Source organism: Sphingomonas panaciterrae (genome assembly GCF_036890205.1).
Lineage (GTDB): Bacteria > Pseudomonadota > Alphaproteobacteria > Sphingomonadales > Sphingomonadaceae > Sphingomonas > Sphingomonas panaciterrae.
This window is the reverse complement of record NZ_JAKNQR010000001.1, coordinates 280,957-504,906: the sequence shown is the minus strand read 5'-3', so window position 1 is coordinate 504,906 and position 223,950 is coordinate 280,957. Positions and strand designations below refer to the sequence as shown.

The 223,950-nt window shown below is 66.8% G+C and carries 203 protein-coding genes, 9 tRNA genes, 1 other RNA gene and 1 pseudogene (2 of these 214 cut by a window edge); 132 read left to right on the top strand and 82 right to left on the bottom strand.

Annotated features, from left to right (window positions below):
• From pspF to L8F96_RS02425, 4 genes are all read left to right on the top strand, one after another.
• On the top strand, positions 1–100 hold the 3' end of the coding sequence (gene pspF, locus L8F96_RS02440; protein ID WP_231621903.1) for a phage shock protein operon transcriptional activator. Its footprint begins 1,022 nt before the window's first position; only the last 100 of its 1,122 coding nucleotides appear in the window; the start codon falls outside the window, past its left edge; the stop codon is at positions 98–100.
• 117 nt (positions 101–217) lie between these two features.
• Positions 218–826 (top strand): superoxide dismutase, encoded by a 609-nt coding sequence (locus L8F96_RS02435; protein ID WP_046408833.1) that lies wholly within the window; start codon positions 218–220, stop codon positions 824–826.
• Positions 827–1,097: 271 nt separating this feature from the next.
• Positions 1,098–2,666 (top strand): alginate export family protein, encoded by a 1,569-nt coding sequence (locus L8F96_RS02430; protein WP_334654902.1) that lies wholly within the window; start codon positions 1,098–1,100, stop codon positions 2,664–2,666.
• Complete coding sequence (locus L8F96_RS02425; protein ID WP_136451807.1) at positions 2,647–4,026, top strand: serine hydrolase domain-containing protein; 1,380 nt, start codon at positions 2,647–2,649, stop codon at positions 4,024–4,026. Before L8F96_RS02430 ends, L8F96_RS02425 begins: the two co-directional genes overlap by 20 nt.
• Positions 4,027–4,202: 176 nt before the next feature.
• On the opposite strand, the gene L8F96_RS02420 is transcribed toward L8F96_RS02425, so the two are convergent.
• From L8F96_RS02420 to moaA, 3 genes are all read right to left on the bottom strand, one after another.
• A tRNA-Asn gene (locus L8F96_RS02420) sits at positions 4,203–4,277 on the bottom strand.
• Between the two features lie 67 nt (positions 4,278–4,344).
• Positions 4,345–5,124: an NAD kinase gene (locus tag L8F96_RS02415; RefSeq protein ID WP_046408834.1), complete on the bottom strand. Its 780-nt coding sequence runs from the start codon at positions 5,122–5,124 to the stop codon at positions 4,345–4,347.
• A complete protein-coding gene (moaA, locus tag L8F96_RS02410) occupies positions 5,121–6,119 on the bottom strand; it encodes a GTP 3',8-cyclase MoaA (protein WP_417158925.1) in 999 nt (332 codons plus the stop codon). The genes L8F96_RS02415 and moaA overlap by 4 nt, the downstream gene beginning before the upstream one ends.
• A gap of 116 nt (positions 6,120–6,235) precedes the next feature.
• Between moaA and L8F96_RS02405 the strand changes: the two genes are divergently transcribed.
• The 3 genes from L8F96_RS02405 to L8F96_RS02395 are packed head-to-tail and all read left to right on the top strand — an operon-like array spanning position 6,236 to position 8,689.
• The gene (locus tag L8F96_RS02405) at positions 6,236–7,810 is read left to right on the top strand and encodes an EAL domain-containing protein (RefSeq protein WP_145118546.1); all 1,575 of its coding nucleotides are present in this window, start codon (positions 6,236–6,238) and stop codon (positions 7,808–7,810) included.
• Complete coding sequence (locus L8F96_RS02400) at positions 7,807–8,226, top strand: YybH family protein (RefSeq protein WP_136451810.1); 420 nt, start codon at positions 7,807–7,809, stop codon at positions 8,224–8,226. The genes L8F96_RS02405 and L8F96_RS02400 overlap by 4 nt, the downstream gene beginning before the upstream one ends.
• Positions 8,227–8,257: 31 nt before the next feature.
• Positions 8,258–8,689 carry a DUF488 domain-containing protein gene (locus L8F96_RS02395; RefSeq protein ID WP_125946437.1) on the top strand — a complete coding sequence of 144 codons (432 nt, stop codon included), beginning with the start codon at positions 8,258–8,260 and terminating at the stop codon, positions 8,687–8,689.
• Between the two features lie 33 nt (positions 8,690–8,722).
• Here L8F96_RS02395 and L8F96_RS02390 read toward each other — a convergent pair whose 3' ends face one another.
• The 3 genes from L8F96_RS02390 to L8F96_RS02380 all read right to left on the bottom strand — a co-directional run bounded on the left by L8F96_RS02390 (position 8,723) and on the right by L8F96_RS02380 (position 12,642).
• Entirely contained in the window at positions 8,723–9,088 is a 366-nt protein-coding gene (locus tag L8F96_RS02390; RefSeq protein ID WP_331386564.1) for a DUF952 domain-containing protein, read from the bottom strand.
• A complete protein-coding gene (gene gyrA, locus L8F96_RS02385) occupies positions 9,085–11,871 on the bottom strand; it encodes a DNA gyrase subunit A (protein ID WP_334654894.1) in 2,787 nt (928 codons plus the stop codon). The genes L8F96_RS02390 and gyrA overlap by 4 nt, the downstream gene beginning before the upstream one ends.
• A gap of 114 nt (positions 11,872–11,985) precedes the next feature.
• Positions 11,986–12,642: an SDR family NAD(P)-dependent oxidoreductase gene (locus L8F96_RS02380; RefSeq protein WP_296219651.1), complete on the bottom strand. Its 657-nt coding sequence runs from the start codon at positions 12,640–12,642 to the stop codon at positions 11,986–11,988.
• Positions 12,643–12,766: 124 nt separating this feature from the next.
• Here L8F96_RS02380 and L8F96_RS02375 point away from each other — a divergent pair, with 124 nt between their 5' ends.
• Complete coding sequence (locus tag L8F96_RS02375; protein ID WP_046408843.1) at positions 12,767–14,062, top strand: tetratricopeptide repeat protein; 1,296 nt, start codon at positions 12,767–12,769, stop codon at positions 14,060–14,062.
• A gap of 98 nt (positions 14,063–14,160) precedes the next feature.
• Here L8F96_RS02375 and L8F96_RS02370 read toward each other — a convergent pair whose 3' ends face one another.
• Positions 14,161–14,640: an Lrp/AsnC family transcriptional regulator gene (locus L8F96_RS02370; protein ID WP_136451866.1), complete on the bottom strand. Its 480-nt coding sequence runs from the start codon at positions 14,638–14,640 to the stop codon at positions 14,161–14,163.
• A 211-nt stretch (positions 14,641–14,851) separates the two neighbouring features.
• On the opposite strand from L8F96_RS02370, the gene L8F96_RS02365 reads away from it, so the two are divergent.
• The 7 genes from L8F96_RS02365 to L8F96_RS02335 all read left to right on the top strand — a co-directional run bounded on the left by L8F96_RS02365 (position 14,852) and on the right by L8F96_RS02335 (position 20,162).
• Positions 14,852–16,489 (top strand): sensor histidine kinase, encoded by a 1,638-nt coding sequence (locus L8F96_RS02365; protein ID WP_417158924.1) that lies wholly within the window; start codon positions 14,852–14,854, stop codon positions 16,487–16,489.
• A complete protein-coding gene (locus tag L8F96_RS02360) occupies positions 16,486–17,565 on the top strand; it encodes a polysaccharide deacetylase family protein (RefSeq protein ID WP_334654891.1) in 1,080 nt (359 codons plus the stop codon). Before L8F96_RS02365 ends, L8F96_RS02360 begins: the two co-directional genes overlap by 4 nt.
• A gap of 92 nt (positions 17,566–17,657) precedes the next feature.
• Positions 17,658–18,143: a copper chaperone PCu(A)C gene (locus tag L8F96_RS02355; RefSeq protein ID WP_046408847.1), complete on the top strand. Its 486-nt coding sequence runs from the start codon at positions 17,658–17,660 to the stop codon at positions 18,141–18,143.
• The gene (locus L8F96_RS02350) at positions 18,140–18,742 is read left to right on the top strand and encodes an SCO family protein (RefSeq protein WP_334654890.1); all 603 of its coding nucleotides are present in this window, start codon (positions 18,140–18,142) and stop codon (positions 18,740–18,742) included. Before L8F96_RS02355 ends, L8F96_RS02350 begins: the two co-directional genes overlap by 4 nt.
• Complete coding sequence (locus L8F96_RS02345) at positions 18,735–19,235, top strand: copper uptake system-associated protein (protein ID WP_156167205.1); 501 nt, start codon at positions 18,735–18,737, stop codon at positions 19,233–19,235. The genes L8F96_RS02350 and L8F96_RS02345 overlap by 8 nt, the downstream gene beginning before the upstream one ends.
• A gap of 205 nt (positions 19,236–19,440) precedes the next feature.
• Positions 19,441–19,614: a DUF465 domain-containing protein gene (locus tag L8F96_RS02340; protein WP_334654889.1), complete on the top strand. Its 174-nt coding sequence runs from the start codon at positions 19,441–19,443 to the stop codon at positions 19,612–19,614.
• 104 nt (positions 19,615–19,718) lie between these two features.
• Positions 19,719–20,162, top strand: coding sequence for a hypothetical protein (locus tag L8F96_RS02335; RefSeq protein ID WP_046408849.1), 444 nt, complete (start codon positions 19,719–19,721; stop codon positions 20,160–20,162).
• Positions 20,163–20,336: 174 nt separating this feature from the next.
• On the opposite strand, the gene L8F96_RS02330 is transcribed toward L8F96_RS02335, so the two are convergent.
• The 3 genes from L8F96_RS02330 to L8F96_RS02320 are packed head-to-tail and all read right to left on the bottom strand — an operon-like array spanning position 20,337 to position 24,551.
• Complete coding sequence (locus tag L8F96_RS02330) at positions 20,337–21,713, bottom strand: efflux transporter outer membrane subunit (RefSeq protein ID WP_334654887.1); 1,377 nt, start codon at positions 21,711–21,713, stop codon at positions 20,337–20,339.
• 10 nt (positions 21,714–21,723) lie between these two features.
• Positions 21,724–22,884 carry an HlyD family secretion protein gene (locus L8F96_RS02325; protein WP_334654885.1) on the bottom strand — a complete coding sequence of 387 codons (1,161 nt, stop codon included), beginning with the start codon at positions 22,882–22,884 and terminating at the stop codon, positions 21,724–21,726.
• Positions 22,881–24,551 carry an MFS transporter gene (locus L8F96_RS02320; RefSeq protein WP_334654884.1) on the bottom strand — a complete coding sequence of 557 codons (1,671 nt, stop codon included), beginning with the start codon at positions 24,549–24,551 and terminating at the stop codon, positions 22,881–22,883. Before L8F96_RS02320 ends, L8F96_RS02325 begins: the two co-directional genes overlap by 4 nt.
• Before the next feature lie 286 nt (positions 24,552–24,837).
• Between L8F96_RS02320 and L8F96_RS02315 the strand changes: the two genes are divergently transcribed.
• Genes L8F96_RS02315 through L8F96_RS02305 form a run of 3 tightly spaced genes read left to right on the top strand, consistent with a single transcriptional unit; the run spans position 24,838 to position 26,829 of the window.
• Entirely contained in the window at positions 24,838–25,638 is an 801-nt protein-coding gene (locus tag L8F96_RS02315) for a TlpA family protein disulfide reductase (protein ID WP_334654882.1), read from the top strand.
• The gene (locus tag L8F96_RS02310) at positions 25,638–26,276 is read left to right on the top strand and encodes a DsbA family protein (RefSeq protein ID WP_334654881.1); all 639 of its coding nucleotides are present in this window, start codon (positions 25,638–25,640) and stop codon (positions 26,274–26,276) included. Before L8F96_RS02315 ends, L8F96_RS02310 begins: the two co-directional genes overlap by 1 nt.
• Positions 26,277–26,334: 58 nt before the next feature.
• Positions 26,335–26,829, top strand: a complete 495-nt coding sequence (locus tag L8F96_RS02305; RefSeq protein WP_334654880.1) for a nucleoside deaminase — start codon at positions 26,335–26,337, stop codon at positions 26,827–26,829.
• A gap of 6 nt (positions 26,830–26,835) precedes the next feature.
• Here the strand turns inward: L8F96_RS02305 and L8F96_RS02300 are convergent, their stop codons facing one another.
• Positions 26,836–28,632, bottom strand: coding sequence for an SLC13 family permease (locus tag L8F96_RS02300; protein WP_334654879.1), 1,797 nt, complete (start codon positions 28,630–28,632; stop codon positions 26,836–26,838).
• 131 nt (positions 28,633–28,763) lie between these two features.
• Between L8F96_RS02300 and L8F96_RS02295 the strand changes: the two genes are divergently transcribed.
• Positions 28,764–29,378: a glutathione S-transferase family protein gene (locus L8F96_RS02295; protein ID WP_334654878.1), complete on the top strand. Its 615-nt coding sequence runs from the start codon at positions 28,764–28,766 to the stop codon at positions 29,376–29,378.
• A 162-nt stretch (positions 29,379–29,540) separates the two neighbouring features.
• Positions 29,541–30,590: a DUF2776 family protein gene (locus tag L8F96_RS02290; RefSeq protein ID WP_046408856.1), complete on the top strand. Its 1,050-nt coding sequence runs from the start codon at positions 29,541–29,543 to the stop codon at positions 30,588–30,590.
• 71 nt (positions 30,591–30,661) lie between these two features.
• Here L8F96_RS02290 and L8F96_RS02285 read toward each other — a convergent pair.
• The 4 genes from L8F96_RS02285 to L8F96_RS02270 all read right to left on the bottom strand — a co-directional run bounded on the left by L8F96_RS02285 (position 30,662) and on the right by L8F96_RS02270 (position 32,833).
• Positions 30,662–30,738 (bottom strand) — tRNA-Pro (locus L8F96_RS02285).
• 52 nt (positions 30,739–30,790) lie between these two features.
• Positions 30,791–30,863, bottom strand: a tRNA-Ile gene (locus L8F96_RS02280).
• A 163-nt stretch (positions 30,864–31,026) separates the two neighbouring features.
• Positions 31,027–31,293 carry a hypothetical protein gene (locus L8F96_RS02275; protein WP_046408874.1) on the bottom strand — a complete coding sequence of 89 codons (267 nt, stop codon included), beginning with the start codon at positions 31,291–31,293 and terminating at the stop codon, positions 31,027–31,029.
• Between the two features lie 130 nt (positions 31,294–31,423).
• Complete coding sequence (locus tag L8F96_RS02270; protein ID WP_334654877.1) at positions 31,424–32,833, bottom strand: M20/M25/M40 family metallo-hydrolase; 1,410 nt, start codon at positions 32,831–32,833, stop codon at positions 31,424–31,426.
• A gap of 106 nt (positions 32,834–32,939) precedes the next feature.
• Between L8F96_RS02270 and ettA the strand changes: the two genes are divergently transcribed.
• A complete protein-coding gene (gene ettA, locus L8F96_RS02265; RefSeq protein WP_125946420.1) occupies positions 32,940–34,619 on the top strand; it encodes an energy-dependent translational throttle protein EttA in 1,680 nt (559 codons plus the stop codon).
• A 90-nt stretch (positions 34,620–34,709) separates the two neighbouring features.
• Here ettA and L8F96_RS02260 read toward each other — a convergent pair whose 3' ends face one another.
• The 5 genes from L8F96_RS02260 to L8F96_RS02240 all read right to left on the bottom strand — a co-directional run bounded on the left by L8F96_RS02260 (position 34,710) and on the right by L8F96_RS02240 (position 40,118).
• The gene (locus L8F96_RS02260) at positions 34,710–36,338 is read right to left on the bottom strand and encodes a M28 family metallopeptidase (RefSeq protein WP_334654876.1); all 1,629 of its coding nucleotides are present in this window, start codon (positions 36,336–36,338) and stop codon (positions 34,710–34,712) included.
• On the bottom strand, positions 36,338–37,186 hold the full coding sequence (locus tag L8F96_RS02255; protein ID WP_334654873.1) for an NYN domain-containing protein: 849 nt from the start codon (positions 37,184–37,186) through the stop codon (positions 36,338–36,340). Before L8F96_RS02255 ends, L8F96_RS02260 begins: the two co-directional genes overlap by 1 nt.
• Before the next feature lie 66 nt (positions 37,187–37,252).
• Positions 37,253–37,492 carry a hypothetical protein gene (locus tag L8F96_RS02250; RefSeq protein ID WP_145118574.1) on the bottom strand — a complete coding sequence of 80 codons (240 nt, stop codon included), beginning with the start codon at positions 37,490–37,492 and terminating at the stop codon, positions 37,253–37,255.
• 53 nt (positions 37,493–37,545) lie between these two features.
• Complete coding sequence (gene greB, locus L8F96_RS02245; RefSeq protein WP_046408880.1) at positions 37,546–38,028, bottom strand: transcription elongation factor GreB; 483 nt, start codon at positions 38,026–38,028, stop codon at positions 37,546–37,548.
• 71 nt (positions 38,029–38,099) lie between these two features.
• A complete protein-coding gene (locus L8F96_RS02240; RefSeq protein WP_334654871.1) occupies positions 38,100–40,118 on the bottom strand; it encodes a lytic transglycosylase domain-containing protein in 2,019 nt (672 codons plus the stop codon).
• Positions 40,119–40,194: 76 nt separating this feature from the next.
• Between L8F96_RS02240 and dapA the strand changes: the two genes are divergently transcribed.
• The 11 genes from dapA (at position 40,195) to L8F96_RS02185 (ending at position 52,381) form a co-directional block, all read left to right on the top strand.
• Positions 40,195–41,070: a 4-hydroxy-tetrahydrodipicolinate synthase gene (gene dapA / locus L8F96_RS02235; RefSeq protein WP_145118578.1), complete on the top strand. Its 876-nt coding sequence runs from the start codon at positions 40,195–40,197 to the stop codon at positions 41,068–41,070.
• An 86-nt stretch (positions 41,071–41,156) separates the two neighbouring features.
• Complete coding sequence (locus L8F96_RS02230; RefSeq protein WP_052742507.1) at positions 41,157–41,477, top strand: hypothetical protein; 321 nt, start codon at positions 41,157–41,159, stop codon at positions 41,475–41,477.
• Between the two features lie 48 nt (positions 41,478–41,525).
• Positions 41,526–42,008, top strand: coding sequence for an SsrA-binding protein SmpB (smpB, locus tag L8F96_RS02225; RefSeq protein WP_046408884.1), 483 nt, complete (start codon positions 41,526–41,528; stop codon positions 42,006–42,008).
• Complete coding sequence (locus tag L8F96_RS02220) at positions 42,008–42,592, top strand: DUF2062 domain-containing protein (protein WP_417158923.1); 585 nt, start codon at positions 42,008–42,010, stop codon at positions 42,590–42,592. The genes smpB and L8F96_RS02220 overlap by 1 nt, the downstream gene beginning before the upstream one ends.
• A 42-nt stretch (positions 42,593–42,634) precedes the next feature.
• Positions 42,635–44,746 (top strand): M13 family metallopeptidase, encoded by a 2,112-nt coding sequence (locus L8F96_RS02215; RefSeq protein ID WP_334654867.1) that lies wholly within the window; start codon positions 42,635–42,637, stop codon positions 44,744–44,746.
• Positions 44,747–44,805: 59 nt separating this feature from the next.
• Positions 44,806–47,199, top strand: a complete 2,394-nt coding sequence (locus tag L8F96_RS02210; RefSeq protein ID WP_046408886.1) for a response regulator — start codon at positions 44,806–44,808, stop codon at positions 47,197–47,199.
• 68 nt (positions 47,200–47,267) lie between these two features.
• On the top strand, positions 47,268–47,612 hold the full coding sequence (locus L8F96_RS02205) for a response regulator (RefSeq protein ID WP_046408965.1): 345 nt from the start codon (positions 47,268–47,270) through the stop codon (positions 47,610–47,612).
• 87 nt (positions 47,613–47,699) lie between these two features.
• On the top strand, positions 47,700–49,421 hold the full coding sequence (gene ilvD / locus L8F96_RS02200) for a dihydroxy-acid dehydratase (RefSeq protein ID WP_334654865.1): 1,722 nt from the start codon (positions 47,700–47,702) through the stop codon (positions 49,419–49,421).
• Complete coding sequence (locus L8F96_RS02195) at positions 49,402–49,806, top strand: hypothetical protein (RefSeq protein WP_082102891.1); 405 nt, start codon at positions 49,402–49,404, stop codon at positions 49,804–49,806. The genes ilvD and L8F96_RS02195 overlap by 20 nt, the downstream gene beginning before the upstream one ends.
• Positions 49,803–51,164 carry a bifunctional ADP-dependent NAD(P)H-hydrate dehydratase/NAD(P)H-hydrate epimerase gene (locus L8F96_RS02190; RefSeq protein WP_046408887.1) on the top strand — a complete coding sequence of 454 codons (1,362 nt, stop codon included), beginning with the start codon at positions 49,803–49,805 and terminating at the stop codon, positions 51,162–51,164. Before L8F96_RS02195 ends, L8F96_RS02190 begins: the two co-directional genes overlap by 4 nt.
• A 35-nt stretch (positions 51,165–51,199) precedes the next feature.
• Entirely contained in the window at positions 51,200–52,381 is a 1,182-nt protein-coding gene (locus L8F96_RS02185) for a class I SAM-dependent RNA methyltransferase (protein ID WP_334654860.1), read from the top strand.
• A 10-nt stretch (positions 52,382–52,391) separates the two neighbouring features.
• Here L8F96_RS02185 and aguB read toward each other — a convergent pair whose 3' ends face one another.
• Both aguB and L8F96_RS02175 read right to left on the bottom strand, forming a co-directional pair.
• A complete protein-coding gene (gene aguB / locus L8F96_RS02180) occupies positions 52,392–53,252 on the bottom strand; it encodes an N-carbamoylputrescine amidase (RefSeq protein WP_046408890.1) in 861 nt (286 codons plus the stop codon).
• Positions 53,253–53,431: 179 nt separating this feature from the next.
• On the bottom strand, positions 53,432–54,214 hold the full coding sequence (locus L8F96_RS02175; protein WP_334654859.1) for an SDR family NAD(P)-dependent oxidoreductase: 783 nt from the start codon (positions 54,212–54,214) through the stop codon (positions 53,432–53,434).
• Between the two features lie 214 nt (positions 54,215–54,428).
• On the opposite strand from L8F96_RS02175, the gene L8F96_RS02170 reads away from it, so the two are divergent.
• Positions 54,429–55,577: a DmpA family aminopeptidase gene (locus L8F96_RS02170; protein WP_334654858.1), complete on the top strand. Its 1,149-nt coding sequence runs from the start codon at positions 54,429–54,431 to the stop codon at positions 55,575–55,577.
• Positions 55,578–55,811: 234 nt separating this feature from the next.
• On the opposite strand, the gene L8F96_RS02165 is transcribed toward L8F96_RS02170, so the two are convergent.
• The 4 genes from L8F96_RS02165 to L8F96_RS02150 all read right to left on the bottom strand — a co-directional run bounded on the left by L8F96_RS02165 (position 55,812) and on the right by L8F96_RS02150 (position 60,132).
• A complete protein-coding gene (locus tag L8F96_RS02165; RefSeq protein WP_334654857.1) occupies positions 55,812–56,798 on the bottom strand; it encodes a hypothetical protein in 987 nt (328 codons plus the stop codon).
• Between the two features lie 418 nt (positions 56,799–57,216).
• Positions 57,217–57,591 (bottom strand): hypothetical protein, encoded by a 375-nt coding sequence (locus tag L8F96_RS02160; RefSeq protein WP_145118599.1) that lies wholly within the window; start codon positions 57,589–57,591, stop codon positions 57,217–57,219.
• A 361-nt stretch (positions 57,592–57,952) separates the two neighbouring features.
• Positions 57,953–59,143, bottom strand: coding sequence for a serine hydrolase domain-containing protein (locus L8F96_RS02155; protein WP_334654855.1), 1,191 nt, complete (start codon positions 59,141–59,143; stop codon positions 57,953–57,955).
• Positions 59,144–59,541: 398 nt separating this feature from the next.
• Positions 59,542–60,132 (bottom strand): helix-turn-helix transcriptional regulator, encoded by a 591-nt coding sequence (locus L8F96_RS02150; RefSeq protein ID WP_334654853.1) that lies wholly within the window; start codon positions 60,130–60,132, stop codon positions 59,542–59,544.
• 376 nt (positions 60,133–60,508) lie between these two features.
• Between L8F96_RS02150 and L8F96_RS02145 the strand changes: the two genes are divergently transcribed.
• From L8F96_RS02145 to L8F96_RS02125, 5 genes are all read left to right on the top strand, one after another.
• Positions 60,509–61,042 (top strand): hypothetical protein, encoded by a 534-nt coding sequence (locus tag L8F96_RS02145; protein WP_334654851.1) that lies wholly within the window; start codon positions 60,509–60,511, stop codon positions 61,040–61,042.
• A 72-nt stretch (positions 61,043–61,114) separates the two neighbouring features.
• Positions 61,115–61,684 (top strand): hypothetical protein, encoded by a 570-nt coding sequence (locus L8F96_RS02140; protein ID WP_334654849.1) that lies wholly within the window; start codon positions 61,115–61,117, stop codon positions 61,682–61,684.
• A 48-nt stretch (positions 61,685–61,732) separates the two neighbouring features.
• Positions 61,733–62,446 carry a fimbrial biogenesis chaperone gene (locus tag L8F96_RS02135; RefSeq protein WP_334654847.1) on the top strand — a complete coding sequence of 238 codons (714 nt, stop codon included), beginning with the start codon at positions 61,733–61,735 and terminating at the stop codon, positions 62,444–62,446.
• Between the two features lie 46 nt (positions 62,447–62,492).
• The gene (locus L8F96_RS02130; RefSeq protein ID WP_334654846.1) at positions 62,493–65,003 is read left to right on the top strand and encodes a fimbria/pilus outer membrane usher protein; all 2,511 of its coding nucleotides are present in this window, start codon (positions 62,493–62,495) and stop codon (positions 65,001–65,003) included.
• Positions 65,000–65,902 (top strand): hypothetical protein, encoded by a 903-nt coding sequence (locus L8F96_RS02125; RefSeq protein ID WP_334654845.1) that lies wholly within the window; start codon positions 65,000–65,002, stop codon positions 65,900–65,902. Before L8F96_RS02130 ends, L8F96_RS02125 begins: the two co-directional genes overlap by 4 nt.
• Before the next feature lie 451 nt (positions 65,903–66,353).
• Here L8F96_RS02125 and L8F96_RS02120 read toward each other — a convergent pair whose 3' ends face one another.
• Positions 66,354–67,730, bottom strand: a complete 1,377-nt coding sequence (locus tag L8F96_RS02120; RefSeq protein ID WP_334654843.1) for an ABC1 kinase family protein — start codon at positions 67,728–67,730, stop codon at positions 66,354–66,356.
• Positions 67,731–67,842: 112 nt separating this feature from the next.
• Here L8F96_RS02120 and L8F96_RS02115 point away from each other — a divergent pair, with 112 nt between their 5' ends.
• On the top strand, positions 67,843–68,391 hold the full coding sequence (locus tag L8F96_RS02115; protein ID WP_334654841.1) for an NADPH-dependent FMN reductase: 549 nt from the start codon (positions 67,843–67,845) through the stop codon (positions 68,389–68,391).
• A 66-nt stretch (positions 68,392–68,457) separates the two neighbouring features.
• On the opposite strand, the gene gyrB is transcribed toward L8F96_RS02115, so the two are convergent.
• The 4 genes from gyrB to L8F96_RS02095 all read right to left on the bottom strand — a co-directional run bounded on the left by gyrB (position 68,458) and on the right by L8F96_RS02095 (position 73,694).
• On the bottom strand, positions 68,458–70,965 hold the full coding sequence (gene gyrB, locus L8F96_RS02110) for a DNA topoisomerase (ATP-hydrolyzing) subunit B (protein WP_334654839.1): 2,508 nt from the start codon (positions 70,963–70,965) through the stop codon (positions 68,458–68,460).
• 51 nt (positions 70,966–71,016) lie between these two features.
• A complete protein-coding gene (locus L8F96_RS02105; protein WP_334654838.1) occupies positions 71,017–72,279 on the bottom strand; it encodes an MFS transporter in 1,263 nt (420 codons plus the stop codon).
• 70 nt (positions 72,280–72,349) lie between these two features.
• Positions 72,350–73,393 carry a DNA replication/repair protein RecF gene (recF, locus tag L8F96_RS02100; RefSeq protein ID WP_334654835.1) on the bottom strand — a complete coding sequence of 348 codons (1,044 nt, stop codon included), beginning with the start codon at positions 73,391–73,393 and terminating at the stop codon, positions 72,350–72,352.
• Between the two features lie 64 nt (positions 73,394–73,457).
• Positions 73,458–73,694: a hypothetical protein gene (locus L8F96_RS02095; protein WP_156167211.1), complete on the bottom strand. Its 237-nt coding sequence runs from the start codon at positions 73,692–73,694 to the stop codon at positions 73,458–73,460.
• 274 nt (positions 73,695–73,968) lie between these two features.
• Here L8F96_RS02095 and L8F96_RS02090 point away from each other — a divergent pair, with 274 nt between their 5' ends.
• Both L8F96_RS02090 and L8F96_RS02085 read left to right on the top strand, forming a co-directional pair.
• Entirely contained in the window at positions 73,969–74,181 is a 213-nt protein-coding gene (locus L8F96_RS02090; RefSeq protein ID WP_046408900.1) for a cold-shock protein, read from the top strand.
• A gap of 50 nt (positions 74,182–74,231) precedes the next feature.
• Positions 74,232–74,435: a hypothetical protein gene (locus tag L8F96_RS02085; protein ID WP_046408901.1), complete on the top strand. Its 204-nt coding sequence runs from the start codon at positions 74,232–74,234 to the stop codon at positions 74,433–74,435.
• A 157-nt stretch (positions 74,436–74,592) separates the two neighbouring features.
• Here L8F96_RS02085 and L8F96_RS02080 read toward each other — a convergent pair whose 3' ends face one another.
• The gene (locus L8F96_RS02080; RefSeq protein ID WP_334654830.1) at positions 74,593–75,390 is read right to left on the bottom strand and encodes a Coq4 family protein; all 798 of its coding nucleotides are present in this window, start codon (positions 75,388–75,390) and stop codon (positions 74,593–74,595) included.
• Between the two features lie 152 nt (positions 75,391–75,542).
• Here L8F96_RS02080 and L8F96_RS02075 point away from each other — a divergent pair, with 152 nt between their 5' ends.
• A complete protein-coding gene (locus L8F96_RS02075) occupies positions 75,543–76,235 on the top strand; it encodes an HAD family hydrolase (RefSeq protein ID WP_334654828.1) in 693 nt (230 codons plus the stop codon).
• A gap of 233 nt (positions 76,236–76,468) precedes the next feature.
• Positions 76,469–77,383 (top strand): subclass B3 metallo-beta-lactamase, encoded by a 915-nt coding sequence (gene bla / locus L8F96_RS02070; RefSeq protein ID WP_334654827.1) that lies wholly within the window; start codon positions 76,469–76,471, stop codon positions 77,381–77,383.
• 16 nt (positions 77,384–77,399) lie between these two features.
• Here the strand turns inward: bla and L8F96_RS02065 are convergent, their stop codons facing one another.
• On the bottom strand, positions 77,400–78,821 hold the full coding sequence (locus L8F96_RS02065) for a sigma-54-dependent transcriptional regulator (protein ID WP_046408904.1): 1,422 nt from the start codon (positions 78,819–78,821) through the stop codon (positions 77,400–77,402).
• A 125-nt stretch (positions 78,822–78,946) separates the two neighbouring features.
• Here L8F96_RS02065 and L8F96_RS02060 point away from each other — a divergent pair, with 125 nt between their 5' ends.
• The 7 genes from L8F96_RS02060 (at position 78,947) to L8F96_RS02030 (ending at position 85,822) form a co-directional block, all read left to right on the top strand.
• On the top strand, positions 78,947–79,084 hold the full coding sequence (locus L8F96_RS02060; RefSeq protein ID WP_082102894.1) for an aa3-type cytochrome c oxidase subunit IV: 138 nt from the start codon (positions 78,947–78,949) through the stop codon (positions 79,082–79,084).
• 3 nt (positions 79,085–79,087) lie between these two features.
• Positions 79,088–80,224 (top strand): NAD(P) transhydrogenase subunit alpha, encoded by a 1,137-nt coding sequence (locus tag L8F96_RS02055; protein ID WP_046408905.1) that lies wholly within the window; start codon positions 79,088–79,090, stop codon positions 80,222–80,224.
• Positions 80,225–80,372: 148 nt separating this feature from the next.
• Positions 80,373–80,672, top strand: coding sequence for an NAD(P) transhydrogenase subunit alpha part 2 (locus L8F96_RS02050; protein ID WP_046408906.1), 300 nt, complete (start codon positions 80,373–80,375; stop codon positions 80,670–80,672).
• Positions 80,673–80,862: 190 nt separating this feature from the next.
• The gene (locus L8F96_RS02045) at positions 80,863–82,305 is read left to right on the top strand and encodes an NAD(P)(+) transhydrogenase (Re/Si-specific) subunit beta (protein ID WP_417158940.1); all 1,443 of its coding nucleotides are present in this window, start codon (positions 80,863–80,865) and stop codon (positions 82,303–82,305) included.
• A 121-nt stretch (positions 82,306–82,426) separates the two neighbouring features.
• Positions 82,427–83,398, top strand: a complete 972-nt coding sequence (locus L8F96_RS02040) for a winged helix DNA-binding protein (protein ID WP_334654822.1) — start codon at positions 82,427–82,429, stop codon at positions 83,396–83,398.
• Between the two features lie 94 nt (positions 83,399–83,492).
• A tRNA-Val gene (locus L8F96_RS02035) sits at positions 83,493–83,568 on the top strand.
• Between the two features lie 1,285 nt (positions 83,569–84,853).
• Entirely contained in the window at positions 84,854–85,822 is a 969-nt protein-coding gene (locus tag L8F96_RS02030; RefSeq protein WP_206430491.1) for a radical SAM protein, read from the top strand.
• Positions 85,823–85,828: 6 nt separating this feature from the next.
• Here the strand turns inward: L8F96_RS02030 and L8F96_RS02025 are convergent, their stop codons facing one another.
• Entirely contained in the window at positions 85,829–86,938 is a 1,110-nt protein-coding gene (locus L8F96_RS02025; RefSeq protein ID WP_334654819.1) for a phospholipase D-like domain-containing protein, read from the bottom strand.
• A gap of 106 nt (positions 86,939–87,044) precedes the next feature.
• Between L8F96_RS02025 and L8F96_RS02020 the strand changes: the two genes are divergently transcribed.
• The 3 genes from L8F96_RS02020 to L8F96_RS02010 are packed head-to-tail and all read left to right on the top strand — an operon-like array spanning position 87,045 to position 90,310.
• Positions 87,045–88,283, top strand: coding sequence for a glycosyltransferase (locus L8F96_RS02020; protein WP_334654816.1), 1,239 nt, complete (start codon positions 87,045–87,047; stop codon positions 88,281–88,283).
• A gap of 34 nt (positions 88,284–88,317) precedes the next feature.
• On the top strand, positions 88,318–89,748 hold the full coding sequence (locus tag L8F96_RS02015; protein ID WP_334654814.1) for a lipopolysaccharide biosynthesis protein: 1,431 nt from the start codon (positions 88,318–88,320) through the stop codon (positions 89,746–89,748).
• Positions 89,749–89,779: 31 nt separating this feature from the next.
• Positions 89,780–90,310 carry a DUF2141 domain-containing protein gene (locus L8F96_RS02010; protein WP_125944373.1) on the top strand — a complete coding sequence of 177 codons (531 nt, stop codon included), beginning with the start codon at positions 89,780–89,782 and terminating at the stop codon, positions 90,308–90,310.
• Between the two features lie 31 nt (positions 90,311–90,341).
• On the opposite strand, the gene L8F96_RS02005 is transcribed toward L8F96_RS02010, so the two are convergent.
• Positions 90,342–90,845 carry a hypothetical protein gene (locus L8F96_RS02005; RefSeq protein WP_334654812.1) on the bottom strand — a complete coding sequence of 168 codons (504 nt, stop codon included), beginning with the start codon at positions 90,843–90,845 and terminating at the stop codon, positions 90,342–90,344.
• A gap of 81 nt (positions 90,846–90,926) precedes the next feature.
• On the opposite strand from L8F96_RS02005, the gene L8F96_RS02000 reads away from it, so the two are divergent.
• The 5 genes from L8F96_RS02000 (at position 90,927) to L8F96_RS01980 (ending at position 91,926) form a co-directional block, all read left to right on the top strand.
• Positions 90,927–91,003, top strand: a tRNA-Arg gene (locus L8F96_RS02000).
• Positions 91,004–91,025: 22 nt separating this feature from the next.
• Positions 91,026–91,102, top strand: a tRNA-Arg gene (locus L8F96_RS01995).
• Positions 91,103–91,124: 22 nt separating this feature from the next.
• Positions 91,125–91,201, top strand: a tRNA-Arg gene (locus L8F96_RS01990).
• 22 nt (positions 91,202–91,223) lie between these two features.
• A tRNA-Arg gene (locus L8F96_RS01985) sits at positions 91,224–91,300 on the top strand.
• 170 nt (positions 91,301–91,470) lie between these two features.
• Positions 91,471–91,926, top strand: a complete 456-nt coding sequence (locus L8F96_RS01980) for a PaaI family thioesterase (RefSeq protein WP_334654811.1) — start codon at positions 91,471–91,473, stop codon at positions 91,924–91,926.
• Between the two features lie 63 nt (positions 91,927–91,989).
• On the opposite strand, the gene L8F96_RS01975 is transcribed toward L8F96_RS01980, so the two are convergent.
• Positions 91,990–92,685: an OmpW/AlkL family protein gene (locus L8F96_RS01975; protein WP_125944375.1), complete on the bottom strand. Its 696-nt coding sequence runs from the start codon at positions 92,683–92,685 to the stop codon at positions 91,990–91,992.
• Between the two features lie 129 nt (positions 92,686–92,814).
• Between L8F96_RS01975 and hemN the strand changes: the two genes are divergently transcribed.
• On the top strand, positions 92,815–94,140 hold the full coding sequence (hemN, locus tag L8F96_RS01970; RefSeq protein WP_334655623.1) for an oxygen-independent coproporphyrinogen III oxidase: 1,326 nt from the start codon (positions 92,815–92,817) through the stop codon (positions 94,138–94,140).
• A 5-nt stretch (positions 94,141–94,145) separates the two neighbouring features.
• The gene (locus L8F96_RS01965; RefSeq protein WP_136452078.1) at positions 94,146–94,847 is read left to right on the top strand and encodes a Crp/Fnr family transcriptional regulator; all 702 of its coding nucleotides are present in this window, start codon (positions 94,146–94,148) and stop codon (positions 94,845–94,847) included.
• Positions 94,848–94,852: 5 nt separating this feature from the next.
• Here L8F96_RS01965 and L8F96_RS01960 read toward each other — a convergent pair whose 3' ends face one another.
• Both L8F96_RS01960 and cydD read right to left on the bottom strand, forming a co-directional pair.
• A complete protein-coding gene (locus L8F96_RS01960) occupies positions 94,853–96,490 on the bottom strand; it encodes an ATP-binding cassette domain-containing protein (RefSeq protein ID WP_046408918.1) in 1,638 nt (545 codons plus the stop codon).
• The gene (cydD, locus tag L8F96_RS01955; RefSeq protein WP_334654806.1) at positions 96,487–98,115 is read right to left on the bottom strand and encodes a thiol reductant ABC exporter subunit CydD; all 1,629 of its coding nucleotides are present in this window, start codon (positions 98,113–98,115) and stop codon (positions 96,487–96,489) included. Before cydD ends, L8F96_RS01960 begins: the two co-directional genes overlap by 4 nt.
• A 151-nt stretch (positions 98,116–98,266) precedes the next feature.
• On the opposite strand from cydD, the gene L8F96_RS01950 reads away from it, so the two are divergent.
• From L8F96_RS01950 to L8F96_RS01935, 4 genes are all read left to right on the top strand, one after another.
• Positions 98,267–99,835: a cytochrome ubiquinol oxidase subunit I gene (locus L8F96_RS01950; protein WP_334654804.1), complete on the top strand. Its 1,569-nt coding sequence runs from the start codon at positions 98,267–98,269 to the stop codon at positions 99,833–99,835.
• Between the two features lie 16 nt (positions 99,836–99,851).
• Positions 99,852–100,991 (top strand): cytochrome d ubiquinol oxidase subunit II, encoded by a 1,140-nt coding sequence (gene cydB / locus L8F96_RS01945; protein ID WP_046408921.1) that lies wholly within the window; start codon positions 99,852–99,854, stop codon positions 100,989–100,991.
• Between the two features lie 15 nt (positions 100,992–101,006).
• On the top strand, positions 101,007–101,129 hold the full coding sequence (gene cydX, locus L8F96_RS01940) for a cytochrome bd-I oxidase subunit CydX (RefSeq protein WP_082102901.1): 123 nt from the start codon (positions 101,007–101,009) through the stop codon (positions 101,127–101,129).
• 92 nt (positions 101,130–101,221) lie between these two features.
• Positions 101,222–101,932, top strand: a complete 711-nt coding sequence (locus L8F96_RS01935) for a Crp/Fnr family transcriptional regulator (RefSeq protein WP_046408922.1) — start codon at positions 101,222–101,224, stop codon at positions 101,930–101,932.
• Between the two features lie 16 nt (positions 101,933–101,948).
• Here the strand turns inward: L8F96_RS01935 and L8F96_RS01930 are convergent, their stop codons facing one another.
• Positions 101,949–102,494, bottom strand: coding sequence for a hypothetical protein (locus L8F96_RS01930; RefSeq protein ID WP_125944381.1), 546 nt, complete (start codon positions 102,492–102,494; stop codon positions 101,949–101,951).
• A gap of 128 nt (positions 102,495–102,622) precedes the next feature.
• Here L8F96_RS01930 and ubiM point away from each other — a divergent pair, with 128 nt between their 5' ends.
• Positions 102,623–103,804 (top strand): 5-demethoxyubiquinol-8 5-hydroxylase UbiM, encoded by a 1,182-nt coding sequence (gene ubiM, locus L8F96_RS01925; protein WP_164518831.1) that lies wholly within the window; start codon positions 102,623–102,625, stop codon positions 103,802–103,804.
• A gap of 117 nt (positions 103,805–103,921) precedes the next feature.
• The gene (locus tag L8F96_RS01920) at positions 103,922–104,635 is read left to right on the top strand and encodes a sterol desaturase family protein (RefSeq protein WP_334655622.1); all 714 of its coding nucleotides are present in this window, start codon (positions 103,922–103,924) and stop codon (positions 104,633–104,635) included.
• A gap of 8 nt (positions 104,636–104,643) precedes the next feature.
• On the opposite strand, the gene L8F96_RS01915 is transcribed toward L8F96_RS01920, so the two are convergent.
• The 4 genes from L8F96_RS01915 to L8F96_RS01900 form a co-directional block, all read right to left on the bottom strand.
• Positions 104,644–105,318 carry a trimeric intracellular cation channel family protein gene (locus L8F96_RS01915; RefSeq protein WP_334654799.1) on the bottom strand — a complete coding sequence of 225 codons (675 nt, stop codon included), beginning with the start codon at positions 105,316–105,318 and terminating at the stop codon, positions 104,644–104,646.
• A gap of 26 nt (positions 105,319–105,344) precedes the next feature.
• Positions 105,345–106,316: a choloylglycine hydrolase gene (bsh, locus tag L8F96_RS01910; protein ID WP_334654797.1), complete on the bottom strand. Its 972-nt coding sequence runs from the start codon at positions 106,314–106,316 to the stop codon at positions 105,345–105,347.
• 211 nt (positions 106,317–106,527) lie between these two features.
• Entirely contained in the window at positions 106,528–108,399 is a 1,872-nt protein-coding gene (locus L8F96_RS01905) for a ribonucleoside-diphosphate reductase subunit alpha (protein ID WP_417158922.1), read from the bottom strand.
• 456 nt (positions 108,400–108,855) lie between these two features.
• The gene (locus L8F96_RS01900) at positions 108,856–111,495 is read right to left on the bottom strand and encodes an EAL domain-containing protein (protein ID WP_334654795.1); all 2,640 of its coding nucleotides are present in this window, start codon (positions 111,493–111,495) and stop codon (positions 108,856–108,858) included.
• Between the two features lie 101 nt (positions 111,496–111,596).
• Here L8F96_RS01900 and L8F96_RS01895 point away from each other — a divergent pair, with 101 nt between their 5' ends.
• Together L8F96_RS01895 and L8F96_RS01890 are read left to right on the top strand one after the other, a co-directional pair.
• On the top strand, positions 111,597–113,120 hold the full coding sequence (locus L8F96_RS01895) for a fumarate hydratase (RefSeq protein ID WP_334654794.1): 1,524 nt from the start codon (positions 111,597–111,599) through the stop codon (positions 113,118–113,120).
• A gap of 28 nt (positions 113,121–113,148) precedes the next feature.
• Positions 113,149–114,087, top strand: a complete 939-nt coding sequence (locus L8F96_RS01890) for an alpha/beta hydrolase (protein ID WP_334654793.1) — start codon at positions 113,149–113,151, stop codon at positions 114,085–114,087.
• 587 nt (positions 114,088–114,674) lie between these two features.
• Here L8F96_RS01890 and L8F96_RS01885 read toward each other — a convergent pair.
• A pseudogene (locus tag L8F96_RS01885) lies at positions 114,675–115,051 on the bottom strand (DMT family transporter).
• Between the two features lie 224 nt (positions 115,052–115,275).
• Between L8F96_RS01885 and L8F96_RS01880 the strand changes: the two are divergent.
• From L8F96_RS01880 to L8F96_RS01855, 6 genes are all read left to right on the top strand, one after another.
• The gene (locus L8F96_RS01880) at positions 115,276–115,917 is read left to right on the top strand and encodes a DUF969 domain-containing protein (protein WP_334654791.1); all 642 of its coding nucleotides are present in this window, start codon (positions 115,276–115,278) and stop codon (positions 115,915–115,917) included.
• On the top strand, positions 115,914–116,816 hold the full coding sequence (locus tag L8F96_RS01875; RefSeq protein ID WP_334654788.1) for a DUF979 domain-containing protein: 903 nt from the start codon (positions 115,914–115,916) through the stop codon (positions 116,814–116,816). The genes L8F96_RS01880 and L8F96_RS01875 overlap by 4 nt, the downstream gene beginning before the upstream one ends.
• Complete coding sequence (locus L8F96_RS01870) at positions 116,813–117,796, top strand: DUF2891 domain-containing protein (RefSeq protein ID WP_334654786.1); 984 nt, start codon at positions 116,813–116,815, stop codon at positions 117,794–117,796. Before L8F96_RS01875 ends, L8F96_RS01870 begins: the two co-directional genes overlap by 4 nt.
• A gap of 68 nt (positions 117,797–117,864) precedes the next feature.
• A complete protein-coding gene (locus L8F96_RS01865; RefSeq protein ID WP_046407536.1) occupies positions 117,865–118,800 on the top strand; it encodes an NAD(P)H-dependent flavin oxidoreductase in 936 nt (311 codons plus the stop codon).
• A gap of 13 nt (positions 118,801–118,813) precedes the next feature.
• Positions 118,814–119,605, top strand: a complete 792-nt coding sequence (locus tag L8F96_RS01860) for an enoyl-CoA hydratase/isomerase family protein (protein ID WP_145118656.1) — start codon at positions 118,814–118,816, stop codon at positions 119,603–119,605.
• A 103-nt stretch (positions 119,606–119,708) separates the two neighbouring features.
• Entirely contained in the window at positions 119,709–120,248 is a 540-nt protein-coding gene (locus L8F96_RS01855; RefSeq protein WP_334654783.1) for a thermonuclease family protein, read from the top strand.
• 18 nt (positions 120,249–120,266) lie between these two features.
• Here L8F96_RS01855 and L8F96_RS01850 read toward each other — a convergent pair whose 3' ends face one another.
• Positions 120,267–120,545 carry a chorismate mutase gene (locus L8F96_RS01850; protein ID WP_046407539.1) on the bottom strand — a complete coding sequence of 93 codons (279 nt, stop codon included), beginning with the start codon at positions 120,543–120,545 and terminating at the stop codon, positions 120,267–120,269.
• Positions 120,546–120,611: 66 nt separating this feature from the next.
• Between L8F96_RS01850 and L8F96_RS01845 the strand changes: the two genes are divergently transcribed.
• Positions 120,612–121,622, top strand: a complete 1,011-nt coding sequence (locus L8F96_RS01845) for a polyprenyl synthetase family protein (RefSeq protein WP_334654779.1) — start codon at positions 120,612–120,614, stop codon at positions 121,620–121,622.
• A 36-nt stretch (positions 121,623–121,658) separates the two neighbouring features.
• Here L8F96_RS01845 and L8F96_RS01840 read toward each other — a convergent pair whose 3' ends face one another.
• Entirely contained in the window at positions 121,659–122,504 is an 846-nt protein-coding gene (locus tag L8F96_RS01840; RefSeq protein WP_417158939.1) for a cation diffusion facilitator family transporter, read from the bottom strand.
• 282 nt (positions 122,505–122,786) lie between these two features.
• Here L8F96_RS01840 and L8F96_RS01835 point away from each other — a divergent pair, with 282 nt between their 5' ends.
• Positions 122,787–123,971 carry a glycosyltransferase gene (locus L8F96_RS01835; protein ID WP_334654776.1) on the top strand — a complete coding sequence of 395 codons (1,185 nt, stop codon included), beginning with the start codon at positions 122,787–122,789 and terminating at the stop codon, positions 123,969–123,971.
• 69 nt (positions 123,972–124,040) lie between these two features.
• Here L8F96_RS01835 and ctrA read toward each other — a convergent pair whose 3' ends face one another.
• The 3 genes from ctrA to L8F96_RS01820 form a co-directional block, all read right to left on the bottom strand.
• The gene (gene ctrA / locus L8F96_RS01830; RefSeq protein ID WP_046407544.1) at positions 124,041–124,739 is read right to left on the bottom strand and encodes a response regulator transcription factor CtrA; all 699 of its coding nucleotides are present in this window, start codon (positions 124,737–124,739) and stop codon (positions 124,041–124,043) included.
• Positions 124,740–124,834: 95 nt separating this feature from the next.
• Positions 124,835–125,929 (bottom strand): AI-2E family transporter, encoded by a 1,095-nt coding sequence (locus L8F96_RS01825; RefSeq protein WP_046407546.1) that lies wholly within the window; start codon positions 125,927–125,929, stop codon positions 124,835–124,837.
• Positions 125,930–125,981: 52 nt separating this feature from the next.
• Positions 125,982–126,569, bottom strand: coding sequence for a cysteine hydrolase family protein (locus L8F96_RS01820; RefSeq protein ID WP_046407611.1), 588 nt, complete (start codon positions 126,567–126,569; stop codon positions 125,982–125,984).
• Positions 126,570–126,935: 366 nt separating this feature from the next.
• On the opposite strand from L8F96_RS01820, the gene L8F96_RS01815 reads away from it, so the two are divergent.
• From L8F96_RS01815 to L8F96_RS01805, 3 genes are read left to right on the top strand one after another with little or no spacing between them, the layout of a single operon-like run.
• Positions 126,936–128,186 (top strand): lipoprotein-releasing ABC transporter permease subunit, encoded by a 1,251-nt coding sequence (locus tag L8F96_RS01815; protein ID WP_334654772.1) that lies wholly within the window; start codon positions 126,936–126,938, stop codon positions 128,184–128,186.
• Between the two features lie 7 nt (positions 128,187–128,193).
• A complete protein-coding gene (locus L8F96_RS01810) occupies positions 128,194–128,871 on the top strand; it encodes an ABC transporter ATP-binding protein (RefSeq protein WP_046407547.1) in 678 nt (225 codons plus the stop codon).
• Positions 128,872–128,931: 60 nt separating this feature from the next.
• Positions 128,932–129,411, top strand: coding sequence for a glutathione peroxidase (locus L8F96_RS01805; protein ID WP_046407549.1), 480 nt, complete (start codon positions 128,932–128,934; stop codon positions 129,409–129,411).
• 21 nt (positions 129,412–129,432) lie between these two features.
• Here the strand turns inward: L8F96_RS01805 and L8F96_RS01800 are convergent, their stop codons facing one another.
• Positions 129,433–130,014: an HdeD family acid-resistance protein gene (locus tag L8F96_RS01800; protein WP_046407614.1), complete on the bottom strand. Its 582-nt coding sequence runs from the start codon at positions 130,012–130,014 to the stop codon at positions 129,433–129,435.
• 95 nt (positions 130,015–130,109) lie between these two features.
• On the opposite strand from L8F96_RS01800, the gene dnaE reads away from it, so the two are divergent.
• A complete protein-coding gene (dnaE, locus tag L8F96_RS01795; protein WP_334654768.1) occupies positions 130,110–133,616 on the top strand; it encodes a DNA polymerase III subunit alpha in 3,507 nt (1,168 codons plus the stop codon).
• Positions 133,617–133,800: 184 nt separating this feature from the next.
• Here dnaE and L8F96_RS01790 read toward each other — a convergent pair whose 3' ends face one another.
• The 5 genes from L8F96_RS01790 to L8F96_RS01770 form a co-directional block, all read right to left on the bottom strand.
• Positions 133,801–134,880: a PA0069 family radical SAM protein gene (locus L8F96_RS01790; RefSeq protein WP_334654767.1), complete on the bottom strand. Its 1,080-nt coding sequence runs from the start codon at positions 134,878–134,880 to the stop codon at positions 133,801–133,803.
• A 145-nt stretch (positions 134,881–135,025) separates the two neighbouring features.
• On the bottom strand, positions 135,026–135,232 hold the full coding sequence (locus L8F96_RS01785; RefSeq protein WP_334654766.1) for a DUF2842 domain-containing protein: 207 nt from the start codon (positions 135,230–135,232) through the stop codon (positions 135,026–135,028).
• The gene (locus L8F96_RS01780) at positions 135,229–135,780 is read right to left on the bottom strand and encodes a 5-formyltetrahydrofolate cyclo-ligase (protein ID WP_136452055.1); all 552 of its coding nucleotides are present in this window, start codon (positions 135,778–135,780) and stop codon (positions 135,229–135,231) included. The genes L8F96_RS01785 and L8F96_RS01780 overlap by 4 nt, the downstream gene beginning before the upstream one ends.
• 183 nt (positions 135,781–135,963) lie before the next feature.
• Entirely contained in the window at positions 135,964–136,446 is a 483-nt protein-coding gene (gene zapA / locus L8F96_RS01775; protein WP_334654764.1) for a cell division protein ZapA, read from the bottom strand.
• Positions 136,446–136,649, bottom strand: coding sequence for a hypothetical protein (locus L8F96_RS01770; protein WP_136452053.1), 204 nt, complete (start codon positions 136,647–136,649; stop codon positions 136,446–136,448). The genes zapA and L8F96_RS01770 overlap by 1 nt, the downstream gene beginning before the upstream one ends.
• Before the next feature lie 159 nt (positions 136,650–136,808).
• Here L8F96_RS01770 and gap point away from each other — a divergent pair, with 159 nt between their 5' ends.
• The 3 genes from gap to L8F96_RS01755 all read left to right on the top strand — a co-directional run bounded on the left by gap (position 136,809) and on the right by L8F96_RS01755 (position 139,511).
• Positions 136,809–137,813, top strand: coding sequence for a type I glyceraldehyde-3-phosphate dehydrogenase (gene gap / locus L8F96_RS01765; RefSeq protein WP_046407557.1), 1,005 nt, complete (start codon positions 136,809–136,811; stop codon positions 137,811–137,813).
• Positions 137,814–137,916: 103 nt separating this feature from the next.
• Positions 137,917–138,396: an MOSC domain-containing protein gene (locus L8F96_RS01760; RefSeq protein ID WP_222119823.1), complete on the top strand. Its 480-nt coding sequence runs from the start codon at positions 137,917–137,919 to the stop codon at positions 138,394–138,396.
• Entirely contained in the window at positions 138,321–139,511 is a 1,191-nt protein-coding gene (locus L8F96_RS01755; RefSeq protein WP_046407562.1) for a phosphoglycerate kinase, read from the top strand. The genes L8F96_RS01760 and L8F96_RS01755 overlap by 76 nt, the downstream gene beginning before the upstream one ends.
• 80 nt (positions 139,512–139,591) lie before the next feature.
• Here the strand turns inward: L8F96_RS01755 and L8F96_RS01750 are convergent, their stop codons facing one another.
• From L8F96_RS01750 to L8F96_RS01740, 3 genes are all read right to left on the bottom strand, one after another.
• On the bottom strand, positions 139,592–141,208 hold the full coding sequence (locus tag L8F96_RS01750) for a choline dehydrogenase (protein WP_334654760.1): 1,617 nt from the start codon (positions 141,206–141,208) through the stop codon (positions 139,592–139,594).
• A gap of 108 nt (positions 141,209–141,316) precedes the next feature.
• Entirely contained in the window at positions 141,317–142,276 is a 960-nt protein-coding gene (locus tag L8F96_RS01745; protein ID WP_334654759.1) for an NADPH:quinone oxidoreductase family protein, read from the bottom strand.
• Positions 142,273–142,854, bottom strand: a complete 582-nt coding sequence (locus L8F96_RS01740) for a TetR/AcrR family transcriptional regulator (RefSeq protein ID WP_046407568.1) — start codon at positions 142,852–142,854, stop codon at positions 142,273–142,275. The genes L8F96_RS01745 and L8F96_RS01740 overlap by 4 nt, the downstream gene beginning before the upstream one ends.
• A gap of 86 nt (positions 142,855–142,940) precedes the next feature.
• On the opposite strand from L8F96_RS01740, the gene L8F96_RS01735 reads away from it, so the two are divergent.
• From L8F96_RS01735 to L8F96_RS01720, 4 genes are all read left to right on the top strand, one after another.
• Positions 142,941–144,200 (top strand): acetyl-CoA C-acetyltransferase, encoded by a 1,260-nt coding sequence (locus L8F96_RS01735; RefSeq protein WP_301090434.1) that lies wholly within the window; start codon positions 142,941–142,943, stop codon positions 144,198–144,200.
• A gap of 58 nt (positions 144,201–144,258) precedes the next feature.
• A complete protein-coding gene (locus tag L8F96_RS01730) occupies positions 144,259–145,857 on the top strand; it encodes an acyl-CoA synthetase (protein ID WP_046407570.1) in 1,599 nt (532 codons plus the stop codon).
• Complete coding sequence (locus L8F96_RS01725) at positions 145,854–147,446, top strand: AMP-binding protein (protein WP_334654758.1); 1,593 nt, start codon at positions 145,854–145,856, stop codon at positions 147,444–147,446. The genes L8F96_RS01730 and L8F96_RS01725 overlap by 4 nt, the downstream gene beginning before the upstream one ends.
• Before the next feature lie 187 nt (positions 147,447–147,633).
• Positions 147,634–148,614, top strand: a complete 981-nt coding sequence (locus tag L8F96_RS01720) for an RcnB family protein (RefSeq protein ID WP_334654757.1) — start codon at positions 147,634–147,636, stop codon at positions 148,612–148,614.
• A 57-nt stretch (positions 148,615–148,671) separates the two neighbouring features.
• Here the strand turns inward: L8F96_RS01720 and L8F96_RS01715 are convergent, their stop codons facing one another.
• Positions 148,672–149,460, bottom strand: coding sequence for an SDR family oxidoreductase (locus L8F96_RS01715; RefSeq protein WP_301090430.1), 789 nt, complete (start codon positions 149,458–149,460; stop codon positions 148,672–148,674).
• 140 nt (positions 149,461–149,600) lie between these two features.
• Here L8F96_RS01715 and L8F96_RS01710 point away from each other — a divergent pair, with 140 nt between their 5' ends.
• From L8F96_RS01710 to L8F96_RS01700, 3 genes are all read left to right on the top strand, one after another.
• Complete coding sequence (locus L8F96_RS01710) at positions 149,601–150,419, top strand: SDR family NAD(P)-dependent oxidoreductase (protein WP_334654755.1); 819 nt, start codon at positions 149,601–149,603, stop codon at positions 150,417–150,419.
• Positions 150,416–151,930, top strand: coding sequence for an MFS transporter (locus tag L8F96_RS01705; protein ID WP_231621847.1), 1,515 nt, complete (start codon positions 150,416–150,418; stop codon positions 151,928–151,930). Before L8F96_RS01710 ends, L8F96_RS01705 begins: the two co-directional genes overlap by 4 nt.
• A 342-nt stretch (positions 151,931–152,272) precedes the next feature.
• The gene (locus L8F96_RS01700; protein ID WP_211095248.1) at positions 152,273–152,797 is read left to right on the top strand and encodes a CHAP domain-containing protein; all 525 of its coding nucleotides are present in this window, start codon (positions 152,273–152,275) and stop codon (positions 152,795–152,797) included.
• Between the two features lie 48 nt (positions 152,798–152,845).
• Here the strand turns inward: L8F96_RS01700 and msrB are convergent, their stop codons facing one another.
• On the bottom strand, positions 152,846–153,337 hold the full coding sequence (gene msrB, locus L8F96_RS01695; protein ID WP_334654754.1) for a peptide-methionine (R)-S-oxide reductase MsrB: 492 nt from the start codon (positions 153,335–153,337) through the stop codon (positions 152,846–152,848).
• Between the two features lie 215 nt (positions 153,338–153,552).
• Between msrB and L8F96_RS01690 the strand changes: the two genes are divergently transcribed.
• On the top strand, positions 153,553–154,812 hold the full coding sequence (locus L8F96_RS01690; RefSeq protein ID WP_136452044.1) for a glutamate-5-semialdehyde dehydrogenase: 1,260 nt from the start codon (positions 153,553–153,555) through the stop codon (positions 154,810–154,812).
• Between the two features lie 3 nt (positions 154,813–154,815).
• Here L8F96_RS01690 and L8F96_RS01685 read toward each other — a convergent pair whose 3' ends face one another.
• Positions 154,816–156,093, bottom strand: a complete 1,278-nt coding sequence (locus L8F96_RS01685) for a methyltransferase family protein (protein ID WP_334654751.1) — start codon at positions 156,091–156,093, stop codon at positions 154,816–154,818.
• 84 nt (positions 156,094–156,177) lie between these two features.
• On the opposite strand from L8F96_RS01685, the gene L8F96_RS01680 reads away from it, so the two are divergent.
• A complete protein-coding gene (locus L8F96_RS01680) occupies positions 156,178–156,660 on the top strand; it encodes a GAF domain-containing protein (RefSeq protein ID WP_136452042.1) in 483 nt (160 codons plus the stop codon).
• 152 nt (positions 156,661–156,812) lie between these two features.
• On the top strand, positions 156,813–157,850 hold the full coding sequence (locus L8F96_RS01675) for an RcnB family protein (protein ID WP_334654750.1): 1,038 nt from the start codon (positions 156,813–156,815) through the stop codon (positions 157,848–157,850).
• A 46-nt stretch (positions 157,851–157,896) separates the two neighbouring features.
• On the opposite strand, the gene L8F96_RS01670 is transcribed toward L8F96_RS01675, so the two are convergent.
• A complete protein-coding gene (locus tag L8F96_RS01670; RefSeq protein WP_046407584.1) occupies positions 157,897–158,349 on the bottom strand; it encodes a universal stress protein in 453 nt (150 codons plus the stop codon).
• Positions 158,350–158,457: 108 nt separating this feature from the next.
• Between L8F96_RS01670 and L8F96_RS01665 the strand changes: the two genes are divergently transcribed.
• Genes L8F96_RS01665 through lpdA form a run of 3 tightly spaced genes read left to right on the top strand, consistent with a single transcriptional unit; the run spans position 158,458 to position 161,413 of the window.
• Positions 158,458–159,810 carry a pyruvate dehydrogenase complex dihydrolipoamide acetyltransferase gene (locus L8F96_RS01665; RefSeq protein WP_145118687.1) on the top strand — a complete coding sequence of 451 codons (1,353 nt, stop codon included), beginning with the start codon at positions 158,458–158,460 and terminating at the stop codon, positions 159,808–159,810.
• Between the two features lies 1 nt (position 159,811).
• The gene (locus L8F96_RS01660) at positions 159,812–160,009 is read left to right on the top strand and encodes a hypothetical protein (RefSeq protein WP_136452039.1); all 198 of its coding nucleotides are present in this window, start codon (positions 159,812–159,814) and stop codon (positions 160,007–160,009) included.
• Between the two features lie 3 nt (positions 160,010–160,012).
• On the top strand, positions 160,013–161,413 hold the full coding sequence (gene lpdA / locus L8F96_RS01655; protein WP_334654748.1) for a dihydrolipoyl dehydrogenase: 1,401 nt from the start codon (positions 160,013–160,015) through the stop codon (positions 161,411–161,413).
• A gap of 72 nt (positions 161,414–161,485) precedes the next feature.
• Here lpdA and L8F96_RS01650 read toward each other — a convergent pair whose 3' ends face one another.
• Both L8F96_RS01650 and L8F96_RS01645 read right to left on the bottom strand, forming a co-directional pair.
• Positions 161,486–162,310 (bottom strand): alpha/beta fold hydrolase, encoded by an 825-nt coding sequence (locus tag L8F96_RS01650; protein WP_145118690.1) that lies wholly within the window; start codon positions 162,308–162,310, stop codon positions 161,486–161,488.
• Positions 162,311–162,365: 55 nt separating this feature from the next.
• Positions 162,366–163,760 carry an MFS transporter gene (locus tag L8F96_RS01645; protein ID WP_046407625.1) on the bottom strand — a complete coding sequence of 465 codons (1,395 nt, stop codon included), beginning with the start codon at positions 163,758–163,760 and terminating at the stop codon, positions 162,366–162,368.
• Between the two features lie 220 nt (positions 163,761–163,980).
• Here L8F96_RS01645 and L8F96_RS01640 point away from each other — a divergent pair, with 220 nt between their 5' ends.
• Both L8F96_RS01640 and L8F96_RS01635 read left to right on the top strand, forming a co-directional pair.
• Entirely contained in the window at positions 163,981–166,008 is a 2,028-nt protein-coding gene (locus L8F96_RS01640) for a prolyl oligopeptidase family serine peptidase (protein ID WP_334654745.1), read from the top strand.
• Positions 166,009–166,098: 90 nt separating this feature from the next.
• Positions 166,099–166,446, top strand: coding sequence for a hypothetical protein (locus L8F96_RS01635; RefSeq protein WP_241212508.1), 348 nt, complete (start codon positions 166,099–166,101; stop codon positions 166,444–166,446).
• Between the two features lie 26 nt (positions 166,447–166,472).
• On the opposite strand, the gene L8F96_RS01630 is transcribed toward L8F96_RS01635, so the two are convergent.
• Complete coding sequence (locus L8F96_RS01630) at positions 166,473–166,991, bottom strand: glycine zipper 2TM domain-containing protein (protein ID WP_136452035.1); 519 nt, start codon at positions 166,989–166,991, stop codon at positions 166,473–166,475.
• A 111-nt stretch (positions 166,992–167,102) separates the two neighbouring features.
• Here L8F96_RS01630 and L8F96_RS01625 point away from each other — a divergent pair, with 111 nt between their 5' ends.
• On the top strand, positions 167,103–167,504 hold the full coding sequence (locus L8F96_RS01625) for a DoxX family protein (RefSeq protein WP_334654744.1): 402 nt from the start codon (positions 167,103–167,105) through the stop codon (positions 167,502–167,504).
• Here the strand turns inward: L8F96_RS01625 and L8F96_RS01620 are convergent.
• Positions 167,495–168,646 carry an aspartyl/asparaginyl beta-hydroxylase domain-containing protein gene (locus L8F96_RS01620; RefSeq protein WP_334654743.1) on the bottom strand — a complete coding sequence of 384 codons (1,152 nt, stop codon included), beginning with the start codon at positions 168,644–168,646 and terminating at the stop codon, positions 167,495–167,497. The two genes, L8F96_RS01625 and L8F96_RS01620, sit on opposite strands and share 10 nt — an antisense overlap.
• A gap of 47 nt (positions 168,647–168,693) precedes the next feature.
• The gene (locus L8F96_RS01615; protein ID WP_334655621.1) at positions 168,694–171,000 is read right to left on the bottom strand and encodes an ATP-dependent helicase; all 2,307 of its coding nucleotides are present in this window, start codon (positions 170,998–171,000) and stop codon (positions 168,694–168,696) included.
• A gap of 82 nt (positions 171,001–171,082) precedes the next feature.
• On the opposite strand from L8F96_RS01615, the gene L8F96_RS01610 reads away from it, so the two are divergent.
• Positions 171,083–171,484 carry a GFA family protein gene (locus tag L8F96_RS01610; RefSeq protein WP_145118700.1) on the top strand — a complete coding sequence of 134 codons (402 nt, stop codon included), beginning with the start codon at positions 171,083–171,085 and terminating at the stop codon, positions 171,482–171,484.
• 72 nt (positions 171,485–171,556) lie between these two features.
• Positions 171,557–172,075 (top strand): GNAT family N-acetyltransferase, encoded by a 519-nt coding sequence (locus tag L8F96_RS01605; protein WP_241212490.1) that lies wholly within the window; start codon positions 171,557–171,559, stop codon positions 172,073–172,075.
• Between the two features lie 22 nt (positions 172,076–172,097).
• Here the strand turns inward: L8F96_RS01605 and L8F96_RS01600 are convergent, their stop codons facing one another.
• Positions 172,098–173,648, bottom strand: coding sequence for a porin (locus L8F96_RS01600; protein WP_334654742.1), 1,551 nt, complete (start codon positions 173,646–173,648; stop codon positions 172,098–172,100).
• A gap of 147 nt (positions 173,649–173,795) precedes the next feature.
• Here L8F96_RS01600 and L8F96_RS01595 point away from each other — a divergent pair, with 147 nt between their 5' ends.
• Together L8F96_RS01595 and L8F96_RS01590 are read left to right on the top strand one after the other, a co-directional pair.
• The gene (locus L8F96_RS01595) at positions 173,796–175,703 is read left to right on the top strand and encodes a BCCT family transporter (RefSeq protein ID WP_334654740.1); all 1,908 of its coding nucleotides are present in this window, start codon (positions 173,796–173,798) and stop codon (positions 175,701–175,703) included.
• A 216-nt stretch (positions 175,704–175,919) separates the two neighbouring features.
• The gene (locus L8F96_RS01590; RefSeq protein WP_125944428.1) at positions 175,920–177,218 is read left to right on the top strand and encodes an MFS transporter; all 1,299 of its coding nucleotides are present in this window, start codon (positions 175,920–175,922) and stop codon (positions 177,216–177,218) included.
• Between the two features lie 10 nt (positions 177,219–177,228).
• Here L8F96_RS01590 and rsmD read toward each other — a convergent pair whose 3' ends face one another.
• Both rsmD and L8F96_RS18585 read right to left on the bottom strand, forming a co-directional pair.
• Positions 177,229–177,768: a 16S rRNA (guanine(966)-N(2))-methyltransferase RsmD gene (gene rsmD, locus L8F96_RS01585; RefSeq protein ID WP_334654737.1), complete on the bottom strand. Its 540-nt coding sequence runs from the start codon at positions 177,766–177,768 to the stop codon at positions 177,229–177,231.
• Complete coding sequence (locus L8F96_RS18585) at positions 177,768–178,901, bottom strand: pseudouridine synthase (RefSeq protein ID WP_417158938.1); 1,134 nt, start codon at positions 178,899–178,901, stop codon at positions 177,768–177,770. Before L8F96_RS18585 ends, rsmD begins: the two co-directional genes overlap by 1 nt.
• A 100-nt stretch (positions 178,902–179,001) precedes the next feature.
• On the opposite strand from L8F96_RS18585, the gene L8F96_RS01575 reads away from it, so the two are divergent.
• Entirely contained in the window at positions 179,002–179,658 is a 657-nt protein-coding gene (locus L8F96_RS01575) for a response regulator (protein WP_334654735.1), read from the top strand.
• A 108-nt stretch (positions 179,659–179,766) separates the two neighbouring features.
• The gene (locus tag L8F96_RS01570; RefSeq protein WP_046411633.1) at positions 179,767–180,219 is read left to right on the top strand and encodes a DUF983 domain-containing protein; all 453 of its coding nucleotides are present in this window, start codon (positions 179,767–179,769) and stop codon (positions 180,217–180,219) included.
• Between the two features lie 45 nt (positions 180,220–180,264).
• Here the strand turns inward: L8F96_RS01570 and L8F96_RS01565 are convergent, their stop codons facing one another.
• A complete protein-coding gene (locus L8F96_RS01565; RefSeq protein ID WP_334654734.1) occupies positions 180,265–180,507 on the bottom strand; it encodes a hypothetical protein in 243 nt (80 codons plus the stop codon).
• Between the two features lie 271 nt (positions 180,508–180,778).
• On the opposite strand from L8F96_RS01565, the gene L8F96_RS01560 reads away from it, so the two are divergent.
• The 7 genes from L8F96_RS01560 (at position 180,779) to L8F96_RS01530 (ending at position 187,294) form a co-directional block, all read left to right on the top strand.
• Positions 180,779–180,863 (top strand) — tRNA-Leu (locus tag L8F96_RS01560).
• 62 nt (positions 180,864–180,925) lie between these two features.
• Positions 180,926–182,578 carry a trigger factor gene (gene tig, locus L8F96_RS01555; protein WP_046410068.1) on the top strand — a complete coding sequence of 551 codons (1,653 nt, stop codon included), beginning with the start codon at positions 180,926–180,928 and terminating at the stop codon, positions 182,576–182,578.
• 108 nt (positions 182,579–182,686) lie between these two features.
• Positions 182,687–183,646, top strand: a complete 960-nt coding sequence (locus tag L8F96_RS01550) for a glycosyltransferase family 2 protein (protein ID WP_334655620.1) — start codon at positions 182,687–182,689, stop codon at positions 183,644–183,646.
• 9 nt (positions 183,647–183,655) lie between these two features.
• Positions 183,656–184,444, top strand: a complete 789-nt coding sequence (locus tag L8F96_RS01545; RefSeq protein WP_046410071.1) for a MipA/OmpV family protein — start codon at positions 183,656–183,658, stop codon at positions 184,442–184,444.
• Positions 184,445–184,515: 71 nt separating this feature from the next.
• Entirely contained in the window at positions 184,516–185,205 is a 690-nt protein-coding gene (gene clpP / locus L8F96_RS01540) for an ATP-dependent Clp endopeptidase proteolytic subunit ClpP (protein WP_046410072.1), read from the top strand.
• A gap of 80 nt (positions 185,206–185,285) precedes the next feature.
• Positions 185,286–186,554, top strand: coding sequence for an ATP-dependent Clp protease ATP-binding subunit ClpX (gene clpX, locus L8F96_RS01535; RefSeq protein WP_046410073.1), 1,269 nt, complete (start codon positions 185,286–185,288; stop codon positions 186,552–186,554).
• A 164-nt stretch (positions 186,555–186,718) separates the two neighbouring features.
• Positions 186,719–187,294, top strand: a complete 576-nt coding sequence (locus L8F96_RS01530) for a GNAT family N-acetyltransferase (protein WP_334655619.1) — start codon at positions 186,719–186,721, stop codon at positions 187,292–187,294.
• A 175-nt stretch (positions 187,295–187,469) separates the two neighbouring features.
• Here the strand turns inward: L8F96_RS01530 and L8F96_RS01525 are convergent, their stop codons facing one another.
• Positions 187,470–188,549: a 1,9-bis(guanidino)-5-aza-nonane synthase gene (locus L8F96_RS01525; RefSeq protein ID WP_046410075.1), complete on the bottom strand. Its 1,080-nt coding sequence runs from the start codon at positions 188,547–188,549 to the stop codon at positions 187,470–187,472.
• A gap of 108 nt (positions 188,550–188,657) precedes the next feature.
• Complete coding sequence (locus tag L8F96_RS01520) at positions 188,658–189,890, bottom strand: type III PLP-dependent enzyme (protein ID WP_334654733.1); 1,233 nt, start codon at positions 189,888–189,890, stop codon at positions 188,658–188,660.
• A 166-nt stretch (positions 189,891–190,056) separates the two neighbouring features.
• Between L8F96_RS01520 and L8F96_RS01515 the strand changes: the two genes are divergently transcribed.
• Entirely contained in the window at positions 190,057–191,022 is a 966-nt protein-coding gene (locus tag L8F96_RS01515) for a threonine ammonia-lyase (protein WP_241212492.1), read from the top strand.
• An 89-nt stretch (positions 191,023–191,111) separates the two neighbouring features.
• Positions 191,112–191,279: a hypothetical protein gene (locus tag L8F96_RS01510; protein WP_046410078.1), complete on the top strand. Its 168-nt coding sequence runs from the start codon at positions 191,112–191,114 to the stop codon at positions 191,277–191,279.
• A 57-nt stretch (positions 191,280–191,336) separates the two neighbouring features.
• Here the strand turns inward: L8F96_RS01510 and L8F96_RS01505 are convergent, their stop codons facing one another.
• A complete protein-coding gene (locus L8F96_RS01505) occupies positions 191,337–191,993 on the bottom strand; it encodes an alpha/beta hydrolase (RefSeq protein WP_046410080.1) in 657 nt (218 codons plus the stop codon).
• Positions 191,994–192,066: 73 nt separating this feature from the next.
• Between L8F96_RS01505 and L8F96_RS01500 the strand changes: the two genes are divergently transcribed.
• The 7 genes from L8F96_RS01500 to L8F96_RS01470 all read left to right on the top strand — a co-directional run bounded on the left by L8F96_RS01500 (position 192,067) and on the right by L8F96_RS01470 (position 197,095).
• On the top strand, positions 192,067–193,161 hold the full coding sequence (locus tag L8F96_RS01500; RefSeq protein WP_314472403.1) for a cysteine desulfurase family protein: 1,095 nt from the start codon (positions 192,067–192,069) through the stop codon (positions 193,159–193,161).
• Positions 193,158–194,243 (top strand): cysteine desulfurase family protein, encoded by a 1,086-nt coding sequence (locus tag L8F96_RS01495; protein WP_145118722.1) that lies wholly within the window; start codon positions 193,158–193,160, stop codon positions 194,241–194,243. Before L8F96_RS01500 ends, L8F96_RS01495 begins: the two co-directional genes overlap by 4 nt.
• Positions 194,240–194,548, top strand: a complete 309-nt coding sequence (locus tag L8F96_RS01490; RefSeq protein ID WP_334654726.1) for a 2Fe-2S iron-sulfur cluster-binding protein — start codon at positions 194,240–194,242, stop codon at positions 194,546–194,548. Before L8F96_RS01495 ends, L8F96_RS01490 begins: the two co-directional genes overlap by 4 nt.
• 29 nt (positions 194,549–194,577) lie before the next feature.
• Positions 194,578–194,675, top strand: an RNA gene (ffs, locus tag L8F96_RS01485) — signal recognition particle sRNA small type.
• 86 nt (positions 194,676–194,761) lie between these two features.
• Complete coding sequence (locus L8F96_RS01480; protein ID WP_334654725.1) at positions 194,762–196,432, top strand: DNA polymerase III subunit gamma/tau; 1,671 nt, start codon at positions 194,762–194,764, stop codon at positions 196,430–196,432.
• Positions 196,429–196,764 (top strand): YbaB/EbfC family nucleoid-associated protein, encoded by a 336-nt coding sequence (locus L8F96_RS01475; protein ID WP_046410087.1) that lies wholly within the window; start codon positions 196,429–196,431, stop codon positions 196,762–196,764. Before L8F96_RS01480 ends, L8F96_RS01475 begins: the two co-directional genes overlap by 4 nt.
• Before the next feature lie 88 nt (positions 196,765–196,852).
• Positions 196,853–197,095 carry a hypothetical protein gene (locus L8F96_RS01470; protein ID WP_046411634.1) on the top strand — a complete coding sequence of 81 codons (243 nt, stop codon included), beginning with the start codon at positions 196,853–196,855 and terminating at the stop codon, positions 197,093–197,095.
• Between the two features lie 9 nt (positions 197,096–197,104).
• Here L8F96_RS01470 and mtgA read toward each other — a convergent pair whose 3' ends face one another.
• The gene (mtgA, locus tag L8F96_RS01465; RefSeq protein ID WP_334654722.1) at positions 197,105–197,794 is read right to left on the bottom strand and encodes a monofunctional biosynthetic peptidoglycan transglycosylase; all 690 of its coding nucleotides are present in this window, start codon (positions 197,792–197,794) and stop codon (positions 197,105–197,107) included.
• 268 nt (positions 197,795–198,062) lie between these two features.
• On the opposite strand from mtgA, the gene L8F96_RS01460 reads away from it, so the two are divergent.
• From L8F96_RS01460 to L8F96_RS01440, 5 genes are all read left to right on the top strand, one after another.
• Positions 198,063–198,998 carry a LysR family transcriptional regulator gene (locus tag L8F96_RS01460; RefSeq protein WP_046410090.1) on the top strand — a complete coding sequence of 312 codons (936 nt, stop codon included), beginning with the start codon at positions 198,063–198,065 and terminating at the stop codon, positions 198,996–198,998.
• Positions 198,999–199,151: 153 nt separating this feature from the next.
• Positions 199,152–200,162, top strand: a complete 1,011-nt coding sequence (gene cuyA, locus L8F96_RS01455) for a D-cysteate sulfo-lyase (protein ID WP_046410092.1) — start codon at positions 199,152–199,154, stop codon at positions 200,160–200,162.
• Entirely contained in the window at positions 200,162–200,884 is a 723-nt protein-coding gene (gene cuyB / locus L8F96_RS01450; protein ID WP_046410093.1) for a cysteate racemase, read from the top strand. The genes cuyA and cuyB overlap by 1 nt, the downstream gene beginning before the upstream one ends.
• 201 nt (positions 200,885–201,085) lie before the next feature.
• Positions 201,086–202,360, top strand: coding sequence for a M20/M25/M40 family metallo-hydrolase (locus L8F96_RS01445; RefSeq protein ID WP_334654717.1), 1,275 nt, complete (start codon positions 201,086–201,088; stop codon positions 202,358–202,360).
• 31 nt (positions 202,361–202,391) lie between these two features.
• The gene (locus tag L8F96_RS01440) at positions 202,392–205,175 is read left to right on the top strand and encodes a M14 family metallopeptidase (RefSeq protein ID WP_334654715.1); all 2,784 of its coding nucleotides are present in this window, start codon (positions 202,392–202,394) and stop codon (positions 205,173–205,175) included.
• 69 nt (positions 205,176–205,244) lie between these two features.
• Here the strand turns inward: L8F96_RS01440 and L8F96_RS01435 are convergent, their stop codons facing one another.
• The 4 genes from L8F96_RS01435 to L8F96_RS01420 form a co-directional block, all read right to left on the bottom strand.
• Complete coding sequence (locus L8F96_RS01435; RefSeq protein ID WP_136452016.1) at positions 205,245–206,039, bottom strand: esterase/lipase family protein; 795 nt, start codon at positions 206,037–206,039, stop codon at positions 205,245–205,247.
• Positions 206,040–206,140: 101 nt separating this feature from the next.
• Positions 206,141–207,604, bottom strand: a complete 1,464-nt coding sequence (locus L8F96_RS01430; protein WP_334654712.1) for an efflux transporter outer membrane subunit — start codon at positions 207,602–207,604, stop codon at positions 206,141–206,143.
• Positions 207,604–210,843, bottom strand: coding sequence for a multidrug efflux RND transporter permease subunit (locus L8F96_RS01425; RefSeq protein WP_301090392.1), 3,240 nt, complete (start codon positions 210,841–210,843; stop codon positions 207,604–207,606). Before L8F96_RS01425 ends, L8F96_RS01430 begins: the two co-directional genes overlap by 1 nt.
• 1 nt (position 210,844) lies before the next feature.
• A complete protein-coding gene (locus L8F96_RS01420) occupies positions 210,845–212,071 on the bottom strand; it encodes an efflux RND transporter periplasmic adaptor subunit (RefSeq protein WP_334654709.1) in 1,227 nt (408 codons plus the stop codon).
• 364 nt (positions 212,072–212,435) lie between these two features.
• Between L8F96_RS01420 and L8F96_RS01415 the strand changes: the two genes are divergently transcribed.
• The 4 genes from L8F96_RS01415 to L8F96_RS01400 all read left to right on the top strand — a co-directional run bounded on the left by L8F96_RS01415 (position 212,436) and on the right by L8F96_RS01400 (position 220,942).
• On the top strand, positions 212,436–214,550 hold the full coding sequence (locus tag L8F96_RS01415) for an autotransporter assembly complex protein TamA (protein WP_334654707.1): 2,115 nt from the start codon (positions 212,436–212,438) through the stop codon (positions 214,548–214,550).
• Positions 214,550–218,773 (top strand): translocation/assembly module TamB domain-containing protein, encoded by a 4,224-nt coding sequence (locus L8F96_RS01410; RefSeq protein WP_334654705.1) that lies wholly within the window; start codon positions 214,550–214,552, stop codon positions 218,771–218,773. The genes L8F96_RS01415 and L8F96_RS01410 overlap by 1 nt, the downstream gene beginning before the upstream one ends.
• Before the next feature lie 124 nt (positions 218,774–218,897).
• Entirely contained in the window at positions 218,898–220,370 is a 1,473-nt protein-coding gene (locus L8F96_RS01405) for a flavin-containing monooxygenase (protein ID WP_334654703.1), read from the top strand.
• Positions 220,371–220,450: 80 nt separating this feature from the next.
• Positions 220,451–220,942, top strand: a complete 492-nt coding sequence (locus tag L8F96_RS01400) for an asparaginase domain-containing protein (protein ID WP_046410105.1) — start codon at positions 220,451–220,453, stop codon at positions 220,940–220,942.
• A 76-nt stretch (positions 220,943–221,018) separates the two neighbouring features.
• Here the strand turns inward: L8F96_RS01400 and L8F96_RS01395 are convergent, their stop codons facing one another.
• The 3 genes from L8F96_RS01395 to lipB form a co-directional block, all read right to left on the bottom strand.
• Positions 221,019–221,717 carry a hypothetical protein gene (locus tag L8F96_RS01395; RefSeq protein ID WP_125944449.1) on the bottom strand — a complete coding sequence of 233 codons (699 nt, stop codon included), beginning with the start codon at positions 221,715–221,717 and terminating at the stop codon, positions 221,019–221,021.
• Between the two features lie 161 nt (positions 221,718–221,878).
• The gene (locus tag L8F96_RS01390) at positions 221,879–222,130 is read right to left on the bottom strand and encodes a hypothetical protein (RefSeq protein WP_046410108.1); all 252 of its coding nucleotides are present in this window, start codon (positions 222,128–222,130) and stop codon (positions 221,879–221,881) included.
• 88 nt (positions 222,131–222,218) lie between these two features.
• On the bottom strand, positions 222,219–222,881 hold the full coding sequence (lipB, locus tag L8F96_RS01385) for a lipoyl(octanoyl) transferase LipB (protein WP_334655618.1): 663 nt from the start codon (positions 222,879–222,881) through the stop codon (positions 222,219–222,221).
• A gap of 93 nt (positions 222,882–222,974) precedes the next feature.
• Between lipB and L8F96_RS01380 the strand changes: the two genes are divergently transcribed.
• Positions 222,975–223,787, top strand: coding sequence for a glycerophosphoryl diester phosphodiesterase membrane domain-containing protein (locus tag L8F96_RS01380; RefSeq protein WP_296219521.1), 813 nt, complete (start codon positions 222,975–222,977; stop codon positions 223,785–223,787).
• Positions 223,784–223,950, top strand: partial view of a hypothetical protein gene (locus tag L8F96_RS01375; RefSeq protein WP_125944450.1) — the beginning only. Its footprint extends 580 nt past the window's final position; the window shows 167 of its 747 coding nt (coding positions 1–167); it begins with the start codon at positions 223,784–223,786; its stop codon lies off the right edge, out of view. The genes L8F96_RS01380 and L8F96_RS01375 overlap by 4 nt, the downstream gene beginning before the upstream one ends.

Genomic DNA, 223,950 nt, shown 5'->3' with positions numbered 1-223,950 from the left:
CCGGTTCAACCAGCGCGCGACGGCTGATTCGCTGGGGCTGACCTATGACCAGCTGCGCCATGCGTTGCGCCGCCACGACCTGATCGGGGCGGGCGGCTGAGGCCCACTGCAAGCGGCGATGCGCGATCGTTTAATCGGAGCGGTTGCGTAACGAGCATGCGGGAGCCATTTGGGTGGCGTCGCGTTCGATAGCGCGAACCCCAGAAGGAGGAATTTCATGGCATTCGAACTGCCGCCGCTGCCGTACGACTATGACGCGCTGGAGCCGGTCATCTCCAAGGAGACGATGACCTACCACCACGACAAGCATCACGCAGCCTATACCGCCAAGCTGAACGAGGGCGTCGCCGCCGATCCGAAGCTGGAAGGCAAGTCGATCGAGGAAATCCTCGGCATGATCTCGTCGTTGCCGCCGCTCGTGCGCAACAATGGCGGTGGCTATTGGAACCACGACTTCTTCTGGAAGATCATGACCAGCCCGTCCAAGAGCGGCCAGCCGACCGGCGCGCTGAAGGATGCGATCGATGCCTATGGCGGCCTCGACAAGCTGAAGGAAGACTTCAACGGCAAGGGCGCGGCGCAGTTCGGCTCGGGCTGGGCGTGGGTCATCAAGGATTCGTCCGGCGCGCTGAAGGTCGTGTCGACGCCGAACCAGGACAATCCGCTGATGGACGATGCCAAGGACAAGGGCACGCCGATCCTGGGCAATGACGTGTGGGAACACGCTTATTACCTCACCTACAAGAACGATCGCCCCGGCTATCTGAAGGCGTGGTGGGACGTGGTGAACTGGGAAGAAGTCGGCCGTCGTTTCGACGCCGCCTGACCAGCAGCTATCCGGTCATTGATCGGGCAGGGAAGCGGGTGGACCTGACCGGGTCCGCCCGCTTTTCTTGTTTGTGGGCACGGCGGCGAGCACGCCGATTTACGTAGAACATCCAATGTCCGGCATCGGGCATAGGCATATCCTTTTCCGTCATGTGGGCCGGGTATTCACCGTATCGGATCAGTTCATCGCTTCCGGCGCCGGCTGCTCTCGATCATATTTCCGCTTCGCTGCCGACGGACCGCCCGCGGGCGGAGGGGACGGGCGCGCGATGATCGCCGACGTGGGCGCGCCGCAGATCGTCATCGTCGAGCTGGTGGAAGATTGCCGCGGCCGTCCCGATTGCGCTGTCCGCGCCGAGCGCCCCGCCGACGCGCAGGCCGAAGATGAAATCCGGCGCGCGGGGCAGTCGAGCCTTCCGGAAGGCGGCCCCTCGGCGCTGCAATCCGACCAGCTGCCCAGCAGGGACGCGCCCGCGCATGATGTCACGTCGCTCTACGACAAGGACGGGTGGAAGCTGCGCTGGTATTTCCAGGGCGGGCTGAACCTGGTCAGCGAGACGAACCTGTTCTGGGACTTCGCGTCGGTCTACGCGCCGGACGCGAAGTTCAATTCCGACCAGACGTGGCTGGAGGGGTACGTCAAACCGGGCATCGGGTTCGACAAGACCTTCGCCGACGGCAACGTCTTTTACGGCAAGCTGTCCGGCGTCGCGTCGCGCACCTGGGGCACGGACGCGTTCGATGCGCGCAACAAAGGCGCCGTGACGCTGGAAGAGGCATATCTCGGCTTTCGCACGACGAACCAGCCGACCACCTTTGACGTGTCGCTGGGGCCGCGGGAATTGCAGCTGGGCAGCGGCATGCTGATCGCCAATGGCGGCACCAGTGGGTTCGATCGCGGCGCGCTGAAATTCGGGCCGCGCAAGGCGTGGAAGCAGGCGGCGATCGCGCGGGTCAAGAACGGCCGGCAGACGATCACCGGCTATTTCATCGAACCCAATGAGCTGCCCTCCAACGATGGCAACAACCAGCTGGCGGGCAGTGACGTGCGCTATGATACGCCCGAGGGCGACTTCGTCGGCTTCACCTACGTCAACGTCCTGCGATCCAGCTCCCCCTACATCCGCGCTGCTGCGGGCGGGCTCGGGGAGCCGACGATCATCCCCGACGGGCGCGACCAGCTGAATGCGAGCAACCTGTATTTCAACGCCACCGGGCACAGCGGGGCGGTGCGCAACTGGTTCGTCACTGGCGACCTGGCCTATGAATGGAACAACCGGATCAACATGTCCGCCTGGGCCGCGCGGGCGCAGATCGGCCATAATTTCGCCGACCTGCCGTGGACGCCGACGCTCAGCTATACGTTCAAGATATTCTCCGGCGACGATCCCACCACGCCCAAGCTGGAGCGGTTCGACCCGCTCTATTACGAGGGATCGCCGGGTGCCTGGGCCACTGGCTCCAAATCGTCGATGGTGTTCATCAATTCCAACCTGAGGGCGCTGGAACTGGCGCTGGCGGTGCAGCCGTCCAAGAAGGACGCGCTGACGCTGCGCTATGCCTATATCAACGTGGACAAGCTCGCGAGCCCGATCCAGTTTGGCCAGGCAACCCGGCTGGTGTCGACGCCCAGCGGGTTCAACCTGATCGCCGGGGTGACCAAGCCGCACCTCTCGGACGATATCTTCCTCGAGTACAACCACGTCTTTTCACAGAACGTGTTCCTCACCGCGGGTGTGAGCGCGTCCTTCCCCGGCGCCGGGATCAAGGCGGCCTTTCCCGACAAAAGCCCCCCCATCTGGTCAGGAGCGTTCGTCAATGTCGTGGTCAATTACTAAGGCCGCCGCGCTTGCGGCGGTATGCTCGGCATCGCTCGCCGCGGTGGCGATCTCCAGCGCGGGCGCGCAGGAGGGAACCAAGGCCAGCAGCAGCAGCACGCAGCCGCCGCCCCTGTCGGCGCAGGCGTCCGACCCGCGAGTGATGGGATGGATGCAGGGGTTCCCGCCGCCGCCGGACAAGATCATCCGGCAGCCGCAGTCCGACTATTTCAGCTTCCCGAAGCTGCGCTGGTCAGTGTGCCACCTGCGCCAGTTCCTGCCGACGGTGCGCATCAGTCGCGGGATCGGCGACCCGGTGCCGCTGGCCTATGCCGAAGCGCCGATGGTGCGGCGGCGCACCAGCGAGATCAACGCGCTGACCTTCACCCCGCTCAACTCGAACACGCCGATGACATGGGAGCAATCGCTGGGGGCCAATTACACCGATGGCATGCTGATCATGCACCGGGGGCAGGTGATCTACGAGCAATATAACGGGTGCCTGACCGCCGATGGCGTCCATGCGGCGATGTCGATGACGAAGTCGCTGACCGGGCTGCTCGCCGAAATCCTGGTCGCGGAAGGGAAGATCGATCCGAATGCACCGGTGACCAAATATGTGCCGGAAGTGAAGAACAGCGCGTTCGGTACCGCCACGGTCCGCGACGTCATGAACATGACCACGGGCCTCGATTATTCGGAGGATTACACCGATCCGAACGCGGGCGTGTGGAAATATGCCGAGGCTGCCAGCCCGCTGCCCAAGCCGGCGGATTACAAGGGCCCCAACGGCTATTGGGAATATCTGGCGCAGATCAAGCCGGAGGGGCGCAACGGCGAGGCGTTCCACTACAAGACGCCCAATGCAGACATGGTGGGGTGGATCGTCACGCGGGCGAGCAACCGCTCGGTCGCGGACCTGGCATCCGAGCGGCTGTGGCGGCCCATGGGGGCAGAGCAGAGCGCCTATATGACGGTGGACGGCAATGGCGTGCCCTTTGCCGGCGGCGGCCTCAGCGCAGGGCTGCGCGATATCGCGCGGCTGGGGCTGCTGGTCATGAACGAGGGGGTGATCAACGGCAATCGCCTGTTCCCGGCCGCTGCGGTGCAGGCGCTGCGCCGGGGCGGAGACCCGAGGAAGTTCGGCGATGCCTATCCGGCGCTGAAAGGCGGCAGCTACACCGGATTGTGGTGGATCTATCCCTGGGACGGCAAGGTCGTAGCCGCGCGCGGCGTGCATGGGCAGGCGATCTACGTCGACTTCGAAGCGCAAATGGTGATCGCGCGCTTCGCCTCGATGCCGTGGGCAAGCAACGCCTATAATGATCCGGTGTCGATGCCGGCGTTCCGGGCGGTGGCCAATTATCTGAAGACCAAGTGAGCGCAGCTTCACGGCAGGGTGAGCAAGGCTGGCGGCGGGTGCCGGGTGCATGATCGAACGTGCGACGCTCGCGGCCCGCCAATCGCGACGTTCGTGCCCGGACAAGGCGGCGACCGTTGCAGCAACATGATGGTGGGAAGGATCGCTGGCGCATGATGCGGGGCGATCGGCCCCGCTGGCTCCCTGAGTAGGATTCGAACCTACGGCCGCTCGATTAACAGTCGAGAGCTCTACCGCTGAGCTATCAGGGAACGCTGCGGGAGGCGCGTCTTTAGCCGGATTCTGGCGGCTTGCAACCCCCCGATTGCCGGATTTTTCTCAGACGATGAACTGTTCCATCGTAATCCGGTCATCCAGCGCGTGGCCGGGGTCGAACAACAGCGTCAATTCGCGTGCGCGATCGATCGCAATGTCGACCTCGCTAACCTCGCGGATCTCGCGCTGGTCGGCCACGGCGGAGACGGGGCGCTTGTTCTGGTCGAGCACGCGCAACTTGATTCGGGTCTTGTCAGGCAGGATCGCGCCGCGCCAGCGCCGCGGGCGAAAGGCGCTGATCGGGGTGAGCGCGATCAGCGCGGAGCCGAGCGGCAGGATCGGACCGTGCGCGGAGAGGTTGTAGGCGGTCGAGCCGGCCGGCGTCGCGACGAGGATGCCGTCACAGGCCAGTTCCTCCAGCACGACGCGGTCGTTGACGGACACCTCAAGCTTCGCCGTCTGGCGGGTTTCGCGCAGCAGCGACACTTCGTTGATCGCGGGAACGGTGTGGATGCGGCCGTCCGCCCCGGTCGCGGTCATCAAGAGCGGCGTCACCTTCACCGCGCGGGCGCTTGCGAGGCGTTCCTCCAGATCGTGCTGGCGCCATTCGTTCATCAGGAAGCCGACGGTGCCGAGGTTCATCCCGAACACCGGCACGCTGGAGCGGCGCGCGTCGAGCAGCGAGTGGAGTACCTGCAGCATGAAGCCGTCGCCGCCGAGCGCGATCACCAGATCGGCTTCGTCGATGTGGCACCAGTCCCACGCGTCGGCGAGCGCGGCCCGCGCCGCCTGGGCTGACGCGGTCGGCGAGGCGAGCAAAGCCCGCCGGGGGTAAAGCGTCATCCGCCGGTCACGCTCATATGCCGCGCCACGGCGGGCGCTGCCCCGCGTTCGATACGGAAATCGTGCCGCGCGGGCTTGCCTGCGATTCCGAGCCGGATGGCATCGTCGAGCGCGGCGACGCCCCCGGTGCGCAAGGCATGTTTGAGATCCACCTGATCCTCATGCCCCAGGCATGAATAGAGTCGGCCCTCCGTCGTCAACCGCACGCGGTTGCACCCGTCGCAGAAATTGGCGGTTAGCGGGGAGATCAGCCCCAGCCGGGTCGCCGTGCCGTCGACACGCCAGTAGCGGGCGGGCCCGCCGGTGCCATTGGTGTCGCGGGTCAGCGCGAAGCGGCTAGACAGGCGATCGAACACGGCCGTCAGCGGCAGGAACCGGTCGGTGCGGTCCTCATCAATCGCGCCGAGCGGCATGGTTTCGATGAGCGTCAGATCATGGCCCTGCGCCATGCACCATTCGAGCATAGGGGCGATCTCATCCTCGTTCAGCCCCTTCAGCGCGACCATGTTGATCTTGATCGCGAGCCCGGCGCGGTGACCGGCAGCAATCCCGTCGAGCACCTGCGCGACGTCTCCGTGGCGCGTGATATGCCGGAACAGCGCCGGATCGCGGCTGTCGAGGCTGACATTCACGCGGCGCATGCCGGCGGCGACCAGCGCCTCGGCATGTTCGGCCAGCCGCGTCGCGTTGGTCGTCATGGTGAGTTCGTCGAGGCCGCGGCCGACATGGCCGCCGAGCCGATGCGCCAGTTCCACCACGTCGCGGCGCACCAGCGGCTCCCCGCCGGAGAGGCGGATCTTGCGCACGCCAAAGGCGATGAAGCGTTCGGCGATGACGGCGATTTCCTCGAGCGCCAGCAGCCGATTGCGCGGCAGGAAGGTCATCTTCTCCGCCATGCAATAGCGGCAGCGGAGATCGCAGCGATCCGTCACCGAAATGCGCAGGTAGCGGATCGATCGGCCAAAGCCGTCGATCAACGCGGTGGCGGCCGGCATTTCTCCCATATCGGAACAGCTAAGGACTGTTGGGCGGGGGAACAAGGGCTGGTGCATGGTTGCTGCAACGCGCGGCGCCCCATACGGCCGCAATGGTGAGCACAAAAGCGAGCGATATGACCGAAGTGGCGCTGGGTAGCGGTTGCGCGCCGTTGGCGCCGATCATCCGGTCGCTGGGGTGGCGGGCCGGCGGCGACACCGCCGACGTCCGGATGATCGATGCGGCGGCTGGCGCAGAGGCGGTGGCGACCGAGGGGCTGGTGGCGGCGCGCGCGCGGGCCGCGCTGGTCGTGCTGCTGGCGCGTGAGGAAGAGGCCGCCGCCGCTTATGATGCCGGCGCGACGCACGTCTGCCTTTCGGGTGCGGATGACGCCGCACTGACGGTGACATTGCGGTTTGCGGCGCGTCACGCCCGTCGCTTGCGGGGCGCGGGGCAATTTCGCCGCGCCGGGGAGCCGAGCGACGGCGGGGTCGAGCGGTTCCTGGAGGCGCTGCGGCCCGATACGCCGGCGGCGGTGGCGGTAATTTCGATCTCCCGCTTCGACGCGGTGAACGTCGCTTATGGCCGTGCGGCGGGGGACAGCCTGCTGCATCAGGCCGGCGCCCGGCTGGCGCTGACGCTGCCCAAGACAGCGGTGATGGAGCGCGACAATGGTGCCGGGTTCATCGTTGCGCTGCGCGAGGAGGATGACGCCGCGTCGGCACGGATCGCAGCGATGGAGATTGCGCTGGGGCAGCGTTTCTCGCTGGGCGAGGAGGAAGCGAGCGTCGGTGCGCGGATTGGGCTGGCGCATCGGATCCCGGGCGAAAGCGCCGAATCGCTGGTGCGGCGCGCGCGCGACGCGCTCGCGCTGGCGTCGATCGGGGAGGGGGCGGCGGTGCGCATCGCCGCCGCGCCGCTCGCGGGGAACGGGATCGACCTGGCGGCGGACCTACACCGCGCGATGGATCGCGGCGAGATCGACATCCTGTTCCAGCCGCAGGTGCATATGACCGGCGACCAGGCGAGCGACCGGATCGTCGGGGTCGAGGCGCTCGCCCGGTGGGAGCACCCGCGCCACGGCGTGCTGGGGGCGAGCACCTTGTTTGCCGCGGCGGCGCGGGCGGGGCTTGGTCTGCCCCTGTCCGAACATATCCAGTCGCTGGCGCTTCGCCGCGCCGGGGCATGGGGCGGGGCATTGGCCGGGCTGCGGGTGGCGGTGAACGTCACCGCAACCGATCTCGCCCGCACCGATTTCACCGAGCATTTCCTGGCGATGATCGCGCGGGCGGGGATCGCGCCCGATCGCGTAACGGCGGAAGTGACCGAAAGCGGGCTGGTGACCGACCTTCCGCTGGCCGCGCGGCGCTTGCAGCAACTGCGCGACGCAGGGTTGCGCGTGGCGATCGATGATTTTGGCACCGGCTATTCCAGCCTTGCCTATCTGAAGGCGCTACCGCTGGATTATCTGAAGATCGACCGCAGCATCACGCAGGACATCATGGGCGGGCCGCGCGCGCGGGTGGTGGTGAGCGGGGTGATCGCCATAGCAGCCGGGCTTGGCCTGTGCACCATTGCCGAAGGCGTCGAGAGCGTGGCCGAACGCGATCTGCTCGCCGCGGAGGGATGTGACCTCTATCAGGGGTTCCTGCGTGCCGGGCCGGTGGACGAACCCACCCTCGCGCTGCTGGTCGAAGGGGAGAGTGCATGACCATCGTTGCCATCGCCGTGACACAGGCGGTCGTCGCCGCAGCTGCCGCCGCCGCGCCTCAAGCTGCGGTCGAGGCGGAACTGGCAGCGAGCGCGGCCGGGTGGAACAGCGGCTCGCTCGATCGGTTCATGTCGGTCTATGCCGATGATGCCGTCTATTCCTCCGGCAAGGACATGGTGCGGGGCAAGGCCGCAATCGCCAAACGCTATGCGGGCAGTTTTGCCGATGGCAGCAATGCGCGCGGGCGGCTGTCGTTTCAGCCCGCCGCGTGGCGGACGATCAGCAACGTCCACATGCTGCTGGTGGCGCGATGGACGCTGACCCCGGCGAGCGGCACGGCGCAGACCGGCCTCACCACCTTGTTGTTCGAGCGGCGCAAGGATGGGTGGCGGATCATCGCCGACCACAGTTCCTGAGCGGCGCCGCGAGCTCACCAGAGGAGCGCGCATGACCATCTTCACCATTGGTTATGAAGGGGTGACGATGGATGAGTTCATCGCCGCCCTGCAAAAGGCGGGGGTGGAGCGGGTGATCGACGTGCGTGCCCTGCCGCTGTCGCGCAGGCCCGGTTTTTCCAAGTCGACGCTGGCGGCGTCGTTGCGTGCGGCCGGGATCGACTATGTCCATCTGAAAGCGCTGGGGACGCCAAAGCGCGGGCGCGACGCGGCCAAGAAGGGCGACGTCGCGACGCTGCGCGAGGTCTATGACGATCAGCTGGCGCTGCCCGAGGCGCAGGCCGCGGCAGCGCAGATGCGGGCGCTGGCGGCGGAAAAGCCGAGCGCGCTGCTGTGTTACGAGCGTGATCCCTGCCACTGCCACCGCACCCTCCTGTTGCAGGAAGAGGGTGGGGGCGAGAAGGTGGTCGACTTGTACGCCTGAACCGGCGCGAGAGCAGGGTGATCGGTGCGGCGCTCAGCCCGTGACGGGCAGGCGCACCGCGCCGTCGTGATCGCGCTCCATCGGGCTGTAGGCGACGACCGTGTCGAGCGTCATCGGGGCGTAGAGGTGGGGGAAGAGCTGCCCGCCGCGGCTCTCCTCCCAGCGGATCTTGTCGCCAAGCGCCTCGAGATCGACGGCGGCGATGTGCAGATCGTGCTGACCGGCGAAATGCTTGTCCACCGTCTCGGTCAGCTGCGCGGCGGTGGAGAGGTGGATGTAGCCATCCGCCAGGTCCACCGGCGCGCCGGCGAAGGAGCCCTCATGCTCCAGCGCCGCCATCTGGTCGGCAGTCAGCACCTTGTACGCGGTCGTGATCTGAGCTGCCGTCGGGTCTGTCACTGGCCATCCTCCGGGCCGGCGGCGGCATCATCGCCGACCGTCGCGCCGGTATCGGGAGCGATTTCAGGCGGCGAGAGTTCCGCCGCGACCGCTTCCTCGGCGGCATTTTCGGGCTCCGGCTCCTCATCGATCCGCGCGCAGCCGACGACATGTTCGTTGTCGCTGACGTTGAACAGGCGCACGCCGGCCGAGTTGCGGCCGATCACGCGCAGGCTGGCGAGCGGCATGCGGATCAGCTTGGCCTGATCGGTGACGAGCATCAGCTGGTCGTTCTTGCTCGCTGGGAAGCTGGCGACGACCGGGCCGTTGCGACCGATATTGTCGATGTTGGTGATGCCCTGACCACCGCGACCGGTGCGGCGATATTCGAACGCCGAGGACAGCTTGCCATAGCCATTCGCGCAGACGGTGAGGATGAACTGTTCGTGCGCGCGCAGGAATTCGAACCGGTCCATCGGGATCTGCGGCTCGCCCTCACGCTCCGTCGCCTTCCAGGGGGCGAAGCGCAGATATTCCTCCCGCTCCTCCTGCGTGGCGCCGGTGCGGTGCAGGATCGAGAGCGAGATCACCTCGTCGCCGGGCGCGAGGCGCATGCCGCGCACGCCGGTGGAGTTGCGGCTCTGGAATTCGCGCACGTCGCTGCCGGGGAAGCGGATCGCCTTGCCCTGACGGGTGGCGAGGAGGACGTCGTCATTCTCCTCCAGCAGCGCGACGCCGATCAGACGATCGTCGATGTCGTCGCCTTCGAACTTCATCGCGATCTTGCCGTTCGAGGGCACGTTGGTGAAGGCGTCCATCGCGTTGCGGCGCACGCTGCCCCGCGCCGTCGCGAACATGACGTGGAGCTTGCCCCATTCCGCCTCGTCCTCCGGCAGCGGCAGGACGGTGGAGATCGTCTCGCCTGGCTGGAGCGGCAGGAGGTTGATCATCGGGCGGCCGCGGGTGTTGGCGCTGCCCTCGGGCAGGCGCCACACCTTCATGCGATAGACGCGGCCGAGCGTGGAGAAGAACAATACCGGCGTGTGCGTCGAGGTGACGAAGAGGCTGGTGACGGCATCCTCATCCTTGGTCGCCATGCCGCTGCGGCCCTTGCCGCCGCGCGCCTGGGCGCGGAACGCCTCAAGCGGGGTACGCTTGATATAGCCCTGCATGGTCACGGTGACGACCATGTCCTCGCGCTCGATCAGATCCTCGTCGTCGATGCCATCGGCGGCAGCGGCGATTTCGGTGCGGCGCGGGGTCGCGAAGAGCGCGCGAACCTCGGTCAGTTCCTCGCGCATCACCGCATAGAGCTTCACGCGGTCGGCGAGGATCGCGAGCAGCTCGGCGATCGATTCGGCCAGCGTCTTGAGCTCGTCGCCGATCTCGTCACGGCCAAGCGCGGTGAGACGGTGGAGGCGCAGGTCGAGAATCGCGCGGACCTGGATTTCCGACAGGCGATAGGTGTCGCAGGTGATCTCGGTCTCGACCGCCTCGACCAGCTTGATGTAGCCGGCGATCTCCGCAATCGGCCAGTCGCGCGCCATCAGGGCAGCGCGCGCCTCTGCCGGCGAAGAAGAGCCGCGGATCATCCGGACGACCTCGTCGAGGTTCGTCACGGCAATGACGAGGCCGAGCAAGATGTGCGCCCGATCGCGCGCCTTCGCCAGTTCGAACTTCGAGCGGCGGGTAATGACCTGCTCGCGGAACTGGATGAAGGCGGCGATAATCTCGCGCAGCGGCAGCATCTCCGGCCGGCCGCCGCGGATCGCAAGCATGTTGGCGGGGAAGCTGCCCTGTGCCGGCGTGTGACGCCACAGCTGGTTCAGCACCACCTCGGGCGTGGCATCGCGCTTCAGTTCGATGACGACGCGAACACCGTCGCGGTTCGATTCGTCGCGGACGTCGCCAATCCCCTCGATCCGCTTGTCCTTCGCGGCCTCGGCGATCTTTTCGACCAGCGCGTTCTTGCCCTGCTGGTAGGGAATCTCGGTGAGGACGATCGAGCGGCGCTCGCCGCGCCCTTCCTCGATGACATAGCGCGAGCGGACGATGATCGAGCCGCGGCCCGTCTCATAGGCGCTGCGCGCGCCGGCGCGGCCGAGGATGACGGCGCCGGTCGGGAAGTCCGGCCCGGGCACGATCTCCATCAGTTCCTCGGTCGTGAGCGGCTCTCCGCCGCTGATCGCGCGATCGAGATAGGCGAGGCAGGCGTCGACGACTTCGCCCAGATTGTGCGGCGGGATGTTGGTCGCCATGCCGACCGCGATGCCGCCAGCGCCGTTGACGAGCAGGTTGGGGAACCGCGCCGGGAGAACCGAGGGTTCGCTTTCCGAGCCGTCATAGTTCGGCTGGAAATCGACCGTGTCCTTGTCGAGATCGTCGAGCAGGTAATCCGCGACACGCGACAGGCGCGCCTCGGTGTAACGCATTGCGGCGGGCGGATCGGGATCCATCGAGCCGAAGTTGCCCTGGCCGTCGATCAGCGGCGCGCGCATCGACCAGTCCTGCGTCATGCGCGCCAAGGCGTCATAGATCGCGGTATCGCCGTGCGGGTGGTATTTACCGATCACGTCACCGACGATGCGGGCCGATTTGCGGTACGGCCGGTTGTAGGTGAAGCCGCTTTCGTTCGCCGAATAGAGGATGCGCCGATGCACCGGCTTCAACCCGTCGCGAACGTCGGGGAGCGCGCGTGCCACGATCACGCTCATCGCGTAATCGAGGTAGCTGGTCTTCATTTCCTCGACGATAGAGATCGGCGCGATATCCGAAGGGTCGGCGAGGACGGTCTCGTCGGTCAAAACGCTACTTTCGGGTTAGGAATTCTGGTGCCCCCGCTCTAGGCCGGCGCAACAGAAATGTCACGCGCGCGTACGGGCGCGCAGGGGTGGTGCAAAGGCCGCGTCGGAATGCGGTCAGGGCGCGATCTCCGCGCCGTCCCAGGCGAACAGCCGGCCGCTGTCCTGCGGCTTCAGCCCGTCGATCACGTCGAGCAACTGCACCGCCGCGCGATCCGGCTTGAACAGGTCGCGTCCGGCCTGCTGGAACGGTTTGGACAGCCGGGTGTCGACGGTACCGGGGTGGAGGCCAACGACGATGCCGCGCTCGTTGCGGCGCTTGTCCTCGATCCCAAGCGTGCGGATGAGCTGGTTCAGCGCGGCCTTGCTGGCGCGATAGCCGTACCAGCCGCCCAGCCGATTGTCCGAGATGCTGCCGACCCGCGCCGAGAGGAAGGCGAGCACCGAACGCCCCTGTTTTGGCATGACCGGCAGGAAGTGCTTGGCGACCAGCGCGGGGCCAATGGTGTTGATCGCATATTGGCGCGCAAGCCACGCGGGATCGAGCGCGGCGATCGACTTTTCCGGGCCGTCATCGCCATCGTGCAGGATGCCGGTGGCGACGATCACCAGTTCTGGGGCGCCGGCTGCGGCGGCGGCAGCGGCAACCGTCGCCTCGTCGAGCAGGTCCAGCTCGGGCCGGGCAAAGCGGCGGACGACCGCGCCTTCTTCTTCCAGCGCGTCTGCGAGCGCCCGTCCGATGCCGCCGCTTGCGCCAATGATTGCCGTTTTCATGAAGAAACGGCTAGGCGTGCAAATCATTACGTTCAATGTCCGTTCAGCGCGCTTTCTTGATGGAGCGACGAGAGGGCACTAAGCGTCTATTCAAGTGTTCACGCCTCAAAGGAGAGCAGTTTTCATGAAGAGCATTTCCCGCGTCGCCTTTGCGGCGGCGCTTATGGCCGGTGTAGCGGGCGTTGCCGTGTCGACCCCGGCCGTCGCTCAGAAGAAGAATGAGCAGAAGGGGGGCGGCCCGTCGCTGAAGCTCAGCAAGGACGTGCAGAACGCCGCCGCCGCCGCGCAGACCGCGATCGGCGCGAAGGACTTTGCCGCCGCCGCGACCGCGCTGAGCACTGCGCAGGCCGCCGCGAAGAGCGATGACGATCGCTATATCGTCGCCGCGCTGCAGCTGCAGAGCGAGGCCGTGAAGATCCAGGACGCGCGTGCCGCCAACCAGCAGGTCAACGAAGCCGGTCTGAAGGCGCCGCTCGAAGCGCTGATCGCCAACCCGAAGACCCCAGCGGTCGACGTGGCGAAGTACAATTACCAGCTCGGCATCATGGCGGCCAACGCCAAGGACAATGCCGGCGCGATCAACTATTTCCAGCGCGCGCAGCAGCTTGGCTACAATGATCCCAACCTGCCGCTGCAGATGGTCAAGCTGAAGATGGATTCGGGCGACGTGGCCGGCGGCGCCGCGGAGCTGGAGAAGGCAATCGACGCGCAGGTCGCGGCCGGCCAGAAGCCGAGCGAGGACCTGTACAAATATGCCATCGCGCAGACCAACAAGAAGCGCATGGGCCCGCAGACGGCAAACTGGATCAAGAAGTGGGTCGTCGCTTACCCGAGCGCCAAGAACTGGCGTGACGGCATCGTCACCTATGGCATGACGCAGCAGAGCGCGGTCACGCTGGACAAGGGGCAGAAGGTCGACCTGTATCGCCTGATGCGTTCGGCCAAGGCGCTGGCCGACCAGTATGACTATGAGACCTATGCGCAGTGGACCTATGACCTGGGCCTGCCGCACGAGACCAAGGCAGTGCTCGACGAAGGCAAGGCATCGGGCAAGATCCCGGCGAACAGCCAGTCGGCCAACGACCTGATGCGAGTCGCCAACCAGGCGATCGCCAGCGAAGGGTCGCTCGCGCCGGTCGAAGCAAAGGCCAAGGCGGGCGCCAACGGCCGCATCGCGCTGAACACGGGTGACGCGTACCTGGGCATGGGCAACTATGCCAAGGCGATCGAACTGTATCGCGTCGCGCTGCAGAAGGGTGGCGTCGACGCGGACGTGGTGAACACCCACATCGGCATCGCGCTCGCCAACTCGGGCGACAAGGCTGGCGCCAAGGCCGCCTTCGCCGAGGTGAAGACCGCGCCGCGCACCGACATTGCGTCGCTGTGGTCGGTCTACCTGGACAACCCGCCGACGGCCTGATCCGCGCGGATTGACCATATGGAAAGGGGCGGCCGAGGCCGCCCCTTTTTTGTTGCGTGTGTGGTCCGGTGAAAGCGTGGGTTCGCTGGCGTCGGGCGCTACTCCACCTCATCCTCGATCACGATCGGTACGCCCGGCTGCGCCTTTGCCGTGCGGATCGTGAGCGAGGATTTCACGCTGGCGACGTTGGGGGCCGCGGTGAGATGCGTCGTCAGGATGCGTTGGAAGGATTCCAGGTCCGAGGCGACGATCTTCAGGATGAAGTCGATCTCCCCGTTCAGCATGTGGCATTCGCGCACCTCGGGAATGCCCGCCACGTGCCGTTCGAAGGCTGCCAGGTCGTGTTCGGCCTGGCTGCGCAAACTGACCATCGCGAAGACGGTGATCGGGAAGCCGAGCATCGCGGGTTCGCAATTGGCGTGATAGCCGCGGATCACCCCCGCCTGTTCCAGCGATCGCACCCGGCGCAGACAGGGCGGGGCGGTCAGCCCGACCTTCTCCGCCAGGTCAACGTTGGTCATCCGGCCATCTTCCTGGAGCAGTGCGAGGATCCGCCGATCGATCCGGTCAAGCACCATGCGCGCTTTCCGCACGCAGCTTTTCTATCAAGAACATGCCCGGTCCTATAGTTTAGTTGCGTGAGAACGCAATTGTCTCACCGTATGACAAGTGTGTGATTCTGTTGCTTGCGATCATCACCGTGTAGGGTAGGAGGCAAGTGACGCGGCGGTTGGTCGCTGCGACGAGACGGGGAAGTGTGTGCGGTTCGACGATAGTCTCAAGACTGTGTTGGCTGCGGATTCCTCCACCGCGTTCGGCGCGCAGGCGACGTTCCGCCAGCTTGCCGACCTGATCGCCCGGGGCAGGGTGCAGCCGGAAGCGGAGACGATCGGCCGCTTGCGGGCATTGCGCGGCCTGGTTCCGGCCGCCGTGCGCGCGGCCGCGGCCCGCAGCCTTGCGCTGGGCCAGCCACCGGCCGAACTGGTCGCCTTCTTTGCCGACGACGCGCCCGAGATTGCATCGGCGGCGCTGCGCGCGGCGCAGTTGCCGGCCGAGGGATGGCTGGCGATGATCCCGCAGCTGGGGCCGGTGGGTCGGGCGGCGCTGCGCCGGCGCGACGATCTGCCGGCGAGCGTGGTCCGCGCGCTGGAGGCATTCGGATCGACCGATTTCTCGCTTGGATATGATGGCGCGGCGATCCCGGCGGACGAGACGGTTGCGGCCTTGCCGGCCGGGGCCGCTGAGGTGGCCGAGCTGAACGAGGTCGTGCTGGATCTGCCCCCGCCGCCCGAGCCGCGCGACACCGGCGGTTTCGAGATTTCCGAGCTGGTTGACCGGATCGCCAGTTTCCAGCGCGCGCGCGGGCCGGTGAAGCCGGCGCCGCGGCTGCGCGTGGTGGACACGTTCCGCTTCGAAACCGGGCCCGATGGGGTCATCAGCTGGACCGACGCGATGCCGCGCGGCGCGCTGGTCGGCCTGTCGTTGATGCTGCCGGGCAGCGGCACGGCGCAGGTCGATGGCGTGGTGAGCAGCGCGATCCGGGCGCGCACCAGTTTCACCGATGCGCGGTTGTCGCTGGAGGGCGGGGCGGCGCTGGCGGGTGAGTGGCGATTGTCGGCGACGCCGCTATTCGACCACGGCACGGGTCGCTTTGCCGGCTATCGCGGCAGCGCGCGTCGCCCGCGGCTGGACGAGCGCGCGCCGCCATCCAAGGGTGAAGGCAATGTCGAGGGGCTGCGCCGGCTGGTGCACGAACTGCGCACCCCGACCAATGCCATTGCCGGTTTCTCCGAGCTGATCGAGTCGCAACTGCTGGGGCCGGTCGCGCCGGTCTATCGTGAGCGGGCGGCGGCGATCCGCAGCCTGGCGGCCGACCTGATCGCGGCGATCGAGGACCTGGATCTCGCCGCGCGCATCGAGGGCGATGCGTTGCAGCTGCGCCCGGCGGCGGTGGTGCTTGCCCCGGTGCTGAAACGGATTGCGGCAGACCTGCAATCGCTGGCGACGATGCGCGGCTGCACGCTGACGATCGCGCCGATGGACGGCGCGATCGCCGTGGCATGCGACGATCGCGCCACGGAGCGGCTGCTGGGCCGTTTGATCGGGACCATCGTCTCAGCGGCGCAGCCGGACGAGGCGATCACCGTGACAGCAGGCGCATCGGGGCTTCATACCTCCCTGGTGTCGGTGACGCTGCCCCGCGCGTTGGCCGACCTGTCCGAGGACGAACTGCTGACGCTGGATGCGGAGCGTGAGGCGGAACTGCCCGGCGCGCCGCTGCTGGGCACTGGTTTCGCGCTGCGGCTGGTGCGCAATCTGGCGGCGAGCCTGGGCGGGCAGATGATGATCACGCCCGACCGGATGGTGGTGTCGCTGCCCGCGGCGGTGGCCGGCACGCTGGGGCAGGCGGCGACCCACAAGGGGTGAGCAGCGGCGGCGCGAAGGGCTGGCGCGTGCCGCCGCCGCCGCCATCCGATTACATTGCATGGCCAGCGTCATTCGGCCGCCGGTTCATGGTGTTCGTCGATACCGAGGAGGAATTCGACTGGTCGGCGCCGTTCAGGCGCGACGCCATTGCGGTCGAGGCGATCGCGGCGCTGCCGGACATGCACCGCCGCCTTGCCGACCACGGGGTCGCGCCCTGCTATCTGTGCGATTATCCGGTGGCGACCAGCGCGGCGGCGATCGATACGCTGCGCGGCCTGATCGCCGATGGGCGCAGCACGATCGGCGCGCAGCTGCATCCCTGGGTCAATCCGCCGCATGACGAGGCGCCGAGCGGCTGGGCGTCCTTTGCGGGCAACCTCGATCCCGCGCTGGTCGCGGCGAAGGTCGACCAACTGACCGCCGCGATAACGGCCGCGTTCGGGGCGCAGCCGCTGGCGTTTCGCACCGGGCGCTACGGCCTGGGGCCCGGCATGCCCGCGCTGCTGGCGGCGCGCGGCTATCGCGTCGAGACATCGATGCGCGCGCTGCATGACTATAGCGCCGCCGGCGGGCCGGATTTCAGCGCCATCGGCAGCGCTGCCTTTCGCCTGGCGCCCGAGGGGTTGATCGAGGTGCCGCTGACGACGCGCTATATCGGCGCGCTGCGCCGGGGCGGGGGAGCATTGCACCGGTTGGCAGGCAGAATACCGCGTGGCCGCGGCGTGATGGCGCGAACGGGGCTGTTGTCGCGCGTGCCGCTGTCGCCCGAGGGCGTGTCGTTCGGCGAGGCAGCGGCCGCGGTGCGCGAGGCGGTGGCGGCCGGCGAAAGACTGCTCACCTTTTCCTTCCATTCGCCAAGCCTGGTGCCGGGGAACACGCCCTATGTGCGCGACGCGGCAGGGCTGGCGCGTTTCCACGGCTGGTGGGACGACATGCTCGCGTTGCTGGAGCAGATGGAGGTGCGGCCGGTCAGCCTGACCGAGCTGATCGCGGCGGCGGACGATGCGGCACCACGCGGGCAGCATCGCCGGTCTGAGACAGAATGTCCAAGTGACCGGGGCGGGCAGGGTCGCTAGCAGCCGGGTGACAAGGATCGGCGACGCGATGCCCGCGGACGGCAGGACCCCTGCCACCGGCACTCTCGGCCGCGCCGACGCGAGGAGTTGCGATGACCCATCGATTTGCGCTGCCCCTGATCATGGCCTTCGCCAGCCTGTCGCTGCCGGCGGCGGCGCAGGATGTGCGCAAGGGTGACATCACCATTTCCCAGCCATGGTCGCGCGCCACGGCGCCGCGCGCCACCGTCGGCGCAGGCTATGCCCAGATCCGCAATGGCGGAAAGACGGCCGACCGGCTGATCAGCGTGTCAACGCCGCGGGCCGCGCGCGTCGAACTGCACAGCATGACGACCGAGAATGGCATCATGCGGATGCGACCGCTGAGCGGCGGCATTGCGCTGGCGCCCGGCGCGACGATCGCGCTGGCGCCCGGCGGCAACCACATCATGTTCATGGGCCTGACCGCGCCGCTGAAGCAGGGTGAGCGCGTGCCCGCGACGCTGCGCTTTGCCAAGGCGGGCGAGGTGAAGGTGGTCTTCACCGTCCGCGCCGCTGGTGCCGCCGCGCCGGCGCATCCGCATGGAGGCCATCAATGACCCGCCCTCGCATCCGCACCACGCATGTCACGGCGTTGCTGGCCGCGGCGCTCGCGCTGGGGACGGCGGCCTGTTCGTCGCCGGCGCCCGTCAAGGCTGACGAGGCGGCAGCGCAGAACGCGCCGGGCGGCGCCTTTCGCCTGGTGGATACCAGCGGCAAGACCGTCACCGAGCAGACGTTGAAGGGGAAGCCCTATGCGATCTTCTTCGGCTTCACGCGCTGCCCCGACATTTGCCCCACGTCGATGAACCGCATGGCGTTGCTTCACCAGAAACTGGGCGCGGACGGGGACAAGATGAACATCGTCTTCGTCTCGGTCGATCCCGAGCATGACAAGAGCGAGGATATCGCGAGCTTCCTGTCGATGTTCGACGCGCCGGTCATCGGCCTGACCGGGGAGCCGGCCGAGCTGAAGCGGATGGAGGAAGCGTACAAGATCTATGTCGAGCGCGTGCCGCTGCCCAATGGCGATTACACGATCGATCATACTGCGCGCATCCTGCTGTTCGATCGCAACGGCGAGTTTGCCACGACGATGGATGCCGCCGAGCCTGAGGACCGGGCGCTCGATCGGCTGCGAAAGCTGATCCGTGCTTAGGTGGGTGTTTCCGGCGCTGGCGCTGCTGCTCGCCGGTTGCGGGATCACCAACCCCGTGGTCGAGGAGCGCCGGGTGCGTGAGGCGACAGAGGCGCATTTCGGCAGCCCGCTGGCACCGATCGACGTCGGGCCGATTGTGGTGAGCGGCAACCATGCGCTGGCCGATTGGACACAGGGTGACTTTGGCGGCCGGGCGCTGTTCGAAATGGGCGACTATGGCTGGCAGCTGCTGCTGTGCAGCGGTGATTCGATGCGCAATGCCAGCAACCTGAAGCGCGCCGGCGTACCCGATTTCAACGCGACCTATATCGCCGATGAGCTGGCCAAGGCGGAATTGTCCGTCCCGGCCGAGCGGCTGGCGCGGATGAAGCGCTTCGTCGGGACGGCGGCCGATCATGAGGAATATCTGCGCTCGCTGGGCGAGGGGCAGGGCGCCGCCGGGACGGCGCCGTCGGATGGGCCCGAAGTGCGCGCAAATGCACCAAAGTCCTGAGGTTTGTGCAACAAAATGTAATGTTACCGGCGCTTGATATTTTGGCCCCGGGAATTAATTTCAACCGTGCGGACCGGGCCCCTCTGGCGCTCGTCTCAGGACGAACGTGATGTCGGACCGCATCGGGTTAGCTCGATGTAGGCCTGAGTCTGCCTCTTAACATCATCGCTGACCCGATCGTTCAATCTTTGATTGGAGAGAGGCGTTGAGTTTCCTTCGTTATAAATTGACCCAGTTGCATGCGCGGCTGGATGAGCAGATCCGCAGCGAATTGACGCGACGCGCACCGGACACGTTCCGCCTGCTGCGTCTGAAGTGGCTGCGGCTGCAGGTGAAGGACCGACTTCACGCCATGGCCTGGCAACCACAGGCGGCCTGATCCGCCAATTTTTCCACTGACGAGCGGCGGCGACGACGCCGCGCGATGCGGTTCGCGCGCCGACCCGGTCGGCGGCCGCTCGCCTTTACCTTTCAGGAACGATCATGACCTTTCTTGCCATTTTTGCAGCTGCCGCCGCCGCGGCGACCGGTGCCCCTGCGGCGACCCACAGCCTGTCGGTCGAACATGCGTCCGGCGCCGTGCAGGCCGATTATCGCGGTGACATCAAGATCCAGCAGAAGCAGGTGGGGGCAGTCGCCCCGCCGGGCCGCCCGTCCTCGCTGCGCTGCGTATGGACCGCCAATATGGAAGTGAACCGCACCGCGACCGGCGCTGGCGGCATGATGGCCTCGCGCAGCTTCGTCGAGAACAATGTCGCGAACGGCAGCCGTCCGGGCTGGTGCAACGCCAGCCGCAGCGCGATCCAGCAGGACGTGGCAAAGAAGGTCGGCGACACGCGCGCTTACCTCGCCAAGGCGGCCGATGCGGATCGCGCCGCGTTGATCGCCGATCTCGACAAGCTGGCGGCCACCCAGTCCGCCAGCTGAGACCAGTTCCCTGAGCGGTGCGCGCCTGCCTCCCCCCCGGACGCGCCGCTCCTCCCTGGGCCCTCGCCCTCTGAGGCCGTATTGCCGGCTGCGTTGTACTCCCTTGCGGCGCAGCGACGGTGGCTCTCAGGGGGCGGGACGGGCCGCGGGTCTTCAGGTGTGCGCGGTCAGCGATCAGCCGATGGGTTGATCCGCCGACCAGCCGCCGCCCATCGCCTGATAAAGCGCGATCACGCTGTTGATCTGGTCGGCGCGCAGCTGAACCAGGGTCAGATCGACGTTGAGCAAGGTGCGCTGCGCATCGAGCTGTTCCAGATAGGTCGCATAGCCCGCACGATAGCGGTTGGTGGCGTGGCGCAGGGCCTCCGCCGTGGCGGTGCGCTGCGCCTCAAGCTCCCGCCGCTGCGCGGCGAGGCGGTCGACCGCGGCCAGATTATCCTCCACCTCGCGAAAGGCGGTGAGGGCGGTGCGCTGATAGGTGAAGGCCGCCTGGTCGCGCCGTGCCGCCGCCCCCTCTACATTGGCGGTGAGCCGCCCGCCCTGAAACAAGGGCGCAAGGATGCTGGCGCCGATCGACCAGATCGACACCGGATCGGCAAGCGCGGTCGACAAGGTGAGGCCAGCCGATCCGGTCAGCCGAAGCGAGGGGAGGAATTGCGCGCGAGCGGCGGCGAGCGAGGCGTCGGTCGCGGCAAGGCTGTATTCGGCCTGGGCGATATCGGGCCGGCGACGCAGCAGATCGGATGGCAGGCCGGCGGGCACGCCGGGCGGGGCCAGCGCCGACAGCGGCCGCCCGCGCGGGATCGCGCGCGGGGTGACGCCGGTGAGGGTGCTCAGTGCGTTCTCCTGCCGCGCGATCGCCAGCTGCACCTGCGGCAGGATCTGCGTCGTGGCGCGATATTCCGCCTCCGCCTGGCGCAATTCGAGCTGCGAGGTGTAGCCGACGTCGGCGCGCGACTTGGCAAAGCGTAGTGCCTCCGCGCGCGAGGTGATCGTCGCCTCGACCACCGCGCGGCGGGCGTCGAGCGCGCGCAGCGTGATGTAGCCGCTGGCGGTGGCGGCGGTGACCGACAGGAGCGCCGCGTCGCGCGCGGCGGCGGTGGCGGCGGTGGACTGGCGCGCGGCCTCCACCTGATTGCCGATGCGGCCGAACAGATCGACCTCATAGGCGGCCTGGAACAGCGGCTGCACACCGGTATTCTCGGCCGCGACCCCCAAGGGGTTGAGCGCGCGCGCCTCCGTCACGCCGACCCCGGCGTCGAGTGAGGGGAAGAGCTGCGCGCGGGCGAGCCGTTCGTTGGCGCGCGCCTCCTGCACACGCGCCGCAGCGATCGCGACATCGGGATTGTTGGCGCGCGCTTGTTCCACCAGCGTGTCGAGCACCGGATCACCGAAGCGGCGCCACCAGTCGCCGTCGAGCGCGGCGCCGGCGGGCAGGGTGGTGCGCCATTGCAGCGGTGCAGTGACGCCGGCCGCCTCGGGCCGGGGCGGGTTGGGCGCGGCGCAGCCGGCAAGCGCCAGCAGGACCGCGAGCGAAGAGCGTGTCCTCATCGTCTGGCGCCTACCTGGTCGCCGGGGCGGGCGCGCCGCTAGTATCGACCGCCGCCTCGACCGACATGCCGGGGCTGAGCCGTGGATACAGCGGGCTACGCTGATCCAGCGCGATGCGCACGGTGAGCCGCTGCGGCACCTTCACGAAATTGCCGGTCGCATTGTCCGGGCGGATGACGGAGAATTCGCTGCCCGCCGCCGGCGACAGCCGCTCGACCCGGCCGCGGATCTCGGCGCCGCCCAGCGCATCGACGTGCAGCACCGCGGGCTGGCCCGGGAAGATGCGCGCGGTCTGCGCTTCCTTGAAGTTGGCCGAGACCCAGACGGTCGGCGGGACGAGGAACATCAATTGCGTGCCAGCGGTGACATATTGGCCAAGGCGGACGGTGACTTCGCCGAGCTTCCCCGCCTGGGGCGCGCGGATGATGGTGTTGGCAAGGTCGATCTCGGCAAGGCGCAGCGCGGCGCGCGCGTTTGCGACCGCGGCCTCCAGGCCGCCGCGCCCGACGGTGACGGAGCGGACCTCCTGCTCTCCGATGGTGCGCTGCGCCTCCGCCTGGCGGACCGCCGCCTGCGCCTGCGCCAGCGCGGCGCGGGTCTGATCCTGCTCCCGCAGCGATACCGACCCCTGCGCCACCAGATCGTCGACGCGGCGCATGTCGGCCTGGGCGCGGGCAAGTTGCGCGCGGGCGCTGGCGATCGCAGCGTCCTGCCCACCCACGGCGGCACGGCGCGAGCGTTCGCTTTGTTGCGAGTTGGCGAGATTCGCACGCTGCGTATCAAGCGCGGCGCGCGCCTGTTCGACCCGCTGGCGGTAGATGCGATCGTCGATCCGGGCGAGCACCTGCCCCGCCTTCACCGTCTCGAAATCGCGCACCTCCACGCTGGTGACATAGCCGTTCACCTGCGGCGCGATGATCGTCGTCTGCCCGCGGACATAGGCATTGTCAGTCGTCTGCAGGCTACGGCGGAACGGCGGCAGGTCCCACGCCCACATCGCGATCAGCGCGCCGGCGATCAGCAGCCCGACGAAGAACAATGTCGAGAGCAGGCCGCCGCGTGGCGGCGCCCAGCCGCGGCCACGATCAGGTTCGGGCGCGGTGGTTTCGACCGGATCCTCCAGCCGCTCCTCGGCCACCGCCTGGTCCCGGCGCGATGTCGCGTCATTCATTGTGCCGCATTCTCCCGCATCTTCTGCATCGCCGCCAGTTCCTCCGCCAACGGATTGATCCCGTGTATCTTCAGCCAGACCCACCGCCCGCCAAGCCACAGCACCACCAGCACCGCGAGGATGCCGACGCCGGTGAAGACGTCGTTGAAGGCGAGGATGTTCGCCTCTCGCGTGACTTGCTGGCCGAACAGGACGGCGCCCTCCGCCTGACGCAGCATCGGATCGCCCTCGACGCGGGCATAGGCGCCGCCAAGCTGCTGAAGCCGCTGCGTGACGAGCGGGTCGCCGGCGACGAGGCCGTGGACGATCTCCTGCGAATGGAGCCGCTCTCGCACGATCTGCACGGTGCCAAGGAACGCCGTGCCTGCGAGCCCGCCCACCGTCTGCGCAATGCCGAATACGGCCGAGAAGCTGACGATGTGGCTTGGCCCCTTCGAAATGGCGCGCAGGATGCCGACCATCGTGACGGGGCCCATCCAGAACAGGGCGGCGAAGGCGAGCAGCCCCTGGCTGAGATAGAAATTGCCCGGGCGGGTGAGGTTGGTCGCATCCGAATCCATGAAGGCCACCACGGCGATGATCATCGCCGACGCGACCACCTGCCACAGCAGATCCTTGGGATTCAGCAGCAGCACCCCGGCGGCAATCCCGGCGATCGAGCCCAGGAGGATGATGACGTTCAGCGTGACGAGCTGGTCATTGCCCATCCCCAGCGCGGTCAGCAGCCCGGTCGAGCCATAGGTCTGTTCGGACAGGAGCACCCGGATCGCGGCGACGATGATGATGAAGCGCAGCACGTTGCGCGTGCGCATCCAGCGCGTGTTGAGCAGCGGATTGGCGCGATTGTGCTCGATCAGCATTGCCGCGCCGATCAGGATGATCGCGGCGGCGGTCGCATAGCCGAGCCAGGCCGTGCTCCACCAGACGATGCGTCCCTGCACCAGCACCCCGCACAGGAGCGCCATGCCCGGCGCGAACAGCGCGAAAGTGAGGAAGTCGAGCTTCTCGAACGCCTGGAACCGCTCGCTTGGCGGCAATCGCAGCAGCGCGACCGAGCCGAGGCACAGCAACGTCAGGCCGAGTTCGAACACGAACAGGTTCTGGATGTCGCCATCCGCGAGCAGGAAGGGGGAGATGATCCGGGCGAGCGGCAGGCCAAGTTGTGCGAGGCCAAAGCCGATGATCATGCCCGATAGGCGCGCCGGGGCAGGCATCGCCTGCATGATGTAAAAGAAGCATAGCGTGGACAGGCCGCTGCCGACGATCCCCGCCGCCGCGCGCGTCAGCAGTTCGACGCCATAGCTGTGGACGAACACCTGCAGGACGGTGACCGCGAGGAAGCCGGTCAGGAACACGCGATTGAAGCGCTGCAGCCCGAATTGCTGGCGGAATTTGATAAGCAACATGCTCATGCACACGCTGGTCATCGAATAGATCGCGCTGAGCCAGCCGCCCTCCACCGGGCTGAGCCCCAGCGAGCCCTGGATCTGCGGCAGATTGGCGAGCAGCAGGCCGTTGCTGAGCCCACCCGTCAGGCCCAGCAGCACGCCGATCGCGGCATAGGCGATCCGCCGCCCCATCGGATGGTCGGGCGTCGCCGGCGATCCGGGCAGGAAGGGCCGCTCGTGCGGCTTGAATTCATAGGGCGTGGTGGCGGTGGCGGGCATCTATCGGCGGACCGAACCAACAAAGCTTTGGTTCCAAGCTTTGTTGCTCACATGTGACGGAATGCTGCCATGCAGCGAAAGCGCCACAGCCTCAACCCAAGATGTTGCAGTGCACAATAAAGAATAAGGTGCTGAAAGGTGGCTTGATTGGCGGGGGTGCGACACCATGGGAGCGGGTGCGAGCTCGGTTGATCTGTGCTGCCCCGCGCCATAGTGACCGGCGGGCGGCACGCGGCCGCATCGATGACCGGTGCCCTGGCGCGCCTGACGACGACGAGGCGACCGGATGGACGGCATATGGACGATCGGGCCAGTGATGATCGCGGCCGATCGTGCGCTGGCGATCGCGGCGATGTGGCTGTTCCTCGCGGCCGGCATGATGGTGGCGCGGCGCACGGGCGCGGCGGCCGAGCGCGCCGCGGGCGTGGCGCTGGTCGTCGGGATCGTGGCGGCGCGGCTTGGCTTCGTCGTGCAGCATCTGGACGCGTTTCGCGTCGAGCCATGGTCGGTCATCGCCATCTGGCAGGGCGGTTTTGCCCCGTGGATCGGCGTGATGGCGGCGGCGCTCACCCTGCTGCTGGCGCTGGGACGGCGCGGGGCGACGGCGTGGATGATCGCGGTGCTGGCCGTGCTGTCACTCGGCCACGCGGCGCTGAGCGCGGTCCTCGCCCCGGCGCCCCAGCCACTGCCACGCGGACTGACGCTGCATGATCTGGACGGAAAGCCAGTCGCGATCGATGCGCTGCGCGGCAAGCCGTTCGTGCTGAACCTGTGGGCCACCTGGTGCGGACCGTGCCGCCGCGAAATGCCGATGATCATCGATGTGGCGCGAGCGTCCGACACGCCGGTGCTGCTGATCAACCAGCGCGAGAGCGAGGCCGCCGTGCGGCGCTTCCTGGCGGCGGAGCGGCTGGCGGGGGACGCCGTGGTGCTCGATCCCACGGGCCATGTCGCTGCGGCCACGCGGGCGGGGGGCTATCCCACCACCGTGTTCGTCGACGCGGCGGGCCGGATCACCCGCCGCCACACGGGCGAAATCTCGCGCGCCAGCCTGATGGCCGCGATCGACGAACTGGAAGGAAGCTGATGGTCACTGGCCGTTTTCTTATGGTGCAGGCGCTGGCCGCGCTTGCTGTGGCCCTGACCGTTTCACCGGCGGTGACGGCGCAGAACATCACCTCCAACGTCGCGTCGCTGCATCGCCAGATCCAGAATGACAGCGTCGCCCCGACAGTCGCGCCGGCGGGTGCGGATGTGACGATGGTGGTGTTTTCCGATTATCAATGCCCCTATTGCCGCAAGGTCCACCCGGCGCTGGAGCAATTGCGGCGCGAGGATCCGAAGCTGCGCGTGGTGTATCGCGACTGGCCGGTGTTCGGCGCGGTCTCTCGCGAGGCGGCGCGGACGGCGATCGCGGCCAATTACCAGAGGCGGCACGCCGCGTTCAACAATGCGCTGATGCAGACGCAGGGCAGGATCACCAGCCAGTCGATCCGTATCGCCGCGGACCGCGCCGGCGTGGATTGGGCGCGGCTGCAGGCTGACCTCGTCAAGCATGACGAGGCGATCGACGCAGCATTGGCACGTACCCACCGCTACGCCCGTGCGATCGGCCTGGCCGGCACGCCGGCGCTGGTGATCGGGCGCTACCTGCTGCCCGGCGCGGTCGAGCTGCCGACGCTGCGCGAGGCCGTCGCCGCCGCGCGGCGGCGGAACGCGGACTGAGCCAGAACCAGCGGCCAATTGGTGCCTGACGCGTTGGGGCGGGGGAAAGGGCTGACTGATGCGCAAGGACGATGATGAACGGTGGATGCGATCGGCGCTGGAGGTGGCGCGGTCGAAGGGGTCGCATCCCTCGACATCGCCGCTCGGATGCGTGATCGTCCTGGACGGCAAGGTCATTGCCGCGGAGCGCAACCAGACGCACGAATTGCCCGACGCGACCGCCCATGCCGAGATGATGGCGATCCGCCGCGCGTGCGAGGGGATCGGTGAGCTCGAACTGCGCGGCGCGACGCTTTATTCCACGCTGCAGCCTTGCGGGATGTGCACCATGGCGTCGATCTGGTCGAAGGTCGGGCGGGTCGTGTTCGGCGCGGGGCGCGATGACGTTCACCCGATGTATTTCGAGGCGAAGCATGTCGACACGCTGGCGTTCATCGCCGACGCGTATCGCGACGATATCGAGATCGAGGGCGGCTGCCTCGCGGCGGAATGTGCCGAGCTTTATTATGGGCCCTATGCCGACCTGCCCGAGGAGGAGCAGGCCAATCTGTAGCCGCGGTCAGGCCAGCGGCCAGAAGAACAGGATGAGCGGGGTGCCCAGCACCAGCACCAACAGCGAGAGCGGCGCGCCCAGCCGGGCATAATCCGCGAAACGGTATCCGCCCGGGCCCATCACCAGGGTATTGCACTGATGCCCGATCGGGGTGAGGAAATCACACCCCGCGCCGACCGCCGTTGCCATCAGGAACGCCTCCGGCCGATAGCCGAGATCACCGGCGAATTGCGCGGCGATCGGCGCCATCACCAGCACTGTCGCGGCGTTGTTCAGGAACGGCGTCACCGCCATCGCCGCGGCGAGGATCAGCGCGACCGCGCCCCAGGCGGGCAGGGTGGTGGCGACACGGGCAAGGCCGGTCGCGATCACCTCCGACGCGCCCGTCGTTCGCAACGTATCCGACACCGGGATCAATGCGCCGAGCATGATGAGGATCGGCCATTCGACATGATCATAGGCCTCCCGCGGGCTGATCGCACCCGTCGCCATGACAAGGCCCGCCGCGGCGAAGAAGGCGACGGCCACCGGCACCCAGCCCATTGCGGTCAGGAACATGGCGCCCGCGAGGACAAGGATCGGCAACCAGGTGGTGCGGCGCGAGCCCAGCCGCAGGTCGCGTTCCGCCAGCGGCAGGCAGCCGAGCTGCCGCAATCTTTCGGGCATCGTATCAAGCGGGCCTTGCAGCACGACGACATCGCCGGCGCGCAGCACCGTGTTGGCGAGACGGCGGGACAGCCGCTCGCCGCGGCGCGAGATCGCGACCAGGTTGACGCCGAACATCCGCTGGAGGTTGAGGCGCCCGGCGGTCTGCCCCTCCAGCATGCCGCCCATGTTGACCACCGCCTCGACCACGCCGATCTCGCCGGTGCTGCTGCCCTTGTCCTTGTCGCGCTGTTCCTGCGCCGCTTCGCGCCCCTCGCCCTCATAAGCGAGCCGATCGGTGGCGATCGCCCGCTCCAACGCGTCGGGCGCGCCGCTGAGGATCAGCGTGTCACCTTCCTCCAGCGTCATCGCCATGCCGGGCGCGCTGCGCAGCCCGGCGCGCAACATCTGGGTGAGGACGATCTCGCCCTCGTGCCGATCAAGGAACGCCTGCACCGTCTCCCCGACTGCCGGCGACCCGGCGGGAAGCACTACTTCGGTGACATAGCCGGTGATATCCAGTGCCTCACCCATCGTCGCGGCGGCGCGGCGGTCGCGCGGGACGAGGCGATAGGCGAACCGCAGATAGACCAGGCCGATGACGAACAGCCCGAGGCCGACCGGTGTGTAGTCGAACATGCCGAACGGGTGCCCCGTCATCTGTTCGCGCACGCGGCTGACGATGATGTTCGGCGAGGTGCCGACGAGCGTCATCAGCCCACCGAGCAATGCGGCAAAGGACATCGGCATCAGGAAGACCGACGGGCTGGTATCGTTGCGCTTCGCCATCTGGAACGAGGCCGGCATCAGCATGGCAAGCGCGCCGATGTTCTTCACCAGCGCACTCGCGACCCCGACCGTCCCGGTGAGCACCAGCAGTTGCGAGCGGACCCGGGTGACGTGGCGGCTCACCTTGCGCAGCGCGCGTTCGAGCACGCCCGAGCGTTGCACCGCCCCCGAGATCACCAGCGCGGAGCCGACGATCACGACGATATCGTCGGAAAAGCCGCGAAACGCGTCCTCCGGCTTCACGATGCCGAGCAGCAACGCGGCGAGCAGCGCGATGATCGCGGTGACGTCATAGCGGAACCGCCCCCAGATGAAGAGCGCCATCATCCCCAGGAGCGTTGCGATGGAGAGGCTCTGGGGCAGTGTCATGGGCTTACCGGAAATGCGCGAACGTGGCTTTATCTCCGTGGGGAGGCGGCAAATTACGCGTTGGCGTCGGGCGGTCCGTGCTGCTGCGGCGCCAGCTTTTGTTTTGGGCGCGGCTGGGTCAGGATGGCGGCATGAAATTGTACAGCGCGCCGCCGCCGGCCCCGAACCCCCGCCGCGTCCGCATGGCCGCCGCCGAGAAGGACATCACGCTGGAGGAGGTCATGCTCGATCTCCGGCGGGGAGAGCACAAGGCGCCGGACCATCTGGCACGCAATCCGCTTGGCCAGGTGCCGGTGCTTGAGCTTGATGACGGAACGATGATTTCCGAGACGGTGTCGATCTGCCGCTATCTCGACAGCGTGGCCGACGCGCCGTCGCTGTTCGGGCAGACGCCGACCGAGCAGGCGCTGGTCGACATGTGGATCCGCCGGGTCGAGCTTCAGATCGGCGAGCCGGTGAAGATGTTCTGGCGCCATGCGCATCCGGCGACGGCGGCGCTGCTGACGCAGTACACGGATTATGGCGCATCGAACCGCGACCTGCTGCATCGCGCCATGCGCTGGTTCGACCGCGAGCTGTCGGACGCGCGGGCGTTCATCACGGGAGATGACTATTCGATGGCCGATATCGCGGCGGTGACGATCATCGATTTCGGCCAGCTGATCGGCATGGAGCCGCTGGCAGAGCGCGACCACGTTCGCGCCTGGCACGAGCGGGTGGCCGGGCGGGCAAGCTACGCAGCCTGAGCGGCAGGGTAAACACGCCGAACCAACGCCGGCGGCATCCCGGCGCGATCGTATCTTTGCCTATTGGATCCTGCCCCAGCGGCCGGCCATGTGATGGCGTGGCGTGTTCGCAGGGGCGGACGGAGCGTACAGCCCCTTGCCCCGCCGAGCAGGAGGATGCCCGTGAACTATTGGATCAGCATCCTATTCCGGATCATTCCCCTGGCGATGGGGGCAGTGTGCCTCGGCCTTGGCCTGTATGTGTTGCGGGACGGCACGGATGCCAATGATTTCGTCGCCGGACACATTCTGGTGTCGCTGACCGCCATCTGCATCGCCCTGTTCACGACCGCCGCGATGATCATCCGGCAACTAACGCACACGTTCAGTCCGGCATGGAAGGTCATCCTCCCCGTGATCGGCTATTCCGCCGCGGGTGCGACCGTGATCTGGGGCTTCGCGATCATTCAACAGGGGAGCGTGCCCAGCTTCGTTGCCGGCCATGTGATAGCCGGCGTGGGGTTGATTGCTGCGTGTGTCAGCACCGTCGCGACGGCATCAAGTGCCTTCACGCTGATCCCCAGAAATGCGCATGGCCGCGCGCAGGACGGTCCGCCCGCCGAGGCGTACAGCCGCGCGACCGGCGCGGCGCTGATTGCCGTGCCTGTCATAGCTACCGTCGCTGGTGCGTTGTGGGCGGCGATGTTGCTGGCGCGTGCCGCCGAGACGCCTGATTATGTCGCCGGCCACGTCCTGCTCGGCATCACGGCCATTTGCGCAAGCCTTATCTCGTTGGTGTCGACGGTGGTGCGGCAGGTGCGCAACGAATTTGGCGAGGGAGAAAGATGGGCGTGGACGCTGTGGGTCCTGTTGATGGGAGCAGCGGCATTTGGTTGGGGAGTGATCGTCCTGTTCGGAGATGACCGGGTAGATCGGATCGCCCCCGGGTGCGTCCTGCTCGGGCTGGGCATGGTGTGCTTCAGCATCGTGTCAAAGGTGTGGTTGCTGGCGCTGACCTGGCGGCGCGAATGCGCACTGGCGAACCGGATTCCGCTGCTTCCGGTCCTGACCTGCCTCGCCTGCCTGTTCTTTTCCGCCTTCCTTGCAGAAGCGGCCACCGCGAACCCGGGCTTCTTCGTCCCGGCGCGCGTTCTGGCGGGGCTTGGCGCCGTCTGCTTTACCCTGTTTTCGATCGTGTCGATCCTGGAGGCCGGCACGTCGGACAAGGAATAGGCTTCGGTGGGCGGCTCCGTCAGTACGGCTGAATACGCCTCGATCGCGATCGCAACGGCGCCGGCGTGAGTTGGTCGGGGAGACAGGATTCGAACCTGCGACATCCTGCTCCCAAAGCAGGCGCGCTACCAGACTGCGCCACTCCCCGACGCGTGCGAGCGCCTAGGCGGTTACCGGCCCGAGTGCAAGCGATCACGCGGTGGGCCCGGCAGGACTCGAACCCGCAACCTAGCCGTTATGAGCGGCCAGCTCTAACCGTTGAGCTACAGGCCCTCCGCGTGAGTGACCGCCTATAGGCGGAGCGTCGCAGGGGCGGCAATGCCTCAAATGGTACGCGGCCCCCTGGGAAAGTGACAAAAGAAAAGGGCGCCTCCGCAAAGCGGAAACGCCCGTTTCATCATTCAGCAAAGCGGCGAGCCTGATGGCCCGCAGCGCATTACTGCATGTTGTCAGCCTTTTCCTCGGCGACGTCACGGACGTTGTCCGCTGCGTCCTCAAGGTTGTCAGCTGCATTCTCGAGACCCTCGGCAGCAACGGCGTTCGCCGAGTTGTCAGCCAGGTCCTCAAGGTTGTCGGCCATCATTTCCATGTTGTCGGCCATCATGTCCGCGTTGTTCTCGACCGCGGCGGCCTCCGGCGACTTCGAGCAAGCAGCCACGGACATCAGGCCGGCGGCGGCAGCGATCAGAACGATCTTCTTCATTCGAATGCTCCCAAGCATTTATTCATTTCGCGGCCGACCCGTTTGCCGTCGCGAGCCACGGCAAATACCGCAGCAATTTGATGGGTCAATGATGAAATTCATCTGGCAGCAAGGTTCGCGACGAACGGATTCAGCGCGCGGGACGCTCAACCGGCCCGATTTCCTCCGGCGCATCGGCCACGATCGCCAGCATCGCCGTCCATGCCGCGACGTTCTGACGCAGGTTGTCCGGGTCCACGCGATCCAGCGTATCGTCAGGCGTGTGATGTACGTCGAAATAATCGAGGCCTGACTGATTGAGGTCGACGCCCGCAACGCCCAGCGCCACCGTCGGGCCGATATCCGCGCCGCTGCCGCCCGGGCCGTTGCCGCGCACGATGCCCAGCGGGGCGAGAGCGGCGGCAAGGCGATCACCCACGGGCTTCGCTGATTCCGGCAGCGTCATGCCGAGCCGCCAGATCTTGTCCGCGCCAAAATCGCTTTCGGCTGCGAGCGCGTGGCGTTCCTTGCCGTGCTTCGCGGCATAATCGCGGCCGCCGAAGCCGCCGACTTCCTCCGCGCCGAACCAGACGACGCGGATCGTGCGGCGCGGGCGCTTGCCGCTGTCGAGGATCCGCTTGGCCGCCGCGGCGGTGATGGCGACGCCGCTGGCGTCGTCGATCGCGCCGGTGGCGAGGTCCCAGCTGTCGAGGTGGCCGCCGATGAGGACGATGCCCGCGTTGGGATCGGTGCCGGGCACCTCGGCGATGACATTGCCCGACTCCCGCTCACCCACCTGGCGCGGGGTGAGGACCAGCTTCATGCGGATCGGCTTGCCGCGCTTCGCCAGCGCCTCGATCAGCTTGGCGTCGGGCACCGACAGCGCGGCGGCGGGGATCGCCGGGCCGTCACGGAAATAGGTGGTGCCGGTATGCGGCAGGCGATGCGTGTCGGTGCCGATCGAGCGGATCACGATGGCGGCGGCGCCCTTCTTGGCGGCGAGCGCAGGGCCGGCGAAGCGTGCGACGCCGGCCTGGCCGTAGCTCGATCCGTCCTGCGTCTTCATCATCGTGTTGCCGACATAGGCGATCTTGCCGGTAAGGCTGCCGTCAGGCGCCGCGGCGAGATCGGCATAGGTGGGGAAGATCACCACTTCCGCCTCGATGCCGTTGGCGGGCGTTGCGCCCGAATTGCCGAGCGCGGTCAGGTGCAGCTTCTGCGGCACGGGGGCGACCACTTCGCCGCGTTCCTCACCGCGCACCCAGACCGGCATCTGGTAGGTTTCGATCCGAACGTTCTTGAAGCCCAGCGCCTTCAGCTTCGCCGCGCTCCAGGTGCGGGCGCGGGCCTCCGCCTCGGTCCCTGCCAGGCGCTGGCCGACCTCGGTCGTCATGCCTTCGACGATGTCGTAGGCGACATCGTCCTTCAGCGCGGCATCGCGCAGCGCGGCGACGCGCGGGTCGACACCGGCGGGCGCGGCCGGTGCGGCGCGCTGCGCGACGGCCGGCACGGCAGCGGATGTGGCGAGGAGAAGGGCGGCGAGGGCGTAACGACTGGTCATGCCTACCGCGTAGGTCGGCGCAGCAAGTTTGCCAACGGCCCGTCGCATCATTACATGCGCGGCGACATTTTCCAGCCATTCCAGTCTACGGAGCGACAGGCGACCCATGGCCGTCCAGTATACCTACGTCATGAAGGGTCTGACCAAGACCTTCCCGGGCGCCAACAAGCCCGTGCTCAACAACATCCACCTGCAGTTCCTGCCGGGCGCGAAGATCGCGATCATCGGCCCGAACGGCTCGGGCAAGTCCACGCTCATGAAGATCATGGGCGGGATCGACACCGATTTCACCGGTGAGGCCTGGGCCGCCGAGGGGATCAAGGTCGGTTACCTGCCGCAGGAGCCGCAGCTCGACCCCGACAAGACGGTGATCGAGAACGTCCGCATGGGCGCGGGACCGGTCGTGCAGATGGTCGAGCGGTTCAACGCCATTTCCGCCGAAATGGGCGATCCGAAGGATGATACCGACTTCGACGCGCTGATGGAGGAGATGGGCGATCTTCAGGCGAAGATCGACGCCGCCGACGGCTGGAGCCTCGATTCGCAGCTGGAACAGGCGATGGAGGCGATGCGCTGCCCGCCGTCCGACAGCCCGGTCACCAACCTGTCGGGTGGTGAGAAGCGCCGCGTCGCGCTCGTTCGCCTGCTGCTCGAGAAGCCCGACATCCTGCTGCTCGACGAACCGACCAACCACCTCGACGCCGAGAGCGTCAGCTGGCTCGAGAATTTCCTCAAGGAATATACCGGCAACGTCATCCTGGTGACGCACGACCGCTACTTCCTCGACAATGTCGTGAACTGGGTGCTCGAGCTCGATCGTGGGCGTTATTACACCTACGAGTCGAACTATTCCGGTTACCTGGAGAAGAAGGCCAAGCGGCTGGAGCAGGAAGAGCGCGAAGAGGCCGGCCGCCAGAAAGCGATCGCCGACGAGCTCGCCTGGATGCGGCAGACCCCCAAGGCGCGCCAGACCAAGAGCAAGGCGCGTATCCGTGCGTTCGACGAGCTGGTCGAGAAGCAGGAGAACCGCGCGATCGGGAAGGCGCAGATCCTGATCCAGATCCCCGAGCGCCTGGGCGGCAAGGTGATCGAGGCCAAGGGGCTGACCAAGGCCTATGGCGACAAGTTGCTGTTCGAGAACCTCGACTTCAACCTGCCGCCGGGCGGCATCGTCGGCGTCATCGGCCCGAACGGCGCCGGCAAGTCGACGCTGTTCAAGCTGATCACCGGGCAGGAGCAGCCCGATGGTGGCACGATCGAGGTCGGCCAGACGGTGAAGCTGGGCTATGTCGACCAGAGCCGCGACGCGCTCGACCCGCACAAGAACGTCTGGGAAGAGATTTCCGACGGGCTCGATGTGTTCCGCTTCGGCAAGCAGGAGCTGGGTACGCGCGCCTACGTGGGTGCGTTCAACTTCAAGGGGCAGGACCAGCAGAAGAAGGTCGGCCAGCTGTCGGGCGGTGAGCGCAACCGCGTCCATATCGCCAAGATGCTGAAGGAGGGTGGCAACGTCCTGCTGCTCGACGAGCCGACCAACGACCTCGACGTCGAGACGCTGCGCGCGCTCGAAGAGGCGCTGGAAAGCTTCGCGGGCTGCGCCGTGGTGATCAGCCACGATCGCTTCTTCCTCGATCGCCTGTGCACGCACATCCTCGCCTTCGAAGGCAACAGCCATGTCGAATGGTTCGAGGGCAACTTCGAGGCGTATGAAGAGGACAAGCGTCGCCGGATGGGCGATGCGGCGGATCGTCCGACGCGGCTTGCCTACAAGAAGCTGACGCGCTGATCCGACGCGATCGTCACCCTGGCGCATCGCCGGGGTGACGGTGGATCAAGGAAAGGGCCCGCCCGGCAGATGCCGCGGCGAGCCTTTTTCTTATTGGCGCTGGTCGGCGCTCTTGGCGCGGATGGCGCGAAATTCGGACGCCGGGCGCCATTCGGGCCACACGCCCGCCTTCGAAAGCCGCTGGCCCATCGAATAGAACAGGTCGACGTCCTGTGCGGCGCCGGTGAAGTTCCAGTCGGGCGCCCAGGCGTCGCAGGTCTTGTGGTAGCAAGCCATATAGCCGTCGAGCCACTTCTGCCCCGCCTCGCGGCCGCCGACGCGCATGTCGCTCGCACCGCCAAGCGCCATCAGCTGAAGCGCGGGAACGCCGCGGCGGACGACCGAGAAATGATCCGCGCGATAGAACAGCCCGCGCTCGCTGGCCTCCTCCGGCGTGACGACGCGGTTCTGCGCACGCGCCGCCTCGGTCAGCAGATCCTCGAGCGTGGACTGACCAGCGCCGACGAGGATCACGTCCTTCGCCTCGCCCGCCGTCTGCAGGATGTCGAGCGTCAGGTTGGCGACGGTCCTTTCCAGCGGCGCGGTCGGGCGGGTGGCAAACCATTCGGAGCCGAGCAGGCCGCGTTCCTCCGCGGTCCACAGCGCGAAGACGAGCGTGCGGTCGGGCGCCGGGCCGGCCTTGAACAACCGGGCAAGCTCCATCACGCCGGCAACGCCGAGCGCATCGTCGTTGGCGCCGGGGCGGATGGTACGGCCCTGCGCATCGGGCGGGCCTTCGCCATAGGCGTCCCAATGCGCGGCGAACTGAACGGTCTCGTCCGGCTTCACCTTGCCCGGGATCTTGGCGAGGACATTGGCGCTTTCAATCCGCTCGACGCTGACGGGCAGCTTCGCGGTGAAGCGCGCCTTCATCGCGATCGGGCGGAACGCGGCGGAACGCGCCTGCTTGCGCAGCCCCGCGAGATCGAGGCCCTCGGCGGCAAAGACGCGGTTCGCCGCCTCGCCCGACAGCCAGCCCTGCAGCGCGATGCGCTGATCCTCGGGGCCGCGGACGATATCGTAATTCTCGCCGTTGGAGGCATTGGCGGTAGACCAGGGATAGCCGGCGCCTGCGGTATCATGGACGATCAGCGCGCCGATCGCGCCGCGCCGTGCCGCTTCCTCATACTTGTAGGTCCAGCGGCCATAATAGGTCATCCGCTTGTCGCCGAAGCGGCCCTTGGCATCCTCGCCCGCCGCCGCCTCGAAATCGGGATCGTTGACCAGTAAAACCGCGACCTTGCCCTTCAGGTCAACGCCCTTGAAATCATCCCACTTCGCCTCGGGCGCGCTGACACCATAGCCGACAAAGACGAGCGGCGCGTTCTCGATCGCGACCGCCGCATCGGGGCGAACGGTGGTGAGTGCGACGTCGGTGCCCTGCTTCAGGCTGGTCGCGCCGAAGCTGACCGGGCCATCGCCAAGCCGGGTGTGGATCAGCGGCACCTTTTGCGTCCAGGCGCCGTCCGGCCCGCCCGGCTCCAGTCCCAGCGCCTTGAAGCGCGCGATCGACCAGTCGATCGTCTTCTTCTCGCCCTCCGTCCCCGGCGACCGGCCACCGAATTCATCCGAGGCGAGCACCTTGGTCATCTCGGAAAGCTTGGCGGGGTCGGTTTTTGGTGGGTCGGCGGCCGCAATGGCGATCAGCGGGAGGAGACAGGCAATCGTCTTGTTCTTCATCAACGCAACCTTCGCACGAATACACGGCCATCCTCGCGCCGCTCGGTCTGGAAATTGGGAACGGCGGCGATCAGGTCCGACAGGCGCTTGTAGCCATAGTTGCGCACGTCGAAGCTCGACCGGTTGGCGGCAAGCTGTCCCATGGCGGACAGGCTGACGAAGCCCTTTTCGTCGCGCTTCACCGCGGAATAGGCGTCGATCAGCAGCTTCACCAATTCATCGTCGATTGGTGCCGGGCTCTGCGATGCGGCGGGCTCAAGCGGGGTCGTCTCAGCCGCGCCCGTGTCGGTGGGGGCAGGGGCGGAGGCCGGCGCGGCCTGCTCCTTGCCGTTTGCCGGTGCCGCCGGCGCTTCCCTGGCTGGAGCGGGGCGCGGCGTGGGCGCGGGGCTCTCCTCCTCGGCGGCCATCAGCTTGTCGACATCGATGAAGCGAGTGCAGGCGCGCTTGAAGCCCTCGGGCGTTTTGGCCTGGCCGAAACCATAGACGGGCAGGCCATCCTGCCGCAGCCGGGTGGCAAGCGGCATGAAATCGCTGTCCGACGACATGATGCCGAACCCCTCGACGCGCCCGCGGAACAGCAGGTCCATCGCGTCGATGGTCATCTTCATGTCGGTGGCGTTCTTGCCCTTGGTGATATCGAACTGCTGCTGCGGTTCGATGCCGTGCTTGATCGTCATCTCGCGCCAGCCGCTCAGCGCCGGCTTCGACCAATTGCCGTAGACGCGGCGGATGTTGACCGTCCCCAGTTCGGCAAGGACGGTCAGCACCGGATCGATCGCGTGCCAGCTGGCATTGTCCGCGTCGATCAGGAGGGCGATGTTGCGGGTGGGGGTGTCGTCGGTCGCCATGGGTCAAGCCATCGGCGCTCCATCCGCCCGCGTCAATCGCCCCCGGTTCGTTGATGGACGCAGCGTTCAGCCACCCACGGGTCGCGAGCTGCGGAACGCCTGATCGGCGTTGATATCCGCCTGTTTGGTCAGCGGGGTCGAACCGTCGGGATCATCCACCTGCTTCAGGTCAGCGCGCGAGCCGAGGTCGCGGGCCAGCGCGCCGCCGCTGGTGCCGGCCTGTGCGTCACCCGCGGGGATCATGCCTTCGATCACATCCTTGTCGTCATGATCGCGGGCGCTGGTGGTGCGGGGGTTCTCTGCCATTGTTACTCTCCTTCACTGCGTGGAAGAACGAGTGGGCAGGGTGCCGAGTTTCGTCAGGCGTCCGGATAAGCGATGGCGATCACTTCATATTCCTTCTCGCCCGCGGGCAGCGTGACGCGGCGCAGATCGCCGACCGCTGCGCCGCGCAGCGCGCGGGCGAGCGGGGCATTCCAGCCGATCAGCCCCTTGCCGGCATCCGCCTCGTCATCGCCGACAATGGTGAGTTCGCGGTGATTGTCGTCCTCGTCGGCGATCGTAATGCTGGCGCCGAAATAGACGCGGGTGCGATCAGGCGCCTGCGCAGGATCGACCACCTTGGCGGCCTTCATGCGGCGCGACAGGAAGCCCAGCCGGCGATCAATCTCGCGCAGCCGCTTGCGGCCGTAGATATAGTCGCCGTTTTCCGAGCGGTCGCCATTGCCGGCGGCCCAGGCGATCGTCTCGACCAGCGCCGGCCGCTCCTTGGCGAACAGCTGGTCGTATTCTGCGCGCAACGTCGCATAGCCGGCGGGGGTGATGTAGTTCGGGCGATCCATCGCGGCGTCTTAGCCAAGCCGCAGCGGATCCGCGACCTTCCCGTCGCGTGGCGAGGGAAGGTCGCGATGCGTCAGCCGGTGCGATTGCGGCCGAGATACCAGCTGAGGTTGGCGGGGCCACGGCTCTTGGCGCGCGGCGGGTTCATGAGGTCATACACCACGGCGTTTTCCAGTACGCGCTGCACATAGTTGCGCGTTTCGCCGTAGGGGATCGCCTCGATCCATTCGACCATGTCGATCGCCCCGGTGCGCGGATCGCCATTGGCGCGCAGCCACTTGTTCACGTTGCCCGGCCCGGCGTTATACGCCGCGATCGCCAGCGGATAGCTGCCGTAGATGCCGAAGATGCGCTGGAAATAGCTGGAGCCGAGCTGCGTGTTGTAGCCCGTGTCGGTCAGCAGGCGGCCGGCGTCATAGGGCAGCCCCATCTTCCCCGCCTGTTCGCGCGCGGTGCCCGGCATCAGCTGCATCAACCCGCGCGCACCGGCCGACGAGATGGCGGCGCGATCGAACTGGCTTTCCTGCCGCGCGATGGCGTGGATCATCGTCCACTGGCTGTCATAGCCGGACGGCACCGACACGGTGGGGAAGGCGATTGCGCTATATTCGGTCTGGTCGTTCTGCATCGCCTTTCGCCCGACGATCACCGCCAGGTCGGGGCGCCGGATGGAGCGGGAGAGTTCCTCCGCCAGGAAATGCTCGGCATCGGTCTCGACGTCGGCGGCGATGGTGCGGACGAAAGCGGTCTGATCCTGATACTGGCCAATAGTGCCCAGAAACTGCGCGGCGCGCACCGTTTCGCGGCCGAAGAATGCCTGGCGGGCGGCCGGATCGATGGCGGGGGAGGCCACGTCGCGCGGGGCGGTCAGCGGGCGGCGAAGGTGCTCGAGCGCCAACTGGCCGTAGAATTGATCGCGATATCCAGCGGCGCGGTTGAAGAAAGCGCTGGCATCGGCGCTGCGACCGGCGGCCTCGGCGGCGCGGCCGGCCCAGTAAAAGCCCTTGGCGCGGGTCTGCGGCGACTGGCTGCCCCGGCCATAGCGATCGAACATCGTCATCGCGTCAGCCGGGCGGTTCAATTGCTTCAGCGCCGTCTGGCCAGCCAGCCAGACGAGGCTCGTGTAATCGTCCCGCTCGCCATAGGGCTTCTTCGACACGTCAGTGCCGGCGGGATAGGCGTCGTCGACCTGCCGCGCGATGTCATAGGCGAGCTGATACTGCCCATCGGCGGCCGCGGCGCGCGCATTGGTCAGCAGCACCTCGTAGAATTTCTCGACATTGCCGGGCAGGGCGATTCCGGGCCGGCGGGTGCGGGCGAGCCACGACCGCGCGCTGGCGCTCGCCCCGCTATTGCGCAGCCACACCGCCTTGTCGGCGATATAGCCCGCATCCGACGCGCCCGCGGCATCGTTGGCGGCGGCGAGCGCGGAGGCATTCTCCGCCTTGGTGCGGAACGCCAGCCGAGCCTCGAACAGCGGGCGACGGGCAGGGGAGGTCAGCGCGATCTGCCGAGCAGCGATGCTGGTCGATCCCTGCCACAACAGCGCGTCCATCCGCGCGTCATGATCCTCGGGCCGGAGGGCGCCGGCAAAGCTGGTGAGGATCGTCGATTCATCGGTCGGCGTCAGCGCGCCGCGCCGCCATGCATTGCGTGCGGCCTCATAGGCCTCAGCCATCGCTCCCGTCGCCTGAAGCGCCTTCGCCTGCGCCACGGCGCCCGCCGCGGTCAGCGGGGGATAGCGGCGGAAAAAGGCGACGACATTCGCGGGCGCGGCATAGCCGTTGCTGGCCTGCCGCTCCGCCGCGCGGCGATTGGCGGCCTCGTTCGGCCAGCCGGGATGCGCCATCACGAAGCTGGCGTAGCTGTCGAACGGCAGCCCGTCGGTCTGCTGCAACGCGCGCCATTGCGCGAGCGCGGCGGCGAGATCGGCGTTGTTCGTTACCTGCGCCATGGCGGCAGGCTGCGACTGCGCCAGCGCGTTGGCTGCCCGCGTGCGTGCAGCATCATCCTGCCCCTGAGCGACGACCAGCGCCGCGCCCAACCCTATTCCCAGTGCGATCAATGCCCCTGCCCTCAAACCAGTCACCATTGTGGACAGAATAGCCGGCTCACCCGTATCTGTCCTGAACGACCCAACGCACCACAATCCGTTTCAGGAGCAACACATGTTTTCCGGATCGATTCCGGCGCTCGTCACGCCGTTCGACGCCGACGGCCGCTTCGTCGAGCGCGCCTATCGCGATCTGATCGAATGGCAGATCAGCGAGGGTTCCAACGCGCTTGTCCCCTGCGGGACGACCGGCGAGGCCGCGACGCTGGCCAAAGACGAGCATTTCGCGATCGTGAAGGTGTGCGTCGATCAGGTGCGCGGGCGCGTGCCGGTGATCGCCGGTGCCGGATCCAACGACACGCGCGTCGCGGCGGCGAATATCGCGGCGGCCAAGGAGGCGGGGGCGGATGCCGCGTTGATGGTGCCGCCTTATTACAACCGACCCTCGCAGGACGGCATCTTCCAGCATTTCGCCGCGCTGGCGCCCAGTTCCCCGCTGCCGATCGTGCTGTACAACGTGCCGGGCCGCACGGTGACCGACATCCAGCCGGAAACGCTGATCCGTATCGTGGAGGCGTTTCCCAAGGTGTTCGTTGGGGTCAAGGATGCATCGGGCGTGCTCCAGCGTGTGTCGCAGCATCGCGCGGCGCTGGGCGAGGGGTTCAGCCAACTGTCCGGCAATGACGATCTGGCGCTGGCATTCAACGCCATGGGCGGGGTGGGGTGCATTTCTGTCACCGCCAATGTCGCGCCCCGGCTGTGCGCCGATTTCCAGGCGGCGGGCACGGGGGTCGAGGCGCTGGCGCTGCACGATCGTTTGTTCGCGCTTCATACCGCGCTGTTCACCGATGCCTCTCCCGGGCCGGTGAAATATGCCATGAGCCGTGTCCGCCCTGATTTCCCGCAGGGACTTCGCCTGCCAATGACGTGGCCGAACGAGGCGAGCCGCGCCGCGGTCGACACTGGGCTGGAGCGCGCTGGCCTGCTCTGATCGCGCCATCGTGGACGCATCGGCTAAGCGCTCTTAATCCCGCCGCATTCTCCCCGCACGTTCCCGAACGAACAGGGGAGAAAGCGGTGGCGGCTTGGTTGATGCTGACCGTGCAGGCAGTTGCCGGACCGCCGGCCCCGGTCGCCCGCGCGCCCGTGGAACGCCCATGCCCGGTCGCCAAGCCCGGGGAAGAGATCATCGTCTGCGGCCGGTCAGGCGATGCCTTCCGATTGAAGCCGATGCCGGATCGCTACGCGCCCGAACGCGCCCCGCCCAAGGCAGAAACCGCGATAAACGGGGTCGGGACGCTTGCCGCGGAAGCAGAGCGGGCGGCGGATGCGCAGGGGGCGCCGATCAATCGCGCGATGATCCGCCTCCGCGTTCCGATCGGCACCGTCAAACGCTGATCACGCCGCCTTCCCACGGACGACGCAACGCCCTACATCGCCCCGTCCATGCCACGTCCCAAACCCGCCATCTTCGACAAGAAGAAGATCGTCGCCGAGAACCGCCGCGCGCGCTTCGATTATTCGATCGACACCACCTATGAGGCCGGGATCGTCCTGACCGGCACAGAGGTGAAGAGCCTGCGGTTCGGCGAGGGATCGATCGCGGAAAGCTACGCCGAGGTCAGTGAAGGCGGCGTTTGGCTGGTGAATTCGAACATCCCGGAATTCAGCCACGGCAATCGTTTCAACCACGAGCCCAAGCGTCCCCGTAAACTCCTGCTTCACGAGCGCGAAGTTAGAAAGCTTCACGGCGCCGTGGCGCGGGAGGGTATGACCCTCGTGCCCCTGATGATCTATTTCAACAGTCAGGGTCGGGCCAAGGTGGAGTTGGCGTTGGCGAAGGGCAGGAAAGCGCACGACAAGCGTGACGCGATCAAGGAGCGCGACTGGAAGCGCGAGGCCGGCCGCCTCATGCGTGAGCGCGGCTAGTGGCCACGCGCAACCCCGGCATCTGGCAGCGGTTCACCGGCTGGTGCCATCGCAATTTGCCGACCCGCGAATCGATGGAGGAAAGCCGCCTGCTTCGCCCCGTCGCGCACCGTGTGCTCGCGCCGCAGCTCTGGCGGTTCACCCGCCGGTCGGTGCCGCGCGGCGTGGCGCTGGGCATGGTGACCGGGATCCTCTTCCCGGTCGCCCAGATCCCTTTTTCGGCCATGCTGGCGCTGCCGTTTCGCGCCAACATCCCCTCCGCCGCGTTAACGACGTTCATCACCAATCCGGTGACTACCCCGCCGCTGTGGGTGGCGGCTTATTATATCGGCAAATGGACGCTGCACCTCGACCGGGCGCTGCCCGGCGATCCGATGCAGGACGCCGCGGTCAACGCCGCGCAATCGGGCTGGATGCAGTGGCTGATGTCGGATGCGGCGCCAGCGACGGCGCTCGGCCTGTTGATCGTCACCGCGGTGCTGTCGCTGGCAGGCTATGGGCTGTCGATGCTGGGATGGCGTTTGTGGATCGCGCGCAAGTGGCGGTCTCGTCACATTCGTAACCACGTTGACGAGGCGTCTTGAGCGGATAAAACACCGCCTTTCATTCCCTTGAAGGCGATTTTGATGCGCTCGTCCCTCCTGGTTGCTGCGATTCTTTCCACCACCGCGGCTGCGGCGATTGCCCAGACCGCGGCGGACAAGCCCAAAACGGCTGCCGCTCCCAGCAAGGCGGTGCAGGGCCAGACGGCGCAGGGCCAGACGGTGCAGGGTCAGCCGGCAGCCGCGAAGGCGAACGGGCCGAAGATCGGGACCTTCGGCTTCGACATGGCGGGCCGCGACACCAGCGTGCCGCCGGGCGACGACTTCTACCAATATGCCAGCGGTACCTGGGAGAAGAATACGCAAATCCCGGCGGACCGATCGACCTATGGCATGTTCCACGTGCTGCAGGACCTGTCGCGCGAACAGACCCGCACGATCCTGGAGGAGCAGCGTGGCCAGCCGGGCAGCAAGTCGGGCGATTTCTACGCGAGCTTCCTCGACGAGGCGACGGTGAATGCCAAGGGTATCACGCCCGTCCAGCCGTGGCTGACCGCGATCAAGAACGCGCCGAGCAAGGCGGCGCTGGCTGAAGAAGCCGGGCGGATGCAGCGCCGCGGCGTCGGCACCCTGTTCGGCATGTACGTCAACCAGGACGACAAGGATCCCGAGACCTATGCCGTGGTGTTCAGCCAGTCGGGCCTGGGCCTGCCGGACCGTGATTATTACCTGAAGGATGATGCCAAGCTGGCGGCCAACCGGACCGCCTACCAGTCGTATCTGGCGAAGATGCTGACGCTGGCGGGTGAGCCGAACGCGGAGGCGCGCGCCGCGGCCGTCGTCGACATGGAAAAGGCGATCGCCGCGGCGCACTGGACCCGCGTCGACAGCCGCGACGCCGACAAGGTCTATAACAAGCTGACCTTTGAGGAACTGAACGCCCGTGCCCCGGGCTATGACTGGGCGCAGTATTTCGAAGGCGCGGGCATTCCTACGGATGCGCCGATGCTGGTGTCGCAGCCGTCCGCCTTTACCGGTGAGGCAAAGGTGTGGGCGGAAACGCCGCTGCCGGTGCTGAAGGATCATCTGCTGCTGCGCACATTGTCCAGCTATGCGCGTTTTCTGCCGAAGGAGTTCGACGACACCCGCTTCGCCTTTTACGGCACCGAGCTGACCGGCGCGCCCGAACAGCAGGCGCGGTGGAAGCGCGGCGTCGATCTGGCGAGCGAGCATCTGGGGGAAGATCTCGGCAAGGCGTATGTCGCCCGATACTTCCCGCCGGAATCGAAGGCCGCGGCGGACGAACTGGTGCGCAACGTCATCGCGTCGATGGGTGAGCGGCTGAAGAAGCTGGAATGGATGGCGCCCGAGACGAAGCAGAAGGCGCTGGCGAAGCTCGCCGCCTTCACGCCGAAGATCGGCTATCCCGACAGCTGGCGCGACTATACTGCGCTGGAGATCCGCCGCGACGATCTGGTCGGCAATGTCGCGCGCGCCAATGAGTTCGAGTTCCAGCGCAACATCGACAAGCTGGGCAAGCCGATCGACCGGGGCGAGTGGTTCATGACCCCGATGACGATCAACGCCTATGCCAATCCGACGATGAACGAGATCGTTTTCCCGGCGGCGATCCTGCAGCCGCCGTTCTTCGATCCGAAAGCCGACCCGGCAATCAATTACGGCGGGATCGGCGCCGTGATCGGCCATGAGATCAGCCATCATTTCGACGATCAGGGCCGCAAATATGATGTGAACGGCAAGCTGACCGACTGGTGGACGGAGAAGGACGTCGCGCAGTTCAAGACCTTCACCGACCGCCTCGTGGCGCAATATGACGCCTATGAGCCGCTGCCCGGCCAGCACGTGCAGGGCGCGCTGACGCTGGGTGAGAACATCGCCGACCTCGCCGGGCTGGTCGTCGCGCATGACGCCTACCGCCTGTCGCTCGGTGGCAAGAAGGCGCCGGTGATCGACGGCACGACCGGCGATCAGCGTTTCTATCTGGGCTGGGGCCAGGTGTGGCGGACCAAGTACCGCGAGCCGATCCTGCGTCAGATCCTGCTGTCCGATCCGCACGCGCCGGGGATGCAGCGCGCGAACATCGTCCGCAATCTGGATGCCTGGTATGATACGTTCGGTGTCCGCCCCGGTCAGAAGCTTTACCTGACGAACGAGCAGCGCATCCGGATCTGGTGACGCCATGCCCGCCGCGCGCTGCTTGACGCGGCCGCGGCGGGGATTGAAGGGTTGCCGGAATGGCGACGCTGTTTCCCGATACCATGCCCCGCCTGACGCCGCGCGCTGCGCTGGCGACCGCGGTGGGCGCTGGCGTGTTGTCCGCGGCGTTGATCCTGTGGGTGATCGGGGACACGGCGGTTGCGACGGGCTTCCTCGCCGCGGCCATCGTGCTGGGCGGCACCCTGGTGGCGTGGCGCGCGCTGGCGCCCGAACCGCCCGCACCGGGTCCGGCGGTTGATTGGCAGCTGGTCCGCACGCTGGCGCAGGAAAGCGATGATGCGATCGCGGTGACGGATCGTGCCGGGCGCCTTGTCTGCGCCAACGATCGTTTCGAGGAGCTGTTCGGCGGCCTGTCCGCGCCACCCGGCCTGCCGATTGGCGAAGCGGGTGTGGGTGCGCTGGCGGCTGCTGGGCGCGCCGCCTGGCGCGACGGGCGCGCGCGGGTCGAGCATGCCGAAGTCGCGGGACGGGCGATCTATTTCGACGTGCTGCGCGCGGGCCAGCGGCAGGATCTGCTGATCTGGCGCGCGGCATCGCTGATGGGGTCCGACAGCGGGCGCGCGCTCGCGGAGGCGCTGACGGGCTCGCTCGGCCGGCGACTGGCGGAATCGGGCATCATGGCCGCGCTGCTCACGCCGGACGGCCGGGTCATTGCCGCCGATCCGGTGCTGCGGATGCGTGCGATGGGGCATGCCGATGCCGCCGTGGAGGGTGCGGATTTCGCCCGCTTCCTGATCACGGATGAGCGGGGCCTGATCCGGTTCGAGCGCGAGGGCCGCGACGGCAATCCGCTGCGGCTGGTGCAGGTGCCGTTCTCCGACATCGACGGCGCGCCGATCCTGGTCGCGCTGCTCGATGAGGACGAGGCGCCGGTCAGCCTGGGCAGCGGAGCGGCGGCGCATATCCGTACGCTCGTGCAGCTCATGCCGCTGGGCATCGCGCTCGTCGATCGGGACGGCCGGTTCATCGAGATGAACGACGCCTTCATCCGCGCTGCTGCCGTCGATCGCGACGCCCCGCCGCTGTATCCGGGCGACCTGGTGGTGCGTGAGGACAAGGCCGCGGTGGCGGATGCAGTGCGCCGCTTTGCCGGCGGCGGGGCCGCCCATGTCACCGACATTGCGGTCCGTCTGCGCGATTTGCCGGAGGAACCGGTGGTGCTGTCGATCGCCGGCGCGCGGGGGCTGGGCGATGCGGCGGTGGTGCTGAGCCTCAAGGAAAACAACGAGGAATCGCGGCTGAAACGCGAAGTCGCACAGGCGACGAAGATGCAGGCGGTCGGCCAGCTGGCCGGTGGCGTGGCGCACGATTTCAACAACATCCTGACCGCCATCATCGGTCACTGCGACCTGATGCTGATGCGCCATTCGCCGGGCGACAGCGACTATGACGACATCCAGCAGGTGCGGAACAACTCCAATCGGGCGGCGGCGTTGACGCGCCAGCTGCTCGCCTTTTCGCGCCAGCAGACGCTGCGGCCGCAGATCCTGCAACTGCCCGATGTCGTGTCCGAAGTGTCGAACCTGCTGAAGCGGCTGTTGGGCGAGATGGTCACGCTGGAGGTGCGGCACGGGCGTAACCTGGGGCCGGTGCGCGCCGATCCCGGACAGCTGGAGCAAGTGGTCGTCAATCTGGCGGTGAATGCGCGTGACGCCATGGCAGCGAAATATCCGCATGGCGGCGGCAAGCTGATGATCCAGACGCGGTCGGCGACAACGGCCGAGATCCGGCGCCGCGGTCCCGACGTCATGCCGGTCGGGGAATATACCGCGCTGGAGATCTCCGACACCGGCTCGGGCATAGCGCCGGACGCACTGCCCAAGATCTTCGAGCCGTTCTTCACCACCAAGGAGGTCGGCAAGGGAACGGGGCTCGGCCTGTCGACGGTCTATGGCATCGTCAAACAATCCGGCGGCTATATCTTCGCCGATTCCAAGCCGGGGCAGGGCGCGACCTTCACCATCTATCTGCCGGTACACGCCAGCGGTGAGCCGGTGGCGCCGCGGAAGGCCGCGCCAAAGGCAAAGCCCGCCGAACTCTGGGGCACCGGTACCGTGCTGCTGGTGGAAGACGAGGACATGGTGCGCGCGGTGGCGGAGCGTGCGCTGACGCGGCAGGGCTATACCGTCATCGCGGCGGAAAACGGCGAGATCGCGCTGGAGTTGATCGAGCAGCACCCGCGCCCCGATCTGCTGGTCAGCGATGTGGTGATGCCGGCGATGGATGGCCCGACGATGGCGCGGCGTATCCGGCTGCGTTACCCTGACCTGCCGATCCTGTTCATGTCCGGCTATGCCGAGGAGCAGCTGCGCCGGTCGATCGACATCGAGAATGTCGCCTTCATTCCCAAGCCGTTTTCGGTCCAGCAGCTCGCCGAAGCAGCGCGCGAGGCGCTCGGCCAGCAGGGCTGACACGCAATGTCACACGATCGACGTGTGGGGACATTGCGGGAACAGCTTGCGCGTTCTAAGGGCTGATCATGACTAGCCGCGTTCTGCTCGTCGAGGATGAGCCGCTTATCGCCATGATGCTCGAGGACTTTCTCGATGCACTGGATCGTCAGTGTGCCGGAACGGCAGACTGCGTGGAGGCGGCGTTGCCGCTTGTGGAGGCGGGCGGCTTCGATTGCGCCATCCTCGACGTGAACCTGCGCGGGGGTGAGAAGAGCTGGCCGATCGCGGCCGCGCTGGCTGAACGCAACGTGCCGTTCGTGTTCGCCACCGGCGGTGCGGACGACATGATCGCGGAGGAATTTCGCGCCCGCCCGATCCTGCAGAAGCCGTTCACGCTGGACGGGGTGGAAAAGGCGCTGAACGCTCTCTGAGGCAGCGGCCGGATATTTTCGGTCTTGCCGGCCCGCAGGAACGTTCAATGCTTGCTCGGCGGCGCCTTGCGGCATAGCGAGCGGTCCATGACTCAACGTTTCGACAAGGCCCGGCTGCCGAGCCGGCATGTGTCCGTCGGCCCCGAGCGGGCGCCTCACCGCAGCTATTATTATGCGATGGGCCTGACCGAGGAAGAGATTGCCCGGCCGTTCGTCGCGCTCGCCAGCGCCGGCAATGACAGCGCGCCGTGCAACACCACGCTCGATGCGCAGGCCGATGCCGCGCGTCGCGGGGTGGAGCAGGGCGGCGGCATGCCGCGTCGTTTCAACACGATCACCGTGACCGATGGCATCGCCATGGGCCACCAGGGCATGAAGGCGAGTCTCGTCAGCCGCGAAGTGATCGCCGATTCGGTCGAACTGTCCGTCCGGGGCCATTGCTACGACGCGCTCGTCGGCTTTGCGGGATGCGACAAGTCGCTGCCGGGCATGATGATGGCGATGCTGCGCCTGAACATCCCGTCGATCTTCGTTTATGGCGGCTCGATCCTCCCAGGGCGGTTCGAGGGCCGCGACGTGACCGTGGTCGACGTGTTCGAGGTCGTCGGGCGCCATGCGGCGGGTGCCTGCCCGATCGAGGAAGTGCACGCGCTGGAGAAGGTGGCGTGCCCGGGGCATGGTGCCTGCGGCGGCCAATATACCGCCAACACCATGGCATGCGTTGCCGAAGCGATCGGTTTGTCCCTGCCGAACAGCAACATGGTGCCAGCACCTTATACGACGCGTGAGCAGATCGCGGTTGCTGCCGGTGCACAGGTGATGGAGTTGCTGGCGCGAAACATCCGCCCGCGCGACATCTGCACGCGCGAGGCGTTCGAGAATGCTGCCCGCATCGTTGCGGCGACCGGCGGGTCGACCAACGGCGCGCTTCACCTGCCGGCGATGGCGCATGAGGCCGGCATCGAGTTCGACCTGTTCGACGTGGCCGAGATCTTCAAGTCGACGCCTTATTGCGCCGATCTGAAGCCCGGCGGCCAGTATGTGGCGAAGGATATGTACGAGGCCGGCGGCGCCTATATGCTGATGAAGTCGCTGCTCGCCGAAGGCCTGCTGCACGGCGACTGCCTGACCGTCACCGGCAAGACGCTGGGCGAGAATATCGAGCAGGTGACGTGGAACCCGGACCAGAAGGTCATCTATGACGCCAAATCGCCGATCACGCCCACGGGCGGTGTTGTTGGCCTGCGCGGCTCGCTGGCGCCGGATGGCGCGATCGTGAAGGTGGCAGGGATGCACCGCCTGCAATTCGAAGGGCCAGCGCGCTGCTTCGACTGCGAGGAGGATGCGTTCCAGGCGGTCGAGAATCGCGAGATCCGCGAAGGTGAGGCGATCATCATCCGCTACGAAGGGCCGAAGGGCGGCCCCGGCATGCGCGAGATGCTGTCCACCACCGCGGCGCTCTATGGTCTGGGCATGGGCGAGAAGGTGGCTTTGATCACCGATGGGCGTTTCTCGGGCGCAACGCGTGGCTTCTGCATCGGGCATGTCGGCCCCGAGGCCGCGGAGGGCGGCCCGATCGCGATGGTCGAGGACGGCGACACGATCCGCATCGATGCTGAGGCGGGCACCATCGACCTGCTGGTCGAGGCCGACGTGCTGGAGGCGCGCCGCGCGGCCTGGCAGCCGCGTCCCACTGATTACGGGTCGGGCGCGTTGTGGCGCTATGCGCAGAACGTAGGGCCGGCGTACAAGGGAGCTGTCACGCACCCGGGAGCCGCCGCCGAAAGCCATGTCTACGCGGATATCTAGCGCGCTACTGGTCATGCTCGCCGCGTGCGGCGAGGCGCGACAGGACGCACCGGTTGGCGGCGAGCCGACCGCGGTTGCGAGAGGCGGCGAACAGGCCGCGGCGGCCGGACCGGCGCGGCTGCCCTGCGCGCTGGCGAACGCGGGGGCGTTTACCCCCTCGTGCACGGTGGATCGCGCCGAGCGTGATGCCGGCGTCGTCCTCACGCTGCGACACCCGGACGGTGGGTTTCGCCGGCTTCTGGTGACGGAGGATGGCCGCGGCGTTCGGGCGGCCGACGGTGCGGAGCCGGCGCAGGTCGCCTTGGTGGGCAAGAACGTGATCGAAGTGTCCGTGGCGGGTGACCGTTACCGGCTGCCCGCCAGGATCAGCGGAGAGGCGCAATGATCCCGATCGATGGGCAGGCGATGCTGACGGCGGCGGACACCCGCAAGGCTGAGGCGCGCGCTATAGCGGCGGGGGTCAGCGCCGACGAAATGATGGCGCGAGCGGGCGCAGCCGTGGCGGAGCAGGTGCGCCGGCTGGCGGCAGGCGCGGAAGTGCTGGTTCTGTGCGGGCCGGGCAACAATGGTGGCGACGGCTATGTCGCGGCCGCCGCGTTGCGCCGCGCCGGGCTGCCGGTCCGCGTGGCTACCTTTGCGCCGGCGACGACCCCGCAAGCGCGTGCCGCGCGCGAACGCTGGGGCGAGGAGGTGGAGGCCCTGGCGGAGGCGCTCCCGGCGCCGATCCTGGTCGATGCGATCTTCGGCATCGGATTGTCGCGTGCGCTGGACGAGGGGGTGTCGGGCCCGCTGCGCAGATTGATGACGGCGGCGCGGCTCACGATTGCCGTCGATGTGCCGAGCGGGGTGTCGACGGACGATGGCGTCTGCCTCTCCGATCTGCCCCCCGCGAACCTGACGCTGGCGATGGGGGCGGTGAAGCCGGCCCATCTGCTCCAGCCTGCCGCGGCGCAGTGCGGCACGGTGCGCTTCGTCGACATTGGGCTCGAGGCGCCGAGCCGGGTGCGCGCGGCAGCAGCGCCCGTGATCGAGCCGCCCGCGGCGTCGGCGCATAAATATTCGCGCGGGATGGTTGCCGTGGTTGCGGGCGCGATGCCGGGCGCGGGGGCGCTGGCGGCCAGTGCGGCGGCGCGGGCTGGCGCCGGCTATGTCCTGCTGCTCGGCAGCGCGACCGACCGGCTGCCGCATGCGATCGTCAGGCGGCGGTTCACGGCGGAGGCGCTGGAGGATCAACGGATCGGCGCACTCGTGATTGGGCCGGGGCTGGGGCGGGACGAACGTGCCGAAGAGCGCCTAGTTGCGTCGCTCGCCAGCGGGCGACCGCTGGTGATCGATGGCGATGCCCTGCGCCTGATGGATGATCGTCGATGTGCCGGCGCCGCGATCCTCACGCCGCATGCTGGCGAGTTCGAAGCGATGTTCGGCAGGGGTTCGGGCAGCAAGATCGACCGGACCGTCGCCGCGGCAGAAAGGACCGGGGCGGTCGTCGTGCACAAGGGTCCGGACACAGTGATCGCCGCCCCGGACGGCCGGGTCATCGTTCATTCGGGCAGCAGTAGCTGGCTGTCGACGGCGGGTACCGGCGACGTGCTTGCCGGCGTGATCGGCGCGCGATTGGCGGCAGGGCTTGAGCCGATGGAGGCGGCAGTCCAAGGGGTGTGGCTTCACGCCGAGGCGGCACGACGGGCGGGAGCAGCCTTCATCGCCGACGACCTAGTGGGCCACCTGACACTCACGGCATGACCTGCCGTGAAAACGATGATTTGTGAGTAATAGCTGTGAGTGATGTTGATGAGATCGTGCGGGTTGCCGCCCGCGGCGAAGGGGTGACGGCGGATGGGCGCCATGTGCCCTTTGCGGCGCCCGGCGATCGCGTGCTGCCCGATGGTGACATTGAGGCGGGGCCACATCACCAGGTGCCGCCGTGCCGTCACTTCCCCGAATGTGGCGGTTGCCAGTTGCAGCATCTGGACGACGCCAGCTGGAGCCAGTTCATCCTCGATCGGATCAGCAGTGCGTTGGCCACTCAGGGGCTGGAGGCGGCGATCCGGGCGCCGGCGCTGTCGCCACCGCGAACCAGGCGGCGTGCCACGCTTCATGCGGAAAGCTCGGGCCGGATCGGCTTTTCGATGGAGAAGAGCCATGCGATCGTTGACCTTGCCGAATGCCATGTGCTGGCGCCAGAACTGTTCGCGCTGGTCGCGCCGCTGCGGCGGCTGATCCATGTCCTGCGACCGCGCCGTCGGCTGGACGTGCATCTGACGCTGGCCGATCAGGGCGTCGACCTGCTGATCAATGGCGTGATGCCGGAGGGGCTGGCAGCGGCAGAGGCGATCACCGCCTTTGCAGAGGGTAATCGACTGGCGCGCGTGGCCTTCGACGAGGGCTACGGCCCGGAGGTGCGCTGGGAGCCAGAAGCGGTCACCATTACGCTGGGCGGCGTGCCGGTGCCGCTGCCGCCCGCGTCTTTCCTGCAGGCAACGCGCGAGGGCGAGGCCGCGCTGGTTGCCGCGGTACGTGAGGTGGTGCCCGGCGAGGGCGTCGTGGCCGACCTGTTTGCGGGGATAGGCACCTTTGCGCTGGCGCTGCCGGGCAGGGTCTATGCCGCGGAGGCAGGGCGCGAGGCGATCATGGCGTTGAAGGCGGCGGCGGCGCGATCGCATCGCACGGTGTTCACCGAGCATCGCGACCTGTACCGGCGGCCGCTGACCCCGGCCGAGCTTGACCGGTTCAGCGCCGTTGTGATCGATCCGCCCCGCGCCGGCGCCAAGGAGCAGGCGCAGGCACTGGCCGGATCGAAGACCCCGAAGCTCGCCTATGTTTCGTGCAATCCCAGCAGCTTCGCACGTGATGTGAAGACAATGGTCGAGGGCGGCTGGCAGATCGACTGGATCCAGCCGGTCGGCCAGTTCCGCTGGTCAACCCATGTGGAACTGGCCGCCAGCCTGAGCCGGCGCTGACCGGTTGGGATCAGACGTCCGCGGTCAGCCGGCCGTACAGTTCCGGCCGGCGATCGCGGAAGAAGCCGAAGGCGGCGCGGTGGCGCTTCACGCGATCAATGTCGATCGTGGCGGTAATCACGCCCTCTTCCTCGCGGCCAAGCTCGGCCAGGATGTCGCCGCGTTCGTCGCAGATGAAGCTGGTGCCGTAGAAGGTCTGATCGTGTTCGACGCCGATGCGGTTGGCGGCGACCACGGGGACCACGTTGGAGACGGCATGGCCGACCATCGCACGGCGCCAGAGGCGGGCGGTATCCAGCGACGTGTCATGAGGTTCGCTGCCTATCGCCGTGGGATAGAACAAAACTTCCGCGCCCATCAGCATCATGGCGCGGGCGGTTTCGGGATACCATTGGTCCCAGCAGATGCCCACACCGAGCTTCGCGCCCTTGCTTTCGGCCGGGCCGTCCCAGACCTTGAAGCCGGTGTTGCCGGGGCGGAAGTAGAATTTCTCCTCATAGCCCGGGCCGTCGGGAATGTGGCTCTTGCGATAGACGCCCTGCACCTTGCCGTCGGGGCCGATCATCGCGAGGCTGTTGTAATGGTGCGGGCCATCGGCTTCGAAGAAACTGGTGGGAATCGTGACCTTTAGCTCCGATGCCAGCGACTGCATGGCAAGAACGGCGGGGTGCTCGGCCGTCGGGCGGGCGTTGGCGAACAGCCCTTCATCCTCGACCCGGCAGAAATATTCGCCCTCGAACAATTCGGGCGGGAGGATGACCTGGGCACCGCGCGACGCCGCTTCCCGAACGAGGCGGGAGACGTTGGCGATGTTGGCGTCCATGTCGGCGGAAAAGGCGAGCTGAAGCGCGGCGACGGTGATTTCGGTCATGCGCGGCCATGTAGGAGATCGCGCCACCGGCCGCCACCCTGTCGCGAACGGCCGGCCGCCGGCGCCCGACCCGCGGCCTGCCGGCGGCCTCGCGTGCGACCGCACTGGCGACAATTGGCCTGTTCGCGGCCTGTCGTGGCCAGATCGCGCGAACAGGCCGGTTTTCGCGCCAAATGCGATCAATAGATCGTGTAGCCGCCGTCGATCGTGAACGTGTCGCCGGTGTGGAATCGCGAGGCATCGGAGGCGAGATAGACGGCGAGGCCGCCGAAGTCCTCCGGCTCACCCCAGCGGCGCATCGGCACGCGGGAAATGACCTTTTCATTGAAGCGGTCATTGCCCTGCGCCCGCGCCGTCATGTCGGTGGCGATCCAGCCCGGGAGGATGGCGTTGGCGCGGATGCCGTGGCGGGCATATTCGACCGCGAGGCCGCGCATCATCGGGAGCAGCGCGCCCTTGGTCGCGGCATAGGCCTGGTTGCGTGGCGCGCCGTGCACCGCGGAGGTGGAGGAGGTAGCGAGCAGCGAGCCGCCGGGATCGCCATCCTTTGCGCGGGCGACCATGTGGCGGGCGGCGGCGCGCAGCGTCCAGAACACGCCGTCGAGATTGACCGCCAGCACGCGGCGCCAGAGGTCGGTGCTCATCGTGTCGAAGCTGTCGGCGCCTTCGCCGACGCCGGCATTGGCGGCGACGAAATCGAGCCGGCCGAGTGCCTCCAGCGCGCGCGCCACGCCGGCATCGACTGCCGCCTCATCCGCCACATCGACCCGGTCGACGATGATTCGGGTGCCGTGCTGCGCGAGGCGCGCCTCGGCCGCCTCGTTCTTGGCGGGATTGTTGCCCCAGATGACCACATCGGCCCCGGCCTGCGCCAGCGCATCCGCCATGCCGATGCCGATCCCGCCATTGCCGCCGGTGATCAGCGCGGCGCGCCCGCTGAGGTCAAAGGGTGTATAGGCCATGGTCTCTCTCTCCCATCGTTCTTGTCGCGGAGGAGCCTAGCCGCGTCGGGGGGCAGGACGCCAGATTGGAGGGCCTGTCACTTTTGGCATTGGCGCAGGCGGGCGATGCTTTTCATAGGTGGGCGTGATGCAACAGGAACGACAAGGCGCGGAGCGGGGGGCGGATGATGCCGAGCCCCGCGTTGCGGCGACAGAGGGGGAAGAGGATTTGACCTTGGGCAAGACAATCGCGGCGGCCGGATTGCTGGCGATCACCTCCGCCGCGGCGATCGCGGGGCAGGGCGGCAAGGCGGAGGCGCCGCGCGCGCGGGAGGCGGGGGTGACGATCGGCGTGCTGCCGGCAGGGCCGCGCAACGCGATCACCGATGTCGCCGGCGTGCGGGTGGGGCATGTCACGATCGAGGAGGGGCGCGACGTGCATACCGGCGTCACCGCCGTCGTGCCGCATGGCGGCAACGTCTTCCGATCGCGCGTGCCGGCGGGGTTCGTCGCCTATAACGCCTTTGGCAAGTTCGCCGGGTCGACCCAGGTCGTGGAGCTGGGCGAGATCGAGACGCCGATCCTGCTGACCAACACGCTGAACGTGCCCGAGGCGATGGCGGCGGCGGTCGAATGGACGCTGGCGCAGCCGGGCAACGAAAAGGTGCGATCGGTGAACGCGGTGGTGGGGGAGACCAACGACGGCTTCCTGAACGACATCCGCCGCCGGCGCGTGACCATCGCCGATGCGCGCCGCGCGATCGAGGCCGCGCGCGAGGGGCCAGTGGCGGAGGGCGCGGTGGGCGCGGGCACGGGAACGGTCGCGTTCGAATATAAGGGCGGGATCGGCACGGCGTCACGCCGCTTGCCGGCCGCAATGGGCGGCTGGACGCTCGGCGTGCTGGTGCAGAGCAATTACGGCGGGGTGCTCAACATCGCCGGCGTGCCGGCGGGCCAGCGGCTAGGGCGGCACGAGTTCGCCGGGCGGGTGGAACGCGGCACGGCGGATGGATCGGTGGTGATCGTGATCGCGACCGACGCGCCGCTTTCCGACCGCAACCTGCGCCGGATCGCCGAGCGCGCGTTCATCGGGATCGGGCGGACCGGATCATCCTTCTCCAACGGATCGGGCGATTATGCGATCGCCTTTTCCACCCATGCGGCGGTGCGCCGCGAGGAAGGGAAGGCGGGGGCGGTCGGTGCCACGGCGGCCGAGCTGCGCAACGAGGCGATGTCGCCCTTGTTCCAGGCGGCGGCGGAGGCGACCGAGGAAGCGGTGATCAACTCGCTGTTCGCCGCCCGGACGGTGACGGGGCATCGCGGCACCGCCGAGCAACTGCCGCTGGACAAGGTGCTGCCGTGGGTTGCTGGCGCGGGGAAGTGAGGGCCGTTCGCCTCAAACCGCCTGCGGGCTCAGGAGGTAGGCAGCGCACCAAGATGTCTAAAGGCCGAGGCAGGGGTAGTCGAACTTAGGCTCCCGGCCCCCCGCGCCGCTCGATGCGGGCAAACAGCGCCGCCAACGGGCAGGCCTGCGGCATTAACTTTGATGATGCCGCAGGCCTGACATCTCGCTCGCTCAAGGATCACTAGGAAGCTGAGCTAACCTTGTAACTGTTGCTTAAGCTACCGGCGAGCGTGAGCGACGCTGATGCCGCTCGATTGCGACCAAGAGGAAGAAGAACATCAAAACCAGAAAGCCGCCGGCGATCAGGATTGACTGTGAGAGCCCGTTCCAGCCTGCAGCCTGGCCACGAACGATCTCGTCGCGCTGAGATGCCGCCTCGCTGGCGTTGCGCTCTCTCCGCTCAGCTAAGAGCTGGAAGTAGCGATCCTGATACCCCTTCAGCACCTCGCTCGGTGAGGCGATTCCATCCGGGTAGCGCATTACCTGTACTGTCTCAGTGTACGGAACTTCGACGCGACGAGTGACCGCGCAGCCGATGGGGGACAGGTACCAATTCTCACAATTGTCGCTGAACGTGTCCCATCCGCGCCGGGTCTCGACGCGGGTCCGCTGCACTTGCGTCGCCACCGGGCGCTTTGTGGCGGTGCGATAGCGACTCAGACGTTCAACGGTCTGCTTGGAATTGGCTGCCTGAGTGACGATCGGCAGGTAGCCATCAAGATCCTTTCGGTCCTGCTCGAATGAAAGATCACCGCTCCGGACTGCGTCAAGTCGTGCGGAAGAGTTGATGGTTAGATCGTCAAACTCCCCGATAGTCAGCTTCTTGTCGTCATCACGAAGGCTCGGCTGAAACTTTTCCCTATAAAGGGCGAAGTACTTTTTTACGAACGCGTCGTAATAAGCGCGCTCCCTTCGAAGAACGTCGACGTTGGCCCCGGCGCGAGGGGCATCGGTCTTCGTCGAAGCCTCGCTGGCAACGATCTCGGCGACTGACACGACACTGGGCTTTTCCACTACGGAATCGGGTGAGCGCATGACCCGCATCAAACTGTATGCCGCCCACCCGGCCGCACAGATCAGCAGCACTGTAGCCACGATCAGCAGGGCCGCACGCAGTACTTTGAGATAAAGCGCTTCGATCCGGTCGAGCGCCGACGTCGTCCGACTGAGCAGTACCGAATGTTCCGGTATAGCGTCCATATAATCCCCCTATCTTATTGCACCTAGCCCCCCAGGTGCACTGGCTATCTGCCAAGTCGCGCAAGTACTTGCAATTGGGATGAGTGGAGTAATTATATACGGCTGTCGCTAGGGCCGGGTGCAACAAGACGGGTTGGTTAGTAATTGGGACGTCACAACTTCATGGTGCAAGAACATATATGATGGCATCGAAACGCCATCGTTTGTTCCATATTTTAACTTAAAACGCCGCTTTCTCGGCGGCTATTCCTACATTCGTAGGCTACGTCATACATGGGGAGGATGCGCCAGAATTGCATTTTAAAGCGGCCTTTTCGTCTCAGCCGATCAATAGAACGTTTCCCAAAATGCTTCTGAAGGTCATGGCGCAGAAGCGGCGCGTCCTCCGATCCTGAATGCTGCGAACGCTCGTTGTGCATCATGACACGTAAATTGTGCCTGTTGGAACCGGCTCCCAATCCTCACCCCGGGGCATAAGACGGTATTGCGTACCGTTAGCTCCGAGGTTTCCGTAGGCTGCCCCACCCCAGAAGGTGAGAATGCCGTCTGCATCGCGTGCCTCCACTCGCACCGTATACAATATTGCCTTTGCGCCATTTTTGATGACGATCGGCTCGACACCGAAGCTGCACTGAGATGCCGGGAAGGCCGGCAGACGCAGCTTGGCCGATAGCCGCGCGATGGTTGGCGCAGGGGCATTCACCGTGACGCGGTCCCCCAGCCCCTGCATTCCCACGCAGACGGCGGCTTTGATCTGGGAGGGTCGAGCCTGCTTGACGGCGGCGTCGAACATGGCGTCGATCTGGGCACTGGTGAGACCGCGTGTATCGGCCACGATTGGCGCGGAGGGGCCGGGTTCGCTGTCAAAATTTGGCCCGGGAACGGCGGGCGGTGCAGGCGGCTGGGCGGAAGGGGACTGATCGGAAGCGATAGTGCTAAGGTGTGCCGGTTCATCGCGGGGATGTGGCGAAGCGGATTGGCACCCGAGCAGGAGCGGGGCGGCGAAGAGCGGAACTGATACTGAGGCTGGCGCCCATCGCATGTTCATTTGAGGCTCTCCCGCGATACCTTGATCCTGAACCTAAATGCCTGTTCTCACTAATAAGTCATGCCGGACATCTTGCCCGATGTGGGGACTAGATCGGCGTTCGCTGTCAAGAGGCGCTGGCCTTGCCGCGCGGACTGAGGGCGGCGGGCAGCGCCTCGCACAGGCGGTCGGTGGCCAGGGCGATGCGGGATTCGGCGGTGGTGCGGTTGGAGGGGGTGTTTTCGACCGCGCGCGTTTCGGTGTTGAAGGCGAGCAGGCTGGCGGCGCGGCGGGCGGGGCAGAGGCTGAGATAGGCGCGAAAGCCGTTCTGGTCGCCATTGTGGCCGATGAAGGTGAGGCCGCCGGGGCCCTGGTCGATGAAGAAGGACAGGCCGGCCTTCGTCGTGGGTGCCATTCGGCCTTGCGAATAATCCTCGCCGGCGGCGATCTGCGGTGCCCACATTTCCTCCAGCGAGGATCGCTTGAGCACCAGATCGTGCCGCGCCGCGGCGGCGGGATCGCCGAGGAGGAAGGCAGCATATTTCGCCATGTCGGGCATGGGCGCGTTCAGCCCGCCGTTGGAGACGGTGACGCCGGTGTCGGCATCGAACGGCGCCTCCACCCGCTTGCCATCGCGGATCAGATAGCTGTGCGAGAGGTGCGGCAGGAGGTGCGGCGGGGTGCGATCGAAATAGCTGTCGTACATGCCGAGCGGGCGCAGGATGTTCTTGTCGACATAAACCTCCCAATCCTCGCCCGAGAGGCGTTCGATCACCTGGCCGAGATAGACGATGCCGGGGTTGGAATAGCTGAAGCGGCTGCCGGGGCGGAACTGGACCTGGGTGTAGGGGAGCATGGCGACAAGCTGCGACCAGCGCGCCGGCTCGAACGGTTGCCACGCGGCCTCGCGCCACGGCCAGGTGGGGCCACCATAGCCGGCGGAATGGCTCATCAGGTGGCGAAGCGTGACCGCATCGTTGCTGCCGTGCGGATTATGCACGGCGGCAAGCTCCGGCACGTAGCGGGTGATCGGATCGTCGAGCGTGAGCAGGCCGCGATCGCGCAATTGCATGATCGCGATGCCGGTCATCGTCTTGGTGATCGACGCCCAGTGGAAGATCGTGCGCGCATCGACCGGGGTGCGCGTGGCGGCGTCCTGATAGCCGATATGGTCGGCGACGGCGGTGCGGCCATCGCGAAGGAAATAGAAGCTGCTGCCAACGATCCCCGCCTCCGCCACGACGCGGCGGTGGGTGTCCCGGAATTCGCCGAGTGCGCGGTCGAACGATGCCGGCGCGGCGGTAGCAGGGAGCGGCATCAGTGCGGCGCTAAGCAGGGCGGGCGGGATGAGGGCGGCGGGGATGAATCGGGCGGGCAAGGGGAGGCTTCCTGAAGGCAGGGGACGTTGGGTCGCCAGAACGGCGTTTGGGAGGGTGGTAGGATTGTGCGCAGATGTCGAGGCGTATGATTGCCATGTCCGCGGGTGTTTCGCGCATGGTTCGGCAGATGCTGCCCCGCTGTATGCCGCCGCTGTGAAACGACCGACCGCAACCTGTTTGCAACCTTTTGCGCGAAGTAATAGTTTCAACGATGCGACTGGGTTTCTTCCCTGGATCGCCGTGGGCGGGATAAACGATGTTCGTCGTCGTCTCCAAACAGACGACGAATATCGCCCGCCCAGATGACCGCCTTCGCAGATCGCCCAGTTAGGGTGGTTCAGGCGATTCGAAACGGCAGCATGCGTTGATAGAATTTTGTCTGGCTGTTGACCGACATCTTTGCATAGATGCTGCGCACATGCGTTCGCACCGTTGGGGTGGCTAATCCCAGTTCGATGGCAATGTCCTGCGCTCCAAGGCCGCGCGCCAGCGCGTCGGCGATCCGAGCCTCAGCGGCGGTGAGCCCGAAGGCCTCGGCGTAACCGGAATAGTGCGGAGCCGGGAACACGCGGCCGCCCGCAAGAGCCAAGCTGACCGCCCAGCAATTCTCTTCGGGCGGCTGTTCCAGGTGCAAACCTTTCACGATGATGAAATTTTCTGGCTCCACGGAGGGGCGGCACAGGCTGAAGCGCGGCGCTCCAGTTGTCAGCGCAGCGTCGAGGTCAGCAGAGAGTTCGGGCACATGGATGGTGAGGACGCCGCCAGTTATTGAAAGACCGGCATTTAATGCGGCAAGTTCAGCTGCAGCCTGATTGTGCCAAAAGATCAAACGATCCTGACGGATCAATACCTTGGGCTGGGGATCTGCTTCCTTCCATGCCCGAAACACACTGCCCGCGCTGGCAGCCACAAATTCGCCCTGCATCATCCTCGCCATTATCGTTTTGACGGTTTTGCGATGTGCGTTCCGGCGCGACAATCGTTAATTGTTTACCCCGCTCAGCATTGTCCCAGGGCGAGACAGAGTCGTTTCGGCTCGGGGCGTGCGGTTATCACCGTGCAATGCGCCGGCGCTGTAAATAACTGAAAAGAAAAAGGTTATATGTCGACTGAACCGGTCGGGTTAGCGGCTGTTTGTTCGCGTCTAATCAATTGTGATGATGTTGGCACGCAAGGCGGCTGTTAATGACTTATTTACCGAAGGAGAGGCGAGTCGCAGCGCGGCGCTTCCCCTGAGGATGGGGGACTTCTTGGAGACGAGGTTCCCCGCTCTAACAACCGTTTAGATCCAGGGAAGAACCTACATGACCAAGATGCTTGCTGCGGCTTTCGCCGCCACCACTCTGCTTGCCTCGCCGGCTCTGGCGCAGTCGCAGTTTGCTCCCGTCAATCCGGGCAACAATGATGGCAAGGCCGATCTGTCGATCATTGGCAAGATCGCCCTTTCGTGCACCGTCAGCCCCGACGAGCGGACGGTTCAGGTTGACCTCGACTCGACCGACGCGCAGACCGCGGGCAGCCTGACCTACAAGTGCAATGGCGCCAACGGCTTCACCCGCACGATCAAGTCGGCCAATGGCGGCCGCCTGAATGGCCCGGCGAACAGCTTCGTGCCGTACACCGTCTCGCACTCGGGCGGTTCGGGCATCGCGATCAGCACGCCGGTGTCGCTGGCGACCACCTACACCAACAGCCTGTCGTCCTCCGCAGCGTTCGTGAATGGTCAGACCGGTCAGCTGCGCCTGATCGCTGCCAAGCCCGCCACTGCGACCGACGGCAACCCGCTGTTCGCCGGCACCTACACGGACACGATCGTCGTTTCGATCGCTGCCAACTGAGCAGGGCTTTGGCCTGAGCCAAGATCGGGGCGGCTCTGCGAGCCGCCCCGTTTCTGACTGGAGAGTCCGGCAATGTCGCGGTGGTGGTCTATTTCCTTGTGCCTGCTGGGCCCGCTCCTTTCGGTGACGGCGAGCGCGCAAGCGATCAAGCGATCCGATCTGCAGCAGCGCGAAGACAGCTACCTGTCGCGCGACAAAGGGGGCGAGGTGGCGCTGCTGATCCGCGGAGACAATCCGCTGCAATGCGGGATCGTTTTCGACGAGGCGACCGCATCGGTCGATCTTACCGCCAGACGTTCGTACGAAGTCGGCGTGCGCATGAACTGCAATGCGCCATTTCGCATGACGGGCCGCGCGACCAACGGCGCGCTGCGCAACGTCCAGTCCTTTTCACCTGGCGACCGGCGGACCTACCTTGATTATTCGATCGCATGGCCGGCGATGGTGACCAACGGGGGTCAGGCGCTGGCCCCGCAATTCTCTGGCCCCGGCAACAATTGGGCGCGGGGCGTCAACTATTCGTCGGGGACGTCGGTCGTCCAGCAATCGGGCCAGATGCGGATCGAATGGGAACGCCCCGGCGAATTGCTGGCGGGCACCTATACCGAAACGTTCACGGTCGAGCTTGAGCCGATCAACTAAGAGTTCACATCGCCCGGGGGGGCGCAGTGGCGAAGGGGAGGGTGCGTAATGAGGAAGCTTCTGGGCCTGTTGATCGGGGCGTCGGCCATGCTGGCACCGGCGGCGGCCCATGCGCATCGCGTGTACCCGATGACGTACGAGCTGGCGCCGACCGGATCGGCCGCGTCCACCGTACTGCGGGTTGAGAACACGACCGACCGGCCGATCACGCTGGAGATGAAGGTGGAGCGGCGCGCCTGGGACGAAGCCGGCAACGAGACCCGCACCGCAGCCGACGACGACTTCATCATCCTGCCGCCGCAGATGATCGTTGAGCCGGGAAAGACGCAGGCGGTGCGCGTGCAATATGCCGGGCCGCCGCTGGCCGATGATACTGCGATGTACGTCGTAGGCGTCAACCAGGTACCGGTGCAGGATCCCAATGCAGAGACCGGCGTCCAGTTCGTCATCAACTTCGGTACGGCCGCCTATGTGGTGCCGGCGGGTGCCAAAACCCTGCTGAACGTCGTCTCGGTCGAGCCCGCAAGCGAGCCGGGGATGATGAAGGTCACGCTGGAAAACGCCGGCGCACGTCATGCGCCGCTGGGCAACACCACCTTCACCTTCACCAACGGGGCAGGACAGCGCATGGTGCTGACCGGTGATCCGTTGCGCGAGGCGCTGGTTGCATCCGTCGTTCCGTCGCATGGGCGCCGGGTGTACATGATCAAGGCGAGCGAGGGCTTCGCCACGACCGGTCCGCTCCAGTTGGCGATCCGCTGACCACCCTGCGCAGCGAGCGATCGAGATGGTAAACCGGATCCCCCGCGTGCGGAAGGCATTGCGGTTGCTCGCCGCGGGCGCAAGCGTCGCGGCGCTGTCGACCCACGCCGCCGTGGCGCAAAGCGGGGCAAACGCCGTGGCGCCCGCCGCCGCGCCTGCCGCAGGCGCGGTTCCTGGCGCCCCCCCTGCGCAACCGCAGCGCACGATCGACGTCAACCTGCCGCTGGAGCTGAACGGCTTCTACCTAGGGGACATCGCCGCCAAGGCGACGATGACCGGCGAGATCGTCGCCGTCGACGCGCCGCGCTTTCTGGCTTTGGTCAGTCCTCGGCTGGCGGAAGTTGCCGCCGCGGCCCTGGCGGCCCGCGTCGCCCAGGCCGGCGCGACTGCGTCGATCGAAGCGCTGGCGATCCCGGGCATAGCGGTCGAATATGACACCGGCGACCTGAAGCTGGTCGTCACCGTATCGGCGGACAGCGCGCGCGCGCAGGATGTCGCGCTGGCCCCGTCCATCATCGACAAGCCGACCGACACGACCATCATGCCAGCGGATTATGCCGCCGGGGTGAACCTGTTTGCGTCCAAGGCATTTACCCATCGCGGTGTGGCGGGCCCAAGTACGCGCGGGTTCCAGCCGACGACGGTGGGGATCGACAGCTTCGTCAATTTGGGCGGGATCGACGGCGTCACGATCGTTCACCAGTCGACGTTTCAGGATGGGCCGGATGGACGTTATACCCGCGGCCCCATCACGCTGCTTCACGACGACTGGCGCAACGCAGTGCGCTATGCCGCCGGTGACGTCGATCCGTTCCCCTTGCCGCTGCAGGGCGCCACACCGCTGGGCGGGTTGCTGATCACGCGCGCCTACGCGGACCTGCAACCAACACGCAACGTCCGCCCCGCGGGACGCACCAATTTCATCCTGGAACGCGACGCGATCGTTGAGGTCGAGGTGAACGGCGTGGTCACCCGAACGCTTCAGCTGCGGGCCGGAACCTATAATCTCCGCGACCTGCCGTTCACCGAAGGGTTGAACGAGGTTCGACTGCTGATCCAGGATGCGGCCGGGCGGCGCGAGATCGCGTCCTTCTCCCGATCGTTCACGTCGACGCTGCTGGAGCAGGGGATCGACGAATTTTCCTTTGCCGTGGGCATGCCACGCATCGGGACGATCGGCGGTTTTACTTACCTGACCGAACCGCAGGTTACCGGGTTCTACCGCGTGGGGCTGACGCAGAGCCTGACCTTGGGCGTGAACGCTCAGGGCGACCGGTTCACCCAATTGTTCGGCGGCGAAGGCCTGCTGGCGACACGACTGGGCACGTTCCGCTTCGAGGCCGCGGTCAGCCGGACGCGAGGCGGCCGAACTGGCATCGCTACGACAGCAGGCTGGATCCGGTCGTTCATCCTAGGAGGCAATCCCGGCGAGATCGAGGCGCTATGGGATCATCGCAGTCGCGACTACACGACGCTCAACCAGGGGCGGTTTGGCACCGACCTGGTGGACGATGTCGCGGTGCGATACCGTCAAGCGCTGTCCGGCGGCTTCTTCGCCAATGCAACCTTCGGACGATCCGAGCGCCGCCAGGGTGTCGACGAGACCCGCTGGTCCGGCGGGTTAAGCCGGGGGTTCGGGCCGTTCTTCCTATCCGTCCTGTACGAGGGGCGGCAGCGTGATCGTCAGCGCGTCGAGCATGCCGGTTTCCTGAACCTGAGCCTTCGCCTAGGCACGCGGGAGAACGTTACCGCACGCTATGCCACGCGCGAGGACCGATATCGGCTGGAATATGAGCGCAGCGTCACTAACCGGCTGGGCGACTGGGGTATCAGGGCAGGGCTTGGCGGTGCCGATGGCGAGCGCAGCCTGCAGGGACAAATCGACTATTTCTCCAACCGTGCCGAGGCGGGGGCCCGCTTCGACCTGTTTGACGACACGCTGAATGGCGTGCGCGCACGCCAGACAACGCTGCGCCTTGCCACCGCGATCGGGTTTGCAGACGGGGCGGTCGCCGTGGGCCGGCCGTTCCGCGACGGATTCGCCGTCGTGCGGGGGCACCGAACGCTGGATGGGGCGCCGATCGATGTCAGCGCCGGCGTCGCGAGCGAAGTTTATGCCCGCACCGGCGCGTTGGGGCCCGCGCTGGTCAGCACGAGCCGTGCCTATCAACGCAACCCGATACGGGTGGACGTTGCCGACCTGCCGGCCGGCTATGATCTGGGCGCGGCGGCATATGAGCTGTTCCCGGGCACGCGAAGCGGGTTCAAGATCACGGTCGGGTCCGACGCGTCGCGCACGGTGATGGGCGTTTTGGTCGATGAAGAGGGTGCTCCGATCGTGCTGCTGAGCGGAGAGATGCGATCGTTGGACCGTCTTGGAGAGAAGCCGGTGGCGCTGTTCACCAATCGCACCGGCCGCTTTGTCGCGTCTGCCGTTCGCCCGGGCCGCTATGTCGTCGAGATGGACGGCAAGCAAGCCGAGGTGACCATTGCCAAGGACCGGATCGGGTTGGTCGACGCGGGTCGGCTGCGCATGGAAAAAGGGTCACTACCATGATGGCACGCGAGAAATCATGTCTGGTCCTCCTGGGGCTGATCGGCTCCGCCGCGGTTGTAACCCCCGCTTGGGCCTGTGACCCGCAGGTCAGCCGGGTGTCAGCGCCGCGCAATGCCCCATACGAACCCTTCGCGCCGGACGTGGCGGTCTATTCGCTCGATATCGACATCCGGAACAGGGACGATGACCGCTGCGAGCTGCAGCTGGTAGCACTCAGCACGTCCCCGGGGCAGAGAAACCTGATCGGATCGGCGGGCGGGGGACGCCTGGCCTATGACCTGACCATCGGCACTGGGGTGCGGATCCCCAACGAAGAGGCGGCGACCTTTGGCGCGCCAATTGTGCTGACACCCAAAGCAGAGCAGACCGTGCGCCTGCAGCTGCGAATCAACCCGGGGCAGGTGGTGCCGAGCGGCCATTATGATGAACAGCTTCGGTTGCGGATCATCAGCAAGAGCGGCGGCGTGCGCACCAACGAACGGCAGGTGCCGGTCAGCGTGCAGGTCCAGTCACGCGCGCAGGTCAACATTGCCGGTACCGCGGGCAACTTTTCCGCCGGGGTGCGCAGCGCGCGGCTCGACCTCGGCTCTCTGGAGCGGGGGGCCACTGGCCGCATGTTCATCCAGGTTCGGGCGAACGAGCCGGTGACGCTGCGGCTGGAATCGCTAAATCGCGGTCGCCTCACCCACGTTCAGGCGGCCGACCAGTCAATTCATTACGAATTTTCGGTCGACGGACAAAGGATCAACCTGGCGGCACCGACAATACTCAGCCGGCGTCCGCCGCGTACGTTGGACGGAGCCGCTTACGAAGCCCGCACCACCGTTGCCCCTGTGGAAGGTCGCTTGGCGGGCGAATATCGCGACGTTGTGACCGTAAGCGTAGACGCGACGGGATAAATGCACGCCGATCGGCGTTTAGAGTTTCTCAAACCAAGCCGGTTAGTCCCGTCTGGTTGGAGGGCATATGCCGATCTTCGTAAACACCGGATTAATCTTAAGTGCGCTCACCGCTACTCCCGCCGTTTCGGAGCCGCAGCGGTATGAGGCGACGTTTCGGATTTCGGGTATCATCCCGGTCCGCTGCTCTGCCGCAGTGACGAGCGTCGAACGACATGCCGGGTCTCTTCGCGTTCATGTTAGCGAGGATTGCAACACGCCGTATCGCCTCGTCGTACGGGTGATGGATACGGCGGGGACCGGCGAGGATCGAAGTCTGACCCTGCAACGCCGAGCGTTCACCCGGGGATCCGTGATCGACCTTCCCTATGAGGCCTCCGCTGCGCCCTTGGTGCAGCTGTACGCTGAAGTATGAGCGTCGTGCTTTCCTAAATTGATTTCTGCCGGATCGTCAGGGCGGCGGGGGCGCGTCGGTTGCCTCCGCGGCGAGGGTGCGCACGTCGACGCGCGCCTTCAGCCGGGCGGCGAGGAGGGCGGTGCCGCTGACCTTGCGCTGGACGAACAGGGTCTCGACGTCGGGGACGTGCCAGGTGGCGCGATCCTCGATCATCGCCTTGGCTTCCTCGCGGATCACGGGGACGAAGGCGCGGTCGCCGAAGTCGAAGGGGCCGGGGCGGTGGATGGTGGCGTCGACCGCCGCGATCATCCGGTCGACCGCCGGGCGGTGCGCCGCCGCTGCGCGGACGCCGATGAAGCCGGTCTCGATCGCGACATCGCGCATCGCGTCGCGATCACGTGCGAGGCCGGCGTGGATGAGGCGGGTATAGGCGTCTGCGGTGGCGGCGGGCACGGCGCGGGTGGCCCCGAAATCGAGCAGCACCAGCCGGCCGGTGTCGGGTTGCCAGCGGTAATTGGCGAAATTGGGGTCGGTCTGCATCACCCGGAATTCGAACAATTCGCGCAGCACGAGGCTGACCAGCGCATCCATCGCGGCATCGCGCGCGGGCTGGTCGGCGCCCTCCAGCGTCTCGATCGGGCGGCCGTCGATGAACTCCATCGCGAGCACGCGGCGCGTGGTGAGCGCGGGTTCGAGGCCGGGGACGACGTAGCGATCGTCGCCGGCCAGACGATCGCGATAGGCGCGCATCTGTTCGCCCTCGCGCAGGTAATCCGCCTCCTCGCGCAGCTGGCGCTTCGCCTCGGTGAGGAGCGGGGCGATATCGAGCGTCGAGGGGAGGAGGCTCGAGACGCGCAGCAGCGTCGCGACATTGTCGACATCGGCGTCGATGCTGTTCGCGACACCGGGATATTGGACCTTGATCGCGAGGCGCCGGCCGTCGGGCAGGGTGGCGCGGTGGACCTGGCCGATCGAGGCGGCGGCGATCGGCGTTGCCTCGAACCGGGCGAAGCGGCGGCGCCAGTCGGCACCCCATTCGGCCTTCAGCACCTTGTCGAGCTGTTGCGGGGGCATGCGATAGGCCTGGTTGCGCAGCCGGGCGAGGATGGTGGCGAGTTCGGGCGGCAGCATGTCGCCGGCGTCCATCGAGATCATCTGGCCAAGCTTCATCGCTGCGCCGCGCAGGTGCGACAGGCGATCGGCGACGCGGGTGGCGTTGGCCGGGGTCAGCACCAGATCGCCGAGGCGCGGCCGCTCCCCGGCGGCGAGGCGGCGTGCGCCCTCCGCCAGCATCCCGCCCGCGACGCCGCCGGCAAGCCGCCCGAAGGTGCCGAGCCGGGCGATGCGGCCCGACGGGATCGCGCGGCCGGGGGTGGCAGGATCGGGGGCGTGGGGATCGGGGGGGAAGGGATCGGAAGGATCGTCGGTCATCCCGCTACGACTGGCGGGGGCGGCAATCGTTCCGCTGGGGCGGGGCTGGATCGGGGAACCGTAGCCGTGGCCGCGCCTTTCATGCCGGGGTGGCGGCCAACAGGAGTATGTCATGGCTTTGCGCATCCCCTCGATCGTCGGCAGCCTGCGGCGCGATTCGCTCAACCGGCGACTGCATGACGCGCTGCTTCGCCTGGCACCGGCCGACCTTTCCTTTCACGACGTGCCGATCGGCGACCTGCCACTCTACAACCAGGACGAGGAGGCAGACCCGGCCGAGCCGGTACGGCGGCTGAAGCGCCCGATTGCGGAGGCCGACGGCGTGCTGTTCGTCACGCCCGAATGTAATCGATCGATCCCCGGGGTTCTGAAGAACGCGCTCGACCATGGATCGCGCCCGCCGGGGGAGAGCGTGTGGGCGGGGCGGCCGGCCGGCATCATCGGGGTGTCGCAGGGCAAGATCGGCACGGCGCTGGCGCAGCAGCACCTGCGCAACATCCTGGCCTATCTCGATATGCCGACGCTGGGGCAGCCGGAGGCGTTCATCCAGTGGAGCGACGCGATGCTGGATGCGGACGGCACGATCGCCGCTGGCAGTCGTGCGTTCCTGCAAGGCTGGATGGACCGCTTTGCCGGCTGGGTGCGGCGGCACGCAGGGTGAGCGACGCGGCGTGCGCGGGGAAGGGGCACCGGCCGCGCCGGCGCCCCCTTGGTTCGCGATGTGCGATCAGACGTCGAGGTTGGCGACGCTGAGCGCGTTTTCCTGGATGAACTCGCGGCGCGGCTCGACCACGTCACCCATCAGGCGGGTGAAGATCTCGTCCGCGACGTCGGCCTGGTCGATCGCGACCTTCAGCATCGAGCGGTTGTTGGGATCGAGCGTCGTTTCCCACAGCTGCTCGGCGTTCATTTCGCCAAGGCCCTTGTAGCGCTGAATCGCGAGACCCTTGCGGCCGGCGGCGAGGATCGCCTCCAGCAGCTGAGACGGGCGAGCGACGAGCGTTTCGCCCTTGCCGATCACCAGCGCCTCATCCGCCTCCCCCTCATCGACGATCGCGCCGTCGAGCGTCGCGTCCGGCGCCGGCTCCTCAGTGCGGTCACCGGCCTTGAGCGAGATGAGCTTGCGCGCGCTGTCGTAGAGGTCCGCATGTTCGGCGGCGAGGCCGTGGAGCTTGCGTGCCTCCGCCGAGGAGACGAACGCTGCCTCGACGATGTGGTGATCGGTCACCCCGCGCCAGAAGCGCTGGAAGTGGAAGCCGCCCTCCGGCGTCATCTGCGCCGTCCAGCGTGCCTCGGGATCGCCCTGATCGAGGCGGCGGGTCACCTGCGCGAGGCGGGTGGCGCGTTCCTCCGGCGCGATCTGCGGATCGAGCGCGCCGCCGAGCGCCAGCGTCTCGATGATCACCGGATCGTAGCGGCGCGGCACGTAGCGCATCAGCGTGCGCATGCGGCGCGCGTGATCGACGAGGTTGAACAGCGGCGCGCCGGTGCCGACGCCATCGAGCGTCGTCGCCTGCGTGCCGTTGCGGACGAGGTAATCGTCGAGCGCGGCCTCATCCTTCAGATATTCCACGGCCTTGCCGCGCGTCGCCTTATAGAGCGGCGGCTGGGCGATATAGAGGTGCCCGGCGCTGATCAGGTCGGGCATCTGGCGGTAGAAGAACGTCAGCAGCAGCGTGCGGATGTGCGCGCCGTCAACGTCTGCGTCGGTCATGATGACGATCTTGTGGTAGCGCAGCTTCTCGAGGTTGAACTCGTCGCGGCCAATGCCGGTGCCCATCGCCTGGATCAGCGAGATGATCTCCTTCGACGAGAGCATGCGATCCTCGCGCACGCGCTCGACGTTCAGGATCTTGCCGCGGATCGGCAGGATCGCCTGGAACTCGCTGTTCCGGCCCGACTTGGCCGAGCCGCCGGCCGAATCGCCCTCCACGATGAACAGTTCGGACTTGGCCGGATCCTTCTCGCGGCAGTCGTGCAGCTTGCCCGGAAGGCCGCCCATCGAGCCCATCACCGTCTTGCGGCTGGCGTCGCGCGCCTTGCGTGCCGCTTCGCGCGCGGCGGCGGCGTCGATCACCTTCTGAATGATCTGGCGCGCGTTCTGGGGATTTTCCTCCAGCCAGTCGGCCATCTTGTCGGCGAGCAGGCTTTCGAGCGGCTGGCGGACCTCGGAGCTGACCAGCTTGTCCTTGGTCTGCGAGGAGAATTTCGGGTCCGGCAGCTTGACCGAGACGATTGCGGTCAGCCCCTCACGCATGTCGTCGCCGGTGAGCGAGATCTTCTCCTTCTTCAGCATCCCCGACTTGTCGGCATAGGCATTGAGCGTGCGCGTCAGTGCCGAGCGGAAGGCGGCGAGGTGGGTGCCGCCGTCACGCTGCGGGATGTTGTTGGTGAAGCACAGGACGTTTTCGTAGTAGGAATCATTCCACTGTAGCGCGACGTCGATACCGATATCGTCACGCTGGCCGGAAATGGCGATCGGCTCCGGGAACAGCGCGGCCTTGGTGCGATCCAGCCACTTCACGAACGCGGCGATGCCGCCCTCGTAATAGAGCTCGACCGTCTTGGGCTCCTCGTGACGTGCGTCGGTGAGGAACAGGCGGACGCCCGAGTTGAGGAAGGCGAGCTCGCGATAGCGGTGCTCCAGCTTCTCGAAGTCGAACTCGGTGATCTTGAAGGTGGCGGGCGAGGGGAGGAAGGTGACGCGGGTGCCCTTCTTCCCCTCAGGCGCCTTGCCGACGACCTTCAGCGGAGCGACGGCGTCGCCATGGGTGAAGCGCATGTAATGCTCCTCCCCATCGCGCCAGATGGTGAGATCGAGATATTCGGACAGCGCGTTGACGACCGAGACGCCGACGCCGTGGAGGCCGCCGGAGACCTTGTAGGCATTGTCGTTCGAGGTGTTTTCGAACTTACCGCCGGCGTGAAGCTGGGTCATGATGACCTCGGCCGCCGAGACGCCTTCCTCCGGGTGGATGCCGGTGGGGATGCCGCGGCCGTTGTCGGTGACGCTGACCGAGCCGTCCGGGTTCAGCGTGATGTCGATCCGGTCGCAATGGCCGGCCAGCGCCTCGTCGATCGCATTGTCCGAAACCTCGAACACCATGTGGTGGAGGCCCGATCCGTCGTCGGTATCGCCGATGTACATGCCCGGCCGCTTGCGCACCGCGTCCAGGCCCTTCAGCACCTTGATCGAGGAGGCGCCGTAGTCGTTCGAATTCTGCTGATCTGCCATGCCAATCATATAGGCATGGCGGCGCTGCAACGAAAGCGAAATGGCGCGCGTTCAGGCCGGTTGCGCGTGCGCCTGGACGTGCGGGAGCGGCCGTTCGCGCAGGGTGAGGAACAAAACCGCCGCCAGCGCCAGCGCGATCGCCGCCATCGCAAGCGCGGCGCCATAGCTGCCGGTGGCATCGTACAGCCGCCCGAAGGCGGTGATGCCGGTGGCGGTGCCGAACAGGCCGATCATCACCAGCAGGCCGTAAAGCTCCCCAAAGGCGCGCAGGCCGAACAGGCGGGTGGCGAGATAGGGCAGCAGATCATGCTCCGCGCCGTTCATCAGCCCGGCGAGGAACACCAGCGTCAGCATCAGCGGCAGGCCAGGCGCGGGAAGTTGCAGTCCGACAAAGGCGAGCGCCGACACGGTGGCGAAGGCGGCGGCGGTCGCTTGCGGCCGGTAGCGGTCGACCAGCGCGCCCATGACGAGCCGGCCGACGACCTGGCTGGCGGCAAAGGCAGTGACGAGCAAGGCGGCGGCGGCGGGCGTCAGGCCACGATCGGTACCGAGCGGGACGAGCGAGGTGACGAGGCCGACGCTGGCGATGTTGATCAGCGCCGCGGTGGCGCCGAGCCGCCAGTAGCGGGTGTCGCGCCGGGTCTCCGCGCCGGTCATCCCCTCCACCGGCAGCGCTGCGGCGGGATCATCGGGATCGGGGCGGGTCGGGGCGGTCCGTTCGTGCCGCAGGAGGTAGAGGACGGCGGGAAGCGCGAGCAGCGCGACGATGAGGCCGAGTGCGACGAAGCCGGCGCGCCAGCCATAAGCGGCGATGATGATGCCCAGCACCGGCGCGAGCGCCAGCGAGGAGATCGAGATGCCCGAGGTGGCGACGCCGAGCGCAATGCCGCGCCGCGCCTCGAACCGCTGGGCGATCAGCTTGCCATAGACGATCGCGCTGGTGCCCGGGACGGTGAGCGCGAGGCCGAACACCAGCACCTGATATTGCCACAGCGGCCCGGTGAGCGATGCCATGCCAGCATAGACGAGGCCGAGCAGCAGCATGGCGAGGATGATGATCGCCTTCACCCCGATGCGGTCGGCGAGGCGGCCGAGGAAGGGGACGGTGAGGCCGCCGAGCAGCCCGAGGCCGGCGGCAGTGGCGATGTCGCCGCGCGTCCAGCCGAATTCGCCCACCGGGCCGGCGATGAACAGGCTGGACAGATTTTGGAACAGCCCCGGCCCGGTGCCGATGCCGATCATCGCCGCGACGACCACAGGCCAGCCGAGACGCCACTCGCCGGCGCGGGCCGGGCGGTGCGTGTTCCTCTCCATGACGGTGATGGTAGCGCGCGGGGCGGGCGCGTCCAGCGATTATGGCGGGGTCGGGCGTGGGGTCGCGCGCCTAACCGAGCGCGATGCGGGTCGCATCCTCGCCGATCGCGGCGAACAGCGCAGGCTCGGTACCGGTCATCCAGACCTGCGCATGGTTGCTGAGCCGGTCGAACAGCGCGGCGCGGCGGGCGGGGTCGAGATGTGCGGCGACCTCATCGAGCAGCAGGATCGGGGGCTGGCCGCGGCGCTCACCCACGAGCGCGGCATGAGCGAGGACGATCGACAGGAGCAATGCCTTCTGCTCGCCCGTGGAGGCCTGGGCGGCGGCGATCTGCTTGTCACGGTGGGTGACGTGGAGATCGGCACGGTGCGGCCCGACGAGGGTGCGACCGGCGGCGGCATCGCGCGCGCGGCCGGCGGCAAGCGCGGCAAGCAGCGCGTCGGCGTCGCCGCTCCACCCCTCCAGGGCCAATGTGGCGCGGGGGAAGTCGGTATCCGAGGTGCCGGCAAGTTGGGCGGAAACCGCGCTTACCGCCTCCCGCCGGGCGGCGTCGATCGCCGCGCCATGCTGCGCCATTTGCGCCTCCAGCGCTGAGAGCCACTCGCGGTCGGGAAATGGCTCCGCCAGCAGCTTGTTGCGGGCGCGCATCGCGGCGTCGTAGCGGGTCGATTCGGTGGCGTGACCGGGCACCAGCGCGAGCGTCAGCCGATCGAGGAAGCGGCGGCGCTCGCTCGCCGGTTCGACGAACAACCGGTCCATCGCGGGGGTGAGCCACAGCACCGACAGCCATTCCGCCAGCGCATTGCCAGGGGCGGCGGCGCCGTTGATGCGGATGACGCGGCGCTCGGGCGCGCTCGCCAGCGTGCCGGTCGCGATCTCCGTCGTATCGTCCAGCGTGGCGGCGATGCCGAAGCCGCCCGGCCCGTCGCGGCGCGCGATATCGCCGAGGCTGGCGCGGCGTAAGCCGCGACCGGGCGCGAGCAGCGACACCGCCTCCAGCACATTGGTCTTGCCCGCGCCATTGGGGCCGGTGAGCAGCACGAACCCCGCCCCGGGGGACAGCGCCAGCCCGGAATGGCTGCGCACGTCGGTCAGCACGAGCCGGCGGATCATCGCCGCCGCTCTACTGTGGCTTGGGAAAAGGCGAAAGCGCCGTGTTGTGCGCGGCGGCGCGCGCCTAGTGGCGGAGGCGCGGGCGATCGCGGCGCAGGAGCGTCGCACTCGCCAGTGCAACGATGGCGTCGCCCGACTGGAGAGCGGCGATGCGGCGAGCATAGCCGGCGGCGAGGCCGCGATGCGCATGGCGCGCCTCGAATGTCGGCGCGGACGTGGCGCGCACGATCGATAGCTGATGGCGGAAATACAGTTCGTTGAGGTCCATCATCGTGCCTTCAGAAGGGGTAAGCGAAAGCACGTCGGTCTCTCAGTCGATGACGCCTACAGATCAGAACTGCCACCGATGAAATCTACATGGGGAACGGGGTAATTTCCGCAACGTTGGCGCCAAAATATATCGGCCTGGGCCGGGGCTGGCTATTTTCAGGAATATTGTCTATATCGGCGGGGCTACAGTCGCAAATCGAACGGTCTTTGGCGCTTTGCGGCACCTTCTTCCTTCTTTCCCTGCTGCCGCGGCACCGGACGATCCGCTCTTTGGATCGGCCAGCCAAAAATGAAGGAATAAGCACATGGCCCAGATCGGCACCGTAAAGTTTTTCAACATGGACAAGGGCTTCGGCTTCATCGCGCCGGACAATGGCGGCGCGGACGCGTTCGTGCACATCTCCGCCGTCGAGCGCGCGGGCTTCGCCACGCTGCAGCAGAACCAGCGCGTCAGCTATGAGATGGAGACCGATCGTCGTGGCCGTTCGAGCGCCGTGGCGCTTGAAGCCGCGGAGTAAGGACATGCGGGTCGGCCGATCGCCGGCCCGTTTTTTTCAGGAGCGATACCATGGCCGATGATGCCGTCACCTATCGCGCTCGCGCGGCCGCCGAAACGGCCAATGCGAACGCCGCAACGCTCGACAATGTGCGCGAGCGATGTGAGCGGGCAGCGCGGGCGTGGGGCGTCATGGCCGACCGCGCCGAACGGGTGAGCACCCAGCGGATGGAGCGCGAGGCGGCCACCGCCGCCCAGCGGACCGCCGAGGGCTGACCCACCAACAGCGATCAGCGCCCGGCTGAGAACAGCCGGGCGCTGGCGCTTTTTTCTTTCTTGATGACGCTGCGGTCAAAGGCGCTGCCTTTAAAGGCGTCGCGCTTGCTGCAGTCGCGGACCGCCGCTGCCGGCGGCCCTGCGTCGATGCTGCCGGTCAGGCGGCGAGCGGCATGTCCTTCTGCTGCGCCTCTTCGCGGCGCTGGCTGAGATAGGATGCCATTTCCTCACCCAGTTCCGCCTGCGCGCGGCGGTAGAGCACTGGCTCGGTCAGGCCGAGGCGCTTGCGCGCGGCGCCGAGCGGCTCGTGCATCAGCTTCAGATAATCCTCGCCGGCTAGCCATTTCGCGGCCTTGCCACGCTGATATCCCTCGAGCACGGCGCGGGCGAACAGCGTGCCCTTTGTAATGCGCAGGCTCTTGAGCGCGGCGGCCGAGCCGATGAAGGCCCAGCCCGCACCGCCGACCTGGGCGTAGCTGAACGCGACCAGTGCCGCCTCACCCAGGCTTTCGTCGGCCTTGTAGCCGGTCAGCACGTGCCAGATGTCATGGATGTCGCGGGTGCGGCGACCAAACCAGGCATAGGGATGGTTGATCTCGACATTGTCATTGCCTTCGCGGCTGACCGCGACGAGGCCGTCGGCCGAATAGCCGGTGCTGTCGAGGAAATCGCGATAGGCGGCGCCGACAGTGCCGGGCGCGAAGCTGTCGACCCAGGCACGATCGGAAAAGCGCTCCGACAGTTCGGTCTGTTCCCGGGCGATGCGGCCACCCTCTTCGGTGCCGAGCAGCTTGGCATAGCCCCATTCGGTACTGCCGACGTTCAATGCGCGCATGATGCGGAACACCTGCACCGTGTCGTCGCCATTGTTGAGCAGCTTCTTGATTGCGTCGAAGGCTGTGTTCCAGTCACGCCGGCCGGTGCTGCCGGGGAAGGGAGGTAGCTTAGCGGCCATGTGTTCGGCTCCTTACTGACAGGCATGTCAATAAATCATCGCACGAGGGGCGTCAATTGTTCCCGGCGACGGCTCACACAATTCGTTACGCGACGGTTCCAAAGATGAACCCGGCTGGCGACGCGGCCGGCGCCGCTGTTAAAGGGGCCGCCATGCCGATCGACCTCATATGCCTCGATGCCGACGATACCCTGTGGCACAACATGCGCTTCTTCGCCGCGGCGGAGGACGCCTTTGTGGCGATGCTGGCACCCTTTGCCGAGGCGGGGATCGCACGCGACCGGCTGGCGGCGGTCGAGGTGCGCAATCTGCCGCTGTACGGCTATGGCGCCAAGAGCTTCACCCTGTCGATGATCGAGACGGCGCTGGAATTCGGCGCGGACGCGCGGGCGATCGGCGACGTGCTGGAGGCGGGACGCGCGCTGCTGGCGCATCCGGTCGAGCTGTTGGATGACATCGAGGACACGCTGGCTGCCCTCGCGGAGCGTGCGCGGCTCGTCCTCGTCACCAAGGGCGACCTTTTGCATCAGGAAATGAAGCTGGCCGCATCGGGACTGGGCGAGATGTTCCACGGCGTCGAGATCGTCAGCGACAAGAAGGAGGAAACCTTTGCGCGGCTGTTCGAACGCTACGGCGTGCCGCCCGCCCATGCCCTGATGGCGGGCGATTCGATGCGCTCGGACGTCCTGCCGGCGCTCGCCGCCGGGGCATGGGCGGCATATGTGCCGCAGGCGGGCGCCTGGGCGCATGAGGTGGCGCCGCCGCCAACCGACGCGGCGCGATTTCGCGAGCTGGCGAGCCTGGCGGAGCTGCCCGACTGGGTGCGGGCGATCGAGGAAGGATAGCGGCGGGCCTGGCTCGATCGACCGGCAAGGCGTTGACGCCAAAGGCAAGTCGGGATGACGTAAGCTGACAGGCGTCTGCCGGTCGTAGAAGGAGAAGGCACCGCCGACTAAGCCCTCGGCGGAGCTTTCCGTGCCACTGACCGCGGGTGGCGCAGCGCTGATCGCATCCCTCCCGTCTCCTCTTGTCGCGGCGCCGGCGTGCGGCGACAAGGTCGGGAAAGGGAGATCATCACATGGTGTGCCGAACCGGCATTGTTGTTGCCGCGCTGCTGATTGGCGGTAGCGCCGCTGGGCCCGTCGTGGCGACCGGACCGGGTACAGGTGCCGGGCAGCAAGCGAGCGATCCGCTGACCCGGCCGCTGGCCGTTGAGCGCGAATCGACGTGGCTGGCACCGCGCGCGCCGGAGAAGATCTTCGGTACCACCTATCTGGTCGGGTTCGGCGGGCTGAGCGTCGCATTGATCGATACGGGCGCGGGGCTGATCCTGGTCGATGGCGCGTTGCCGCAGGCGGCGCCGCGGATCCTGGACAATGTTCGCAAGCTCGGGTTCAAGCCCCGCGACATCAAATACATCCTGAGCACCGAGCCGCATTTCGACCATGCCGGCGGGCTTGCCGCGCTGGTGCGCGATACCGGTGCGACGGTGGTGGCGAGCGATCGCGCCGCCGAGGGGCTGCGCACGGGGCGGCTGGGCAAGGACGATCCGCAACTCGCCTATGACCACAGCTTTCCGCCGGTGGCCAAGGTGCGCACGCTGGCGGACGGCGAGCGGCTGACGCTGGGCAAGGTGACGGTGACGGGGCATCGCACCGCGGGGCATACGACCGGGAGCATGAGCTGGAGCTGGCCTGCGTGCGAGGGCGCGACATGCCGGACGATCGTGTTTGCCTCGAGCCTCAACCCGGTGTCGGCCGAGGGGTATCGTTACAGTGCGCCGACGAGTGCGGGGATTCGTGATGCCTTTGCGCAGACCTATGCCACGATGAAGGCGATGCCGTGCGACATCCTGATCACCGCCCATGCCGATCAGGGCGGGGCGACAGGGCGCTATCTGACCGAGCCGGGCGCCTGCCGCGCGCTGGCCGAGGCGTCGGAGCGCGCACTGGCGGCACGGCTGCGCAAGGAGGCGGCGGGGATGGCCGAATAGGGGCGGTCGACGCCAATCAGGCGGCGTTGTCGATGCCCAGCTCGCCCAGCTTGCGGTAGAGCGTCGAGCGACCGATGCCGAGCCGGCGTGCAACCTCCGTCATTCGGCCGCGATAATGGCCGATGGCGAGGCGGATGACGTCTGCCTCGATCTCCTCCAGCATGCGCAGATTGCCGTCCGGGCGGAACAGCTCCACGCCGCCTGAGGTCGCCATCTGCTGCGGCTGGGGCGTGCGGACGCGGCGGGTGTTAAGCGTCGCGATCTGCGGGAAATCGGTGCGGGTCAGCGCATCGCCCTCACACAGCACTGCGGCGCGGAACAGCGCGTTCTGAAGCTGGCGCACGTTTCCGGGCCAGTCATAGTCCATCAGGAGCGCGAGCGCGTCGTCGGTGATGCCCAGCTGACGCAGTCCGGGCTGAAGTGCGATGCGGGCGAGCAGGTGGCGGGCGAGCGCGGGAATATCCTGCGCGCGTTCGCGCAGCGGCGGGATGGTGACCGGCACGATGTTGAGGCGGAAGTACAGGTCCTCGCGGAAATTGCCGGCCTCCACCTCATCCACCAGCCGCTTGCTGGTGGCGACGATGACGCGCACGTCCACCTCGCGCGGGTGGCGGCCGCCGAGCGGGTGAACCAGTCCGGTCTGGATCGTGTCGAGGAGGCGTGCCTGCGTTTCCAGCGGCATTTCGCCGATATCGTCGATGAACAGGGTACCGCCATCGGCCTCCACGAACTTTCCGATCTTGCGATCAAAGGCGCCGGCGAAGGCGCCGGTTTCGTGGCCGAACAATTCACTGTCGAGCTGATTGGCGGGCAAAGCGCTGCAATTCACCGAAAGCATGGGCTTCTTCGCGCGCGGGCTGGCGGCGTGCACCGCTTCTGCCACCACTTCCTTGCCGACGCCGCTTTCGCCCTCGATTAGGACGGCGACACGGGCGCGGGCCGCCTTGGCCGCCACCGCGAGCGCGGCGCGGAATTGCGGGGCGGAGCCGACGATCTCGTCGAAGCCAAGCATCGCCGGGATCTTTTCGGTCAACGGGCGAAGCTCTCCTGCCGCCGTATCCGCCACCGCGGCGTCGAGCGCCTGGAGCAGCCGTTCGGGCGCGAGCGGCTTTACGAGGAAGTCGGTCGCCCCGGCGCGCATCGCGTTCACCGCATGCGCGACCGAGCCATTGGCGGTCACCACCAGCACCGGCAGCGCGGGCCGGCGGGCGCGCAGTTCCGCGATCAACGCGGAGGCATCGGCATCCTCCCCCCAGTGATCGAACAGGATGGCGTCGAGCTGCATCCCCTCCTGCGTGCCGAGCATGGCGATCGCCGTTTCGGCATCGCTGGCGAACAAGGTGCGCCATCCACCGCGCGAGGCGAGCGCCGCCACCAGCCGGCGCTGCGCGGGCTCGTCATCGATCAGCATCAGCATGCGCTGGCCGTTTCGCGTCATGATTCGTCCCGTTTCATCCAGTGCCCCACTTTATGGCATGCAAGTAAAAGCTCGCTTAAGCAGGCTTGAGGCGAAGGCGCCGACCGGACTAAGACGAACTTCAAAGCAGTGGAAAGAGGATTACAATGGCCCAGCACAGCGCAAATCACCATGGCGACATGAAGGCGCATGAAGCAACCTATGGCAGAGTCATGGGCATGTTGAAGTGGGGAACGATCGTCTGCGTGGCGCTGGTTGCGTTCGTCGTCTGGCTGATCGCCTGAGCCATGAAGATCGCTGTCCTCAAGGAGGGGGCGGACGGCGAACGGCGAGTGGCGGCGACACCGGAAACGGTGAAGAAGTTCATTCAGCTAGGCGCTGATCTGGCCGTGGAGGCTGGCGCAGGCGCCAGCGCCTCGATCGCCGACCAGGCGTACCGCGATGCGGGCGCCACGGTCGCCGACCGGGCAGGGGTGGTCGACGGGGCGGACATCATCCTGGGCGTCCAAGGCCCCGATCCGGCCTCGATCGCCAATGCCAAGCGGGGCGCCTGGCTGGTTGCGGGGCTGAACCCGTTCGGCACGGGCGAGCAGGGCGGACGGGCACGGGTGGACGCCTATGCCGCCGCCGGGCTCGAGGCGCTGGCGATGGAGTTCATGCCGCGAATCACTCGCGCGCAGTCGATGGACATCCTGTCGTCGCAGTCGAATCTCTCGGGCTACAAGGCGGTGCTGGATGCCGCGGCGGAATATGACCGCGCCTTTCCCATGATGATGACCGCGGCGGGCACGGTATCGGCCGCCAAGGTATTCGTGATGGGTGTCGGCGTTGCCGGGCTCCAGGCGATTGCCACGGCGCGGCGGCTGGGGGCACAGGTCTCCGCCACCGACGTGCGCTCCGCGACCAAGGAGCAGATCCTCTCGCTCGGCGCCAAGCCGATCTTCGTGGAGAATGTGAAGGGGATCGAGGGCGAAGGCTCGGGCGGGTACGCGACCGAGATGAGCGAGGAATATCAGAAGGCGCAGGCCGAGCTGGTTTCCAGCCATATCGCCAAGCAGGATATCGTGATCACCACCGCGCTGATCCCGGGCCGGCCCGCGCCGCGCCTGATCAGCGACGCGCAGATCGCGACCATGCGGCCGGGCAGCGTCATCGTCGATCTGGCGGTGGAGCAGGGCGGCAATGTCGAGGGCGCCGTCGCGGGCGAAATCGTCGAGCGGCATGGCGTCAAGATCGTCGGGCATCGCAACGTGCCCTCGCGGCTGGCGGCGGATGCCTCCGCGCTGTTTTCGCGCAACCTGTTCAACTTCCTGTCCGCCTTCTGGGACAAGGACCTCGGCCGGCCGGTGCTGGACGAGGAGATCGGGGACGCCGTGCGGCTGACCCGCGACGGCCAGATCGTCAGTCAGAGGCTGCTGTCGTGATCCTTCCTCCCCACATCGGGGAGGGGGCCGCGGCGCGGGGCGCCGTGGCAATGTTTCGGAACTGTCGGCGCCGGTCGCGGCGCATCTCCACCACCGGCACGCCGCCGGGGGTCAGCCCTTCTGCGCGCGGAAGGATCAGGAGTAGATCATGTCTTTCATAGCGATCCTGTCGATCTTCGTGCTGGCGTGCTTCGTCGGCTATTTCGTGGTCTGGTCGGTCACGCCGGCGCTGCACACGCCGCTGATGGCGGTGACCAACGCGATTTCCTCCGTCATCATCGTCGGCGCGCTGATCGCCGCCGCGGCGAGCGGATCGCCCACCGCCAAGTGGCTGGGGCTGCTGGGCGTGGTGCTGGCCAGCGTCAACATCTTCGGCGGCTTTGCCGTCACCCAGCGGATGCTGGCGATGTACAAGAAGAAGGAGCGGCCGGCGGCCGCCAAGCACTGACGACAACAAGCGGCTCCGATCCAACGAGACGGGGCCACGTCCAACAACGTCGCGCTCGGGCAGGGCGGTTCCGGCTTCGGCAGGAACGACGAACGCCGGGACGACGAACAGGGGGTAGAGGATAGTGGATCACGTCGCGGACAATCCCTGGGTGGCGCTTGCCTACCTGATATCGGGCGTGTGCTTCATCATGGCGCTGCGCGGCCTGTCGAGCCCGGAAAGCAGCCGTCGCGGTAATCGCTATGGCATGATCGGCATGGCCATCGCCGTCGTGACGACGCTGGTGACGCACGTGCCGACCATGCCGGTGCTCGCGATGGGCGAAGTCGCCGGCTATGATTATGCGACGATCCTGCGGCGGGTCGACACGCTGTCGGTGATCGAGATCCTGCTGGCGATTGGCCTGGGTGCGGTGATCGGCGTGGTGACCGCGCGGCGGATCGCGATGACGGCGATGCCGCAGCTGGTCGCGGCGTTCCACAGCCTCGTCGGCCTTGCCGCGGTGCTGGTGGCGATCGCCGCCTTCCTCAACCCGGTCGCCTTCGGCATCGCCGACGTCGTCACGCCGCTGATCGGTGCGCCCTTTGCCGCGATCCATGGCGTCAGCCGGATCGAGATGATCCTGGGCGTCGCGATCGGCGCGATTACCTTCTCGGGCTCGGTCATCGCCTTCCTGAAGCTGAACGGCAACATGGGCGGCGCGCCGATCATGCTGCCGGCCCGCCACGCGATCAATCTGGGCGTGGCGTTGATGATCCTGTGGTTCTCCTTCTCCTTCTGGCTGACGCAGTCGCCGTTCGATTTCTGGATCGTCGTCGCCCTGTCGTTCGCGATCGGTTTCCTCCTGATCATCCCGATCGGCGGCGCCGACATGCCGGTCGTGGTGTCGATGCTGAACAGCTATTCGGGCTGGGCCGCAGCGGCGATGGGCTTCACGCTGCACAACACCGCGATGATCATCACCGGCGCGCTGGTCGGCAGCTCGGGCGCGATCCTGAGCTACATCATGTGCCGCGCGATGAACCGCAGCTTCATCAGCGTGATCGCCGGCGGTTTCGGCGCGGAAGCGTCGTCGGGCGGCGGCGGCGGGGCGCAGATCGACCGGCCGTGGAAGCGCGGCTCGGCCGAGGACGCGGCGTTCCTGATGAGCCAGGCCGAACAGGTCATCATCGTCCCCGGCTACGGCATGGCGGTCGCCCAGGCGCAGCACGTACTGCGCGAGATGGCCGACAAGCTGAAGGAGCAGGGCGTGCGCGTGAAATACGCAATCCACCCAGTTGCCGGCCGCATGCCCGGGCATATGAACGTCCTGCTCGCCGAGGCCAACGTGCCGTATGACGAGGTGTTCGAGCTGGAGGATATCAATTCCGAGTTCGCGCAGACCGACGTAGCGTTCGTCATTGGCGCGAATGACGTGACCAATCCCGCGGCAAAGACCGACAAGACCTCACCAATCTACGGCATGCCGGTGCTGGATGTGGAAAAGGCCAAGACGGTATTGTTCGTGAAGCGATCGATGGGCGGGGTCGGCTATGCCGGCGTCGACAATGAAGTATTCTATCGCGACAACACGATGATGCTGCTGGCCGACGCCAAGAAGATGGTCGAGGAGATCGTCAAGGCGCTGGACTAACCTGATCCGGTCCAGATTGGATGCAAAACCGACCATCAATTGTCATCCATTTCGGATGATGGATTGTCGAATGGCGTAAAACATTACAGGAATGTCGGAAATCGCCGTTCGGAGTCAGAAGATGCATTTGATCCATCGTGATTATCACGCCGGGGGGGAGCCGGGCTTTGACGCCCTGATCATCGGTGGCGATCGGCACCCCGGCGGGGATAAGGGCTGGGGTGAGGATGAGGGCGGGGGCGAGGACGCGGCGGCCGCGCTGGAGATGTGTGGCGGCCGGGTGGTCGGTAGCGGGACGCTCAGCGATGCGCCCGCACGCCTCGCGACACTGGCGACGCGGCCGCTGATCTTGCTCGATCTGCGGCAGGTCGAGGATGAGGCGATCAGTGCCGGCCTGTCCCGGCTGGACGGCATGGCGGCCGGGCGCGACCTGGCGATGGTCGCCGCCATCACCCCGGCGCAGATCGATGTGGTGGCCGCTGGCCTCGTCCTGTCGCGTCACCAGATCCTGTGCGATCCGCAGCCGGCGGACTGGATCGCCGCCATGGCCGGCGCTCAGGGCGCAGACCGGCTGGTCCTGCATGATCGGATCAACGAGGGCGAGGCGGCGCGGCTGGCGAAGCTGAACGCGGAAGTAGCGCGGATCGCCGACGTGCTGGCGAAACTGTCCAAGCATGACGAGCCGATGCGCACGGCGATCGTGGCTGAACCCAGCATTGACTATGCAGCCGAGCAGCGGACCGATTCGATCACCGCGGCCGATATCCGCCAGATCGTTCGCTCGCGCCGGCTGCGCGATCGCTATGTCGGGCCCGGGCTGTTCGAGGATCCCGCCTGGGACATGATGCTGGACCTGTATGCCGCGCATCTGGAGCGCGCGCATGTTTCGGTGTCCAGCCTGTGCATCGCGGCGGCGGTGGCGCCGACGACGGCGTTGCGCTGGATCTCCCGCCTGACCGAGGCGGGATTGTTCGAACGCCGCCCGGACCCGTTCGATCGACGCCGTGCCTTCATGTCGCTGACCGAAAGCGGGCTGGACGCGATGCGCCGCTATGTCGCCATGGCGCGCACCTTGGGACTGCCCATCATCTGACGGAGCTCCCGGGCGGCGCGCGGAGGTGGCGTTGGCGTCTCAAGGAGCCTTGTGCGATCGGCGCGGGACGCTAAAGGAGCATCCTCCCGCAAGGGGGCGCTTAGCTCAGCTGGTAGAGCGGCTCGTTTACACCGAGTAGGTCGGCGGTTCGAACCCGTCAGCGCCCACCACCTGCAAAGCCGCAGTATTCCTATGTGGTGATCGGCGCGGACTCTCACCGCTCGATTTTTCACAGACAGCCTGGGAAATGCGCCGCGCGCAGTTTTGTTGTGCTCTGTCCCGGATATCGAGATGGTGACGGATTCTCCCACGGTGCGAGGATCCGAGCACTGCACAATGGGACTACTGCGCCAAAGCCTTCCTCGCTTCCTTCGGTCCATGCGCTGCACAGGGTGACGGATCGTTTGTGAATTTGGATCTTGGCTGATCGACGTCAGACTCCAGTCGGCGCGCTTCGATGTGCTTGCATGCAAGTGGGAGGCTTTGGTCCGGTGGCGTCACGACGGATGGTATCGCGACGCGTGAGGATAGCGGGACCTGGCCTGCACTCAGGAGCAGGCCAACGCTGTCGCACGTGGCGGAAAAGCGGTTGGTCAACCCAGCGTTACCTCACCGGGAATAACGGTAAAAATGCGTTGCCGGATCGTGCGTCGGGCACCCGGAAGATCTCGCGCATAAGGTGATTGCCCCACCCCGGATTACGGACGGACAAGATGGGCGGGGTGGAGCGCGGCTTAGAACACACAGCCGTCAGCTTTGTTCCCGTGTTCGTGCGGATCGGGTCCGAGGCAATGTCGCGCCGAGGTGCGGGAGCCACATGCTGCCTAGCCGGCTGCGAAAGGGTGATCCGCAGATGCGGTGAGGCACGTCAATTGGTCTGGCATGAAGAAAGCGATGAATGGGAAGGGATAACGTTCGGGATCGCCGGCGCGCCCTTCGTTGAAACGGATGCTGCGAAAACGTCGGGAGCAAAGCCGCGCCGTGAATCGCGTTTTGGTCGACCTCATGCGCTCCGCGGCTTTCAGTTGTTGCCGCGGTTCTCGGAGCTTTTGCGCAGATATGCTCGTGTCACGAGTGAATGCGCTGGCGCTCCTGCGGACAGCGCTTGGCCTAGCTGCGACGATCCTCTGCGCAAACGCCCGAGGCAGCTTAGCATGGATCTGCACTGCAAAAGGCTGCCTCGCCTTTGATCCGGATCAGTATCTTTGATGGGACGGCGCAATTCGCCACCTGCCGCGATTGTGGCTGATCTTGTTGTGGAGACCGCACGCTCCCTATCCGCCCGAGTAAATCAATCGTTTCGGGGAGGTGGCCTTTCCTCTCTTGCACATGCCGGGCACAGTCACGATTCTATTACGGTGCACAGGCGCGAACACGATAACCGACGGAGAGCGCCGGAGGCGATAGGGGGAGTGATGAGCGACCAGCATTGCGATGGCAGCGGCAGGCCCGTGCATGGCTAGGGCGCAGTTTAGCGACATGGCGCGCTATGTGGCGACCGCGCTGCTGGAGCCGCACCGTCCCTTGCTCGCGCATCTCGTCGTCACGCGATACTGCAATCTCGACTGCACCTATTGCAACGAATTCGACAAGGTATCGAAGCCGATCGCGGCGGAGGTGCTGCTGGCGCGGGTGGACCGGCTCGCCGAGCTGGGCACACGCGTGCTGACGCTGACGGGGGGCGAACCGCTGACCAATCCGGCGCACGAGGCGGTCATTGCGCATGCCCGGTCGCGCGGCATGATTGTCACCACCATCACCAACGGCTTCCTGATGACGCGTGAGCGGATCGAGGCGATGAACGCTGCGGGTCTCAATGCGCTGCAGATCTCGATCGATGGGGTGGAGCCGGACGAGGTGTCGAAGAAGACGCTGAAGTCGCTGCGCGGGAAGCTGCAGCTTTTGGCGGACCATGCCGAGTTCGCGGTGAACATCAATTCGGTGCTGGGGATCAGCGAGGAGCGCACGCAGGATGCGATCGAGGTGGCGGAGGTCGCGCGCGGGCACGGCTTTTCCCATACCGTCGGCGTCATGCATGATGACAGCGGATCGCTGGCGCCGCTGTCGCCGACGCAGCGCGCGGTGTACGCGCGGCTGATGCACGAGGGCGGGATCCCGCACCGGTTCAATTACTGGACGTTCCAGCGCAATTTGATGGACGGGCGGCCGAACCGCTGGCGCTGCCGCGCGGGCGGGCGGTATCTGTACATCTGCGAGGACGGGCTGGTGCATTATTGCTCGCAGCGGCGCGGTGCCCCGGCGATCCCGCTGGAGATCTATTCGCGGGACGACGTCGCGCGGGAATATGCGACGGTGAAGGCATGCGCGCCGTTCTGCACGGTGAGCTGCGTTCATCAGGCGAGCTTTGCCGACAATTGGCGCGCGCAGCCGCGGCAGGACGGGCCGGCGCAGCTGGTCGCCTGAGCCGGTTCAGCGCCAGTCGGTGACGGTGCGGCGCGCGCGGGCCAGTGGGGCGATCGCGGCGGCGGCAATGCGCAGGCCGGCGGTGGCGGCCATGCCGCGCAGACGGGACGGTCGCGAAGGCGCGGCGTCGATGCTCGCGGCGCGCACAGGATCGAGGACGCGCGCGCAAAAATCAGCCACCAGCGTCGCATCGCCGACGAGCGCGAGATATTCCTCATTCGCGACATGACTGGCGAAATCGAAGTTGGTCGATCCGGTCACCAGCGTTTTGCCATCGATCAGCATTGCTTTCAGGTGGCTCATGCCCGGCGTCAGGCGGATGGTGAGGTTGGACACGGGCGGCCTGGCGAGCAGTGCGTCGCGCACGATCGGCTTGTTGCTGTCGCGCGGGGTGAGGATTTCGACCGCGACACCGCGGCGGGCGGTTGCCTCCAGCCAGTCGAGAAACGGAAAGCTGGGATAGGGGCTGATCACGACAATGTCGCGCTGCGCTGCGCCGATCGCGTCGGCGAGCGGGGCATAGCCCTGATCGTTCGTTCGCCCGTCTAGCGCGACGAGGGTGAGGCCGGGTGCGTCGCGGCGCGCATGGTGCGGCGTTCCGGCCCAGGTCGCTTCGAAATCCTGCGCGAGGAAGGCGGCTGCCTCTGCGTCGTCGATCCGCACCATCATGTCGTGCCAGGCGAAATTGTGGTCGCTGAAGTTCAGCCCGCCGAGATAGGCGACGTCGTCGGTGATCAGCAGCTTCTTGTGGTTGCGCACGCCATAACGCAGCGGGTTGCGGCGGATCGGATTGGTCCGCCGCACGGCAATGCCGTGGCGCCCGGCATCGCGGAACATCTCGCGTGTCGCGCGCACCTCGTGACGGAAGGCGGCATTGGACAGGCGTTGCGGCGACAGCACGAAACGGTCGTTCACCACCATGCGCGAATAGCTGTCGACCAGGATGCGGCGATCCGTGGCGGTGCTGGCGGCCAGGGCATCGAAGACGCTGGTGCCGGCGGCGTCCGCCTCGAACGTCATCGCCTGGACCAGCACGCGATCGCGCGCCGCCGCGATGTCGTCCGCCGCAGCGGTCCAGAATTCGGCCGCGCCGACGAGCAGCTGATGCTTGACCAACCCCGGACCACCCCCCAACAAAGCGCGACGGTTCCGGCATTTTTTCCGGAGCTTGGCTCACGCGGGCCGGTTGGTTGTAGCGTGAGGGGGAAGACAAGGAAACACGATGGGGCGCGGCGAGGAGGATGACAGGCGACGGATCCCTCCGGCACGCGTTCTGCTGCTGCTGACATCGCTTCATGGGGGCGGGGCCGAGCGCGTCGCAGTCCACCTAGCCAACCGCTGCGATCCCGCCTTGGTCGACGTGCGCATCGGGTTGCTTCGCGCTGCCGGGCCGTTCGTGAAGGATGTCGACCCAGCGCGGTTGATGGTGGCCCCGGAGGGGGAGCGGCGGTTCGTGTTCGAGGGGCCGAACGCCGGCTTCTACCGCCCGGATCGGCTGATCGCGGGGGCGATGCAGGCGCCGATCGCGTTTCGGCGCATGATCCAGGAATGGCGGCCCGACGTGGTGATGAGCTTCCTGAAGGGGACGACGCTGATCACGCAGCTGGCGCTGGCGGGGCTTGGTGCGGCGCGGCCGCGCTGGATCGCGCGCGAAGGCAACAATACGCTGGCGGTGATCGGTGACGAGCTTCGCTCACCGGCAGCGCAGCGGCTGGTTACCTGGTATACGGCGCGGACCTATCGCGCGGCCGACGTGTTGCTCGCCAATTCGCAGCATATGGCGGACGGCCTGATAGACGATCTGGCGCTGGACCCCGCACGCATGCGGATGATCCGCAACCCGATCGATGCCGCGCGCGCGCGCCGGGAGTCGGACGCGCCGATCGCGCGAACATCGGAGGCGCGGCCGTTCATCCTATCGGTCGGCCGGCTGGAATATCAGAAGGGCCATGACATGCTGCTGACGGCCTATGCCGCCAGCCGCGCGCGGGCCACGCATGACCTGGTGATTGTCGGCCGTGGATCGCGCGAGGCGCAACTGCGGCAACAGGCGGCAGCGCTTGGCATTGATGGGAGCGTCAGCTTCGTCGGGTTCGACGACAATCCCTGGGCGTGGATGGCGCGGGCCGACCTGGTGGTGCTGCCGTCGCGATGGGAAGGCTTTCCGACGACCGCCGGCGAGGCGCTGGCGCTGGGGCGACCGACACTGGTCACCGATTGCCGGTTCGGATCGCGCGAGCTGGTCGGCCATGATGTGGCGGGCTGGTGCGTCACGCCGGATGCCGATGCGATCTACGGCGGGATCGATCGCCTGATCGAGGACCGGGCGCTCGCCGCGCGGCTGGGCGCCGCGGGGCCGGCGCGCGTCGAGGCGTTCGGCATGACGGCGATGATCGCGGCCTATCAGGCGCTGTTCATCGAGCAGGCGGCGCTCGGCCCCGGTGCCCTCGTCGCCGCCTGAGACTGGACCACCGACAAGCGACCGGGCGGGACAATTGATCCTGCGCGGTGGCGGGGCCAATGCGCTCGGCTTCCTGATCCGCTTCGGCGCGCGCTTTGGCTTTCTGTTTGCGGGCGCGCAATTGTACGGCGCTTCGCTGCTGGGCGCCTATGCCATTGCCCTGGCGGTGGTCGAACTGGGGGTGATGGCGGGCGGGGTCGGCGCACGCTGGCTGATCTTCCAGTGGATCGACGAACGCGGCCGGAGCCGTGCGCCGCGGCATGTGGTGATGGATGCGGTGCTGCTGGCGGGGTGCGCGTCGACGATCCTCTGGATCGCGGTGGCGGCGGCTGCGCTGCTCGTGCCCGCCACTACGCTGGCGGCGCAGACCGCGACGGCGCTGCTGTGGCTGGCGCCGACCATCCTGATCCAGGTGCTGGTCGAAGTGCTGCTCGCCGCGACGCGCTGGAGACGGGAAATACGCTATGACGTGATCGGGAAGAGCGTGATCCAGCCCTGGATCGGCATCGTGGTCGCGCTGCTCGCTTGGGTTGCGGGGGCGCGGACGATCGGCCTGCCGCTGTCCTATCTGGTCGCCTCGCTGGTGGTGCTGGCGTATGCGGTACTCGCCGTGCGGCGGGTGCTCCCGACGAGCGACGTGCCCTATCGTCCGAGCCGACAGCGACTGCGTCGGATGGCATCGCAAGGCCTGCCGACGATGATCAGCGAGGTGAGCGACGGGCTGGTCGCGCGGATCGACCTATGGCTGGTCGGCGCGTTGCTGGGGCAGGCGGCGGCCGGCATCTATGGCGTGGTCAAGCAGATTGCCATCGTGCCCCGCCAGGTACGCCAGAGCATCGACGGGATGCTGGTGCCGCTCGTCTCCAACACGCTCGCGCAGGCCGGGGAGATCGGCGCGGGGCGGGCGATCGGCAGCGCAATCCGCCTGTTGCTGGTGATCCAATTGCCGCTGCTGATCGCCCTCGCCGTCGTGGGTGCACCGCTGCTGGAGCTGTTCGGCAAGGGGTTTGGTGCCGGGGCGGGGGCGCTTCTGCTGCTGACGGGTGCGGAGATCGTGCACGGCAGCTTTGGCGTGGCGGACCTGATCTTCGCCTATCGCCGGCCGCGGCTCGGCCTTCGCGTCACGCTGCTTGGGGTGGCGGTGGCCGGCTTGCTGGCGAGCGTGCTGATCCCGGCGTTCGGAATGGCAGGCGCGGCCGGGGCAGTTCTGGGCGGCTATGCCGCGCGGGCGCTGGCGCGACGGATCGTGCTGCGTCGCGTCTTCGGGATCGTCGCGACCCCGGGCGTCGCCGCCATTCCGCTGGCGATCGGCGCGGCGGCGATGGGCGTCGTGCTGGCGCTGCACCGCCTGCCGCCCGCCGCGCTAGTCGCAGGGCTGGGTACCTACGCAATATCCCTTCTGGCGTGGCGGCGGGCGAGCGGGATCACCTTCCTGCCGACCGGTTTCGTCCACGAATCGCCCTGATTGCGCCACGAGATGCTGTCAAAGGGGGTGCATGAACACTGTGCGTATCATTGCTTCGGCCGCTCTCCTGCTGCTTGCCCCCTCGGTGGCAGCGCAGGGCAAGGGCACCATCCTTGGCCCCTATGCCGCGCGCTGCGCGGCGGGGAATGAGCCGTCGATCCTGGTGAATGTGGTGGGGCTGAAGAACCGCAACGGGGCGCTGCGCGCCCGCACCTTTGGCGGGGCGACCTCCACCTGGTTCGAGAAGAAGGGCTGGATCACGCGCGTCGAAGTGCCGGCGCCAAGTTCCGGGCCCGTGCGGATCTGCCTGCCGGTGTCGGCACCCGGCACTTACGCCGTCGACCTGCGGCACGACATGAACGGCAATGGCGAGACCGACAAGTCGGACGGCGGCGGCGCGTCGGGCGATCCCAAGGTGACGCTGCTGGACTTCATCCTGGGCCGCAAGCCATCGCCCAAGGTGACGGCGGTGCATGTAGGCAATGGCGTGACCGAGATTACCGTGACCGCCATGTACCTGCGCAATGGGGCGCTTCGCCCGATCGAGGGCATGGCGCGCTGAGCGGCAACGCTCGTCCCCGCCGCGATCATGCTCAGGCGGGGGCGAGCTGCCCCTGAAGCGCCGTAATTCGCGCGACCTGCGCGGTGACGGCGTCGCGGACCTGCGCTGAGGCGGCGGTCAGCGCCGGATATTCTGAGCCCACCGTCACGGCGCGCTCCTGCGCCATGTCGCCGAGCTGGATCGCCAGGTCGCCAGTCGATGAGCGCAGCGAATCCAGTTCCGCCAGCGCCACCTGCGCATCGAGCCAGCGATCGGTGCCCGCGGCGGCACCACGCGCGCTGCTGACCAGTCGGGCGGCGCGCGTCGCGGCCGTATCGAACGCGCTCACCCGTTCTGTCAGCGTGGCCATGACGGTGGCGATCTGTGCGTCGAGCGCGGGGTCCGTCTGCGGCGGCTCGGGCGCGGCGGGTGGCGGTTCATCGAGGTTCTGCGTTTCGGCGGGCCGGGGAAGCAGCGAGGGATAATCGCCCTGCGCGGTGCACCCGGCAGCGATCAGGAGGAGGGCGAGCGGGGCGGGAAGGGCACGGAGCAGCATGAGAATGTGTTAGGTAGCGAGAAAGTTATGCGCAACGCTCTTGCCTAATCCAAAAGTCGCTTCTATCAGCGCCACTCCAACGCGCCCGTAGCTCAGCTGGATAGAGCATCAGACTACGAATCTGAGGGTCGGACGTTCGAATCGTTCCGGGCGCGCCATTATTTACAGCACAAGTTCCACGCGCCCGTAGCTCAGCTGGATAGAGCATCAGACTACGAATCTGAGGGTCGGACGTTCGAATCGTTCCGGGCGCGCCATTATTTACAGCACAAGTTCCACGCGCCCGTAGCTCAGCTGGATAGAGCATCAGACTACGAATCTGAGGGTCGGACGTTCGAATCGTTCCGGGCGCGCCATTATTTACAGCACAAGTTCCACGCGCCCGTAGCTCAGCTGGATAGAGCATCAGACTACGAATCTGAGGGTCGGACGTTCGAATCGTTCCGGGCGCGCCACTTCCCTGATGGGGAGTTTGGATGGAAACACGCTGACCGCGCCGCTGCGCCACCTTTCCCGTCGCTGTTTACCTGCTGAGGGGCGCCATGCCTCTTCTCGTCGCGCTGCCGCTTTGCCAAAGCCGCTTCGGGCGCCCGCCTGGCGGCAACAGAAAGGGAGAGCGGCGAGGATGAGTGCGGATGGCGTGGGACGCGGCAGGACAGATGGCGGCCCGATCCTGAGCGTGGAGGAATTGCGCACGCTGCTGGCCGGTGCCTTCCCGGGGCGGGCAGGCGAGGGCGGGACGGTCGAGGTGCTTGGCCCCGGAACCGCGCGCATGATCCTCGATCCGCTGCCGGCGATGGCGCGGCCGGGCAACATCGTCTCCGGCCCGACGCTGATGACGCTGGCCGATCATGTCGCCTATGCTATGATCCTGGCGCACACCGGACCGATGCTGATGGCGGTTACGCACACCCTGACCATGAGCTTCCTGCGCGCGTGCCGGTTCGAGCGGATCGTCGCGGATGCCACCATCCTGAAGATGGGACGTCGGCTGGTCACTGTCGATGTCCGGATCTGGCAGGGAAGCGAGGCCGGGATCGTGGCGCAGGCGACCGTGGGTTATACGCTGCCGTCAGGATGAACGACGCGAAGCCGCCGCGGCTGTCCCGGAGGGCGACCGCGGCGGCGGCGGGAGAGACGAGGATCAGAGGCGGAGGCCGAGGCCGACGCCGAAGACCAAAGGATCCACGTTCAACCGCACGCGCTGCGTACCGGCGGCTGCGGTATCCAGCCGGGCGGTCGTATCAATGTCGATATATTTAACGTCGAGGTTCAGGAACACCTTGCGCGACAGGTCGATGTCGATGCCAGCCTGGGCGGCCCAGCCGACGCTGTCCTTCATGTGCACGCGGGTGCGCCCGACTGCTGCCTCCAGCGCGGGCGAGGCCTTTTCGTTCCAGAAGATCGTGTAGTTGATCCCCGCGCCGACATAGGGCCGCACGGTGGAGCGCGGCATGAAGTGATATTGCATGGTCAGCGTCGGCGGCAGCACCCAGGTGGAGGCCAGGCGGCCGATACCGCCGGTGGTGCCGGTGCGACCGTCGGCATGATGCTTCGTCGTGGAAGCGATCAGTTCGAAACCGATATTGTCGGTCGCCATATAGGTGAGGTCGATTTCGGGCATGACGCTGTTGTCGATCCGCACCTTTTCCCCCGGGAAGGCGGGCAGGATGCTGCCGGAGCGCTCATTGGGCGCAACCGTGATGGCGCGGGCGCGCAGCAGCACGTCGCCGGCGCGCGTTCCGACCCGCGCCGCATCGTCCTGCGCCGCGGCGGGCATGGCAGCCACGCCGGCAACCATGACACCCAGCGCCGCGACCAACCGCTTCTTCATCGTCATTCCCCTTTGCATCTTTGTTCGGAATGAGTCCGGGGTAGGCGCGCCGGCGGGGGGCGGCGTTGATCGGCGCCAAGCAAGTTTTTGACCGCGATCAAGGATGCGTGACTGGCCGTGCCCCACGCGGTTGCCATGTGGACCTACCATCCCGACCTGCTCGCCCGCGCGGTGCCGCGCTATACCAGCTATCCGACGGCGGCCGAATTCGGCGACACGGTGTGTAGCGAAGACTTGGCCGTCGCGCTTGACCGGGTCGCGTCGGACGAGGCGATCTCGCTTTATCTCCACATCCCATATTGCCGGGAAATCTGCTGGTATTGCGGGTGCAACACGGGCGCGGCGAACCGCAGCGCGCGGCTGTCCAACTATCTGGCGCGGCTGGGCGAGGAGATTGCGCTGGTCGCGCGCCGGCTGGACGGACGCGGCCGCGTGGGGCGCATCGCCTTCGGCGGGGGCAGCCCCAACGCCATACCGGCCGACGCCTTTGCTGACCTGGTCGCGCAGGTCCGTGACGCCTTTCAGTGCGATGACGACACGATCGTCTCGGTCGAAATCGATCCGCGCGGCTTCGGCGCGGGATGGGCACGGGTGCTACGCGGCGCGCAGGTCACGCGGGCGAGCCTGGGCGTGCAGACGTTCGACCCCGCGATTCAGGCCGCGATCGGCCGGGTGCAGCCCGAAGCGGAGATCCGCGAGGCCGTCGCGATCCTGCGCGCGGCCGGCGTGTCATCGATCAACTTCGACCTGATGTACGGCCTGCCGGCACAAGACGATGACAGTTTGCGCGCGACGCTCGCCACGGCGCTGACGATGGCGCCGGACCGGCTGGCGGTATTCGGCTACGCCCATGTGCCGCACATGATCGCGCGGCAGCGGCGGATCGACGCCACGTTGCTGCCCGACGCGGCGGCACGGTTTCGGCATGCGGCACTGGCGCATGAGACACTGACGGGGGCGGGGTATCGCGCGGTCGGTTTCGATCATTTCGCACTGCCCGGCGACGCGCTGGCGCAGGCGGCGGCCGCGGGCACATTGCGGCGCAATTTCCAGGGCTTTACCGAGGATCCGGCGGAAACGCTGATCGGGCTGGGCGCGAGCGCGATCAGCGAATTTCCCGATTGTTTGCTGCAGAATGAAAAGAACACCGGCCGCTACCACACGGCGATCGGCAGCGGGCGCTTCGCAGTCACACGCGGGCTGCGGCGCAGCGCCGAGGACCGGGTACGCGGACGGGCGATCGAGGCGATCCTGACGCGTGGCGAAGCCGACCTGTCGGGGTTGCCGCAACTGGGAACGGTTTATTCGCGGCTGGCGCCGTTCGTCGCGCACGGGCTTGTCCGCTGGAACGGCGAGCGCCTGCTGCTGCAGGATGAGGCGCGCCCCTATGCGCGGGTGATCGCGGCGACGCTGGACGCCTATCGCGGTGAGGAGCCCGCGCGCTTCAGCAGCGCCGTCTGAGCCCCATGCCGATCGCCGCCAACGATCCCGGCTGCGCCCCGCCACGCTGCGCCGCCTGTGCCGCGCGCGACACGTCGGTGTGCGCGAGCTTTGCCGATCGGGAGCTGACTGCGTTGCACGGCATCGGCCGCCGGCGCATGCTGAAGGCCGGCCAGGTGCTGATCTGGGCGGGTGATCCGGCGGCGGTCTGCGCCAATCTGGTCTCCGGCGTGCTGAAGGTCGTGCGCGAGGATCCGGACGGGCGGGCGCAGATCGTCGGCCTGTTGTTTCCCGGCGATTTCGTCGGCGAATTGTTCGTCGAACAGGCGCGCGAGACGGTGGTGGCGCTGGTCGATGCCGATCTGTGCCTTTACTCGCGCCGTGCGCTGGAGCCGGTACTGGCGGCCCAGCCGGGTGCCGAGGGGCTGTTGCTGCGCCGCGCGCTGGGGACGCTGGCCGAGGCGCGGCGCTGGATGCTGATGCTGGGGCGAAGGCACGCGCCGGAGAAGGTCGCCGCCTTCCTGCTCGACATGCATCGCCGACTGGGCGTGGGTGACCGCGTGGACCTGCCGATGGGGCGCGGCGCGGTGGGTGAGGTGCTGGGCCTGACGATCGAGACGGTTAGCCGGCAGATGACGGCGCTAAAGGCCGCCGGGCTCATCGCGCTGCCGGGCGGGCGGCAGGTGCGGCTGCTCGACCGCGCGGCGCTCGCCCGTATCGCTGGGTGACCGGATCAGGCAGCGAGTTGCGGCAGCGGGTGATCGCCGGCGAGAAGATCGATCCGGCGCTGGCAGGTGGCGACCATCGCGGGCCGATGGCTGACCAGCAGGAGCCCCTGACCGGTGCGATTCAGCCGCTGCGCCAGCCGCGCGGCCACCAGCTGTTCGGTCGCCGCGTCCAGCCCTTCGCTCGGTTCGTCGAGCAACAGCCAGGGCGCCGCGCTCGCATAAGCGCGGGCGAGGGCGAGCCGCCGGCGCTCACCGCCGGATAGCCGCGCGCCATTCTCACCGACCCATCCGTCGAGCCCGCCGAGCGCGCGCACGCGATCGTCGATCGCGGCATCGTGCAGCGCCTGCCACAGCGCGTCGTCGGACAGCGCCGGATCGGCGAGCAGCAGATTGTCGCGCACAGTGCCCGAGAGCAGGGCGGCATCTTGCGGCGCCCAGCCGAAGCAGCGGCGGCGAATGACGGGATCGATCTGTGCCGCGTCATGCCCATGGAGCGCCATGCTGCCCGGCGCGGGATCTCGCAGGCCGAGCAGCGTTTCGAGCAGCGTCGTCTTGCCGGCGCCCGACGGGCCGACCAACGCGACACGCTCGCCGGGACGAAGGACGGCGCTGCACGGGCTGGCGAGGGTGAGTGTCGGCGCGGCGACAAGCGCAGTGGCCGGGGCAGGGGCAGGGGCAGGGGCGATCTGCGCGGAAGCATTCTCCAGGATGGCGTCGAGCCGGACCTCTGCCTCACGCACGCGTCCCTGCTCTACCAGGGCGCGCAGCAGCGGCCCCAGGCCATCGATCGTCATCGCTGCGGCCAAGGCCGCCATTGCCGCGATCGGCGCGCCGGCGGGGGCGGCAAGGAACAGCGCGCTGGCGGCGGCCAGGCCGATCCCACCCGCGTGAAGCCATTCGAACCAGCCTGCCGCTTCGGTATGCCGGCGATGCGCATGACCCAGTGCGCGCGCCTCCACGGTGATCCGGTCTGCGGCCCAATCCTCCAGTCCGAAGCAGCGAAGCTCCGGCGCGGCATCGACCAGCCGGGCGACTTCCTCGCGCAGCGCGCCGGCCGCCTGCTGAACCGCGCGGCCCGGCGCATCCATGCGGCGGGACAATAGCGCGCCGATCACCAAGGTCGCTGCGGCGCAAGACAGTGTCGCCAGCGCGGCGGGGATACCGCCGAGGATTACCAAACAGCCGCCCGCGCCGATTGCGGCGGCGATGCCCCCGGGTGCCGATAGGCGGACGAAGCGGGTCTCGATCGCGCCGACATCATCGACGAGGCGTGCGGTCGCTTCTCCGGTCCCGAGCGCCATCGCGCGGTGGACCGGCGCGGCGGCCAGCGCACGGTACAAGGCGGGCCGGATGCGTGCGAGCGCGCCGAACGCCGCCTCGTGGCTGGCCAGCCGCTCACCATAGCGCGCGCCGGTCCGGACAATCGCGAGCAGGCGGATGCCGGCGGATGGCAGCATGTAGTTGAAGGCCAGCGCCACCGCCGGCCCCGCTGCGCCGGCAATCGCGGCGGCGGTGATGAACCAGCCCGACAGGCCCAGGAGAACGACCGAGGCCGCGGCGACCAGCGCGGCAAAGAGCGATGCGCGCAGCAGCAGGCGATGCTGGGCGCGACGTTCGGCGGCGATCAGTGTGGCGAGGGTCACTGGCTGTCTCCGAGGCGGACGACATGGTCGGCGATCGCCGCAACGCGCTCGCTATGGGTGGCGAGGAGGGTGGTGCGTCCACGGCATGCGCCGGCGATGGTGGCGATCAGCGCGGTTTCGCTGGCGTGATCGAGATGCGCGGTCGGCTCGTCCAGCAGCAGCAACGGGGCCGGCTTCAGCAGCGCGCGGGCGAGTGCGATCCGACGTCGTTCGCCGCCCGACAGCCCGCTGCCGCGCGAATCGATTTCGCTGTCCAGCCCCGCCGGGCGGCGTGCCAGCATCGGTCCAAGCCCCGCGCCCTCGACCGCGGCGTCGAGATCGCGGGGCGTCGCTTTCGGGTTCGCGAGCAGCAGATTGTCGCGGATCGAGCCGGCGAGCAGCAGCGGGTGCTGCCCGGCCCAGCTGGCGAGCGGCGCGACCGTCCCCATCCTGTCGAGCGGCACGCCATCGACCAGCACCGTGCCGCTTTCCACCGGCGCGAGGCCGAGCAGCAGGTGGAGCAGGCTCGACTTGCCGCTGCCCGACGGGCCGACCAGCGCGATCGTCTGTCCGGGCGCGGCGGTGAACGAGAGGTTGGCGACCGCAGGGCGATCGCTGTCCGGATAGCGGATCGTCACATCGTGGCAGGCGAGTGCGGGCTGGGCGGAAATCGGCCGCGGGCGCGCCGGGGCGAGCGGGGCGGGGAGCGTCATCAACCGCTCCGCTGCGGTCTCGGCCGACTGCTTGTCGTGATAGGCGGCGGCGAGGCGGCGCATCGGACCATAGAATTCGGGTGCCAGCGCCAGCACGAAGAAGGCCCGGCCGAGATCGAGCTGTTCGGGCACGGGGAAGGGGAGTTGGCCGAGCAGGTTGAAGCCGCAATAGACCGCGACCAGCGCCACTGATAGCGCGGCGAAGAATTCGAGCGCCGCGGAGGACAGGAAGGCGACCCGCAGCACACGCATCGTTCGTTTGGCGAGCTCGTCCGCCGCTTCGCCCAGCGCATTCGCCTCGCGCTGCTCCGCCCCGAAGGCGAGCACCACCGGCAGGGCGCGCACGCGATCCGCAAAGCGGCCGGAAAGGCGCGACAAGGCGACGAACTGGCGGCGCGATTCATCCGCCGCGGCGCCGCCGGCGAGCGCCATTGCGATGACGAAGGGGATCAGCGTGCCGAGCAGGATCGCCGCCGATACCGGGCTGGCGATGGCGGTGGCGGCCAGTACCAGTAGGGGCGCCAGCACGGCCGCGCGTCGCGCCGGGAGGAAGCGGGCGACATAGCCGTCGAGCGCCTCCACCTCGTCAACCGCGGCAGTGATCCAGCCGCCCATGGTGGTGGCGCCACCCGGCGCGCGGTGAAGCGCGGCCTCCACCACGCGGCGGCGCACCTGCGCCTTCGACCGCTCGGCCGCAGCGGCGCCGATCCGCGCCGATGCCATGGCGAACAGCCCGCGCGCCGCGCCGGTCACCGCGACCAGCGCCGCCCAGGGGAGGACGGCGGCGAGGCCATCCGGTACTGCGACGACGCCGCCCGCGAGGCCGGCGGCAAAGCCGATGGCGGCGAGCGTATCCAGCAGCAGCACGGCACCGGCAGCGCCCGCGCCCGTGCCGGCCGCGGCGGTGAGCCACCGGCCGCGCGCACGGGCCATGGCCTTTGTCGATGGGATCGCAGTCATGGACGGCAGGTCGCTGCGAAACAGCGCCAGGTCTTTGACCACGGTCAATGTTGCGCGTGCGGCCCGGGCCTACCGCGCGGCCATCCAGGGGCCGGACGTGCGGCCCCACGGGGGAGACATTTCAATGGACCTCGGGGTCACAGACCTGTCGCGGCTGCAATTCGCGCTGACCGCGCTGTACCACTTCCTGTTCGTGCCGTTGACGCTCGGCCTGTCGTTCATGCTCGTCATCATGGAATCGATCTATGTGATGACGAACCGCCCGGTGTGGCGGGTCGCGACTCGGTTCTGGGGCAAGATCTTCGGCATCAATTTCGCGCTGGGTGTCGCGACCGGGCTCACCATGGAGTTCCAGTTCGGCACCAACTGGTCGTATTTCTCGCATTATGTCGGCGACATCTTCGGTGCGCCGCTCGCGATCGAGGGGCTGATGGCCTTCTTCCTCGAGGCGACCATGGTCGGCATCATGTTCTTCGGCTGGGACCGGCTGTCGAAACTGGGCCACCTCATTGTCACCTTCCTGGTGGCGCTGGGCACCAACCTGTCCGCCTTGTGGATCCTGATCGCCAGTGGCTGGATGCAGAACCCGGTCGGCGCGACCTTCAATCCCGAAACGATGCGGATGGAAGTGAGCGACTTTGGCGCGGTGCTGTTCAATCCGATCGCGCAGGCCAAGTTCGTCCACACCGTCAGCGCCGGCTACGTCATCGCCTCCGCACTCGTGCTGGGCGTGTCGGCCTATTACCTGCTGAAAGGCCGCTTCATTCCCGTGGCGCGTCGGTCGATGACGGTCGCCGCGGCGTTCGGCCTTGCCTCCTCGCTGTCGGTCGTCGTGCTGGGTGACGAGAGCGGCTACGCGCTGACCGACAACCAGAAGATGAAGCTCGCCGCGATCGAGGCGGTCTGGCACACCGAGCCTGGCCCCAGTGGCCTGACGCTGGTCGGCTATCCCGATTCCGTCGCCCGCGAGACGCGCTACAAGGTCGAGATCCCGTGGCTGCTGGGCCTGATCGCGACGCGCAGCCTGGATGGCACCGTTGCCGGCATGTCGGATCTGGTGCTGAAGGCGCAGGAGCGGATCGCGTCGGGCATCATCGCTTATGATGCGGTCGAACGGTTGAAGACCGATCCCACCAATGCCGAGCAGCGCGCCCGGTTCGAGACGCACAAGCGCGACCTTGGCTATGCCCTGCTGCTGAAGCGGCATCTGGACGATCCGCGCCTGGCGACCCCGGCGCAGATCGAGGCGGCGGCGTGGGACACAGTGCCTGACGTCGGCCTGATGTTCTGGACCTTCCGCGTGATGGCGCTGATCGGCTTTGCGATGATCGCGCTGTTCGGTGCGGCATTCGTCCTGTGCTCACTCCGGTTGCATCTGCAGAGCCGCTGGTTCCTGAAGCTGGCCGTTGCGGCCATCCCGCTGCCGTGGATCGCGGCCGAGATGGGCTGGATCGTCGCCGAACTGGGCCGCCAGCCCTGGGCGATCGAAGGCGTCCTGCCGACGTTCCTGGCGCACAGCACCCTGAGCCGCGGCGCCCTGTGGACGACGATCGCGGGCTTCACCGCGCTGTATGGCGGCCTGGCCGTGATCGAGGTTCGCCTGATCCTCGCCGCGATCAAGCACGGGCCGGATGCGCGCGAGCCTGATCAGCCGGCGCCGGGACCGATCCCCGCCGAGCCCATTACCGCCTGAACGAAAGGATCGAACCATGTTCGACTATGAGACGCTACGCGTCATCTGGTGGGCGCTGATGGGCGTGCTGCTCATCGGCTTCGCCCTCACCGATGGGTACGACCTTGGGGTGGCATCGCTGCTGCCCTGGGTTGCCAAGACCGACGCCGAGCGGCGTATGGTGATCAACAGCGTGGGGCCGACCTGGGAGGGAAACCAGGTGTGGTTCATCCTGGGCGGCGGTGCGATCTTCGCGGCCTGGCCGCATGTCTATGCCGTCAGCTTCTCCGGCTTCTACCTGGCGATGTTCGTGGTGCTATCGGCGCTGATCCTGCGGCCGGTGGGGTTCAAGTATCGCTCCAAGCGGCCGGACCCGGCGTGGCGCACCCGTTGGGACTGGGCATTGTTCGTCGGCGGCTTCGTCCCGGCCCTGGTGTTCGGTGTGGCGGTCGGCAACGTGCTGCAGGGCGCGCCTTTCCGCATCGATAGCGACCTGCGCTCCTTCTACGAGGGCAGTTTCCTTGACCTGTTCACGCCCTTCACGCTGCTGTGCGGCCTGTTGTCGGTCGCGATGCTGGTGCTGCACGGCGCGGCGTGGCTGGCGATCAAGGTGGAGCGTGGGCCAGTGCACGATCGCGCCCGCACCGTCGGCAGCGTCGCGGCGATCGCGACGATCGCGCTGTTCGCGGTCGGCTATGTGTTCGTCGCTTATGGCGATGTCGGGTATCGCATCACCAGCGTCGTCGATCCGGCCGGCCCGTCCAACCCGCTGCGCACCACCGCGGAACAGGTCGCGGGCGGCTGGCTCACCAACTTTGCGCTTTATCCCTGGATGGTGGCGGCGCCGCTGATGGGCTTCGTCGGTGCGGTGCTGGCGTTTGTCGGCATTCGCCGCGGCGCCGAGGTGCTGGCCTTTGCCGGCTCGTCCTCCGCCGCGGTCGGGATCATCGCCACCGTTGGCTGTTCGATGTTCCCGTTCATCCTGCCGTCCAGCATCGACGCGCATTCCAGCCTGACGGTGTGGAACGCATCGTCCACGCACCGGACGCTGGGGATCATGCTGTTCGTTACCGTGGTCTTCCTGCCGATCGTGCTCGCCTACACCGCCTGGGCATACAAGGTGATGTTCGGCCGGGTGACGACGGAGGAAGTCCGCACCAACCCTGACTTCTACTGACAGGAGGCTGATACGATGTGGTATTTCACCTGGGTTCTCGGCCTTGGCCTCGCCGTCCTGTTCGGCATCCTCAACGGCATCTGGCACGAATTCCATCTGCCGATCGAGGATGACGACGAGGCGCCGGCGCGCCGGTGATCGACGCAGCACGGGGTGACGCGCGTGCGTCGCCCCGTTTTGCATGACAAGGCGGGGGCGACAGACCTGCGCCGCCGACCTATATGGCAGCCATGCTGGCCAAGGATATTTGTGCGGATTGCGCCGTGCGCGACCAGGCGCTGTGCGGCAGCCTCGACGATCAGGAACTCGTCGCGCTCAATTCGATCGGGCAGCGCCGCCGGGTGCCGCGCGGCGCCACCGTCATGTGGGCGGGCGATGAAAGCGTGATCTGCGCCAATTTGCTGTCCGGCGTGCTGAAGCTGGTGGCGTCGACCGCCGACGGGCGCGAGCAGATCGTCGGTCTGCTTTATGCCTCCGACTTCGTCGGCACGCCCTTTGCCGATCACGCCGATTTCACGATCACCGCACTGACCGATGCCGAATTGTGCGTCTTCCCCCGCCAGGCGTTCGAGCGGGTGCTGGAGGATCATGCGCGCATGGAGCACGTGCTGCTGCAACGCACGCTGCGCGCGCTGAACGAGGCGCGCGGCCGGATGCTGACGCTGGCGCGCAAATCGGCGGAGGAGAAGATCGCCGGCTTCCTGCTCGACATGGCGTCACGCGCGGGCAGCACCGGATGCCGCGCGACGCCCGACGGGCCATTGACCTTTGACCTGCCGCTGACGCGCGGTCAGATCGCTGACGTGCTGGGGCTGACGATCGAGACCGTCAGCCGGCAGATGACGAAGCTGAAAAGCGCCGGCGTCATCTCGCTGCCCGGCGGGCGGGGGATCACCATCGCCGATCAGAACGCGCTGGAACTGCGCGCACAGGCGGCCTGAGGGCAGCGGCGGCGGGCTAGCCGGCGGCGGCCCGCCGGCCAAGTGCCTCGACCAGCAATGCGCGCCCCTCTGCGGTGAGCCGCTGGTGCGCGGCCGCGAGGATCGCCAGCTGTTCGAGCTCGATCGATGCGCGGCAGCCAGTGAAGAAACAGCGCAGCATATAGCCGAGCGTCGCCGCATCAGGCGTAGGCGTTTCGTCATCGGGCCGAAGCGCGGCGAGCAGTTCCTGCGCGTAAACGGTGTTGGCAACGCGCCGCGTCTCGATCAGCCGGGATAGTGCCGTGCCGAGCGGGTCAGTGCCGGACGGGCGCAGGAACGGGGCGACCGGGCAGCGATCATCGTCACCAGTTGCGATCACCATCTCCAGTCCGCTGCACAGCCGCGCGCACGTTGCCGGATCCGGCAATCCGGGCAGGGCGTCGGCGCATTGCTCCAGTGCGTCGCACAGCGCGGCGACGCCGGTGTGAAAGGCGACGAGGCGCATCAGGTCGACTTCCTGCACCACCTGCCAGCCACGCGAAAACGCCAGCACGAGGCCGGCAGAACGATCATGCCTCGTCACGGGCAAACTCCCTTTGTGCCGCAAGGCTAGCGTACGGTCCGCACGCGGCATTGACCGGGGTCAAACCGCCCGGCCGCCATGCCGTGCGATGCCGCCATCAGAATGATGATGATGGTGGGGCATGTCTGATGGATCATGATGTCGTGGTGATCGGCGGCGGGCCGGCGGGATTGGCGCTGGCCTGTTCGTTGCGCGGAACCGGCCTGCGGATCGCCGTGGTGGAGCGCCAGCCCGCGGACGTGCTCGCCAACCCACCAAGCGACGGGCGCGAGATCGCGTTGACCCATCGCTCCGTGCGCCTGCTGCAGGAGATGGGTGCGTGTCAGCATCTCGACCCCGCGATAATCGCGCCCCTGCGCGCGGCACGCGTGCTGAACGGCCGTTCACCGTTCGCGCTCTCGTTCGATCCGGCTGGCGGTGCGCAGGACTGGCTGGGGCAGCTGGTGCCCAATCATCAATTGCGCCGGGCGCTTTATCGAACCGCGTTCGAGGCCGGCGATGGACCGGCGGGGCTGGAACTGGTCGCCGGCGTTGCGGTGGATCGTGTGCGCACCGGGCCGGCGGCCGCAAGGGTGACACTGGCCGACGGGCGTGAGTTGCGCAGCCGCCTGCTGGTGGCGGCGGATTCGCGCTTCTCGAAGGTGCGCGAGCAGCTTGGCATTACCGCGTCGATCAACCGGCTCGGCCGATCGATGATGGTGTGCCGCGTGGCGCATGACCGCGACCATGGCGGCGTGGCGACCGAATGGTTCGATCATGGGCAGACCATCGCGCTGCTGCCGCTGCCGGGACGCACCTCGTCCATCGTGCTGACGCTGCCGGCGGGGGAGATCGAGCGGATCGCCAGCCTTGATCGCGCGGCCCTGGGGGCGGAGCTGACGATGCGGTCGGCCGGTCGGCTGGGGCGGTGCACGGTGGTGGAGGATCCGCACGTCTATCCACTTGCCACCACTTTTGCCCAGCACTTTGCCGCGACGCGCGCGGCGCTGATCGGCGATGCCGCGGTGGGGATGCATCCGGTGACGGCGCATGGCTTCAACCTGGGATTGCAGGGGCAAGCGACCCTGGCCCGGCTGATCCGCGAGGCGGTGAGCGCGGGGCGCGACATCGCCTCTGCGCTGCTGCTGCGCCGCTACGAGGCGGCGCATCGGCTCGCCACCCGCCCGCTTTACACCGGCACCAATCTGCTGGTGCGCCTCTACACCGATGATCGACCACTGGCCGGGGTGGCACGCCATGCGGTGCTGCGGGCAGGCGCACGCCTGCCGCTTGCCCGCCAGCTGATCAGCCGCTCGCTGATGCAGCGTTGATCCCCGTCAATGATCGCGCAGGTCCGCGGCGCTAGCCCGTCGCCCGAACAAGAGGTCGGGGGTATCGTGGACATTGTATCAAAGGGCTTTTGGCACCGGTCGCATCATCTCGACCGGATGACGTTGCGCGAGCTGGTGGTCGCCTATTTCCAGCATTACGCCATCCTCTGCTACCTCGCGCTGACCGCGCTTTCCATTGGCGTGTTCGTCATGCAGCCGGCGCCGGTGCTGCCGACGATCGCCACGATCGCGCTGATCGTCCTGGCCTATCCATTGATATGGTATTGCCTGCACCGCTGGGTGCTGCACTGCCACTGGATGTTCAAGGTGCCGTGGCTGGCGGCCACGTGGAAGCGGATCCACTACGACCATCACCAGGATCCCAACCATCTGGAGGTGCTGTTCGGCGCGCTCTACACCACGTTGCCGACGCTGCTGCTGGTGTCGGCGCTGCCGGGCTATCTGATCGGCGGGGTGGGCGGGGCGGCGGCCGGTTTTGCCACCGGGCTGCTGGCGACGTGCTTCTATGAGTTTTTCCACTGCATCCAGCACCTGTCGTACAAGCCGCGCGCGGGATGGCTGGCGCGGATGAAGGTGCGCCACATGGAACATCATTTCCATGACGAGAACGGCAATTTCGGCATCACCAACTTCGCCTGGGATCGGCTGTTCGGCACGCTCTACACCCGCCGCGAGCGCCCGCTGAAAAGCGCCACGGTGTTCAACCTAGGCTATACCCGCGCGATGGCGGCCCGCTATCCCTGGGTGGCGCGGCGATCCAACGGCTTCGTCGCTGAGGGCCATCCGCGGGAGCGCCAGCGGCGGGGCTGAACGAGGTATCAAGTGGCGGCGTCGTCCCTTGGATCGCGCGAGGTCAGCGCAACGGGCAGCCGCCACCCGAGATGGATCGCCGCAACGCGCAGCGCGAAGCAGGCGAGGGCGGACAGGATGGCGGTGGGGACGAGCGGCAGGCGCAGCCAGCTGCCGGTGACCGCCAGCCCGGCGCCGAGAAGCGCGGCGACCGCGTAGATATCCGCCTGCAGCACGGTGGGCGTGCGGGTGACGAGAATGTCGCGCGCCATCCCGCCGCCGATCCCGGTGACCATCCCGAGCAGCGCGGCCATCAGCGGGTCCAGCCCGTAGGTCAGCGCCTTTTCCGCGCCGGCGACCGAGAACAGGGCAAGGCCGGCGGCGTCGAACAGCTGGATCGCGGTGTGCAGCCGTGCCCACGGCGAATACCAGAAGAAGATCGCCAGTCCCGCGGCGACCGATGTCGCCAGATAGCGCCAGTCGCTGATCGCAGTCGGCGGCACGGCACCGATCAGAACGTCGCGCATGATCCCGCCCGCACTGGACGCCGCGAAGGACAGCACCAGGACGCCAAACACGTCCAGCCGGCGATGGACCCCCAGCATCGCGCCGCTGATCGCAAAGACGAACGTGCCCACCAGATCCATGAAGAACAGCAATTCGTGGACGGCCTGCTGCTCCAGCATCGCGCTGCTTGCGGTCACCAGCCGGTTCCTCCTGCTGCGCGCCGCTAGTTCTGCATCCTTATCTGCTGACCCCTGACCAGCGGGTAGACCGCAAGGTCATGGCCATCCAGATTCTCCTTGTGCATGTCGACGGCCGTAATCTGGCTGTTCTCGTAGGTAGTGTAGTAATAGATGCCTGTGGCGGTGTTGCAGCATGATGAATAGATCGTGATCTCATATTTTTCGTCGCCGACATTGGCACACCCGCGTTGTTGCGCGACCGATCCCAGAATCTGGAAGAATTGGCTAATGGATTCCGATTCCGAGTCTCCGCAGACCGAGTTCATCTTGGTGAAGGTCGCCTTCACGAAGCGGGAGGGGGAGGACAGGTCACCCGGCAGGCCAAGCGCACCCATGCCGCGGCTGTAGATGTCGAAGGTGATCGCGTTGGAGAAATTGTTGGTCGGCGGATAGCGCGACAGGTGCATGTAATTGTTCAGGTTGAACAATTGCATGTCGAACGTGGGATTGTTGGTCAGCACGCCGACGGGATTGTCATAGACCTTGAGCCCGTCACGCAGCGGCTCGACTGTGATGGAGCGGTTCCGGTCTGCGATGATCCAGTGCAGGGGTGAGGTGGGCGTCCCTTCGCTGAACGCCTCATCGAACAGGTTCACCGATGGGAGCGCGGCCTCGACCTCCGCCACCGTTTCGAATTGCGCCAGCACCCAGAGGACGAATTCAAACGAGGTGACGTTCGTCTTGCCGGCGGCCGGCAGATAGGCGGCGTTCCCGCTGAACGCGAGTCCGGCCATGCTGAGGCCCTTCTCGTTGGTGCCGTCGTAATAGAGCGGGTAGTTGTTCGCGACGGTGGCCATGCCGATGATTGCGTGATGCGCCTCGATCGGTGGCAGCTTGCGAAGCGCGATCGGAAAGTTGCGCGGCGTGAAAGTGACGGCTTCGCCATACGACATTTCGTAATCGAGGTTGCGCCCGAAATAATGATCCTTGGTGGTGAAGCTCAGTCCGGTGCACATTGCCGTTCTCCGTCCCGCACTTGCCGACAGTGCGCGATGATGCGCCGCGGGAGGGGACGGTGACTGCTTCGGTCCCGCACAGGGCAATGTCTATCTTCGGGAAAGTACGCAGCGTGCGGTCCCGGTTAGTCTCCGTTTGCCAATAGCGAAGGGGCAGCCAAAGCATGTCGCCCGGCTGCCCCCGTTCATGGTCGTGCTTTTGAGCAGCGCCTCACTGACAGGCGAGGCACTCGTCATAATCGGTCGTTTCGCCCAGATCGAACTTGGGCTTCTCGATCGTGTTGTCGGCCTCCACGCCGCCAGCAAAGCCGGCGCGCTGCACGCTCTTGGAGCGCAGATAATAGAGCGACTTGATGCCCAGTTCCCACGCGCGGAAGTGAAGCATCAGCAGATCCCACTTCTCGACGTCCGCCGGGATGAACAGGTTCAGCGACTGGGCCTGGTCGATATAGGGCGAACGATCGCCGGCCAGTTCCAGCAGCCAGCGCTGGTCGATCTCGAAGCTGGTCTTGAAGCAATCCTTCTCTTCCTGGCTGAGGAAGTCGAGGTGCTGCACGCTGCCGCCATGCTCGAGGATCGAGTTCCAGACGCTGTCCGCGTTCTTGCTCTTCTCGTTGAGCAGCTTCTCCAGATACGGGTTCTTCACCGCGAAGCTGCCGGACAGCGTCTTGTGGGTGTAGATGTTGGCCGGGATCGGCTCGATGCAGGCGGACGTGCCACCGCAGATGATCGAGATCGACGCGGTCGGCGCGATCGCCATCTTGCAGCTGAACCGCTCCATCACGCCCATGTCGGCCGCATCGGGGCAGGGGCCACGCTCGGCCGCCAGCGTCATCGATGCCTGGTTCACCTGCGCATTGATGTGCTTGAAGATGCGCAGGTTCCAGCTCTTCGCCATCGCGCCTTCCATCGGCAGGCCGCGTGCCTGGAGGAAGGAGTGGAAGCCCATGACGCCAAGGCCGACCGAGCGCTCACGCGCCGCGGAGTAAGCCGCACGCTCCATGCCCGGCTCATGCCGGTCGATATAATCCTGCAGCACATTGTCGAGGAAGCGCATCACGTCCTCGATGAACTGCTTGTCGTCCTTCCACTGGTCCCACGTCTCCAGGTTGAGCGAGGAGAGGCAGCAGACCGCGGTGCGATCATTGCCGAGATGGTCGCGGCCCGTCGGCAGCGTGATCTCGCTGCACAGGTTCGAGGTGGAGACCTTCAGGCCCAGGTCGCGGTGATGCTTGGGCATGTTCTTGTTCACGTGATCGGCGAACACGATGTACGGCTCGCCGGTCGCCAAGCGAGTCTCGACCAGCTTCTGGAACAGGCTGCGCGCATCGACCTTGCCGCGGACGGTGCCATCCTTGGGGGACTTCAGCTCCCATTCGCCGCCGTCGCGCACCGCTTCCATGAACGCGTCGGGGATCAGCACGCCGTGGTGCAGGTTCAGCGCCTTGCGGTTGAAATCGCCCGAGGGCTTACGGATCTCGAGGAACTCCTCGATCTCCGGGTGCGACACGTCGAGATAGCAGGCGGCCGAGCCGCGGCGCAGCGAGCCCTGGCTGATCGCCAGCGTCAGGCTGTCCATCACGCGCACGAAGGGGATGATGCCGCTGGTCTTGCCGTTGAGGCCGACCGGCTCACCGATGCCGCGCACATTGCCCCAATAGGTGCCGATGCCGCCGCCGCGCGACGCGAGCCAGACATTCTCGTTCCAGGTGTCGACGATGCCGTTCAGGCTGTCGGGCACGGAGTTCAAATAGCAGCTGATCGGCAGCCCGCGCCCGGTGCCGCCGTTCGACAGCACGGGCGTCGCCGGCATGAACCACAGGCGGCTGATGTAATCGTAGATGCGCTGCGCATGCGCGGCATCATCGGCGTAGGCGCTCGCGACGCGCACGAAGAGATCCTGATAGGATTCGCCCGGCAACAGGTAGCGATCCTGCAGCGTGTCCTTGCCGAAATCGGTCAACAGCGCATCGCGCGAATGATCGACCTCGATCGGGTACGGCTTGCGCAACGCACCCTTGGTCGCGCTCGCTTCCGCTGCGCCCGTGCCCTCGGCACTTGCTACTAAGGTGTCGGTTGCCATGTTCGCCTCGTTCGCGTCTCTAAAATCCATCGCCGCCGTTCCCCCAGTTGAGCTCGTCCGAATCGGAGGCGAGCCATCATGCTACACCCGAACGCGCTTCACTAAGAACAAAAAGGGATCAATGTGGGTGCCTCGCCCGCATGTCCGTTCCCTTCAGCGGCAGAGCGGCCGCTATCTGTTCTACCAGCACTAGCGCCCGCCGTAGCAGTCTACCCCCACAGATTGTGGCAGAGCGCGCGAAGAGGCAAGGGGGAAGGTGGTCTCGAAGCGGCCATTTGAGCGCCACTCCGTCGCCTCGCCATGCGGCGACGCGTGGACTTCCGCGGGGTTCGCGAATTGCAAGACTGAAGGTCGCCAGGGAAAAATTTTCCCGGGCTTGTGGCGCGGCGCCGGACATGCGGCCGGGGCGGGTCTAACGCGTCGCTGGCGCTCCCGACCAGCGCAGAACTGCGGCGCTCAGCCCGCCTTGCGCAGCGTGCGCGGCTGCGCCGGCGACAGGCGCTCCATGTCGAAATGGCGAGTGAATTCGAGCCCGGCGCGGCCCTCGTCGACCCAGCGGATCACGGCGGGGAACATTTCCTCCTCGACCAGTTCGATGCGCACCTCGGCGCCGACCGCCTCTTCCGGAAAGTCGACGCCGTCGATCATCACCCCGGTCGCCGACAGGTTGCGGATCCGCACCTCGCCGGTATCGCCGCCGACCTCGAGCCGCGCCGATCGCAGCACGGTGGACCGCGCGGCGCGGCTGACGCGATGGCCCACCGCAAGCGCCGCGCCGTCCTGTTCGCGGAACAGCGCCAGCATCTCGGCGGCGCGGCCGGGGCGGCCATAGACGAAGCCCTGGATGTGGCTGCAGCCAAGGTCGCGGATCAGCGCGATCTCGTCCTGCTGCTCGACGCCCTCGGCGGTGGTTTCCATCCCCAGCGTCTCGGCCAGCGTGACGATCGCGCGGATGATCGCTGCGTTGCGGTTGCCCGCCTGGATCGCACCGCGCACGAAGCTCTGGTCGATCTTGATCTTGTCGAACGGCGCCTTCTTCAGATAGCCGAGCGAGGAATAGCCGGTGCCGAAATCGTCGAGCGCCAGGCGAACCCCGATCCCCTTCAGCGCCCGGAACATGTGGCTGGAGGAGGAATCGTCGGTCAGGAAGACGCTTTCGGTGATTTCCAGCTCCAGTCGGCTGGCGGCGAGACCCGAGGAGGCAATCGCGCTGGTGACGATCGCGGGCAGCGCGGGATTGGCGAACTGGATTGCGGAGACGTTGACGGCGATGCGGACCGGATCGGGCCATTGCGCCGCTTCCGCGCAGGCGGTGCGCAGGACCCATTCGCCGATCGCCTCGATCATCCCGCATTCCTCCGCGATCGGGATGAAGTCGGCCGGGCTGACCGCGCCGCGGGTCGGATGCACCCAGCGCAGCAGCGCTTCGTAGCCGACCACGCGCTCGCTGCTGGTCGACACGACGGGCTGATAGACAAGGTGGAATTCGTCGTTGGCGAGCGCCTGGCGAAGGTCGTCCTCCAGCCGCTTGCGGTTCTGCGCGCCGGCCAGCATCTCCTCGCGGAAGAAGCGCGAAACGCCGCGGCCGTCCGCCTTGGCGGCGTAGAGCGCGAGGTCGGCATTGCGGATCAGCGTCTCGCTGTCATTGCCATGTTCGGGTGCGATCGCGATGCCGATCGAACAGCCGATCGACACCGACGAGCCGCCCAGGAAATAGGGCTGCGACAAGGCGGCGATGATCTGCTGCGCCAACGCGCCCAGACGTTCACGATTGCCCTCGCGCGGCAGGACGACCTGAAACTCGTCGCCGCCGAGGCGCCCGACGAGGCCCGCGTCCCCGACGCTCTGCTGCAGCCGATGGGCGACCTGTTTCAGCAGTTCGTCGCCCATCTGGTGGCCGAGCGTGTCGTTGACCGCCTTGAACCGGTCGAGATCGAGCAGCAGCAGCGCGTTGGTGCTGCGTGCGCCCGTGACCGGTGCCAGCGTCTGATCGAGCGACAGGCGCATCCGCTGGCGATTGGCGAGGCCGGTCAGGCTGTCGAACAGCGCCAGCCGCGTGATCTCCGCATCGGCACGACGCTTTTCGGTGAGGTCGGAGCCGAAGCCGATGAAGCCATGAAATCGGCCAAGATCGTCCAGCAGTGGCCGGCCGGAGATCGACCACCACCGGTCGCCGCCCGCCTCGAACGCGGGGCGCACCGAATAATCGGAGAAGCTGGTGCGCGCCGACAGGTGAAAGGTCAGCGTCCGCTCGGTGTCCGCCATGGTCGAATCGACCCGGAAAACCTCCACCAAACGCTGGCCCAGCGGCATGAAGCCAAGCGTCTGAAGCTCGTTGACGAGCTTGCCGCTGAGGTGAACCAGACAGCCATAACGATCGGTCTGCCAGAACCAGCCCGTACTGTGGCTTTCATATTCCGCGATCAGCCGGACCGCGAGGACCCGGTCACGTTCCTCCTGCTCGCGCGTGCCCAGCGCCTGATGATCGCGCCGCGCCATGCGCAACACGCCGACCAGCAACAAGGTGGCGAGCACGATCGCGGCGGCCGACGCTGCGCCCAGCCCCGCGTTCACCGGCACCAGCATCGCCAGCGTGAGCGCCAGGGCGAGCGAGGCGACGCGCACAGAATGAAGCGCGATCGCCGCCATGATGATCGCGCCGAAGCAGGTCACGAAGGCGGTGACCTGAAGCGATCCGCCGGGCAGATGCTGTATCACCGCAAGCTGCAGCGACAGCGCCGCGGACAGTAAAGCGACCAGAGTCGTCAGGATCGTCACGCGGCGATGCGGCGGCAGCGCCCGGGCGGCGGGGAGGGCAAGCAATCCCCAGATCATCAGCGGCAGGACCGCGAGCAGCGGCAGCAGCCCCACGGTGCGCGCAGTGGCCGTGCCGCTCAGGCCAAGCGCCAGCGCCAGCCCGGCCGTACCCAGCAGCAGCACCGCGGCAACGACGGGCCACAAGGCGGCGACGTCATTGAGCCGTTTTTCGGTCGCCTCGTTGATCGCGTCATGGCCGGTGGCGACAAGCCCCAGCGCCTCAACGAGGCGGGGCTGCTCCGGCGCGAGCGGGCGCGGTGAACGGCGTACGAATCCCATTCCGCCGACCCTAGCGGGAGAGGATTGGCAAAACGTTTATGGCTTGTGGTGCCCTCACGCCCCGTTGCGCGGCGCATTCTGAGGCCATAGTGCAGCGCGTCATGACCACGACGATCCGCGCCGCAGACCTGATCGAGAGCGTTGCCGATGCGCTCCAGTTCATCAGTTACTATCACCCGATGGATTACATCCGCGCCTTGGGCGACGCCTATGAGGCGGAGCAGGGCCCTGCCGCGAAGGACGCGATCGCGCAGATCCTGACCAACAGCCGCATGTGCGCGGAAGGCCACCGGCCGATCTGCCAGGACACTGGCATCGTCAACGTGTTCGTCAAATGGGGCATGGATTGCCGCATCGACGACACCAATCGCTCGATGCAGGAAATCATCGATGAGGGTGTGCGCCGGGCATATCTGAACCCGGAGAACAAGCTGCGCGCCTCGGTCCTCGCCGATCCCGCCTTCACGCGCCGCAACACCAAGGACAACACGCCCTGCGTGCTGCATGTCGAGATGGTGCCGGGCAGCAAGGTCTCGGTCGACGTCGCGGCGAAGGGCGGCGGCAGCGAAAACAAGTCCAAGTTCAAGATGATGAACCCCAGCGACTCGATCGTCGACTGGGTGCTGGAAATGCTGCCGCAGATGGGCGCCGGCTGGTGCCCGCCCGGCATGCTCGGCATCGGGATTGGCGGCACGGCGGAACATTGCGTGCTCCTCGCCAAGAAGGCGCTGATGGAGCCGATCGATATGGGCCCGCTGAAGGCGCGGGGCCCGAAGAACGATATCGAGGCGCTGCGCATCGAGATCTTCGACAAGGTCAACGCGCTCGGCATCGGGGCGCAGGGCCTCGGCGGGCTGTCGACCATCCTCGACGTGAAGATCCTGGACGCGCCGTGCCATGCCGCGGGCAAGCCGGTGGCGATGATCCCGAACTGCGCCGCCACCCGCCACGCGCATTTCACGCTCGACGGCAGCGGCCCGGCGTATCTCAAGACGCCGAAGCTCGATGAGTGGCCCAAGGTGAACTGGACGCCGGACAAGGCCGCGATCCGCGTCGATCTCGACACGCTGACGCCCGAGATGGTTCGCTCGTGGAAGCAGGGCGACCGCCTGCTGCTGAACGGCAAGATGCTGACCGGGCGTGACGCCGCGCACAAGCGGATCAAGGACATGCTCGATGCGGGCGAGGAGCTGCCGGTCGAGTTCAAGGGCCGCGTGATCTATTACGTCGGCCCGGTCGATCCGGTTGGCGAGGAAGTGGTCGGCCCGGCCGGCCCCACCACCGCCACGCGCATGGACAAGTTCACGCGCATGATGCTCGACCAGGGCCTGCTCGCGATGGTCGGCAAGGCCGAGCGCGGCCCCGCGGCGACCGATGCGATCAAGGATGCCCAGAGCGCCTATCTGATGGCGGTCGGCGGTGCGGCCTATCTCGTCGCGCGCGCGATCAAGGGATCGAAGGTGGTCGGCTTCGAGGATCTCGGGATGGAGGCGATCTACGAGTTCGAGGTGGAGGACTTCCCGGTCACCGTCGCGGTCGACAGCGAAGGCAACAACGTCCACCAGCTCGCCCCACTCGTGTGGCGCGAGAAGATCGCCCGCGAAGGCCTGCTTCAGCCGGCATAAGGACGGAGCAGCTACAGGAGACGGCGTCATGAGCACGCGGCATCTGGTCGATCCCGAACTGTTGCCGCTGCTCGACCTGTGGCCGGCCGTGACCATGTCGGCGGAGGTGCTGGAGCAGGCGCGCAGCTGGCCCGCCCCGCTGCCGCCCGCCGACGATGACGGCGTGGTGATGGAGCGGATCAGCGTGCCCGGCCCGGCCGGCGCTCCGGATCTCGGCCTCGTCATCTTCCACCCGGCCGAGCCGGTGCAGGACGCCGGCGGCATCTGCCACATGCACGGCGGCGGCTTCGTGCTCGGCACGCCGGAGGGCAGCGCCGCGCGGCTGCGCCCGATGGTCGCCGCGCTCGGTTGCGTCATCGTCTCGGTCGACTATCGCCTCGCGCCGGAGACGCCGTTCCCCGGACCGATCGAGGATTGCTACGCCGGCCTCGCCTGGACCTTCGCCAATGCAGAGCGGCTCGGGATCGACCCGGCGCGGATCGGCGTGATGGGCGAAAGCGCTGGCGGCGGGCTCGCCGCCGCGCTCGCGCTGCTCGCCCGCGACCGCGGCGCCTATCGTCTCGCCTTCCAGCATCTCCTGTACCCAATGATCGACGACCGTACCGGGGTCGCTGAAGGCGATCCGCTGACCGGCGAGTTCATCTGGAACCGAGAGAGCAACCGCTTTGGCTGGGAGGCGATGCTTGGCCAAGCGCCGGGCGGGGAGGGCGTCTCACCCTATGCCGCCGCGGCGCGCGCGGAGGACCTCACCGGCCTGCCGCCCACCTATATCGCGACCGGCAGCCTCGATCTCTTCCGCGACGAGAACATCGCCTACGCCCAGCGCCTCCTCGCCGCTGGCATGCCGACCGAATTCCACATCTGGCCCGGCGCCATTCACGGCTTCGACGGCGCCCCCGACGCAGCGATCACGCGCGAAGCGAACCAATCCCGCATCGCTGCGCTGTGCCGGGCGTTCAGACGCTAGCTTCGGGGCCTCGGCGCCGACAGTGAAGGTCCGCTTCGCGTGGGAAGCGGACGTTGGCTGACAAGAGCAATCATGCCTGCCTTAGGCATCGGAAGAGGATCGAACCGTCTGTTGATCGTAGTCGATAGGACGACCGAAGATACAGGCGCGCGCGGGTGCCAGCGCCCTTTGGAGTCAGGATCACCGTCAGGAACCGAACCTCGTTAACCAAGGGCTTGTCTGGATCGAGGCGACCTGCTCGAACAAACAGGCTGAGAAATGATCGTCGTCGCCCACGGACAGGGTTGGCGACTGCCAATCCGACACCGGAACGCTTCCCCAAACACGCTGCCACTTCACCGGGCGACATCGGCCCGGAAGCGTCAAGCCGAAGCGACGAGCCGTAATCGTTTGTGATGGCCTCAGCTCGACTGCTTAACGTCATTGATACCAGCCCCAACAGAGCAGGTGCGAGGATCTTTGGTGCCATCGATCGAAGCATACTGGCACCCTCAACGTTCGCAATTGGGGCGCTTCGTGCCTGTCCGCTCTCGGAATCGCCTGACCGCATTAGAACGGCCTAGATTGGGTGGAAAGCAGCCTGCCCGTCAGTGGGCCGAGGCGTTCGAAAAGGCGTTCATAACTACAACGCCAGCCACGATCAGCCCCATTCCAATCACGGCAGCAGCGTCTAGCTTCTGCCCTTGGAACGCCCATGCAGCGGCTGAAATGAGAACGATGCCGACACCCGACCGAATTGCATATGCCACCCTGTCGGGATGGTCCGGAGGGTCAGCGAAAGGAAGTAGAATGCAATTCCGTAGCCGATCACAGTCACGGCTGCCCAAGGCAAGCGAGTGAAGCCGTTCGACTGCTTCATCGCCGTGGTGGCGCACACCTCAGCAAGAATCGCGATTGCGAGCATGACATAGTTCAAGCGCAGTCCAGTAGCACCGGGTATGGTAAAATAGCGAAGCCGCTGCATCCGCGCGCAGCGGCTGTTGTTGGGCGTTTTCGGTCAGTCCGCTGTCACGAGCGGTGACGGTTATAAAGCACTGCGGCATCTAATCGCTACGCACCAACCGCGCCCAACCACTTCGCCGCTTCGGGCTTGTCCCAACCTCGCCGCTGCCGCACAGATCGGCGGATGGTTTCCATGACATGGCGGCGCCCGGGGCGGCGGCGGAGTGATGCGCGGGGGGTCAACTGATGCTCGTCCTTGCCGGCATCGCGATCATCGCGCTTGGCTTTCTCTTGCGCTTCAACCCGATGCTGGTGATCGCTGCCTCCGCGCTCGTTACGGGGCTCGCCGCGGGGATGGATCCGGTCGCCATCCTCGCCGCGTTCGGCAAGGCGTTCAACGACACGCGCTACGTCACCGCCATCTATATCGTGCTCCCCGTAATCGGCCTTCTGGAACGCAACGGCCTGCAGGCGCGGGCCCGTTCGCTGGTCGGCGGGCTGAAGGGGCTGACGACCGGGCGGCTGCTGATGGCCTATCTCGCCTTCCGCCAGATCACTGCCGCGCTTGGCCTGACCTCCGTGGCGGGACCGGCGCAGACTGTTCGCCCGCTGATCGCCCCGATGGCGGAGGCTGCGGCAGGGGAGGCGCATGATCCCGAAAAGGTGAAGGCGATGGCCGCCGCCACCGACAATATCGGGCTGTTCTTCGGCGAGGATATCTTCATCGCGATCGGATCGATCCTGCTGATGAAGGGCGTACTGGAAGGGTACGGCATCTTCGTCGAGCCGCTGCACATGTCCGTCTGGGCGATCCCCACCGCGATTGCCGCCTTCGCTATCCACGGCACGCGGCTTTGGCTGCTCGATCGCAAGGCGCGGCGCGCATGATGGGGCTGAACTTCGTCTATCTCGTCGCCGGGCTGACGTTCCTCGCCTTCGCCATCCTCTCATTCAGCGAGCGCCGCTGGGCCAATGCCGGCTTCTACGCACTGGTGGCGACGAGCTTCCTCGTCGGCGACTGGCTGGGCGACATTGGCAATGGCGTGCTTGTCCTGGCGCTGGTGGCGATCGCCGCGAGCGGGCGGATGAAGCGGCGCGTGCCGACGGGCGAGCCAGCAGCGCGCGGCGCGATGGTGTTCGTGCCCGCATTGGTGATCCCGGCGACGGCGCTGATCGGCACCTTCGTGTTCAAGCAATTCCCCGCAGTGTTCGACGGCCGGCAGGCGACCTTGGTGGCGCTGGCGGCGGGCGTGCTGCTGGCGCTCGCACTTTGCTACGCCTGGCTCCGGCCGGCGCCCGGCGAGCCGTTCCGCGCTGGCCGTGCTTTGATGGACGATATCGGCTGGGCCGCGGTGCTGCCGCAGATGCTCGCGAGCCTCGGCGCTGTGTTTGCGCTGGCGGGTGTCGGCGAGGTGGTCGGCCGGCTCATCGGCGTCGCCATACCCACCGGCAGCGTGCTTGGCGCGGTGCTCGCCTTCGGGCTCGGCATGGCGCTGTTCACGATGGTGATGGGCAATGCCTTTGCCGCCTTCCCGGTGATGGCCGCGGCGGTCGGCATCCCGCTCCTGATCCAGGCCTATGGCGCCGATCCCGCACCGGTTGCGGCGGTCGGCATGCTCGCGGGCTTCTGCGGCACGTTGATGACGCCGATGGCGGCGAACTTCAATCTCGTCCCCGCCGCGCTGCTCGAGCTGAAGGATCGCAACGGCGTGATCCGTGCGCAGGTGCCGACGGCGCTGCCGCTGCTCGTGTTCAATATCCTGTTACTTTGGTGGATCGTTGCATGACCCTGACGCCCGATATCGCCGCCGGCTTCGCCCGGCTCACGCTGGGCCATGTCGGGCAGCGTTATCCCTTCAAGCTCGATCAGGTGCTGACCGGGCCGGAGGACCTGCGCGAGCCGCATGAAATCCACCCGATCTTCCACGGCAGTTTCGATTGGCACAGCTGCGTCCACGGCTGGTGGCAGTTGCTGACGATCGCTCGGCTGTTCCCCGATCTGCCCGAGGCGCTGGAGATCCGCCGCCGCGCGGAGGAGATGCTGGTGCCCGACAAGGTGGCCGGCGAACTGGCGGTGCTCACGCGGCCGTACGCCGCCGGTTTCGAGCGGCCGTACGGCTGGGCCTGGGCGCTGGCGCTGCACGGCGAAGCGGTGCGGCATGACGCGGCCTGGGGCGGAGGGCTGGAGCCGCTGGCGCGCGCCTTTGCGGAGCGCTTCCACCAGCATCTGCCCAAGCTCACTTACCCGATCCGCGTCGGTACCCATTTCAACACCGCCTTCGCGCTGACGCTCGCGCGCGATTGGGCGCTCGACCATGATCCCGCGCTGGTGACGCTGATCGACATGCGCGCCCGCGACTGGTTCGGCGAGGATCGCGGCTGCCAGGCATGGGAGCCGGGCGGGGACGAGTTCCTGTCCTCGGCCCTTTGCGAGGCATTGCTGATGAGCCGCGTGCTGGGTGACGGCTTCGCCGGCTGGTTCGACGTCTTCCTGCCGGATGCCGTCGCCGGTCGCCCGCAGAGCCTGTTCACGCCCGCGATGGTCTCGGATCGCAGCGACGGGAAGATCGCGCATCTCGACGGGCTGAACCTCAGTCGCGCATGGTGTTGGCGCTCGATCGCAGCCGCGCTGCCGGCTCATCCCATCGCGCCGGTGGCGCGCGCCGCGGCGGACGATCATCTTGCCGCCAGCCTGCCGCACCTTGCCGACGATTACATGGGCACGCACTGGTTGGCGACATTCGCGCTTCTCGCACTCACTATTTGAAAGGGGCTGGCGCCAAGGCGCCGCTCGTGCGAACCCGATCTTCGAATCGTTGTAAGCGGGAGAGGGAAATGGCGCTGAAGACGCGCGTCACCGAGATGCTCGGGATCGAGAAGCCGATCATCCAGGCGGCGATGGGTTGGATCGCGCGGTCACACCTGTCGTCGGCCGTGTCGAACGCCGGCGGCATGGGGATCATCGAGACGTCGTCGGGTGAGCTCGATGCTGTGCGCGACGAGATCCTCAAGATGCGGCAGCTGACCGACAAGCCGTTCGGCGTGAACGTCGCCCAGGCCTTCGTGCGCGATCCGGGCATCATCCAGTTCGTGATCGATCAGGGCATCCGCTTCGTCACCACCTCCGCCGGGGACCCGATGAAATATACCGCCATGCTGAAGGCGGCGGGACTCACCGTGTTCCACGTCGTGCCCAACCTCGCCGGTGCGCTCCGCGCGGTCGAGGCCGGCGTCGACGGCCTGATCGTAGAGGGTGGCGAGGGCGGCGGGTTCAAGAACCCGAAGGACGTTTCCACCATGGTGCTGGTGCCGCAGGTGGTCGAGGCCGTCGACGTGCCGGTCGTCGCCGCGGGCGGGATCATGGATGGCCGCACCATGGCCGCCGCCTTCGCGCTCGGCGCGGAGGGCGTGCTGATGGGCACGCGCATCCTCTCCTCCGCCGAAAGCCCGGTGCACGAGAATTGGAAGACGGCGATCGTCGAGGCGGACTCGACCGACACCGTGTTCCTCAACCGCAGCGGCCCGGGCCCAGCGCTCCGCGCATTGCGTACCGAGCGCACGACCCGGATCGAGAAGGAAGGGACGCCCAACATCTTCGGCGAATTCGCCGACACCCAGGCGGTCTATTTCGGCGGCGACCTGGAGGCGGGCATCGCGCTCACCGGCCAAGTGGCGGGCCGCATCCGCGAGGTGAAGCCGGTCGCGCAGATCTTCGACGAGACGATGGCGGAATATGAAGCGACGGTCGCGCGCCTGCCGCGGTCCGCGTGAGGGGAGAGGAAGAATGAGCGAAGACGTAACCTATGAAGTGTCCGAAGGCGTCGCCACGCTGACGCTGAACCGCCCGGAGCGGATGAACACCATCTCCGGCCCGATGCTGGACGAACTCACCCGCTTGCTGGTGAAGGCGGGCGAGGATCGCGAGGTGCGGGTGATCGTGCTGACCGGCACGGGGCGCGCCTTCTGCGCTGGGCTCGATCTCAACGCGGCATCGAAGGGGGAGGGGATCGGTTCATCGTCGGCCACCTTCGGCGCGACGATCGACCTCCGCAACACGCCGCCGACCGTGCTCCACGCGCTCGACAAGCCGGTGATCGCCGCGCTCAACGGTTCGGCCGCCGGCTATGGTATGGACCTGGCGCTCGGCTGCGACATCCGCGTCATGGCGTCGGAGGCAAAGCTCGCCGCGGCGTTCGTGAAGCGCGGTGTCCTCCCCGAATCGGGCGGCACCTGGTTCCTGCCGCGCATGATCGGCTGGGCCAAGGCGGCTGAGATCGTCTTTACCGGCCGCACGCTGTCGGCGGAGGATTGCCTCAAGGAGCGGCTCGTCAACGAAGTCGTGCCGGCCGATCAGGTCGCCACGCGCGCGCGCGAGCTGGCGCTGGAGATCGCCGCCAACGCGCCGATGGCGGTGCAGGGCGCCAAGCGACTGATGCGCATGGGGATGGAGGAAACCTTCGATACCCATGTGCAGCACGTATATCTGCAGCTGCTGCCGCTGTTCCAGAGTCAGGATTTCCGCGAGGGCATGGCAAGCTTCCTCGAAAAGCGTCCGGCAAAGTTCACCGGCAAGTAACGCCCCGGGCGCGGCGCCGCGGTCATCATCCCGCGGCGCCGATCGCCCGCATTAACGATGATGATTGATCGATCGCTTACCATCGGCGGGCACGAGCGCCCGTATGCGCCACGATCGTTCCTTCCATCGCACCACGCGCCGCGCCGCCAAGCCGATTTCCTTCTGGCCCGCGCCGCGCCGACGGCGGAAGCTGCCGTTTGCGGCCGCACTTGTCCTCGCGATCGCCACTGGCCTTGCCACCGGCGTCTGGTTCGTTCCCGAGCCCGGCATGCCGGCCACCGCTAACACATCAGCGATTCGCCACTTTTCGCTCTGCCATCGCGGCGGCGGCGAGAATTGCGTCGTGGATGGGGACACCATCTGGATCGGCGGCGAAAAGGTGCGCCTTGCCGATATCGACACGCCCGAAACGCACCCGCCGCGCTGTGCCGAGGAGGCGGCGCTCGGCGAGCAGGCAACACGACGATTGCAGGAACTGCTCAACACCGGCCCCGTCACGCTGGCTGACGCCGATCGCCCGACTGATCGTTACGGTCGCCGCCTTGCGATCGTCACGCGTGACGGCCAGTCGCTGGGCGACACGCTGATCGCTGAGGGGCTGGCGCGCCCGTGGGAAGGACGCCGCCGCCCCTGGTGCAGCTGATCGGTTGCGCCCAGAGGCTCAGCCGCGCAGCCGCTCGTGGTGGCGGATCACCTCGTCGATGATGAAGCGCAGGAACTTCTCGCTGAACTCGGGGTCCAGCTCGGCTTCCTCCGCCAGCGCGCGGAGTCGGGCGATCTGCGCTTCCTCGCGACCCGGATCAGCCGGGGGCAGCCCCGCCTCCGCCTTGTGACGGCCCACCGCTTGCGTCACCTTGAACCGCTCGGCGAGCAGGCAGACGAGCGCCGCATCGATATTGTCGATGCTTTTACGATAACCTCTCAGCACTTCGTCCGTCATTCGCGCCCTCCCATGGCGTTCCCCGCAGTTGCGGCCTTGCCCGCGCGTCCGTAGAGGCTGTCGCAGATGAGCGCCACCGTCCAACGCCTTGCCGGCACCCAGCCGTCGCTAGACCCGATGATTCACCTCGTCGCGGAAGACATGCTTCGCGTGAATGACGCGATCCGCAACCGGATGACGTCAGAGATTCCGTTGATTCCCGAACTCGCCGGTCATTTGATCGCCGGTGGGGGCAAACGGATGCGCCCGATGCTGACGCTCGCGAGCGCGCGGCTCGTCGGCTATTCGGGAAGCAGGCATCACGGGCTCGCCGCCGCGGTGGAGTTCATCCACACCGCGACGCTGCTGCACGACGACGTCGTCGACGGGTCCGACCTTCGCCGGGGCAAGCGCACGGCGAACACGATCTGGGGCAATCCGGCGAGCGTGCTGGTCGGCGATTTCCTGTTCTCCCGCTCGTTTGAGCTGATGGTGGAATCGGGCAGCCTGCGCGCGCTGAAGATCCTGTCCAACGCCAGCGCCGTGATTGCCGAGGGTGAGGTCAATCAGCTGACCGCCGCGCGCCGCGTCGATCTCGCCGAGGACCGTTATCTCGAGATCATCAACGCCAAGACGGCGGCGCTGTTCGCCGCGGCCTGCCGTATCGCCGCAGTCGTCGCTGATCGGCCCGAAGCGGAGGAAACGGCGCTCGACGCTTATGGCCGCAACCTCGGAATCGCGTTCCAGCTGGTCGACGACGCGATCGACTATACGTCGGACGCGGGGACCATGGGCAAGGACGCGGGCGACGACTTCCGCGAGGGCAAGATGACCTTGCCGGTCATCCTCGCCTATGCGCGTGGCGACGCGGAGCAGCGCGCCTTCTGGAAGGACGCGGTCGAAGGGCGCCGCGACAGCGACGAGGATTTCGCCCAGGCGATCGGACTGGTCCAGTCGAGCCACTCGGTGGCCGATACCATGGCACGCGCGCGCCATTACGGGCAGCAGGCGATCGACGCGATCGCCCCGTTCCCGGCCGGCGCGGCGAAGGACGCGATGATCGAGGCGGTCGAATTCGCGGTGGCGCGGGCCTATTGATCGATGGCGTCGGCGGGGTCTGCGCCCCGCTGGCGATCAGACCGACCCGTGCGGCTCCAGCATGCAGGGGTTCTCTCCGGTTTCGACCTGCAACGTCGCATGGCCGATGTTGAACCGATCGTGCAGCATGTCCTGCGCCTCCGCGAGGAAGGCGTCGCCTGGATGGCCAGCCGGCATCAGCAGATGCGCCGTCAGGACCGGCTCGGTCGTCGACATGGGCCAGATATGCAGGTCATGCACCTGGGACACGCCCGGCAGTTCGGCCAGCGCGGCCTGCACCCGGTCATAATCGATCGCGCGCGGCACCGCGGCGAGGCTCATCTCCACCGTTTCGCGCAGCAGGCCCCAGGTCTGCCAGAAGATCAGCGCAGCGATGACGATGCTGACGATCGGATCGATCCAGCCGAAGCCGGACAGCCAGATGCCGATCCCCGCGACCACCACGCCGGCCGATACCGCCGCATCGGCGAGCATGTGGAGGTAGGCGCCACGAATGTTGACGTCGCCCTTGCGCCCGCGCGCGAACAGCCAGGCGGTCAGGCCATTGATCAGGATGCCGACCGCCGCCACTGCCGAAACCGTCAGGCCCGGTACGGGGGCGGGATCCGCAAAGCGCTGCGCCGCCTCCAGCACGATCGCGCCGAGCGCGACGAGCAGCAGCAATGCGTTGGCGAGGGCGGCGAGGATCGTCGATCCCTTCAGCCCATAGGTGAATCGCTTCGATGGCGGGGTACGAGCCAGCGCCGCACCCGCCCAGGCCACGGCGAGGCCTAGAACATCCGACAGATTATGCCCGGCGTCCGCCAGCAGTGCGACCGAGCCCGTCCACAGCCCGGCGCCTGCCTCCGCCACGACATAGACCAGGTTGAGCCCGATTCCGATCGCGAACGCCCGGTCCCAGGAGGCGGGAGGGGCGGGGTGATGATGGTGACCATGGCCATGAGCGTGCCCGTGGTCATGAGCGTGCCCGTGCCCATGCCCATGCCCATGCCCATCATCATGAGAGCCAGCGGCGGCGGAACCGTGGCCGCGCGCGTGTGCGTGGCCGTGATGATGCGCGTGACCCATGGTGCCAATCTAGCAGTGGCTCCCGGACGTGACCAGAACAGGCGCAGTGCACGATTGCCCACGCCGCCTTAACATATAGACTGTACAACCAGCGCGATGCTTCGTGTCCTGACCCTGTCCAGCCTGTTCCCCGATGAGACACGACCCAATTTCGGCGTGTTCGTGGAACGCCAGACGCTGGGGCTGGCCGCCGCAGAGGATGTGATGGTGCGGGTCGTCGCGCCCGTCGGCCTGCCGCCGTGGCCGCTGCGCCGCCATCGACATTATCGCGCACTGGCGTCGCTTCCGCGCGCGGAGACGTGGAAGGGCCTGCACGTCGTGCGGCCGCACTTCACGACATGGCCGGGGACGAAGGGACGCTTCCATGTTGCGGCGTTAATTCGGGCACTGGCGCCGTTGCTCGACGACATGCGGCGCGACTTCCCGTTCGACGTGATCGATGCTTCCTTCTTCTTCCCCGACGGGCCTGCCGCGCTCGCGATGGGGCGGCGGTATGACGTGCCCGTGTCGATCAAGGCGCGCGGCGCGGACATTCACTTCTGGGGGACTCAGCCTGCCACCCGCGCTTCGGTGCTGGCCGCCGGGCAGGGGGCGGACGGGCTGCTCGCGGTATCTGGCGCGATGCGCGACGACATGGTCGCGCTCGGCATGCCGGGGGACCGGATCCGCGTGCATCATACCGGGGTTGATCTCGAACGGTTTGCGCCGGTCGACCGGGCAGCGGCGAAGGCAAGCATCGGCGTCGATGGGCCGCTCATCATCTCGGTCGGCGCGCTGATCCCGCGCAAGGGGCATGACATCGTCGTGGAGGCGATGCAGCATGTGCCGGGCGCAACGCTGTTGATCGCCGGGTCGGGGCCGGAGCATGCCGCGCTCGAGGAGGTCGCCCGCCACGCGGGTGTTGCCGCTCGCGTGCGCCTGCTGGGATCGGTGCCGCACGCCGATCTGCCCGCGCTGATCGCGGCGGCGGACGTCATGGCGCTCGCTTCTTCGTCGGAAGGATTGGCCAATGCCTGGGTGGAGGCGCTGGCCTGCGGTACGCCGATCGTGATCACGGCCGCCGGCGGCGCGGGTGAGGTGGTGACGGCCGCCAGCGCCGGGCGGGTCGTCGCGCGAACGCCGGCGGCATTTGCGAAAGGGATCAACGATCTTCTCGCCGCATCCCTGCCAGCGGACGAGGTGCGCGCTCATGCGGCGCGGTTCACATGGGCGGCGAACACGGCTGCATTGCGCGATCACCTGCTGCGGCTGGTGGCAAAGCCGCGCGAGCAGGCGGGCTGACGGGCGAGCCAAAAGAAAAGCCGCGGCGCCCCCCGACGCCGCGGCCTCTTTCCCCACGAATGGGAAGCGTCAGGCGACCTTGGCGGGCACCTCGTCCAGTTCGCGCAGCACGTAGCCGCGGCCCCAGACGGTTTCGATGTAATTTTCGCCCTCGCACGCCATGCTGAGCTTCTTGCGCAGCTTGCAGATGAAGACGTCGATGATCTTGAGTTCGGGCTCGTCCATGCCGCCATAGAGATGGTTGAGGAACATCTCCTTGGTCAGCGTGGTGCCCTTGCGGAGCGACAGCAGCTCCAGCATCGCATATTCCTTGCCCGTCAGGTGGACGCGCGCGCCGTCGACCTCGACGGTCTTGGCATCGAGGTTCACCGACAGCTTGCCGGTCTTGATCACCGACTGCGAATGGCCCTTGGAGCGGCGGATCACGGCATGGATGCGCGCCACCAGTTCCTCGCGGTGGAACGGCTTGGTCACATAGTCATCCGCACCGAAGCCGAAGCTGCGGATCTTGGAATCCATCTCGTTCACGCCCGACAGGATCAGCACCGGCGTCGACACCCGCGCCACGCGCAGCTTTTTCAGCACGTCGTAGCCGTGCATGTCCGGCAGGTTCAGGTCGAGCAGGATGATGTCGTAATCGTAGAGCTTTCCGAGGTCCAAGCCCTCTTCGCCCAGATCCGTCGAATAGACGTTGAACCCCTCGGCAGAGAGCATCAGATCGATGGCCTTGGCGGTCGTCGGCTCGTCCTCGATCAACAGCACGCGCATACGTCATTCCCCCGTTTGCGAGCGTGTGGCGAAGCGACACACCCCAAGCGATCCATTAACCATTCAACATCTGAACGCAAAAGGTAAATAAGACATTAATCCAGCTTTTCCGGCGAGTCGCGTTCATTGCCGGCTGAATCGAACAAGGTGCGATGCCGGCTGCGGGGGATGTCCTCGCCCAGTGTGTCGCGCAGATAGAGGCTGCGGATCAACGTATAGATCACGACCAGCAGCGCGGCCGAAAAGAACAGGCCGAACAATCCGAACACCGCCCCGATCGCCAGCACCGAGAACAAGGTAATCGCCGGAGGGATGGCCACCACGCGGCTGGTGACAAAGGGGGTGATGAAGTTGGTCTGGATCACCCGCACTGCGGCAAAGACACCCAGTGCCCAAAGCACATGGCTGACCGACTGGGTCGCCGCCAGGCCGAGCGCCGGGATCATCGCCGCCACCGGGCCGACATAGGGGATAAACTCGCTCAGCCCCGACAACAGCCCCAGCGCCGCGGCGGACGGCACCTCCAGCCACCACAGGCCGAGCCCGACGAGCACCCCCATGCTCGTCATCTGGATCAGTTGCGCGCGCAGCCACAGGCGCAGCGTCGATGCCGTGTCGCCCAGCGCGTCCTCCACGACGGCGCGCTTGGAGGGCGGCATCAGCAGCAGAAAGCCGCGCTCGTACACCTTGGGATCGACCGCGAAGAAGATCGCGCCGACCAGGACCAGGAGCGCGTTGATCGCCAGTTGGCCCGCCCCTTCGGCAAGGCCACCGATGTCCTGCGCCACGCGGCTGCCCGCAAAGGCGGCGCGCACCGCGTCCACCACCTTGGCCCCGACTGGCGAAATCGACAGCTGATCACCGATCTCGTCCAGGATGCCGGGCAGGCGGGTCACCAGCACGTTGACCTGCGTGCGGAACTCCACCCCGAACAGCCAGCCCAGAAAGACGATCAGCGCCAGCACGGTGAGGATCGCAGCGACCAGGGCGGGCCGGGCCGGTACGCGTAGCCGTTCATTGTAGATCTCGGCGATCGCGTGAATGACGATCGCGCCGAGGACCGATCCAAAGGCGAGGATCAGCAGATCCCCGATGAAGTACAGCGTGGCTGCCAGCGCTATGACGCCAAGCGTCAGGAACAGGCGGCGAATGAAACGCGCGTCGTCGTCATCGGGGGATAGCCGGCTCATGCACTGCAAAGTCTGGCAGCAGCGGCCCGGTTCCGCCAGCCGGCCCGATTGGTCAGCGGCGACCGCCCGGCTGCACCTTGGGTTCGCTGGCAAGCCATTGCGCGAGCGACAGTTCGCTGGTGGGGCGAGTCTCGGCGCTCATCCCGTTTTCCATCATCTCCAGCGCCCAATGCGCGCGCTTCTCATGCTGCGAGGCGACCGCGTTGCGCGGAACCCACAGGTCATATTCGCGCATGTGCGCGTCGGCGGCGGTGAAAAGGACGCAGATATCCGCCGCCACGCCGATCAGGACGAGCCGCGACACGCCCAGCCGCGGCAGCAGGGCGGGCAGCGTGGTGGCGTAAAAGCCGGAGGATTCGGGCTTGATGACGAAGTAATCGTCGGGTTGCGGCCTCAACTGGTCGAGCAGGTCGCCGCCCTTGCTGTCCGCGACATGCGCGATCAGTTGATGCGGTTCATCGTGCCAGCGGCCATAATTGTCATTGACGAAGATGACGGGGACCTTTGCTTCGGCCGCCTGGCGTCGAAGCGAGGTAACCGGTTCCATCATTGCGGCAACAGCGTGCTTCAGGGCGTCTCCGCCATTGAAATCAAAGGTATTCAGTAGGTCGATGGCCAGGATGGCGGCGTTGCTGCTCATGTCGTTCACCGTAACCGCGGTACCATGGCGAACAACGATATAGATCAGGATAAGTTGATTTTATCTGCAGCGATCACGCGCGGATCTCCCAAAAGGAAAACGCCCGGATCGTTTCCGATCCGGGCGCCTGCGTGACGATTGCTCGTCAGCCCCCTTGTGCTACCGCCCGCGCGCCTCAACTGGGAGGCGGGGCAGAAAGCTTCCCCGAACCACGGCCTTTGCCTGTGTGCCAGTGGCTCGTTGCTACGTGCTCCTTGGTGGCGCGTCCACGAAAATGAACCGCAGCTAAACAGATTGATCGGGGCGTGTGATGATTCCGCAACAGCAACATTGCCAGTGCCGGCCCGCGCCGATACAGCGCGGGACATGATCCTGTCGCGCTACGAACGAATGATCGCGCGGCGCTATCTGCTTCCCGGGCGCGGTGAACGCTTCATTGTCCTCGTGGCTGGGTTCAGCCTCGGCGCGGTGATGCTGGGTGTCGCGGCGCTCGTGATCGTGATGAGCGTCATGAATGGCTTTCGGGCCGAACTTTTCGACAAGATTGTCGGCTTGAACGGCCATGCGGTGGTGCAGGGCGTCGGCGGACGATTGACCGACTGGCGGGAGGTCATCCGGGAGGCTGATGCGACCCCAGGGATCGTCAGCGCCGTGCCGCTGGTCGAGCAGCCGTTGATGTCGACCTATAACGGGCGCGTCGAGGCTGTCCTGGTACGCGGGATGCGCGTTCAGGACATCCGCTCCAACACGACGATCGGCAGCAAGGTCATCACGGGCACGCTCAGCTCGCTCACGCCTGGTGCGGGGCGCGTCGCGATCGGATCGCGGCTGGCGGAATCGCTCGGCGCCACGGTGGGGTCGGAGATCACGCTGATCAACCCGGCGGGCCAGACAACCCCGTTCGGCACGGTGCCGCGCTACGTCAATTATACGGTGTCGGCCGTGTTCGAGATCGGCGTGTACGATTTCGACAAGGCCTATGTGATCATGCCGATGGATGATGCGCAGACGCTGCTGCTGCTCGGCGACGCGGTGGGGATGATCGAGCTGGAAACGGTCGACGCCGATCGGGTCGGGCAGATCCTGGCGCCGCTGGCGGAGAAGGTCAGCCGCTTCGCCGTGATCAGCGATTGGCGCCAGATGAATGCCCAATTGTTCGAGGCGCTGGCGGTGGAGCGGATCGCGATGTTCGTGGTGCTGTGCATCATCATCCTGGTCGCGGCGTTCAACATCGCCTCCTCGCTGATCATGCTGGTGCGCGCGAAGACCCGCGACATTGCCATCCTGCGCACGATGGGCGCGACACGCGGCGCGATGATGCGCATCTTCATGACCGTGGGCGTGACGATCGGTGCGCTTGGCATCATCGCGGGCCTGATCCTGGGCGCGTTGTTCCTGTTCTATCGCCAGGCGGTGGTGAATTTCGTGCAGTTCGTCACGGGCCAGGAATTGTGGGATCCATCGATCCGCTACCTTACCGAATTGCCGTCAAAGCCCGACCCGGTGGAGATTGTCGCCATCGTGCTGATCACGGCGCTGATGACGCTGCTTGCCACCGTCTATCCAGCGTACAAGGCGGCAAGCACCGATCCTGTCCAGGTGCTGCGTTATGAATGATGGGCCGATGACCGCCGTTCTGCAAACCGAGGGGCTGTCGCGCAGCTTCACCCAGGGCGGTGAGACGATCGAGGTGCTTCGCGGCGTCAACCTGGCGGTCGCGCCGGGGGAGATCGTCGCGCTGCTCGGGCCCTCCGGTTCGGGCAAGTCCACGCTGCTGCAGGCGGTCGGACTGCTCGAGGGTGGCTTCGACGGGTCGATCCGCATTGCCGGCGAGGAGGCCGCACGGCTCGACGCCAACGGGCGCACGCAGGTGCGGCGCGACCGGCTGGGCTTCGTCTACCAGTTCCATCACCTGCTGCCCGATTTCAACGCGGTCGAGAATGTCGTCCTGCCGCAGCTTATCCATGGTGCCACGACGGAGGCTGCGAACGATCGTGCCGCTGCGCTGCTGACCGCGCTGGGGCTCGGCCACCGCCTGACGCACCGTCCCAGCCAATTGTCGGGCGGCGAGCAGCAGCGCGTCGCGGTGGCGCGCGCGCTGGCCAACCGCCCGGCGCTGATCCTCGCTGACGAGCCGACCGGCAATCTCGACGAACATACCGCCGATCGCGTGCTGGGCGAATTCCTGCGGCTGGTTCGCGAGGAAGGATCGGCGGCGCTGATTGCGACCCATAATGAACGGCTGGCCGGCCGGATGGACCGTGTCGTGCGGCTGCACGAAGGGGTGATCGAGCCTGCTTGAGTCGCGCCGTATTGAGAGACGCTGCCCGGGCAAACCGGCGGTGAACAGGGAGTGGGGCTGATGACTGCGATCACCGATTTCGAGGTGAAGACCGCTGAGGGTGGCATGGCGTCGCTGGCCGATTACCGTGGCAAGGTGCTGCTGATCGTCAACACGGCCTCCAAATGCGGCTTCACCCCGCAATATGAGGGGCTGGAGGCGCTGCATCGCGACTATGCGGCGCGCGGGTTCGAGGTGCTGGCCTTTCCCTGCAACCAGTTCGGCGCGCAGGAGCCGGGCGATGCCGCGGAGATCGCCAACTTCTGCTCACTCACCTATGACGTGACCTTCCCCGTGTTCGCGAAGATCGAGGTCAACGGCCCCAACGCCGATCCCCTGTTCGAGCGGCTGAAGGCGGAGGCGCCCGGCGTGCTCGGCTCCAAGGCGATCAAGTGGAATTTCACCAAGTTCCTGGTCGATCGCGACGGGGCGGTGGTGCATCGTTATGCGCCCACCACCAAGCCGGAGGACATTCGGCGCGATATCGAAAAGCTGCTCTGACGCGGCGCTTCGCTCGGCTCTTTACCCGGGAAAGGTGAAGGCCGACGCGTTGCTGCGGTGATCGATGCCGGCCATGATCGCGGTGATCCCACCGAGCAGGAAGCTGATCCCCAGGATGAACCCGGGCAGCGTCAGCGCCGACATGGGCACCGTCGCCACGATCAGCATGGCCAGCAGGATGTTGACGATCCCCAGCGCGATCATCAGCCAGCGTTGCCGCCGCACGCGAACGCCGAACACGATCTCCATCACGCCGCGCACCATCAGCCAGGCGGCGACCACCACGGTCAGTGAAATGGCGCCCGTCAGCGGCTGCACCACCATGATCCCGCCTGCGACGAGCGACAGCAGGCCCAGCAGGATCGAATAGACCCGGCTGTCCGATCCCGTGCCGCGTATGCCGGCAATCAGCGAGAACACGCCCGAGACGATGAAGGCGAAGGCGATCACCATCGTCGCGGCGAGTGTCGCCGGGAAGGGCCAGACAAGGGCGGAAATGCCAAGCAGGGTCGACACTACGCCATAGGCGACGAGCCAGCCCCAGCCGCCCCCCACTCTGCCAGTGTTGCCAAGGAACGTTTCGCGTTGCCGAGTGTCGGTCATGGCTGGATGCTCCTGATCCTGCGCGTCGATGAAAGCGCACAGTGCCATCTGCGGTTCCGCTGGTCGAATCAGGACAATTACGGTAGCCTCAGGCGATGCCGCATTCCGGGTTCGTTCCGCTTCGCATCTTCTCCTCCTACACCATGCTCGACGGGGCGATCGAGCCGAAGGAAATTGCCAAGCGGGCGGCCAAGCGCGGCTTCCCTGCCGCCGCGCTCACCGATCGCAACGGGCTGTACGCGGCGATGGCCTTTTCCGACGCGGCCTTTGGAGAGGGCGTGCAGCCGGTCATCGGCACCATGCTAGGCGTGGCGCGCCCGGACCTGCCGGAGGGCGTGGCGCCGATGGTCGACTGGCTGGCGCTCTATGCCCAAAACGAGCGCGGTTACGACAATCTTTGTGAACTTGTGAGCCGCGCGCACCTCGATCGCCCGATCGATCTGGCGCCGCACGTCGACCTGGCGACGCTCGCGCGCTTCACCGACGGCCTGGTCGCGCTGACCGCTGGCGGCGAGGGAACGCTGGCGCGGCTGTTCGCCGAGGATCAGCCGGCACGTGCACTCGCCTACGCCGAGCGGCTGGCCGCGCTGTTCGGCGACCGGCTGTATGTCGAGATCAGCCGGCGCGGCAATGAGGTGGAGGAGCGCGCCGAGGCGGCGCTGATCGACCTTGCCTATGACAAGGACCTGCCACTCGTCGCCACCAACCCATGCTGCTTCGCCGAGCAGGGTTTCGGGCCAGCGCATGACGCCATGCTGTGCATCGCCAATTCGACCTATGTCGAAAGCGAGGATCGCCCGCGCAGTTCGCCCGACGCCTGGATGAAGCCGGCGGAGGAGATGAAGGCGCTGTTCGCCGATCTGCCCGAGGCGATCGCAAATACGCTGGTGGTGGCGCAGCGCTGCGCCGTCGCGGCGCCCAAGCGCAAGCCGATCCTCCCCAGCCTCGCCGGCGACCGCGAGGGCGAGGCAGCGATGCTACGCGAACGGTCGCACGCCGGCCTCGACGCGCGCCTGAAGCGCATCGCGGAACTGGCTACCGAACCGCTCGAGGACGGGTGGCAGGAGAATTACCGCAAGCGGCTCGACTTCGAGCTCGACGTCATCATCCAGATGGGGTTTCCGGGCTACTTCCTGATCGTTGCCGACTTCATCCAATGGGCAAAGTCGAACGACATTCCTGTGGGTCCGGGGCGTGGTTCGGGCGCAGGCTCGGTCGTCGCCTGGGCGCTGACGATCACCGATCTTGATCCGCTTCAGCTCGGGCTGCTGTTCGAACGTTTCCTCAACCCGGAACGCGTCTCGATGCCGGACTTCGACATCGACTTCTGCGAAACGCGGCGCGGCGAAGTAATCCGGTACGTGCAGGAGAAGTACGGCCGCGATCAGGTGGCGCAGATCATCACCTTCGGTAAGCTGAAGGCCCGCGCCGTGCTAAAGGACACCGGCCGCGTGCTGCAGATGAGCTATGGCCAGGTCGATCGCCTCGCCAAGCTGGTCCCCAACCATCCGACCGATCCCTGGACGCTGAAGCGGGCGATCGACGGGGTGGCGGAACTGCACCGGGAATATGCCAACGACAATCAGGTCCGGCACCTCCTCGACTTGGCGATGCAGCTTGAAGGCTTGCCGCGACATTCGTCGACGCACGCCGCGGGTGTGGTGATCGGCGACCGCCCCCTCTCGCAGCTGGTGCCGCTCTACCGCGATCCGCGATCGGACATGCCAGTCACCCAGTTCGACATGAAATATGTCGAGGGCGCGGGACTGGTGAAGTTCGACTTCCTAGGCCTGAAGACCTTGTCGGTGCTGAAGCGCGCGGTGCAATTGCTTCAGAAGCGCGGCATCCATGTCGATCTGGATGCGCTGTCCTGGGATGACGAGGCGGTCTACGCGCTGCTGCAGAAGGGCGACACCGTCGGTGTGTTCCAGCTGGAATCGGAAGGGATGCGGCGCACGCTGTCGGCCGTCCGACCGACGAACTTCGGCGACATCATCGCGCTCGTATCGCTCTACCGCCCGGGGCCGATGGACAACATCCCGTCCTTCGGCCGGCGCAAGCAGGGCACGGAGGCGATCGATTATCCGCATCCGCTGCTGGAGCCGATCCTGGCCGAAACCTACGGGATCTTCGTCTATCAGGAACAGGTGATGCAGGCCGCGCAGGTGCTGGCCGGTTACTCGCTCGGCGGCGCCGATCTGCTGCGCCGCGCGATGGGCAAGAAGATCAAGGCGGAGATGGACGCCCAGCGCGCGACCTTCGTCGAAGGCTGCGCCAACCACAACCAGATCCTCGCTGACCGCGCGAACGCCCTGTTTGACTTGATCGACAAGTTCGCCGGCTATGGCTTCAACAAGAGCCACGCGGCGGCCTATGCGCTGCTCGCGTACCAGACGGCGTGGCTGAAGGCGCATTACCCGCACGAATTCTTCGCCGCGTCGATGGCGTATGACATTCATCAGACCGACAAGCTGGCGATCTTCTGTGACGATATGCGCCGGATGCAGGTGAGGGTGCTGCCGCCTGACATCAACCACAGTCAGGCGGACTTCGACGTGGAGGTGGATGAGGATGGGCCGGCGGTGCGCTACGCGCTCGCCGCGCTGAAATCCGTTGGCGAAGGCGCGATGGAGCGACTGGTCGCGGAGCGTGATGCGGGCGGCGCGTTCACCCGGCTGGACGACCTGGCGCACCGCGTCGATCCGCGGCTGATCAACAAGCGGCAGCTGGAAACGCTCGCCGCCGCGGGCGCGTTTGACGCGATCGAACCCAACCGTGCCGGTGTTCACGCGGTTGCGGAGACGATCCTTGCGGTCGCGGCGCGCACCCACGACGCGCGGATCAGCGGGCAGGGTGGGTTGTTCGGCGATGCCGAGCCTGCCGGAGATGCGATCAAGCTGCCCACGTCAGCCCGCTGGAGCATGTCGGAACGGATGGAGCAGGAGAAGGAAGCGTTCGGCTTCTACTTCTCGGCGCATCCCGTCGACCGGCACGCCCATCTGGCGAAATCGCACGGTGCGCGGCTCTATACCGCGCTGGCGGAACTGGCGATCCCGGATGATGGCACCCGCGCGGGCGCGACCATGGCGGTACTGGTCGAGGACGCGCGGTGGCGAACGTCGGCGCGCGGGAAGCGCTATCTGATGGCGACGCTGAGCGACCAGAGCGGCCAGTTCGTTGCGACCTGCTTCGACGATGCGGTGGCGGCCGATCTTGAAGAGGCAGCGCGGGCGGGGGGCTGTGGCCTTGCCACGGTCGAGCTTGACCGGCGACCGGGCGAGGAAACACCGCGGGTGACGGTGAAGCGGCTGCAGCCATTCGAGACGCTCGCTTCGCAGGCCCGGTTTGTCGTTGAAGTTGCGGTAACCTCCGCGGCTGCCTTGCCCGCCTTGGCCGCCGTGCTGGAACATCAACGCGGCGCCCGCGGCGAAGTGCTCCTGCGCGCGCCCGTCGGCGAGGCTGCGGTCAGTGGCGAGGCGACGGTGCTGCTCGGGCGGGACTTTCTTCTCGATCTTGAACTGGTGCACAGGATCGAGGAACTGCCAGGCGTCAGCACCGTGACATTGCGCCAATCCGAAACCCGGCTCTCGCTGGTCGGCTGATGTCCCTCCCCGCGCTCCTCCTCGCCGCTGGCGGCGGGGAACTGCCAGGGGAGGGGCGGTAAGCGGGGCCCAGCCGGTCTGCTCGCTGCTCCAACCAGCCCGGCTGAGGCAATGCGGGAGTTCAGTCCCAACCGGGCAAAAATTTTCGTGAGCGCCTCCATGCGGTTCTGATCGGTGGCGACGCTCAGCCGAACAAATCGCCCTGGGCGCCCGGTGGTGGTCGGAACAGGTCGGTCCTGAGCCCAAGGCGCTCGGCGCGACGGACGATGCCGTGCCGCCGCCGCGCGATGTCGAAGCGCGTGCGGAGGAGGTCTGCCCACGGACCTTGCCCTCGCATTCGTGAGAAGAATGCGGGGTCATTGTCCCTGCCACCACGCAGCGAGGCGATCGTCGCCATCACCTTGGCCGCGCGATCGGGGTAGTATTCGTCGAGCCACGCGCGGAACAGCGGAGCGACCTCCCAAGGCAGCCGCACGGGGATGAACGACACATCCAGCGCGCCAGCCGCCGCGGCGCGCGCGACGATCGTCTCCACCTCATGATCGGTGATGGCGGGGATAACGGGGGCCATGTTGACGTAGGTGGGAATGCCTGCGGTGGTCAGTTTCGTGACCGCGGCGAGGCGGCGTTCGGGATGCGGCGCACGAGGTTCGATCGTCATGGCGATCCGTGGATCGAGCGAAGTGACGGAGATGGCGACGCTGACCAGATTGCGCTCGGCCATGAGGGCGAGCAGGTCGATGTCGCGCACCACGCGGTCAGATTTGGTCGTGATTACAAGCGGATGACTGCAGGCCGAAAGCACCTCGATGATGCCGCGCATGATCTGCCAGTGCGCCTCGATCGGCTGGTAGGGATCGGTGTTGGTGCCCAGCGCAATGGGGGCGCAGCGGTAGGAGGGTTTGGCAAGTTCCTCGCGCAGCAGGCGGGGTGCGTCAGGTTTGGCGAAGAGTTTGGTTTCGAAATCGATGCCGGGCGATAGATCATGGAAGGCATGGGTGGGACGGGCGAAACAATAGATGCAGCCGTGTTCGCAGCCGATATAGGGATTGATGCTGCGATCGAACGGGATATCGGGGCTTTTATTGTGTGAAATGATCGTCTTGGCCGACAGTTGCTGGACGGTGGTGCGGACGGGTGGGGGCGGGCCGTCGATCATGTCGCGCATGTCGAGCCAGTCGCCGTCGGCCTCTCGCGCGGCGAGGTTGAAGCGATCGCTGACCGGGTTGATGGTCGCGCCGCGATGGGGGCGTGGTTTGCGCATGATCGTCCGAACCACGATATAGCGGAACAAAGACGGAACATAAAGCGCTGAAGTCGGCGAAGGCCGGCCTGTCTCCGGCTAAATTCGGCCAGCGATCGCCCGAGCGTGGCCAGCAGTCGGGAAGAACCGCCCCGCGGTGATCAGGTCAGCGCCAGCGGCCGGTTTCCATCCAGCGCAGCAACGGCTTGAGCGGCGCGATCCAGATGATGCCGGCCACCACGTAGAACAGCGCCTGCACCAGCGCGTGCCATTCGCCGACGGTGCTGGAAAGGCTGACGATCAGCGCGCACCAGACGGTGATGAGAAGGAGGATGGCGAGCATCCCCACCGGCTTGCGCCAGGACGGCGTCATGACGTGATCCATTCCTGTTCGGTGATGATCGCGTGGAGCGGGACGTCCCACGGATCGACCGGGAGCCGTTCGACCTCCTGCACCGAAAAGGCAACCCCGATGCGGTGCGCATTCGGGTAGGCGGCAAAGGCGCGATCGTAATGGCCGGCACCCTGGCCGAGCCGGGCGAGCGTCCGATCGAACGCGACCAATGGTGTGAGGATCAGGTCGGGCACCAGTTCGGGCGCATCGGCGTCGGGCTGGCGAAGGCGGAACGGGCCGGTCGCGAGCGGCGCGTCATGCTGCCATTCGAGGAAGCGAAGCGGTGTTTCGCGATCAATCACATGCGGCAGCGCGATCCGGCATCCCGCCGCGCGCGCCGCGCTGACCAGAGCGGTGGGATCCGCCTCGCTGCCGACGGGCACATAGCTGGCGACGATCATTCCCGGCGCGAGCAACGCGGTGAAGGGCGGTGGCGGTGCGATGATCGGCGGATGAGGGCCGAGCGCCTGGCGCGCAGATCGGGCGGCGCGGCGCAGCGCCTGCTTGTCCAGCGGCGCGTCGTTCATGATGCACGGGGGCGGGTGACGGGACCGCCATGGCCGTTTGCCGGGATATCCACTGACGCCCAGTACGTCAGGTGGGGACCATGTGCGTCGGGCCAGGGCCCGGGCAGGGACAGCCCCCATGGATGATGAATAGCCTCAGGGATAAGTCTAGGCTCGTACCGGGCAGTACCCGTCACGACCAAACTAGTCATTCGGGGCGGGTTGCTCAAGGGCCTCCGCCAATCCTTCCAACCGTTCGGCGATTGCGACGAGCGTATCGAGGTCGACCGCCTCGGCCTGCGCGCTGTCGGATGGAACGGACGGCGTCGCCAGCTGCGCCGCCTGATCGTTGAACTGCGCGGTTTGCGCATCGAGCAGGGCGGATTGTTCCTCCAGCTGCGACGCCTGCGCATCGAGCAGCGCCGATTGCTCCTCGATCTGGACGGATTGTGCCTCCAGCCGGGTGGCCTGATTGGCGAGCTGCGCCTGCGCCTCGCTCACCTCGTCGGCGAGCATCAGCGCGGTGAGGAGCAGCGCCTGCGGGATGCCGCCGTCGCCGGCCGCGCGCAGCGCCTGCGGCCAGCGTTCCGCCACGATCCGGCCGAGGCGCTGCACCTCCGCCTCGCCGCCCTCTCGGGTGTTGACCGTCCAGCGCGTGCCGCCGATGTCGAGGGATACGCGCGCCATCAGCGATCGCCCTCCGGCGCGGCATCGCCAGTGCTGTCCTGATCAGTGGCGTCCTGCGCGGCGACCAGTGCGTCGATCGCGGCGACCGCCTGCGCGACCTCGCCACGCAAGGCGGCGTGCCGCTTGCGCAATGTCTCGGTCTGCTGCTCACGGCTGTCCATGGCCGCCTCGATGCGCCTGATCGCGGCATGAATCCGCGTCACAGCGTCGCTTTGTGTCATGGGACCGGATTAGGATCGCGGTGCCGCAACGGCAACCCCTGGGCTTGTGCGCGTAACCCACAGCTGGCGGCCGTCCGGTTGACGCATCATGCTTCTCTTGCGACAGCGCGGCAAAATCTGAACGAGAGGTGAGTCGGCATTATGACGAAGGTTGCGATCAACGGCTTCGGCCGCATCGGACGCTTGGTGGCACGTGCGATGCTGGAGCGCGGCGGCAGCGATCTCGAACTGGTGGCGATCAACGATCTCGCCGATGCCAAGTCCAACGCATGGCTGTTCAGCCGTGACAGCGTTCACGGCAAGTATCCGGGCACCGTCGAGGCGGTCGGCAACGACCTGGTCATCGACGGCAAGCACATCCGCGTGACCGCGGAGCGCGACCCGGCGAACCTGCCGCACAAGGAACTGGGCGTCGACCTGGTGCTGGAATGCACCGGCTTCTTCACCGATCGCGCATCGTGCGAAAAGCACATTGCGGCAGGCGCCAAGAAGGTGCTGATCTCCGCCCCCGGCAAGCATGTCGACCTTACCGTCGTGTATGGCGTCAACCATGACAAGCTGGAGGCCGGCCACACGATCGTGTCCAACGCATCGTGCACCACCAACTGCCTGGCGCCGGTCGCCAAGGTGCTGAACGATGCCATCGGCATCGAGCGTGGCCTGATGACCACCGTTCACGCCTATACCAACGACCAGAAGATCCTCGACCAGATCCACCCGGACCTGCGCCGCGCACGCGCCGCGGCGATGAGCATGATCCCGACCACCACGGGCGCGGCGCGCGCGGTGGGCGAGGTGCTGCCGGAGCTGAAGGGCAAGCTGGACGGTTCGGCGATCCGCGTGCCGGTGCCGGACGGCAGCCTGGTCGACCTGACCTTCACGCCGAAGCGCGACACCAGCGTCGAGGAAGTCAACGCGCTGCTGAAGGCGGCGGCGGAAGGCCCGATGGAGGGCGTGCTGCACTTCTCCGACGAGCCGCTGGTGTCGATCGACATCGTTCACACGCCTTATTCGTCGACCGTCGATAGCCTGGAGACGGCAGTGATCGACGGCAAGCTGGTCCGCGTGGTCAGCTGGTACGACAATGAATGGGGCTTCTCGAACCGCATGGTCGACACCGCGACCCTGATGGCGAAGCTGGGCTGATCCGTCGGGCCGCCCCGGCGCCACGCCGGGGTGGTCACGCGATACGCGCATGGCAAACGGGATCCTTGTTGGAATCGCGCGCCATGCGCGATCGCGAGCACCCATGGAGGTGTTGACCAATGCCGAGGTGACGCCCGAGGGCGGCATCGTCGGTGATTTTCGCGGCGCGATGAAGGGCAAGCCGTACAAGCGGCAGATCACCCTGATCGAGCGCGGCGACTGGGACCGGGCGATGGCGGAAGTCGCGCACGCCATCGGCTGGGAAGAACGGCGCGCGAACCTGCTGGTCGACGGGTTCGACCTGCCGCAGACGGCGGGCTGCCGGGTGCGGATCGGCGCGGACGTGATCCTGGAGATCACGCGCGAATGCGATCCGTGCGAACGGATGGAAGCGCTGGCCGACGGGTTGCGCGCGGCGCTGACCCCCGATTGGCGCGGCGGTGCGTGCGCGATGGTGATAAAGGGCGGCCATATTGCCGTCGGTGATGCAATCAGGATCGAGGAATCATGGCCAAGTCATTCCGGACGCTCGACGATATCGGTGACATCCGCGGAAAGCGCGTACTCGTCCGCGAGGACCTGAACGTTCCCTTTGCCGACGGGCAGGTGACCGACGACACGCGGCTGCGCGCCACCGTGGCGACGGTCAGCGAGCTGGCCGACAAGGGCGCGATCGTGCTGATCCTGGCGCATTTCGGCCGTCCCAAGGGCGTGCCGAGCCCCGAATTGTCGCTGGCGCAGATCGTGAAGCCCTATGAGGCGGTGCTGGGCCGCCCGGTGCGCTATATCGACTGGGAAGGCGATGCGGCGAATGTCGCGATGCTCCAGCCGGGCGATATCGCGGTGCTGGAGAATACGCGCTTCTTCGGCGGCGAGGAAAAGAACGATCCGGCGGTGGTCGATCGCTTTGCCGCGCTGGGCGACATCTACGTCAACGACGCCTTTTCGGCGGCGCACCGCGCGCACGCCTCGACCGAGGGGCTGGCGCACAAGCTGCCGGCCTATGCCGGTCGGGCGATGGAGGCGGAGCTGGACGCGCTGCAGAAGGCGCTGGGCGAGCCTGAGCATCCGGTGGCGGCCGTGGTCGGCGGGGCCAAGGTGTCGACCAAGCTCGCGGTGCTGAAGCACCTCGTGGGCAAGGTCGATCACCTGATCATCGGCGGCGGGATGGCCAACACCTTCCTGGCGGCGCGCGGCGTCAATGTCGGCAAGAGCCTGTGCGAGCATGACCTGACCGGCACCGCGGACGAGATCATGGAAGCGGCCGATCGCGCCGGCTGCACCGTGCATCTGCCCTATGACGTGGTGGTCGCCAAGGAGTTCAAGCCGAACCCGCCGACGCGCACGGTGAACGTGCATGAGGTGGCCGCGGACGAGATGATCCTCGACGTCGGGCCCGCCGCGGTCGAGGCGCTGGGGGACGTGCTGAAGAATTGCCGCACCTTGGTATGGAACGGGCCGCTGGGCGCGTTCGAGACGCCGCCGTTCGATGCGGCGACGGTCGCGCTGGCCAAGACGGCGGCGGCGCTGACGGTTGACGGCAGCCTGGTATCGGTCGCCGGCGGCGGCGATACCGTCGCGGCGCTGAACCATGCCGGCGTGGCGGACGATTTCACCTTCGTCTCGACCGCGGGCGGCGCGTTCCTGGAATGGATGGAAGGGCGCGAGCTGCCGGGTGTTGCGGCGCTGATGCGCTGACGAAACTGATGCGCTGACGAAACTGATGCGCTGACGAGACTGGCCGCTCCCCGGACATGATCCGGGGAGCGGCCGATCGGTCAGGCCGCGAGCGCGGCCGGCCGCTCCACGCCGCGGATCATGTCGGCGGCCTTCTCCGCGATCATGATCGTCGGTGCATTGGTGTTCGATCCCACCAGCGTCGGCATGACCGAAGCGTCGACCACGCGAAGGCCAGTGAGGCCGCGCACGCGCAGTTTCTCATCGACCACCGCCATCGGATCGCCATCGGTGCCCATCTTGCACGTGCCGACGGGGTGGTAGATCGTTTCGGCATTGGCGCGGATCCAGGCGTCGATCTGATCGTCGGTCTGGACGTCGCGGCCGGGCGCATATTCGGCGCCGCGATAGGGATCGAGCGCCGCCTGATAGGCGATTTCGCGCCCCATATGGACGCAATCGCGCATGACGCGGCGGTCCACCTCACTCGCGAGGTAATTGGCGTAGATCAGCGGATCGGCGGTCGGATCATCCGAGCCGATGGTGATGCGGCCGCGGCTCTCCGGGCGCAGCTGGCACAAATGGAGCGAGAAGCCGTCCGATTTGATGCGCGTCTTGCCGTGATCCTTCATGATCGCGAGCACGCCGTGGATCTGCACGTCGGGGCGCGACAGCCCCTCGCGCGAGCAGAGGAAGGCGCCGGATTCGAGGAACTGCTGACGCCCGAGGCCGGTGCCGCGCAGGAGATATTCGAGGCCGACGCGAAGCTGGCCCAGCCCCTTGGTCTGTGAGTAGGCGGTGAGCAGGCCCTTGCTGTGCCAGCTCATGATGATGTCGAGATGGTCCTGCAGATTCTCGCCGACGCCGGGGAGGTCGTGCACCGGGCCTACGCCGACCTCGCGCAGCTGCGCGGCGTTGCCGATGCCGGAGAGCTGGAGGATCTGCGGGCTCTGCACCGCGCCGGCGCACAGGATCGCCTCGCCCGCGACCTCGACCCGCTCGGGCTGGCTGCCGTGGAGGTAGGTGACCGCGACCGCCCGGCCGCCCGCGACGACAATGCCGGTGGTGCGCGCGTCGGTGATGACGGTCAGGTTCTTGCGATGCTGCACCGGGCGCAGATAGGCGGCGGCGGTGGACCAGCGCTGGCCATTGGCGATCGTCAGGTCGTAGCGGCCGAAGCCTTCCTGGTCGGCGCCGTTGAAATTGTCGCACGAGCGATAGCCGGCCTGCACCCCGGCCTCGACCAGCGCGTCGTGGAACGGGCTGTCGCTTTCACCCGGCGAGACGGTGAGCGGGCCGTCCGCGCCGTGATGGTCGCCGCCGCGGTGATGCCCCTCCAGCTTGCGGAAATAGGGCAGGACATCGGACCAGGACCAGCCAGCCAGCCCCATCTGGCGCCATTCGTCGAAATCCTGCGGATGGCCGCGGGTGTAGACCATGCCGTTGATCGAGGAGGATCCGCCCAGCCCCTTGCCGCGCGGCCACCACAGGCGGCGGTTGTCGAGATGCGGTTCGGGCTCGGTCCAGAAGCCCCAGTTGTGCTTGCCCTTGGCCTTGATCAGGCTGCCGACCCCGGCCGGCATCCTGACCAGCAATTCCTTGTTCGGGCCGCCCGCCTCGAGCAGGCAGACACTGACCGCGGGATCCTCACTGAGCCGTGCCGCCAGCGCGCAGCCGGCCGAACCCCCGCCGATGATGACGTAATCGAAACCGGGCATCTTGCCTCTCCACTTTTTTCTGTTCTGCGATCCCGTTGGGCGGGATTCTTGTTGGCTTGATGATGCTATTGAAGTCGCGGTGGCGATGCCAGCCCGGACGTGGCCCGTTCAGGGCACGAGGACGATCTTTCCCACCATGTCGCTGCGCGCCATCGCGTCGAACGCGGCCCGCCAGCCGGCCAGCGGATATTCGGCATGGACGCGCGGGCGGATGCGGCCTTCGCTGGCGAGCGCCCAGATCGCTTCCTGGTTCTCGCGGCCCTTGTCGGGGAATTGCCGGCCATATTCGCCGGCGCGCACGCCGATGACGGAGAAGCCCTTGATCAGCGGCATGTTGGTGGAGACGCTGGCGATGCGGCCCGAGGTGAAGCCGACCACGCACAGCCGGCCGCCAAAGGCGATCGAGCGGACCGATTCGTCGAATACGTCGCCGCCCACGGGATCGTAGATCACGTCAGCGCCGCCGCCGGTGAGTTCCTTCACCGCGTCGCGAAAACCGGGCGCGGGGAGGGTGGCGTCGACGCCATATTCCTCCGCCAGCACGGCGAGCTTCTCGGGCGAGCGGGAGGTGGCGATGACGCGCGCGCCGAGCCCCTTGGCGAGATCGACCGCCGCCAACCCGACGCCGCCGGTCGCCCCGTGGACGAGCACCCATTCGCCCGCCTGTACCTTCGCCAGCCGGACGAGCGCGACATAAGCGGTGAGATAGGCAGCGCCGACGCCGGCGGCCTGCGCAAAGGAGAGGTGCGGCGGCTTGGGACGGACCGCTGCGGCATCGATCAGAACCATATCGGCAAAGCCGCCGAGCCGCGTGCCGGCGACGACTGCGTCGCCCGGGGTGAAGCCGTCGCCGCTGACGACCTCTCCTGCCACCTCCATGCCGGGGGCGAAGGGGAGCGGTGGTTTCAGCTGATATTCGCCGCGGGTCATCAACAGGTCGGGGAAGTTCAGCGCCGCGGCCTTGACGCGGATCAGCACCTTGCCCGGCGTGGCCACGGGATCGGGCACGTCACGAAGCGCGGTGCCCGACAGGTCAGGCGAAAGCTGTGAGACGACCAATGCCCTCACGGACGCGCCACCAGGATGTCGAGCAGGGATTCGAACAGGCTCGACATTTCAAGGTGCGGGGCGTGCACCTTGCTGAGGCCGAGGGTGATGAGGCCGTAGGCGCGTATCTCCGCCTCCTCGCGGCTGAAGCCAGTGGCCATGAGGTTCCGGGCGAGGAAATCGAGCATCAGTTCGTCATGGCGTTCCACCGCGACACGGGCGCGCGGGTCGCTTTCCGCCCAGGCGCGCATCGCCACCGCGATTCGCGACGAGCCGCGCCGGCGCACCGTCTGCCCGAGCAGCCGGATGCGGTCGATCGGTTCGGGCGTGGCGCGTTCGAGCGCGGCGATGAGATCGCTGACCTGATCCTCCGCGAAATAGGCCGCGAGCTTCCCCTGGTAATCATCGAAGTCGCGGAAATGGTGATAGAAGCTGCCGGTCGAGACCTTCAGCTCCTCCGCCAAGGGGCGCAGCTTGAGCGCGCGCAGCCCGCCGCGGCGCAGCAGCGACTGACCCGCCTCCAGCCAATCGCGTGGCGTGAGATCGGTTGAGCGCGGCGCAACCACCGGTGCTGAAGCGGCGGGCGGCACGCTTGACATCCTGTCTACCATAACGAAGGTTATGCCGGAAATCCGCGCCGGTAAAGGGCCGGTCGGGGTGAGATTCTTGGAGAGGTTTGGAAGCAATGGCCGACGCTTACATCATCGACGCCGTCCGTACGCCGCGCGGGATCGGGAAGCAGGGCAAGGGCGCGCTGGCGCACATGCACCCGCAGCATCTCGCCGCCACCGTGCTGAAGGCGCTGAAGGAGCGCAACAACCTGAACACCGCCGAGGTGGACGACATCATCTGGTCGACCAGCTCGCAGCGCGGCAAGCAGGGCGGGGACATGGGCCGCATGGCGGCGCTGGACGCGGGCTATGACGTCAAGGCGTCGGGCACCACGCTGGACCGGTTCTGCGGCGGCGGCATCACCGCGGTGAACTTCGCTGCGGCGCAGATCATGAGCGGCATGGAAGACCTCGTCATTGCCGGCGGCACCGAGATGATGAGCCTGACCGCGGCGATGAGCCAGGAGGACATGGAAAGCGGCAAGGCGCCGCTGGGCATGGGCTCGGGCAACGAGCGGCTGAACCTGAGCCACCCGCAGTCGCACCAGGGCATTTGCGGCGACGCGATCGCCAGCATGGAAGGCTTCACGCGCGAGCAGCTCGACAATGCGGGCCTCGAAAGCCAGCAGAAGGCGGCCAAGGCGATCGCCGAGGGCCGGTTCAACAAGTCGATCGTGCCGGTGCTGGACGACGAGGGCAATGTGGTCCTCGACCATGACGAATTCCCGCGTCCGCAGACCACGGCGGAAGGGCTCGCCAGCCTGAAGCCGTCCTTCGCGGCGCTGGCCGACATGCCGTACAACAAGGCGGGCGACACGTTCCGCAAGCAGATCAACCGCAAGTATCCGGATCTGGAGATCCAGCATTTCCACCATGCCGGCAATTCGTCGGGCGTGGTCGACGGCGCGGCGGCAGTGCTGCTCGCGTCCAAGGAATATGCCGAGAAGATGGGCTGGAAGCCGCGCGCGCGGATCGTGGCGATGGCGAACGTCGGCGATGATCCCACGCTGATGCTGAACGCGCCGGTGCCGGCGGCGAAGAAGGTGCTGGAGAAGGCGGGCCTCACGAAGGAGGACATCGACCTCTGGGAAATCAACGAGGCCTTCGCGGTGGTTTCCGAGAAGTTCATCCGCGACCTCGAACTGCCGCGTGACAAGGTGAACGTGAACGGCGGTTCGATTGCGCTCGGCCACCCGATCGGCGCGACCGGATCGATCCTGATCGGCACCATCGTCGACGAGCTGGAGCGCCAGGAAAAGCGCTATGGCCTCGTCACCATGTGTGCCGCAGGTGGCATGGCGCCGGCGATCATCGTCGAACGCCTGGCCGCCTGATCACAGCAGAAGCAAGACCGCGAGCGGGCCGAGAGCGCCCGCCGCGGCGGAGAGAATGATGACGCACCCGTACAAACATGCCGCCGCCACGCCCGACAAAGCCGCCTATGTGATGGCGGGGACCGGCGAGACGGTCACTTTCGCCCAGCTCGATGCGCGCGCGAACCAGGGTGCGCATCTGATCCGATCGCTGGGCCTGAAGCGGGGCGACGCGATGGCGATGATGATGGACAATTCGCCGCGCTATTTCGAGGTCGCCTGGGCGGCCGAGCGCGCCGGCGTCTATCTCACCTGCATCTCGTCCAAGCTGATGGCCGGCGAGGCGGAATATATCGTCCGTGACGGCGACTGCCGCGTGTTCATCGCGTCCAAGGGGTGCGCCGCCTGTGCGGAGGCCGTGCTGCCGCTGATCGGCGATCTGGTCCATTACATGGTCGACGGTACGATCGAGGGTTATCAGAGCTGGGAAGAGGCCTGCGCCAGCCAGCCGACCACGCCGATCGCCGATCCGTCGCCGGGGCAGATCATGCTGTATTCCTCCGGCACGACCGGCAAGCCCAAGGGCGTGCGCTTCGCATTGCCCGAAGAGCCCTATGGCGAGAATGTCTCCCCGCTGATGATGATCGGGCAGGGGCTGTACGGCTTCAACCCGGACATGGTCTATCTGTCGCCCGCGCCGCTGTATCACGCCGCGCCGCTGCGCTGGTCGATGGCGGTGCAGCAGTTGGGCGGCACCGTGGTGGTGATGGAACGCTACGATCCCGAAAAGGCGCTGGAGGCGATCGAGACGTACAAGGTGACCCATGCGCAATGGGTGCCGACGCACTTCATCCGTATGCTGAAGCTGCCCGAGGACGTGCGGCGGAAGTACGACGTCTCCTCGTTGAAGGCGGTGTGGCATGCCGCCGCGCCGTGCCCGATCCCCGTCAAGGAGGCGATGATCGAGTGGTGGGGCCCGATCATCGGCGAATATTATGCCGGGACCGAGGGTAATGGTTTCCACAACATCCTGTCGCCCGAGTGGCTGACGCACAAGGGATCGGTCGGTCGCAATCTGACCACGATCACCCACATCTGCGACGAGGACGGCAACGAAGTGCCGCCGCGGACCGAGGGCACGATCTATTTCGAGGCGCCGGTGACGGACCTGAACCCGACCGGTGCCGCGCCGTTCAGCTATCACAACGATCCCGAGAAGACGAAGGACAGCACCAACGCCAAGGGCTGGACCACGCTGGGCGATGTGGGCTGGATGGACGAGGAGGGGTATCTCTACCTCACCGATCGCAAGAGCTTCATGATCATTTCGGGCGGGGTGAACATCTATCCGGCCGAGATCGAGAATTTGCTGATCACGCATCCCAAGGTCGCCGATGTGGCGGTGATCGGCGCGCCGCACGAGGAGATGGGCGAGCAGGTGGTCGCGGTGATCCAGCCCAAGGATCCGGGCGCGAATGAGGAAGCATTGGCGAGCGAGCTGGCGGAGTTCGCCCGCGCGAACCTCAGTCACGTCAAATGCCCGCGGCGGTGGGATTTCCGCGCCGAGTTGCCGCGGCATGACACGGGCAAGCTATACAAGCGGCTGCTACGCGACGAATATTGGGGCAAGACGAAGCCCGCCGAGACAGCGCCGGCCCCTTCGGAGCAGGCGGCATGAGCTTCAACTTCGGTGACCTGATCGAGGCGGTGGAAGCCGCAGTGCCGGGTGACCGGGTGGCGCTGGCCCATGGCGAGCAGGTGATCGACTGGGACGGGCTGCGGGTCCAGTCGAACAACCTGGCGCGCGCGCTGATCGACCGCGGGCTGAAGCCGGGCGACCGCTTCGCCTTCTACGCCTATAATTCGGCCGATTATCTGGTCGCGCTGATGGCGTGCTGGAAGGCGCGGGGGACTCACGTCAACGTCAACTACCGCTATGTCGCGGAGGAGCTGGCGTACATCCTCGCCGACAGCGACGCGACGGTGCTGGTCTATGATGCGCGGCTGCGCGATTGCGTGGCCGATGTGGTGGACCGCTCGCCGCATGTGCGCAGCTATGTCGAGATCGGCGGCGATCCCGGAAGTCTGCCGCCCTTCGCCGAGGCGTTCGAGGATCTGGTCGCCGGCGATGGCGCGCCGGTGCAAATCGCGCGCGATCCGCAGGACCGGTTCTTCATCTATACCGGCGGCACTACGGGGATGCCGAAGGGCGTGGTGTGGAGCCATGCCGACCTGAACGCGATCGCGCATGGCGCGGCGGCGGCGGCGGGGCTGCCGGTGCCGACCACGGTCGAGGAAGCGGCGGCGATGGCGGCGGCGAACCCCGATTATCCGCGCACCGTCTGCGGCCCGCCGCTGATGCACGGGACTGGGCTGCTGACGTCCTATGGCTCGCTGCTCGCGGGCGGGTTCGTCGCGACGTTGCCGAGCCGCAGCTTCCAGCCGGAGGAGGCGCTGGACGCGATGCATCGCTGGCAGGCGAACCGGCTGGTGGTGGTGGGCGATGCCTTTGCGCGGCCGATCCTGGAAGCGCTCGACGCCGAGCCCGGCCGGTGGGACGTGTCGGCGATGCGGCTGATCAACTCGTCGGGCGTGATGTGGACGCAGGGCGTGAAGGACGGGCTGATCCGGCACATGCCCGAGGCGACGTGCCAGGACAATTTCAGCTCCTCCGAGGCGATCGGCATGGGCGTGTCGCTGACCACCAAGGACGGGACGGTCGAGACGGCCAAGTTCGTGGTCGGCCCGCGGTGCCGCGTGCTCGACGATGACGACAAGGATGTGGTGCCGGGGTCGGGCGTCACCGGCAAGGTCGTGCTGGGGCCGCCCAATCCGGTGGAATATCACAAGGACCCGGAGAAGAGCGCGCGCACGTTCCGGCTGATCGACGGGGTGCGCTACACCGTGTCGGGCGATTATGCGCAGGTTGCGGAGGATGGCAGCGTCATCCTGCTGGGCCGTGGTTCCGCCTGCATCAATTCGGCCGGCGAGAAGATCTTCCCCGAGGAAGTCGAGGAGGCGCTGAAGCTGTGCCCGAAGGTGGACGACGCGCTGGTGTTCGGTGTGCCCGATCCGAAATGGGGGCAGGCGGTTGCGGCCGTCGTGCAGTCGACCGGCTTTGACGAGGATGCCGCGCGCGACGTGCTGCGCCAGCGGCTGGCGGGGTACAAGCTGCCCAAGACGATCATCGCCACCGACCAGTCGCTCCGCGCGCCCAATGGCAAGGCGGATTATGCCAAGGCAAAGGCGCTGGCGGGCGTTGCCTGACAGGGTTGGGCGGGGCGTTGCGCCTGTGCGCAGGGCCGCCCCGCCAGTCATTGCCATGTAACGGCGCGGGCGGCGCCAATCCTTTCATAATGCTGTCTGCTGCATTCAGCCGGTATTCGCCACGGCTCGCCTAATGGTTCGTCATAGGCAGGGCCGGCGAAGTGTGCCGGCGATGGAGTAATCAAAGATGGCCAGGAAGTTCATGGCGGCACTGATGGCGGCCGCGGCGCTGGTTCCGGGTATCGCGACCGCGCAGGATCGTGGCGGCGACCGCGGCGGTGATCGCGGGCGGCGTGCCGAGCGCCCGCAGTCGGGCGGCGGCTGGCAGGGTCGCCAGGGCGGGCAGCCTGGCGGCAGCTGGCAGCAGCGGCAGGGTGGCCAGCCCGGTGGCGGCGGGCGTCAGCGCGCGGAGCGGCCGACCCCGGCGCAACGTCCCGCACCGGCCCAGCGCCCCGCGCGGCCCGATGGCGGACGGGCGGACGCATGGCAACGTGCGCAGCAGCAGGCGCCGACTCGCAATTACCGGCAGATCCGTCCGCAGCAGGGCGCGCAGGCGCCGCGCCCGGAGCAGGTCCGTCCGGACCGCAATGCGGGACGTGACCGCGAGGCGTGGCAGCGCAACCGCCAGGCGGAGGCGCAGCGTAACTGGGCACGCAGCGGCGCGGACTGGAATGACCAGGCCCGCGATTCCGCCCGCCGTGCCCAGTGGAACGAGCAGCGCCGCTGGGATGGCCAGCGCGGCCGTGATGATCGCGACGGTTGGCAGCGCAACAGCTGGCGTGCGGGGAATTTCGACCGTGGCTATCGCAACGATCGAAATTGGGATCGCAACTGGGACCGCAATCGGGATCGGGGCGGGTGGAACCGCGACTGGCGGCGCGACAGCCGCTATGACTGGGCACGCTGGCGCAACAGCAACCGCAACGCCTTCCGCCTGCCGCGCTATTATGCGCCCTATGGCTGGAACCAGGGGTATCGCCCGTTCGGCATCGGTGCGGTCCTGACCGCCGGGCTGTTCGCGCAAAGTTACTGGATCAACGATCCCTGGGCCTATCGCCTGCCGGAGGCGTATGACGATTTCCGCTGGGTGCGCTATTACAATGATGCGCTGCTGGTGGACGTTTACACCGGCGAAGTGGTCGACGTGATCCAGAACATCTTCTGGTAAGAAAATGGGGCGGGTGGCCGAGCCATCCGCCCCGTTCTTTGGGTAATCGAGGACCGTTCAGGCGTCGATGCTGGTGCCGAGCGACGCGTTGACCAGGCCCCCGTCGACGACGAGCGTATCGCCTACCACATAATCGCTGGCGCGGCTGGCGAGGAAGATCGCGGCGCCGGCCATGTCATCGAAATTGCCGATCCGGCGCATCGGAATGCCCTTTGCGACCGTGTCGCCATGGTCGCGCGCGGCGCGGTTCATCTCGCTGGCGAAGGCGCCGGGGGCGAGGCTGGTGACGATGATGCCGTCCTTGATCAGCCGCGCCGCCATCCGCTTCGTCAGATAGATCAGCGCCGCCTTGGAGGCATGATAGCTGTAGGTATCCCACGGATTGAGGCGCAGGCCGTCGATCGAGGTGATGTTGATCACCTTTGACGGGGCATCATGGCTGGCCTTCACCTTCAGCAACTCATGCAGCGACTGGGTGAGGAAGAAGGGCGACTTGACGTTCAGGTCCATGACCTTGTCCCAGCCGGCCTCCGGGAACTCCTCGAACGGCACGCCCCAGGCTGCGCCCGCATTGTTCACCAGGATGTCGAGATGGTCCTCCCGCTCGGCCAGCGCCTTGGCCAGCGCGCGGCAGCCGTCGACCGTCGACACGTCCATCGGCAGCGGGATGCAGTTGGGGCCGAGCTCGGCCGCGGTTTCCTCGCACGCTGCCGCCTTGCGCGACGAGATATAGACCTTCGCGCCCTGTTCGATGAACGCCTTGGCAATGATCTTGCCGATGCCGCGGCTGCCGCCGGTGACCAGCGCGGTGCGCCCTTCCAGGCTGAAAAGATTGTTCAGGCTCATCGTGATCCCTCCTCGTTTGCGGTGGGGCTAGCGAGCGCGCCGAAAGACGGCAAGCGGCCTACCGCTTTTTCGAACAGGTTATGATTGACGAAGGGCAGCGCCATACTATGCTGCCGAAAACAGAAAGACAGGACGAGAGGATGCGCTTTTCGGGTAAGCGTGCCGTGGTGACAGGCGGCGCGTCCGGCATCGGACGTGCGACTGCGCTGCGGCTGGCGGAAGAAGGAGCCGAGGTCTGGATCGGCGACATCGACGAGGAAGGTGGCGAGGAGCTGGCGAGCACCTCCAACGGCAAGATCCATTTCCGACGATGCGACGTCACCGAGGAGGGTGACATCAAGGCGCTGATCGAGGCGCCGGGCGAGCTGGACGTCCTGTTCAACAATGCCGGCGCCGGCGGGGCGCCGGAAAAGATCGACGAAATGCCGGCCGATGGCTGGGACCGCACCCAATCATTGCTGCTGCGATCGGTGGCGCTGGGCATCCGATATGCCGCGCCGCTGATGGCGAAACGGGGCGGGGGCGCGATCGTCAACACATCAAGCGTATCGGCATTGGGCACCGGCTATGCGCCGATCGCTTATTCCACCGCCAAGGCCGGGGTGCTGCACCTGTCGAAGCTGGCGGCCGCGGACCTTGCCAAGGACAATATCCGCGTCAACGCGGTAATCCCCGGCTTCATCACCACCAACATCTTCACCCGCCACCTGAACGTGCCGGCCGACAAGCTGGAGCTGGCGAACCAGGCGATCGCGCAGGTGGCCGCGCACGCGCAGCCGGTGAGGCGGGCGGGGCGGCCGGAGGATATCGCCGCGGCGGTCGCGTTCCTGCTGAGCGACGAGGCCGGGTTCGTCACGGGCACACATCTGGTCGTCGACGGCGGCATCACCATCGGCACACGGCAAAGCTGGGATCCCGAACAGCCCGGGCTGTTCGCGGCGCTGGAGGCATTTCAATGAACGCCACAATCGCGAGTACCGCCAGCGTCGCGGTGCCCAGTCCGGCGCCGGCGCGTCGCCTGCGCCCGGGAACGATGGCCAGCTATGGCTTCGGCGCCGCGGCCTATGGCGTGAAGGATTCGGGCTTCGGCACGTTCCTCCTGCTGTTCTACAACCAGGTGATCGGGGTGCCGGCCGCGACGGTCGGCTTCGTCATCATGCTGGCGCTGATCATCGACGCCTTTGTCGATCCGACGATCGGGTTCCTGTCCGATCGCACGCGCACGCGCTGGGGACGGCGGCATCCGTGGCTATACGGATCGGCGCTGCCGATCATGCTGGGCTGGATCCTGCTGTGGAACCCGCCGCAATCGTCGCAGGCGGCGACGCTCGGCTGGCTGTTTGCGGTCGCCGTGCTCGTGCGTAGCGCCGTCAGCGCCTATGAAGTGCCGAGCCAGGCGATGGCCGCGGAGCTGAGCGCCGATTATGACGAACGGACGCGGATCATGGCCTATCGCTACCTGTTCGGCTGGGCCGGCGGGCTGGTGATGCTGATCGCGGCCTATTGGGTGTTCCTGTCGCCGACGCCGGAATATCCCAACGGCCTGCTCAATCCCGCGGGGTACAAGGGGTTTGCCGTCGCCGGCGCGATCTTCATGGGGATCGCCATCCTGACGTCGGCGATGGGCACCCACCGCGAGATCCCGAACCTTCCGTCGCCGGTGATCGAGAAGCAGACGCTGAAGCAGAATTTCGCCGACCTGTTCCAGACGCTGAACAACAAGGCGTTCGTGATCCTGATGATCGCCGGGCTGTTCGTGTTCACCAACCAGGGCATCACCTACGCGATCTCCAACTATCTCTACACCTATGTGTGGGGGTTCACGACGGTCAGCTTCCTGGGGCTGACGGTGCCGACCTTCGTGCCGCTGAGCATGGTGTTGTTCGGCGGCGTGCTGGTGGCGTTTGTCGTCGCGCCGCGGATCGGGGCGGTGACGAGCAAGCCCAAGGCGGCGTCGACCGCAGCGATCCTGGCGATCATCATCGGGACCACGCCTTATTGGCTGCGGCTGGCCGGCATGTTCCCGGGGCCGGAGAACCCGATGATGCTGCCGCTGCTGTTCGGCATGCTGGCGGCGGGGACGGCGGCGAGCGTGACGGCGCACATCCTGGGCGCATCGATGATGGCCGATGTGGTGGAGGATTCCGAGCAACGCACCGGGCGACGTTCCGAGGGCGTGTTCTTCGCGGGCAGCTTCTTCATCCAGAAGTGCACCAGCGGCGTCGGCATCTTTGCCACCGGGCTGATCCTGGCGGCGGCGAACTTCCCGGCGAAGGCGGTGCCGGGACAGGTGCCGGTCGCGGTGCTGGATCGCCTGACAATTATCTACATCATCTGCGCCACGGTGCTCGCGCTGATCGCGGCGTTCACCTACCGCGCCTTCCCCTTCGGGCGGGCCGAGCATACCGCACGGCTGGAGGCGCTCCGGATGCAGGCGCTGGACGCCGAGCGGATCGACCCAGTGCCGTAAGCACCTGCGCCAGCGATGAGGTGGAGGAGCCCTCGGGATCATCCCGGGGGCTCTTCTGTCTGCGGCGAATCCAATCGGAGTAAATGCAGGCGGAAACGGCGGTTTTTCAGCCTGCGGGAGCGTGAGAAGCGGCGGGCGGCTGCCGCCGGATGGTTAAAACACGGGTAGCTTTGCTGTTCGTCGGCGCCGCAACACCGTTCATCGGAATTGGTTCCCGCAACTATTGGTATTCGGCGGAACCCCCCGTAGCTGGACTGCAACGAACGTCGGTTTGGCCGGGGGGTCGCAGTGAATTTCAAGTCTTTGACGGCGCGTTTGGCGCTGGTGGTGTCGTGCGGCCTGATGACCGCGACCGCAGCCAATGCACAGTTCTGGCAGTGCGCACCTTATGCCCGTGAGATCTCTGGCATTCAGATCCACGGCAACGCCAATACCTGGTGGGGCCAGGCTGCCGGCCGTTACGAGCGCGGCAATACGCCCAAGGTCGGCGCGGTGCTTTCCTTCCAGTCGACCCGCCGCATGCGCGTCGGCCATGTCGCGATGGTCAGCCAGGTCGTCAGCGATCGCGAAGTGCGCCTGACCCACGCCAATTGGTCGCGCCGCGGCAAGATCGAGCGCGATGTGCGCGCGATCGACGTGTCCCCGGCCGGTGACTGGAGCATGGTCAAGGTGTGGTATGCGCCCAACGGCGGCCTTGGCACGTCCGACTATCCGACCAACGGCTTCATCTATGCCGATGGCGCCGCCGGTGCGCCGGTGATCCAGGCCGGCAAGGGCGAGGGTGCCGACGAGACGCGGCTGGCCAACCTGGCGATCGCGTCGGCCGCATCGGTGCCGGTCAGCGGCGGCGTTTCGGTTTCGGACTGATCCCGGGCGGGCGCCAGAGCGCCCGTTCCTGACCCCCAGCGCTGCGAATCAGGCGGCGCGAAACTGTAGCGCGGCCCCGTTCATGCAATAGCGCTTCCCCGTCGGCGGCGGGCCATCGTCGAAGACGTGACCCAGGTGGCCGCCGCAGCGCGCGCAATGCACCTCCGTCCGCGGGATGCCGAGCGAGAAATCCCGCCGCGTTCCCACCGCATGGCGCAGCGGCGCATAGAAGCTGGGCCAGCCGGTGCCGCTGTCGAATTTGGTGCGCGAGGAAAACAGCGGCTGGCCGCAACCCCCACAACGAAAGATCCCGGCGCGCTTCTCGTGATCCAGCGGGCTGGAGAAGGGACGTTCGGTCGCCTCCTGCCGCAGCACGCGATAGGCCGCGGGCGACAGGCGCTGGCGCCATTGTTCGTCGCTGAAGCGGACGGGGAAGCTTTCCGCGGCGGCGGGTGAGGCGCGGCAGGCGCCGAGTGCCGTTGCCGCGGCTCCCGCGCCCAGCACAGCCAGCATCTGCCGTCGATCGAGCGTCTGCCACATGGGTTGCGATATAGTGCGGGCAGGCGCGGCATCACAGGGGCTGGAAAGGGCGCGTCTAGCGTCAGGTGACGGGGCGAGGGCGCGGGGGTGCTGGCGTTGCTGGGATGCGGGCGAATGCCTGTATCGCTGCCACAATGCCGAAGGCGGGAGCTGCGCGCTGATCTGGGGGACCACAGCTACTCGTCCGCAACGCCCTGGCATGGTAGATGGCGGCCATGCTGGATCCGTTATCCCCGTCTGCCCTGATCGCCGACCTCGCCACCAAAGCGCGCGCGGCGCAGCGCATGCTGTCGCGCACCAGCACGGAGGAGCGGCGCGCCGGCGTGCATCAGGTCGGGCAGGCGCTGCGAGCGGCGTCCGAGGACATTCTGCACGCCAATCGACAGGACGTTGCGCGAGCGGAGGCGGCGGGGCTGTCGGGGGCGATGCTGGATCGTCTGCGGCTGGACCCGGCGCGAGTCGCGGCGATGGCGGATGCGGTCGAAGCGGTGGCCGGGCTGCCCGATCCTGTCGGCCAGATCATCGACACGGCAACGCGCCCCAACGGGCTGCGCCTGTCGCGCGTGCGCGTACCGATCGGGGTGATCGGCATCATCTACGAAAGCCGGCCCAACGTGACCGCCGATGCCGCCGCGCTGTGCGTGATGTCGGGCAATGCCGTGCTGCTGCGCGGGGGATCGGAGGCGCGTGACAGCAATGCCGCGATCCATCAGGCCTTCTGCGAGGGGCTGGCGGCGGGCGGTCTGCCGGCCGATGCGGTGCAGCGTGTCGCCACGACCGATCGCGCGGCGGTGGGCGCGATGCTGGCGGCGGACGGGTTGATCGACATGATCGTGCCGCGCGGCGGAAAAAGCCTGGTCGCACGCGTCCAGGCGGAGGCGCGGGTGCCGGTTCTGGCGCATCTCGACGGGATCAACCACCTGTTCATCCACCGATCCGCTGATCCGGTGATGGCAACCCGGATCGTGGTCGATGCGAAGATGCGGCGCACCGGCATCTGCGGGGCGACCGAGACGTTGCTGATCGACGCTGGCTACCCCGAGCCGGGTGCGCTGATCGCCGCGCTGGTGGCGGCGGGGTGCGAGGTGCGGGGCGACGAGCGGATCGCGTCGGTTGCCGATGTTGTCCCGGCGACCGAGGAGGATTGGGACACCGAATATCTCGACGCGATCTGTTCGGTCGCGATGGTCGATGGGCTGGAGGGGGCGCTGGCGCATATCGCCCGGCACAGTTCGCACCATACCGATGCGATCGTCGCGTCGGACGAGGCGGTGGCAGAGCAGTTCCTGGCCGAAGTCGACTCCGCGATCGTGCTGTGGAATGCGTCGACGCAGTTCGCCGACGGCGGCGAGTTCGGGCTGGGCGCCGAGATCGGCATCGCGACCGGCCGGCTTCATGCGCGCGGGCCGGTCGCGCTGGAGGGGCTGACGACCTACAAATGGGTCGGCGTGGGGACGGGGCAGGTGCGCGGCTGAACGTCAGCGCCCGCCGATCCAGCGGAAGAAGCGCGGCACCGGCGCGTTGCGGCTCATCCAGGCGCTATATTCCTGATAGGCGGGGTCGGCCGACAGGTGCCGCTCCTCCGTCCGGGCACGCCAGTAATAGACGCCGCTGACCGCCGCGAGGATCAGCGTGGCACGCGCCGCGTCGGCCAGCGAGCCGGTCGAGAGCAGCGGGATCGTCGAGACCCACCAGAAGAGGTTTTTGGTCAGATAGGCCGGGTGGCGTGACCAGGCGTAGGGACCATGCGTCAGGATGCCGCGGTGCGTCAGGTTGGAGAAGCGCAGGCCGAAGGCGACCGTCGCCCAGGCGTAGATGCCGGTGAGCAGCACCAGCAGCGCGCCGACGAGCGCGAGCAGGACGGGATATCCCTGAAGCCAATAGGTCCAGTCGGCGGTGCCCGGGTGATAATCGAGCGGGCCGCCGGCATCCATGAGGATGAAGGGGGGATAGCAGATCAGCGCCGCGGCCCAGCCGGCGGCATAGGGGTTCGCGCTGCGGATATGCGCGTCGAGCGGCCGCATGGTGAGGATGTAGCCCACCGTCGCGAATGCCACGTCGATCACGAACATGAAGGTGATGAGCCAATTGGCGAGGCGCACCGGATCCGCGAGGATGCCGAAGGTCGGCGTCTGGATGAACTCGGCAAAACCGGGCGGGACGATGGCGAGCATGAACGCCAGGAAAAAGGCCTTCACCCCCCAGGCGCGCAGGTGGCCGTAGATCACGTCCGGTTCCGGCCGGGCAGTGTTGGTGAGCCATGCGCCGAGCGCCCAGGCGCCATCGCGTGGCTCGACCAGATAGCGGTCGAGCCACAGGACATAGGGTATCGACAGCAGGAAGAGGGCGGGGGCGGCGGTGCCGAGGCACCACATGGCGAAGGCGAAATTGCCCTCCCAGTAGAACCGGCAGGTCGCGTAGATGAGCGCGATGGCCGCCCAGGTCGCCCACAGGCCGGCGAGTTTGACGAGGCTGACATCGATGGTGTCGCGCCACGGCCGCGCCGCTGCCCAGTCGATCCCGGTCGACGAGCGGCGATGGACCTTGTCGACGAAGATCGACCAGACGATCATCGGGATGCCGCAGGCGAGCAGGTTGACCAGCGCGGCATAAGGCCCGTCCATGCCGTAGGCGCGGGCAATCGCGATCCAGACGATCACCCCGGCGAGCCCGGCAAGCCCGACGCCATGCGACACGGCGGACGCCGGGCGGGGCTCGGCGCGGCCGGCAGCGGCAACGATGGAATCGGCGATCATGCCACCCCAATAGCGCAACAATGGTAAGCGGCGCATGAAGGAAGGCCCTCGCGCGATGGAGCGGGGGCGACTACATCGCGCACCATGTATCAGTTCGACATTGCAGCCGGCGACAAGGCCGAGCTTTACCGTGACATCCTGTCGGCGCTGGACGCGCTGACCGCCGACGAGCCGGACGCGATCGCCAACATGGCCAATGCCGCGGCGCTGCTGTGGCAATATCTGCCCGACCTGAACTGGTCCGGCTTCTACCGCATGGTGGACGACACGCTGGTGCTGGGGCCGTTCCAGGGCAAGCCGGCGTGCATTCGTATCGCGGTCGGCGCGGGGGTGTGCGGCGCCGCGGCGGCGACGCGCGAGACCCAGCTGGTGGCCGATGTTCACGCCTTCCCGGGCCATATCGCCTGTGATGCGGCAAGCGCGTCGGAACTGGTGGTCCCGATTATTCATGAGGGCCGACTGGTCGGCGTGCTTGACCTCGACAGCCCCATTCCCGGGCGGTTCGACGCGCAGGATGCGCGAGGGTGCGAGGCGATCGTGTCGTTACTGGCGCCGCGGATCGCCTGAGACGAACGATGGTCGCGCCACGGTACCTGTTCCGGATGCATCATTCCGGGACATTGGCCATTGTGGCTAGTCCTTATCCATTTTGATATCATTCTTCCTGACGAGCGTCGGCAGTTGCCTTGCCGGTTGAATGAGTTCTGGGAGAATGGACGATGCGCGCACTCTTGGCGACGGCGGCGATCCTGTCGATCGCGACGAGCGCGGCGGCTGGCAGTCCCGATCGCCCCGACCTGCGCGCCGCCGCCGCCGAGCGACCGAGCGGCCCGCGTGTGCCGCCGCCCCCGGGAAGCCGCCGCTCGGCCGAGGCGCGGCGTGACGCCGGCGCGTCGCAGGCCGCGGTCACGTCGCCGTCGCGCTGGGGCGAGCGGTCCGAGGGACGCTGGTGGGCCGGGCATCGCGCGCCGGGCGGCTGGGACGCCTATCGCCGGCCGCTGCGGGGCTGGGCCTTGCCGACCTATTGGCTGTCGCCCGATTGGCGGGTGAACGACTGGGCCACCTATGGCTTGCCGCGGCCGCCGGAGGGCTATGTCTGGTCGCGTTATTATGACGACGCGGTGATGATCGATGCGCGCGGATCGGTGCACGACACGATCGGCGGCGTCGATTGGGACCAGTTTGACGATGTGCTGGTCGATTATGCCGATGTCGGCGCGATGCCGGGATATGACCGATTGGCCTATGCCGCCCCGCCACCGCCACCGCCACCGGCCCGCCCGTCGTCGCAGGGTGCGCCCTATGACGCACCGCGCCGAGCGGCAGCACGCACACCCGAACCCGCCCCGGCGCAGCGGACGGTGACGAGCGTTGGCGCAGGGCAGGTCGCGGGCGCTGGTCAGCCTGCGGAACCCTATCGCGCGCCGGCGCCGCGCTACGGCGCGGACTATCCGGTTCCGGGAGCAGGCTATTCGGCGGCGACCGGTGGCTATCCTCCGGCCGTGGCAACGCGTGCGCCGGCCTCTTCGCCGGCAGCCGCTCCGCCCCCCGTGCAGCAGGTAACGGGTGCGGCCCCCGTCGTGGTGACGGCGGCACCGGGCACGCGGGTGCTCAGCACGACCACCACGACGCCGACGCCCGGCTATTATGCCAACGGCTATTATTATCCGGGGACGAGCATCACGACGATCACGGTGCAGGGGCAGCCGGTGACGACGACGACCACCACCACGTCGCCAAGCCAGGGGCGCCGCTGAGATTGACGCCCGCGCCACCGGGTCTCGCAGGGGCGACGCGGGTGGATCAGCTCAGCCGGTCGATTGCCTCGCGATCGAGATTGCCGGGGATGATCATCAGCGGTACCGGCAGCGTGCCCGCCTGACCTGCGAAGTGGGTGACGAGCGGTCCGGGCGGCCCGTCGGCGGCCGCGCCAAGCACCAGCGCGGCGACTTCGCGATTGGCGGCCAGCATCTCCCGGATGATCTTGGGACCATCGCCCTGCCGCACGGTGATGGAGGGGCGAAGGCCAGATTCTTCCAGCAAGGTACCGGCGGCCTTGGCCACCAGCCCCTCCGCATGGCGGCGCGCCTCATCCTCGATCGTGGCCTGCACGCCGCCAAAGGCGATGAACTCCTGCTGTTCGACCAAGGCGAGGATTTCCACGCCGCCGCCGGTCTTCACGGCGCGCCGGGCGGAGAAGCGAAGCGCGATCTCTGCCTCCGGGGTTTCATCAATCACGGTCAGATAGATGCGCATTATATTGTCTTCGCCCCTGTAAGGCGTCACTTATCCGCCTGCGGGGTTGACCGCGCAAGGCCTCGGCGCAAGAGACGGGCGCCCCGCCAGGAACCGCTGAGGACCTTCATGTCGATCGAGATCAAAATGCCCGCGCTCTCCCCCACGATGGAGGAAGGCACGCTGGCGAAATGGCTGGTGAAGGAGGGCGACTCCGTCAAGGCGGGCGACCTCATGGCCGAAATCGAGACCGACAAGGCGACGATGGAGTTCGAGGCCGTCGACGAGGGCGTCGTCGGCAAGCTGGTGGTTCCCGAGGGTACCGATGGCGTGAAGGTCGGCACGGTCATCATGCTGCTCGACGGTGAGGGTGAGGAAAGCGCGCCGGCGAAGAAGGACGCTGCCGCCGAGACCGCCGCCCCGGCGCCGAAGAAGGAGCAGGTCGACGCACCGGTCGATCGCGAAACCGGTGAGAAGGTGTCCGCAGAAAACCCTGAGAACAAGCAGCCGGCCGCTGAGGCCCAGGCTCCGGCCCAGGCATCAGCACAGCCGCAAGCCGCTGCCGCGCCGCGCCGCGATGGCGAGCGCGTGAAGGCCAGCCCACTGGCGCGCCGCATCGCCGCCGAGAAGGGCGTGGACCTGGCGACGTTGGCGGGATCGGGGCCGAACGGCCGGATCGTAAAGGCCGATGTGGAAGGCGCGCAGCCGGCGGCCGCGGCTGCGCCTTCGCAGGCTGCTAGCGCGCCAACCGCCGCGCCGGCCGCTGCACCTGCCCCGGCCCAGATCCCCGACATCCCGCATGAGACGACCAAGCTCAGCAACATGCGCAAGACGATTGCGCGCCGCCTGACCGAGTCGAAGCAGCAGGTGCCGCACATCTACCTCACCGTGGACGTGCGCCTCGACAAGCTGCTGAAGCTGCGGGCCGAGCTGAACGAGAGCCTGGGCGCGCGCGGCGTGAAGCTGTCCGTCAACGACCTGATGATCAAGGCGCTGGCCGCGGCGCTGGTGCAGGTGCCCAAGTGCAACGTGATGTACACGCCGAACGAGTTGGTCACGTTCAAGCGCGCCGACATCTCGGTCGCGGTGTCGACGCCGGAAGGGCTGATCACGCCGGTGATCACCGAGGCCGATACCGCGTCGCTGTCGTCGATTTCGACGCGGATGAAGGATCTGGCCGCGCGTGCGCGCGACAAGAAGCTGAAGCCGGAGGAATTCACCGGCGGCACTGCGTCGCTGAGCAACATGGGCATGTACGGGATCAAGCAGTTCGAGGCGGTGATTAATCCGCCGCAGGGCATGATCCTGGCGGTCGGCGCGGGCGAGAAGCGCCCGTACGTGATCGACGATGCGCTGGGCATCGCGACCGTGATGAGCGCGACCGGCAGCTTCGACCATCGTGCGATCGATGGTTCGGATGGTGCCGAACTGATGCAGGCGTTCAAGGCGCTGTGCGAAAACCCGCTGGGCATGCTGGCCTGAGATGAACCGCGCGGCGGCCGTCGAGCTGATCTATCTGGCGATCGCGCTGGTGGCGACGCAGGCGGTCTTTCGCGCGGCGATCTGGTCCTATCCGCAGGGCACCGACTCGCTGGAGCCGGTGAGCTGGGCGGTGATGCTGGCATTGCTGGCGATGAGCGTGCCGGCGGTGATGAAGGCCGCGCGCAAACCAAGGAACTGAAAAGTGGCAGACACTTATGATCTCGTCGTCCTCGGCTCGGGGCCGGGCGGCTATGTCGCTGCGATCCGCGCCGCGCAGCTTGGGCTGAAGGTCGCGATCGTCGAGCGTGAACTGCTGGGTGGAATCTGCCTCAACTGGGGCTGCATCCCGACCAAGGCGCTGCTGCGGTCGGCCGAGGTGTTTCACCTGATGGGCCATGCCAAGGATTATGGCCTGAAGGCGGAGGGCATCGTCGCTGACCTGGACGCGGTGGTGAAGCGGTCGCGCGGCGTTGCCAAGCAGCTCAACCAGGGCGTCACGCACCTGATGAAGAAGAACAAGATCGCGGTCCACATGGGCACCGGCAAGCTGACGGGGAAGAACAAGCTGACCGTCACGGCCGAGGACGGCAAGGCGACCGAGATCGGGTATAAGAACATCATCGTCGCCACCGGCGCGCGGGCGCGCGACCTGCCGTTCGCCAAGGCCGATGGCAAGCGGATCTGGACCTATCGCCACGCGATGACGCCGAGCGAGATGCCGAGCAAGCTGCTGGTCATCGGATCGGGCGCGATCGGGATCGAGTTCGCCAGTTTCTACAACGACATGGGCGCGGACGTGACGGTCGTCGAGATGCTCGACCGGCTGGTGCCGGTGGAGGATGCGGACATTTCCGCGCATCTGGAAAAGTCGCTGAAGAAGCAGGGCATGACGATCATGACCTCCGCCGGGGTCAGCGCGCTGGACGTCAGCGACAAGGGCGTGACCGCCAAGCTGAAGGACGCATCGGGCAAGGAAGTGACCGCCGAATTCAGCCATGTGATCGTGGCGGTCGGGATCGTGCCGAACACCGCAGACATCGGCCTGAAGGAAATGGGCGTCGAGATGGACGAGCGCGGCTTCCTGAAGACCGATGCGATGTGCCGCACCAACGTTTCGGGCGTCTGGGCGATCGGCGACATCACCGCGCCGCCGTGGCTGGCGCACAAGGCGAGCCATGAGGGCGTGATCGCGGCCGAGGCGATTGCTGGCGGGCACCCGCATGCGATGGACCCGCGCAACATCCCGGGCTGCACCTATTGCCGGCCGCAGATCGCCAGCGTCGGGCTGACCGAGGCGAAGGCGAAGGATGCCGGCTATGAGGTGAAGGTCGGCAACTTCCCCTTCATCGGCAACGGCAAGGCGATCGCGCTGGGCGAGCCGGAAGGCTTCGTGAAGACGGTGTTCGATGCCAAGACCGGCGAACTGCTGGGCGCGCACATGATTGGCGCCGAAGTGACCGAGATGATCCAGGGCTACACGATTGGCAAGACGATGGAGACGACCGAGGCGGAACTGATGGAGACGGTGTTCCCGCACCCGACGATCAGCGAGGCGATGCATGAATCGGTGCTGAGCGCCTACGGCCGCGCGCTGCACATCTGATCGCCATCCCGGAATCGAAAAGGGGCGGTGGAGGACGAAACCTCCACCGCCCCTTTTTTCATGAGCCAGCGGTCAGCGGCTGAGGAAGGTCAGCAGATCCTCCGTCAGGCGCTCGCTTTCGGTGGCGAACAGCCCGTGGGGGGCGCCGTCATATTCGACCAGCTGGCTCGCGGCGATGCCGGCGGCCGCGGCGCGACCGGTGGCGTCGATCGGCACCGTCTTGTCGCCCGTGCCGTGGATCACCAGCGTCGGCACGCGGAACGCCGGCAGGTCGGGGCGGAAATCGGTGAAGCTGAAGCTCTTCGCGCATTCCAGCGTCGAACGCAGCGACGCCTGCATCGCAAGTCGCCAGGCCCATTCGAGCATCGGCTGGCTGACCGGGCTGGTCACATAGCCCACGCCGAAGAAGTCTTTGAAGAAATTGTGGAAGAAGTTCGGGCGGTCTTCCTGGATGCCGGCGGCGATCCCGAGGAGTTGATGTTCCGGCACGCCGTGCGGATTGTCTTCCGTCTTCAGCATATACGGCACGACCGACCCGACGAGCACGGCCGAACTGACGCCGCGGCCGTCATGGCGGCTCATGTAGCGCGCGACCTCTCCGCCGCCCATCGAGAAGCCGACCAGCGTCGCATCCTGTTCGACGCCGGCCGCTTTCATCACGTCGGCCAGATCGTCGGTCAGCGTGTCATAGTCATAACCCGTCCACGGCTGGCTCGACCGGCCGAAGCCGCGCCTGTCATAGGAGATGACGCGATAGCCGGCCTCCGCCAGCGCCAGTGCCTGGGGATCCCAGCTGTCCGCCGACAGCGGCCAGCCGTGGATCAGCACGACGGGACGACCCTCGCCCCAATCCTTCACGAAGATGTCGGCTCCATCACGGGTCTTGACGTAGGGCATGATTAACTCCGGTTAGTGCCTTGCCGTGAACGAGCGGATGCGAGCCGCGTTCCGGTCAGCGCGAGGGGCGGAGGGTTGGTGCCTCGGCAGGAGTTTCAAAGCCGGCGGGGCTGCTTACCGAGGGGCGCAGCCGGGCGATGCTGCACAGGCCGGCGATGAGCGCGAGCCCGGCGGCCACCAGAGGCGGGACGGCACCGGTCCCGACACCCGCGGCGAGAAGCGCGGCGACCAGGGTGGCGCCGATCGTCTGCCCCGTCAGGCGAAGGGTGGAGATGAGGCCGCCCGCGGCAGCAGCGCGATGGTGCGGTGCGGAGCCGACCACGAGCCGCGAATTGGGCGGCAGGTACAGGCCGAAGCCCGATCCGCACAGCGCCATGCGCCACGCCACGTCGAGTATCCCCGCGTCGGCCGGCATGGTGGCGAGGAGCACCAGCGCGATGAGCGAGACCGCCATGCCGATGCCCCCCAGGATGCCCGCTGGGATACGATCGGACAATGCGCCGGAGAGCGGTGCGACGACCATGTTGGTGAGCGGCCAGGGGGCGATGCAGGTGCCGATCTGCGCGGGGGTGAAACCCAGTGCGGCCAGGCGGAAGGGGGTGGAGACGAGCACCGTCATTGACGCCATGAACGCGGTGAGGCTGCCGACCGCGGACAGTGCGATGATCGGGCGGGCGAGCAGGTCGACGGGGAGGATCGGCGCGGTGATGCCCAGTTCGCGCCGCACGAAGAACCAGCCGATGGTCGCGCCGGCGGCCACGACCGCCGCGCTGACCACCGGACTGTCGCCGTGGACGAAGCTTTCCGCGCCGCCAATGACGAGGCCGAACATCGCCGCGCACATGATCGCGCCGGCAAGATCGAGCCTGGTGAGGCGGGGCGGGGGATCGGGAAGCCAGCGACCGAGGATCAGGCTGACGATCGCGAGCGGGATGGTGCAGGCGAAGACCCAGGGCCAGGGCGCGACGGCGAGCACCAGGCCGCCGACCGTGGGCGCGGCGGCGGCGGCGCTGGTAACGATGACGGCATTGATCCCGAGCCCACGGCCAAGCTGCCGGGTGGGATAGGTGTGACGGATCAGCGCTGACGACACGCTGAGCACGCCAGCCGCGCCGATCGCCTGCATCGTCCGCACGATGAGGAGGAAGGGAAAGCTCTCGGCAAAGAAGCAGAGCAGGGTCGACAGGGTGAAGATGATCTGCCCGCCCTGGTAGGTCCGCTTGAGCCCGATACGCTCCGCCATCCCCGAAAATGGCAGGAGGAGCATGACCAGCGTGACCTGATAAACGGTGACGATCGACACCACGGCGCTGGACGCCACCCCCAGATCCCGCGCGATCGTCGGCAAGGCGACGTTGGCGATGCCGCCGTCGATGATCACCAGCGCGGACCCGCAACCAAGCGCGCCGATCGCGAACAGGCGGCGGGGAAGCGGAAGGCCATCGGACATTGCGGCGGTCATACGCGGATGATGGTCGTGGACAAGCCGGCGATTGCGGGGTGCCGCGGAGTGTGCGCTAAAGCGTTGAATCAGCGCCAGCTCAGGGTTGTTCGATCGGCAGGAGACAGTATATCGACGCCCGATGAAGACACGTCCCGCATTGCAACATCTTGTGGCTATCGCACTTGGAGCGCTTGCAGCACCGCAAAGTGCCGCCCAAATCGCATCGATGACTGAAGATCCGTATATCTGGCTTGAGGACAAGGACGGCAAGCGGGCACTGGCATGGGTAGAGGCGGAAAATGCCCGGACGCTTGCCCGCCTGGAGAACGACCCGCGCTATCGCACCTTCTATGACGAGGCGCTGGCCATCGCCTCCGCCGAGGACCGGATCGCGATGCCGCAGATGCTGGGCGACCGGATCTTCAACTTCTGGCGTGACCAGAAGCACCCGCAGGGCATCTGGCGCTGGACGAGCGCCAAGGAGTACGCCACCGCAACGCCGCGCTGGCAGACGCTGATCGATGTCGACGCGCTGTCGCAGGCGGAAGGCAAGAAGTGGGTGTGGAAGGGGGTCGTCTGCCTCGAACCGGGCGAGCGCCGCTGCCTCATCACGCTGAGCGAGGGGGGCGAGGACGCCACGTCGCTGCGCGAGTTCGACCTGGTCGACGGGCGGTTCGTCAAGGACGGCTTTGCATTGCCGACGTCGAAGCAGAATGCCGACTGGATCGACGAAAACACGCTGATCGTGTCGCGCGACTGGGGTACCGGATCGCTGACGAAGTCCGGCTATCCGTTCGTGGTCAAGATCCTGAAGCGGGGCCAGCCGCTGAGCGAGGCGCGCGAGCTGTACCGCGGGACCAAAGATGACCTGGGCGTGTTTCCATCGGTGATGGTCGACGGCGACGGCAACCGCGCGGTGGTGATCACGCGCGCCAAGACCTTCTTCACCTCCGAGACATTGCTGTGGGACGGCAAGACCGCGAAGAAGATCGCCATTCCGGAGAAGGTGGAGGCGATCGGGCTGGTCAAGGGACGGCTGATCTTCCGCACGAGCGAGCCGTGGGGCGCGGTGCCGGAGGGGGCCCTTGCCTCCTTGCCGCTGAAGGACGCGATGGCGGGAACGGGCACGCCGACGGTGATCTTCGCGCCGGCGGAACGGCAAGCGGTCGACCGGGGCAATGTGCGCGTGACGCGCAATGCGGTGGTTGCGTCGATCTATGACAATGTGCGTGGCCGCGCGATGGTGTTCACGCCGTCCGGGGACGGTTGGAGCAGCCGCAGCCTCAAGCTGCCCGACAATCTGTCGGTCGATCTGGTGGCCAGCGATATCGCGAGCGACGAGGGGTATCTTGCCGTGTCGGGCTTCACCACGCCGACGCTGCTGATGTCGTTCAACACCGCGAGCGATGCGGCGCCGGTTACGGTCAAGTCGGCGCCGGCGCGCTTCGACGCCACCGGCCTGGTGGTGGAGCAGCATGAGGCGCCCTCGTCTGACGGCACCAAGATCCCGTATTTCGTCGTTCGCCGGGCGGACACCCCGCTCAACGGCAGCACGCCGACGCTGATGACGGCCTATGGCGGCTTCGCGGTGTCGAACACGCCTTATTATTCTGGCATTACCGGCAAGCTTTGGCTGGAGCGGGGCGGGGCATTTGTCCTGGCCAACATCCGCGGCGGCGGGGAGTTTGGCCCGTCATGGCATGAGGCCGGGCGCAAGACGCGTCGCCAGCTGATCTATGACGATTTCGCCAATATCGCGCGCGACCTGTTTGCGCGCGGGATCACCAGTGCCTCGCGGCTCGGCATCTATGGCGGGTCCAACGGCGGCCTGCTGATGGGTGTCGAGATGACGCAGCACCCCGAATTGTGGGGTGCGGTGACGATCCAGGTGCCGCTGCTCGACATGCTGCGCTACGAAGGAATTGCGGCGGGCGCGTCGTGGGTGGACGAATATGGCTCGGTCAGCGTCCCCGAGGAGCGCGCGTTCCTCGAGCGGATCTCGCCTTATCATGCGCTGCGCCGCGGTGGGCGTTATCCCGAACCCTATATCTGGACGACGACCAAGGACGATCGGGTCGGGCCGCAGCATGCCCGCAAGTTCGCGGCGAGGATGCGCGAATATGGCTTGCCGTACCTGTTCTACGAGGACACGGCGGGTGGCCATTCGGGTGATGCCGACATTGCGCAGGGTGCGCGACTGCAGGCGCTGCAGATGACCTATTTTGCGCGCAAGCTGATGCCCGAGCAGGAGTGAGCAGCCGCATCTACGGGTGCAAACAGGTTACGCAGAGTTGCAGAAAACGAATGTTGCTGCGGTGCAGCAGTGTGGATATTGCCGTTGAACATGAAGCTGAATACCGACCAGGATCAGGTCGCACCGTCGCCGCCGCCGGCCACCATGCCCGTCGTGTTCGAGGCTATCGTCAAGCAGCAGGCACTCGCCGCGACCTATAATCGCGGCGACGTGACGCTGGCGCCGCACATCGTCTACACCAAGCACGGTGAATTCTACCTCGACGCGGTGACGCTGGAGCGGGACGGCAAGCCGCCGCGCGAGCCGAAGATCGGCGCGTTCAAGATCGTTGGCCTGGGCGGGATGCGGGTCACGCCGCGGCGCTTCACGCCGAGCGAGCTCTTCAATCCCAAGGAAGAGCGCTACGAAGGGGTGACGCTGCTGGCCGTCGACTGCTGACTCGCAGCGCCGCGACGATCCGTTCGTCAGCGGCAGCGGATCTGCTGATTGCTGCGATCCACAGCGCGCCCGGCGAGTGCCCCGGCCGCGCCACCCAGCAGCGTTCCGACCGTGCGGCTGCGGCCGCCATCGATGACATTGCCCAGCACGCCGCCCAGCGCGCCGCCGACGATCAGCCCGGTCGTCCCGTCCGACCGGCGGCAGTAATAGCGGCCGTCCGATCCGGTATAGACCCGGTCGTTGGGGCCGAGCGCGCGTTCCTGGTTGCCGGGGCTATAATAGCGGCTGGGATCATAATCGCCCTCATCGCGCCATTGCGGGTCGTCGTACCGGGGGTCGGCCGGCGCGGTGCGATAGCCGGATCCCGGCACCCGGCGCACCGACTGGTAGCGATCATATTCGCTGCGGAAGGTTTCCAGCTCGCGCTCGAACCGTTCCTGCGCGGCGCGGAAGCGTGCGTCATCAGCGGCGGTTTGCGCGAGCGCGGGGGTTGCCACCGCCGCCGCGGCGGCAGCCATGGTGACGGCGATGTGACGGAACGACATGTCGCGATCCTCTCCCAATCCTGAAAACCGGGCGCCCGCAAGCGCGCCCCACATAGAGGGCAAGGCGGATACGGTTGCATCGGCGTATCGTTCCGTTGGTCAGGAGGATCGATGATGGACTGGGAGAGCGGCGGCAGACGCGTGGCACGCTGGCTGCTGATCGCCTTCTATCTGACGGCGGGGATCGGGCATCTGCTGTTCATCGATGCGATGGTGCGGATCGTGCCGAAGTTCGTGCCGGCGCCGCGGCTGGTGGTGCTGGCAACCGGGCTCGCCGAGCTGGCAGGCGCGGCGGCCCTTGTGACGCCGCGGTACCGGCGCGCGGCGGGATGGGCGCTGGCGGCCTATGCGCTTTGCGTGTGGCCGGCGAACATGCAGCATGCGTGGAACGACCTGTCGAGCGGAACGGGGCTGCCGATCGGATATCATGTGGTGCGCCTGCTGCTCCAACCACTGATCATCTGGTGGGCGCCGCGGGCGAGCGGGGCCGTGCGCAGCTGCCGTCAGCCCTGATCAACCATCGGCGGGCCATAAGCGTCGATCGCCTCGAACAGCCGGGTCAGGTCGGCGCGTTCGTCGGGCGCAATCTCCGGCTTCCAGATCTCGAACAGCAGGACCGTGCGGGTCGACGTGCCGCGATTCCATGCCTCATGCTCAAAGGAATCGTCGAAGGTCACGAGCTCACCCTCGCGCCATTCGTGCGTGTCGGCGCCAACGCGCAGCGCGCAGCCGGGCGGGGCAATGATCGGCAGATGGCAGATCAGGCGGGTGTTGAGCAGGCCGTGATGCGGCTGGATATGCGCGCCGGGCGTCAGCCTCGAGAACAGCGCCATTGGTGAGCGGCCGGCAATGCGCGGAATGGGCAGCTTCGCCAGCGCCGCCATGGTGACGGGAAAGCGATCGGCGTTCTCCGCCACGATCTCCCCGCCGCGCCACAGATGCAGCGCGCTCCATGCCGGATCGTCGAGCAGGGGGTTGTTGGGGAGCGGGCGGTTGGGATCACCCTCCACATAGGGGCGGAAGCCCTCGGTAACGGCTTCCAGTTCGGCACGGATGGCGGGTGTGGCGGCCTCCAGTTCGGCGACCCAGTCGAACTCGTCTCGGCGGTAGAAGGGGCGCTGCGGCAGCCCTTCGAAATAGAACATCGAGGGTTGTTGCAGGTGAAGTTCGCGGCGGCCGAGCAGCAGGTCGACCGATTGGGCGACGCGGCCGGCGTGAAGCGCGCCCACGGCCGCCTCGACATGGCCGGCGAAGCGCACGGCGCTTTCCTGCTTGAACGCTTCCGCCTGGCGCAGCAGCGGGTGGAGCGAGGCCGGAACCTCACGCATGGCCGCGGCCTGATTGAGCGCCGCGGTGTAGAAGACGGTTGCGGCGCGATCGTCGCTATCGAGCCGCTTGCGATCCCCCATCAGCAACAGCCCGGCGAGGTTGCGAGGCTGTTCCCTGAGCAGCGCCTGCAGCGCCTCCGTCTCAGCCGGGGCGTCCCCGATCAGTCGGCAGGCCTGGGCGAGCGGCAACCACGGACGCGGCACGTCGGCCGGGGCCTCCACCGCCAGCCGATCAAAGATGGCGCGGGCGCGGGCGCCGTCGCGATTGCGCAGGGCATCGAGCCCCTGACGGGCGAGTTGGTCGGCATCAGCACGCGGAAGGGCCATGGCCGGACTATTGCGGCATCAACCCGGCAGGTAAATAGCACTGAGGCTCAGGGGATGGTGACGAAGCTGTCCATGACGCGCTTGCGGCCGGCCTTCTCGAACTCGATCTCGAGCTTGTTGCCCTCGATCTCCTCGATCGTGCCGTAGCCGAACTTCTGGTGGAAGACGCGCAGGCCAACCGACAGGTCGGTGCGCCCCTTGTTGCCGAGGCTGACCGCCGGCGTGCGACTTTCGACCACGCGCGACGGTTCGCGCGAAAAGGTGCGGCTTTGCCAGTCGCCGCCGGGCTTGCCGCCCAGCGTCCCCGCCGCGCGCTGCCAGCCAGGACCGCGGCCCGTCCCGCGCCCGACATCGGCGAAGGGATCGGCGCGTTCCGACCAGTTGGCGCGCCACAGGCTTTCGCCGCCCGACATGGTGGTTTCGGTTTCCACGTGATCGTCGGGCAGCTCCGCGACGAAGCGCGAAGGGATGGAGCTGGTCCACTGGCCATAGATGCGGCGATTGGCGGCGTGGAGGATCGTGGCCTGGCGGCGCGCGCGGGTGATCGCGACATAGGCGAGGCGGCGTTCCTCCTCGAGCCCGCGGGTGCCGGTTTCATCGAGCGAGCGCTGCGAGGGGAACAGGCCTTCTTCCCAGCCGACCAGGAAGACGGTGTCATATTCGAGGCCCTTGGCGGCGTGGATCGTCATGATCGTGACCTTGGGATCCTCCCGCAAGCCTTCATTGTCCATGACGAGGCTGACGTGTTCGAGGAAAGCGCCGAGGCTTTCATATTCCTCCATCGCTCGGACGAGTTCGCTTAGGTTTTCCAGCCGGCCCGCGGCCTCGGCGGACTTTTCCGCCTGCCACATGGCGGTGTAGCCAGATTCGTCGAGGATCTGTCGGGCGAGTTCGGGGTGCGGAAGATCGCGCGCCATGTCGCGCCAGCGCGCGATGTCACCGACGAAATTGCCCAGCGCACGGCGCGCCTGCGGGGTTAGTTCGTCGGTGTCGAGGATACGCGCGGCGGCGAAGCTGAGCGGGAGGTTCTCCGCGCGGGCAAGCTGGTGGAGCTTGGCGATCGCCTTGTCGCCAAGGCCGCGCTTGGGCGTGTTGACGATGCGTTCGAAGGCGAGATCGTCCGCCGGCTGGTTGACGATGCGCAGGTACGCGAGTGCATCGCGGATTTCCTGCCGCTCGTAGAAGCGGAAGCCGCCGACGATGCGATAGGGCAGGCCGATGGCGATGAAGCGGTCTTCGAACTCGCGCGTCTGGTGCTGTGCGCGGACCAGGATCGCCATGTCGTCCAGGCTCTTGCCCGCACGCTGGCACGCCTCGATCTCGTCGCCGACGCGGCGCGCCTCCTCAGGCCCGTCCCATACGCCGACGACGCGGACCTTTTCGCCGACGTCGAGCTCGGTCCACAGCTGCTTGCCGAGCCGCCCCGTGTTGTTGCCGATCACGCCGCCGGCGGCGCCCAGGATGTGCGGCGTGGAGCGGTAGTTCTGCTCCAGCCGGATGACCTTGGCGCCGGGGAAGTCCTTTTCGAACTTCAGGATGTTTTCGACCTGCGCGCCGCGCCAGGAATAGATCGACTGGTCATCGTCGCCGACGCAGCAGATGTTGCGGCGTTCCTGCGCGAGCAGCCGCAGCCAGAGGTACTGGACGGCGTTGGTATCCTGATATTCGTCCACCATGATGTAGCGGAAGCGCTGCTGATACAGCTCCAGCACCTCGCGATTGTTCTTCAGGATGGTGAGGACGTGGAGCAGCAGATCGCCGAAGTCGCAGGCGTTCACTGCGCGCAGGCGGGCCTGATATTGCTCGTAGAGTTCGCCGCCGCGGCCGTTGGCGTAACGCTCGCTTTCGCCGGCGTCGATTTCGCGCGGCGTCAGGCCCTTGTTCTTCCATTCGTCGATCAGGCCGGCGAGGCTGCGCGCGGGGAAGCGCTTCTCATCAATGTCGGCAGCAAGGACGAGCTGCTTCAGCAGACGCAGTTGATCGTCGGTGTCGAGGATGGTGAAATTGTTCTGCAGCCCGACGAGTTCGGCGTGGCGACGAAGCATCTTTGCGCCGATCGCGTGGAAGGTGCCGAGCCATGGCATCCCCTCCACCGCATCGCCGACGAGGCGGCCAACCCGCTCGCGCATTTCGCGCGCCGCCTTGTTGGTGAAGGTCACCGACAGGATCTCGCTGGGATAGGCGCGGCGGGTGTAGAGCAGATGGGCGAGGCGCGCGGTCAGCGCCGCCGTCTTGCCGGTGCCGGCACCGGCGAGGACGAGGACGGGCCCGTCGGTGGTAAGCACGGCCTCGCGTTGCGGCGGATTCAGGCCGGAAAGATAGGGCGGCTCGCTGGCTTGGCTCTGCGTCGACAATTCGGTCACGGGTGCCACGTAGGCAGGGTTGCGCGACAGCGCAATGCATGAGAACAAAGGTGAAACGATTGGGAGAAGGGTGATGAGCGCGACGGGACGCTGTCATTGCGGGGCGGTCACATGGGCAGCCGAAGGTGAGCCGCAGCATCATGCGATCTGCCATTGCGAGGATTGCCGGCGCTGGTCGGGCGCGCCGATGGTCGGGTGGATCGCGTGGCAGGAGGATCAACTGACCGTCGAAGGCGCGACGACGCGCTATCATTCGTCGCGGCACGGGACGCGGGAGTTTTGCAGCGCCTGCGGGACGGGGCTGTTCTATCGCAACCCGGAGACCTTGCCGGGCATCGTCGACATACAGTCCGGTACGCTCGACGACCCGGAACGGCTGCCGCCCGGCGCACAGATCATGGTCAAGGAGCGGCTGGGCTGGGCGCCGGGCATCGCCGACCTGCCGGCGTTCAACGCCTATCCCGGCATGGACTGACGCCGCCGGGGCGCGCAGGAGCTGCGTGCGGCTGTTGCCGGTTGAACGGTCATCGGCGAAAGTGGAGCGATGATGTCACAGGCCTCTTCACTGACCATCCGCCGCTTCGCCGAGAGCGACGTGCCGGCGGCGCTTGCCATTCAGGCAGTCTGCTTTCCCGCGTTCCTGCTGGAGGACGAAGCCGCCTTCGGCAGCAGGGTGAGACTGGCGAGTTCGTGCTGCTTCGTCGCGATGCAGGGCGACACGATGGCGGGCTATGTGCTGGCGCATGGCTGGCCGGAGGGGTCGCCGCCGCCGGTGGGAGCCGTGCTCGCCGAGCCGCCGCAGGTCGACGTGCTGTTCATCCACGACATGGCCGTCTCCCCTGACGCGCGCGGGCTGTCGGCCGGACGGGCGCTGATGGAAGCGGCCTTCATGTGCGCCGCGGGGCAGGGCATTGGGCGCGCCGAGCTGATCGCGGTGGGCGGCGCCGCAACCTATTGGCGCACGCTGGGGTTCACGGAGGCGGCGGCATCCGATGCGCTGGCGGCAAAGGTGGCCGGCTATGGCGCCGACGCAACCTGGATGACGGGCGCCATCCCGCTCGACTGACGATGGCGAACTGACGCGGCCGTCAATAATTCCACTGTAGCTGCGCGCGGATGACATCGCCCTCCGCCCGGCCGAAGCGGCGCTCGTCTGCCTCGCGCCGCGTCATATCGGCATAGGCGAGCGTCAGCTCCAGTTCCTCGATCGGCTGGAATTCAATGCCCAGCTCGATCTCGTCCGTTTCCAGTCGGGGCGCGTTGACGATCGCCTTCCACCCGCCGCGATACGTCTGCCAGCGAACATAGGGCATGAAGGGGCCGAGCGGGCTCTGGCGAACCCGGCCCATCGCCTGGACGTAGCCGCCGCTGAGGGAGCGGGTGCGGATCGTCCCCAGCAAGGGATCATATTCCGGGCCGCGGCCCCAGTTCCATTCCGCCTGGAGGCCGAACGGCTGGGGGTAGAGGATCAGGTGAACGCCGACCCGATCGTCACGGAAGCTGGCGTCGCTGACGCCGCCGGTGCGGATTTCGGGGCGGACACGGTTGCGCATCCCGGACGCGCCCACTTCGAGTACCTGGCCGGCGAAGGTGGTGCCCAGGCCGTCAAGCTCGAACGGCCAGGTCGCCATGGCGACGCTCATCAGGTCATTGTTGCGTTCCGGCCGGTTGACGCCCTGACCGTTATACAGCCCGAGACCGAAGGCGCCGTAATTGCCGAACAGCTTCTGCCCGTCATCCTCCAGCCGGTCCCAGATCCGCTGCACCGCGGCCGGCGTAAAAAATGCGGTCACGCCCAGATCGCGTTCGCCGGGGATGGCGCTGTTGATCCCGTCCGAGCGGTCGAGCGTCAGCCGGTTGGAGGATGATTGAAGGTTCTCCCAGCCGAACGGTACCTTCTGCTGACCAAAGCGAAAGCGGAAGCGGCGATCGGCCCATGGCGACCAGTCGACATAGGCATCGCGTAGCTGGGCGAACCCCTCGCGACGCTCGCCCGCGGACTGGTTGCTGACCGCGACGGCGAAATCGGGCTGGAAGTAGAAGGATACCGAATCGGACAGATCGCCCGAAAAGACGAGGCGGATACGGCGGAAGGTGAAATTGCCTTCGTCGGTGATGCCGCCGTCGCCGGGTGACCGCAGCCGTGACACGCCGTCCGGGGCGGTGGCGTCGCCCGAGATGATTTCGTTGAGGCGCAGCTGCGTATAGCCGCGCACGTTGATCCGTTCGTACCACGGCTTGTCGGCCGGCGGGGTGGCGGCCGCGAGCGCTACCGGCGGAGCGGCGGTGGGCGTAGCGGCCGGGGTGGCAGTCTGTGCCGGGGACGCGGGGGTGGCAGGCGCGGTGGCCGCTACCTGCGCGTCCGGTGCGGGCGCCTGATTCGTCGTCACCGGCGCAGGAGCAATGGTGGCGGCGGACTGGTTGGCGGCAGGCTGGTTGACAGACGCGGCCGGCGCGGCGGCGCGCTGATTTTGGGTCAGCACGCGAATCTGCGCCTTCAGCTCGTCGATCTGACGCTGGAGGTCCTCGACGGTGGGCGTTTTCGCCTGGGCAAAGGCCTGGGCCGGGGACACCAGCATCCCCAGCGCCAATGCGCCGACCCCAAGGCGGCGACGGAACGCGGCTGGTTCCTCCCTCATCACTCGCAAACAGCTCCGGCAATCACAATTCGGGTGCCGCCCTATGCCCGTTCAAAAAGCGTGGCAATCAGGGAGACGTCCGATGCCCTGATCGGCATCAATGATCTGGATGATCCAAACGCGCCCCTGGTGCGTTCAGCCGCCCTGATGATCAAAGCTCAAATCGTGCCGCGCGTGTTCTGGGGGGCGTCGGCGATCGTCGTCGCCTTGCTGACAGTGACATTGCTGATGCCCGGCCGCGCGGACGTGGCGTTCAAGGCAGCGCAGGCGTGGACGATCGATACGTTCGGCTGGTTCTACATCGCGTCGGTCGCCGTGTTCCTGGTCGTGGCGCTGATCCTAGGCTTCGGGCCCGCCGGCAAGCTGAAGCTGGGGCCGGACGATGCCGAGCCGGATTTCCCTTATGTCTCGTGGCTGGCGATGCTGTTCGCCGCGGGCATGGGCATCGGCCTGATGTATTTCGCGGTGGCCGAGCCGATCCAGCATTACATCTCGCCGCCCGAGGTGGAGAGCGGCACGATCCTCGCGGCGCGTGAGGCGATGGCCATCACGTTCCACCATTATGGCGTCCATGCCTGGGCGATTTATGCGCTGGTGGGGTTGAGCCTGGCGTTCTTCACCTATCGCAAGGGGATGCCGCTGACGCTGCGGTCCGGCCTGTCACCGATCCTGGGCAAAAGGATCAACGGCCCGTTGGGCGATGTGATCGACATCTTCGCAGTGTGCGGCACCGTTTTCGGCATTGCGACGTCGCTGGGGTTTGGCGTGTCGCAGATGACGTCGGGGCTGGCCTATAATTACGGCGTGCCGGACACCACCGCGACCAAGCTGGTAGTGATCCTGGTCGTCATGGGCGCAGCGACGCTGTCGGTGCTGAGCGGCGCGGACCGGGGCGTGCGGCGACTGTCGGAACTGAACCTGGTGCTCGCCGTGCTGCTGATGCTGTTCGTGCTGGCGGTCGGCCCGACGCTTTTCCTGCTGCGTGCGCTGATCCAGAATTTTGGCCTGTATCTCGACCATTTCGTGAAGCGCACCTTCACGCTGTACGCCTATGAACCACGCGCCTGGATGGCGGACTGGACGCTGTTCTACTGGGCCTGGTGGATCGCCTGGTCGCCGTTTGTCGGCATGTTCATCGCGCGTATTTCGCGTGGGCGGACGATGCGCGAGTTCGTCACCGGCGTGCTGTTCGTTCCTACCGCCTTCACCTTCGTCTGGATGACGGTATTCGGCAATACGGCGATCGCGCTTGATCTTGGCGCAGCATCGGGCGGCATTGCCGATGCGGTGCAGGCGAACCTGTCCACGGCGCTGTTCAAGTTCCTGGAATATCTGCCCGCCGCCGGCTTTACGTCGACGCTGGCGATCATCCTGGTCGGTGTGTTCTTCGTCACCTCGGCGGATTCGGGCGCGCTGGTGATCGATACGCTGACGTCGGGCGGTGCGGAAGAAACGCCGCGCTGGCAGCGGGTCTATTGGTGTGTGCTGCTGGGTGTGACAGCGACGTTGCTGCTGGTCGCGGGCGGTCTGGGCGGATTGCAGGCGGCGACGCTGATGGCTGCGCTGCCCTTCTGCTTCATCATGCTGCTGCTGGCGTTCGGGCTGGTGCGGCAGGCGAATGCCGATCTGGAAGGGATCACGCTGGCTGATGAGGCCGCGCCTGTCAGCGAGCGGCTGAAAAGATTGTTCGTTCCGGCGCGGCGCGGCGAGATCATGCGCCAGCTGCAGCAACAGGGGGAGCCGGCGCTGCGTTCCGTCTATGATGCGCTCCAGCAGGACATGCCCAGCGAATGCCGACTGGACGTGGAGGACGGTGAGGTCGTGCTGACAGTCGGATCGGAGCCCGAGCGGCGCTTCGTCTATCGATTGTTTCCGCGTGCCCGCCCGCTTGCGGCCTATACCGCGCTGGAGGCGCCGGAGGGCCGCCGCAGCGTGACCTGGACGCTTGCGGCGCAGACCAACAGTGATCCACGTTTCCGTGACCTGACCGATTTTTCGCAGGATCAGATCGCCGGCGACGTGCTGGCGCAGCTGAAGCGCTGGCGGCTGGGCTGAAACGGGCAAAAAAGAAGGGGCAGCCGCTAACGAACGACTGCCCCGCAGTTCAGGGAGTGCCGCGACCAGAGGCCAGCGGCTGTCGGTGTCAGATAGGGGGCTGGACCGACAGGGCAGCGTCTACAGCGCGAATGTTGCGCAATTGTGTCGCGTAGGGACAAAGTTGTTGCACGGCGGCCGTGTTGACGCGGGCGCGGCGTGGAGGGAGAGGGAGGCATGAGCACCATCGTCTCCGGCGGCAATTCGTCGCGCCGCGTTCTTCTGGCGAGCTTCGTCGGCACCGGCGTCGAATTCTACGATTTCTACATCTACGCGACGGCGGCGAGCCTGGTGTTCGGCCAGATATTCTTCCCGGTCGCGGAGCCGGGGATGCAGCAGATGGCGAGCTTCGCCACGCTGGCGGTGGCGTTCTTCGCGCGGCCGGTGGGTGCGGCCTTCTTCGGGCATTTCGGCGATCGTATCGGCCGCAAGTCGACGTTGGTCGCCAGCCTGCTGACGATGGGGCTGTCGACGACGCTGATCGCCTTTCTTCCGACCTATGCGCAGGCGGGATGGTGGGCGCCGTTCATCCTGTGCCTCCTGCGGTTCGGCCAGGGATTTGGCCTTGGCGGCGAATGGGGCGGGGCGGCGTTGCTGGCGGTGGAGAATGCGCCGCCGGGCTGGCGCGCTCGTTTCGGTTGCGCCCCCCAGATGGGCGCGCCGGCGGGATTCATCGCGGCGAATGGCCTGTTCCTGCTGCTGGGCCTGTGGCTGACGCCCGAGCAGTTCCGCGATTGGGGCTGGCGTATTCCGTTCCTGGTCAGCGCGCTGCTGGTCGGGCTGGGGCTGTGGATCCGGCTGAAGCTGACCGAAACGGCCGAGTTCGCCGCGGCGCTGGAGGAAGCGCCGCCGCCGGCGGTGCCGTTCGCCGAACTGCTGCGTCACCACGGATTGGCCACGCTGGCCGGAACGGTCGGTGCGATCGCCTGCTTCGCGCTCTACTATATCGCGACGGCCTTTGCGCTGGGCTACGGTACCAAGACGCTGGGCTATTCGATGCAGTCCATGCTGCTGGTGCAACTGGGCGCCATCCTGTTCATGGCGGTGGGGATCTATGCCTCCGCCTGGCTGGCGGACAAGAAGTTCGACGAGCGGCGGGTGCTGGCTGGCGGGTGCGTCGCGGTGGTGTTCGCCGGTTTCCTGCTGGGGCCGATGATGGGGGCGGGGTCGCTGGTGCTGGTGTTCGCCTTCCTGGCGCTGGCGCTGCTGCTGATGGGGTTCGTGTACGGCCCGCTGGGCGCGTGGCTGCCCGGCCTGTTTCCGCCGCGGGTCCGCTACACCGGGGCGTCGATGGCGTTCAACGTGGCGGGCGTGCTGGGCGGCGGCCTGACGCCGCTGTTCGCCCAGGCGCTGGCGGAGAATGTCGGCCTGTCCGCAGTCGGATGGTACGGCAGCGTGGCCGCCGCGCTGAGCCTGGTGGCCCTGGTCGCTACGAGGCCGCGGCCGCGCACCCACGCCGTCGTGCTGGAGCCGTAAGTTCGCTGCCTCAGGCGGCGCGCAGCAGCGTGATCTTTGCCTTGCCGTAGACGCGTTCGGCGTCGACGACGAAACCCTTCACCTCGACGTCCTCCTGCTTGGCGGTCTCGATCGAGATCCACGTCGCCGGGCCGGCCCAGCCGAGCCGGCCGAGCTTGTCGAGTGCCACCGCCCCGGCGCCGGTGCCATAGGGCGGGTCCATCATGATGAGGTCGAGCGGCTTTGCCGTCGGGCCGAGTGCCAGCGCGCTGCCGGCGCGGACCTCCGCCCCGCTCGCCTTGAGCGCGGCAATATTGGCGCGCAATGCGTCGAGCGCGGCACGATCCTGCTCCACGAACAGGCAGGAGGCCGCACCGCGCGATAGCGCCTCCAGCCCCAGCGCGCCCGATCCGGCGAACAGATCCGCGACGGCCAACCCGTTGAAGCTGCCGAGGCGGCTCGCCAGCATCGAGAACAATGCCTCGCGCGTGCGGTCCCCGGTGGGACGGGTCGAATCGCCCTTGGGCGCGACGAGCGGTCGGCCGCGCCATTCGCCTGCGATGATCCGCATCAGCGCTTCCCCCGCGGGCGGGGCGGGCCCGAGCGCGATGCGCCGGGGCGAGCAGAGCCAGCGGCCGGTGACCGCGGCCGTCCGCCGCCGGGACGTGCGGGGCCGGCGTTGCGCGGCGGCCCGTCGGGACGATCGACGCGTGGCTTTGCCGAGCCGCGCGGGGCGGAAGCGCCGCGGGCGGGGCGGCTGCTGCGATCGGCCGAGCGACCGGCGGCGCGGTCGCTATCCGCACTCGCGCCACGCGCCGGCCGTTCCGCAGGAGCCTGTTCGGCGCGGAAGGTGCGTGCGCGCTCGTTGCGCGCCGTGCCGGCGCGACTGGCGACAGAGCCGTCGGCGCGGCGGCGTGGTTCCTTCTTCGCAGCGCCGGGCCGCGTCCGCTGCGCTGGTTTCTTGTCGGCGGGCCGCTCCGGCGCGGGGATGGCGTCAGCCGGGGGCAACACCGGCTCGACCGCGCGGCGGCGCGCGGGTTGCGGCAGTTCGCGGCGCGTCGGCTCCGCGCTGAAGCTCTCGACGTCGTGACGGCGAACCTCGCCGATCTGGCCGGGGGCAAGATCACCGAGGACGAACGGGCCGTAGCGGGTGCGGATCAGGCGGCTGACCTGCAGTCCCAGATGCTCCAGCACACGCCGGACCTCGCGATTCTTGCCTTCCTTCAGCACCAGTTCGATCCAGAGGTTCGCGCCGGTGCGGCGTTCGATATTGGCGTCGATCGGGCCGTAACGGACGCCCTCGATCTCGATGCCGTGGATCAGCTCCTCCAGTTGCGGCTGGCTGATCTGACCATAAGCGCGGGCGCGATAGGCGCGCTCGACGCCGGTGGCGGGAAGTTCCAGGAGCCGCTTCAGCCCACCATCGGTGGTCATCAGCAGCAGCCCTTCGGTGTTGAGATCCAGACGGCCGACCGGCATCAGGCGCGGCAGCCCCTTCGGTAAGCGATCGTAGATCGTCGGGCGCCCGGCGGGATCGCGCTCGGTCGTGAGAAGCCCTGCCGGCTTGTGGAACAGGAATAGGCGGGCCGCCTCCGGCGCGGCAACAGGGTTGCCATCCACCGTCACCCCGTCGAGCGAGGCAAGCAGGGTCGCCGGCGTGTCGAGCGTGACACCGTCCAGCGCGACGCGGCCCTCCGCGATCATCCGTTCGATCTCACGACGCGACGCGACGCCGGCGCGCGCCAGCAGCTTGGCAATGCGGGCGGGCTCCGGCGCTCGGGTCGTCGATTTCTGGTCATGGCTCTTGCCGGGTCCGGTCAACGGCCCGTCACGCTTTTCTGTCGGCATGGAGCGCTATTACCGCGGTTCATGTCGCAGCGCGAAAATATTTGCGACCAGCCGTCACCCGGCGCGTTATTCCTTACATGGGAAAGAGGGACAGGCGCGGATCGGTCGTATGATCTTCAGGAAGCGCAAACGGTCGATCATCCGTCTCCTCCTCGTCGAGGACGAGCCACTTGTCGCCTTCGACACCGAGCATCTGTTGAGCGAGCAGGATTTCGAGATCGTCGCCACCGTGGATCGTGTTTCCGATGCGGTGGCCACGCTGCAGGCCGGACACGACATCCATCTCGTGCTGGTCGATGTCCGGCTGGCCGACGGCAGCGGCATTGATGTTGCGCGAGCCGCGGGCGAACGTGGCATTCCCTCGCTGTTCGTCACCGGCGACTGCCCGCCGGAGGCGGAGCTGGTCGGTGTCGGCTGCCTCTACAAACCGTTCGAGCAGCGCGATCTTCTCCAGTCGATCAAGGCGATCGAGGCGAGCCGGGCGGGCAAGGTCCCGCGGCGGCTGCCGGATGCTCTGCGGCTGTTCTCGGCAGATCGCGGCAACGAAGCGCCGAGGGTCAGCCAGACGGCAGATGCGACGATTCAGCAAAGCAGCGTGCCCGGCCGTGAATGACGCCGGGGCCAGCGCCGGTTTCTTCAGCGAGGTTCAGGAAAGGTGCGGGCGAGGTGGACATTATGTCCAATCCCGGCTTGTTGGCCGTATCCCTACCTGCTGAGCATGATGGAGAAGCAAGCTATCGAAAGCGAAGCCCAGTCCGACGGAGACAAATTCCGCTGGATCCTGAAGAGCGGGTGGAAAGGCCTTTGTCCGCGTTGCGGCAAAGGTCACATGTTCCAGTCATGGCTGAAGATCACGGATCGATGCGAGAACTGCGGCCTCGATTACCGCTTTGCTGCGCCCGATGATGGGCCGGCGTTCTTCTCTCTCTGCATCGTGGCCTTGCCGCTGACGGCATTCATCGTGTGGTTGCAGGTCGCTTTTGATCCGCCCGGCTGGGTCCATCTGTTCACGTCGGTTCCGATCATGGCGCTGGGCACGGTCCTGCCGCTGCGGCCGATCAAGGGATGGCTGGTCGCCTCTCAATATGTGAATCGCGCGCAGGAAGCGGGGACGCAGAAACTGTGGGCGCAGCTTCATGGCACGGACGCGAGCAAGAGCGACTTCGACCAGTAGCTGCGGCTCTGGTCGAAGCGGCTGTCCGGGCGCCGGCTGCCCGCGCTAGTTCACGCGGGGATCGTGCCGGCTGTCATCAGGGCTGTCGGTTTCGCTGAAGCGGGCGGGAGCGTCGTGCGGCTCCGCGATGGCGCCTTCATCGACCGCTTCGTTGCGGATCGCGGTTTGCCCCTCGATGTCGGTGCGGGCAAGATCGTCCTGCGCGGCAGGCGGGCTGTCCGGCGCGGTTTCCGGTTCATCTTCGGGCAGGCTGTCGATCAGCGGGTCGTTGCTGCGATTGTCGGTCACGTCAGATACTCGGGTTGGCGGGGGCAGGATCGTTCGCAGGGGCGCCCGGTGCCGGCAGATCGATGTCGGGCGCGGGCGGCGTCACTTCCGGCGGCGGGGCCGCGGGCTGAGCCGGCTGGGTGGGCTTAACGGGTGTTTCGGGCGGGGGCGTGGTGGCCATGTTCTGGGTCCTCTTCACGCTTTCAACGCGCGATCGCGCTGCGTGGTTGCTCGCGCCGCTTGCCGATCGGCTCCACCCGGTATAGAGGCCCGCGACCGGCGGTGCCTAAATGCGGGCGTGGCGGAACTGGTAGACGCGCTGGATTTAGGTTCCAGTATCGCAAGATGTGGGGGTTCGAGTCCCTTCGCCCGCACCAGTTTATCCGCGGCGTGCCCGCGGACAGGCACCATCCACGAAATTTCAGTTGAAGGCACGAAGATGCAGACTGTCGAGACGTTGAACGAGGGCCTGAAGCGCGCCTACACGCTGACCATCGCGGCCAAGGACATCGAGGCGCGCGTTGATGCGGAGCTGGCACGAGTCGCACCGCAGGTCCGCATGCCCGGTTTCCGCCCCGGCAAGGTTCCGGCGAACATCGTGCGCAAGATGCACGGCCCGGCGCTGCTGCAGGACGCGCTCAACACGTCGATCCAGGAAGGCATCCAGACGCTGCTGGCTGAGAAGCAGCTGCGTCCGGCGATCCAGCCCTCCGTCCAGCTGGCCGACGGCTATGAGCCAGGCAAGGACGCCGAGCTGACCGTCGAGTTGGAAGTGCTGCCACAGGTGCCGGCGCCGGCGATCGAGGGGCTGAAGCTCGAGAAGCTGACCGTTCCGGCCGACGACGCCGTGATCGACGAGCAGCTGCAGAAGTTCGCCGACCAGACCAAGAAGTGGGAAGACGCCGAGGAAGGCTATGCCGCGAAGATGGGTGACCTCGTCACCGTGGATTTCGTCGGCAAGACCATGGATGGCGTTGCCTTTGAGGGTGGCACCGGCACCGACATGGCGATCGAGCTTGGCTCGGGTCGCCTGATCCCGGGCTTCGAGGATGCGACCGTCGGCGTGAAGGCCGGCGAGGAGCGCCAGATCAAGGTGACCTTCCCGGAGGATTACCAGGCAAAGGAACTGGCCGGACAGGACGCCACGTTCGACCTGACCGTGAAGTCGGTGAAGGTCGCTGGCGAAGCGACCGTCGACGAGGACCTCGCCAAGAACCTGGGCCTCGAGAGCCTGGAGCAGCTGCGCGGCCTGGTCCGTGGCCAGATCGAGAGCGAGCTGGGCAACCTGACCCGCACCCACATGAAGCGCAAGCTGCTCGACCAGCTCGCCGCCGGCCACGATTTCGAAGTGCCGCCGTCGATGGTCGAGGCCGAGTTCCAGCAGATCTGGGCGCAGCTCGAGCATGAGGCGACCCATGAGCCGGATCCGAAGGCGGCCATGGAAGAGATGGAGAAGGAGCGCGACGATTATCGCAAGATCGCCGAGCGCCGCGTCCGTCTCGGCCTGCTGCTGAGCGAGATCGGCCAGGCCAACGGCGTCGAAGTCACGCAGCAGGAAATGAACCGCCTGATCGCGCAGGCTGCGCAGCAGTATCGCGGCGAGGACCAGCAGCGCTTCATCCAGTACATTCAGCAGGAGCCGATGGCTGCTGCCCAGCTGCGCGCGCCGCTGTACGAGGACAAGGTCGTCGACTTCCTGTTCGACAAGGCCGAGGTGACCGAGCGCGAGACCACGCGCGAGGAACTGGAAGCCGCGATTGAGAGCGAGGACGGTTTCGCGACCGGCACGCATCACCACGATCACGACAACCACAAGCCCAAGCAGAAGAAGGCCGCCGCCAAGAAGAAGGCTGACGAGGCCGCTGCCGAGGGTGACGAGGGCGACGAGGTGAAGCCGGCCAAGAAGGCGGCGCCGAAGAAGAAGGCCGCGGCCGCACCGGCCGAGGACGAGGCGACCGACGAGGCCGCAGCGCCGGCCAAGAAGGCAGCGCCGAAGAAGAAGGCGGCTGCCGCTGATGCCGAGAGCGAAGCGGAAGCACCGGCCAAGCCGAAGAAGGCCGCTGCCAAGAAGGCGCCCAAGACCGAAGGCTGATCTTAATTCGTTTCGGATAGTGAAGGGCGTCTCCCTGATTTTTCAGGGGGACGCTCTTTTTTGTTACAGAACATCGCGATCGGAGATCTGGGCGGCGTGAATGGAGCTATGGTGCGCGAGACGGAGCTGAGGATTGCCGTCCTGCTTCCTTGCTACAATGAGGAAGCAGCGATTGCGCAGACGATCGCTGGCTTTCGCGCTGCGCTGCCGGGCGCGGCGATCTACGTCTATGACAACAACTCGCACGACCGAACCGCGGCGGTCGCGCGGGCGGCGGGCGCGATCGTGCGGACCGAGCGCGTGCAGGGGAAGGGCGCCGTGGTGCGCCGCATGTTCGCCGACGTCGATGCCGACATCTACGTGATGGCGGATGGCGACGCGACCTATGATGCGGCCTCCGCGCCGTTGCTGATCGAGCGGATGCTCGACGAGCAGCTCGACATGGTGGTCGGCAGCCGCATCGGTGAAGCGACCGAGGCGTATCGACGCGGACATCGGTTCGGCAATGCGATGCTGACCGGGATGCTGACTCGCCTGTTCGGGCGCAGCTTCACCGATATCCTCAGCGGATATCGGGTGTTCTCGCGCCGCTTCGTCAAGAGCTTCCCGGTGCTGTCGGTCGGGTTCGAGATCGAGACCGAGATTTCGGTGCACGCGCTGGAGCTGAAGATGCCGGTGGGCGAGGTGGAAACGCCTTATTTTGCGCGCCCGGAAGGCTCGGTGTCGAAGCTGAGCACCTATCGCGATGGCTGGCGCATCCTGGGCACGATCGCGACCCTGTATCGGATCGAGCGCCCCTTGTGGTTCTTCGGCTACGTCGGGGCCGCACTGTTGCTGCTCGCGATCATCCTGGCCGTCCCGCTGGCGGTTACCTATGCACAGACCGGGCTGGTGCCGCGCTTCCCGACGGCGATCCTCGTGACCGGACTGACGATCCTGGCGGCGCTCGCCGGATTTGCCGGGCTGATCCTGGATACGGTGGTCCGTGGCCGCCGCGAGGTACGGCGATTGGCGTATCTTTCGTATCCTGCGCCGGGAACGCTGGTCAGGGCCGACAGACTGATCTAGTCTCACTGCATGGCGATGTCGCTCCTCGGCCGTTCAGCGGCCCTTTTCGTCCTTGGCACGACAGGGGCGACAGGCGTTGCCGCGCAGGACGAGCCACGGCGGACCAGGATCGCGGCGGGGCCCCAGCTTGTCCCCCGATATCCCGGCTACAAGGGCGTGGTGCTGCGGCCGTTCCTGGATATCAGCCGGGCGCGTGGAGACACGCCGTTCATCTTCGAGGCGGCGGACGAGAGCGCCAGCATCTCCGTCTTCGATACTGAAAGGTTTTCCGTCGGCCCGACGCTGAGTTTCGAGGGGTCCCGCCGGACGCGCGACGTGCCGGGCGTGCGTGGCGTGGGCTTTACCGTGGAGCCGGGCCTGTTCGCGCAATATACCATCGCCGAGCCGCTGCGCGCCCGCCTCGAGCTGCGCCAAGGGATTGGTGGGCACAAGGGGCTGATCGGTGTCGCCAGCGTCGATTATGTCGCGCGCGACCGCGACGACTGGCTGTTCGCGATCGGGCCGCGGGTCACCTATTCCAACGGCAAGTACCAGCGTGCCTATTTCGGCGTCCCGGTGGAATCCGTCGCCACGTCCGGGTTGACGGCGTTCCGCCCCGGGGGCGGGATCCAGGCAGTGGGCGGGAACGCCGGTTTCCTCAAGCAGTTGACGCCGCAATGGGGCATCTACGTTTATGGCAAATACGAGCGGCTCGTCGACGATGCGAGCCGGTCGCCAATCGTGCGGCGCTACGGCTCACGCAATCAATGGTCCGGTGGCCTGTCCCTGACCTATACGTTTCGCGGCCGCCAGGACTGAGCGGCAGGTCTTGAAGTCGCCGCTGCCGCGCGCGACATAGGTCATCCTGAAAGAACAAGAGAGAGCCTTCCATGCACAACCCGTTCGAGACCGGCGACTTTGCAGGCGCCCTTGCGCGCGCCGGCGTCGGCATGCAGCAGACGCAGGCAGGTCTCGTGCCGATCGTCATCGAACAGTCGAACCGTGGCGAGCGGTCCTTTGATATCTTCAGCCGCCTGCTGCGCGAGCGCATCGTGTTCGTCACCGGCGGCGTTGAAGATGGCATGGCAAGCCTGATCACGGCGCAGCTGCTGTTCCTTGAGTCGGAGAATCCGAAGAAGGACATCTTCATGTACATCAACTCGCCGGGCGGCGTCGTCACGGCGGGCATGGCGATCCACGACACCATGCAGTACATCCGGCCGCGCGTCGGCACCGTGTGCATCGGTCAGGCCGCGTCGATGGGCAGTTTCCTGCTGTCGGCGGGCGAGCCGGGGATGCGGGTCGCGCTGACCAATGCGCGGATCATGATCCACCAGCCGTCGGGCGGTGCGCAGGGCATGGCCAGCGACATCGAAATTCAGGCGCGCGAAATCCTGCGCATCCGGCACCGGATGAACGAGTTGTACGCCAAGTACACCGGCCAGCCGATCGAGGTGATCGAGCGCGCGATGGATCGTGACAAGTTCATGAGCTCGGATGAGGCCAAGGAATTCGGCCTGATCGACGAGGTGTTCGACAAGCGGCCTGCCCCGGCCGAAGATACGGCTGCCGCCGCCTGATCGGCGTTGGCCCTCTTTCCGGCATTGCCGGATCATGACTGGCCGGGTTACCATGCCCGGCCGGCAAAGGATGTGATTGAATGACCAAGCTCAGCGGCGGTGACTCGAAGAGCACGCTCTATTGCTCCTTCTGCGGCAAGTCGCAGCACGAGGTTCGCAAGCTCATCGCAGGACCGACCGTGTTCATCTGCGACGAGTGCGTGGAGCTGTGCAACGACATCATCCGCGAGGAAACCAAGTCGGCGCTTGTGTCCAAGAAGGACGGCGGCGTGCCGACCCCGCAGGAAATCTGCGACGTCCTCGACGATTATGTCATCGGGCAGAAGCAGGCCAAGCGCGTGCTGTCGGTCGCGGTGCACAACCACTACAAGCGGCTGAACCACGGCGCCAAGGGTGCGGATGTGGAACTCGCCAAGTCGAACATCCTGCTCGTCGGCCCCACCGGCTGCGGCAAGACGCTGCTGGCGCAGACGCTGGCGCGCATCCTCGACGTGCCGTTCACCATGGCCGATGCGACGACGCTGACCGAGGCGGGCTATGTCGGCGAGGACGTCGAGAACATCATCCTGAAGCTGCTCCAGGCGTCCGACTATAACGTCGAGCGGGCGCAGCGCGGCATCGTCTACATCGACGAGATCGACAAGATCAGCCGCAAGGCCGAGAACCCGTCGATCACGCGCGACGTGTCGGGCGAGGGCGTGCAGCAGGCGCTGCTCAAGCTGATGGAAGGGACCACCGCGTCCGTTCCGCCGCAGGGCGGGCGCAAGCATCCGCAGCAGGAGTTCCTGCAGGTCGACACGACGAACATCCTGTTCATCTGCGGCGGCGCCTTCTCGGGCCTCGAGAAGATCATCGGCGACCGCCTGCAGGGCAAGTCGATCGGCTTTGGCGCCTATGTCGCGGCGCCGGAGGAAAAGCGCACGGGTGAAGTGCTGCGCCAGACCGAGCCGGAGGATCTGCTGAAGTTCGGCCTGATCCCCGAGTTCGTCGGCCGTCTGCCTGTGATCGCGACGCTCGAGGACCTGGACGTGACGGCGCTCGTGAAGATCCTGAGCGAGCCGAAGAACGCGCTGGTCAAGCAGTACCAGAAGCTGTTCGAGATGGAGGAAGTGAAGCTGGGCTTCACCGACGACGCACTCGTCACGGTCGCAAAGAAGGCGATCGAGCGAAAGACCGGCGCGCGCGGCCTGCGATCGATCCTGGAGGGCATCCTGCTCGACACGATGTTCGACCTGCCGGGCATGGAATCGGTGGACGAGGTGATGATCGACAAGGATGTGGTCGACGGCCGCAAGGAACCGATCCGCGTCTATGCCGAAAAGAAGAAGGCCGGCAGCGACGCGGCGTAAGCCTCGTGACGCACCGCTGAATGACGAAGGGCGCCGAGCGATCGGCGCCCTTTTTCGTTGTCGGTGGCTGCGCGTCGATCGGAGTGGTGAAAAGGAGGGGAGGGGATGGCAATGATCTGGACCCCCGCTTTTGCGGTTCTGTTGGAAGATCGAGGGTGACCGGCATGCGCAATGCGGGCCGGGCTGACCGGGCGCGGGTTGCCGCGATGCTGGCGCGCGCGTTCGCGGATGATCCGGCGATGAGCTGGATCTTTCCCGATCCGGCGGAGCGCGCGCGTCGGCTGCCGCGATTGTTCGCGATCCTGTTCGATGCGGATGCGGCGGGGATGCGGGTCGTCACGGCAGGGGGCGAGGCCGCGACGCTGTGGCGCGGCCCGGGCAAGGCCACGACCGGCGCGGTCGCCATGCTGCGGCAGGCGTGGCCGCTATGGCGTGCGCTGGGGGCGAACATTCCACGCGCCCTGAAGGTTTCGCACGCGGTCGAGGCGCACATGCCGGCGGGTGACTTCTGGTACCTTCACATTGCCGGCTGTGATCCAGCCGTGCAGGGCAAGGGTCTGGGCGCTGCCGTGGTGCGGGCGGGGCTGTCCCGCGCGGCCGGGCGCCTGCCCGCCTATCTCGAGACGGCGACCGAGCGGAACCTCGGTTTCTATCGCGCCCTCGGCTTCGATATTGTCGATGACTGGCACGTGCCGGGGGGCGGGCCACGCTTCTGGTCGATGCTTCGCCAGCCAGATTGAGGTGCATGCCCGCGCAGCCGGCGAGCAGGCCCGGTGCGCGACTTGTCAGCGTCACGCCGGCCTGGACAATGCGCCGATGCGACGTCTGGAAGGGTTAACAAGCAAAAGGCCCGCACCACGCCGCTGCCTCTGATGAGGCAGGGCGGGGCGCGGGCCCTTCGTCACGTCAAGCCGATCAGGCGAACAGCTTCGCCCAGGCGCGCTTTGCGCGATCCTTCCAGTGACCGCGGTGATAGGCGTCGGACGCCAGCAGCGGCATCACCGAGCCGGCTTCCGCGAACACCATCTGCTCGATGCCGGTGTTCACCTTGCCCCACGAAGCTGCTTCCTGCAGCGTCGAGGAGGAGCAGGCGCCGTCGCGCACGTCAGCGACGGTGATCTGCACGGCGTACTTGTGCACCTCGACATCCTCGTGGCCGAGGATCTCGGCGCAGACGACGGTGTCCTGGATGAAGTTCTTCGGCACGCCGCCGCCGATCATGAGGAGCCCGGTGGTGCCGGCCTTGATCTTGATCTCGGTCAGCTCACGGAAGTCCGCGACCGCGTCGATCATCATGTACGGCTTGCCTTCCTTGGCGCGGTCGACCTGGTGCTTGACGAGGCCGAAGCCGGCCGACGAGTCGACAAACGCCGGGCAGAAGATCGGCACGTCATGCTCATAGGCGAGCTTGACGAGGCTGTTCTCCTTCTTGCCGTGCTCGACGAGATACTTGCCCATCTCGCGGATGAAGGCGCGCGAGGAATAGGCCTTGGGCTCCAGCTCGTTCGCGATCTTGTTGATCGTGAAGTCGCAGTCCTGCAGCTGCTCCTCGTCGATATACGTGTCGTAGATGCGGTCGATGTAGAGCGAGCGCAGCGTATCATCATCAGGGATTTCAAGCGCCTGATAGTGCTTGTGGCCAAGACCTTCGAAGAAATCCATGTCGACGATGGTGGCGCCGGTGGCGACGATCACGTCGACCATGTTGTTGCGCACCAGATCGGCATACAGGTCCATGCAGCCGCCTGCGCTGGTCGATCCCGCGATCACCAGGCACACGGTGCAGTCCTTGTCGGCCAGCATCTCGTTGTAGATCTTCGTCGCGCGGCCGAGGTCGCGGCTAGTGAAGCTCATGTCGCTCATCGCGTCGACGATCGGGCGCGCATCGAACGACTTGATGTCGATGTGCTTGACCTGCTTCGATAGCAATTCCGCCTTGCGGGTGTCGTTGATCGGCGCGTTTGCCGCCGCGGTCTTCGTGAGGGTGTCAGTCATGGGTGCTTCTCGCATGATGGCACACGTCGTTCGGAAGGGGACGCGTTAACCCGTAAGAACGACGGCGCCCCTGCGAGCGCCGCCGTCTATCTCAATGTAATCGGTCGGTTACAGCTTTACGACGTTGGACGCAGCTTCGCGTTCCACCTCGGCGTAGAGCGACACCATCGGCTCGTCCTCGACGATCACCGTCTCGTCCGATCCGAAGCCGTTGAAGGCCGTGCGCATCGCCGAGCCATAGGCGCCGAGCATCCCGATCTCGATGTAATCGCCTGCTTCGACATCCGCCGGCAGCAGGAACGGACCGGCCATGTGATCGAGATCGTCGCAGGTCGGGCCGTAGAAGGAGAAGGGATGATCGCGCACGGTGGACTGCGGCTCGCGCAGCAGCGTCACCGGGAAGCGCCAGTCGATGTGTGCGGCATCGAACAGCGCGCCATAGGCGCCGTCGTTGATGTACAGCTCGCTGCCGCGGCGCTTTTCGACGCGCACGACGACGCTGCTGTACTCGGCGCACAAGGCACGACCCGGCTCCGCCCACAGCTCCGCCGAATAGCTGATCGGCAGGCTCTCAAACGCGCGGTGGATCGTCTCGAAATAGAGCTCGAGCGGCGGCGGCTCCATGCCCGGGTAGGACGACGGGAACCCACCACCAACGTCGATCACGTCGACCGTCACCGCCGCATCGACGATTGCGCCGCGCACCCGCTCCATCGCATTCGAATAAGCCTCCGGCGTCATCGCCTGGCTGCCGACGTGGAAGCAGATGCCGAGCGCGTCGGCCGCCTGGCGCGCGGCGAACAGCAGCGGCTTGGCATCCTGCGGCGCCACGCCGAACTTCGACGCGAGGCTGAGCTTCGAATGCTCGGACGACACGCGTAGCCGGACGCAGAGCGTCAGGTCGGCCGCATTGCGCGTCGCGCGCATGATCTTGTCGAGCTCTTCGAGCGAATCGAGGCTGAACGTGCGGACACCGTGCTTGAAGTACGCCTCGGCAATGGCCTCCTCGGCCTTCACCGGGTGCATGAAGCACAAGGTGGCCTCCGGCACCGTGCGGGCAACCATGCGCACTTCGCCGATCGAGGCGACGTCGAAATGCGTGATGCCGTTCTCCCAGAGAATCTGGATGAGCTCGGGCGACGGATTCGCCTTCACGGCATACATCGAGCGACCCGGGAACTTCTCTACGAAGAACCGGGCGGCGCGTGCCGCGGCGTGCGGACGCACGAGCGTGACCGGCTCGACCGGCTTGCCCTGTGCGATGTCGATGGCGCCCGAAACGGAGTTGCAGGCAACGGTCGAGAGGGGCGCTAGCCCCAGCGCGCGATGATCCTGGTGCAATTCAAGGGACCTCCAATGCCAGGGAGGCGGGCCCCCCGGTCTTCAGTTGACGAAATCACTGCCTTGCGGTGGAAGTCCCATGGGGCAGCGGAGGCGCGAGTTAGGTTTAGAGACCCCATATGTAAAGACCTTTTCCGGGGTAGTGTTTCCCGGCAAAGGGTGGCCCGTGACCATTTTGCGACAGCCCACCCGTGCAGGCGTCCGCGACGCTGCGGCGAAGATCGCTGCGATCCTGCCCCCGACCCCCTTATTCGTGAGCGAGATCAAGGGGATCCCGGTCGCGTTCAAGGCAGAATCGCTGCAGCCGATCGGTGCGTTCAAGATCCGCGGCGCGTGGCACAGGCTGACCGCGATGGACCATGCGGCGCGGGCGCGCGGCGTGGTGGCATTTTCGAGCGGCAACCATGCGCAGGGAATCGCCTGGGCGGCGCGGCGCCTGGGTATGCCGGCTAGCGTCGTCATGCCGTCTGACGCGCCACGCGCGAAGGTCGAGGGCACGCTGGCGCTGGGTGCCGAGGTTGTCCGCTATGACCGCCACGCCGAGTCGCGTGAGCAGATAGCCGCATCGCTGGCCGAGGCGCGCGGCGCCACGCTCGTCCCCAGCTTCGATGATCCGTGGATCATCGAGGGGCAGGGCAGCGCCGGGATCGAGGCCGCGGCCCAGATGGAGGCGGCCGGGCTGGGCGCACCCACGCGCGTCCTGGCGCCATGCGGTGGCGGTGGCCTGGCCGCCGGCCTGGCGCTGGCGCTTCCCGAGGCGGCCATTACCGTGGCGGAGCCCGAGGGGTGGGACGACATGCGCCGCAGCCTGGAGGCGAGCTGGATACTGCCGGTCGAGGATTCGCCGCCGACGACGGCGTGCGATGCGTTGATGACCAAACAGGTGGCGTCGCTGACCTTTGACGTGTTGGCGCGTCGCGATGCGCAGGGCGTGGCGGTGAGCGAGGAACAGGTTGCGGCCGCACAGCGCTGGGCAGCCGAGAAGCTGCGGCTGGTAGTGGAGCCGGGCGGCGCGGTTGCCCTGGCTGCCCTGCTCGCCGGGAAGGTCGCGGCCGAGCCGGGCACGTTGGTGATCCTGTCAGGCGGCAACGTGGATACGGCCGCTTATGCGCGGGTGCTCGCCGGCGGCTAACGCGCGACACGCTGTAGGCGGCGCCTGATCAATATGCAGACACGGCCAGCGCGGGCGGCCGGCAATTACATCACAGTCAGAAGGACATCATGGACGCCATTGCCAATGCAGCCCCCGCGATCGCGATGCTCGCGGCTTTCGCCTGTGTCCTGGGCGGAGGCTGGATGATTCGGTCCCGCCGCGATCCGAAGCGTGGCTGGCTGCTGATCATCATGGCGCTGGTGCTGTTCGGCAATGTCGCAATTTGGACGCTATGACGCGTCACAGCGCGATGGGTGCAGCGAGCGGCGCGGTGCCGCTCGCTGCCACACCGATTACTTGATCGGGCAGTTGGGGTCGAGCCGCATGTCGAGATAGCCATCGACCGACTTCATCAGGTCGTCCATCTCATGCTCGAAGAAGTGGTTGGCGCCCGGGATCACATCGTGATGGATGGTGATGTGCTTCTGGGTGCGCAGCTTGTCGACCAGCTTCTGCGTGGCCGGCGGGGTCGCCACTTCATCCTCGGCGCCCTGGATGATGATGCCCGACGAGGGGCACGGGGCGAGGAAGGTGAAGTCGTAGAGATTGGCCGGCGGGGCGATCGAGATGAAGCCGCGGATTTCCGGACGGCGCATCAGCAGCTGCATGCCGATCCAGGCACCGAAGCTGAAGCCCGCGATCCAGGTCGTCTGCGCCTCGGGGTGGAAGCTCTGCACCCAATCCAGCGCGCTGGCAGCGTCGGAAAGCTCGCCGACGCCATTGTCGAACGTGCCCTGGCTCTTGCCGACGCCGCGGAAGTTGAAGCGCAGGGTAGCGAAGCCGCGACGCTGAAAGGTCTTGTAGAGCGCCTGGACGATGTGGTTGTTCATCGTGCCGCCGGCGGTAGGGTGCGGATGCAGAATCATCGCCACCGGTGCGCGCGGCTTCGGGGCGGGTGCAAAACGTCCCTCGAGGCGGCCCTCGGGGCCAGGAAAGATCACTTCAGGCATCGTTACTCTTGTCTGTGGAGGGCGCCGGGTGTGGCGCCATGAACGCCGCACTATATAGGGGATGCATCGGAATATGGAACGAGTTTTGCCCGAGCGCCTCTATCTGGACCATGCTGCAACCACCGCTATCACCCCTGCCGCGCGTGAGGCGATGGCGCGGGGCGTGGCGCTATGGGCCAACCCGTCGTCGCCCCATGCCGAGGGACGCGCGGCGCGTGCCGCGCTTGAGGAAGCGCGGCGTGCGATCGGCACCGCCTATGGCTGGCAGCATGAGGTGCTGTTGACGAGCGGGGCGAGTGAATCGCTGGCCATCGCGCTTGGCCGGGCGGTTGCCGGACCACGCTTCATTTCCGCGGTCGAGCATGACGCAGTGATGCGCGCGGCGGGCGAGCAGGCCCATGTGCTGCCGGTGACGGCGCAAGGGCTTGTCGATGTGGCGGCGCTGCGGGAGCATGCTTGCTGGAGCAGCGACGGCGCGCGGGGGCGGCCGATCACCTGCATCCAGTGGTGCAATAGCGAGACTGGCGTGATCCAGCCGATCGCCGAGATTGCGGAGATCGTGCAAGCCGCTGGCGGGCTGTTGCTGGTCGATGCGGCGCAGATGCCGGCGTCGGATGCGCTGGCGGCCCATGCGGATTTCATCGCAGTGTCCGCGCACAAGCGGGGCGGGCCGCCGGGGGTGGGGGCGCTTCTGGTTCGCGATCTGGCGACGCTCCAGCCCACCGGCGGGCAGGAACGGGGCTATCGCGCGGGAACGGAGAATGTGCCCGGGGTGCTGGGCTATGCCGCAGCGCTCGGCGAGAATGAGCCAGATCACAGGGAGTTGCGAGCTATTCTTGACGACGCCATCATGCGTTCGGGCGGTGAAGTGGTGGCGAAAAACGCGCCCCGTCACCCGGCGATCGGCAGTTACCGGCTGGCCGGCATGAGCGCCAACGCGCAGCTGATCCGCCTCGACATGGCAGGCATTTCGGTGTCGGCCGGCAGCGCGTGCGCGAGCGGCAGCCTGAAGCCGAGCCATGTGCTGCGCGCCATGGGATGGTCGGAAGAGGCCTGCCGCGAGGTCATTCGGGTAAGCTTTGGCCGCACCACGGACAGATCGGCCGTCCAGCGGTTCATTTCGGCCTGGCGTGACATGGCGCGCGGCGCGCGGGTGCTGGCGGCGTGATCTACCTCGATTATCAGGCGACGACGCCGCTCGCCCCCGAAGCGTTCGAGGCGATGGTGCCGTGGCTGCGCGATCATTTCGCCAATCCCCATTCGCCGAGCCGGATGGGTCGCGCGGCGCGAGCGGCGGTCGAGGTGGCGCGCGAACAGGTGGCGCAATTGCTGCCGCCGGGCGGGCGCGTGATCTTCACCAGCGGGGCGACAGAGGCGCTGAACTGGGCGCTGAAGGGAACGTCGGGTTCGCTGATCACCATCGCCAGCGAACATGCCGCGGTGCTGGACACGGCCCGCGCCGAACAGGCGCGCGGGCGCGAGCTGACGGTTTTGCCGGTGCGCCCCGATGGGCGCATCGACCTGTGGGTGGCGCATCGCGTGCTCGGGCAGGGCGCGGGCGTGCTGGCGGCGATGCTGGTCAACAATGAGATCGGCGTGATCCAGCCGCTGCCGGAACTGGTACGCGCAGCGAAGCGGCATGGCACGTTGGTGCTGTGCGACGCGGTGCAGGGATATGGCCGCATCGCCATCCCCGAGGAATGCGACCTGGTGGCGATTTCCGCGCACAAGATCCACGGGCCAAAGGGGATCGGCGCCCTGTGGGTGCGCGACGGCGTGTCGATCGAGCCGCTGCTGCATGGCGGCGACCAGGAGGGTGGCCGCTCCGGCACGCTGAGCCCGGCGCTGTGCGTCGGATTTGGCGTGGCAGCGCGGCTGATGGGCGAGCGGTACGAGGCGGATGCCACGCATGTCGAACGGCTGTGGGCACTCGCCACCGAGCGGCTGAGCGGCTGGACGATCAACGGATCGGCGGAGCACCGCTATTGCGGCAATCTCAACGTCCGTCGCCGCGGCCTGGATGTGGCGCGGTTGATGAGCGATTGCCGTGACGTCGCCTTTTCGGCCGGATCGGCGTGCGCCAGCGGTTCGGGGCGGACCAGCCATGTGCTGAAGGCGATCGGGCTGCTCGATGCCGATGCGCGGTCGTCCATCCGGCTGGGTTTTGGCCGCTACACCACCGAGGCGGACCTTCGCGCCGGGCTGGATGCGATCGTCGCGGCTGCCGACGCGCAGCTGATGATGGCATGAAGATCCGTTTCATCGACGAGGATGGCCGGGCGATCGACACCGATGCGGCGGCCGGGGAGCGGCTGCTCGACGTGGGTCAGCGGATCGGTATGCCGCTGGAGGGGACGTGCGAGGGGCAGATGGCGTGCGCGACCTGCCATGTCATCATCGACGCGGCCGACTTCGACCGCTTGCCGCCAGCGAGCGAGGAAGAGGAGGATATGCTCGATCTGGCGCCCGGTGCGACGCGCACCAGCCGGCTGTCGTGCCAGATCGTGCTGGACGATGCGATGGACGGCCTGACGGCGCGTATCACGCGCACTTGAACACCGCGCATTGCTCGGCCATATGGCGCCCCGGGAGTCGGGCGGACGTAGTCGTCGCCAACCTGGTCAGATCCTGACGGAAGCAGCCACAACGATTTCGCTGCGGGTCGTTCCGGCTCCCACCGCAGTGCGCAGCGCGACGCAGCGCTCCCCCGCGCCAATTGGCAAACAGCCCCTTCGACAAGCGCGGCCGGCGAGACTAGATAGGCGCCGATGAGCGACTCTCTTCTCGGCCTGGACGAACCCGCGCAGCCAACGCGTGGTGGGGAAGCGTATCGCGTGCTGGCGCGTAAATATCGCCCGCAGACGTTTCAGGCGCTGATCGGCCAGGAAGCGATGGTGCGGACGCTGGAGAACGCGATCCGGCGTGACCGCATCGCCCATGCCTTTCTGCTCACCGGGGTGCGTGGTGTCGGCAAGACGTCGACCGCGCGGCTGATCGCCAAGGCGCTGAACTGCATCGGCCCCGATGGCACCGGCGGGCCAACGATCGATCCCTGCGGCGTGTGCGAGCCGTGCCGCGCGATCGCGGAAGGCCGGCATATCGACGTGATCGAGATGGACGCGGCGAGCCATACCGGCATCGACGACATCCGCGAGATCATCGAGGCGTCGCGCTATGCCGCGGTGTCGGCGCGCTACAAGATCTACATCATCGACGAAGTCCACATGCTGTCCAAGGCGGCCTTCAACGGGTTGCTCAAGACGCTGGAGGAGCCGCCGGGGCATGTGAAATTCCTGTTCGCCACGACCGAGGTGAACAAGGTGCCGGTCACTGTCCTGTCGCGATGCCAAAGGTTCGACCTGCGCCGCATCCCGGCGGAGAAGCTGGCTGAGCATTTCGCCGCGGTGAGCACGCAGGAAGGCGTGTCGGCCGAGCCCGAGGCGCTGGCGCTGATCGCGCGGGCGGCGGAGGGATCGGCGCGCGACGGCCTGTCGATCCTGGACCAGGCGATCGCCCATGCCGATGCCGAGGGCAGCGGCGTATCCGCCGCCGCGGTGCGCGAGATGCTGGGGCTGTCCGACCGCGGCGCGGTGCGCGACCTGTTGGCGCTGCTGCTCGCCGGCGATGCGCCGGGGGCGCTGGCCGCGCTGCGGCGGCAATATGATTACGGCGTCGATCCCACCGGCGTGCTGCGTGCGCTGCTGGAGGCGGTGCACGGCATCACGCTGACCAAGGTCGGGACGGCCGAGGACCCGGCACAGCCCGCCGAGGAGCGCGCGGCCTATCGCGAATGGGCGGAGGCGTTATCCTTCCCGCTGCTCCACCGCCTTTGGCAATTGCTGCTGAAGGGGCATGACGAGGTGGCGCGCGCCGCGTTGCCGATCGAGGCGGCGGAAATGACGCTGCTGCGGGTGATCCATGCCCGGTCCTTGCCCGACCCGGGCGAGCTTGCCCGCGCGATCACCAAGGGGGAGGGCCCTGCCGCCACCTCGCCGCAGTCTGCCAGCGCGGCCGCACCCGCACCCGCGCCGGCGCCGGTCGCGGTGGTAGAGGAACCGGCCGCGCCCGCGATGCCCGAGACCTTTGCCGCCCTTGTCGAGCAGATGGAGGTGCATGGCCATCATCTGCTGGCCGTGCGGCTGGCACATGGGGCGCGGATCGTCAGCTACCAGCCGCCGGAGATTGTGCTGAGCGGCACTCGGCCGATCGCCGCCGATACATTGTCGGAAACGGCGGCGGCGCTGCGGACAATCACAGGTGTCGCGTGGAAGCTCAGCCTGCTTGATGCGCCGGGTGAGCCAACGCTGAAGGAGGCGCAGGACGCCGTCGCGGAGGCGGAACGCCAGGCGGTGCTCGCCTCGCCCATCGTGCAGGCGGCAATGGAGGCGTTTCCGGACGCCGAACTTATCGATTGGCCTAACAAGAGGAATAGCGCGTGAAGGATATCAACGAGCTTCTCGCCGCAGCGCAGAGCGCGGCAGAGAATGTCCAGAAGCAGATGGACGAGGCGCAGAACACGCTCGACAAGATCGAGGTCGAGGGTGTTTCCGGGGGCGGCCTGGTGAAGATCAAGGCGAGTGCCAAGGGTCGCATCCTGTCAGTATCGATCGACGATTCGCTGATCGTGCCGAGCGAGAAGCAGATGCTGGAAGATCTGGTCGCCGCAGCGTTCAACGATGCGCGCACCAAGGCAGATGCCGTGTCGTCACAGGAAATGGCGAAGATGACGAGCGGCCTGCCGCTGCCGCCGGGCTTCAAGCTGCCGTTCTGATGATGTAGCCGCGGCGCGCTTCATTGCAGCGCTGGAACAACAATTGATCGGTCAACGTTGCGCTTCATCAGTAATGATGGAGAAACACATGACCGACGAACGTGTGACCGAGACCTCCACGCCGAATACGACGATCATCGAGCGGCGTGGGGGCGGTGGCGGCATGCTGATCGGGCTTGCCGTGCTGCTGGCGGTCGTGGTTGCCGCCTTCTTCCTGTTCAATCAGTCGAAGAACGACAATATGGAAACCCGGGCGATCAGCTCGGCCGCCAAGAGCGTCGGCGACACCGCCGACAAGGCTGGTGCCGCGATCGAGGGCGCTACCAAGTAATTTCGTCGATCAGGGGGTGGGCGGCCGGATACAGGCGTCCAGCCCCTGCCGGCGGACCACGCCGACGTAGCGTGCGATCGTATTGCCGTGGCGGCGGACGAAGCCACTGGGCGCGACAGCCTCGCGCTTCTTCGGCAACGGCAGAACCGCGGCAATCCGTGCCGCCTCGGTCGGCGTCAGCTTGCTCGCCGAGTGATTGAAATAGCGCTGCGCACCCGCCTCGACGCCATAGGTGCCGATGCCGGTTTCCGCGACGTTGAGATAGACCTCCATGATCCGCCGCTTGCCCCAGATCGCCTCGATCAGGAGGGTGAACCATGCCTCGAACGCCTTGCGGATGTAGCCGCCGCCCTGGAAGAGGAAGACGTTCTTCGCCGTCTGCTGGCTGATTGTGGAGCCCCCGCGAATCCGGCCTCCTTGCGCGTTGCGATAGGCGGCGCCGGCAATCGCCTCCAGGTCGAAGCCGTGATGGCTGCAGAATTTGGCGTCCTCCCCGGCGATCGCGGCCCGCGCCATGTCGGGATCGATCCGATCGAGCGGCATCCATTGCTTGGTGACGGAGCGGCCGGCCAGGAGATCGCCGAGCATCGTGAAGGTGAACGGCGGCGGCACGAAGCGGAGCGCGACGACCAGCAACACCGACAGGGCGACGAACCAGAACGCCGCCTTCAGCAACCATCGTAGCACGCGTGTAGCCATGCCGTGACGCTAAGCGCCAAACGCCGCCGGGCGCAACGGGGCGGAAGCTGCGGCGATTGCCCGGGCCGCGGGGTGCCGCTGTTTCATTGATGCCATGGGACGTGCCGATTGTGGTCGGACACATGCAAAAGGCATAAGCAGGTTAGAACAAAAAGTTATGTTCCAGGTCGCCAGAGGTCTGGCGAAAACGCTGCTCGATCTGATAACGTTCCTTCATAACCATAAAACGCCGCAGCAGGGACGAGAGCAAGATCAACCGGGGAGCGTCATGAACCTGCGCCACATCGAGGTGTTTCACGCCGTCTATTCCGTGGGATCGATCAGCGGTGCGTCGCGTCTGCTGAATGTATCCCAGCCATCGGTCAGCAAGATCGTGAAGCATGCCGAAAGCCGGCTCGGCTTCCGGTTGTTCACCCTGGTGCGCGGTCGGCTGACCCCGACCGAGGAAGCGCATATCCTGTTTCGCGAGGTGGACGATCTGCACAGCCGGATCGACACCTTCCAGCGGGCGGCGCGCAACCTGCGCTCGCCGTCGGAGGGGCATATCCGGATCGGTGTGCTTCCCTCGCTGGCGCTGGCGAAGCTGCCGCGCGCGATCTCGGTCTTTCGGCAGAAGTGGCCGCGTGTGACCTTTGAGGTGTCGGCGATCCACCATGACGAATTCCGCGCGGCGCTGATGTCGCGCGAGTGCGACTTCGTGATTGGTCACCATGCGGTAGGTGACCCCGAGATCGCTGCCTTCTCGCTCGGGCAGGGGTGCGTCGGCGCGCTGTTCGTCGAGGGCATGTTTGACCGTGATTTAAGTGCGATACCGATCGATCTTCTGCGCAGCCAGGAACTGATCGGGCTCGCGCCGAGCGTGTCGATCGGCGACCTGATTGCACCTGTCATGGCCGGCACGCTGAAGAGCACACCCGCGATCCAGGTGAAGTCCGTCTATATCGCGGCGGCGCTGGCGCGGAGTGGATCGGGGGTTGCGATCGTCGACCAGTTCACCGCTCAGGCCTTTGTCGGTGACGACCTGCATTTCCGCCCCGTTGAACCGGCCGTGACCTTTGGCCTGTCGGTCCAGCATCTCTCCGCGCATCCGCTGTCGCGGGTCGCGCGCAGCTTCACCGACCTCATGGCGGGGATGATCGAGGCGCAGGGGCCGAGCGCCGAGCGGGATGATTGCCGAAATGCTATGGGTGCCCGCCAACACTGAAAGCTTGTCGAACAACGGCCTGCTGTGTGAACTGCGGTGCAGGAGATCGATCCAGTCCCCATGACGGCCGGAGACGGCGCTGGACGATCGTGGAACACCAAAGGGTCGTCCGGGCGTTGAACGCCCCGACCAGCAGGATCGGAGCCGACCATCATGAATCTCGCGCGTTTCGCGCGCCGGCGCTACACGCCCGGCGCAACCCCGATCGAGCCCATGCCGCATCTGACCAAGGCGCTCGGCGGGCCGGAGCTCTTCATCAAGCGTGACGACCTGCTCGGCCTGACCGGTGGGGGCAACAAGACCCGCAAGCTCGAATTCCTGGTTGCGGATGCGCTGGCGCAGGGCGCGGATACGCTGATCACGGTCGGCGCAGTGCAGAGCAACCATTGCCGCCTGACGCTGGCCGCCGCGGTTCGCGAGGGGCTGAAATGCCGCCTCGTGCTCGAGCAGCGTGTGCCGGACAGCTATGACAAGACCGCGTCGGGCAACAATTTACTGTTCGACCTGCTCGGCGTCGAGGCCGTGACGGTGGTCGCGCTGGGCGATGATCTTCAGGCCGCGATGGAGAAGATCGCCGGCGACCTCGCGGCCGAGGGGCGGCGCGGCTACATCATCCCCGGTGGCGGCTCCAACCCGCTGGGCGCGCTCGGCTATGTCGCCTGCGCCGAGGAAATCCTTCAGCAGTCGTTTGCCGATGGCGTCGCGTTTGACCGGATCGTCGTGGCGAGCGGCAGCGCCGGTACCCATGCGGGGATCGTCGCCGGCCTGATCGGCAACAGCGCGGGCATCCCGGTGACGGGCGTCAACGTGCGGCGTCCCCGCGCGGAGCAGGAGGCGAATGTGCTTCGCCTGGCGCGGGAGGTTGCCGCGCTGGCCGGGGTCGTTCCCGAGATCACGCCGGACGAGATCGAATGCCGCGACGAATGGGTCGGGCCCGGCTATTCGCTGCCGACCGAGGAGATGGTCGAGGCGGTACGCCTGTTCGCCTCGCTCGAAGGGGTGCTGCTGGATCCGGTTTATACCGGGAAGGCGGCGGCGGGGCTGATCGGCATGGTCCGTTCCGGCGAGATCCATGCGGATGAGCGCGTGCTCTTTGTTCACACCGGTGGCTCGCCCGCGCTCTATGCATACCAGCCGCTGTTTACCGGCGACGCTGCCTTCTGATGACCGACCACCCGCTGGCGATCGGCGTGCTGGGGGGCATGGGCCCCGCCGCGACGATCGATTTCATGGCGAAGGTCCTGCGCCACTCGCAACGCGGCGCAGCGCGGGAGCAGGACAATGTGCGGGTGATTGCCGACAGCAATCCCGCGCTGCCCGATCGCAATGCCGCGATCGCGGGCACCGGTCCGTCGCCGGCCCCGGCGCTCGCCGCGATGGCGCGCGGGTTGGCGGCGGCGGGGGCGGGCGTGCTGGCGATGCCATGCAACGCCGCGCACGCCTTTGCCGATGCGGTGCGCGCCGCCACGCCGCTGCCCTTCGTTCACCTGATCGACGAGGCAGTGGCCGCCGTCCGTCGCCGCCATCCCGAGGCGCGGCGGATCGGCGTCCTTGCCGTCGCTGGCGCGGCCGAGGCGAAGCTGTACGAACGCGCGCTGGATGCGGCCGGGCTCACCGCTGTCACACCCGACGATGCGGCACGGGCAGCGTTCATGGACGCGATCTGGCAAATCAAGCGGGGCGAGCTTGATGTGGGCACGGCTGGGGTACGCGCAACGGCGCACCACCTGCTGGATCAGGGCGCAGAGATTATCATCGCCGGCTGTACCGAAGTGCCGCTGGTGATCGCCGACGGCGAGCTTCCCGTGCCGCTGATCGACGCCACCGACGTTCTTGCCGAGCGCACGGTCGCGTATGCGCGGGGTGAGTGGGGGCGAGGCGCTTAGCCTGCGGTTATGCGACGTTGAACAATCAATCAGTTCCCTGACGCGATTGGCACTCGTCCCCGCCACTTTCGTGAGTAGCATGCGGTGAACAGGCGATCGTGATTGCAAGAGCGGCGCGACGCACATGGTGCCGACTTGGCGGTACCGGCGACATGGTGGTCGCCGCGATCGCCGGCGGTACATCGCAACGAGGGGGCATGAATGAAGACGCTGTTGACCTTGGCATTGCTGGCGAGCGCGATGGCGCCGGCAGCGGCAGTCGCGCAGAACCGGGACGCAGCAGCCAAGCAGTTCCTGTCCAGCCCCAAGTTCGCCGCCGCCAAGGCCAAGCTTGCCGCCGATCACGATCGCGTCGTGGCGGATGTCATCACGCTGACCGAGATTGAAGCGCCGCCCTTCAAGGAAGCCAAGCGCGCCGCCGCATTCCTGGAGATGCTGCGCGCCGAAGGGCTGACCGACCTGACCACCGACGCGGAAGGCAATGTGTACGGCACCCGCAAGGGCACCGGCGGCGGGCCGCTGATCGTCATCACCGCGCACCTTGATACGGTGTTCCCCGAAGGCACCAACGTGAAGGTGCGGCGTGAAGGCAACATGCTCTACGCGCCGGGCATCGGCGATGACACGTCGAGCCTGCCGGTGCTGCTGGCGTTCATCCGCGCGATGAACGAGGCGAAGTTCACCACCAAGTCGGACATCGTCTTCATGGGCAATGTCGGCGAGGAAGGGCCGGGCGATCTGCGCGGCACGCGCTATCTGTTCACCAAGGGGCCGCTGAAGGATCGGATCGGCTACTTCATCTCGCTGGAGCCGGGGCGCGCGGGGCGCATCACCAATGCGGGGGTCGGATCGAAGCGCTACAAGGTGACATTCTCGGGGCCGGGCGGCCATTCGATGGGCGATTTCGGCCTGGTGAACCCCGCCTATGCCATGGCCAATGCGATGGTCGAGTTCGGCAAGATGAAGGTGCCGGCGGAACCGCGCACCGTGTACAATGTCGGCCTGCTGGAAGGTGGCACCTCGGTCAATTCGATCCCGTTTTCGACCGCGATGACGGTGGACATGCGGTCGGTCGGCAAGGCCGAACTGGACACGGTGGAGAAGAACTTCCTCGCCATGTTGCCGGGCGCAGTAGCGGCGGAGAACGCCGCGCGGTCCACCGCCAAGGGCAAGATCACCTATGAGGCGAAGCAGGTCGGTGACCGGCCGGTCGGCACCACGGCGTCGTCGACCGACATCGTCCAGATCGCGACCGCCGTCACCAGGGCAGCGGGCTTCACGCCCAGCTATGGCGCGGGATCGACCGATTCCAACATTCCGATGAGCCTTGGCATCCCGGCGGTGACGCTGGGATCCGGCTTCCAGACGATGCGGGCGCATTCGCTGGAAGAGGCGATGGTGGTCGACAAGCCAAAGGACGTGGACAGCATGGCGGTGAGCCTCGCCACATTGCTGATGCTTGCGGGGGCGAAGTAAACAGGGGGAGCAGATCACGATGCGTGCATTGATGCTGGCAGCCACAGGGCTGTCGATCGTTTTCGCCAGCGGCGCGGCAACCGCCCAGTCGCGGACCGTGACCGACCCGGTCGCGGTGCTCAAGGCAAAGCCGGGCTCCGACTATTTCCTCGCCAATTACAAGCAGATCAGCGAGTGGCTTCAGAAGGTGTCACAGGAAAGTGACCGGATGAAGCTGGTGAGCATCGGCAAGACCGCCGAGGGTCGCGAACAATATATGGCGATCATCTCGTCGCCAGAGAACATCCGCAACCTTGATCGTTATCGCGGCATTGCGCAGCAGCTCGCGCTGGCCAAGGGGCTGACCGACGATCAGGCGAAAGCGCTGGCCGACCAGGGCAAGGCCGTCGTGTGGATCGACGCCGGGCTGCATGCGACCGAAGTCGTCAACGCGCAAAGCCACGTTCAGCTGATCCACGAAATGCTGACGCGGACTGACCCCGAGACGATGCGCATCCTGAACGACACGATCGGGCTCTATGTGTTCGCCAACCCGGACGGGCTGGACCTCGTTGCCGACTGGTACATGCGCCCCGCGGACAAGGCGAAACGCAGCACGAACACGATCCCCGTGCTTTACCAGAAGTACGTCGGGCACGATAACAACCGCGACAGCTACGCCTCGCACCAGCCCGAGACTACCAACATGAACCGCGCGGCCTATCGCGAGTGGTTCCCCCAGATCCTCTATAACCAGCATCAGACCGGGCCGGTTGGCACGGTGGTGTTCATCCCGCCCTTCCGCGATCCGTACAATTTCAACAACGAGCCGCTGGTCATCAACCAGACGGATGCCGTGGGTACGGCGATGCATGCGCGGCTGGTGGCGCAGGGGAAGGGCGGGTCAGTCTCGCGATCGGGCGCGCCCTATTCGACCTGGTTCAACGGCGGCGTCCGCACGGTCGGCTATTTCCACAATCAAATCGGCATCCTGACCGAGATCATCGGCAGCCCGACGCCGATGGAAATCCCGCTCGTGCCGGCGAAGCAGCTCGCCACATCCGATGGCGTGATGACGATCGCGCCGCAGAAATGGCACTTCCAGCAGTCGATCGATTACGTGAAGGAAATGTCGCGGGCGATCCTCGACTATGCCTCGCGCAACCGCGAGACGGTGCTGTTCAACCGCTACGTCATGGGTCGAAACCAGATCCAGAAGGGTAGCGAGGATAGCTGGGTTGTCACACCCAAGCGGATCGACGCGGTCAAGGCGGCGGCGGAGCGGCTGAAGAAGGAGAGCGGCGGTAGCGCGCTAGACGATCTGGCCGGGTATAACACGCGCGATATCGTGCCCTCCACGCTGTACCAGACGATCCTGCGCGATCCACAATATCGCGCGCCGCGCGCGTTCGTGCTGCCGGTCGACAAGCAGGCGGATCTGCCCACCACGGTCGATTTCCTTAATTCACTGATCAAGACCGGGGTCGAGGTGGAGCGGGCCGACAAGCCGTTCAGCTATGGCGACAAACGCTATGCCGCCGGCTCGTACATCGTGCGGTCCGACCAGGCGTTTCGCCCGCACGTGCTCGACATGTTTGAGCCGCAGGACCATCCGCAGGACTTCGCCTATCCGGGCGGGCCGCCGATCCGGCCGTATGACATCACCGGCTACACGCTGGCGTATCAGATGAACGTCACGTTCGATCGCCTGCTCGACGGCGCGCCGCAGCATTTCCCGCAAGTCACCGATGTGATCCAGACTCCGCCGGCCGGGCACGTGATCGGCGACGGTGGGGCGGGTTATGTCGTCAGCCATGCGACCAACAACAGCTTCATCCTGACCAATCGGCTGCTGAAGGCCGGAGTGCCGGTGTACTGGCTGAGCCAGGGTGTGACCGTGGGCGGCGAGCAGCTGGCGCCCGGCGCCTTGTGGATCCCGGCGGGCGGCGCTGCGAGCGGCATTGTCGATGGTGCGGTCAGGACGCTGGGGATCGATGCGCATGCCGTTACCGCCAAGCCTGCTGGCGACGCGGTGAAGCTGAAGCCGGTGCGGATCGGGCTGGTGGACCATTATGGCGGCTCGATGGCGTCGGGCTGGAACCGCTGGATCTTCGAGAAGTACGAATTCCCCTACACGCGGGTCTATCCGCAGGAGCTCGACAAGGGCGGACTGAACGCAAAATATGACGTGCTGGTGTTCCAGTCGGACGTGCTGGGACGCGAGGGGCGGCCGCCACAGAAGCAGCCGGATGCCGCCGACCTGCCGGCCGAATGGCGCGCTACCCTGGGTCATATCACCAGCGAGAAGACGGTGCCGCAGATCGCTGCCTTCGCCAAGGCGGGCGGTACCGTGATCGCAGTCGGCGGCGCAACACGTCTCGGGGCCGAGATGGGGCTGCCTGTCTACAATGCGCTGACCAGTGTCGATGCATCGGGCAAGCGCGTGCCACTGCCGAGCACCAAATTCTATGTGCCGGGTTCAGTGTTGCAGGCAAAGGTCGATCCCAGCGACCCGCTGGCGTACGGCCTCCCCGAGTCGCTCGACATCTTCTACAACAACAATCCGACCTATGCCGCGGTGCCGGGGCAGGCGGGTGTGCGGCGGGTGGCGTGGTTCGCCAGCGACGATCCGCTGCGGTCTGGCTGGGCCTGGGGGCAGAAGGCACTGAACGGCACGGCCACCGTGATCGACGGGACACTGGGGCAGGGCCGGGTTTACCTGCTCGCCAATGAAGTGACGCAGCGCGGCCAGCCCTATCCGTCGTTCAAGTTCCTGCTCAATGCGGCGCTCTATGGCCCGACCCAATCAGGACAGACCGCTCGCAAGGCGGACTGATCGCTAACGCGTTCGATTGTCCGCGCCGGTGATCTGGCGCGGACAATCGATCCCGTAAGATGCGCGGGATCAGGCGTGGCCGACGGTAGGGTACGCCATGGCGCGTAGCAGGCCGCGCCGATCGAACGGCTTCCAATCGTCCTCCGGCTGGGCGAGCCGGTCGGCCACCGCATAGAGGACGGCAGGATTGACCGGCATGCCGAAGTGGCTGCCAAAGATCTCGATATTGTCGGTGGTGGCGCAATGCGGCTCCACGCAATTGGCCCAGGGCACGATGCCGTCGTCCCGGCTCCAGATCGCGGTGGACGGGACCGTCAGCTGCTGCGCGGCCTCGCCCATATAGCCAAGCGCCACCGGGTCATCGATCTTGTGCCCCGACAGATATTCGTAGATCCGCCACACCCGCGTCGATCGCGGCGTGCCAGAGAACGGCGCGCCGAGGGTGATGACCTGCCGCACCATGGCCGGGCGACGGTGGGCGATCACGCGGGCCATGATCCCGCCCAGGCTCCAGCCGACGACGCTGACGCGGCGCCCCTCGGCAGCGTGGATCGCCTCGAGCCGGGCGATCAGCTTCTCGCCCTCCGATCCGATCGAACGCGGGCCCCGGTTGCGCCCGAGGTCCCAGCCGTGAACGTCATAGCCGAGCCGGCGAAGGTAGAAGCGCAGGATTCGCGTCGACTTGTCCGAGGCGTTGAAGCCGGGGATGACGAGGACGGGATGACCGTCGCCATGCGGGACGCTGGCGAGCGCCGGGGCGGCCCAGGGCAGCATGCCGAACTCCAGCAGCGCGCGGGGCAGTTCGGTAAGCGCCAACAGCGGGGAGGGCGGCGCCACCACCGTGTCCGCCGCATCATTGGCCATCGTCTGCGTCTCCTCAGGGTCCGCGAACAACGGACAGAACCGGACAAGGTTCTGCCGCGCAGCCGCTTAATCGTGACTATATGGTGAGGATTACGTGCCGGTCACTGCGGATTCGGCGCGGATGAGCCCACCAGGGCCGGGGCAGGGACGGCGCCCGCCGCGTTGACCGCGAGCTGCGAATCACCGCCCAACGTGCGGTAGAGCGTCACCAAATTCGTCGCGCGGATCAGGCGGGTCTGCACCATCTGCTGCTGCGCCGCGTAGAGCGAGCGTTGCGCGTCCAGCGTGGTCAGGAACGGCTCCACCCCACCGCGATAGCGCGCGTTCGACAGCTGGTAGGTGTCTTGCGCGGCGGCGGCGAACCGCTCGGTCGCGGCGAGTTCATCACTGATGGTGCCGCGGCGGGCGAGCGCATCGGCAACCTCGCGGAACGCGGTCTGGATCGTCCCTTCGTAGCGGGCAAGCGCGGCCTGCTGCTGCGCGCGGGTCTGATCCACCCCTGCGCGCGCCGCGCCACCGGCGAAGATCGGATAGGCGATGTTGCCGGTCGCGGTCTTGGTCAACGCGTCACTGCTGATCAGGGAGGAGAGCGCCGTGCTGGCAAAGCTGAACAGCCCGGTCAGCGAGATGCGCGGGAACAGCGCGGCGCGCGCAGCGCCAATTTCGGCGTTGGCGGCGCGCAGATCATATTCGGCCTGCACCACGTCGGGCCGGCGCAGCAGGACCTGGCTGTCGAGGCCCGCGGGCAGCTCTGCCACTGTGCCGGCGGCTTCCTCGATCGAGGCGGGCAGAAGCGCCGGATCGATCGGCGCGCCGACGAGCAGTTGCAGCGCATTGATATCCTGCGCCAGCGCGGTGCGCTGGCTGGCGATATTGGCCTCCGCCGTGGCGAGGATCTGCTCCGCCTGGCGCAGGTCGGTGCGCGGTGCGATGCCGCCCGACACGCGCGCGCGGGTGAGCTCCACCGATCGCCGCGCGGCTGCGGCGGTGTCCTGCGCGATCTTCAGCAGGCTCTGGTCCGCCGCATAGGTAAGCCAGGCGCTGGCAACATCGCCGGTCAGCGTCAGGCGGACGGCGCGCGCGGCGGCCTCCTGACCGAAATAACGCGCGAGCGCGGCGTCGCTGAGCGAGCGGACACGGCCGAACAGGTCCAGTTCGAACGCGCTCGTTCCCAATGTTGCCTGATAAGTGGTGCCGCCGACGGCGAAATTGCCGCCCGCCGCCTGCCGCCCAATCTCGCGCCGGGTGATGGTGGCGCCGGTGTCCACCTGCGGGAACAGCTCCGCACGCTGGATGCGGTATTGCGCACGCGCTGCCTCGATATTGGCGACGCTGGCGCGAAGATCGCGATTGTTCGCGAGCGCCTGGTCGATCAGACGCTGCACCCGTGGGTCGCGGAAGATCTCACGATAGGTGACGCTGGGCAGCGCGGCCTCGCTCTGCTGCAGATAGGCGTCGCCCGTCGGCCAGGAGGCAGGCACAGGAAGGTCGGGTCGCACATATTTGGGTGCCATGCTGCATCCGGCGAGCGCGGTGCCGAGCAGAAGCGGCAGGAGGAGGCGCATCACGATTGCTCCAGCTGCGGTGTGCCCTTGGGGGGCACATTATTGTCTTCAGGCGGGCGGTGGCCGGGTTCCTCGCCGCGCAGCTTCGCCATGCCGTCACGGAAGCCGCGACGCACCAGCACGAAGAACAACGGGATGTAGAAGATCGCCAGCACCGTCGCGGTGAACATGCCGCCGATCACCGCCGTGCCGATGGCGATGCGGCTGTTCGCGCCAGCGCCGGTGGAAATGGCAAGCGGCAGCACGCCGAAGATGAAGGCGAGGCTGGTCATCAGGATCGGGCGAAGGCGGATGCGCGCTGCGGTCAGCGCCGCGTCGATGACGCGCGCGCCCTTTTTCTCTTCCTGCTCGGCAAATTCGATCATCAGGATGGCGTTCTTCGCCGCGAGCCCCATGGTCGTGAGCAGGCCGATCTGGAGGTACACGTCGTTAGTGAGGCCGCGCAGCGTGACGAAGGCGACCGCGCCGATCAGCCCGACCGGGATGACGAGCAGCACCGCCAGCGGAATCGACCAGCTTTCGTACAAAGCGGCGAGGCACAGGAACACCACGATGATCGACAGGCCGTAGAGCAGCGGGGCCTGACCCGCCGACAGGCGTTCCTGATAGGAGATGCCGGCCCAGGCCACGCTGGTCCCCGGGATCTGTCGCGCGAGTTCCTCAATCCGCGCCATTGCGTCACCCGAGCTGCCACCCTGCGCCGCCGAACCCTGGAATTCGAACGACTGGATGCCGTTGAAGCGTGACACGGTCGTTGGCGCCTGTGACCAGCTGGTCGAGGCGAAGCTGGAGAAGGGCGCCATCTGCCCGTTCGCGCCGCGCACGAACCATTGGTTCAGCGAATCCGGGTTGTCACGATAGGGCGCATCGCCCTGCACGAACACGCGCTTCACGCGGCCGCGATCGACGAAGTCGTTGACGTAGCGGCCGCCCCAGGCGGTCGACAGCGTCGTGTTCACGTCGGTCTGCGACAGGCCAAGCGCTGCGATGCGTTGCGGATCGGTGTTGACGCGCAGCGTGCCAATGTCCGGGAGTTCGGACAGGCGCACGCCCGACAGCTTCGGATCGGCATTGGCCATCGCCAGCAGCTTGTCGCGCGCCGCGGCAAATTCCTTGGTGCTGAGGCCGCCGGTATTCTGAAGCTCCATGGTGAAGCCCTCGGACTGGCCGAGACCACGGATCGCGGGCGGGACCAGCGCGAACACCTGCGCATCGCGGAACGCGCGGAAGGCGGCTGCGGCACGCGCGACGATCGCGTCGGCCGAGTTTTCCTTGCCCTTGCGGTCGGCCCAGTCCGTGAGCGAGATGAAGCCCTGACCGGTATTCTGCCCGGAAGCGCCGCCACCGCCGCCGCCGGCGACGGTCAGCATCGTGCGGACGTTGTTCTTCTCATACTCCTGGAAATAATGCTCGACTGCCTTCTGCACTTCCTCGGTGCGGGCGCGGGTCGCGCCGGCGGGCAGGCGGAACTGCACCTGCGTGCCGCCCTGATCCTCGGTCGGCAAGAAGCCGGTGGGAAGGCGAAGGAACAGCACGGCGAGCAGTGCGACGATCACCAGGTAGATGCCGACGAACAGCCACTTGCGATCGATGACGCGGCGGGTGGCAGCGACATATCGCTCGGTCGCGCGCTCGAAACTGGTGTTGAACCAGTGGCTCGCGCGGTCGAGCCGGTCGCTGACCCAGCCGAAATGGCGCGCGAAGCGACCTTCGCGGCGGTCCTCATCCTTCTTGTGGCGCTGCTTCAGCAGCGTTGCAGTGAGCGCGGGCGACAGGACGATCGCCACGGCGACCGACAGCACCATTGCCGAGATGATGGTCAGCGAGAACTGGCGGTAGATCACGCCGGTCGACCCGCCGAAGAACGCCATCGGCAGGAACACCGCGGAGAGCACCAACGCGATCGCGATCAGCGCAACGGTGATCTCGTTCATCGACTCGATCGTCGCTTCACGCGGCGTCATGTCGGGATTTTCCTCAAGCAGACGCTCGACATTCTCCACGACCACGATCGCGTCATCGACGAGCAGACCGATCGCCAGCACCAGCCCGAACAGGGTCAGCGTGTTGATCGAGAAGCCCGCCAGATAGAAGACCGCGAAGGTGCCGAGCAACACGACCGGCACCGCAATCGTCGGGATCAGCGTCGCGCGCCAGCTCTGCAGGAAGACGAACATGACGATGACGACGAGGATGATCGCCTCGATCAGCGTCTTCACCACCTCGTCGATCGACAGCTTGATGAAGTCCGTCGAATCGTTGGCGTAGGCGACCTTGATGTTGGGCGGATAGGTTTTGGCGATGCGTGCGATTTCCGCCTTCACCAGTTCCGCGGTGGTCAGCGCGTCGGCGCCCGGCGCGAGCAGGATGGCGATGCCGGCGCCCGGATGGCCGTTGATCCGGCTGCTGGCATTGTAGTTTTCGGAGCCGAGCTCCACCCGCGCGACATCGCCGACGCGCACGGTGGCGCCCGATGGCAGCGTCTTGAGAATGATGTCGCGGAATTGCTGCGGCGTCTGGAGACGCGATTGCGCGGTGACCGTCGCGTTCAGCATCTGGTCGGACGGCATCGGCTGTCCGCCGATCTCGCCCGCGGCGACTTCGGTATTCTGCGTCTGGATCGCGCTGACCACGTCGCCCGGCATCAGCTGGAAGCTCGCGAGCTTCGCCGGATCGAGCCAGATGCGCATGGCGTATTGCGAGCCGAAGACGTTGGTGTCGCCGACGCCCTGTACGCGGCCCAGCGGGTCCTGCAGCGTCGAGGTCATCAGGTCGGAGACGTCCCGGTTGGTCATCCGGTCGCTCTCGTCATAGACGCCGGCGATCATCAGGAAGTCCGGGTTGGACTTTCGCACGGTGACGCCCTGCTGCTGCACCTGCGCCGGCAGGCGGGTCAGCGCCTGCTGAATCGAGTTCTGGACCTGGACCTGCGCGATATCGGGATCGGTGCCCTTTTCGAACGTCGCGGTGATCGACACCGAGCCGCGCGAGCTGGACGACGAGGCGAAGTAGAGCAGGCCGTCGATTCCCGTCAGCTGCTGCTCCAGGATCTGCGTGACCGAGTTCTCGATCGTCTCCGCATTCGCGCCGGGATAGGTGGCGCGGATCGACACCTGCGGCGGCGCCACGTCGGGATATTGCGCGATGGGAAGGCCCATGATCGCACCGGCACCCGCCATCATGACGATGATGGCAAGAACCCAGGCAAAGATCGGACGGTCAATGAAGATGCGCGACATCTCAGCCGCCCTTCGCCTTCTGCTGTTGCTTTAGCTGTTCGGGCGTGGGGGGCTTGGGCTGCTGCGGCGCCGAGGCGGGGACAGGACGTACCGTGCTGTTGGGACTCAGGCGGGCGGTGCCCTGCGTGATGACGCGATCGCCGGGGTTGAGCCCGCCGGTCACGATCCAGTTCGCGCCATCGGCGCGGACGGTCTGCACCGTGCGCTGCACGGCCTTGTTGTTGGCATCAACGACCCACACGGTCGCATTGCCCTGCGGATCGCGCGCGACGGCTTGCTGCGGCACGAGAAACGCGTTGGCCTCGATCGCTTGAGCGAACACGGCACGCACGAACATGCCCGGCAGCAGCAGCCCGTCCGGATTGGGGAAGCGGGCGCGCATCGTCACGGTGCCGGTCTGCTGATCGACCACCACTTCGGAGAATTCGACAAAGCCGGTGCGACCATAATCGCTGCCGTCTTCCAGCTTCAGGCGGACGGCGGCGCTGGCCGGCAATGCGCCGCCGCTGGCGAGTTGCCGGCGCAGCCGCAACAGGTCGGCCGCGGATTGCTGGATATCGACATAGATCGGGTCGAGCTGCTGGATCGTCGCCAGCGGGTCCGCCTGGCTGGTGGTCACCAGCGCACCGACGGTGAACAGCGAGCGGCCGATCCGGCCGGTGATCGGCGCGGGAACGGTGGTGAAGCGCAGGTTGACGCGCGCCGTTTCCAGCTGGGCGCGGTTCTGCGCGATGCTCGCCTCCGCCTGACGCTGGGTTGCGACCGCGTCGGTATAATCCTGCTTGCTGACTGCCTCGATCTCCGCCAGCGGACGGAAGCGTTCGGCACGCACACGTGCGGCGGCCGCCGTCGCCTGCGCGCTTTGCACCGCGGCCAATGCCTCGTTCACGGCCGCGCGGTACAGGCTCGGATCGATCTGGTAGAGCGGCTGCCCCTGCCGCACCAGGGAGCCCTCCTTGAACAACCGCTTCTGGATGACGCCGCTAACCTGAGGGCGCACCTCGGAGCTTTGGTAGGCGAAGGTCCGGCCAGGCAGTTCGGTCATCAGCGGGACACGGGTCTGCTGGACCACGACATAGCCAACCTGCGGCGGTTGCCCGCCGTCACCCTTGCCCGCGGCCTTGCCCTGGGTTCCGGCGCCCTGATTGCCGGTGTCGCCGCCGCTGCTGCACGCCGCCAGAGCCACCGCGCTGACCAACGCGAGCGTTCGCACCTCTATCAACCGCATCAATCCTGCTTGCTCGTCAGATCATTAGCCGACCGGGCACACGCGAGTGCACGAACTTTCGCTCGATACATTGACCATGATCTCCGCAGAAAGCGGCCGCTCCGGTGCGGCAGCCCAGTGGCATCGTTAAGCCTGTCGCGTAATCGCTTTCAAGCGGGGTTGCCACCCTGAACATGTCGCAACTTGTCGCACCGGTTACGGTGCGGAAACTTATCGTTCAACAAAGCGTTGGGCCATGCGGGGGGATTCGAAAAATCGGACGTCCCGAGGTTGAGAAGGGGCGTTTGTGCGGTTCAATTCGGGTTGTCATCGGTGGCTCGCGGTTGCGCTGGTTGCTGCATCTTCAGCGGCAGCGAGCGGGCAGATGGCAAAGCCGGGGACCGCCCCTGCAACTGGACCTGACGCACTCAAATCAGCGACGGCGCCGCAGAATGCGCAAGGGAACGAGCCCATCGTGCCCGATGCCGCATTCGACGCCGCGCTCCCGTCGCTCTCCGGCGATATCAATGCGCCGCTCGAGCCGATGCCGCCGCAGACCGTGCAGCCGTTGCCCGACGGATCGTCTGCCGCGCCGATCGATGGAAGCGCCACCATCCCGCCGCCCGCACCCGAGGACCCGGCGCTGAACCAGCCGTTGCCGCCGCTCAGCGCGACCGACACGGTGCCGCTGCAGACCGCCGCGGACGTCACGGACAGCGATGCACCCGAGATCCGGTATGAGACGGTGGTCCGCGGGTTGAATGACATCGGATTGGAGGATGAGTTCAATTCGCTGTCTGCATTGCGCGAAGGCGGCGGCAAGGCGGCCAATGCGACGCAGGTAAATGCGCGCGGGCGTGAGGACGAACAGCTTGCCGTCCGGCTGATGAAGTCGCTCGGCTATTATGATGGCACCGCGTCGATGGTGCTGGAGACGATCCCCAACGAACCGGGCCGTCTTCGCGTGGTCCTGACCGCGACGCCGGGACCGATATTCAAGCTCGGCACCATCACCGTGGTCGCGAACCCGACGGTGCCGCCCAATCTGGTGCGCGAGCAATTGCCCCTGAAGACCGGCGACCCGATCGAGGCCGCGCGCGTGCAGGGGGCAGAGGCAAATGTCTCGCTCGTGCTGCCGCAGCGGGGCTATCCGTTCGTGGAGGTAGGAGAGCGCGACATCCTGCTCGACGACGAGACGATGACGGGCGATTACACGCTGCCGGTGGATACCGGGCCGCGATCGTCCTTCGGCGTGGTGCAGACCGAGGGCGATAACGTCTTCGACCTCGACCATCTCAGCATCTTCCCGCGGTTCAAGCAGGGCGAATTGTACGACCAGCGGCTGCGCGACGATCTGCGCGAGGCGCTGATCGCGACCGGCCTGTTCGACACGATCAGCGTCGAACCGGTGCGAACCGGACGGCCTGGCCCGGAGGGGACCGAGCAGATCGACATGATGGTCCGCCAGACCAAGGGGCCGTGGCGCAGCCTGGCGGGCAGTGCTGGTTACGGCACGGGTGAGGGCGTCAAACTGGAAGGCGGCTGGACCCATCGCAACCTGTTCCCGCCGGAGGGCGCCTTGATCCTCGCCGCAGTGGCGGGCACGCAGCAGCAGGGCGCGGCGGCCACGTTCCGGCGGCAGAATGCCGGGCGCCGCGATCGCAGCTTCTTCACCGGCATCACCGCCAGCCATTCCAATTATGATGCATTCGATTCCTACACCGGTTCGCTCTTCGCGCGCTGGGCATATGAATCGACGCCATTGTGGCAGAAGCAATTCACCTACGCGTTCGGCGGCGAGCTGATCGCGACCAACGAGAGTGTCTTTGACTTCGACCTGAACGAGCGCGTGCGCCGCACTTATGGCATCGCGGCGATCCCGATGCAGACCGTGTGGGATCGGTCGAACGACCTGCTCAACCCCACCCGCGGCTTCCGCCTCAAGCTGAACGTCAGCCCGGAGGCATCGGTGCATGGGCAGGTGCGGCCCTATGCGCGCACCATGCTGGAGGCGACAGCTTATTACCCGGTCACCGACAGCCTGGTGATCGCGGGCCGCGCGCGGGCGGGATCAATTTTCGGCATCTCCCGCGATGATCTGGCGCCGTCGCGGCGCTATTATGGTGGCGGCGGCGGATCGGTCCGCGGCTACGGCTATCAGCGTCTGGGGCCGCTCGAGCCGGTGTCGTCGCTGAAGCCAAACGACGACGGTGAGATCAACCTCGCCGATCTGCGCCCGGTTGGGGGACGAAGCATCAACGAATTCTCGCTGGAGGCGCGCTACCGGTTCGGCAATTTCGGCATCGTGCCGTTCATCGACGCCGGCAATGCCTATGAAAGCACGTTCCCCAATGCGTCTGACCTGCGGTTCGGCGCGGGCATCGGCGGGCGCTTCTACACCAATTTCGGACCCTTGCGCGTCGACGTCGCCACCCCGCTCAATCCGCGGCCGGGCGATCCCAAGGTCGCGCTGTACGTCTCGATCGGGCAGGCATTCTGATGGTCGAGGACAACACAGCGCCCACCACCGAGGTGATCATCGAGCGTCGTCCGCTCTGGCAGCGCGTCGTCAAATGGATCGGCATCGCACTGGCGGCGCTGGTGCTGCTGCTGCTGGCGATCGTCTTCGGCATCAACACCGATCCCGGGCGGCGCTTCGTCGCCAACCAGCTGGGCAATTACACCACGGCGGGCGGCCTCAACATCAAGGTCGGCCGGATCGACGGGTCGCTGTACGGGCGGATGGTGCTGACCGACGTTCGGGTGAGCGATCCAAAGGGCGTGTTCATCGTGTCGCCGCGCCTCGACGTGGACTGGCGACCGTTCGCGTTCCTCAACAATCACGTCAACGTGAAGAGCCTGCAGAGCGAGCTCATCACGATGGCGCGCAACCCCGAACTGATCCCGCAGCCGAGCGACCCGAACGCGCCACTGCTGCCCGATCTCGACATCGATATCGATCGGCTGCGCGTGGCCCGCTTCGTCATGGAGCCGCCGGTGGCCGGTCGGCGGCACATCGCGCGGATCGACGGGTCGGCGCATATCGCCGATCGGCGTGCCCAGCTGACGGTGGATGCCGGGGCGCTGCGGGGACCGGGCGTGGCCGGTGGCGATACGCTTCGCCTGCGGCTGGATGCGGTTCCCGACGACAACAAGCTGACGATAGACGCGCGCCTGTTCGCGCCCGCTGGCGGCCTCGTTTCCGGCCTGGCCGGTACCAAGGCGCCGCTTACCGCCACGATCGACGGTCGCGGCAGCTGGAAGTCGTGGCAGGGCAAGTTGAACGCGACGCTCGGCGGCGGGCGTCTGGCGGATCTCAACCTGTCGGCACGTGACGGGCATATCGAGGTGCGCGGCACGACCCGGCCGGGGCTGTATCTTGAAGGGCCGGTCGAGCGACTGACCGCGCCGCAGCTGGACGTGGCAATCGATTCGACGCTCGCCGAGCGACGTGCGGATACCCGGTTCAAGCTGCGCTCCAGCGCGCTGGCGGTGGACGGCGGTGGCATCGTCGACCTGGCGAACAGCCGCTTCGGCAATTTCGCGGTCGATGCCAAGCTGCTGACGCCGGGCGCGATCGCCCCCAATCTGCGTGGTCGGGACGTGCTGGCACGAGTGGTGCTGAACGGCGCCTTTGCGACGCCAACGGTGGACTATAAGCTGCGCGCGACAACGCTGGGCTTTGCCGAAACCACGGTGGAGAACCTGTATGCCGAGGGGCTGGCACGGGTGGATGCTGATCGCATCCTGGTGCCCGTCCATGGTCGTGCGCGGCGCATTTCCGGGCTGAACCCTGCACTGGGTGGCCTCACGACCAACGTCCGGCTAGACGGCGATATCGCGATCGACATGCCGCAGATCCTCTCCGACAATCTGCGCATCCGCTCCGACACCATCGATGCGACCGCGATCATCGCCGCCAATATGGAAACCGGCCGGTACACGGGCGCGCTCAAGGGCCGGGTCAACAATTTCCGGGTCGAGAGTGTCGGCATCCTCAACCTGACGACCGATGCCGAATTGGTGACAAAGCCCAATGGCGGGTTCGGGATCGTCGGTCGCGTGGGCGTGCAAACGCGCCAGATCTTCAACGACGGCGCGCGCAGCTTCCTCGGCGGCAACGCCGTCGCCTTCACGAACTTCGGCTACGATACCGACGGAATCGTCACCTTCCGCAACATGAAGCTGACGGCGCCGCTGTTCCGCGTGACGCGAGGCGAGGGGCGTTATGACCTGAATACCGGTGCGGTCGCGGTGTCGGCCGACGCCTATTCCAACCAATATGGCCCGCTGTTCGCGCGGGTCAGCGGAAGCGCCGCCGCGCCGGTGGTGAACCTGCGCGCGCCGCGCCCCGGCGTCGGGATCGGCCTTGCCGACCTCAACGCGCGTATCGTCGGCCGCAACGGCGCCTATGCCGTGACCGCGACGGGCGGGACCACCTATGGTCCGTTCAATGCCGACATCTTGGTTACGCCGGGATCGCAGCTGGCGATCGACATCCGCCGGGTCATCTTTGCCGGGGTCAATTTCGCCGGGCGCGTGGTGCAGACTGCCGCGGGGCCGTTCGCAGGCCGCGTGCAGTTTGCCGGCTCCGGCACGCAAGGCACCGTCCAGTTGGGCGGGCAGGGACGCTATCAGACGGCTGCGATCGACGCGCGCGCCAATGCGGCCCGCTTCCCCGGCGACGTCGACTTCGTCATCGGCCGCGCGATCGTGAAGGCCAATGTCGTCCTCTACGATCAGCCCCAAGTGATCGCGGACGCCCAGGTTGCGGACCTGCGCTATGGCCCAACGGTGATCGAGAGCGGCCGCGTGAAGGTGAATTACGCCGGCGGCAATGGGACGGCACAGGCCCTGTTCACCGGCTCCAACAGCGTGCCGTTCCGACTGGCCGCTAACGCCCGTCTGTCGCCCGACAATTATCTGGTGGCGTTGCAGGGACAGGCCAACAACATCAACTTCCGCACCGGCAATCCGGCGCGCATCACCAACAATGCGGGCGTGTACCGGCTGGCGCCGACCCAGATCATCTTTGACCAAGGTCGTTTGCGCATTGCTGGCTCCTATGGTGACGGGCTCAGTGCGCAGATGCGTCTCGACAGCCTCGACCTGTCGATCGCCAATGCGCTGGTCCCGAACCTCGGCCTTGGCGGCAAGGCGACGGGCAGCCTGGACTTCGTCCAGGCGAGCGCCGAAGCCTTCCCGCAGGCGGACGCCCGGATGACGATCACCGGCTTCCAGCGGTCCAGCCTAGCCACGGTGTCGCAACCGGTGGACGTCGTCTTTGCCGGCCGGCTGTCGGGAAGCGGTGCCGAGGCGCGTGCGCTGATCAATCGCGGTTCGACGACGGTCGGCCGGCTGCAGGCGTTCCTGCGACCGCTCGGCACCGGCGGATCTTGGGCATCGCGCCTGATGGCCGCCCCGCTGAGCGGCGGCATCCGCTACAATGGCCCGTCGGGCGTGCTATTCAGCCTGAGTGGCCTCGCGCACCAGCAGCTGACCGGGCCGATCGTCGTCGCCGCGGACTTCGGCGGCCGTGTTTCGGCGCCGCAGCTGAACGGCCTGATCCGCGCCGACAATCTGACCTATGACAATGAAACCTACGGTACGCGCCTGTCGAACATGGCGATCCGCGCGCGGTTCAATAACGACCGGCTGCAGCTCGACAGCCTGACGGGGCGGGCGGGCGACGGAACCGTGCGCGCGCAGGGTTATGTCAGCCTGGCGGCGGATCAGGGGTATCCGATGCAGATCGATGCCCAGCTGAACGACGCACGGCTCGCCCGGTCGGATTCGCTGGGTGCGACCGCCACCGGCACTCTGTCGGTGACCAACGGGCGTGGCGGCGGGCTGATCAAGGCGGATCTCACCATCCCCGAGGCGCGCTACCAGATCATCCGCCAGGGGTCGGCGGAAGTGCCCGAGCTGACGGGCGTTCGCCGCAAGAGCGACATTCGTCCGGCGCGGATCACCGATCGGCCGGCGGCGGCGGAACCGCAGTCCATGGGGCTGTTCCGCCTCGATATCCGCATTCGCGCCGACAACCAGCTGTTCGTCTCCGGCATGGGGCTGGAGAGCGAGTGGGAGGCCGACATCAAGGTGGGCGGCACGTCCGCGGCGCCGCTGATCACCGGCGGGCTGGATCTGGTGCGCGGCACCTATTCCTTCGCCGGCAAGCGCTTCGACCTGGAACAGGGCCGGGTCCGCTTCCGCGGCGGGGCGATGACCGACCCGGATATCGATATACGCGCGACCACGGTGAACGACGGCGTTACCTTCGCCATCAACATCGCCGGCACGGGCCAGCGGCCGCAGATCACCTTCTCCTCCACGCCCTCGCTGCCGCAGGACGAGGTGCTGAGCCGGTTGCTGTTCGGCACCAACCCGGAGAATCTGTCGGCGATCGAGGCGCTGCAACTCGCATCCGCACTCAACTCGCTGCGCGGGTCGGGAGGCGGGCTGAACCCGCTGGGCAAGCTTCGGTCGGCCACGGGCTTCGATCGCCTGCGCATCCTCGGCGCGGACGATGCGGCTGGGCGCGGCACGGCGCTTGCCGCCGGAAAGTATCTGACCGACGATATCTATATCGAGATCGTCACGGATGCCCGCGGCTTCACCGCCACGCAGTTGACAATTGCGCTCAGCCGTTCGCTCAGCCTGCTGACCCAGGCGGGATCGTTCGGCGGATCGAATGCGCAGCTGCGCTACTCCAAGGATTATTGAGGGAGGCGGCGGCCAACGGATCATCAGCGATCTGGTGGCCGCCACTTACTGACACGCGAGTAAGTCTGGTCCTTTCCCCGCCCGGTGTGTTGCGGTACGCTCGGGCACAAGGAGAGGATCGGCCATGACCGAACACGTCGACGTCATCATCGTGGGGGCCGGACTGTCCGGCGTAGGCGCCGCGCATCACCTGCAGCGGCGTTGCCCGAACCGATCCTATCTGATCCTTGAGGCGCGCGCGGCGATGGGCGGGACGTGGGACCTGTTCCGGTATCCCGGCATCCGCTCCGACAGCGACATGCACACGCTGGGCTACAACTTCCGGCCGTGGACCAAGGCGAAGGCGATCGCCGACGGCCCGTCGATCCGCGAATATATCGAGGATACGGCACGGGAAGGCGGCATCGATCGCCGCATCCGGTTCAATCATCGCGTGACCGGCATGTCCTGGTCCACCCCCGATGCGTGCTGGACGGTGACCGCGGAAACGCCGGAGGGACCGGTAAGCTTCACCGCCAACTTCCTGCACATGTGCTCCGGCTATTATGATTATGAGCGTGGGCACGCGCCGCAGTTTGCCGGGCAGGAAGACTTCGCGGGGACGATCGTCCACCCGCAATTCTGGCCCGAAGACCTGGACTACAGCGGCAAGCGCGTAGTCGTGGTCGGCAGCGGTGCGACGGCGGTAACGCTAGTGCCGGAGATGGCGAAACGTGCGGCCAGCGTGACGATGTTGCAGCGATCGCCGACCTATGTCGTGTCGCGGCCGGCGCAGGATTCCATGGCCAATTGGCTGCGCGCGAAGCTACCGCAACATGCCGCCTACGGCATCACGCGGTGGAAGAACGTGCTGTTCGGCATGGTCTTCTACCGCATGACCCGCAAGAAGCCGGAAAAGGTGAAGCAGAAGCTGCTCGATCAGGTGCGCGAGCATCTCGGGCCTGATTACGACGTCGCAACCCATTTCACGCCGCGCTACAATCCCTGGGACCAGCGGTTGTGCCTGGTGCCTGACGCCGACCTGTTCGACACGATCAAGGCGGGCAAGGCGGAGGTCGTGACCGACACGATCGAACGGTTCACGCAGGACGGGATCAAATTGCAGTCCGGTCGCACGCTGCCGGCGGACGTCATCGTGACGGCGACAGGGCTGGAGGTGAAGCTGCTCAGCGGCATCGCGCCGGTCGTTGACGGGGAGACCAAGGATCTGTCCGCGGCGCTGCAGTACAAGGGGATGATGTTCTCCGACATTCCCAACCTCGCCTTCACGTTCGGCTACACCAATGCATCCTGGACGTTGAAGGCGGATCTGGTCGCCATGTACCTGTGCCGCGTCCTCAACACGATGAAGAAGCGGGGGATGCGGCAGGCCACTCCGCGCATCGGCGCCGAGCCGGTGGGCGTCGAGCCCTTCGTCGATTTTTCGTCGGGCTACATCCAGCGGGTGGCAGACCAACTGCCCAAGCAGGGCAACCGCAAGCCGTGGCGGCTGAATCAGAATTACGCCCTTGATGTCATGGCCTTGCGGTTCGGATCGGTGGACGACAGCATGGAGTTTTCCAACCCGGCGCCAGCGCGGGCGCGCTTCGCCGCGTGATATCGGTCGCCGGGACGCGGGGCCTTTCGATCGCCGGCAACTTGGGTCATGGCGCTGCTCGTTAACAGAACGGCGGAGTGTTGCCCGTGACTCAAGTGCTGATCCTCACCACCGGCGGAACCATCGACAAGCTCTATTTCGATGCGCTGAGCACCTATCAGATCGGCGACACGGTGGTGGACCGGCTGCTCCACACCGCGCGCGTGACGCTGCCCCACCGCATTGTCGGCCTGATGCGCAAGGACAGCCTGGAACTGACCGATGAGGATCGCGCCGCCATTCGCGACGCCGTCACACACGCGCCGGAGGACCGGATCGTCATCACGCATGGCACCGACACGATGACCGAGACGGCGCAGGCGCTGAGCGGGCTGGAAGGGAAAACGGTCGTACTGGTCGGCGCATTGTCGCCGGCGCGCTTTGCGGAGAGCGACGCGGCCTTCAATCTCGGCATGGCATTCGCCACCGCGCAGGTGGCGCCGCCAGGCGTCTGGATCGCGATGAACGGAACCGTGTTCGACGGTGCCAAGGTGCGCAAGGACCGCAGCCAGAACGCCTTCGTACCGGTGTGATCGTCAATCGGAGCTGCCGAATGAAAACGGCGCCGCATCGCTGCGGCGCCGTCCAGATCCTGGCAAAGCCTGAGGCTTACCGCTGCGCGAGGCTCACTGCGGCCACCGGCGGCGGGAAATCGAGCGAGCCGCACTTCTTCGTCTGCCACTCGCCCTTCTTTGACCAGCAGACCTTGTCGAGCCGCGGGACGCGTGATTCCGCATAGAAGGAGCGGGGGAACTGCTGCTCACCCCAAGGCGACAGGCTATTGCGCATCTCGCGCATCCGCTCCTGCGCGACCGCAGCGAAGCTGCCGCGCGGCGCATAGATCAGCGCACGGCCGATCGAACCGGCGGTCTGGCAGAAGTTGTACTGCGCCGCGATCGCGTTGAAGCTCGAATACGTCTTGGTGCCGAACTGGTCGAACGCCGTTTGCGCAGCCTTTGGCGTCTTGTGCGTGCGCTTGAAGTAGTCGTAAACCGTATCGTACGAATCCTTCAGCTCGGCCCGATGGTCGAGCAGGATTGCGTTGTAATTCTCGACCGTTAGCAACGTCGGTTCGAACTGGCACTGAAGCGCGGCGACATTCATGCCGGCACGCAGCGTCCAGGTGAGGGCCGCGCGGACCTCCTTCTCGGTCGCGCCCGGCAGTGCCTGCGCAATGCCCGGCTCATCCCCCCGGACAGCCTGACCGGAAAGGTCCTTGGACTTCATGAAAAACTGCGCCGACGCCGGCGCCGACGCGACCAGCGCAGCCATGACCACGCTCGCACCGAAGACCCGCAACCCAACCATTGATACCACTCCCCGCTACTCGCAACGCGCGGGATTCTTACGCCTTTTGGACCGAACCTCCAACACAGATCATGCCCGGCCGGTCGAATTTGTGACGCCTGAATCAGAAAGGCCGCCCGGTTGCCCAGGCGGCCCATTAAATCACGTCAGAGACGCGATGATTACATCGCGTTCGTGCCGTTCATCATCATCATGTCGTTCGACAGCATCGTGTCGTTCGCCAGCATGCCGTCGTTCATCGCGCCGTCAACCGCCGTCATGTTGTCGGTCATGGTGTCCATGCCCTCGGTGGCGTTCAGATCAGTGATGGTGGTGTTGTCGACGTTGGTTTCGGTCTTGGAACCGCAAGCCGACACGGCGAGCGCTGCAGCCGCGATGGCCGAACCGGTCAGGATCTTCGAGATAGCACGCATGGATAGCTCCCTAGATAAAGGATTTGGACGGCGGACGGATCCTTAATACCCAAATCAGACTGGATATTAGTCAGAGAACGCCGCCCCCTCAAGTCTCGATTTTACGCGAACAAGTTAGACTTTCGAGGAAAGCGCGGCTCGTCAACGCCAACGCAGCATCAAAGGTTTCAATATCATGGCTGGCCCCCAACGCCGCGGCGCTGGTCACGGGATAGTCGGCGATGCCGCAGGGCACAATCCCCGTGAAGTGCGACAGATCGGGCGAAAGGTTCACGGAGAAGCCGTGCATCGTCACCCAGCGGCGCACGCGCACGCCGATTGCGCCGATCTTCGCTTCCCGGCCCTGCGCGTCCCGGGTCCAGATCCCGATCCGGCCCTCGGCGCGAAATGCGGGAATGTCCATCTGCGCCAAAGCGGCGATGATCCATCCTTCCAGTGCGTGGACGAAACAGCGCACGTCACGCCCGCGCTCCGCCAGGTTCAGGACGAGATAGCCGATCCGCTGTCCAGGCCCATGATAGGTGTAGCGGCCGCCGCGGCCGGCATCGACGACGGGAAAGCGCGCGTCGAGCAACTCGTCGGCGGACGCGCTGGTCCCGGCCGTGTAGACGGCGGGATGTTCGAGGAGCCAGACAAGCTCGCGCGCCTCGCCCGCCGCGACGGCGGCCGCCCGCGCCTCCATCTCCTTCAGTGCCGCAGAATAGTCGGTCAGCCCCGGCGTCACCCGCCATTCGAGATCGTTGATGTCCATCGCACTGGAGCAGATGCGACCGGGCAGGGCGATTGGCAACCATTCGTCCGATCGAGTAGCGTCCACCCGTCGCAACAGCAGCAGAGTCGATTGATGATCAGCATGGGAACGGTGTGGGACCGCACGAAGGCGGTCATCGCCGGACGGCTCGGTATTCTGTTGTCACTTGCATTGGTGTTCCTGTTCGCGCCCACCGTCGTGCAGGCGAGCGTCGATGCCATGGCCGAGACCCCCGGCCAGCCGGGTAGCGGAACCGCGATCCTGTCGTTGATGGTGTCGCTGCTCGCGACCGTTGGCACGCTGGCGATCACGGCGGTTGCCACCGATCCCAACGTCGATCGTCCGCGCGCGGCCGCGCTGGGCATCCAGCGCCTAGGACCGGCCATCGGGATCGTCCTTCTGCTGACGCTGGCGGCCTTGCTGATCGTGATGCCCGGCGTTCTGCTGATCGTGGCGGCGGGGCTGGACGTGACCCGGGCGCAGCTTGGGCAGGCGCAGGCCAATCTGAACCTCGGTATGGCGGCGGCCGCCGGGCTGTACTTCATCCTGTTTTTCGCCCTGATGTTCTGGGTGACCGCGCGCTTCGTGCCGCTGCTGGCGGTAATCGTGAACGAGCGCCGCGGCCTGGGCGCGATCCGCCGTAGTTTCGAGCTGACGCGCGGAAGCACATGGAAGCTGATCGGCGTGCTGATCCTGTTCGGGATCGTCTGCCTCGTCGCGGTGGTGGCCGCCACCAACGTGGCCGGGCTGATCACGCGATTGATCGTCGGGCCGGATCACCCTGGCCTGGTGGCGCTGGCGGTGGCGATCGCGACGGCGGCCCTCACGGCGCTTTTCGGGATCATCCAGTCGGTTTTTTCCGGCCAGTTCTACCTTGCCGCGCGTGATGTTAAGGACGCTGCGTGACCCCTACTTTCATGAACCTGCTGGCCAACGCCTGGCGGGTGTTCCGCCGCGATGCGGACCTCATCCTGCGCATTGCCGGGCCGCTCATCTTCCTGCCGGCGCTGGCGGTCCAGCTGCTGTGCGACCCGCTGCCGGCACTGCCGACCGAGCGCGGTGATGAAGC

Excerpts from the sequence above, each read along its gene's own strand:
- L8F96_RS02435 (WP_046408833.1), top strand. The coding sequence starts at position 218 with ATGGCATTCGAACTGCCGCCGCTGCCGTACGACTATGACGCGCTGGAG.
- L8F96_RS02430 (WP_334654902.1), top strand. The coding sequence starts at position 1,098 with ATGATCGCCGACGTGGGCGCGCCGCAGATCGTCATCGTCGAGCTGGTG.
- L8F96_RS02425 (WP_136451807.1), top strand. The coding sequence starts at position 2,647 with ATGTCGTGGTCAATTACTAAGGCCGCCGCGCTTGCGGCGGTATGCTCG.
- L8F96_RS02415 (WP_046408834.1), bottom strand. The coding sequence starts at position 5,124 with ATGACGCTTTACCCCCGGCGGGCTTTGCTCGCCTCGCCGACCGCGTCA.
- moaA (WP_417158925.1), bottom strand. The coding sequence starts at position 6,119 with ATGCCGGCCGCCACCGCGTTGATCGACGGCTTTGGCCGATCGATCCGC.
- L8F96_RS02405 (WP_145118546.1), top strand. The coding sequence starts at position 6,236 with ATGACCGAAGTGGCGCTGGGTAGCGGTTGCGCGCCGTTGGCGCCGATC.
- L8F96_RS02400 (WP_136451810.1), top strand. The coding sequence starts at position 7,807 with ATGACCATCGTTGCCATCGCCGTGACACAGGCGGTCGTCGCCGCAGCT.
- L8F96_RS02395 (WP_125946437.1), top strand. The coding sequence starts at position 8,258 with ATGACCATCTTCACCATTGGTTATGAAGGGGTGACGATGGATGAGTTC.
- L8F96_RS02380 (WP_296219651.1), bottom strand. The coding sequence starts at position 12,642 with ATGAAAACGGCAATCATTGGCGCAAGCGGCGGCATCGGACGGGCGCTC.
- L8F96_RS02375 (WP_046408843.1), top strand. The coding sequence starts at position 12,767 with ATGAAGAGCATTTCCCGCGTCGCCTTTGCGGCGGCGCTTATGGCCGGT.
- L8F96_RS02370 (WP_136451866.1), bottom strand. The coding sequence starts at position 14,640 with ATGGTGCTTGACCGGATCGATCGGCGGATCCTCGCACTGCTCCAGGAA.
- L8F96_RS02355 (WP_046408847.1), top strand. The coding sequence starts at position 17,658 with ATGACCCATCGATTTGCGCTGCCCCTGATCATGGCCTTCGCCAGCCTG.
- L8F96_RS02350 (WP_334654890.1), top strand. The coding sequence starts at position 18,140 with ATGACCCGCCCTCGCATCCGCACCACGCATGTCACGGCGTTGCTGGCC.
- L8F96_RS02335 (WP_046408849.1), top strand. The coding sequence starts at position 19,719 with ATGACCTTTCTTGCCATTTTTGCAGCTGCCGCCGCCGCGGCGACCGGT.
- L8F96_RS02330 (WP_334654887.1), bottom strand. The coding sequence starts at position 21,713 with ATGAGGACACGCTCTTCGCTCGCGGTCCTGCTGGCGCTTGCCGGCTGC.
- L8F96_RS02325 (WP_334654885.1), bottom strand. The coding sequence starts at position 22,884 with ATGAATGACGCGACATCGCGCCGGGACCAGGCGGTGGCCGAGGAGCGG.
- L8F96_RS02320 (WP_334654884.1), bottom strand. The coding sequence starts at position 24,551 with ATGCCCGCCACCGCCACCACGCCCTATGAATTCAAGCCGCACGAGCGG.
- L8F96_RS02315 (WP_334654882.1), top strand. The coding sequence starts at position 24,838 with ATGGACGGCATATGGACGATCGGGCCAGTGATGATCGCGGCCGATCGT.
- L8F96_RS02310 (WP_334654881.1), top strand. The coding sequence starts at position 25,638 with ATGGTCACTGGCCGTTTTCTTATGGTGCAGGCGCTGGCCGCGCTTGCT.
- L8F96_RS02305 (WP_334654880.1), top strand. The coding sequence starts at position 26,335 with ATGCGCAAGGACGATGATGAACGGTGGATGCGATCGGCGCTGGAGGTG.
- L8F96_RS02300 (WP_334654879.1), bottom strand. The coding sequence starts at position 28,632 with ATGACACTGCCCCAGAGCCTCTCCATCGCAACGCTCCTGGGGATGATG.
- L8F96_RS02295 (WP_334654878.1), top strand. The coding sequence starts at position 28,764 with ATGAAATTGTACAGCGCGCCGCCGCCGGCCCCGAACCCCCGCCGCGTC.
- L8F96_RS02275 (WP_046408874.1), bottom strand. The coding sequence starts at position 31,293 with ATGAAGAAGATCGTTCTGATCGCTGCCGCCGCCGGCCTGATGTCCGTG.
- L8F96_RS02270 (WP_334654877.1), bottom strand. The coding sequence starts at position 32,833 with ATGACCAGTCGTTACGCCCTCGCCGCCCTTCTCCTCGCCACATCCGCT.
- ettA (WP_125946420.1), top strand. The coding sequence starts at position 32,940 with ATGGCCGTCCAGTATACCTACGTCATGAAGGGTCTGACCAAGACCTTC.
- L8F96_RS02260 (WP_334654876.1), bottom strand. The coding sequence starts at position 36,338 with ATGAAGAACAAGACGATTGCCTGTCTCCTCCCGCTGATCGCCATTGCG.
- L8F96_RS02255 (WP_334654873.1), bottom strand. The coding sequence starts at position 37,186 with ATGGCGACCGACGACACCCCCACCCGCAACATCGCCCTCCTGATCGAC.
- L8F96_RS02250 (WP_145118574.1), bottom strand. The coding sequence starts at position 37,492 with ATGGCAGAGAACCCCCGCACCACCAGCGCCCGCGATCATGACGACAAG.
- greB (WP_046408880.1), bottom strand. The coding sequence starts at position 38,028 with ATGGATCGCCCGAACTACATCACCCCCGCCGGCTATGCGACGTTGCGC.
- L8F96_RS02240 (WP_334654871.1), bottom strand. The coding sequence starts at position 40,118 with ATGGTGACTGGTTTGAGGGCAGGGGCATTGATCGCACTGGGAATAGGG.
- dapA (WP_145118578.1), top strand. The coding sequence starts at position 40,195 with ATGTTTTCCGGATCGATTCCGGCGCTCGTCACGCCGTTCGACGCCGAC.
- smpB (WP_046408884.1), top strand. The coding sequence starts at position 41,526 with ATGCCACGTCCCAAACCCGCCATCTTCGACAAGAAGAAGATCGTCGCC.
- L8F96_RS02215 (WP_334654867.1), top strand. The coding sequence starts at position 42,635 with ATGCGCTCGTCCCTCCTGGTTGCTGCGATTCTTTCCACCACCGCGGCT.
- L8F96_RS02210 (WP_046408886.1), top strand. The coding sequence starts at position 44,806 with ATGGCGACGCTGTTTCCCGATACCATGCCCCGCCTGACGCCGCGCGCT.
- L8F96_RS02205 (WP_046408965.1), top strand. The coding sequence starts at position 47,268 with ATGACTAGCCGCGTTCTGCTCGTCGAGGATGAGCCGCTTATCGCCATG.
- ilvD (WP_334654865.1), top strand. The coding sequence starts at position 47,700 with ATGACTCAACGTTTCGACAAGGCCCGGCTGCCGAGCCGGCATGTGTCC.
- L8F96_RS02195 (WP_082102891.1), top strand. The coding sequence starts at position 49,402 with ATGTCTACGCGGATATCTAGCGCGCTACTGGTCATGCTCGCCGCGTGC.
- L8F96_RS02190 (WP_046408887.1), top strand. The coding sequence starts at position 49,803 with ATGATCCCGATCGATGGGCAGGCGATGCTGACGGCGGCGGACACCCGC.
- aguB (WP_046408890.1), bottom strand. The coding sequence starts at position 53,252 with ATGACCGAAATCACCGTCGCCGCGCTTCAGCTCGCCTTTTCCGCCGAC.
- L8F96_RS02175 (WP_334654859.1), bottom strand. The coding sequence starts at position 54,214 with ATGGCCTATACACCCTTTGACCTCAGCGGGCGCGCCGCGCTGATCACC.
- L8F96_RS02165 (WP_334654857.1), bottom strand. The coding sequence starts at position 56,798 with ATGGACGCTATACCGGAACATTCGGTACTGCTCAGTCGGACGACGTCG.
- L8F96_RS02160 (WP_145118599.1), bottom strand. The coding sequence starts at position 57,591 with ATGTTCGACGCCGCCGTCAAGCAGGCTCGACCCTCCCAGATCAAAGCC.
- L8F96_RS02155 (WP_334654855.1), bottom strand. The coding sequence starts at position 59,143 with ATGCCGCTCCCTGCTACCGCCGCGCCGGCATCGTTCGACCGCGCACTC.
- L8F96_RS02150 (WP_334654853.1), bottom strand. The coding sequence starts at position 60,132 with ATGATGCAGGGCGAATTTGTGGCTGCCAGCGCGGGCAGTGTGTTTCGG.
- L8F96_RS02145 (WP_334654851.1), top strand. The coding sequence starts at position 60,509 with ATGACCAAGATGCTTGCTGCGGCTTTCGCCGCCACCACTCTGCTTGCC.
- L8F96_RS02140 (WP_334654849.1), top strand. The coding sequence starts at position 61,115 with ATGTCGCGGTGGTGGTCTATTTCCTTGTGCCTGCTGGGCCCGCTCCTT.
- L8F96_RS02135 (WP_334654847.1), top strand. The coding sequence starts at position 61,733 with ATGAGGAAGCTTCTGGGCCTGTTGATCGGGGCGTCGGCCATGCTGGCA.
- L8F96_RS02125 (WP_334654845.1), top strand. The coding sequence starts at position 65,000 with ATGATGGCACGCGAGAAATCATGTCTGGTCCTCCTGGGGCTGATCGGC.
- L8F96_RS02120 (WP_334654843.1), bottom strand. The coding sequence starts at position 67,730 with ATGACCGACGATCCTTCCGATCCCTTCCCCCCCGATCCCCACGCCCCC.
- L8F96_RS02115 (WP_334654841.1), top strand. The coding sequence starts at position 67,843 with ATGGCTTTGCGCATCCCCTCGATCGTCGGCAGCCTGCGGCGCGATTCG.
- gyrB (WP_334654839.1), bottom strand. The coding sequence starts at position 70,965 with ATGGCAGATCAGCAGAATTCGAACGACTACGGCGCCTCCTCGATCAAG.
- L8F96_RS02105 (WP_334654838.1), bottom strand. The coding sequence starts at position 72,279 with ATGGAGAGGAACACGCACCGCCCGGCCCGCGCCGGCGAGTGGCGTCTC.
- recF (WP_334654835.1), bottom strand. The coding sequence starts at position 73,393 with ATGATCCGCCGGCTCGTGCTGACCGACGTGCGCAGCCATTCCGGGCTG.
- L8F96_RS02090 (WP_046408900.1), top strand. The coding sequence starts at position 73,969 with ATGGCCCAGATCGGCACCGTAAAGTTTTTCAACATGGACAAGGGCTTC.
- L8F96_RS02085 (WP_046408901.1), top strand. The coding sequence starts at position 74,232 with ATGGCCGATGATGCCGTCACCTATCGCGCTCGCGCGGCCGCCGAAACG.
- L8F96_RS02080 (WP_334654830.1), bottom strand. The coding sequence starts at position 75,390 with ATGGCCGCTAAGCTACCTCCCTTCCCCGGCAGCACCGGCCGGCGTGAC.
- L8F96_RS02075 (WP_334654828.1), top strand. The coding sequence starts at position 75,543 with ATGCCGATCGACCTCATATGCCTCGATGCCGACGATACCCTGTGGCAC.
- bla (WP_334654827.1), top strand. The coding sequence starts at position 76,469 with ATGGTGTGCCGAACCGGCATTGTTGTTGCCGCGCTGCTGATTGGCGGT.
- L8F96_RS02065 (WP_046408904.1), bottom strand. The coding sequence starts at position 78,821 with ATGACGCGAAACGGCCAGCGCATGCTGATGCTGATCGATGACGAGCCC.
- L8F96_RS02060 (WP_082102894.1), top strand. The coding sequence starts at position 78,947 with ATGGCCCAGCACAGCGCAAATCACCATGGCGACATGAAGGCGCATGAA.
- L8F96_RS02055 (WP_046408905.1), top strand. The coding sequence starts at position 79,088 with ATGAAGATCGCTGTCCTCAAGGAGGGGGCGGACGGCGAACGGCGAGTG.
- L8F96_RS02050 (WP_046408906.1), top strand. The coding sequence starts at position 80,373 with ATGTCTTTCATAGCGATCCTGTCGATCTTCGTGCTGGCGTGCTTCGTC.
- L8F96_RS02045 (WP_417158940.1), top strand. The coding sequence starts at position 80,863 with ATGGCGCTGCGCGGCCTGTCGAGCCCGGAAAGCAGCCGTCGCGGTAAT.
- L8F96_RS02040 (WP_334654822.1), top strand. The coding sequence starts at position 82,427 with ATGCATTTGATCCATCGTGATTATCACGCCGGGGGGGAGCCGGGCTTT.
- L8F96_RS02030 (WP_206430491.1), top strand. The coding sequence starts at position 84,854 with ATGGCTAGGGCGCAGTTTAGCGACATGGCGCGCTATGTGGCGACCGCG.
- L8F96_RS02020 (WP_334654816.1), top strand. The coding sequence starts at position 87,045 with ATGGGGCGCGGCGAGGAGGATGACAGGCGACGGATCCCTCCGGCACGC.
- L8F96_RS02010 (WP_125944373.1), top strand. The coding sequence starts at position 89,780 with ATGAACACTGTGCGTATCATTGCTTCGGCCGCTCTCCTGCTGCTTGCC.
- L8F96_RS02005 (WP_334654812.1), bottom strand. The coding sequence starts at position 90,845 with ATGCTGCTCCGTGCCCTTCCCGCCCCGCTCGCCCTCCTCCTGATCGCT.
- L8F96_RS01980 (WP_334654811.1), top strand. The coding sequence starts at position 91,471 with ATGAGTGCGGATGGCGTGGGACGCGGCAGGACAGATGGCGGCCCGATC.
- L8F96_RS01975 (WP_125944375.1), bottom strand. The coding sequence starts at position 92,685 with ATGACGATGAAGAAGCGGTTGGTCGCGGCGCTGGGTGTCATGGTTGCC.
- hemN (WP_334655623.1), top strand. The coding sequence starts at position 92,815 with ATGTGGACCTACCATCCCGACCTGCTCGCCCGCGCGGTGCCGCGCTAT.
- L8F96_RS01965 (WP_136452078.1), top strand. The coding sequence starts at position 94,146 with ATGCCGATCGCCGCCAACGATCCCGGCTGCGCCCCGCCACGCTGCGCC.
- cydD (WP_334654806.1), bottom strand. The coding sequence starts at position 98,115 with ATGGCCCGTGCGCGCGGCCGGTGGCTCACCGCCGCGGCCGGCACGGGC.
- L8F96_RS01950 (WP_334654804.1), top strand. The coding sequence starts at position 98,267 with ATGGACCTCGGGGTCACAGACCTGTCGCGGCTGCAATTCGCGCTGACC.
- cydB (WP_046408921.1), top strand. The coding sequence starts at position 99,852 with ATGTTCGACTATGAGACGCTACGCGTCATCTGGTGGGCGCTGATGGGC.
- cydX (WP_082102901.1), top strand. The coding sequence starts at position 101,007 with ATGTGGTATTTCACCTGGGTTCTCGGCCTTGGCCTCGCCGTCCTGTTC.
- L8F96_RS01935 (WP_046408922.1), top strand. The coding sequence starts at position 101,222 with ATGCTGGCCAAGGATATTTGTGCGGATTGCGCCGTGCGCGACCAGGCG.
- ubiM (WP_164518831.1), top strand. The coding sequence starts at position 102,623 with ATGGATCATGATGTCGTGGTGATCGGCGGCGGGCCGGCGGGATTGGCG.
- L8F96_RS01920 (WP_334655622.1), top strand. The coding sequence starts at position 103,922 with ATGACGTTGCGCGAGCTGGTGGTCGCCTATTTCCAGCATTACGCCATC.
- bsh (WP_334654797.1), bottom strand. The coding sequence starts at position 106,316 with ATGTGCACCGGACTGAGCTTCACCACCAAGGATCATTATTTCGGGCGC.
- L8F96_RS01905 (WP_417158922.1), bottom strand. The coding sequence starts at position 108,399 with ATGGCAACCGACACCTTAGTAGCAAGTGCCGAGGGCACGGGCGCAGCG.
- L8F96_RS01900 (WP_334654795.1), bottom strand. The coding sequence starts at position 111,495 with ATGGGATTCGTACGCCGTTCACCGCGCCCGCTCGCGCCGGAGCAGCCC.
- L8F96_RS01895 (WP_334654794.1), top strand. The coding sequence starts at position 111,597 with ATGACCACGACGATCCGCGCCGCAGACCTGATCGAGAGCGTTGCCGAT.
- L8F96_RS01890 (WP_334654793.1), top strand. The coding sequence starts at position 113,149 with ATGAGCACGCGGCATCTGGTCGATCCCGAACTGTTGCCGCTGCTCGAC.
- L8F96_RS01880 (WP_334654791.1), top strand. The coding sequence starts at position 115,276 with ATGCTCGTCCTTGCCGGCATCGCGATCATCGCGCTTGGCTTTCTCTTG.
- L8F96_RS01875 (WP_334654788.1), top strand. The coding sequence starts at position 115,914 with ATGATGGGGCTGAACTTCGTCTATCTCGTCGCCGGGCTGACGTTCCTC.
- L8F96_RS01870 (WP_334654786.1), top strand. The coding sequence starts at position 116,813 with ATGACCCTGACGCCCGATATCGCCGCCGGCTTCGCCCGGCTCACGCTG.
- L8F96_RS01865 (WP_046407536.1), top strand. The coding sequence starts at position 117,865 with ATGGCGCTGAAGACGCGCGTCACCGAGATGCTCGGGATCGAGAAGCCG.
- L8F96_RS01860 (WP_145118656.1), top strand. The coding sequence starts at position 118,814 with ATGAGCGAAGACGTAACCTATGAAGTGTCCGAAGGCGTCGCCACGCTG.
- L8F96_RS01855 (WP_334654783.1), top strand. The coding sequence starts at position 119,709 with ATGCGCCACGATCGTTCCTTCCATCGCACCACGCGCCGCGCCGCCAAG.
- L8F96_RS01850 (WP_046407539.1), bottom strand. The coding sequence starts at position 120,545 with ATGACGGACGAAGTGCTGAGAGGTTATCGTAAAAGCATCGACAATATC.
- L8F96_RS01845 (WP_334654779.1), top strand. The coding sequence starts at position 120,612 with ATGAGCGCCACCGTCCAACGCCTTGCCGGCACCCAGCCGTCGCTAGAC.
- L8F96_RS01835 (WP_334654776.1), top strand. The coding sequence starts at position 122,787 with ATGCTTCGTGTCCTGACCCTGTCCAGCCTGTTCCCCGATGAGACACGA.
- ctrA (WP_046407544.1), bottom strand. The coding sequence starts at position 124,739 with ATGCGCGTGCTGTTGATCGAGGACGAGCCGACGACCGCCAAGGCCATC.
- L8F96_RS01825 (WP_046407546.1), bottom strand. The coding sequence starts at position 125,929 with ATGAGCCGGCTATCCCCCGATGACGACGACGCGCGTTTCATTCGCCGC.
- L8F96_RS01820 (WP_046407611.1), bottom strand. The coding sequence starts at position 126,569 with ATGAGCAGCAACGCCGCCATCCTGGCCATCGACCTACTGAATACCTTT.
- L8F96_RS01815 (WP_334654772.1), top strand. The coding sequence starts at position 126,936 with ATGATCCTGTCGCGCTACGAACGAATGATCGCGCGGCGCTATCTGCTT.
- L8F96_RS01810 (WP_046407547.1), top strand. The coding sequence starts at position 128,194 with ATGACCGCCGTTCTGCAAACCGAGGGGCTGTCGCGCAGCTTCACCCAG.
- L8F96_RS01805 (WP_046407549.1), top strand. The coding sequence starts at position 128,932 with ATGACTGCGATCACCGATTTCGAGGTGAAGACCGCTGAGGGTGGCATG.
- L8F96_RS01800 (WP_046407614.1), bottom strand. The coding sequence starts at position 130,014 with ATGACCGACACTCGGCAACGCGAAACGTTCCTTGGCAACACTGGCAGA.
- dnaE (WP_334654768.1), top strand. The coding sequence starts at position 130,110 with ATGCCGCATTCCGGGTTCGTTCCGCTTCGCATCTTCTCCTCCTACACC.
- L8F96_RS01790 (WP_334654767.1), bottom strand. The coding sequence starts at position 134,880 with ATGCGCAAACCACGCCCCCATCGCGGCGCGACCATCAACCCGGTCAGC.
- L8F96_RS01785 (WP_334654766.1), bottom strand. The coding sequence starts at position 135,232 with ATGACGCCGTCCTGGCGCAAGCCGGTGGGGATGCTCGCCATCCTCCTT.
- L8F96_RS01780 (WP_136452055.1), bottom strand. The coding sequence starts at position 135,780 with ATGAACGACGCGCCGCTGGACAAGCAGGCGCTGCGCCGCGCCGCCCGA.
- zapA (WP_334654764.1), bottom strand. The coding sequence starts at position 136,446 with ATGGCGCGCGTATCCCTCGACATCGGCGGCACGCGCTGGACGGTCAAC.
- gap (WP_046407557.1), top strand. The coding sequence starts at position 136,809 with ATGACGAAGGTTGCGATCAACGGCTTCGGCCGCATCGGACGCTTGGTG.
- L8F96_RS01760 (WP_222119823.1), top strand. The coding sequence starts at position 137,917 with ATGGAGGTGTTGACCAATGCCGAGGTGACGCCCGAGGGCGGCATCGTC.
- L8F96_RS01755 (WP_046407562.1), top strand. The coding sequence starts at position 138,321 with ATGGCCAAGTCATTCCGGACGCTCGACGATATCGGTGACATCCGCGGA.
- L8F96_RS01750 (WP_334654760.1), bottom strand. The coding sequence starts at position 141,208 with ATGCCCGGTTTCGATTACGTCATCATCGGCGGGGGTTCGGCCGGCTGC.
- L8F96_RS01740 (WP_046407568.1), bottom strand. The coding sequence starts at position 142,854 with ATGTCAAGCGTGCCGCCCGCCGCTTCAGCACCGGTGGTTGCGCCGCGC.
- L8F96_RS01735 (WP_301090434.1), top strand. The coding sequence starts at position 142,941 with ATGGCCGACGCTTACATCATCGACGCCGTCCGTACGCCGCGCGGGATC.
- L8F96_RS01730 (WP_046407570.1), top strand. The coding sequence starts at position 144,259 with ATGACGCACCCGTACAAACATGCCGCCGCCACGCCCGACAAAGCCGCC.
- L8F96_RS01725 (WP_334654758.1), top strand. The coding sequence starts at position 145,854 with ATGAGCTTCAACTTCGGTGACCTGATCGAGGCGGTGGAAGCCGCAGTG.
- L8F96_RS01720 (WP_334654757.1), top strand. The coding sequence starts at position 147,634 with ATGGCCAGGAAGTTCATGGCGGCACTGATGGCGGCCGCGGCGCTGGTT.
- L8F96_RS01715 (WP_301090430.1), bottom strand. The coding sequence starts at position 149,460 with ATGAGCCTGAACAATCTTTTCAGCCTGGAAGGGCGCACCGCGCTGGTC.
- L8F96_RS01710 (WP_334654755.1), top strand. The coding sequence starts at position 149,601 with ATGCGCTTTTCGGGTAAGCGTGCCGTGGTGACAGGCGGCGCGTCCGGC.
- L8F96_RS01705 (WP_231621847.1), top strand. The coding sequence starts at position 150,416 with ATGAACGCCACAATCGCGAGTACCGCCAGCGTCGCGGTGCCCAGTCCG.
- L8F96_RS01700 (WP_211095248.1), top strand. The coding sequence starts at position 152,273 with ATGACCGCGACCGCAGCCAATGCACAGTTCTGGCAGTGCGCACCTTAT.
- msrB (WP_334654754.1), bottom strand. The coding sequence starts at position 153,337 with ATGTGGCAGACGCTCGATCGACGGCAGATGCTGGCTGTGCTGGGCGCG.
- L8F96_RS01690 (WP_136452044.1), top strand. The coding sequence starts at position 153,553 with ATGCTGGATCCGTTATCCCCGTCTGCCCTGATCGCCGACCTCGCCACC.
- L8F96_RS01685 (WP_334654751.1), bottom strand. The coding sequence starts at position 156,093 with ATGATCGCCGATTCCATCGTTGCCGCTGCCGGCCGCGCCGAGCCCCGC.
- L8F96_RS01680 (WP_136452042.1), top strand. The coding sequence starts at position 156,178 with ATGTATCAGTTCGACATTGCAGCCGGCGACAAGGCCGAGCTTTACCGT.
- L8F96_RS01675 (WP_334654750.1), top strand. The coding sequence starts at position 156,813 with ATGCGCGCACTCTTGGCGACGGCGGCGATCCTGTCGATCGCGACGAGC.
- L8F96_RS01670 (WP_046407584.1), bottom strand. The coding sequence starts at position 158,349 with ATGCGCATCTATCTGACCGTGATTGATGAAACCCCGGAGGCAGAGATC.
- L8F96_RS01665 (WP_145118687.1), top strand. The coding sequence starts at position 158,458 with ATGTCGATCGAGATCAAAATGCCCGCGCTCTCCCCCACGATGGAGGAA.
- L8F96_RS01660 (WP_136452039.1), top strand. The coding sequence starts at position 159,812 with ATGAACCGCGCGGCGGCCGTCGAGCTGATCTATCTGGCGATCGCGCTG.
- L8F96_RS01650 (WP_145118690.1), bottom strand. The coding sequence starts at position 162,310 with ATGCCCTACGTCAAGACCCGTGATGGAGCCGACATCTTCGTGAAGGAT.
- L8F96_RS01645 (WP_046407625.1), bottom strand. The coding sequence starts at position 163,760 with ATGTCCGATGGCCTTCCGCTTCCCCGCCGCCTGTTCGCGATCGGCGCG.
- L8F96_RS01640 (WP_334654745.1), top strand. The coding sequence starts at position 163,981 with ATGACTGAAGATCCGTATATCTGGCTTGAGGACAAGGACGGCAAGCGG.
- L8F96_RS01635 (WP_241212508.1), top strand. The coding sequence starts at position 166,099 with ATGAAGCTGAATACCGACCAGGATCAGGTCGCACCGTCGCCGCCGCCG.
- L8F96_RS01630 (WP_136452035.1), bottom strand. The coding sequence starts at position 166,991 with ATGTCGTTCCGTCACATCGCCGTCACCATGGCTGCCGCCGCGGCGGCG.
- L8F96_RS01625 (WP_334654744.1), top strand. The coding sequence starts at position 167,103 with ATGATGGACTGGGAGAGCGGCGGCAGACGCGTGGCACGCTGGCTGCTG.
- L8F96_RS01620 (WP_334654743.1), bottom strand. The coding sequence starts at position 168,646 with ATGGCCCTTCCGCGTGCTGATGCCGACCAACTCGCCCGTCAGGGGCTC.
- L8F96_RS01610 (WP_145118700.1), top strand. The coding sequence starts at position 171,083 with ATGAGCGCGACGGGACGCTGTCATTGCGGGGCGGTCACATGGGCAGCC.
- L8F96_RS01605 (WP_241212490.1), top strand. The coding sequence starts at position 171,557 with ATGTCACAGGCCTCTTCACTGACCATCCGCCGCTTCGCCGAGAGCGAC.
- L8F96_RS01600 (WP_334654742.1), bottom strand. The coding sequence starts at position 173,648 with ATGAGGGAGGAACCAGCCGCGTTCCGTCGCCGCCTTGGGGTCGGCGCA.
- L8F96_RS01595 (WP_334654740.1), top strand. The coding sequence starts at position 173,796 with ATGATCAAAGCTCAAATCGTGCCGCGCGTGTTCTGGGGGGCGTCGGCG.
- L8F96_RS01590 (WP_125944428.1), top strand. The coding sequence starts at position 175,920 with ATGAGCACCATCGTCTCCGGCGGCAATTCGTCGCGCCGCGTTCTTCTG.
- rsmD (WP_334654737.1), bottom strand. The coding sequence starts at position 177,768 with ATGCGGATCATCGCAGGCGAATGGCGCGGCCGACCGCTCGTCGCGCCC.
- L8F96_RS18585 (WP_417158938.1), bottom strand. The coding sequence starts at position 178,901 with ATGATCGCGGAGGGCCGCGTCGCGCTGGACGGTGTCACGCTCGACACG.
- L8F96_RS01570 (WP_046411633.1), top strand. The coding sequence starts at position 179,767 with ATGGAGAAGCAAGCTATCGAAAGCGAAGCCCAGTCCGACGGAGACAAA.
- tig (WP_046410068.1), top strand. The coding sequence starts at position 180,926 with ATGCAGACTGTCGAGACGTTGAACGAGGGCCTGAAGCGCGCCTACACG.
- L8F96_RS01550 (WP_334655620.1), top strand. The coding sequence starts at position 182,687 with ATGGTGCGCGAGACGGAGCTGAGGATTGCCGTCCTGCTTCCTTGCTAC.
- L8F96_RS01545 (WP_046410071.1), top strand. The coding sequence starts at position 183,656 with ATGGCGATGTCGCTCCTCGGCCGTTCAGCGGCCCTTTTCGTCCTTGGC.
- clpP (WP_046410072.1), top strand. The coding sequence starts at position 184,516 with ATGCACAACCCGTTCGAGACCGGCGACTTTGCAGGCGCCCTTGCGCGC.
- clpX (WP_046410073.1), top strand. The coding sequence starts at position 185,286 with ATGACCAAGCTCAGCGGCGGTGACTCGAAGAGCACGCTCTATTGCTCC.
- L8F96_RS01530 (WP_334655619.1), top strand. The coding sequence starts at position 186,719 with ATGCGCAATGCGGGCCGGGCTGACCGGGCGCGGGTTGCCGCGATGCTG.
- L8F96_RS01525 (WP_046410075.1), bottom strand. The coding sequence starts at position 188,549 with ATGACTGACACCCTCACGAAGACCGCGGCGGCAAACGCGCCGATCAAC.
- L8F96_RS01510 (WP_046410078.1), top strand. The coding sequence starts at position 191,112 with ATGGACGCCATTGCCAATGCAGCCCCCGCGATCGCGATGCTCGCGGCT.
- L8F96_RS01505 (WP_046410080.1), bottom strand. The coding sequence starts at position 191,993 with ATGCCTGAAGTGATCTTTCCTGGCCCCGAGGGCCGCCTCGAGGGACGT.
- L8F96_RS01500 (WP_314472403.1), top strand. The coding sequence starts at position 192,067 with ATGGAACGAGTTTTGCCCGAGCGCCTCTATCTGGACCATGCTGCAACC.
- L8F96_RS01490 (WP_334654726.1), top strand. The coding sequence starts at position 194,240 with ATGAAGATCCGTTTCATCGACGAGGATGGCCGGGCGATCGACACCGAT.
- L8F96_RS01480 (WP_334654725.1), top strand. The coding sequence starts at position 194,762 with ATGAGCGACTCTCTTCTCGGCCTGGACGAACCCGCGCAGCCAACGCGT.
- L8F96_RS01470 (WP_046411634.1), top strand. The coding sequence starts at position 196,853 with ATGACCGACGAACGTGTGACCGAGACCTCCACGCCGAATACGACGATC.
- mtgA (WP_334654722.1), bottom strand. The coding sequence starts at position 197,794 with ATGGCTACACGCGTGCTACGATGGTTGCTGAAGGCGGCGTTCTGGTTC.
- L8F96_RS01460 (WP_046410090.1), top strand. The coding sequence starts at position 198,063 with ATGAACCTGCGCCACATCGAGGTGTTTCACGCCGTCTATTCCGTGGGA.
- cuyA (WP_046410092.1), top strand. The coding sequence starts at position 199,152 with ATGAATCTCGCGCGTTTCGCGCGCCGGCGCTACACGCCCGGCGCAACC.
- cuyB (WP_046410093.1), top strand. The coding sequence starts at position 200,162 with ATGACCGACCACCCGCTGGCGATCGGCGTGCTGGGGGGCATGGGCCCC.
- L8F96_RS01445 (WP_334654717.1), top strand. The coding sequence starts at position 201,086 with ATGAAGACGCTGTTGACCTTGGCATTGCTGGCGAGCGCGATGGCGCCG.
- L8F96_RS01440 (WP_334654715.1), top strand. The coding sequence starts at position 202,392 with ATGCTGGCAGCCACAGGGCTGTCGATCGTTTTCGCCAGCGGCGCGGCA.
- L8F96_RS01435 (WP_136452016.1), bottom strand. The coding sequence starts at position 206,039 with ATGGCCAATGATGCGGCGGACACGGTGGTGGCGCCGCCCTCCCCGCTG.
- L8F96_RS01430 (WP_334654712.1), bottom strand. The coding sequence starts at position 207,604 with ATGCGCCTCCTCCTGCCGCTTCTGCTCGGCACCGCGCTCGCCGGATGC.
- L8F96_RS01425 (WP_301090392.1), bottom strand. The coding sequence starts at position 210,843 with ATGTCGCGCATCTTCATTGACCGTCCGATCTTTGCCTGGGTTCTTGCC.
- L8F96_RS01420 (WP_334654709.1), bottom strand. The coding sequence starts at position 212,071 with ATGCGGTTGATAGAGGTGCGAACGCTCGCGTTGGTCAGCGCGGTGGCT.
- L8F96_RS01415 (WP_334654707.1), top strand. The coding sequence starts at position 212,436 with ATGGCAAAGCCGGGGACCGCCCCTGCAACTGGACCTGACGCACTCAAA.
- L8F96_RS01410 (WP_334654705.1), top strand. The coding sequence starts at position 214,550 with ATGGTCGAGGACAACACAGCGCCCACCACCGAGGTGATCATCGAGCGT.
- L8F96_RS01405 (WP_334654703.1), top strand. The coding sequence starts at position 218,898 with ATGACCGAACACGTCGACGTCATCATCGTGGGGGCCGGACTGTCCGGC.
- L8F96_RS01395 (WP_125944449.1), bottom strand. The coding sequence starts at position 221,717 with ATGGTTGGGTTGCGGGTCTTCGGTGCGAGCGTGGTCATGGCTGCGCTG.
- L8F96_RS01390 (WP_046410108.1), bottom strand. The coding sequence starts at position 222,130 with ATGCGTGCTATCTCGAAGATCCTGACCGGTTCGGCCATCGCGGCTGCA.
- lipB (WP_334655618.1), bottom strand. The coding sequence starts at position 222,881 with ATGGACATCAACGATCTCGAATGGCGGGTGACGCCGGGGCTGACCGAC.
- L8F96_RS01380 (WP_296219521.1), top strand. The coding sequence starts at position 222,975 with ATGATCAGCATGGGAACGGTGTGGGACCGCACGAAGGCGGTCATCGCC.